Raw genomic sequence first — 226,390 nt, forward strand, 5'->3', positions numbered from 1 at the left:
TGCGCTTTTAAGGTTTTAGGCAAGAACCTGGAAATACTGGATGATCCAGAGGACCTGGATTGCCAGCGCTGCCGTCACGAAACTGAGGTGGAAGCGGCGGCTTTTGACGAAGATTGCCACAATGGAGAGGGTGATCATCACCGCCTGCCGCAGGGGATATTCGGGCCCGAGGTTTTTGAAATGCTCAACGCCCTTGGCCAGCGTGTCGATGATGTCCACCGCATAAAGAGCTGCCAGAAGCGCGAAAAACCACGTCTGTCGCGAATGGAAATAGTCGGCAAAGCCGGAATATTCCTTCATGTCGTCGGGAAAAAGCAGCGCGCAGATGAAGAAGAACAGCGCGGCATACATTATCACGAAGATGTAGTGCTCGAAGGTCCAGTGCGAGATGTAGATCAGGCTGAACTGAAACCACCAGAAGTGCACGACGGCCAGAAACAGGAACAGAACCCAGCCGATATGCACCGAATAGATGCGGATCTTGCCCGGATGCTGAACGAAATGGGCCAGGCCGTTGAGGAGCCGCGCGAGGCTCAATCCCATCACAACACCCAGCACAACGCGAATATGGATGAGCTGATCGGTGTTGGGGATCGACTGCTCCATTGCGCGCGCCTGCTCCTTCCATCAGCCGAATCGTCAGGCCGGATTGCTTTAACTCATAAGCATTGCACTATCGGTGAAACGATTTGGCAAGCCGCGCGCCGGATTCCGGCCGGGGCAGGGCGCATCGAGAGCACATCAAGGGAGCATCAACAGCGTATGGAAGGGGGGGGGCGCGCTGCAGGCGGCGGTCAGCCGGAAACGGGCGCCCTTTAGAGGTCGATGCTCCTCGCGTTACCCTGCGGCCTCGGCCTTCTCTATCGAGATGACCTGCTTCGGATCAGCAAAGTCAGCACCATTGTTGTGCACGATCTCGATGATCTTCAGATACACGTCCTGCTGGACGTCCAGCCATTCCGCCCAGTTGGTGGTCTTGGTGAAGCAGTAGACCATGATGTTCAGCGAATACTCGCCAAACTCGTTGAAGTAGATGAGCAGGTCCTGTTTCAGGTCGATGCTCGGATTCCCCCGCAACATCGCCCGTATGTCCGTGATGATGGCATTGATCTTCGCCGCATCCTCGTAGCGCACATTGATGGACGTGCTGATCCGCCGGTTACGCATCTGGCCGGGATTCTCGACGCTGATCGATGAGAAGAGCGAATTGGGCACGTAAAGCGGGCGGTTGTCGAACGTCGTTATGCGGGTCATGCGCCAGCCGATCTCCTCGACGGAGCCCTCGATCTGGCGGTCGGGCGAGCGGATCCAGTCGCCCAGGTTGAACGGGCGGTCGAAATAAAGCATCACGCCCGAGAAGACATTGCTCAGAACATCCTTGCCGGCAATGCCGATGGCGATGCCGCCAAATCCGCCAAAGGCGAGCAGGCCGGACAGGCTCAGCCCCAGATGCTCGCCAAAGAGCAGAACGAGTGACAGGACAATCGCCATTTTGAGAACGCGTGCAACACTGGTCGCCGACGTTCGGTCGCTGCCTTTCTGTACCTGGGCATAGGTCAGTCGGTTGATGAGGTGAAACATCTCCTCAATCACGGCCAGGCCGATTGCCACATAGGTCAAATCGTCAATAAAATCAGGCTGTATCAGTGTCACCTTGTAGTGCACCAGTAACTGATCGATGACCGTGTTGACGGTCAGCAACAGGCCTGTGACCGACAGCAGATAGATCGCATGGACGACGATGCTGTGCGACCATTTTCCATTCCTGCGCATGCCATAGAGGCAGCCGAGCACAACGGCCGAAAAGGCCACGATCAGACCCAGATCGATCCAGTAGAATGTCATGCGATCACCTCGCTGTTGTCCGCAATGTGCAGGCAATGGGCGCCGCATGCAGATAAGATCGTCATATTGCCCGTGAACACGGCCCGGCGCGCAGAACGCGCCGGCTCAGGTGAGTCAGGCGCTTTCCAGAAATCACGCATCTGCCCTGCCGTCCATCGGGATTCTTGAAGCGGGGCCGCAGTTGCCGGCCCCGTTTCCTGTCTCGCCCGCATATGATCGCTTTCTTGGCGAGGCTGCAGGCCGGGTGGCCCGTCAGGGGCAGAACACCGCATTGGTAAAGGCCTGCCAGCCATCACTGTTGGTGACCTCGGCGCGCACATAGAGGTCGTCGGTCTTGCAGCTATATTCGGGTGAATAGCTGTCATCCATGGCGAGAACCTCGCCATCGCGGCCGATGAAGCGTGTGCGGTAGCTGGTCGGGTTGAAGTCGCCTTCCTTCAGGTAAAAGCCATGCCAGCCAATGTCGCTGGAGGCCGGGTCCAGCGTGATGGAGAGCCTGCCTTCGCCCATCTGAAGGTCCGTGAAGGTCACGCCTGTGGAGGCATAGAAATGCCCCTTGTCGAGTGCGGCCCGAATGGCGTCGTCACTCAATTCATTCGCGAACACATACATCCAGACCCGGTCGGCAAGGGCCTGCTTGCGGGGATTGTGATGGTTCGGGGCGCTTTGCTGCGGGAAGTGGTGGCTGTCATCCGTTCCCCAGCCGAAAATCTGGCGGCCGGTGGACAGAACCTCGTCCCAGATCTCGAAGGTCGAGGCGTGCCCGTTTCCGCCAAAGTCGTTCATGCCCGGTTCGCCATTGCGGATTTCGACATGGCGGCTGGCCAGCGGGTCGGTTTCAAGAATGTCCTTGGCGGTGATGCTGTAAAACATGTTGGGGTGCGAGATGACAGGAATGCCGCCCGCGGCGCGTCCGGTTTCGGCCTGCGCCTTCAGCACCGCCGCCGTGCTCCACGATGTGTCGCATGGAACCTCCAGCTGGTCGTCGCTCGGCAGGCCAACGACAATCGTGTCGATCACCCCATAGGGCGGCTCGCCCACGGGTTCGCAGTTGAGTTCGTTGCCGGCCATTACAAGCGTGCGTCCCGGGCGGTCCCAGTAAGGTTTCACGCCTTCGAAAACGGGAGTGGTGTAGTTCAGGTCGGTGAAGGAAACGATGTTGTAGTCCCGGCTGAAATAGTAATTGAGCGGGACATCCGGCGGCGTGGTGGGGATGAGGTCGGGCAGGCCCCAATTTGCGTGAATATGAAACTGCGCCTTGAACCATGAGCCATCCTCGGGGAAGGCTTCAAGAAACTTGTTTGGATCTGTTTTTTCTTGCGCGAGGGATAGCGCGCTCCCGCCAGTCAATAATGCGGCGGAGAGAATCGTAAATCCGAATAGTTTTTTCACGTTGAATTGCCCCGGTATATTCAATTTCTAGTTTTTATATGGCGTTTCATTTTCAGATTGAGCGAAACGCCAAATGAATTGCTAGCATCCGATCCAAAAGATCATCAACGGGGTTGATATAATTGTCCCGGTATAAATGCTTGATGACAGAAGAATTGGTCACCCGGTTGCGCACTGGATTGGAGCCGGGCGAGGGGCGGGCGATCTTGTTTCTGTTGGTGGGGGCGGAGGCGGAGGCTCAGCCGTGCGGCGAAAGCCGGCTCGCCGGGTGCCGTTTGGCTGCCCGGTCATCGACATAGCCGCCATCAATGTATCTGCGGCTGATCGCGCGTGACAGCAGCTCCACCGTCGCGGTCGAAACGACGATAACGGAGATGGCCAGCGCGAGAGCATTCATGATGTCGGTCAGGGTATCCATGGTCTTCGACCTTGCAGGGCAACAATGATGATAAGTGGTTGTCCGGCAAAGTGATGCATCACGAATTCTTCCGCCCATTAAGAAACCGGCAGGGCGCAGGGCCCTGCCGGTTTCAATTGTCTGGCCCTGTGCGCTCGCCGCTATTTCGCGACGGCACGCACAATGGCTATGAGAATACACGCGCCGATGAAACCGGCGATCAGGTTGCCGAGCCAGCCGGCAAACGAAATTCCCACCACGCCCAGAAGCGCGTTTGCGACAGCCGCGCCGACGATGCCCAGAACGATGTTCATGAGAAGGCCGGTGTTGGTGTCCATGAACTGTTTTGCCAGCCACCCGGCAATGCCGCCGATGATGATGGCGGCGATCCAGCCAATGCCCTGCATCAGAATCACTCCTTGAAAAGAAAGGCGGCAAATGATCGACCGGTTTCGCCCTCCGTTTCAAGCGGGCCGGCGAAAGAATGTTTCAAAATAGAGGTGTGAAGCCGGTATTGATCTGCTTCACAGGTCGCGCAGCAGGGCTCCGTAGCCTTCGATCCGGTCTTCGATGCCGGCCAGTCTGAGGCAGTTCCACATCATTGCCTGGTTGCTCACGACCACCGGCTTGCCGATCTTCTGTTCCAGCGCGTCGACGATCTCCAGCGAACGCAAAGCGCTGCAGCTGATCAGCACGGCATCGGCGTCGGCCGTGTCGACCGACGCGCCGAATTCGAGAAGAAATTCCGGCGTCACCCGCACCATCTCGCTGTCATAGTCCAGATTGAGCCCCGCATAGGCGGTGATGTCGAAGCCCGCGTCATGCAGATAGCGGACGACGTTCTCCGTCAGTTCTTCCGCATAGGGCGTGGCAATGGCCAGTTTCCGGACATTCAGCGCCTCAAGCGCCCTGTGGACGCTGCCCATCAGCGAGGTTGCGCGCGCATTGGGGGCGCCCCGGTTCAATTCTTCACGCACCCGCGCTTCGCCGACGGCGACCGTTCCCGATGTGCAGGCGAGGCACACCACATCCAGCGCATCGTCGGGGAGGATGCGCCCGGCCGTCTCCGCGAGGCTGTCGGCGAGCTGCGCGAGTGAGCCGGTGGAGATTTCATGCGGCATGCGGGCGCGCGAGAAATAGGTGCTGACACCGGGCGGGGCCATGCGCACCATGTCTTCCTCGACCAGCTGGTCATTGGGCACGAGCACGAAACCGAGCTTGGCGCGGGCATTGCGCCCGTCATCGAAGCGGACTGGCCCCGGCGCCTCCCGTTTGCGGTCTTTTGGCAGCGGGGTCTTTGGCCGCGGGGTCTGCAGCATTGCGGTCATCTTGGCTGTGCTCGTCTGTGCGTGTGTGCGATGCGCCAATCATCGTCTCTCGCCCGGCGCGATGCAATCGAGCGCTTGCCATTTCCCGAAATTCTTCACGCGGGTCTACTGGCTCTTCCGTCCCGCAACGAAGTCGCCGCGCCAGGCCGCGCGCCGCATTTTGGCGAGCGTGGTGATGTCGAGGCCGTCGGTCTTTATGGATGCGATGGCGATTTCCATCATGGCGAGATGAACCTGCTGGCTGCTCCAGCCGCGCTCCTGTGCCGAAACCAGCACCTGCCTTAACGCCGGCTCAATGGCGTCACGACATGTCTGCGCCTCGCTCACGAAATCTGCAGGCACACAGTTTTCATATGCAAACGACATGCTTTCCCCCCGGGAAGCGTGAAAACGGACTTGTTTTTGTTTGGCATGCTGAATTTTGGCGGTTCCCTACCACAACCACAGCGTTCCGACGAGTCGTCCAATCGGGGTAGTGCCCAACTCACGCGTGCAAGCGTTATGAAAGTGTTAATTCAGGCGGGTAGGGGCGAAGCAATGCCTGACGCGCGCGTGCGCTCATTGCGTTTGCGCGCTATCATGTCGCGTCTGCACTGGCCTCCCGGAGGAAGCGTGGCTACGCACGGGCCGGTCGGCAGCAGTCTATTTCTGAAAGTGAGGATACGGAAATGACATTCATACGAGACTTATTTGGCATCATAGGCGACTTAACCTGGGGGTGGGCGCTTATTCCGATCCTCATCGTTCTTGGCATTTTCATCACCGCGCTGACCGGTTTTGTTCAGTTCCAGTTCTTCAAGCGCATGTTCCGTGTGCTTTCCTCCAAAAACCAGAGCGGGGATCCAAATGCGATCTCCGCGCGCGCAGCGCTCCTCGTTTCCGTTGGCGGTCGCGTCGGCGGCGGCAATATTGCCGGCGTTGCGGTGGCGATCACGCTTGGCGGGCCGGGCGCGGTGTTCTGGATGTGGGCCGTGGCGCTGGTCGGCATGGCCACCAGCCTGGTCGAATGCTCGCTCGCCCAGCTTTACAAGCGGCGCGAGCCCGACGGCACGTTTCGCGGCGGACCGGCCCGCTCGATCATCCATGGTCTCGGTCATGAGCACAAATGGCTCGCCGTTCTTTATGCGGTCTGTCTAATCGCGGCCTTCGCCATCGGCTTCAACGCGTTTCAGGGCAACACGGTCGCCGGCGCAGCGCAGGAGAGCCTTGGCATCGACCGGATGTGGTCCGGCATTCTGCTCACCGTCATTGCGGGTTTCATCGTCTTCGGCGGCATCCGCCGCATCGCGCTTGCTGCCGATGTTGTGGTGCCGGTCATGGCGCTGGCCTATCTGCTGATGGCCATCTTCATCATCGTCATCAACATCACCGAGTTACCGGGTGTCCTCTACTCCATCGTCATGAACGCCTTTGGCTTCGAGCAGGCGGTTGGCGGCGGCATGGGCGCGGCGCTGGCGCAGGGGTTACGACGCGGCCTGTTCTCCAATGAAGCGGGGCTCGGTTCTGCCCCCAATGTGGCGGCGACAGCCGATGTGCGTCACCCCATCAGCCAGGGCATCACCCAGTCCTTCTCCGTGTTCATCGACACGATCGTGATCTGCAGCTGCACGGCCTTCGTGATCCTTCTGGGCGATGTCTATACGCCGGGTGCGGAAGGCATTGATGGCGTGGTGCTGACCCAGCAGTCTCTGGTCTCGCATCTGGGTGAATGGACCCAGTATTTCCTGACCTTCATTCTGCTGCTCTTCGCGTTCAGCTCGATCATCTACAATTACTATCTGGGTGAAAACGCCCTGACCATCATTACCGAAAGCAATGTCGCGGTGAACATATTGCGCCTGACCGTCATGGGCATGGTGTTTCTCGGGGCGGTGGCGCCCGGCGCGACGGCCGTGTTCTTCTTCTCGGATCCGCTGATGGGCGTTCTGGCGCTGGTCAATCTGATCGCCATCATGATGCTCTTACCCATCTGCCTGCGCATACTGAAGGACTTCCGCGAGCAGCTGAAGGCAGGGGTGGACCGCCCGGTTCTCAACCCCGACAATTTCCCGGATCTCGATATCGACCGCACGGCATGGACCGGCAAGGTGCGCACATTCCGCGAGGCGGCGTAGCGCGCGGTCGTTTCAGGCGCCGGCATATGGAAAAGGGCAGGGGAAACCTGCCCTTTCTCAGTTCTGGAAGAGCCCCGGAATTCTGGAGGAGCCTCTGACCGGGGGAGGGCTCGCTAAAAGCCCAGAAGAACAGCCGCGGCAATGGACATGGCCACCGCCAGCGCAGTCAGCGCCACGAACACACGTGCCTTGTCGAGAAACATCGCATAGCCGGCGCACCACGCTGAAGTGGCCGCGCCGAGTGCGAAGAAAAACGCATCCCGCTCGCCAAATGACAGCGATGCAGCCATCAGGCCGCCAATCACGATTGCGCCGAAAATCACGATGGTGGCAGCGGCATAAGCGTCGTAGCGGTCGTTCATTCTTCATCCCTTCACTGGTGCGTTTGCTGCGTCGCAGGCGCCCCCCGCGTGTCTATCCCTAACAGTTCATCTGGCCGAAAGGAACGCCCGCCAGTCCGCCGCGTTCCGGCTTTCTGGGCATGGTTCAGGATAATTCGATGCTGAATTAATTTTCACTCACTGTTGCGATTCGTAATATCGCACGTTATGTCTTTAGCCATGTATGGTATTTTCACATCATGCGCGAGGAAGACTTAAGTCTCTCAGCGCTCCGCCTGAGTGCAGGGATATGTGAAATATTGAGCAGGTGTTCTACCTGTATTTCATTTTCCATAAAATAATCAATCAAGAGGAACCATGAAACCCAAGCTAAGGGTCGAGAATGTTTACAAGATATTTGGAGATCATCCAGAACAGGCGCTCGAAGGTCTGAAAGAGGGCAAGTCGAAAATCGAGATTTTCGAAGCAACGGGACAAACCGTTGGTGTCCAGGATGTCAGTTTCGATGTTGGTGAGGGCGAAATTTTTGTGGTTATGGGCCTGTCCGGCTCGGGCAAGTCTACGCTTGTCCGCACGCTCAACGGTCTGATTGCCCCCACATACGGCAAGATCCTCATTGACGATGACGACGTCGCCAGCTGCTCGGCAGAGCGGTTGCGCAAGGTGCGCCGCGAAAAGATCACCATGGTCTTCCAGCATTTCGCGCTTTTCCCGCACAAGACCGTTGCCGACAATGTCGCCTACGGCCTCAAGATCAAGGGCGAGGGCGCTGCCGAACGGCGCAAGAAGGCGCTGGCGGCGCTGGAGCAGGTCGGGCTTGCCGCCTATGCGGACAGCTTCCCCAGCGAACTGTCGGGCGGCATGCAGCAGCGCGTCGGCCTGGCGCGCGGTCTCGCCACCGATCCGCAGATCCTGCTCATGGACGAGCCTTTCGGCGCGCTTGATCCGCTCATTCGCCGCGAGATGCAGGAAGAGCTCCTGCACCTGCAGAAGAAGCTCAAGAAGACCATCATCTTCATCACCCACGATCTCAACGAGGCGCTGCTCCTCGGTGACAAGATCGCCATCATGAAGGATGGCGAGTTCGTCCAGGTGGGCACCGCGCAGGAAATCGTCGACAACCCGGCTGACGAGTACGTCGCCGCCTTTGTCGCCGATATTGATCGCGGCCGCGTGTTCGACGCCGCCCATGTGGCAGAACGCCCGATCACGGTCGAGCTTGGTGAAAAGGGCGCGGCGGAAAAGGCGCTTGAGCTCATGGAAGAGCACAATCGCAATGCGCTCTACGTGGTCGACAAGGACCGCATCGCCGGCCTCGTCACCTATCAGGAGCTGGCGGTTGCCGCACGCGAGGAGGGCCGGACCGATCTTTCCGAAGTGATGGTCACCGAGGTTCCGACCGTCGAGCGCGAAACCCCGCTCAACGAACTTTATGGCGCAGCGAGCGCCGGCTACCCGATCGCCGTTGCCGACAAGCGCGGCCGGCTTGCCGGCGTCATCGAGGCGCAGGCGGTGTTCTCGCAGCTTTCGGGCGACGAGAACGACGACACGGCGGTTCCGGCGGAAGACGCCGAAGCCCGGCAGTCCGCCAGCGAAGGAGACCGCCCATGATTAGCCCCGCTGACCTCGTTCAGATCCCGCTCGACGACTGGGTGAACAGCTTCGTGCGCGATTTCCTCGTGCCGAATTTCCGCCCCTTCTTCAGAAGTCTGCAGGTGCCGGTCACCGTTGTTCTGGGCTGGCTTGACGCCTTCTTCCACTGGCTGCCCATGCTGGTCTTCACGGCCATCCTGACCGTGATCGCCGACCGCACGGCCGGTCGTGGCGTGGCAATCTTCACGCTCATTGCGCTGGTCTTCATCGACATGATCGGCCTGTGGGCGGAAACGATGACCACGCTGTCCATGATCATCACCTCGGTGTTCTTCTGCGCCGTGATCGGCATTCCCATCGGCATCTGGGCGGCGCGCAGCGACCGTGTCCTGCTTGTCGTGCGTCCGATCCTCGACATCATGCAGACGATCCCGTCCTTCGTGTATCTGGTGCCGATCGTGATGCTGTTCGGTGTGGGCATGGTGCCGGGCATCATCGCCACCATCATCTTTGCGCTGCCGCCCATCATCCGTCTCACCAATCTCGGCATCCGCAATGTGCGCGCCGACCTGATCGAGGCGGCCGAGGCGTTCGGCTCCACCCGTTCGCAGATGCTGTGGGAGGTCCAGTTCCCGCTGGCGCTTCGCACCATCATGGCGGGCCTCAACCAGACCCTGATGCTGGCGCTCTCCATGGTCGTCATCGCCGCGCTCATCGGCGCGGGCGGTCTCGGTCTCACGGTCTACACCGGCCTTGGACGCCTCAATGTGGGCGCGGCAACGGCCGGCGGCATCGGCATCGTGCTTCTCGCGATCATTCTCGATCGCATCACTCAGTCGCTCGGCGAAAAGAAAGCCGTGCAGACGCCTTCGCTCTGGCAGACGCTGCGCTCGATGTTCGGGCTCGGCAAGCCGGTCAAGGAAGAGCAAGCGGGCAAAGCCGCCTGAGGCGAGACCCGCTCTGCGGAACGCAATTGCGCGTTCCGCTCTTGCGGCAGCTGCTCCATTCGCTGCCACCACTGAAAATCACATAAAGGAGACTGCTTGTTATGACTGGTCTTAAGAAAAGCATCCCCGCAATTGCAGCCCTGGCGCTGCTCGGCTCCGTCGCCATGCCGGCGATGGCCGCAGAAGCCCCGGGCGAGGGCAAGACGATCAAGATGGCCCAGGCCACCTGGGACACCGGCTGGTTCCACTCCGAAATCTACAAGCAGCTGTTCGAGGAACTCGGCTACACCGTTGACGGCCCGACCACGCTCGACAACCCGCCCTTCTACCAGGCCGTCGGCTATGGCGACGTCGATCTCTGGGTGAATGGCTGGTTCCCGATCCACGATACCTATCGCCCGGCCTTTGAAGAGTCCGCCGAGATCATCGGCGCCGTTGCCGCTGGCGGCGCGCTTCAGGGCTATCTGGTGGACAAGGCGTCCGCCGAGAAGTTCGACATCAAGACGCTTGACGATTTCAAGCGCGACGAGGTCAAGGAAGCGTTCGACCGTGATGGCGATGGCAAGGCCGATCTGGTCGCCTGCCCGCCTGGCTGGGGCTGTGAGGTTGCCATTGAAGGTCACCTGACCGAGTACGGCCTCAAGGATCACATCAACGAGATCAAGGCGAGCTATTCGGCTTCCATGGCCGATGCGGTTGCTGCTCACGACAGCGGCGAGCCGATCCTGTTCTACACCTGGACGCCGAACTGGACCGTCAACGAGCTGAAGCTCGGTGAAGACGTTGTCTGGATTCAGGTTCCCGAGGAAGCCAACGAAGAGAACGCCGCTGCCGGCATCGCGTCCTGTGTCGCCGATCCCTGCGTGATGGGCTTTGAGGCGAACGACATCGTGCCGGTCGCAAACTCCAAGTTCCTTGAGGAAAACCCGGCTGTTGCCGCAGTTCTCAAGACGGCTTCGATCCCGCTTGAAGACATCTTCGCCCAGAACTCTGCGATGAATGACGGTGCGGACAGCCCCGAAGACATCAAGAAGCAGGCTTCGGACTGGATCGAGAAGAACCGCGAAATGGTTGATGGCTGGCTCGAAGAAGCCCGCAAGGCTGTCGACTAAGAAATTGGCTCAGTCAGGCGCTCTTGCCTGACACGGCACAATTCGAGACCACGCGCTGGAAACGGCGCGTGGTTTTTTTGTGGGTCCGGATGAAGGCGCGGCGATCTAGTAAAGCCGCGGCGGGGCCGTGTAGATCGGAACATCCAGATCCGGCTGCACCGGCTGGATACGGTATTTGAGGTCCTGCTGCTGGCGCAGCCAATCTCGGTGCTGGTCGTCCATCAGGTCGCGGGTCCGTTCGGCCTCGCTTTCGGCGCGCCCCTGTCGGGCGCGTTCCGCTTCGGTCAGCGTCTTCGCGTCTTCTGCCGCATGAACCGGCATTGCAGCCGCCATGGCCACCGCTGCAAATGCGAAGGCCGTGCCGGCAATGCGTAACCCGTCTTTCAGAACTGTGCTCATGGCCCTTATGTAGTGTGCCAGGCTGCGTTTCGACAGGGAGGCTCAGTTGAGCGAGAGAATGGCCCCGTTCAGAAGGGCCGCGAAGAACACCCATGCCGCATAGGGCAGGAACATCAGCGCCGATGCACGGTCCGAGCGCCAGCTTGCTGCAATGAAGGCGGTGATCGTTGCCGCCAGAAGCAGGATGATCAGCAGGGCGAGCCCCACCTGATGCAGCACGAAGAAGGCCGGCGACCAGGCGAAGTTCAAGACGAGCTGAAGCCACCAGAGCCGCATCGCCATGCCATGCCGTGCGCGCTGCCATGTCCGTGCGCCCGCCACCGCGATCAGCACATAGAGAATGGTCCAGACCGGCGCGAACACCCAGTTTGGCGGGTTGAAGGCCGGCTTTGCCAGCGCCGCATACCAGGGGCCGGGCGCGGTGATGTATCCGATGGCGAGACCCGCGCCGACAACGAGAAGCAGAAAGACCGGCAGGACGCGAATGATGGGCATGGTTTGATCCGTATTGATGTTCTTGAGGGGAGGTGGCTGCGTGCTTCCGTGCAGATCACATGTCCGTTTCGCTGCGGATTTCAAGGCGAGGTGATGCAAAAGAAGAGTGTTTTGCCCCGTCCCCAGTGGGAACCCCAAGGGGAACCCCAGGGGGAACAATGCCAATTCACCGGCATTATTGTTCTGGCAGACGTGTGACCGCTACTCAGGCAGGGGCGGGGCCCGGGCGGAATTTCTCTGGCGGAAAGCGCCCTGTCGCGGTTGCCGTGCGGCGCGCGCCTCTGTATTGCCGGATGAGGGCCGTGCCCGTTCACAAAGCCGCAATTCCCAGCCAGGGAGGACCATTTGAGCGAGCCTGAAGGACTGGACGAGAAAACCGGGGCGGAAGCCGCCGACGGTCTGGGCATTTATGACGAGGATGGCGTCGTCTCCGCGCCGTTCCTGGCCCATATCGGCGCAGCCATAGCCGACCGGGACACGATCACCCTCAGACAAGAGGTGAGTTCGCTCCACCAGTCCGAAATCGGCGATCTGCTCGAAGCCCTCCTGCCGGATCAGCGCCTCGCGCTGGTCGTGCTGATGGGCGACGATTTCGACTATACGGCGCTGACCGAGGTCGATGAGGCGATCCGTCTCGAAATTCTCGAAAACCTGCCCAATGCGCAGGTCGCGCGCGCCGTCGAACAGCTCGATTCGGATGACGCCGTCTACATTCTGGAAGATCTGGAACAGTCCGATCAGGACGAGATTCTCGCCCAGCTTCCGTTCACCGAGCGGGTGCGGCTGCGCCGGTCGCTTGGCTACCCGGACGAAACCGCCGGCCGGCGCATGCAGACGGAATTCGTCGCCGTGCCGCCGTTTTGGACCGTCGGCCAGACCATCGACTACATGCGCGAGGAGCAGAACCTTCCGGAGAGCTTTTCGCAGATATTCGTCATCGATCCGACCTTCCGCCTCGTGGGCGCGGTCGATCTCGACCGCATCCTGCGCACCGGGCGGGGCACCAAGATCGAAGACATCATGCGGGAGACGCGCCACGCCATTCCGGCCACGATGGATCAGGAAGAGGCGGCGCAGATCTTTGAAAAATACGATCTTCTGTCCGCCGCCGTCGTGGACGACAATGAGCGCCTCGTGGGTGTCCTGACCATTGATGACGTGGTCGACGTCATCCAGCAGGAGGCCGAGGAGGATCTTCTGCGCCTTGGCGGCGTGGGTGATGAAGAACTCTCCGACCGCGTGTGGACGGCCGCGCGCTCGCGCGTGCCATGGCTGATGGTGAACCTCATCACCGCTTTCCTTGCAGCGTCGGTGATCGGCCTGTTCGACGACACGATCGAAAAAGTGGTGGCGCTCGCCATCCTGATGCCCATCGTCGCCGGTATGGGCGGCAATGCCGGCTCGCAGACCATGACGGTCACCGTGCGCGCGCTCGCCACCCGCGACATCGATATCTACAATGCCGGTCGCATCATCCGTCGTGAGATGGGCGTCGGCGTGTTCAACGGCATCGTTTTCGCGATTTTGATCGGCGCTGTCGCCGCCGCGTGGTTCCAGGATTACAATCTGGGCGGCATCATCGCCGCCGCCATGATCATCAACATGTTCGTGGCGGCGCTTGGCGGCATTCTCATCCCGCTTCTGCTCGACCGGGTAGGGGCCGATCCGGCCGTCGCCTCGGCCGTCTTCGTGACGGCCGTGACGGATGTGGTGGGTTTCTTCGCCTTCCTCGGTCTGGCGACCTGGTGGTTTGGGGTCTAGTAGAGCAATTCCAGGAAAAGCGGGAACCGCATTTCCGCCCGGAATTGCTCAGGCCGGAACGGCTGCCATGGCCGAGCGGCGCGCGCGATAGAGAATGAAGAACGCGATGGCCACATTGCCCAGGTTCCATGCGATCCCGTTGAGGAACGCCGCCTGGTAGGAGCCGGTCAGATCGTAGATCCAGCCCGACATCCAGCCGCCCAGCGCCATGCCGATAATGGTCGCCATGATCACCACGCCCATGCGCTGGCCCGCTTCGCGCGCCGGCAGATATTCGCGCACGATGATCGCGTAGCTCGGAATGATGCCGCCCTGCGACAGGCCGAAGATGAACGACACCATGTAGAGCGAAGCGAGCCCGTTGAACGGAATGTAGAGAAGCAGCGAAAGGCCCTGTAGCACGGAGCCGAGCAGCAGTGTCGGCACGCCGCCGATTTTGTCTGCGAGCACGCCGGAGATCAGGCGGCTTGCAATGCCCGCGCCCAGCATCAGCGACAGCATTTCCGCGCCGCGCGCAATGTCGTAGCCCAGATCGATGCAGTAGGCGACGATGTGCACCTGTGGCATCGACATGGCGACACAGCAGCCGAGACCGGCCAGAACGAGCAGGCTCTGAAGCGCGCGCGGCGACAGGTCGATGGGGCGTCGTCCGCCCGGTCGCCGCGCCTGTGCGCCCGGCATTTCATCCGCCTCCTGCACGACAGGCTTTGCGCGCATCAGGAGCGCCAGCGGCACGATGCTGACAATGCAGAAAATGCCAATGCCCAGAAAGGTCACGCGCCAGCTCGTGTGTTCCAGCGCAAGCTTGATGACGGTCGGCCACAGGACACCGGACAGGTAATTGCCGCAGGCCACCGCCGCCACCGCGATGCCGCGGCGCTTTTCGAACCAGTGCGAAATGTCCGCCAGAAGCGGCCCGAAACAGGCCGCGCCGCCCAGTCCGATCAGAACCTGAAGGATGACAAATTGCCAGAGCGCGGTCGTGAAACCGGAGAGGATGAAGCCTGCGCCCAGCGCCGCACCGGCAATCGCCACCGGCATCGCCACGCCGGTCCGGTCGGCAAAGCGCCCAAGAAGCACATTGCCCAGCGCAAATCCGACCATCGCGCTTGTATAGGGCAGGGATGCCGCCGCGCGGTCGACGCCAAACTCTGCTTGAATGGGCGGCAGAACCACGACAAAGGCCCAGAGCCCCACAGTGCCGAAGGTGCCGATCAGGATCGCGATCGTCATCCGGAACCAGGCATAGGGTCCGTCAATCGCGTTGTCGCCGGCGCTGTAGAGGCTGCGCAAATGCACGTCTTGTCATCCTTGCTCGTGAGAGGCGTCCATATGCGCCTGCCGAAACAGGTTCGATCCTGAACAGCTATTCTCATAGCGCGTGGCGATGCGCCACCGTAGGGCCAGTCGCCCTGTCATGCCTGTCCATGCCCGCGCGCCCCGCCATGGCATACGGGCCGTATACCCCGCCAGCACAAAGCCTGGAGCGGGACAGCACAAGTGTCTCTCCTGTCTAAAGGATAATGGTGCACAGCGGAAAATTGACTTTTACGTAAGGGCCGTGGCAGTTTACGTGCCCGCTGCGCGCTTTAAGGGAATCGACTGAAGTGGATGGCGGGTCTTGATGGTTTGCTGGTCCGGCGTGATCGGCTTTCTGTCGAACACGATAAATCGCGGCATATTCCTGGGGGCGCCGGTTGATGAACGACCGGGCAGGGGGCCGGAAGCAAAGGGCGAAAAGCCATGCGCGACTATTATTCCATCACCGAGCTGACGCGTGAGTTCGGCATATCCACCAGAACGCTTCGCTTCTATGAGGATGAAGGGCTGATCAAGCCCGTGCGTCGTGGGCGCACCCGTCTTTACCGCCCGTCCGACCGGCATCTGGTGCGCCAGATCCTGCGCGGGCGCAGCATCGGTTTTTCCATCGCCGAAATCCGCGAGATCATCGATGTCTACAAGGCGCCGCCCGGCGAGATTGGCCAGCTCAAGCTCATGCTGGCGCGCATTTCGGAAAAGCAGCAGGATCTGCGCCAGAAGCGCCGTGATCTTGAAGACACGCTCGATGAGTTAAGCCGCGCGGAAGAGTCCTGCGTGGAGCGCCTTGCCGAGCTCGGCGTCAACACCTGACGCCCAAGCCGCCTCAGAACCAGCGGCGCACCCGCTTCTGATAATCCCGGTATTTCTTGCCGAACCGCAGGCCGAGATGCTTTTCCTCGGGCTCGATGGCCAGTTTCTGCGTCAGGAAGCAGGCGACGATGAGGCTCGCGAAAAACCACGCATTTCCCGCCACAAGCCCGATGCCCGCCGTCAGCATGGAATTGCCGAGATAGATCGGGTTGCGGCTGAATGAGAAGGGGCCGCTCGTCACCAGCGTGTCTGCGCCGCGCGTCGGCAGGATCGCCGTGCCCGCCCTGTGCAGCGTGCGCATGGCCTGCAGGTCGATGAACACGAAGCCTGCGATCAGCAGCCAGCCGATGGCGAACAGAAGATCGGAAAGCGGCGGCCCGATCCACGGCAGGGGATAGAAAATGCCAAGCACCGCCGCGATCACGATGGCCGAGAGATAAATCACCGGTGGCCAGGGAAAGCACGCCGGTCGCTGTTCATGGTCGTTCATTCGAAGTGTCCCGCTCCGTAAAATCGCTCCCCGTTTCAGCGGTCATAGTGCATTCGGCAGCGATTTCACTCAAGCGGCTTTGCGTTTCCATTCCCGGCGTTGATGTCATCAGCGCATCCAGCCGGCCTTCCACCTTCAGCGTATCGGTAAAGCAAGCGCAATATGCGGTGCAGAAAGCCTCGTCGCGGCTCTCAAGGCACTGGCTCGCACAGGCCTTGGTGAAGCGGATCTCGGCGGGCTCCACTGCCGACGGCCAGATCTGCGCCAGCACCCACACGCAGCCGATCAGCACCGGCTGATGCAGCAGATAGAAGGCGAGGCTGTGCCGGCCCGCAAAGGTGAATGGCGCATGCCAGCGCGCCGGCTTCATCAGCGAGAGCCAGTTGAGGAAGCCGCTGTCGCGGGCGATGCGCGCCGCCGCGATCCCGGCGAGCGTGGCCGCAAACCACGGAAACAGCGGCACATAATCGTTGGAAGGGGGGCGGAACGTCGAAAGGCCAACCCACCAAAGCGCCGGCGTGTCGAAAAAAGCCGAGCGCAGGAAATGGGGTGCCGCCGCTACAAGTGCTGCCAGAGCAAGAAGGCTCCATGCCGGAAAGCGCAGAAACGCCAGGCCGAGCAGGCTCGCAAGCGCGATGTGATGGAGAATGCCGAAGAAGATGAAGCCCGAGGGAAAGGCGAACCATGTGGCAAGCGAAATGGCAGCCGCCGCACTGATAATCATCAACAGCCGCTTTGCGAAACTCCTCCAGCGAATCCCCTTCTCATGGGCGAGAAAAAGACCTACGCCGACCAGAAAGATGAACGATGTGGCGATGCTGCGGGCAAAGAGCTTCCAGCCGCCGGTTACGGTCGTTCCCGGCTCCATATAGCCGAAGAATTCGAGGTCCCACCCGAAATGGTAGACAGCCATGGCGAAGAGGGCGATACCGCGCGCAATGTCGATGGCTTCGATGCGCGTCTTCCCTGCCGCCCGATGCCGCATATATGCTCCGCCCCTGAAAAATGACTGTTATGTGTTGTGCTTATATTAGTCGGCGCTAAAAGTGGCCGAAAGACGGAGAGGGTTTCTATGCACATGGTTGAAGCAAACGGCGCGTCCATTCCTGCTCTGGGAATGGGAACCTGGACCTTGAAGGGGCAGACCTGCGCTGATCTCGTCACCCACGCGCTGAAGTCCGGATACCGGCACATCGACACCGCAGCGGCTTATGAGAACGAGGAAGCCGTGGGCGCCGGCCTGCGCGCATCGGGGCTCGCGCGCGAAGAAATTTTCGTCACCACCAAGGTCTGGTGGACCAATATCGGCGCTGGCGACCTCGAACGGTCTGCAGAAGAGAGCTGTGCGCGGCTCGGTCTCGGCCATGTCGACCTCTTGCTCATTCACTGGCCGAACCCCGATGTCGCTCTGTCCGAAAGCATTGCGGCGCTCAACCGTGTGCGTGAGAGCGGGCTTGCCCGCCATATCGGCGTTTCCAATTTCCCGACCGCGCTTCTTGCCGAGGCCGTGCGCCTGTCGGATGCGCCGCTGGTGGCCAATCAGGTGGAGTATCACCCCTATCTCGATCAGGAGAAGGTGTATCAGGCATGCCGCGACGCTGGCATGGCCATGGTCTCCTATTGTCCGCTGTCGCGTGGTGGCGATCTTTTCGCACAGCCTGCAATTGCCGATGCAGCCGCGCGTCATGGCAAGACCCCGGCGCAGATCGTGCTTCGCTGGCATGTCCAGCAGGAAGGCGTCGTTGCCATTCCCCGCACCACCAATCCGGATCGCCTGATCGAGAATGCAGGCATTTTCGACTTCGCGTTGAGCGGTGAAGAAATGGTTGCCGTTTCCGCACTGCGTAAACGCGGCTATCGCATATGCGATTATGACTTCTCACCGGTCTGGGATATGGCCTGAATACGGCCTTGCGCAACGGGTTAACCCTGCGTTAGCTGGTCTTGAATAGTTTACTTGCGGTTGTCGTCGGTCACGCGTCCGCGCGGCGAGAGACAACATGCCTTTGGGGGAAGGTGGACGGCGTATGTTGCAGGTGTCAGACGTCCCGGGAAAGGGGCCCACCGATATTGCCAGCACGATCGCAAGTTCCATGCGTCGCATGGGGGTTAGCGGTCTGCCGCGCAACTACGAGATTTTCTATGAGGTGTTCACCGGCTCCAACCGCGATCTCGTGCGCGAGTTCGAGGCGCTGAACGGCCGTCCCACGCAGGAAGCGCTGGACAAGCTTTCCCTGAAATATTTCACCCAGAACAAGCGACAGGCAGTTGTCGAGAGCGCACAGGAGCAGATCGCAGCCCGTGCGCAGGACATTCTCTCGCTTCTGGGGCGCGAGCGCAGTTCGCTGGAAAAATTCGGCGTCATTCTCGATCAGACCTCCAATGGCCTGAGCGGGCGCGATCTCTCGCACGACATTCTGCGCAAGATCGTCGGCATCATGGCGGCCGCCACCGAGACCACGATCCAGCAGGGGCGGCAGATCAGCCAGGCGATGGAGGAGAAGTCCAACGAGCTGGAAGAGATGCGCACCAAGCTCGCCCAGTACAAGAAGCTCGCCGACACCGATCCGCTGACCAGGATCTGGAACCGGCGTGCCTTCGACAAGCGCATGGCGGATGTCTATGACGACCAGCGCTCGGTCATGTTCCACGCGCTGATCCTTGCAGACATTGATGGCTTCAAGGCGTTCAACGATCACTATGGTCATCCGGTGGGCGACCGGATTCTTCAGGGCGTTGCACAGATCCTCAAGACACAGTCGACCACAGACTGCTTCGTTGCGCGCACCGGCGGCGAGGAATTCGCCATTATTGTCGAGGGGTTATCGGAAGAAGCGACCATGAAGGTTGCAGAAGCCATACGTCTCGCCGTGGAAAAGGCGGAGTTCGTCATCGGGGCCGGCGTTCGCAATTACGGCCCCATCCACATCTCGCTCGGCGTGTGCATGGCGGCAGACGCCGGCGATGCCGAAGAGCTCTACGCAAAGGCCGATCAGGCGCTTTACGCGTCGAAAGTCGACGGTCGAAACCGGGCAACGCTCTTCTCGCGGATCCCCAAGGGGAAGTTCACGAAGAACTGGCTTCTTTACAGGCAGGACTGAGGGTTAAGTCCAGGCATTGCGCCGCACGCATTTTGTTAAATTTTGCCTACACTTTGACGGGTAAGACGTCGAATTCCAACCGATCTGTGCTAAACGGAGAGGCAAGGGGCGATTTGCGCGCGATTCATGTCGCTGCTTTCCATTCAAGTGAGGATACTGACCATGTTGAAGAAATCCATCGCTGTTGCGCTCGTGGCGGGCTTTGCCGCCGGCTGCGTGACCAGCACAGACCCGTATACCGGTCAGCAGAAGATCTCCAACACGGCCGGCGGCGCAGGGCTCGGCGCGCTGGCGGGTGCGGGCATTGGACTTCTGGCTGGTGGCGATGACCGCCGCAATGCGCTGATCGGCGCCGGCATCGGTGCGCTCGCCGGCGGCGCCATTGGCTCCTATATGGACCAGCAGGAAGCGCAGCTTCGCGGCCAGCTTCAGGGCACGGGCGTGAGCGTCACCCGTCAGGGCGACTACATCATCCTCAACATGCCGTCGAACATCACCTTCGCAACCGATTCGTCGACCATCCAGCCGGCGTTCTACTCCACGCTGAATTCGGTGGCGCTGGTGCTCAACAAGTACAACCGCACCCTCGTCGACGTGTTCGGCTTCACCGATTCCACCGGCAGCCCGAGCTACAACATGGACCTGTCGCAGCGTCGCGCCAGCTCAGTTGCCAGCTACCTGATCTCGCAGGGCGCGGCCAGCCAGCGCTTCGCGGTCATCGGTCGTGGCGAGAGCCAGCCGATTGCGTCCAACGCAACGCCGGAAGGCCGCGCACAGAACCGTCGCGTGGAAATCCGTCTGTCGCCGCTCACCGGCGCCTGATCGAGCACACAGCGGTCATACGCAAAAAGAAAAGCCGCCGGCGCATCGCCGGCGGCTTTTTTCGTGTCCGTTATAAGGTCGCGCGGTCAGCCGGCGGCGATGGCGGCAGCGATCCGCGCGGCAAGGCGGGCATTGTTCTTCACCAGCGCAATGTTGGTGGTGAGGCTTGCGCCATCGGTCAGCTCCAGAATGCGGGCCAGCAGGAACGGCGTCACATCCTTGCCCGAAATGCCCTTTTCGGTCGCCTCCTTCTGGGCGGTGGCGATGTATCCGGCCATCACGTCGGCAGCGATTTCCTCATCCGCCGGAACCGGGTTGGCAATCAGCATTCCGCCGTCGATGCCAAGCGCCCTGCGCGTTGCCTGGAAACGGGCAATCGCCTCGGCCGTGTCGAGCCGCAGCGGCGCGGTGTAGGGCGACTGGCGCGACCAGAAAGCCGGCATCGTGTCGGTGCCATAGGCCACGACCGGCACGCCGCGCGTCTCCAGAACCTCGAGCGTCTTTTCCGTGTCGAGAATGGCCTTGGGGCCAGCCGAAACGACGATCACCGGCGTCTGGGCCAACTCGTCCAGATCGGCGGAAATGTCGAAGCTCGTCTCCGCGCCCTTGTGAACGCCGCCAATGCCGCCGGTGGCGAAAACCGGGATGCCGGCCATCTGCGCGGCAATCATGGTCGCGGCCACCGTGGTGCCGCCGCTCTTGCCTTCGGCAATGGCGAAGGCGAGGTCGGCGCGCGACAGCTTCATCGGATCCTTGGCCTGCGCCAGCGCCTCGCGCTCATGGTCGGAAAGGCCGACCTTCAGCCGCCCGTCGATCACGGCGATGGTGGCGGGAACAGCACCTTCTTCACGGATCAGAGCCTCCACGTCGCTCGCCATCTCATTGTTGCGCGGCCACGGCATGCCATGGGTGATGATGGTGCTTTCCAGAGCCACCACCGGCTTGCCGGCGGCAAGGGCTTCGGCGACGGGCGCGTGGATGTCGATAATGTTCTTGGACTGCACGGGGGAGGCTCCTTTATGAAACTGGTTGCGGCGCGGGCACCCGCTCAAGCGCCGCATGGAAGGCGGTATCGTCGAATTCCGGCGCTGCCGAGGCGCTGGCGATCACAAGTCCGGACGCCGCGACGCCCTCGCGCACGGCCTGCGGCAAGGGCGTTCCGCGCATCAGCGCCGTCAGCGTCGCGCCGGTCAGCGCATCGCCGGCACCGGTCACGTCCACGATCTCATCGATCCGCGGCGGCGTTATCTGCCACAGCCCTTCGGGGGTGAAAATCATGACCGATCCGCCACCCCCGGTGATCACGCCGGCGCTTAGGCCAAGCGCGCGCAGCGCCTCGATGGCGCGGGGAAGGGCGGCCTCGTCATCAAGGCCTGCAAGGCTGCGCGCCTCGCGCACATTCATGAAGAGAACGGCGATCTGCGGAAAACTGGCGGTCAGCCGCCCCGCCTTTGCGGGCGAGACCGCGATGGCGTAGAGCGGCGCGCCGGCCCGGATCTCCGCAAGTCTGGCCACCGCATCTTCAGGCATGTTGGCGTCGCACAGGATCGCATCGGCCTGTTCGGCGGCATGCCGCGCCTTCGAGCGGCGCATCTGTTTGGGAAAGGCCGTATCGTAAAGCGCCATGTCCGCGAACCCGGTGATCAGCTCGCCATCATGGTCGAGGATCGCCGTATAGCTGGGCGTCGCGCGGTCGAGAAACGTGGCGGAGAGGTCCTCAAAGCCCGCATCCTCGATGGCGCGCGCCACGGCGCTGCCGGCTGCATCGCCGCCACGAAGAGACATGAGCGACACCGCAGCGCCGCGTCGGCTCGCGATGCGCGCCGCATTGAAGATGCCGCCGCCCACTTCTTCGCTCATCCGTCCGGGGTTGGATGTGGCGGGAATGTGCGGCGCATTAAGGCGTCCGCGCCGGTCCGGATGCGCGCCGCCAATGGCCAGCAGGCGAGGGGTTTTATCCGCGTTCATGGCGCTCTCCCGCGAATCGAAATGCGCCCCCGCAATCCCCTTCGCCGCCACGGCCTTCCTGAGCGGCAGAGAGGCTGTCCGGCATGTTGTTGCGCGTACAAAAATAGAACAAATCTGGTTTGTCTATGTTTTTCAATATTTTGGTGCCTATTGCAAAAGTAGAACAAAAGAGGTACAGATAATCATCGCGGATTTGGCGGAACCGCCTCCATTGACCTCGAAGGGGTGTTGTATCATGGCTCAGAATTCATTGCGGCTTGTAGAGGATAATTCGGTGGACAAAACCAAGGCTCTGGACGCGGCGCTATCGCAGATTGAACGGTCCTTCGGCAAGGGCTCGATCATGCGGCTCGGCGCCAACGATCAGGTGGTCGAGATCGAGACCATCTCCACCGGGTCTCTGGGCCTCGATATTGCTCTGGGCGTGGGCGGTCTGCCGCGCGGCCGTATTATCGAGATTTATGGCCCGGAAAGCTCCGGTAAGACGACACTCGCGCTGCACACGGTGGCCGAGGCGCAGAAGAAGGGCGGCATTTGCGGCTTCATCGACGCCGAGCATGCGCTCGATCCGGTCTATGCCCGCAAACTGGGCGTCGATCTGGAAAACCTTCTCATTTCGCAGCCCGACACGGGCGAGCAGGCGCTTGAGATCTGTGACACGCTGGTGCGCTCCGGCGCGCTCGACGTGATCGTGGTCGACTCGGTCGCCGCGCTGACGCCGCGGGCCGAAATCGAAGGCGAGATGGGCGATTCCCTGCCAGGCATGCAGGCCCGCCTGATGAGCCAGGCGCTGCGCAAGCTCACCGCTTCCATTTCGCGCTCCAAGACCATGGTCATCTTCATCAACCAGATCCGCATGAAGATCGGTGTGATGTTCGGCTCGCCCGAGACGACGACGGGCGGTAACGCGCTGAAATTCTACTCCTCGGTCCGTCTCGACATTCGCCGCATCGGCTCCGTCAAGGACCGTGACGAAGTGGTCGGCAACCAGACCCGCATCAAGGTGGTGAAGAACAAGATGGCTCCGCCCTTCAAGCAGGTCGAGTTCGACATCATGTATGGCGAGGGCGTGTCCAAGACCGGCGAGCTGGTCGACCTTGGCGTGAAGGCCGGGATCGTCGAGAAGTCGGGCGCATGGTTCTCCTACAATTCCCAGCGTCTGGGGCAGGGGCGTGAAAACGCCAAGCAGTTCCTGCGCGACAATCCCGAGGCGGCGCAGGAGATCGAGCTGGCGCTGCGCCAGAATGCCGGTCTCATCGCCGAAAAATTCCTTGAGGATGGCGGCCCCGGCGACCAGGATGGCGCTGACGATTGATAATTTGAGTGACGCCGACTGTCGGATGTGACCGTTGGCTGACTGTGAAAGACAAGACACCGCCGCTCGCCGGCGGTGTTTTTTTGTGTAAAGCCCGCATGATGTGCGCTGGCTTACGGGATTTCTGGACACGTCCCGGTGCTGGCGTTAAAAGGCGGACTTCTATTCCCCGCACCCTTGGACGGGCTTCTCGCAAAGGCTGAAACATGAGTGGCGTCAACGACATCCGGTCGACCTTTCTCGACTATTTCAAGAAAAACGGTCATGAGATCGTGGCCTCCGGCCCGCTCGTGCCGCGCAACGATCCGACCCTCATGTTCACCAATGCGGGCATGGTGCCGTTCAAGAACGTGTTCACCGGTCTGGAAACGCGGCCCTATGATCGCGCGGTAACGGCGCAGAAATGCGTGCGCGCCGGCGGCAAGCACAACGATCTCGACAATGTCGGCTACACGGCCCGCCATCATACCTTCTTCGAGATGATGGGCAATTTCTCCTTCGGCGACTATTTCAAGGACCGCGCCATCGAATTGGCCTGGAACCTGGTCACCAGGGAATTCGGCCTCGATGCAAAGCGCCTTCTGGTCACCGTCTACCACACGGATGACGAGGCAGCCGAGTTCTGGAAGAAGATCGCCGGCCTGCCGGATGAGCGCATCATCCGCATCGCCACCAACGACAATTTCTGGGCCATGGGCGATACCGGCCCGTGCGGTCCGTGCTCGGAAATTTTTTACGATCACGGCGAGGACATCCCCGGCGGTCCGCCCGGAAGCCCGGATGAGGATGGCGACCGCTTCATCGAGATCTGGAATCTCGTCTTCATGCAGTTCGAGCAGCTGACGCCGGAAGAGCGGGTCAACCTGCCGCGTCCGTCCATCGATACGGGCATGGGGCTTGAGCGCGTCGCAGCCGTTCTGCAGGGCGTGCATGACAATTACGACATCGACCTGTTCCGCGCGCTGATCCACGCTTCGGAAGAGGCCACCGGCGTCAAGGCGCAGGGCGCGCAGCATGCCAGCCACAAGGTCATCGCCGACCATTTGCGCGCCGCGAGCTTCCTCATTGCCGATGGCGTTCTGCCGTCCAATGAAGGCCGCGGCTATGTGCTGCGCCGCATCATGCGCCGCGCCATGCGTCACGCCCAGCTTCTCGGTTCGAAGGAGCCGCTCATGTGGCGTCTCGTGCCGGCGCTGGTGCGCGAGATGGGCCGCGCCTATCCCGAGCTGGTGCGCGGCGAGCCGCTCATCACCGAAACGCTCAAGCTCGAGGAAACCCGTTTCCGCAAGACGCTCGCGCGCGGTCTCACGCTTCTCTCCGACGCCACCAGCGACATGGACGAGGGCGACCGGCTCGATGGCGAGACCGCCTTCAAACTCTATGACACCTATGGCTTCCCGCTCGATCTGACGCAGGATGCGCTGCGCCAGCGCGGCATCCATGTCGATCTCACCGGCTTCAATGACGCGATGGAGCGTCAGAAGGCCGAGGCGCGGGCCAACTGGGCCGGTTCCGGCGAGGCCGCAACCGAGGCCGTCTGGTTCGCCGTCAAGGACAAGACCGGTGGCAGCGACTTCCTCGGCTATGAAACCGAAGAGGCCGAGGGCGTGGTTTCGGCTCTCGTGCGCGATGGGGCGATGGTCGAGCACGCCAGCGATGGCGACGAGGTGATCGTCGTCACCAACCAGACGCCGTTCTACGGTGAGTCCGGTGGCCAGGTGGGCGACACCGGCGTGATTGCCGGAGAGGGCTTCTCCATCGCCATTGGCGACACCCAGAAGAAGGGCGACGGTCTGCTGGTTCACATGGGCCGCGTCGAGGGTGGTCAGGTCAAGGTCGGCGATGTCGTCGCGCTGAAGGTCGATCACGTGCGCCGTCGCCGCGTACGCGCCAACCATTCGGCAACACATCTCCTGCACGAGGCGCTGCGCGAGGTTCTGGGCTCGCATGTGGCGCAGAAGGGCTCGCTGGTCGCGCCCGAGCGTCTGCGCTTCGACTTCTCGCACCCCAAGCCCATCACCGAGGCCGAGCTTGCCCGCGTGGAAGACATCGCAAACCGCATCGTTCTCCAGAACGCGCCGGTCGAAACGCACCTCATGGCCGTCGATGACGCCATCGAGGCTGGCGCAATGGCGCTGTTCGGCGAAAAATATGGCGACGAGGTTCGCGTCGTCTCCATGGGCACCGCGCAGGATGGCGAGAAGGAAGGCAAGACCTATTCGCTTGAACTGTGTGGCGGCACCCATGTGACGGCGACCGGAGATATCGGCCTGATCCGCATCGTCTCCGAAGGCGCGGTCGCCGCCGGTGTTCGTCGTCTCGAGGCGCTCACGGGCGAAGCTGCCCGCCATTATCTTGGCGAGCAGGAGCAGCAGCTGAAGCGCGCCGCCGGCGCGCTGAAGGTCGCGCCCGCCGATGTGCCCGCCCGTCTGGAAGCCGTGCTTGAAGAGCGCCGCAAGCTGGAGCGCGAGTTGAGCGAAGCCCGCCGCAAACTCGCCCTTGGCGGCGGTGGTTCCGCCTCGGATGGCGGCGCGGAGACGGTTGCCGGCGTTGGCTTCATGGGCCGCGTGGTCGATGGCATTTCGCCCAAGGATCTGAAGCCGCTCGCCGATGATGGCAAGGCGTCGCTGGGGTCGGGCGTCACCGTGTTCGTCGGCACGTCGGATGAAGGCAAGGCCAGCGTCGTGGTGGGCGTCACCAAGGATCTGGTCGACCGCTTCAGCGCTGTCGATCTCGTGCGCGTCGCGTCTGCCGCCATTGGCGGCAAGGGCGGCGGCGGTCGTCCCGACATGGCGCAGGCCGGTGGTCCCGATGGCTCGAAGGCCGCCGAAGCCATTGCCGCAGTCAAGGCGGCGATGGAAGGCTGATTGGCCGCCAGCTCTGAAAACACGTGAACATCAAGCGCCGCGCGTCCCGACGGATGCGCGGCGTTTTTGTATCCGGCTCAGGCGTTGCGTGTGCCGCTGGCGCTGCGCGCGCGGTGCCTTTTCACCGCCCGCCACATCAGCACGCCCAGGAGCAGCGTCACGGCGGCCGCGCCGATCAGCCAGCCCAGATTGGCCAGAAGTTCGGCAATTCCGGCGATGGAGCGGCTGAAGGCATAGCCGATCGACAGATAACCGATGATCCACACGCTTTCGCCCGCAACATCCCAGAACAGGAACTTGCCCCAGTGATAGCGCGCCAGCCCGCTGGTCAGGTTGATCCATGGCCCGAGAGGGCTCACCAGCCAGCGGCTGAAGAAAACGCCGAACCCGCCCCATCTGGCCGAAAAACGCTCCGCCCGGGCGAAGCTTCCGGTCTCGGACGTTCCGCCTTTGAACACGCGGTCCAGCAGGCTGCGTCCGCCAAAGCGCGCAACCGCATAGCTCAACTGGTCGCCGAGCACTGCGCCCGCAAGTGCCCAGGCGAAAACCTGGGTCGGCGTCAGGTCGCCATCGGCAATCAGCGCGCCCGCTGTCATCAGAAGGATCGAGGTGGGAAGCGGAACGCCAAACTGGCCAGCCGCGAGGATCACGCAGATGCCGGGCAGGCCGTAAAGCGCGAAAAGAGCAAGGATCTCCTCTGTCACTGCGCCGTTTCCCCGCCCTCGGCACGCAGTGTCTCCACAGCCTGCTCCACCTCGCGGACAAGGGCAGTGGCCGGAACCTCACGCTCCCTCGCGATCTGCGCGATGCTGCGCCGGTCATGGTTCTCCACCGAAAGGTCGAGCAGGCCGCGCAACTCCTGCGGCGGCACCTCCCATGAGCGGGCGACATAGCCAATCGTCATCCACTCCTCGACGGGCACCGAACGATGGCTCGACCAGTAGGCGTAGAAGGCGACGGTGCGCACGGCCAGAAACAGCGTGACGAGCAGGGCAACGCAGAAGGCGATGAAGAGCAGCCTGTTGTGCTGCCACAGGGATTTTATCGCGCCGCGCATGCATCGCCCCAGAGTGATTGCCGTTCACCTTATCTCGCAGGGATGGGGCGCATATGTCGAGTGCAAAGAGGCACAATGTCCGGCTTTCGACATCTTGCATTTCCTGCGCTTCGCCGGTGGCGCATTCATTGCTCAAATTTAAATGTTCACGTAATGTTCTTTTTGATTCCGGCTAAAATAAAGGAATATGCCATGATCAAAGGGAGCTGCTGTTGCGGAGCCGTTAAGTTCGAGTTGCTGGCGAAGCCATCCATGATGGGCACCTGCCACTGCTCGCGATGTCGAAAAGTCGGCGCCAGCACCATCGCTTTCATAAAGCGCGAAGACCTGAAATGGCTTGAGGGCCGGGAGAATGTCGCGCTCTACGAGCCGGGACCGCCTTATCAGTATGGGCGCTGTTTCTGCAGTGTTTGCGGAACGTCCCTTGGCGAGATCCTGTCGGAAAGTGAAACCTTCCCCATCGCCGCGAACGCGCTGGACACGGAGATCGACCTCAAGGTCAAGTTCCACGAGTTCACCTCCGAAAAGCCGGGCTGGTATGAGATCTGCGACGAGGCTCCGCAGTTCGAGGGGCATCCTCCCTCATAACCTGTTGAGCCATTTCGGGATCGTCGGCCTGCCGGGCCGCCTGCGCCCCGCCATCGATGCGCAAAAAGAAACGGCCGGAACGCGAGGTTCCGGCCGTTTTGATCTTCAATGCGCGCTGAATGCGCGAAGAGCTGCCTAGCTCATTGCCTTCTGAAGGTTCTCGTCGATCTTGTCGAGGAAGCCGGTGGTCGAGAGCCAGGGCTGGTCCGGACCGATCAGCAGCGCCAGATCCTTGGTCATGAAGCCCGATTCGACGGTGTCGATGCAGACCTGCTCAAGCGTCTGTGCGAACTGCGCCAGCTCCGCATTGTCGTCCAGCTTGGCGCGGTGGGCGAGGCCACGCGTCCAGGCGAAGATCGAAGCGATGGAGTTGGTCGAGGTTTCCTCGCCCTTCTGGTGCTGGCGGTAGTGGCGGGTCACCGTGCCGTGTGCGGCTTCGGCTTCAACCGTGTTGCCATCCGGCGTCATCAGAACCGAGGTCATCAGGCCGAGCGAGCCGAAGCCCTGCGCAACCGTGTCGGACTGCACGTCGCCATCGTAGTTCTTACAGGCCCAGACATAACCGCCCGACCACTTGAGAGCGGAAGCGACCATGTCGTCGATCAGGCGATGCTCGTACCAGATCTTGGCTTCCTTGAACTTCGCCTCGAACTCGGCCTCGTAGATCTCCTGGAACAGATCCTTGAAGCGGCCGTCATAGGCCTTGAGGATCGTGTTCTTCGTGGAGAGGTAGCAGGGAACCTTGCGCATCAGCGCGTAGTTCATCGAGGCGCGTGCGAAATCGCGGATCGAATCGTCGAGATTGTACATGGCCATGGCAACGCCGGAGGAGGGGGCGTCGAACACTTCGTGCTCGATCTCCTGGCCGTCGTCACCAACGAACTTGATCGTCAGCTTGCCCTTGCCGGGAAACTTGAAGTCGGTGGCGCGGTACTGGTCGCCGAATGCGTGACGGCCAACGATGATCGGCTGCGTCCAGCCCGGAACCAGGCGCGGAACGTTCTTCATGATGATCGGCTCGCGGAAGATCACGCCGCCGAGAATGTTGCGGATCGTGCCGTTCGGCGAACGGTACATGCGCTTCAGGCCAAATTCCTCGACGCGCGCCTCATCCGGGGTGATCGTCGCGCACTTCACGCCGACGCCGTATTCCTTGATCGCATTGGCTGCATCGACGGTGATCTGGTCGTCCGTGGCGTCACGGGATTCGATGCCCAGATCGTAATATTTCAGGTCGATGTCGAGATAGGGATGGATCAGCTTTTCCTTGATGAACTGCCAGATGATCCGGGTCATCTCATCGCCGTCGAGCTCGACGACTGGATTGTCCACCTTGATCTTACCCATGAAAAAGCTCCCAACTATAGAGTGTGAAACGACGCGGCGAAGACCGGCCGCGCAAAGGTCGGCTGCCCTATAGCACTCCTTGCAGAAAGCGCAAAGCGGGGAGGAATGTTTTACCCCTGGCGCCGCGTAACCACACGCGTGTCGCCGGCATGATGCGCCACTCTTCCCGCCGCGCGCGTGTCAGAAACGGTCCCTTGCAGCATCCGCGACAAAGTCCATCAGCGCGCGTATGCGCGCTGCGCGCCTTAAGGTCGGATGGGTGAGGAGCCACAGATCCACATCCAGCGCGGGAACGGCTTCCACACATTCCAGATCGGGATCGTCTGCGGCTGCATAGTCCGGCAGAACGGCGAGCCCGACGCCGTGCTTTGTAGCCGCCAGCATGCCCGGCGTCGCATTCACGCGCATGCGGCAGTTCTGCGCATGGCTTTCGGCCTTCATCCAGCTTTCCAGCGCCGCATAGCCCATATGGCGCTCCGGCCAGATCCAGCCGAGCGTCGATTTCCGCCATGGCCCGCCCAGCAGGCCGCGCCGCACATAAATCGACTGGCGGATCACGCCCAGCCTTCGCCCGACAAGGTGGCCGGGCGGTGCTGTCGCCGGTCTGATCGCGATGTCGGCCTCGCGCTCCGTCAGATCGAGCACGCTGTTTGAAAGAACGACATTCAGCTCGATCTCGGGAAACGCGCTGCAGAAACGGGCCAGAAGCGGCGCAAGGCAGAAGCCATGGAGCGCGTCCGTGCTGGTCACGCTCACCGTGCCGGAAGGCCGCAGGTCGCGTCCGATCACCTGCCGCTCCAGCGCATGCACCTCGGTCTCGACCCGGCCGGCCGCCGCAATCGCCTCTTCGCCCGCGGGTGTGGGCGCATAGCCATGGCGTGAGCGCTCGAACAGGGTCACCCCGATGCGACGCTCCATCTCGCCAAGCCTGCGAAACACGGTCGGGTGGCTGACGCCAAGCGCCTTGGCGGCCCCCGTCAGCGTGCCCGCGCGGCCCACCGCCAGCACCAGCCGCAGATTGTCCCATTCCAGCGCGTTGTTCATTTTTGCAAGCTCGGTTTCCGGTTTTGCTCAATCGAAGTTCGTCAGAAAACAGCCTAGATCCTGTCGAAACAGAGCACAATGCAGGAGAAAGCCGATGCACGCGCTGATCGTTTTCGCGCATCCCGAGCCCGCATCCTTCAACGGAACGCTCAAAGACGCCGCCATCCGTCGGCTTCAGGCGCTCGGCCACACGGTCGAGGTGTCAGACCTCTATGGAGAGGGGTTCGACCCGGTTGAAGGCGCGCGGCATTATGAGAACCGGCTCGACCCGGACCAGTTTGCCACGCTTGCAGAGCAGCGCCATGCAGGCCGGCAGGGCACGCTTGCCGCCGATGTCAGCCGTGAGATCGCGCGCATTGAGCGGGCCGATCTGGTCATCTTCCAGTTCCCGCTCTGGTGGCACGCCCAGCCGGCCATCCTGAAGGGCTGGTTCGACCGGGTCTTCGTCAACGGTCTGCTCTACAGCGGAACGAAGCGCTATGACCGGGGCGTTTTTCGCGGCAGGCAGGCGGTGGTTTCGCTCACCACCGGCGCGCCCGAAGCCTCTTTTGCCCCCGGCGGGCGCAGCGGCGATATCGAGCTGCTTTTGTGGCCGATCCACTATTCGCTCAACTATATGGGCTTCTCCGTCCTGCCGCCCTTTCTCAGCTTTGGCGTCGCGGGCCATGGCTACCGCTATGACAGCGATGAGGAGAAGTCGCGGCGGCTCGATGCCCGTCGCCGTGCATGGGAAGCGCGGCTTGCAACGATTGCCGATGAAACACCGCTGCCCTTTTCCGGCTGGAACGACTGGGATGAGGCCGGTCTCCCGCTCTGCGCCGATGGGGCGGACGAAGCACTGCGCTTTCGCTCGCGCCAGGGCGCACGTTAGCGCACAGCCATCAGACTTTGGTCCAGAATGGCGCATTCTGGCGTGAAATCGGGCGTGGTTTGAGGCAAAATTCGCTAAAACCGGCCATTCCGGCGCAAAGAGGGGGATCTGTCGTGAAAGCCGTAACCGACGCCACGCCCCTTATCGCGGCCAATGCTGTGGCGTTCGACACCGAGACCACCGGCCTTGATGTCAAGGAAGCGCGCATTCTGCAGCTTGGCGGCATGGCGCTGGTGGAAGGGCGGTTGCGCGCTGACGATGCGTTCGAAACGCTGGTCGATCCGGGCGTTCCGATCCCGCCGCGCTCCACCGCCATTCACGGTATCACCGGTCAGATGCTGCGCACCGCGCCGGATTTTGCCGATGCCTGGCAGCGTTTCGAAGAGTATCGCGGCGGCCGGCTACTGGTCGGCTATGCGCTGGGCTTCGATCTGGCGGTTCTGGAGCGCGAGGCGCACCGCGCCGGCCTTTTATGGCAGGCCCCGCGAACGCTTTGCGTGCGCATGCTGGCCGGCATCGTCAATCCCGAACTGCCGGACGCCTCGCTCGACGCCATTGCCGCCTGGCTTGAGGTGGAAACGTCCGGCCGCCATTCGGCGCTTGCCGATGCGCGCATTGCCGGCGAGGTCTTCACAGCACTCGCCCCGCATCTTGCCGGGCGCGGCATCCGCACCGTGGCGGAGGCGGAGCGCGCGTCGAGCCTGCGTTCACAGGCGCTGCGCCAGCAGGCCGAGGCGGGCTGGAGCGAGCCCTTCCTGCGCCGCAATGGCGCGTCCCGCCACGCACTTGAGGCCATCGACCCTTACGCGTTCAGCCATCGCGTGGCCGAGGCGGCCAGCGCCGGGCCGGTGATCGCGCGCGACGACATTTCGGTGCAGGAAGCCGCCTGCATCATGGCCGAGCGCCGCATCAGCTCGCTGCTTCTCTCATCCGATGGCGCACCGGGCGGCCCGGCGGAGCGATACGCCATCGTGACGGAACGCGATGTGCTGCGCGCGGTGGCTTCGTCCGGCGGCAAGGCGCTTGCCGGCCCGGTCTCGGGCATTGCCGCTGGCCCGCTGATCGCCATCGAGGGCAGTGCTTTCTTCTACCGGGCGCTCGGGCTGATGAACCGCAGAAAGATCCGCCATCTGGGCGTCAGCGATGCCGATGGCCGGCTGGCGGGCGTCATCTCCGCGCGCGATTTTCTAAAATTTCGCGCCGGTGCTGCGGTCGATCTTCAGGCGCGCATCGAAAACGCCGACACCCCGGCTGATCTTGCGGGCGCGTGGTCGCGTGTTGCCGTGGTTGCGTCGGCGCTGCTTGACGAGGAGATCGACACACGCAGCATCACGGAAATCATCTCCGGCGTCCTGTGCGCGATGACCGCGCGGGCCTGCGAGATGGCGCTTCACGACATGGAGGCGGCGGGCGAGGGCAAGCCGCCCTGTGCCTTCGCGGTCATGGTTCTGGGCTCTGGCGGGCGCGGCGAAAGCCTGCTTGCCCCCGATCAGGACAATGCGCTGATCTTCGCCGAAGGCGAACCGGATGGCCCGCAGGACCGCTGGTTTGCGGAACTGGGAGCCCGTTTCGCCGACCATCTTCACGCCGCCGCAATCCCCCTTTGCAAGGGCGGGGTCATGGCGCGCAATGCGCTGTGGCGCGGCTCGGCGGAAACCTGGCGGCAGCGCGTGGATGAATGGGTGACGAAGGCGCGCCCGCAGGATCTTCTGAACGTCGATATCTTTTACGACCTGCGCGCCGTCCATGGCGACGAACGCCTCGTGAGAGCGCTCAGCGCCCATGCATGGAAACGCGGATCGGAGCAGATCGAGTTCGCCAAGCTTCTGGGCGAGAGCGTGCGCGACATGAACAACCCTTTCACCCTGTTCGGTGGGTTCAGGCTGGAGGAGGGGCGGGTCGATCTCAAAATGCATGGTCTCTTTCCCATTGCGGCGATGGCGCGCGCGCTGGCGATCCGGCACCACTTGCCGCGCGCCTCCACCCGTGCGCGGCTTGAGGCGCTGGCCGAACATCCGGGCATGCCGCGCAACGATCTTCTGGCGCTGCGTGATGCGCACCGCTTTTTCCTAACACTCGTTCTGGAGCAGCAGGTGGACGACATCGCGCTCGGCATTCCTCTTTCCAACAATGTCGCGCCCGAGCGTCTCACCGCGCGTCAGCAGAAAACGCTGAAAGATGCGCTGAAGAGCGTGGCCATCATTCCGCAGCTCGTGCGCAACGCCATGTTCGTGAATGGATGAACTGCGCGCTTTACCGCAGCGCGTGAAGCGGGTAACAGCACCGCATTATGGCAGGAACAGACAAACAGCAGGACATGCTCGCGGAAGGCCCGGCGATCATTCTGGTGGAGCCGCAACTGGGCGAGAACATCGGCATGGTGGCGCGCGCCATGGCCAATTTTGGTCTGGCGGAGCTGCGGCTCGTCGCCCCGCGCGATGGCTGGCCGAATGAAAAGGCGCGCGCTTCTGCAAGCCGCGCAGACCACGTCATCGATGCGGCGACCGTCTACGAGACGCCGAGCGAAGCGGTGGCCGATCTCAATTTCGTCCTGGCGACGACGGCCCGCCCGCGTGACAATTTCAAGCCCGTGCGCGGGCCGGTCGAAGCGGCAAGCGATCTGCGCAGCCGTTTTGCCGGCGGCCAGAAGACCGGCATCATGTTCGGGCGCGAGCGCTGGGGCCTCACCAATGAGGAAGTGGCGCTCGCCGACGAGATCGTCACGTTTCCGGTCAATCCGGCCTTCGCCTCGCTCAACATCGCGCAGGCCGTGCTTCTCATGTCCTATGAGTGGATCAAGACCGGCGATCAGGCCGTCACGCCGCCGGAGCAGGCGCTTGCGCCCGCACAGAAGCTGCATATTGAGAGCCTGATGGGCTATCTCGACAATGTGCTCGACGAGCGCGGTTATTTCCGCACGGAAGACAAGAAGCCAAAGATGATGGAGAACCTGCGCGCCCTGTTCACGCGGCCGGGTTTCACCGTCGAGGAGCTTGCCGTGCTGCGCGGCGTGTTGACGTCGCTTGAGAAATTTTCGCCCAGGAATCCGCGCGGTTCTGGCGCGCCTGAGCGTTGACCGCAAAGTGGTGGCGATAGAGTGGCGGCGATAGAGATGGATCGGAGATGAAGATGGAAACGCGGCCGATCCTTTTCTTCGATTCGGGCATTGGCGGCCTGTCGGTCGTCAAGGAAGCGCGCATTCTTCTGCCGGGGCGGCCTTACGTCTATGTGGCGGACGATGCCGCCTTTCCCTATGGCGCGTGGGAAGAAGAGGCGCTTTTGGAGCGCATGGTCGGCCTCTTTGCCGATCTCCTCGACACCTACAGGCCGGTCATGTCGGTCATCGCCTGCAATACGGCATCCACGCTCGCCATCCATCGTCTGCGCGAGGCGTTTCCAAACGAGGTCTTTGTCGGCACGGTTCCGGCCATCAAACCGGCTGCGGAGCGCACCCGCTCAGGCCTCGTTTCCGTTCTTGCCACGCCGGGCACGGTGAAGCGGCAATACACCCGCGACCTCATCCGCGATTATGCTGCGAAGTGCCATGTGCGGCTCGTGGGCAGCGAAAATCTCGCAGCCCTTGCCGAGCAATATATGCGCGAAGGCTTCGTCGATGAGGCTGCCGTCGAGGCCGAAATCGCGCCCTGTTTCGTCGATCAGGATGGCGGGCGCACCGATATCGTGGTTCTGGCCTGCACGCATTATCCCTTCCTGGTCAACCGCATGCGCAAGACCGCGCCATGGCCGGTCGACTGGATCGACACGTCAGAGGCGATTGCCCGCCGCGCGCTGGCGCTGTCGGCAAATCTGACCGCGCCATCATCCGCGGCCCATGGCGGCGGCGATGGAAATGGCAATGGCGCAGACATCGCCCATTTCACCTCCGGCGCACCCGCAGAAGGCTATCGCCGGCTGCTGTCCGGATTCGGCTTCAGGATGCGCTGAGCATCCGCGCTTTCTTCAGGGTCCGGAATTTGCGGAACCGGCCCGGCCCCGTCTTTCGCCAAGATATCGCGTTTCGGTTGACATTCGGGGCGCGCTGGCATAATCACCCGCTCAAGCGCGATGGCTTCCGGCTGCCGCGCTTTTTAACGTGTCCCGTGGACAAGCCGCATTAGCGTGCGTGGCATGTCCTGTCAGGTCTCGAAAACGGAGGCCAGAGGAGGGCGCGTTTCCTTCGTCCGGAGCTTCGGCTTCGGTGTTTTTGATATGAAAGGGAATGCGATGAGCAAGCGCCATTCTGCAAAGTACAAGCTTGATCGCCGTCTTGGCGAAAACATTTGGGGCCGTCCGAAGTCCCCGGTCAACCGTCGTGAATATGGCCCCGGCCAGCACGGTCAGCGCCGCAAGGGCAAGCTCTCGGACTTCGGTCTGCAGCTGCGCGCCAAGCAGAAGCTGAAAGGTCACTACGGCGACATTTCGGAAAAGCAGTTCCGCAAGACCTACGACGAGGCGAACCGTCGCAAGGGCGACACCAACGAGAACCTGATCGGTCTCCTGGAGTCCCGTCTCGACGCCGTGGTCTACCGCGCCAAATTCGTTCCGACGATCTTCGCTGCGCGCCAGTTCGTGAACCATGGTCACATCCTGGTCAACGGCCGCCGCGTCAACATCCCGTCCTACCGCTGTAAGGCTGGCGACGTGATCGAGGTCAAGGAAAAGTCGAAGCAGCTCGCCATCGTCATGGAAGCAACGCAGCTCGCAGAGCGCGATGTTCCGGACTATGTCGAAGTCGACCACAACAAGATGGTTGCCACCTATCTGCGCGTTCCGGCCATCTCCGATGTGCCGTATGCCGTGCATATGGAGCCGAACCTGGTTGTCGAGTATTACTCGCGCTGATACCTTTCGGCAGGTAATTTTTGGGGGGCGTCCTGCCAGTGGCCGGGCGCCTTCTTTTTTGTCTTTTTTCGGGAAGAGGCGAGGTGCTTGCATGACGGGACTGGCGAAGGCGTCCGGGTTGCGGATGGGCTTGTTGCTGGCCTTTTTCGTGGGCTTATGGACGGTCTATGCGAGCCTGACGCAGCTCAATCTCGACGGTTTCGGCGACATGCTGGAAAACTACTCCTGGGGCATCGCCTGGGAGCAGGGCTACTACAAGCATCCGCCGCTTTTCGCCTGGATCACGGCCGCCTGGTTCTCCGTCTTCCCGAATGTGGACTGGGCCTACTATCTCCTGTCGGCCGTCAACAGCGCCGCGCTCATGTTTGCAAGCTGGCGCATCGCCGTGCGGTTTCTCGATCCGTGGCGCGCGTTTTTGAGCACCGCGCTCTTCTTCTTCCTGCCGCCGGTCACCTTTTTAGCCATCAAGTACAACGCCAATTCGGCGATGCTGCCTTTCTGGGCGGCGACGGTCTGGTTCTATCTGCGCTTTCTTGAAAAGCAGCGGCTTTCCGACGCCATCATTCTGGGCGCGCTGGCTGCGGCTTCGGTGCTGATCAAATATTTCTCCGGCGCGCTTCTGGGCGCGATTGTCCTTCATGTCCTGATCGACCGGGAAGCGCGCGGGCTGCTGCTGCGCCCCGGCGTCTGGGTTGCCAGCCTCGTCTTTGTCGCGCTGGTGACACCGCATCTGATCTGGCTTGTTGGCAACGATTTCCTGCCGCTCACCTATGTGTCGGAGCAGGGCGATGGTTCCGCGCTGATCGGCATCACCTCCGCCCCCCGTTTCCTTGGCGCGCTTCTGGCTTACATGCTGCCGGTGGTGCTGGTGCTTCTGATCGCCATACTGCGCAACGGGCGCGGGCCGTGGTTTGATGCAACGCCCTTCCTGGCGCTGCGCAAGACGCTGGCCGGCAGGGCGCTTCTGTGGACCGGTTTCGGCTCGCTGGCGCTGACATTGCTTCTGGGCATTGCATTCACGGTACAGTTCAGCTCCGTCTGGGCGCTGCCGCTCTATTTCGCCGCGCCCATCTTCTTGATTCTGCTCATCAAGCCGGGGCGGCTTGAGGCGCAGAAACTGGCTATTCCCGCTGCCGTGGTGATCTACGGCGCGTCCCTTCTTGCGCTGTCGCCCTTCATCTATGCGGAAGAGGCGAAGAACACCTCGCACTACAACAATGTGCCGGTTCGCGCGATTGCAACGGAGATCGAGGCGGCCTGGAACGACCGGTTCGATACGCCGCTCACCCATGTGGCGGGCGACAAGATCCTGGCGAACGGCACCACGTTCTACACCGCCTCGCGGCCCTTCTCCATGCAGGGCAATTCCTATGCGCTGACACCCTGGGTTTCGCCGCAGGCGGTGGCCGAGAAGGGGATGGCGATTGCCTGTTTTGACGGTCAGTCGGGATGTCTTGCAAAGGCTGAAGAACTGGCGGGCGCAGGGGCGGAGACGCAGGTTCTGACCGTGCCCGGTTTCGGCGGTGAGCGCAGCTGGACGGTGCAGCTGTTCTTCATGCCGCCGGCGGCTCAGGGCTCCTGATTTCTTTTTCGGAAAAACGGTCTGTTTTTGGGAAATTCGGGACGAAATTTCTTCGTTTTACCCGAAATTCCCTCAAACGATGCGGTCTTCTATGGACCAGCGCGCGGCGAAGAAATTCAGGATCGCACCGATCACGATGCCGATCAGCTTGGCCGCGAAAAGACCGGTGAGCGGGGGCAGGAGATAGACGGTGAGCGTCGACGAGCCAAGCGAGATGATGCTGCCGCTGACGGCGAATTTCGCAAACGCCCTGTGCAGGCTGAAACGCTCCGCCCGCTCGAATGTCCAGCGTGAGTTGACGACAAAGGAAAAGATCACCGCCACCGCCCAGCCGAGAAAATTGGCGAGCAGCGGCGCAAAAGACAGGGCGATCAGCGCCGTGAAGGTGGCGAAGTCGATCACCGTGTTCAAAACGCCGACCACCGCGAAGCGGCCCAGCTTTGCGGAAAGCGTGCGGTTCTCGCCTTCGCTCATGAACGGGCCTGCCTCAATGACACCGCTGCGCCTGCAAGGCGGGCGGGAAAGGCGTCTGCGGCGAGCGCATCGCGCTCTTCTGCGCGGGCATCGGTGAAGACGTCGCGGCTGCGCAGCACATCATCCACCGTGCCGGGATGGCACATGATGACGCTGCCATGGGGCGCCCTGTCGATGAAGAGATCGAGCGCGCGGGAGAATGCGCCCTTGCGCCGCCAGTCATAGAAGCCGCAGAGCGGGCCTTCGACGGCAAAGCCGTGCCGGCGCATTTCGGCATCGAAACCGCGTGCGAGCAGGCGGGCAACCACGATCTTGGCCTTGATGAGCGCCGGGGCGGCGCGCAGCGTCGGTGCGCCGCGAAGCCAGGGGCGTTCGGCTGCGGGAGCATCGGCAAAGCGCGCGGCCAGCCAGCGCCGGACCGGCGGCAGGAAATGAACGTGCTGGTGCCCGTCGATGAAATCGGGATTGCGGCCGAACGCCTCGCGGAAACGGTCAAGCTGCGCATCGGCCTCGGCGGCGATGGCGGCATCATCGTCATGACTGGCCAGAAGCCGTTTCAGCTCCGGCATTTTCCGAGCGCTGGAAAGGGCCGGAAAATCGGTGAGGGTGAGGTGCATGCCGGTCGCAAAGCTGCCGCTGGTGGCTGTCAGCGCGGCGGCGTGATCGCGCCAGTCATCGAACAGCGTCATGCAGCCCGTGCCGCTCAGGCGGCCATTGGCGAGAAGCATGCGGATGCTTTCGCTGACGGCAGGGGAGAAACCGTAATCGTCGGCGATCAACCAGACCGAGCGGGCGGCGGGCTCAGTCATCGTGAGACGCTCTGCCGGTCTTGCGCGTCTGGGCCAGCGGGACGGCGCTTGGACCGGACATGGATTTGATGATGTAGTTCGGCCGGTTCTTGGCCTCGCTCAGCGCCGACCAGACATATTCGCCGACAAGGCCGGTCAGGGCGAGGTTGAGGCCGCCAAGCACGAGCACGGCGACGATGAGGCTCGGATAGCCGGGAACGGCGACGCCGGTGAACAGAACCTCCAGAAGGATCTTGATGCCGTAGATGAAGCCGAGTGCTGCAACGCCGCCGCCAAACAGCGACACCATGCGCAGCGGAACGACGGAGAAGGAGGTGAAGCCTTCAAGCGAAAAGGCGATCAGCTTGCGGCGCGACCACTTGCTTTCGCCGCCCTGACGGTCTGCCGGCTTGTAGAGAATGCGTTCCTGCCGGAAACCGGTCCACGCATAGAGGCCCTTGTTGAAGCGGCGCTGGTCGCGCAGCTGGCGGAGCGCCATGGCGAAGCGCCGGGTCATGATGCGGAAGTCGCCGGCATTGGCCGGGATTTCGTAGCGCTGCCCCATATTGATGAGCCAGTAGAAGCCGTTGGCCAGATAACGCCCGAGCGTGCGGCTTTCGGCGCGGTCGGCGCGAATGGCATAGACCATGTCGAGATCGGGATCGGCGATGATGCGGCCGATCATGTCGAGCGCGACATCGGCGGTGTGCTGGAGATCTGCATCCATGAGCAGGACGTAATCGCCCTCGCTCTGGTCGAGACCGGCGAGGATCGCCGTTTCCTTGCCGAAATTGCGCGCGAGCGTGATGAGCGACCAGTCGCCGGTCATGTGCTCGCCATAGAGCGCGCCACCGCCATCGGTGCTGCCGTCATCGATGAAGATGAAATTGGCGTCGAGGCCGAAGCGTTCTTTTGCCTGCGCAGCCAAATCGCCAGCCAGGGCGCAGAAGCCGGCTACACTTTCCCGCTCGTTGAGGAACGGGACCAGAATGTCGAGCCGTTTGGCCACGCGCGCAATCTCCATAAAAAGGTGACACGATCAAAAGGTGATTTGCCAACAGAAAGTCGAAAATGCCTATTCGTTAAGTCGCCTTGCCGCAAGGCTTCTGATAGGAAGGCGCGAAATCACACGATCCGACAAAGGCCCGCCCATGCATAGCACCTTGGCGCAACCGAAAGAACCGGCGGAAACCGTTGAAATGGCAACGCCGACCGGCGAGGACACACCACCTTTCATGAAGGGTATGCCGTCTTCGGTGGAGTTCAACAAGCTGCGCAAACGCCTGCTGCGCAACACGCGTCAGGCGATCGAGGATTTCGCCATGGTGAAGCCCGGCGAGCGCTGGCTTGTGGCGCTTTCGGGCGGCAAGGATTCCTACGGGCTTCTGGCGGTGCTGATGGATCTTCAGTGGCGCGGCCTTTTGCCGGTGGAGATTCTCGCCTGCAATCTGGATCAGGGGCAGCCGAACTTTCCAAAACATATTTTGCCGGATTATCTGGACAGTCTCGGGGTCGCGCACCGGATCGAGTATCAGGACACCTATTCGGTGGTGACCGAGAAACTGCCCGAATCGAGCACCTATTGTTCGCTCTGCTCCCGGCTGCGGCGCGGGCACCTCTACCGGATCGCGCGCGAAGAGGGCTGCTCCTCGCTGGTTCTCGGTCATCACCGGGAAGACATTCTCGAAACCTTCTTCATGAACCTGTTCCACGGCGGCAGGCTGGCGGCGATGCCGCCCAAGCTTTTGAACGATGAAGGTGACGTGATGGTGCTGCGCCCGCTCAGCTATTGTGCGGAAAACGACATGGCGAAGTTTGCCGACGCCATGAATTTTCCGATCATTCCGTGCGATCTGTGCGGCAGTCAGGACGGGCTGCAGCGCAATGCAATGAAGTCGATGCTGACCGACATCGAAGCCCGCATGCCCGGCCGCAAGGACACGATGATCCGGGCGCTGACCAATGCGCGCCCGTCTCATCTTCTGGATCGCAAACTGTTCGACTTTGCGGGGCTTACACGGGCTGATTGACCGCGTGGAACATGCGTCCGCGCTCGGCGACCAGCACCAGAACGATGCCGACTGCCCCGGTGATGAAATAGCCGGTGGCGAGCGGGGCGGTTGAACCGTCGAACATCTGGCCGATGAAGGCGCCGATCAGGCCGCCGCCCAGCGTGGTGAGAAAGCCCTGCGTGGCGGCTGCCGTGCCCGCCACGTGGCCCAGCGGCTCCATGGCAATGGAGTTGAAGTTCGCGCCGACCCAGCCGAACTGGAACATGGCGACCGAGAACAGCAGGAAGAACAGCCAGAACGGCATGAAGCCGATACTGGCCAGAACGAGCCAGAGCAGGCTGACCGTGGTGAAGCCGACCAGTGCGCCGTGGGAGAGGCGGCGCATGCCGATGCGGCCCACGAGGCGCGAATTGGTGAAGGACGAGACGGCCATCAGACCGGCGCCGACGGCAAACAGGATCGGGAACCAGTCCGCCAGATCGAAAGCGTCGGTGTAGATCTGCTGCGCGGAGCTGATGAAGCCGAACAGCGCGCCGAAGACGCTGGTGGTGGCCAGCGTGTAGCAGAGCGAGATGCGGTTCGTCAGAACGATGCCGAACCCCTTCGTGATCGATGAGACGGTGAGGGGGCGGCGATTCTCCGGCGCAAGCGTTTCGGGTAGGCGGAAAGCCGCCCAGGTGCCGAAGATGATGGCGAGAACGGCCATCGCCACGAAGATCTCCGACCAGTCGCCGAAGATCATGATGATCTGGCCGATGCTGGGAGCGATCACGGGGATGACCATGAAGACCATCATGACCATGGAGAGGACTTCTGCCATCTGGCGACCGCCAAACACATCGCGGATGACGGAGACGGCGACAACGCGCGTCGCGGCAGCGGCAACGCCCTGAAGGAAGCGCAGGACCAGAATGAAGGCGAAGCTGGGCGAGATGGCCGCAATCAGCGACGTCGCCACGTAAAGCGTGAGACCGAAGAAGAGCGGCGCGCGGCGACCGAAACGGTCCGAAACGGGGCCGAAGAAGAGCTGTCCCGCACCGAGGCCTGCGAGATAGGCGGTCACGATATACTGGCGCGAATTCTCGTCATCGACGCCCAGCTCCGCGCCAATCTGCTGAAGGGCGGGCAGCATGATGTCGATGGCGAGCGCGTTGATGGACATGAGCGCTGCCGTCAGCGCGACGAATTCGACACGACCGAGGGATCTTTGCGGTTTAAGGGCGGTTTCTGAAACGGGTTTCTGCATATATCTCTCCAGCGGTCGTCAATGCGTGCAATCAAATGGCCGGTCGCGCCCCCTCGCAGTAAAAAGGCAGGTGGGCCGGTCAACAGGGGCAGGCGTCCGCGCCGTCAGAGGCGCGCGTCTGCAAAAGGTTTCAGCGCGTCCGCCCGAACAGTACCGCCCAGGAGAAACCCCCGAAACATCCATGAGGGTTCTCGCATGGCGAGGCGCGCTTATCTCCTGCGTCAAAACACCAGTTGCCCTGCGGGCGAAAAAGCATGTTCAGACGCGAAAAAATGCGCTGGCGAAAACCAGCGCATTTCCAAAGAGGAGAGCGCCAGCGTGAAAGCAGGCGCGGTCCTGAAAAGCTTTTTAGGCGGCGCCTTTGGCTGCCACGCCTTTTTCGTTCAGGAAAGCCTGAAGCTCGCTGGCCTGGAACATCTCACGAATGATGTCGCAACCGCCAACGAATTCACCCTTCACATAAAGCTGCGGGATGGTCGGCCAGTTGGAATAATCCTTGATGCCCTGACGAAGCTCGTCGGAGGTGAGGACGTTGATGCCTTTGTACTCGACGCCGAGATAGTCGAGGATCTGGACGACCTGACCGGAGAAACCGCACTGCGGAAAGCCGGGCGTGCCCTTCATGAACAGCACAACGTCGCTGCTCTTGACCTCATTATCGATGAATTCGTTGATACCGCTCATCGCAAGTCCTTTCATGTCCGGGTTCAAGGCCCGGCATTTTCATCATCAAACGTTATGTATTGCACCATTTTCCATGGCGCAACGCCACGCGTCAAACTTTCCGGATGAAATCAGTCCGGAGCGCTGGTCTGCAGGGCGAGCGCATGGAGCGCACCGCCCATATTGCCCTTGAGCGCGTTGTAGACCATCTGGTGCTGCTGCACGCGCGACTTGCCACGGAAGCTCTCCGCCACAACCTCTGCGGCGTAATGATCGCCGTCGCCGGCAAGGTCGCGGATGGTGACCTGGGCGTCCGGGATGCCTTCCTTGATGAGGCGCTCGATATCAGAAGCATTCATAGCCATGGGTAGGCGAGTCTCCAAAACAGTCTGTCTTAACGAGATATGGCTGTTCCGGCAGGCAAGGTCAATCGCAGTGAGCCCGCGAAGGCAGCGGCCGAATGTCCGCCCCGGTTCTAAAAACGAGCCGGGGCGGGACAGTGCGATATCAGTCCATGAAGCCCGGGAACCAGGCCTCGTGCGCCGTCTTCAGTACTTCGACGGAGACAGCGCCGGCGTCGCCGAGCTCAAGCGTGTCGCCACGGGTCTCGCCAATCTCGAAGGCCGACACACCGGCCTTTTCGGCTGCGGCGAGCACGGCTTCGACATCGCTGGTGGTGACGATGTAGCGGCCCTGATCCTCGCCGAAGAAGGCGGGGACGGCGTCTTCAGGCGCATCGATGGTCGCGCCAATGCCCGAAGCGATGGCCATTTCAGCGAGTGCGACGGCGAGCCCGCCATCGGAACAGTCGTGAACGGCGGAGACCTGACCGGCGCGGATCAGCCCGCGCACCATGTCGCCGGTGCGCTTTTCATGCGCGAGATCGACCGGCGGGGGCGGACCCTCGGCGCGGCCATGAATGTCGCGCAGATAGACGGACTGGCCGAGATGCGTGCCCCAGCCTTCCGGTGCGCCGATGAGCACGATGGATTCGCCCTCGGCGGCAAAGGCGGCGCGGGCTGCCTTCTGCCAGTCGGGGATGAGGCCAACGCCGGCCATGGTCGGTGTCGGCGGGATCGCTTCGCCCAGCGTCTCGTTGTAGAGCGAGACATTGCCGGAAACGATGGGGAAGCCGAGCGCGGTGCAGGCCTCGCCGATGCCCTTGATGGCATGGACGAGCTGACCCATGATTTCGGGCTTCTCCGGATTGCCGAAGTTCAGATTGTCGGTGGCCGCCAGCGGCTCGGCGCCGGTTGCGGTGATGTTGCGCCAGCATTCGGCAACCGCCTGCTTGCCGCCCTCATAGGGATCGGCCTCGCAATAGCGCGGCGTGACATCGGAGGAGAAGGCAAGCGCCTTTTTGTCCTGTCCGTCGACGCGCACCACGCCGGCGTCGCCGCCGGGGAGATGGAGCGAATTGCCCTGAATCAGCGTGTCATACTGCTCCCAAACCCAGCGGCGGGAAGAAAGATCGGGCGAATCGAGCAGTTTTACGAGGCTGTCGGCGATGTCGGCCTCGGGAGCGGGGCCTTCGAGCGGGGCCTGAAGCTTCGGCTCCACCCAGGGGCGGTCATATTCCGGCGCTTCGTCGCCAAGTTCCTTGATGGGAAGATTTGCGACTTCCTCGCCCTGATGGAAGATGCGGAAGCGCAGATCGTCCGTGGTCTTGCCGACGATGGCGAAGTCGAGACCCCATTTGCGGAAGATGGCCTCGGCCTCGTCGCGCTTTTCGGGGCGGAGCACCATGAGCATGCGCTCCTGGCTTTCCGACAGCATCATTTCATAGGCGCTCATGCGCTCTTCGCGCACGGGCACGCAGTCAAGATCGAGCTCGATGCCCAGATCGCCCTTTGCGCCCATCTCGACCGCCGAGCAGGTGAGGCCGGCAGCGCCCATGTCCTGAATGGCGATCACGGCACCGGTGGCCATCAGCTCAAGGCAGGCTTCGAGCAGGCATTTTTCGGTGAACGGATCGCCGACCTGAACGGTGGGGCGCTTCTCGTCGATGCCTTCGTCGAACTCGGCAGACGCCATGGTCGCGCCGCCGACGCCATCGCGACCGGTCTTTGCGCCAAGATAGACGACGGGCAGGCCGACGCCTTCGGCCTTGGAATAGAAGATCGCGTTGGTCTCGGCGATGCCGGCTGCAAAGGCATTTACCAGAATGTTACCGTTATAGCGGGCGTCGAAGTTGACTTCGCCGCCGACGGTGGGAACGCCGAAGGAATTGCCGTAGCCGCCAATGCCGGAAACGACGCCGGCAACCAGATGCTTCGTCTTGGGATGATCGGGCGCGCCAAAGCGCAGCGCGTTCATGGCGGCGACGGGGCGTGCGCCCATGGTGAAGACGTCACGCAGGATGCCGCCGACGCCGGTGGCCGCGCCCTGATAGGGCTCGATGAAGGAGGGGTGGTTGTGGCTCTCCATCTTGAAGACCACGCACTGGCCATCGCCAATGTCGACCACGCCGGCATTCTCGCCGGGGCCCTGGATGACCTGCGGTCCCTTTGTGGGGAGCGTGCGAAGCCATTTCTTGGAGCTCTTGTAGGAACAGTGCTCGTTCCACATGGCCGAGAAAATGCCCAGCTCCGTGAAGCTCGGCTCGCGGCCGATCAGCTCCAGGATGCGCTGATACTCATCGGGCTTCAGGCCGTGAGCCGCAATGAGGTCTTCGGTGATCGGGATGTGATTGGGGATGGTCATCGGGTCGGCGTTCCCTGCAAAAGGGTGGCAACGGGTGTCTCGAGGCTGCGTTACAGTATTGCGGCCCGATAATCCACTTCCCAATGCCGGTTTTCATCAGCCGTAATTGTCAAATCCGCTGATCGGGTTGTCCAGAAGGCCTGCAAGCGTGGCAAATCCCCGCCGGATCAGGTCGCGGTTTTGGGGAACGGTGAAGGCGATGCGCACCCGGTGGAGGGGCGCGCCGGAGCGCCCGACGCGGAACTCGTCCTCGTCGTCGATCAGTACGCCTTCCTCGAAGGCCGCCTGTTTGAACGTGCTGGAAAGCCAGGGTTCGGGCAGTTTGAGCCAGAGAAACGGCGCGCGGGGATGGCTGGTGAAATCGGCCCCGGCGAACGCTTCGGCTGCAATGGCGTGACGTGCGGCGATCTCTTCAAGCACCTGATTGCGCAGGGTTTGCGCCTCGCCGGACAGGACGAGCTGCGCCGCCAGTTCGCCCAGCAGAAACGGCATGCCGCCGGTGATCATCTTGTGGGCGGTGAGAATGCGGGAGGCATAGGCGGGCGGGCTCGCCACCCAGCCGCCGCGAACGCCGGCGGCCACGGATTTGGAAAGGCCGCCCACATGAAAGGTGCGCTCCGGCGCAAGCGAGGCGAAGAGAGGCGGGGTTTCCTCAAGCAGCGCGCCATAGATGTTGTCCTCGATCAGCCAGACATTGTGAAGCCGGGCGATATCCACAATTGCGCGCCGGCGCGCCTCGGGCATGGTGGCGAGTGTGGGATTGTGGAGCGAGGCCACCAGAAACACCATGCGGGGATGCTGCTGGGCGCAGACGCGCTCGAAATCCTCCGGGATCATGCCGTCTTCATCGATGGCGATGGGGAGCGGGCGGCGGCCGATGACCGTGGCGCTGCGCGCGACATGGGAATAGGTGAGTTCTTCAAAGGCGATGCGGTCGCCCGGCGTGGTCATCGCGGCGATGGTGGCGAGAATGCCGGCATGGCCGCCAAGCGTGGGGACAATGCCTTCGGGCGGCGGGCTCCAGCCCTCGCGCGCCAGCCACTGACGGCCTGCGTCAAACCAGTGAGCGGGCAGGCTGCGCGTGTAGCTGGCGATGCTGTGCGGGTGCTCGCAAACGATGCGCGTGGTGATGCGCTCAAGCGCCGCGGCCTGGCCGATATCGGGGGCAGCGGAGGAATCCATGCGCGTCTTGCCGGACGCAACCACCATGTCGCGCGTGCCGCCGAAGGCCTGTGCGGCAGAGGGGCCGGTGCGCGGCGTGCCAACGCGTTCGAGCACATAGGTGCCGCGACCGACTTCGCCGGAAACGAGCCCGCGCTGACGCAGGAGTGCATAGGCTCGGCTGACCGTGCCGATGGTCACGCCGATGTCGTAGGCGAGATTGCGCTGGGGCGGCAGCTTGGTTCCGGACGCAAGACGTCCGCTCTCAATGTCCCGCTCGATCTGGTCTGCGAGGCGCACATAAAGCGGGCCGGTGCCGCGCGCGAGGTTTGGAAGCCAATTTGTCATGGTGACAATTGTGTATATTGCACCTGTTTTTGAGTCAATGCATAGGTTCAATCGCTCAAATCAAGACGGATTGAGGGTATTGCAATGGGTGCAAGTAAGACAATGCGTGGTGCATGCAGTCCCGCTGCGCCGCGTCTGAAGCAGGAGCGCGCGGGGTTCGGCCTCGCTTATGTGACGGGAAAACTTGCGGCATGGCTGAGCAAGCGCCGCAGCAGGCTGGATCTTCTGGAGCTGACCGACGAGCAATTGTGCGACATTGGCGTGTCGCGCAGTGAGGCGCAGCGCGAAGGGCTGCGCCCCTTCTGGGATTAGAGCGGTTCCGGTGAAAACAGGTTCACCTGAAACGCTCTGTCTTTATGATTTGACGCAATTGTGGACGCAAAACCGGTCTCCACTTTTGCTGGAATTGCTCTAGCTGCCGCCGCCCGTGTCGCGGGTGGCGCTGCCTTCGGTTGTGAGGCGGTCTGCGAGGATCGCGAGGCGGCCAAGAAAGGCGAAGAGCAGGAGAATGGCGGCGGATGTGACGAGAACGCTTGGCCAGCCGTTCAGCGCGACATCGAGAAACGGGTAGGGCACCTCGCCGGTGATCTGTGCGCGGGCGAGCACGTAGACCATGTAGGCGAACGGATAGGCGAGCCAGAGCGGAATATGCCGCCAACCGAGACTTCCATCCGTACCGGCCGAAAGCCACCAGGCGAGGTAGATCGCGGGCGCGACGTAGTGGAGCACGATGTCACAGAAAAGGAACAGGCCTTCCGGCTCCCAGAGCGCTGAAAGCAGAAGCCAGTAGATGGTGCCGACCACGGTGATCGCAATGGCGATGCCGGCGCGCACCCAGGCCTGCGTGAAAAAGCCCTGTCGACCAAACAGGGCCACCCCATGAACCAGCACGGCCAGTATATTGGTGAGAATGGTGAAGAAGGAAAAATAGAAGACAATCGAGCCTGCAAGGCCGCGCCCGGCTTCCATGGCGTCGGGGATGGTCAGGCCGAACTGAAGAATGAGCGCGAACAGACCTATGGTCAGGCCTGCGACGTTCAATAATCTGGCCATGCAATCCCCCCAGGATCGCCGTGCGTCCGTCTGGACGCACAAAGGACGATCTAAACCAGTGATGGAGCATCGGAATAGCCGGAATTCACATTTCGGCCCGATGCTCTTGAGTTCCCAGGGAGATGCAATAAAGCCGGGAATCTAAATTCCAGGTTTAAATTTAAAGCGATTGAAACCGCAAAATCAGCACGAAGAGCCGCCGCTGGACCAGCGCATGATGTCGGTGTTTATGCGTGCGCCGGTGCGTGTGGAGGCCAGAGGGCCATAGGTGCTGATCGTCGCTGGCGACCCTGACGCTTCGATGACAAGCAGCGGGAGACCCTGCTGCTTGTTGCTGCGCACGATCAGAAGGCGTGGCCGCCCGACGCGCGTGTCGAGTTCGGGAACCATGCGCAGATCGCGGAAGCGGCGGTCACCGGAGCGTATCCAGCATTTGAGGCCTGCGCTGTTGATGGTCTGAAGCGCCTTTACCGCGCTCGATTCCTCGACTTCGAGGGTGAGCGGCCCGCCCGCCGGCTCTGTCTGGCAGGCGGCGAGGGAAAATGTCAGCGCTGCAAGGGCTGCGCCGGCGGCAAGCCGGGAGCATAATTGAAAATGCGAACCGGCGTGACCGGCGCGGCCCATCAGGCGGCCTTTCCAAGGACGCCGGCGAAGAGCGCGCGGCCGTCATCGCCGCCATGGGCGGCTTCGATCAGGTTTTCGGGGTGAGGCATCATGCCAAGCACATTGCCGCTGTCGCTGACAATGCCGGCAATGTCATTCACCGAGCCGTTGGGATTGGTGCCCTCGGCGTAACGGAAAGCAACCTGGCCTTCGCCCTCGATCCGCTTCAGCGTCTCGGCGTCCGCGAAATAGTTTCCGTCGTGGTGGGCAACCGGGCAGCGGATGATCTGGCCCTGCTGATAACCACGCGTGAAGGGTGTGTTGGCGTTGGTGACTTCAAGCTTCACCTCGCGGCACACGAATTTCAGCGAGGCGTTGCGCATCAGCGCGCCGGGCAGGAGGCCCATTTCGAGCAGAACCTGGAAACCGTTGCAGACGCCCATGACGAGAACGCCCTTGCGGGCCTTCTCGGCCACCGCCTGCATGACCGGCATGCGGGCGGCGATTGCGCCACAGCGCAGATAGTCGCCATAGGAGAAGCCGCCGGGAATGACCACCAGGTCGACATCGGGAAGCTCGGTCTCCGTCTGCCAGACGGTGATCGGCGCTTTTCCGGAAATCTTGGTAAGCGCGGCGATCATGTCGCGGTCGCGATTGAGGCCGGGAAGCTGGATGATGGCTGATTTCATGGGTTCTGATCGTTCGGGCTGGGATCGTACGGTTTCTGAGGGCCTTCGGCCAATTCGCGGAGCTCGAGGCGGCGTTCTATGCGTTCAAGGCGGTCGTCATGGCGTCCGAGCATACCGTAGATATTGTGGGTGTCCTGCTGGATCGCAATCATATGCCCCCGGATGGAGATCAGCTCCTGACGGATCTCCGATTGACCGGCTTCAAGTTTGTCCAGGCGACCCTGCATGCTTTTGAGAACCTCATAAAGCAGCTCGTTGGTGACGTCGCCCATGACAGCCTTTCTCCACAACCTCAGGTAACGGAGACAGTGTAGTCCTCAATCACGGTATTCGCCAGAAGCTTTTCGCACATGGCGTTGAGGTCGCTCTCGGCCTTGGCCCTGTCGGAGCCCTCGAGCTCCAGGTCGAAGACCTTGCCTTGACGCACCGAACCGACGCCGGAGAAACCGAGCGCGCCGAGCGCGCCTTCAATGGCTTTTCCCTGCGGGTCCAGAACGCCGTTCTTCAACGTCACGGTGACGCGCGCCTTGATCACGGTAGTGCTCCCTGATTTCCCGACGCGCCCTAGTGGCGCGTCTTGTTGTCTTTGGAGGATACGAGGACGGGACCGCCGCCGCGCGGCGGTTCGTTCTCGTTCATGATGCCGAGACGGCGTGCGACTTCCTGATAGGCCTCGACCAGCCCGCCCATGTCGCGGCGGAAACGGTCCTTGTCCATCTTGTCCTGCGTGGTGGTGTCCCACAGGCGGCAGGAATCAGGCGAAATCTCATCCGCCACGATGACGCGCATCATGTCGTTTTCCCAAAGGCGGCCGCACTCCATCTTGAAGTCGACGAGCTGGATGCCGACGCCAAGGAAGAGGCCGGTCAGGAAGTCGTTGACGCGGATGGCGAGCGCCATCATGTCGTCGATCTCCTGCGGGCTTGCCCAGCCGAACGCGGTGATGTGCTCTTCGGAGACCATCGGGTCGTCCAGCGCATCCGCCTTGTAGTAGAATTCGATGATCGAGCGGGGCAGCACGGTGCCTTCCTCGATGCCCAGACGCTTGGCGAGCGAGCCGGCGGCAACATTGCGCACCACGATCTCGAGCGGAATGATCTCCACTTCCTTGATCAGCTGCTCACGCATGTTGAGGCGGCGAATGAAGTGGGTCGGGATGCCGATCCGGTTCAGATGCTCGAAAATGTATTCCGAGATCCGGTTGTTGAGCACGCCCTTGCCATCGACAATCTCATGCTTCTTCTTGTTGAAGGCGGTGGCGTCGTCCTTGAAGAACTGAATCAAGGTGCCGGGCTCCGGGCCTTCATAAAGAATCTTGGCCTTGCCCTCATAAATGCGGCGACGACGGTTCATGGCTTTTCCTGGTCCGTTGCCTTGACAGGGAAACTTCGCGCGGAAGTTCCGCAACGCGGCAGTTTCAAAGATGCATCGTTTCACGGGGTCTCTAGCGCAAACCCGTCCATACCACAATTGCCATTTCTCAAAGCCAACCGGTTTATGGCCGCAGCCAAAGGGCAAATGCGCCCATAGAGCGTATTGACCCGGAGCGGGGGTTCTGGTTTTTGCTTGCCAACCCAGTTGTATCCGCATCGTTCGCGATGCCCGAGCCGGAGGACATTCAGTATGGCCAGCATGAAAGACCGCGAAGACGCTTTTGAGAACAAGTTCGTCCACGACGAAACCCAGAAGTTCAAGGCGATGGCGCGCCGCAACAAGCTCCTGGGCCTGTGGGCCGCAGAAAAGCTTGGCAAAAGCGGCGACGAGGCCGAGGCCTATGCGCGCGAAGTGATGAACTCGGACTTCGAGGAAGCCGGTGACGAGGACGTGTTCCGCAAGGTGCGCAAGGACTTCGACGCCGCCAATGTCGAGCAGTCCGATCACCAGATTCGCCGCACCATGGAAGAGCTGCTCTCCACGGCGCTCGAGCAGATCAAGAACGGCGAGTAAGCGTCTTGGCGTCCTTGTCGCTGGCAGCACGCCTCAGGGCGGGGGAGAGCGTTTTCTCCGCCTGGTCGCTGATTCCCGATTCGCAGACCGTCGAACTGGTTGCCGGACTGGATTTCGGCGCCGTCACGCTCGACATGCAGCATGGCGGCCATCACGAGGACAGCGTGCTGCGCGGCGTGGGCGCCGTTCGGCTGAAGGGAAAGCACCCGGTGGTGCGCATTCCCGTCGGCCGTTTTGACATGGCGAGCCGCGCGCTGGACATGGGAGCGGAAACCGTGATCGCGCCCATGGTCAACTCGGTAGAGGATGCGCGCGCCTTTGCCGCCGCCATGAAATATCCGCCCGTCGGGCTGCGTTCATGGGGACCGAGCTTCGCCATGCCGCGCGCCGGGGCCTCCGATGCGCAGAGCTGGCTGGCGAACGAGAACGCCAACACGGTCGCCTTCGCGATGATTGAGACGCGGCAGGCGCTGGCGGCACTTGATGACATTCTCGCCGTGGACGGGATCGACGGTGTTCTGGTCGGTCCTTCGGACTTCTCCATTGCGTGGTCGAATGGCGCGACAATGGACCCGGCGCTTGAAGACATGATGCCGGCAATCGCCTCCATCGCGCAAAAGGCGCGCGCGGCGGGCAAACATGCGGCCATCTATGTGGTCGATCCGCTGCTTGTCGGCCGTTTCCATGCAATGGGATACCGGTTTTTCGCGCTCGGATCCGAGGGCGCTTACATGACCGATGGCGCACCGGCCATGCTTGCGGCTGCGCGCGGTTCGATCAAGGGCTGATCCGGCTACAGCCGGTCTGGCAAATGATTGAGGGCGGTTCTTCGTTTTTCAGGAACGATGAGCCGCCCTTTGCTTTTCAGGCGCACCGGCAGAAGACGCGGTCTGCGGACAGGCTGTTCAGAGCTGCTGCAGGAATTTGGCGAAGGTCATGGAGCCTTCCGGCCAGGGGCCGAAGCCCGATTCGGCATTGATGTGCCCGGCGTCACCCGCATCCATAAACAGCGAACCCCACGCGGCGGCGATGTCTTCAGCCACTTCGTAAGAGCAGAAGTGATCGTTGCGGCTGGCGATGGTGATCGACGGAAAGGGCAGCGGATCGCGCGGGTAAGGCCCGAAGGTCATCAGGTGTTTGGGCCTGATCTTGCTGTTTGCGACATCGGGCGGGGCGACGAAGAATGCGCCCGCAACCGGCTTCCTGAACTCGGGAATGGCCTGAACGGCGGTGGCGACGCCCAGCGAATGTGCGACCAGCACGACGGGCTTTTCCGCTTCGTTGACGGCCGTCACCACATTGGCGATCCAGTCCTCGCGAACCGGCTTCGACCAGGCTTCCTGTTCGACGCGACGCGCCGTCGACAGCCGCGACTGCCAGCGCGTCTGCCAGTGATCGGGCCCGGAATTGGTGTAACCGGGAATGATGAGAATATCGGCGTCTGAAGCTTTCATGGCCGGGCATGTAGCCATCGTGTCGGAGGCATGCAAGCGCTGGGATGATCCGCGGCGCGAATTGCGTGTGTTTTCGAACGATTTTTGAAGAATGTATTTTATTTGGTGAACAGCGTGTTCGCCGGGCGGGTGCTTGTGCGGAGGGGGATGGCGCGCCAGTTTCAGGGGGACATGAGGCGGCCCGCCAAAGGGGCTGGCTGCCGCTTCGCAGGAGATAAAGCGATGAGTGGGTTTCCCTTTGCCGCAACCACGCCGGTCAGCATTGGCCGTGTCGGCCTGAAAGCGCGCGACGCGCAGAAGCTGGCGGCGTTCTATTCGGATATTCTGGGCCTTCAGGAGATGGACGGCGACAATGGCGCGATTGCGCTGGGTGTCGGTGGTCGCACGCTTCTGGAGATTGCCGAGGACCGGTCTGCCGAGCCGGACGATCCGCGCGAGGCCGGTCTCTTTCACACGGCGTTCCTGTTGCCGGAGCGGGCCGATCTGGCGCGCTGGTCGCTCTTTGCCCGCGACCGCAACATGCGGCTTGAGGGCGCGTCGGACCATCTGGTCAGCGAGGCGGTCTATTTGTCCGATCCGGAAGGGAACGGCATCGAGATCTATGCGGACCGTGCGCCCGAAAGCTGGACCACAACGGCGGACGGGATCGCCATGGCGACCGAGCGTCTCGATTTCGGCAGCCTGCTTTCCACGGTTCCCGATGGCGATGCGGGCTGGCAGGGCGCGCCGGAGAACATGGTGATCGGCCATGTGCATCTGCGCGTCGGCGATCCGGTGACGGCGGAAGCCTGGTGGCATGAGGCGCAGGGCTTCGACACGATGACGCGCTATGGATCGCAGGCGGTGTTTCTGGCGACGGGCGGTTACCACCACCATATCGGCGCAAACAGCTGGCGCAGCGCCGGGGCGGGCAAACGCAACCCGAACCGCACGGGGCTCTCCTGGCTTGAACTGAAGAGCAGGAATGCGACGGCGGAGACCGAGTTCGCCGATCCGTGGGGCACGGTCGTGCGGGTCGCACCGTCGAACTGACGCGTCAGGTTCCGCGAACCCACAATGCGGCGGGATTTTCATACGCCGCGTCAGCCCCTCATCCCCCTGCCGGGACCTTCTCCCCGCTCGCGGGGAGAAGGAAGCCGTTATCCGCCTGGAGCGTTCCCGGTTTTGTGGAATTGCTCCAGCCAACAAAGAAAAACGCCGGCGCATCGGGTGATGCGCCGGCGTTTTGACGTTTCAGGGCGTCAAGATCAGCTTTCGCCGAAAACGCGCTCGAAGATCGTGTCCACATGCTTGGTGTGGTAGCCGAGGTCGAACTTGTCGCGGATGACCTCTTCGGAGAGGGCGGCGCGCACCTCGTCGTCACCGAGCAGTTCGGTGAGGAAGTCGGCGCCCTGTTCCCACACCTTCATGGCGTTGCGCTGCACGAGGCGGTAGGCGTCCTCGCGGGACACGCCAGCCTGGGTGAGGGCAAGCAGAACGCGCTGCGAGTGAACGAGGCCGCGGAAGCGGTCCATGTTCTTCTGCATGGCGTCGGGGTAGACGACCAGCTTTTCCATCATGCCGGTGAGGCGGGCGAGCGCGAAGTCGAGCGTGACGGTCGCGTCGGGGCCGATCATGCGCTCGACGGAGGAGTGCGAAATGTCGCGCTCGTGCCAGAGCGCCACGTTTTCCATGGCCGGCGTCGCATAGGCGCGGACCATGCGGGCAAGACCGGTCAGGTTTTCCGACAGGACCGGGTTGCGCTTGTGCGGCATGGCCGACGAGCCCTTCTGGCCCGGCGAGAAATACTCTTCGGCTTCCAGAACCTCGGTGCGCTGCAGGTGACGCACCTCGACCGAGAGCCGCTCGATGGAGGAGGCGATCACGGCGAGCGTGGCGAAATACATGGCGTGGCGGTCGCGCGGGATGACCTGGGTGGAGACGGGCTCCGGCTTCAGGCCCATCTTCTCGGCCACATGCTCCTCGACGCTCGGGTCGATGTTGGCGAAGGTGCCGACAGCGCCGGAAATGGCGCAGGTGGCGATTTCTTCGCGCGCATTGACGAGGCGCTGGCGGCAGCGCTCGAACTCGGCATAGGCCTGGGCGAGCTTGACGCCGAACGTGGTCGGCTCGGCATGGATGCCATGGCTGCGGCCGATGGTGACGGTGTCCTTGTGCTCGAAGGCGCGCTTCTTGAGGGCGGCGAGCAGCTTGTCGAGATCGTCAAGCAGGATGTCGGTGGCGCGCACGAGCTGGACGCTGAGGCAGGTGTCGAGCACGTCGGAAGAGGTCATGCCCTGATGCACGAAGCGGGCTTCGGGGCCGACAATCTCTGCCAGATGCGTCAGGAAGGCGATGACATCGTGCTTCGTTTCGCGCTCGATCTCGTCGATGCGGTCGATGTCGAACGTGGCTTCGCCGGCCTTGTCCCAGATGGTCTTCGCGGCGTCCTTGGGCACGATGCCGAGCTCGGCCATCGCGTCTGCGGCATGCGCCTCGATTTCGAACCAGATGCGGAACTTGGTCTCAGGCGACCAGATTGCGGCCATTTCAGGCCGCGAATAGCGCGGGATCATGCGTGCCTTGCCTTCCATAGGTGTGGGGTTGGCGCTTCACTAGCAGAGGTGCGCGTTTTGCTCAACGCGGCTTGACGGCATAGGCGAGCGAGAGCGCGAAAAGTGCGGCCAATCCCCAGGGAAAATAGACCCGCAGGCCGAGAACGGCGAACTGGTATAGTGCGCCGGCTATCGTGAAGGCGAACTCAAACGCCCATCGAAGCGACAGGATCGGGCCGTGCCACTGGGCGTAATAGGCGCGGTATTCGAGCGCGTAGAGGGCGGCGGTGATGCACAGGGTGCACAGCGCGAAGGCGAGGAAGGCTGCGGCAAAGCGCTGTTCGGGCCGGCCATGGCGCGCGATGAGCGCCTGAAGCGTGTGGCCGAGCGGAAAGGCGAGCACGCCGCCCAGCGCGAAGATCACGGTGAGGGCGGTGACGCGCGGCGCGGTCTGCCATTCGCTTTGCCAAAAGAAGGCGACCGCGTTGAGCCCCATCAGAGCGCCCCAGAGTAGCGCGCCCAGAAGAGCCGTGGCGGGGGCGGGCAGTGCGCGCCTGATGGCGGCAAGAGCCGGTCTCATGAGATCCCGATGCTTTCACCGCCCCCGGACATGACAGGTCAGTGCTGGCCGGTGACGGCGATGAAACGGTGGTCCGGTCCTTCAAAGCCGATACCGCGCACGGCGATCATGACAGCGAAGACCGGCGAACCGCCCTGAGGGTAGAAAGTCTGGACGCCGGCGATGCGGTAGCCGAGCGGGCAGCCGCGGCTTTTCGGAATGGAATTGTCCTCATGCACGAGCGTGGTTTCCGTGCCCGGTTCGGTGGCGATGCGGGTGAGGCGGAAGCCTGCCGCTTCACCGAAGCCGTAGCATTCCGCGCCATCGGGCATGGGCAGTTCGGCGAGGCGGAAATCAAGGGTGCCGTCGATCGACGGGAAGACCGGGCGCGGATTGACCTCGATGCGATAGGGATCGGCCGAAATTTCCGTGACCGCGTTCCAGCCGGCGGTGAAACCGGGATTTTCGGCGAGCACTGCGTCGCTGATGACGGACTGGGACTGGCTTTTGGCCTGTGCGCGGGCGTCGGTGAGGCTTGCGCCATCCTGATCGATGCGCACACGGACCGGTGTGCCGGGCAGGAAACTGTCATTGGCGGTGTTGATGTAATAGCGGTTTGCGTAGGGAAAGCCGGAACCGTCCTGAATGCCATATTCCTCAAAGGCGAAGGTGGAGCCATCGGCGGAAAAGCCGAGAATGTTGACGGAGGCGGTGTCGCCCGCCTGCGCCATGGTGCAGGTGGTGGCGAGGGCGATGGCGCAAAACCCTGAATGAAGAGATTTCATGCTGAAAATCCTTTTAAACTGAAACTAGTCGCGCTTGCTGGTGGCTGTGAGCTCTTCCCAAACCGGGAATATATCACGATTGGTCTTTTTTGCGGCAAAGACGCCGCGTGCGATGGCGCGGGCCATGGTTGCGGTGGCTGCGGCGTTCAGGTCGATCACGCCTTCCATGTCGAGGACCGTGTCGTTGCGGCCCGTAGCAAGGCCGAACACGAGATCGCCGTCGACCGGCGTGTGGGTCGGCCAGATGGCGCGGGCAAAACCGTCATGGGCGGCGATGGCGAGGCGCTTGGCAGCTGCCTTGTCGAGCTTTGCGTCGGTGGCGATGACGGCGATGGTGGTGTTGCCGCGCGCGGTGGCGCGCAGCTTGGTCAACACTTTCGACGCGTCGTCGGGCATCGGGTGAGGCAGGCCGAGACCGCCGAACTCGTCACCGATCTCGAAGGGCGCTGCCCAGAAATGCGGCGTGCCGCCGACGGTGACGGAGCCCACGGCATTGACGGCGACGAGCGCGCCGACGGTGATGCCGTTTTCAAGCACGGTCGAGGCCGAACCGAGCCCGCCCTTGAGCGCGGCGGTGGTTGCGCCTGCGCCTGCGCCGACGCTGCCGATCTCGAAATCCTGCGAGGCGGCCATGGCGGCCTCGAAGCCGAAATCGCGATAGGGGGAGAAGCGGCCCCAGTTCTTGTCGCCGGCATTGGGCAGGTCGAACAGGATAGCCCCCGGCACAATCGGCACACGGAAACCGAGGATCTCGAACCCGCGATCCATCTCGCGCAAAGCCGCCTGCACGCCGGCTGCGGCGTCGATGCCGAAGGCCGAGCCGCCCGACAGCGAGATGGCGTCGACGCCATCGACCAGATTGTGCGGCTCCAGAGCGTCCGTTTCGCAGGTGCCCGGCGCGCCGCCCAGCACCTGAACGCCGGCGGCGGCAGGCTCATCGCACAGAATGGCGGTGACGCCGGATTTGACGGTCTCGTCCGTGTGGTTTCCCACAGTGATGCCCGCCACATCGGTGAGCAGATTACGCGGGCCGGTGCGCCACATCATTCAACCTCCTGGAATGTCTGGTCTTCGAAGCGGAAGAGGCGATAGAAACCCTGGTTCAGATCGCCTTTGGCGTCGAAGGAAAGAGAGCCGAGCGCGGTGCCGAACGTGCCGGAAGAAAGGGCGTCGAAGACCGATCCTGCTTCCGCGTCCGCCTGACGGGCGGCGGCAATGGCAAGTTCCGTTGCGGCATAGCCCGGAATGACATAGCCGTCCGGCACGATGCCGGCGACTTCAAGCGTCTGCCTGACGTCATCCGAGACGATGTCCGCCCAGTGCGGCAGGCCGACCATGAGCGTGCCTGTGGCAAGGGGGACGCTGCTGTTTTCCGCGCGCAGCGCCTCGCCACCGGCAATGGTGAGCTCGTAATCCATGCCGCGCGCATCGCGCGCCAGAATGGCGATGTCGCTGCGGTCGCCGCCGACGAAGACATGGGTGGCTCCGGCGCGGCGCAGGCGTCCGGCGAGGCCGATCTGGTTGTCGAGCTGGGGGCGGAACGTGTCGATGAAGACGGGGTTCAGTTCCTGAAGCTCGGCGGCGGCGCGCATGTTTTCGGCCAGTTCACGCCCGTAGATCGTGCCGTCATCGACGATGGCGAAGAAATTCTCGCGCCAGCGCGGAACGAGAATGTCGGCCACGGCGTCGCGCTCTGCGTCGGCGCGGGGCGCGGTGCGGAAAACAGGCCAACCGGTGCGCTCGCGCTGATCGGTGAGCGTGGCGGTGCGCGCGCCGGGCGTGACGACGGGAATGCCGGCCTCGGCAAAGAGCGGCAGCGCGGCCTCGATGGCGTCGGTGCACAGGAAGCCGACCACGATGGCGACATTCTGCGCGATCAGCGCGCGGGCTGCCGCCTCGCCACCTTCGGTGGTGCAGCGTGTGTCAGCCTCGATGGCGGTGGCGTCGCCGGCTTCAGCGGCAAGGCGGGCACCGTCGCGCAACTGATGGCCAAGAATGGAGAAATTGCCGCTGAGTGGCGCGGCGATGCCGATGGAGGTTTCCTGCGCATGCGCGGAAGGCGCGGTCAACGCGGCAAAACTGGAGACGAGAAGGCAAGCGAGGCAACGCATATCTGGAGATCAATCACCCATTTCACGGTCACGCACTAGCATGAGAATCAGGCCGCCCGCATCCGAAGTTAACCGCAAAGCTGCGGAACTGGTAAATAACTGTGCCATAAAGTGCTTTCGTCGATGGAGACTTTCTGGCGCAGTCCTTTTTCCTTTTTTGGACTGTCGGGCGATGGTGCGCCTTGGTAAGGCTCTGCAGCAATCCTATATCGCACATGTGAGTTGAAAAGAGTTGACTGTGCTGAAGACCAACGAGATCGAACCGCGTCATTATCGCGATGCCATGGCCCGCTTTGCAGGGGCCGTTCATGTGGTCACGACCGACGGGCCGGCTGGCCTGCGCGGCGTGACGGCGATTGCGGCGTGTTCCGTCTCGGACGATCCGCCGACGGTGTTGGTGTGCCTCAACCGCGAAAATCCGCACAATGAGGCCTTCGTGAAGAATGGCATCTTCGCGCTCAACACGCTGACGGCGGACCATCAGGCGCTTTCCAACGCCTTTTCCGGCCTGACGGGGCTTTCGCCCGAAGAGCGTTTTGCGCTGACCGAGTGGGAGACCATCGCCACGGGCGCGCCGACGCTGCCGGATGCGCTGGCGGTGTTTGACTGCCATGTGGTTCAGACCGTGGAAATCGGCACGCACCGGGTCTATTTCGGCCGCGTGGCCGGCCTGAGCATCGGCGACAAAAGCAATCCGCTCCTCTACCATGAGCGGGGCTACCAGGTATTGTAGCCTCTCGACCCGGGAGTATTTCGGGAAACCCGGGGAGCCCTTTGGGAAGCAATGGGGGAATGATGTCCGAAACGACAGCCCGCGGCCTGCCGCAATCTATCGACGAGACGCTTACGCTTCTGACGGAAGGCGGCTATGTGGCCGACCGGGCACTGGCGACCGTGCTGTTTCTGAGCCTGACCATGCAGCGCCCGCTGTTTCTGGAAGGCGAGGCAGGTGTCGGCAAGACGGAGATCGCCAAGGTTCTGGCGGCGGGGCTCGGGCGCAGGCTCATCCGGCTGCAATGCTATGAAGGGCTCGACGTTTCGTCTGCCGTCTATGAGTGGAACTATGCCGCGCAGATGATCGAGATCCGCATGGCCGAGGCTGCGGGCATTCATGACCGCTCCGAGATGGAGAGCGGCGTCTTTTCCGAAAAATATCTGATCCGCCGCCCGGTGCTGGAAGCGCTGGAAAGCGGCATTGACGGGCCGCCGATCTTCCTGATCGATGAACTCGACCGGGCGGATGAGGCGTTCGAAGCCTATCTTCTGGAAGTGCTCTCCGACTATCAGGTGAGCGTGCCGGAGCTGGGAACGATCAAGGCGGATGAACCGCCCATCGTCGTGATCACCACCAACCGGACCCGCGAAATCCACGATGCGCTGAAGCGGCGCTGCCTTTATCACTGGGTCGATTACCCGGATGCGCAGCGCGAGCTGGAAATTCTCGCCCGCAAGGTGCCGAACGCCAACGCCACGCTGGCGAAACAGGTGGTGACATTCGTGCAGAAACTGCGCGAGCTCGATCTCTTCAAGGCGCCGGGCGTGGCCGAAACCATCGACTGGGCAACGGCGCTGACGGCGCTGGGCAAGGACAGCCTTGATGCGGATGCGGTGTCGGACACGATGGGCGTGTTGCTGAAATACCAGGACGACATTGCGCGGCTGGAAGACGGCGAGGGCGCGCGCGTTCTCGAAGAGGTCAAGGCCAGCTGACATGCCGGCTGCTCCAGACGCGGACAAACGAGCACCGGAACGCGAAGAGGGCGCGCGGCTGGCCGACAGGATCGTCGGCTTTGCCCGCATGCTCCGGCGCGCGGGGCTGCGCGTGGGACCGGCCGCCGTTATGGACGCCATTCAGGCGGTGGTGACGGTCGGCGTCGAGCGGCGCGACGACTTTTACTGGACGCTGCACGCCACCCTGATTTCCAGACATGAGGATCATGCGCTGTTCGATGCGGCGTTCCGGCTCTACTGGGCGCGGCGCGACGAGCGCGATGAAGGGCGGACCGAAGATGAGGGCGACGAGGCGGAAGTGCTGCGCGAGAAGAAACGCGCCGGCGACCGCCGCGCCGAGGATGCGCTGGACGAGGAGCGCCGCGCGATCGTCAAGAAGCGGCCGGAGTTTGAACTGGACGCACGGCTTTCCTTCACGGCGATGGAGGTTCTGCGCCAGAAGGATTTCGCGCAGATGTCTGCTGAGGAAGTGGCCGAGGCCCGCCGCGCCATGCGCGATCTCGTTCTGCCGTTCGACCGGGTGGCGACGCGCCGGTTCAGGCCGGACCCGCATGGGGCGCGGATCGATCCGCATGCAATGCTGCGGGCGAGCCTACGCACCGGCGGTGACCTGATCCTGCCGAAATTCCGCTCGCCGCGACAGATCGCGCCGCCGCTGGTGGCGCTGGTCGATATATCCGGTTCGATGAGCCAGTATTCGCGGGTTTTCCTGCATTTTCTGCATGCACTGACGGAAAAGCGGCGGCGGGTTTTCAGCTTCACCTTTGGCACACGGCTGACCAACATCACGCGCCCGCTCAGCCGGCGTGACCCCGACGAGGCGCTGGAAGAAGCGTCTGAAGCGGTGCGCGACTGGTCCGGCGGCACGCGGATCGGCACGGCGCTCGGCGATTTCAACCGGCTGTGGTCGCGCCGGGTTCTGGGACAGGGCGCAATCGTGCTCCTGATCACCGACGGGCTGGAGCGCGATCATATCGAGGTTCTGTCGCGGGAGATGGAGCGGCTTTCGAAATCTTGCCGGCGGCTGATCTGGCTCAACCCATTGCTTGGCTTTGACGGGTTCGAGCCGCGCGCACGCGGCATGCGGGCGATGCTGCCGCATGTGGACGAGCTGCGGCCGGTGCATAATCTCGATGCGCTTGGCGATCTGTGCGCCGCGCTGACGGATGCGCCCGCACAGGGCGGGGACTTGGCACGGCACTTTCAGCGTGCCCATATGAAGGGCGGGAGAAACGCCAATGTCTGAGCTGAAACAATCCGATGAGACACGCGATCCGCTGATGATCGCCGAGGACTGGATGCAGGCAGGCCGCGATGTGGCGATTGCCACGGTCGTGGAGACCTGGGGGTCTGCGCCGCGCCCGGTGGGAAGCCATCTGGTGATCGATGCGGATGGCAATTTCGAGGGCTCGGTGTCGGGTGGCTGCGTGGAGGGCGCGGTGGTGGCGGAGGCCGCCGATGTGCTGACCGAGGGCAGGCCGCGCATGCTGGAATTCGGCGTCGCCGACGAGACGGCCTGGGAAGTGGGTCTCTCCTGCGGCGGGCGCATCAGGGTTTATGTGGAGAGGCTCGGCTAGTGGATCCGCTGTCACTGAAGAAACTGAACGCGCTGCGGCGCGAACGCAGGGCCGCGATCCTGCTCACCGATCTGGAAGACGGGCGCGACCGGGTGATCCGCGAGGGCGACACGGTGGCCGGTGCGCTTGGCGAGGCGGTGGCGCGCGCCTTTCGCTCCGGCAAGTCCGGTGTGGTGGAGATCGACGGGCGCACTTTCTTTTTGAACGTGCACCTGCCCGAACCGCGCCTCGTGGTGATCGGGGCGGTGCATATCAGCCAGGCGCTGGCGCCGATGGCGAAGATTGCGGGTTTCGATCTGACGATCATCGATCCGCGCACGGCGTTTGCCACACCGGAGCGCTTTCCGGGTGTCGCGCTGCATGCCGAATGGCCTGACGAGGCGCTGGCGCGCCAGCCGCTCGACGCCTACACGGCGCTTGCCGCGCTGACGCATGATCCGAAGATCGATGACCCGGCGCTGCGGGCGGCGTTTGAAGCGGAATGCTTCTATATCGGCGCGCTGGGCAGCCGGAAGACCCACGCAAAGCGCATCGACCGGCTGACGGAGGCCGGCGTTTCCCCGGCAGCGCTTGAGCGGATCGATGCGCCCGTCGGGCTCGACATTGGGGCGGCAACGCCGGCGGAGATCGCGGTTGCCGTGCTGGGCGCGGTGATTGCGGCGTTGCGCTCGCGCGGGCCGGGGGACAGGAGCGTATCGGCGTGAAGTTCGGACCGCTATCCATTGACGAGGCCGAAGGGGCGGTGCTGGCGCATGCCACGATGGCCGGCAAGACGCGGCTGCGCAAGGCGCACCGACTTGGCGCTGCCGACATCGCGCTTTTGAGGGCGGAAGGCGTCAGGACGGTGATCGCGGCGCGGCTGGAGCCTGGCGATCTGGACGAGGATCAGGCGGCAGAGCGCCTTGCAGCAACGCTTGCGGTGGAGGGAGTTTCTGCGCGCGCGCCCACGACCGGGCGGGTCAATCTGCATGCGCAGAAGGCGGGGCTCTTTATTGTGGACCGGCAGGCGGTCGATGCGGTGAACGCCGTCGATCCGGCGATCACCATGGCCACGCTGCCCGATTACAGCGCGGTGAGCGAAGGGCAGATGGTGGCGACGGTGAAGATCATCCCGTTTGCCGTTTCCGCCGCGCAGGTGGACCGGGCGGCTTCTGCCGCGCACGGGCCGGTGTTTTCGTTGCGGCCCTTCAGGGCCATGCGCGTCGGAGTGGTGCAGACGGCGCTGCCGAGCCTGAAGGACAGCGTGCTCGACAAGACGGCGCGCATCACGGTGGAGCGGTTGCAGCGCTCCGGCAGTCATGTGACGCGCGAACTGCGGCCTGCCCATGAGCCGGATGCGGTGGCGCGCGCCATTACGGCGCTCAAGGATGAGAGCGATATGCTGCTCGTCTTCGGCGCTTCGGCCGTGTGCGACGCCGACGATGTGATCCCCGCCGCCATCCGCAAGGCGGGTGGAGCGGTGGAGCGGGTCGGCATGCCGGTCGATCCGGGCAATCTTCTGGTGCTGGGGTCCATCGAAGGGCGACCGGTGATCGGCGCGCCGGGATGCGCGCGCAGCCCCAAGACGAATGGTTTCGACTGGGTGCTCGACCGGCTGATGGCGGGGCTCGACCTTTCCTCGGCGGACATTGCCGGGATGGGCGTTGGCGGGCTTTTGGCCGAAATCCCGACGCGGCCGCAGCCGCGTGAAGGCAGGATTGCGGAGCGTGCGCCCTCTGTCTGGGGCGTTCTTCTGGCGGCGGGACAGTCGCGGCGCATGGGTGAACACAACAAGCTTATGGCGTCGTTCGACGGCGTGCCGCTGGTGCGGCGCACGGGAGCGGCGCTGGCACAAAGCCGTGTCGACGGGGCTGTCGCCGTGCTCGGGCATGAGGCGGAGCGCGTACAGGGCGCGCTCGACGGGCTTGGCATGGCGGTGGCGGTCAATGATGCTTATGCGGAAGGACTGTCGAGCTCGCTGAAAGCGGGCATTGCGGCGCTGCCGGAGGAGGCGGCGGGCGCGCTGGTGATGCTGGCGGACATGCCGGAAATCAGCACTGCGGATCTCGACCGGCTGGTGGAGGCCTTTGTGAAGGCCGGCGGCAATGCGGTGGTCAGGGCGACGCATAACGGCAAGCGGGGCAATCCGGTGATCCTGCCGCGCGCGCTGTTTGCCGAAGTGGCGCGGCTTGAGGGCGACACTGGCGCGCGGCATGTGGTGGAGCAGGAGCTGGTCGGCATTGTCGATGTGGAGACGGGCGCTGCCGCACATCTGGATGTGGACACGCCGGAGGCGCTGGAAAAGGCAGGCGGCGTGTTGAATCGATGAGTGCGATGTCTCTTGCAAGAAGCTGTATTCGCTTCGCTTTTACCGGATTTATGGTGGCTTTCTCCGGTATGAGCGCGCAGGCGCTGGAGCTTGCCTCGCAGAAGGACCGGCTGTTTGCCTATCCGGCGGTTCTGTCATCGAGCGATGGCGGCGCTTACCGGGTGGTCGACTATCGGGAGATGCGGGACATCAATGGGCGCGACGCGGTGCCGGAGCGCCGCGTGGACGGGCGCTACATCTCCACCGGTGTGCGGCGCGCGCAGCAGGATCTGGCGCTGCAGACCAAGGCGGGCACGGTGCGCCATGTCGCGGTGGGCAAGACCGAGGGTGCAAGCGCCATCGTGGTTTATCTGCATGGTCAGGGCGGCAACCGTCGGCAGGGGGTGGACGACTTCACTTTCGGGGGCAATTTCAACCGCATCAAGAACCTTATGGCAAAGAGCGGCGGCCTCTACCTGTCGCCCGATTTCTCGGATTTCGAGGCGCGGGGCGCACAGGAAATCGCGGCGCTGATCGCGTATTATGCGGAACGTTCACCCGGCGCGCGGGTGTTCGTGGCCTGTGGTTCGATGGGCGGCGCGCTGTGCTGGCGGCTGGCGCAGGACCGGGTAACAGCCGACCGGCTGGGCGGACTGTTACTGCTCGGTTCGATGTGGAACGATGCGTTCCTGCAAAGCCCGGCCTTTGCTGAACGGGTGCCGGTTTTCTTCGGGCATGGCAGCGAAGACCGGGTTTTCCCGGTTGGAAATCAGGAAGCGTTTTTCAGGAAAATCCGTTCTTCGGCAAAAGGTTATCCGGTGCGCTTCGTGCGCTTTGAGAGCGGGACGCACGGCACGCCGATCCGTATGAGCGACTGGCGCGAGACCCTGAACTGGATGCTCGCGCAGCCGTGATGCGTGAGGCCCTGGCCTACGGGCCGGTGTGATAGTCGAGGATCGTTACCGGGTTCTGCTCGCCGTCATAGGACGCATCCACATCGTAGCGCACCAGAGTGAACGCGCCCTCGCGGAAGATCCATGTACCGGCAGAGAAGGCGTCTCCGACGCCGCGCCACTTGTTGTAGCTGGTAAGTGTCTGCGTTCCCGGATCATAGTCCGAGTTCACCAGCGTGCTCTCGGCGGTGTAGCCGACGATGCGGATATCCTCGACCTTGCCGTCGCTGTCGCCATTCTCGTACTGAACGCTGGTTTCCGGCATGGCGAACTGGACCGGCGACACGCCGCCCTGCGGGCTGGCCAGAATATAGGCGTGGATCTCGTTATAGGCGCCGGTGCCGCAATAGAAGCGGAAGAGCCGCGCTTCATGCTTGGGCGTGTCCAGGGTCTCGTAGGAATAGTTGAAGGGGATGGTGTAGCTGTCCACCAGATCAAAATTTTCCGGCGGTGGCGGGCAGGTTTCGGCGTAGACCGCAGCAAACATCGCCTTGGCCTCGGCCAGAACCCTGTCGGTCTCGTCGGGCGGACCATCGCCGCAGCTTGCCGGCAGGGCATCTGACAAATCGCCGCTTGCGGGCTTGAGCGATGCCTTCTCGATGTGGAGCGGGTTATAGGGCGTGCCCTGGATTGTCGGGTTGGACAGGCGAAGCGTGTAGCAACCGGCGAAAACCTGCTCTTTGCCATCATTGTCGGTGGCGCGGATGGCGACGGGAAGCGAATAGATGATGCTGCCGGCTGCGCCTTCGGAGCTGACCGCGCCGGTGGCGAGCTCGACATTGGCGGTGTTGGCGTAGCCTTCCTGATAGGCATCGAGGCTCTTTGCCGGGGGCGTCGAGAAATAGTCGTAGGCGCGCGCATATTCCTTGCGGTTGACCGCGTTGTAGAGTGAGCGCAGGAGCGTTTCGGGGCTCGAACGGTCGTCCAGATAGGCGTCCTGCTGCTGGGCAAAGGCCGGAGCCTGAAGCGCGGCAAGGATTGCGGCGGTCGTTAGAACGGGTCTCATCATGGCCTCCTCGGCTTTGAAACTGGCGGGAGAGTAACGCGGCGTGCGTCGATTCGGACAGATGTTACTGTTCCAAGATTGCCCGGATTGTGTCCGGGGCGATGGGGAGGCAGCTGCGTCGCGCAGCTCTCGCGCAGGGTGCGTTGCGCCGCTCGTTCAAATAGTGTGTTTTCGCTGGGGGATTTCTTAACCGCAGCCGGCTAAGGCTGAAGCTGGCAGGCTTTGCGCAAACGGGAGGCGTTTGTGCGCTTCGGGCCTGAAGGGGGCCGGAAAGAGAGACATGGCGATCGGAGGAAACCGCAATTTTGCGGCCTTACTGGACGAACTGATCAGCGAGGAGGCAGAGCGCACCGGCGGTGCGGCCACGAGCCTCAACTCGCTCGATTATCTGTCGGTCGCCGAAGAGCTGCATTCGGGCCGGATCAACTTCACCGACAAGCGGGCGCAGGACGCCTATGACGCAGAGGAAGCATTTGCGTCGGATGAGACGCCCGACGCGGTTGATGAGGTCGAGGCCGCCGCGGAAGACGAGCCACCGGCAGCGCTGCCGCTTTCCACCGATCCCGACGAGATTGCCCGGGAGCTCGGCTTGTATGCGGACATTGATGCGGGCCTGCTTGGCCGGATCCGCCGCGACTTCGCCTTCAACAATCACCCCGACCGTGTGCCGTCCCATCTGCGCGCCAATGCGATGGAGCGCATGCAGGTGGCGAACATGCTGATCGATGAGGCCAAACGCGGCAAATTCAGGTTGCCGCGTTCGGTCGAAGCCAGGGGATGAGCCGGTCACGCCGGAGCCAGCGCACGTAGAGCAGCACCGAGACGATGGCGAGGCCGCTGACGAGGCCGATCCAGATGCCGGGTCCGCCCATGCCGACCGTGAAGGCGAGGACGACACTCGACGTCATGCCGAGCCCCCAATAGCCCAGAAGCGAATAGACCATCGGCACCTTGGTGTCGTGCAGGCCGCGCAGCATGCCCGCCGCAACCGCCTGTGCGCCGTCAAAGATCTGGAACAGGCCGGCAAAGGCCAGGAAGGTGATGGCCAGGCCGATCACCTCCGCGTTTTCCGGCAGGTCGAGATCGAGGAACGCGCCGATGAGCAGTTCGGGTATCGTGACCATCAAAAGCGCCATCAGCGCCATGAAACCGATGCACATGACAAAGGCGGTCCAGCCGGCGCGGGTGATGCCGTCGAGGTTCTGTGCGCCAAAGGCGCGACCGACGCGGACCGTCGCGGTCTGGCTGAGGCCAAGCGGCACCATGAAGCTGATCGACGCGATCTGGATGGCGATGGCGTGTGCGGCAAGTGCGGGCGCGCTGATAAGGCCCATCAAAAGGGCTGCGGCGTTGAAGATCGTGACTTCGAAGGTCATGGAGCCGGCAATTGGCAGGCCAAGCCGGATCAGCTCGAAGAAGCGCGGCCAGTCGGCGCGCCAGAAACGGCCGAAAAGCTGATAGCGGCGAAAATTGCGCTCGACCGAAACGACGAGGGCAAGGCCGAGGAACATGAGCGTGCTCGAAATCGTGGTGGCGATGCCGGAGCCTGGAACGCCAAGGGCCGGAAAGCCGAGATTGCCGAACATCAGCGCCCAGTTGGCCAGCACGTTGAAAGCCACCATGACGAACATGATGCCAAGCGCCCAGCCGGGGCGCTCCAGCGCCGAGATGAAGGAACGCAGGATGATGTAGCCGAAGAAGGGCAGGGCCGCCCATTGCAGCGTGCGCACATAGCTGCCGGCGATGCGGGCGAGTTCCGGGTCCTGCCCCATCCACAGGAGGATGCTCTCGGACTGCCAGAGAAGCAGCCAGATGGGAAGGGACACGGCAATGGCGAGCCACAGGCCCTGACGCACGGTGCGGCGCACATCGCGCACCGCATGCAGCTTGCGGCCAAGCGCGGTCGCCATCATGGGTGAGGTGGCAAGAAGCAGGCCAAGGCCGAAGATGAGCGGTGCGAAATAGAGGTTGTAGCCGAGCGTGCCGGCAGCCAGCGCATCCGGTCCCAGACGGCCCATCATCATGACGTCGGTGGTGGTCATGGCGTTCTGCGCCAGATTGGTGAGCACCATCGGCCAGGCGAGCGAGAGTGTCGCCCGCGCTTCCGCGATCCACGGATTGACCGGCGCGCGTGCGCCGGAAGCAAAAACCGTCATGTCGTCTACCCCTTGCGGCGGGCGGAATGTTCAACGCCTGCCGGAATCAATCGCGGAAGGAGGATGCCTTCGGCGAAGCATCGCTTTTAACGCGCCCAGCCTGACAGGCAAGGCGGTTTCGTTTGGTCCAGCAAGCTTTGCGTGTAACGGGGGCGTGTAACGGGAGCGTGTAACGGGGAGACGACGGAGGCGGCAGCGGACGCTCTCAATAGGGGAAGGATCGCTCCAGACCGTCTGCCAGTCGTGAAACGATTTCCGGATCGGCTGCGGTTGCGGTTTGTTCCAGGGAAACGAGGTCCACGGGTTGCGTGATGGGAGAGGCCGTGCGGTTCACGCTCTGGAAGTAATCTTCGAATTTCCAGTTTCCCATCGACGCGCCGACCTGGAGCCAGACATTGGGCACGCCGAAGGAATCGGCGGCGATGAGGCCGTGCAGGCTGGAGGAGAGCACGAAGTCGCAGCGGGCTATGTCACGGGCGATTTCGAGTGTGTTTTCGCTTGTGAGGTCGATCAGGTGGACGCCGGGAGCCCTGGCCAGTTCCCGAATGAGCGGGCTTTCCTGATGGTGAATGTGGGGGATGAGGCCCCAGCGGTGCTTTCTGGCGGGGCGGTCAAGAATTCTGGGTAACAAAAGGGCCGGGTCGCCCAAAGGCGTTTCTGCGGGGAGGTTCATCATCCTGCGGGTGAGCGGGCCGCGCACGCCGCTGACGCTTGCATGATGGTAGCGACCGGAAATGTCTCCGAAGCAGCCGGTGCCCCAGATGTGTGTTCTGCGCAGTGGCTTGCGGAGTGCGCGTTGCCAGCGCCGCTTGGTTGCCTGCCCCAGAAGACTGCCGATTGCGATCATGTCGCAGGACTTGATGCCGGCGTGCTGCACGGGGCGTTTTGCATAGTGTTCAACGATGAGCGGCGAAAGATCATCGCCGAAATTGCCTTTTGGCGCCCGCCACCAATAGAGGCCAATGGGTTTGCTCACGGCATCCTCCAGATGTTGCCTGAGGCGTGCGGTGTGGTTTGAGCTGATCAGTATACACCAATCAATGCCCGCTGATGGCGGCGGACATATCGTCCAAAAGGCGTAGGGTCTGGCGGCGCTCAGCTCTCGCCGGAGCGCGCGCGGCGGGAGCGGCGCGTGCCTGTGGCGGAACCGCTTTCGGATGCGGACTTGTTGCGCAGCGGTCCGACACGGGCGACGACATCTTCGATGGTCGGGCGGTGTTCGGGATTTTTGTGGCCGTCGAGCGCCGTGCGCATGGCCGCCAGATGCTCGAAGGAGGTGCCGCAGCAGCCGCCGATGATCTTCGCGCCGCCATCGACGGCAAGCCGCACATACTCGCTCATCAATTCAGGCGTGCCGGAATAATGGACTTCCGTGCCGCGAAATTCGGGAATGCCGCAATTGCCCTTCACCACGATTGTGGCCTCTGGCCGGGCTTCGGTCATGTCGAGAAGGGTGGCGAGGATGTCGGGTGCACCGACGCCGCAATTGGCCCCGACGGCGACAGGCGGCTGGCCGAGTTCGTCGACAACGCCGTGAATGTCCTTCGGCGCAAGGCCCATCATGGTGCGACCGGCAGTGTCGAAGGAGCCGGTATAGGTGTAGGGCAGGCCAACGCGGATCGCGGCTTCGGCAGCCGCGTGGATCTCTTCAGGCGCAGACATTGTCTCGATCCAGGCGACTTCCGCGCCGCCCGCCTTGAGGCCTTCCATCTGCTCGGCAAAGGCTTCGACCGCTTCATCATAGGTGAGCGCGCCGAGCGGTTCGAGAAGCTCGCCCGTGGGGCCGACGGAACCGGCGACGATGACGCGGCGGCCAGCCTTTTCGGCGACGCGGCAGGCGATTTCGGCGGCTTTCCTGTTTAGCTCGAAGACGCGGTCCTGCGCATTGTGCAGTTTCAGCCGGTGGCGGGTGCCGCCGAAGGAATTGGTGAGGATAATGTCGGCGCCTGCATCGATGAAGCCCTGATGCAGCGCCTCGATCTTTTCCGGCGCATCCTCATTCCACAATTCCGGCGCATCGCCGGACTCAAGCCCCATGGCGAAGAGGTTGGTTCCGGTCGCGCCATCGGCGAGGAGAACGCCTTTTTCGGCGATGAGGGCATCGATGGGATTGGGGATCGAAGAAGCTTGCATGGGGTGCCCTCCATTCGGGCGGCGCTGTTTCAGGCGTTGAGGGTATAGAGAGGCGTTTATGCCCGTCAATCCTCCCGGAAGGTCCAGACGGGACGCTGGGAGGCGATCAGCCGAGCCGCAGGCTCTTTACAAAACCGGCGGCCTCATGGGCGTTGATCTCGGCATCGCGGATGAGACCGTCGAAATGGCGCGTCAGGCGCTGCACGGAGCTGGTGGCGCTGAGGACCAGATAGACGCCGCCCATATAGAGCGCGGCGCGGTAGGGGCCGAAGATCGTGTAGGGCGCGGAGAAGCGTTTGCGCCCGTCGAACAGGAAGAGGCGGAAGGTCGGGTAGAGATCGTCCAGCAGACGGGCCATGTGCACAACCTGCTCGGCGCGCACCTTTTCGGGCAGGGTGCGCCAGACGCCTTCTCCCTTGGCGAAGAGCTCGAGTGTCTGGCGCGGCATGCAGACTTCCATGTCCGTTTCCGGCCTGCGGTTGTAATCGACGCGGTACTGGGCCTCGCTGATCTGTGTGGCGCGGCGCTGCGGCATGGCTTCGGCTTCGTAGAGGATGACGGCTTCGGTGCGCAGCAGATCCGGAATGCCCGATGGCACGTAGCGGATCTTGGTGCCGACGGCCTCGGCATGCCATTTGGCGAGCAGCGTGTCGTTGAAACCGCCCTGCGCCTCGGCGATCTCCAGGCTTTCGCGCAGGTCGCCGGTGATGCCTTCATCCTGACTGAGGCCAAGGAGCCAGTCGAGCGAGACCTTGTGTTCGGCGGCGATGTTGATGAGCGTTTCGGCACGCGGCAGGCGTGTGGACGCGCCGGAGAGAAGCTGGGAGAGGGCCGAGCGGTCTATGCCGACGGCGCTGGCGAAGGCCGACTGGTTGAGGCCCGAGCGCTTGAGCAGGGTTTTCAGGCGCTCGCGGAACGTGCCGGAAAGATCGCGTTTGTCGATGACAATCCTGTCCATGATGCGCTCAATCGTCGACTGATGAGTTTTGTAAACAATTGATGCTCTTGGTGCGCAATGTCAACGCATTGTGCGTATTCTCGCATTGCGTGTGCCGGGGCCCCCTGACAGTTTCGTGTCAGGATGCACGACGCGCCGCGTTTCCGGGTCGAGAGGGGGAGGCGATTGGGGCCGTGCGGCGCAGAACCGGGATAGAGATGAATATGACAACCAGACGCCGGGGCGCAGGCCGTGCGGCGGTGGAATGGCCGACGCTTGCGCTGATTTTCTTATGCTACGGAGCCTGGGCTGCAGCGGGGCTTCTCCTGTGGCCGGACTGGCCTTTGACGGCACTGGCGCTTCTGGCGTTGACGGTCGCGCTGCAGAGCTCGCTGATGCACGAATGCCTCCACGGCCACCCGACGCGGCGGGCGCTGGTGAACGAGGCGCTGGTGTTCTTGCCGCTGGGGCTTGTCTATCCCTATCGCCGTTTCAGGGCGCTGCATCTGCGCCATCACGCAGACGAGCGCCTGACCGATCCGTTCGAGGACCCGGAGAGCTATTACCGGGCGCGGTGGCGCTATGAGGAAATGCCGGGCTGGGCGCGGCGTCTTCTTGGGATCAACAACACGATGGCGGGGCGCTTCGTGCTGGGACCGGCGATCATGACGGCAGGCTTTCTCGCTGCGGAGATGAAGCTGATCCGGGAAAATGCACCCGGTGTGCGCAGGGCGTGGCTTCTGCATGCGGCGGGGCTGGCGGTTTTGTTGCCGGTGGTCGCTTTCGGGTTCGGGATGCCGCTCTGGCTTTACGTGCTGGGGCCGGCCTGGCTGGGGCAATCGCTGATCTCGGTTCGCACCTTTGCAGAGCATCAATGGTCCGAGCGGCCGGACGGACGCACGATCATCGTGGAGCGCTCGCCGCTGGCGCTGCTGTTTCTGAACAACAATCTGCATCTGGTCCATCACAAGATGCCGGGTGCGCCGTGGTATCGGCTGCCGGCGCTTTATCGTGCGCGACGGGCGGAGTGGCTCGCCATGAATGACGGGTACAGCTATCCGGGCTATCTTGCGCTGGCGAAGGACTTTGCCTTTCGCACGAAGGAGCCGGTGCCGCATCCCGTACTTCGGCGGGCGCGGGAAGCCGCCAGCGCGTTTCGTCCGCGCGCCCATGGCCGCTCCATGAGCGGGACGGGAAGTGTGCCGGTTCCGGCAAGGCCCGTGAAGGAGTAGGGCGCTTGCCATCATCGTTCCAGCCATCGGATAAGGTTTTATGAGCGAGCCTTTGGCAGCCCTTCCCATGTATGACTGGCCGGAGTGCCGGGACGAAACCGATGCGCTGTGGCGGGTCATTCGCGACGGGCTGCGCGCCCGTGGCGTGGCCGCGCCGGATGCTTTGACGCGCGGCGGGGATGTGCAGGCGATCTGGCGGGACCCGGACCTGCTTCTGGCGCAGACCTGCTGGGGGCCTCTGGAGGCGGGGCTGGCGAATGACGTGCAGGTGCTGGCGCAGCCGGATTATTCCGCCTTTGAGGGCGGTGCGGGGCCGCTTTATTCGAGCGCCATCGTGATGCGCCGTGATGTGGTGGGGCGCGCCATGAGGGTGCGCGCACCGGAGGACGGCATGGCGCGCCTGCCGCTTGATCGCATGCGCGGGATGCGGTTTGCGTTCAATGACCTGGTCTCCCGATCGGGCTATCTCGGCTTGATTCAGGATCTGAGAGAGGCCGGAGAAGGCATTGATTTGTTTTCACAATGTCTTGAAACAGGCGGGCATCGCCAGTCGCTTCGGGCCGTCCGCGACGGGCGTGCGGATTTGTGTGCCGTAGACTGTCGAAGCTGGGCACTGGCGCAGCGTTTCGAGCCGGGCATGGATCTCCTGCTTGTGGCGGGGTGGACGGCGCGGCGGCCGGGGCTTCCCTATATCACGAGCCTTGCGACGGATGCGCAGACACGGGCTGCGCTACGCGCCGTGCTGGCGGAGGCATCTTGCAAGGCGAATGATGGCGGGGATAGACTTGCGCCATGAGCCGTCGTCAAACACTGACAAGCGCCAAACTGCCGACCGCCAGACCGTCGCCGCGCACGCGGCACACGGAGCTTCTGCGGCTTTGCGCGCGCATAGGGTACTCACCGCCGCTCTTCGCCTGAACCGGTTTTCGGCCTTGCCGAATGAATTCAAGCGAAGAGAGCAAGTCTATGACATACAAGAATTTTTCCCTGGATCAGCTTCAGGCGATGGATGCTGCGCACCATCTGCATCCGTTCACCGACCACGCGGATCTCAGGGCTGCGGGCTCGCGCATCGTGACGCGCGCGGACGGGCCTTTCGTCTATGACACGGAGGGCAATGAAATCCTCGACGGCATGGCGGGGCTGTGGTGCGTGAATGTGGGCTACGGGCGGGACGAACTGGCCGAGGCCGCTTGTGAACAGATGAAGGAGTTGCCCTACTACAATTCCTTCTTCCGCTGCACGACGCCGACGCCGGTGCTTCTGGCGCAGAAACTGGCGGAGATCGCGCCCGCCAACATCAACCAGGTGTTCTACGGATCGTCGGGCTCGGAGGCCAATGACACGGCGCTGCGGCTGGTGCGTCATTACTGGGCGCTGGAAGGCAGGCCGGAGAAGAACCGCATCATCTCGCGCAACTGGGCCTATCACGGCTCAACCGTGGCGGCGACGTCGCTGGGCGGCATGTCGGCGATGCATGGCCAGCTTTATGGCGAAGTACCGAACATCGCCCATGTGATGCCGCCCTACGCGTTTGAGCTGCGGGAAGAGGGCGAGAGCGATCATGATTTCGGCCTGCGCGCGGCGAAGGCCGTGGAGGACGCCATTCTGGAAGCCGGGCCGGACAATGTCGCCGCCTTCATCGGTGAGCCGGTGATGGGGGCTGGCGGCGTGAAAATTCCGCCGGAAAGCTATTGGCCGGAGATCGACCGCATCTGCAAGAAACATGATGTGCTGTTGATGCTGGATGAGGTGATCACGGGCTATGGCCGCACGGGCGAATGGTTTGCAGCCGAGCGGCTTGGGCTTGAGCCCGACACGATCACGACAGCCAAGGCGCTGACATCCGGTTACCAGCCGCTTTCGGCCCTTTTGGTCGGCGACCGGATTGCCGAGACGCTGGTGAAGAAGGGCGGCGAGTTCTATCACGGCTACACCTATTCGGGGCATCCGGTGGCGTGTGCGGTGGCGCTGAAGAACCTCGAGATCATCGAGCGCGAAGGGCTTGTCGAGCGGGTGCGCACGGACACCGGGCCTTATTTTGCCAAAACGCTTCAGGCGCGGCTGGGTGATCACGGCATTGTCGGCGAGGTGCGGGCCTTTGGTCTGATGGCGGCCATCGAGATCGTGGCGGACCGGGAAACGCGGGCGCGTTTTCCAGTTGATGGCGCGGCGGCTTCCTGCGTGCGCGATCATGCGATTTCCGGCGGGCTGATGATGCGGGCCGTGGGCGACACGATGATCCTGTCGCCGCCGCTGATCTGGACGCGCGAGACCATCGACATGGCCTGCGAGCGGATCGGCGCAGCGCTTGATCGCGCGGAAGCGGATCTGCGGAAGGGGTAGAGAGGTTTGCAGCCGGGTGTGTGCACCCGGCGTTCTCACCAGTGCAAAGAAAAACCGCGTTTCTTCGGGCGGGAAGAGACGCGGTTTTTTGCTACTCGAATACACTGTCTTCGCAAATACGCTACGCTGCGAAAACTTCCCGTACCGGTACGCGAGACCTGTTCCGGCGTCGGGGAGGCTTCAAATCCGCCTCGACGTCATTTCTAGCCCCTCATGGTTACCGGGAGGTTAGCGGGAAGTATAAAAACGCATCTTTTTTGCCGGCAGACTATTTTTTTCCGCTTTCCTTGCCGCGCAGGAAATTCACGATCCCGGAGAAGTCCGTGCCTTCGTGGCCCATGGCGTTGAAAAGCGCGTAGAGCTGGGTGGCTTCTGCACCGAGCGGCGTGACGGCGCCGGCGCCCTGTGCGGCTTCCTGTGCAAGGCGCAGATCCTTGAGCATGAGGCCGGCGGCGAAGCCGGGCCTGTAGTCGCGGTTTGCGGGCGAGGCGGGCACGGGGCCGGGCACCGGGCAATAGCTCGTCAGCGACCAGCACTGGCCGGACGAGGTGGACGCCACGTCGAACAGCGCCTGATGGGAGAGCCCGAGCTTCTCGGCCAGCACGAAGGCCTCGCTGACGCCGATCATGGAAATGCCGAGGATCATGTTGTTGCAGATCTTGGCGGCCTGGCCCGCACCACCTTCGCCGCAGTGCACGACGCGACCGGCCATCGGCTCCAGAATTGGGCTGGCCTTTGCGAAGGCGTCGGCAGAGCCGCCGGCCATGAAGGTGAGGGTGCCCGCTTCCGCGCCGCCCACACCGCCGGAGACCGGCGCGTCGATGGAGAGAAGATTGTTCTCGGCGGCAATGGCGTGGGCCTTTCTGGCCGACTCCACGTCGATGGTGGAGGAATCGATGAAGAGCGTGCCCCGGGCGGCTTTCGGGGCGATGTCGGCATAGACCGAGAGCACATGCTTTCCCGCCGGCAGCATGGTGATGATCACGGCAGCATCCTTCACCGCCGCTTCGGCGCTGGCCATGACGGTGACGCCATTGCTGGCGGCGGTTTCGAGGTTCTCCGTGATCAGGTCGAAGCCCTGAACGCTGTGCCCGGCCTTGACCAGATTGGCGGCCATGGGATTGCCCATATTGCCGAGACCGATGAATGCGATGGTTGCCATATTGGGGTTCCTCCGGAAATGCGGGCTGGGCGTCGTGTTCTCGTTTTGGGGTCAGGAGCGTCCGACCAACTGCCTTGCGATGATCAGGCGCATGATCTCGTTGGTGCCTTCGAGGATCTGGTGGACGCGCAGGTCGCGCACCAGTTTTTCAACGCCATATTCGTGCAGATAGCCATAGCCGCCATGAAGCTGCAGCGCGTCATTGGCCACATCGAAACAGGTATCGGTGACGAAACGCTTGGCCATGGCCGACCATTTGGAGGCGTCCGGTGTCCTGGCGTCCAGCCGGGCGGCGGCGGTGTAGAGCATCATGCGCGAGGCCTGGAGGCTGGTCTCCATATCGGCGAGTTTGAACTGGAGCGCCTGAAAGCGGTTGATGGCCTGTCCGAACGCCTCGCGCTCTGCCGTGTAGGCGAGCGCCTTGTCGAGGGCCGATTGCGCGCCACCCAGCGAGCAGGCGGCGATGTTGAGGCGACCGCCATCAAGCCCGGCCATGGCGATGCTGAAGCCTGCTCCCTCATTGGAGAGAAGGTTTTCGGCGGGCACTTTGCAATCCTCGAAGATGACCTGACGGGTCGGCTGCATGTGCCAGCCCATCTTGAACTCGGCCGGGCCAAAAGAGAGACCGGGCGCATCCCTGGGCACGATCAGCGTTGAAACGCCCTTGGGGCCGTCCTCGCCGGTGCGGGCCATGACGACATAGATGTCGTTTTCACCGGCACCCGAAATGAACTGCTTGGTGCCGTTCAGCACATAGTGGTCGCCGGATTTGACGGCCTTGGTCTTGAGCGCTGCGGCATCGGAGCCGGAGCCGGGCTCGGTGAGACAGTAGCTTGCCAGCCACTCCATGGAGGTGAGTTTCGGCAGGAAGCGCTGGCGCTGCTCCTCGCTGCCGAACGTGTCGATCATCCAGCCGGCCATGTTGTGAATGGAAATGAAGGAGGAAAAACCGGGGCAGGCGGCGGCCAGAGCCTCGAAGATGAGCACGGCGTCGAGCCGACCGAGCGCTGAGCCGCCCACATCGTCGCGCACATAGATGCCGCCGAAGCCAAGCGGCCCGGTCTCGCGCACCACATCGGCGGGGAAATGCCTGTCACGGTCCCAGTCGAGCGCGTTGGGGGCAACACGGTCGGCGGCGAAGCTCTCCGTCATTTCCTGAATGGCGCGCTGATCGGCATTCAGCTCGAACTGCTCTGCGCCAGACGAAGCATTGGCGTCCATGACGTCCTCCCGAAATGGAAAATCTTCCCAGTCGGATCAGTTTAGTGCATTGAGTGGGCCGCGCAATGCGAGGTGTGGCACAGGCGCTGTGCATCAAACACGGACAGTATGGGCGCGCGGACAGGATGAAGACGGGGATGACCATGGCGCGCGCCATCATGCTGCAGGGCACGGGATCGGATGTGGGCAAGTCGGTGCTGGTGGCCGGGCTCTGCCGGATGGCGAAGCGGCGGGGCCTCAATGTGCGCCCGTTCAAGCCGCAGAACATGTCGAACAATGCAGCGATTGCCGCGATGCCGGGCGGTGGCGACGAGATGGGCGAGATCGGTCGGGCGCAATGGCTGCAGGCGCTGGCCTGCGGGGTCGCGCCGAGCGTGGACATGAACCCCGTTCTGATCAAGCCGGAGAGCGACATGGGCGCGCAGCTCGTGGTGCAGGGCCGCTCGCGCGGCTCGGCGCGGGCGCGCGACTATCAGCGCAGCAAGGGCGCGCTGATCGGGCCGGTGCTCGAATCGTTCGAGCGGCTGCGCAAAGAAGCCGATCTGGTGATCGTCGAAGGCGCAGGCTCGCCCGCCGAGATCAATCTGCGCGCCCGTGACATCGCCAATATGGGGTTTGCCACGCAGGCGGACGTGCCGGTGGTGCTGGTCGGCGATATCGACCGGGGCGGGGTGATCGCCGCACTCGCGGGCACGCATCTGATCCTGAGCGAGGAAGACCGGCGCATGATCGTCGGCTACATCGTGAACAAGTTTCGCGGTGACCTCTCGCTGTTCGATGACGGCATTGCCGCGATTGGCCGGTTCACGGGCTGGCCCTCCTTCGGGGTGGTGCCGTGGCTTGCCGACGCAAGCCGCCTGCCGCCGGAGGATTCCGTCACGCTGGCGCGACGGACGAGCCATTTGCCGGCGAAGCTCAAGGTTGCCGTGCCGATGCTCTCACGCATCGCCAATTTCGACGATCTCGATCCGCTGTCGGCGGAGCCGGAGGTGGAGGTGGTGTTCGTGCCGCCGGGGGAGCGTCTGCCGCGCGATGTGGGGTTGATCGTTCTGCCGGGGTCGAAATCGACCATCGGCGATCTGGCGTTTCTGCGCCGGCAGGGCTGGGATGAGGATTTGAAGGCGCATCACGCGCGCGGCGGGCGCATTGTCGGCCTGTGCGGAGGCTATCAGATGCTTGGCCGCAGCGTCGATGATCCGGAAGGCTTTGAGGGCGAGGCCGGGCGCTTCGAGGGGCTGGGGCTGCTCGATGTGGAGACGGTGATGCAGCCGCAAAAGGCGCTGCGCGAGGTGGAGGCGCTCTCTCCGCGCCACGGCGTGGCCCTGTCCGGCTATGAGATCCATATCGGCCGGACCGAAGGGGCGGATTGCGCCCGCCCGGTGGCCATGATCGGCGACCGCCCGGACGGTGCGACATCCAGCGATGGCCTTGTCACGGGCACCTATCTGCACGGTCTGTTCGGCTCCGACGCGTTTCGGGCGCGATTCCTCAGGGAATTTGGCATCGAGACGGGGGGAACGAATTATCGCGCGCAGGTCGAGCAGGCGCTGGATAACATCGCCATGCAACTTGAAGAGCATCTGGACTGCGACGCGCTGCTTGCTGCCGCCCGCTAGGGGCCTGACCCTGAACGCACCCCGATTACGCTATCATACAATGCTCTTCAGGCCGGTGGCTCCTGATGTCTTTCCCTATACGCCTTTCAAAAGCGAGCCGCCGACCATCAGAAGATAGGCCAGCGTCATGATCCAGAAGGCGGGGATCGGCACGAAGGTCAGGAGATTGAACGCTGCGACGACCCCGATGATCGCGATGACCAGGCTGAGCAGAAAGACGACTTTTGTGGGTGCGTTGAGTGTCATGGGAATCCCCGATGGTGATGATAGCGGGGATCAGATTAGGACCGGATCGGGCCTATAGGCCAATAGACCGCAGCAGCGGGTTCTCGGGATCCATCAGGAGACGAACCGCAAGCGCCAGACAGGTGATCACCAGAAGCGGCTTGATGACGCGCGAACCCTTCTTCATGGCGAAGGCTGCACCGATGCGCGCGCCGGCGATCTGCGCCAGTCCCATCATCAGCCCGACCTTCCACGCGATGGCGCCGACCATGGCGAAGGCTGCGAAGCCACCGACATTGGAGGCGAAGTTCAGAAACTTTGTGTGCGCTGTGGCCTTGAGCAGGCCCTGACCGGCGAGGCCGACAAAGGCGAGCATGAAGAACGAGCCCGTGCCGGGACCGAACGCACCGTCATAGAAGCCGAGAAAGGGGGCGACGGTTAAGCCGAAAACGAAGGGCGTGATGCGCTGCGCGCGGTCGATGTCGTTCAAATTGGGTTTAAACGCGAAATAAAGCGCGACCGCGATCAGGAGCACCGGAAGCATGCCGCGCAGGAGATCGGCCGGCAGGATCGTTGCCACCAGCGCGCCGGCTATCGAGGCCAGAAACGAGAAGATCGCGGGCCATATCTGGTCGGAAATGCGCACATGCCCCGCCTTGGCATAGGCGTATGCCGCGGCTCCGCTGCCGAACATGCCCTGCAGCTTGTTGGTGCCGAGTGCAAGCACCGGTGGAAAGCCGGCCAGAAGCAGGGTGGGTATGGTGACGAGACCGCCGCCACCGGCGATTGCATCCATAAAGCCGGCAAAAAAGGCTGCCAGGGTCAGAAGGAGGAGAATCTCGAGACTTGCTTCAAACATATTCACGGAGTAGCCAGCGATAAGGATGGCTTCTTGCATCACAACCGGATGCGCTCCGCAAGGCGGTTTCGGCAGTTGTACAGGAAGCTTTGCGCTGTGGCGCAATCAATGAAGGAACGGCCTTGACGACGATGCGTGTCGACCCTCACCGGAAGTGTTGCGCTTGAGCACTCTCGTGGCGGTTGCGTTATGGCGCGATGCCCGGCCCGGTGATCCAGTTGGGCAGTGGCACCGTATTGTGGTCAGGAACGGAGAGACCGGGAGCAAGCCATGTTTACTTCGCCAAATTCCGGGCCAGATGCCGGGCCAGATTTCGGCTCAGGGGCGGAGGGCCATGAGATGTCAGCCGCTTTGAACGCCATGGCCGGCGACGTGCTGCTGCTCTTACGGCTGGCACTGACCGACGAGCCGCTGGGGGAGCGGGAAAAGACGGTCCTTGGCCGCGTCGCCGCTGGCGCGCTTGCTTTATCCGAAGACGAGATTGCAGAGCTTGTCGCCGCGCTTTCGGCGCTGGCGACGGAGGCCGAAGTGATGCAGGCGCGCGCGAACCTGCGCCAGACCAGCCACGAGCGGCGGCTGATCCTTGCCGAGACACTGTTTGATCTGGCCGCGCGCGACGCGGAGCTTGGTCCCCGCGCTGACCGGCTGACGGCGCGGGTGTGCGATGTGCTGGGGCTCGGCGCAGATGAAGTGGCGCATCTGTCTGGCTAGAGCGCGGCTCCGAGGCTCAACGGCATCCCTCCAGCCAGACGTCCCCATTGTCCAGCGGGCTGCACGATCCTGAAACAAGACGTGCGATGCGCTCTACGCGTTCGGCAAGGGCCGGATCGTCCGTGCCAAGCCGGTATTTTCCAGGCGCAATCAGAACGGCCACGAGGCTCAGGAACTCGGTTTCCTGAAGGTCTGAGGGCGCTTTGCCGAAATTTTTTTCGCTTGCACGGTGAAAGCCGGTGACCCAGCCATCGGGACCTTTGCCCATCTCCAGCGTGTCGAGCCAGAGCGCGAGGATCTGCTCTTTGGTGAGTTCGCTTTCCAGCCCAAGGGCATAGCCGGTCTGGCGGATTTTTCCGATGCCGGGTTTGAACGCCTCAAAAGCCAGGCGTTTGGCGGCCGACTGGGTGATGGTCGTGACGCCTGCGCCGGGGGTGATCATGTCGACACCGGAATGGCCTTGGAAGTTTGGATCCTGCACCTGCAGCAACTGCTGCAACCGGGCGTCTCCAAGCGACTGCCCGCCGCGGTTCTCGGCGATGAGCGCATCTGCCCGCAGTTTCAGGGCATCGGCATCCTTGATTGCATCGAGATAGCCCCATCCCCCATAGGCGAGCGCGGCGGCGAAAATGGCAAGGATGAGGGTAGAGGCAGTTTTCAGAATCTTCTTCATTCAAACCGGATGCGGTTTCGGATCGGTCAAAATGTGGCCGGCAGAGAGAATCCTCTGATGTTTGATGATGTGACGCCAGACCGGGGCGGGGTGCTTGCGCAATGCCGTCGGTCTGGCGGGAAGATCGGGATCAGGCCTTCTCCCGGGCAAGCCGCGCCGCGATGGCGCGTTCCAGATCGGGCGCGGCGGCGACGAGCGCCTTTGCCGCTTCCGATTCCGGGTTTTCCAGAACGGCGGCGGTGGGGCCGCTTTCCACGATGCGCCCGTCATGCATGACCATGACTTCGTCGGTGATGGCGCGCGCCACCGTCAGATCATGGGTGATGAAAAGATAGGTGAGATCGAGCCGCTGGTTCAGATCGGCGAACAGGTCGAGGATCTGCGCGCGGATCGACACGTCAAGAGCGGAGACAGGCTCGTCGGCCACGATCAGCTTCGGACGGGTGATGATGGCGCGGGCGATGGATACGCGCTGGCGCTGGCCACCGGAAAACTCATGCGGGTATTTCTGCATGTCGCTGGCCTTGAGGCCGACGGATTCGAGCGCTTCGGCAACACGGTCGCGGCGTTCGGTGACGGACGGTTTCGTGTCGAGCAGATGCAGGGGCTCGGCCACCAGCCGCTCCACCTGATGGCGCGGATTGAACGAGCCATAGGGGTCCTGAAAGACCACCTGCATGTTGCGCCGGGCGTGGCGCAGTTCATGTTCGCTCTTGCCGCCAAGCGCTTCGCCGTCGAGGCGGATTTCGCCGGATGTGGGACGATCGAGCGCAAGGATCATGCGGGCAAGCGTCGACTTTCCGCACCCTGAACGTCCCACCAGCGCAACCGCATGGCCGGGAACCAGCGAAAAACTGACATTGTCGACGGCGCGGAAGGGTTCCGGCTTGGAGAAAAGCCCCTTGCGGCGACCGGGATAGTCGCGCGTGACGCTGGAGACGCTGAGGAGGGGCGTCTGCTCCTCCTTCCCGGCCTCTTCCTGCGGGCGCGCGCGGGCCGGCACATGGGTGGAGGCCTCGGCGAGCTGGCGGGTGTAGGGGTGTTTCTGCTCGCGCAGAACGGTGGCCGTGGGGCCGCTTTCCATCACCACGCCATGGCGCATGACGGTCACACGGTCGGCCATGTCGGCGACGACGGCCAGATCGTGCGAGATGAGCATGAGGCCCATGCGGTTTTCTTCCACCAGGTCGCGCAGCAGATCGAGGATTTGCGCCTGAAGCACGACATCGAGCGCGGTGGTGGGTTCGTCGGCGATCAGGAGCTTGGGCTTGAGCGCGCAGGCGATGGCGATGACGACGCGCTGGCGCTGGCCGCCGGAAAGCTCGTGAGGAAAGCGCGAGAGCGGAAACTTGCTCTCGGGCAGGCCGACACGGTCGAGAATGGCGCGGGCGCGCGCTTCGGCGTCCGGGCGATTGGCTCCGGTGTGCCAGCGAATGCCCTCGGCCACCTGTTCGCCGATGGTCTTGACCGGGTTGAGCGCGGTCATGGGCTCCTGAAAGACCATGCCGAGATCATCGCCGCGAAGGCGGCACATGGCCTCTTCGGGGGCGGCGAGAATGTCGATCCCGTCAAAGGTGACGCGGCCTTGAGCGCGGGTGAGCTCCGGCAGGAGCTGCATCACGGTGAGGGCGCTCATGGACTTGCCGGAACCGGATTCGCCGACGACGCCGAGCACTTCGCCGGGAGCGATCTGAAGGTCGACATCCTTCAGAACCGGGTGGCCGGCGATGGAAAGGGACAGGTTTTCTATTTCAAGCAGGCTCATCGCTCGCGCCTCAGCCTTGGGTCGAGAAGGTCGCGCAGGCCGTCGCCGAGCAGGTTGAGACCGAGCACGGTGATGACGATGGCGAGGCCGGGGAAGATGGCCAGATGGGGGGCGATCATCATGCGGGTCTGCGCCTCGAACAGCATGCGCCCCCAGGAGGGCATGGGCGGTTGCGTGCCAAGCCCCAGATAGGACAGGCCCGCCTCGGCCAGAATGCCGAGCGCAAACTGGATGGTGCCCTGCACGAGGAGCAGCGCGACGATGTTGGGCAGGATGTGCTCGATGGTGATGAGCACCCTGTTCTTGCCGGCGGCGCGGGCTGCCAGAATGAACTCGCGCGGCCAGATGGAGAGCGCGCCGGCGCGCGCCACGCGGGCAAAGACCGGAACGTTGAAAATGCCGATGGCGATGATGGCGTTGATCGCGCCGGGGCCGAAAATGGCGGTGATCATGATGGCCGAGAGAAGGGCCGGGAAGGCGAAGACCAGATCGTTGAAGCGCATCAGGACTTCATCGACCACGCCGCCACGCGCGGCTGCCCAGCAGCCGAGCGGCACGCCGACGCCCATGCCGATGCCAACGGCGACAATGGCCACGGCGATGGAGTTGCGCGCGCCGATCATGATCATGGAAAGGATGTCGCGGCCAAGGTGGTCGGTGCCCAGCGGATGCGCCCATGACAGGCCCTGCATGCGGTCGGAGACCACCAGATGGGTAATGTCGTAGGGCGTCCAGACAAAGGACAGGAGCGCCATTCCGGTGATGATCAGCGTTATGAAAAGGCCGATCATGAAGGAACGGTTGGCGAGCGCCATTTGCAGGAAATGGTTCTGCGGCGGTGCGGGGGGCATGCTTGCGTCCTGGCTCATCGGCGTGTCCTCAGGCGCGGATCGACGATGGCGTAGCCGATATCGACGAGAATGTTGACGATGATCACCGTGGCGACGAGCAGCATCACCACGCCTTCAACGACGATGAGATCGCGCTGGGTGATGGCCTGGAAAACGAGACGGCCAAGACCCGGCAGGTAGAACACGTTCTCGATGATGATGGTGCCGGCGAGCAAAAAGGCGAATTGCAGGCCGAGAATGGTGAGCACCGGGATCAGCGCATTGCGCAGCGCGTGGTGCCACAGAACGATGCGGCGCGGCATGCCCTTGGCGCGGGCGGTGCGGATGTAATCCTCGCCCAGCACTTCGAGCATGGCCGAACGGGTGACGCGGGCAAGGATGGCCGCCTGCGGCAGCGCCAGCGCGATGGCCGGCAGGATGAGCGCCTTGAGACCGGCCCAGATGCCTGCATCCCAGCCGGGAAAGCCGCCGGCGGGCACAAGGCGGAGCCAGACGGCGAACAGGTAGATCAGGAGCAGCGCGAACCAGAAATTGGGAATGGCGACACCCACCTGCGCCGCCCCCATGGTGATGGTGTCGGCGGGTTTGCCGCGGCGCGCAGCGGCGAAAATGCCGACGGGCAGCGCGATGACGGTGGACAGGAACAACGAGATGAGAGCGAGCGGCAGGGAGACCATGACGCGCTCGCCGATGAGCTCCAGAACCGGTGAGGAATAGGTGTAGGACGTGCCGAAATCACCGACTGCGAGACCCGACACCCAGTCGAGATAGCGCAGGAAAACCGGCTGGTTGAGGCCCATCTGCTCGCGCAGGGCGGCGAGCGTGTCGGGCTCGGCGTTCATGCCGAGCATCAAGAGGGCCGGGTCGCCGGGAATGATTTCCAGGACGGAGAACACCACGGCGGACGCCACGAGCAGCGTGGCGAGGCCAATGGCAATGCGCTTGAGAAGATAGACGAGCATGAGTCCGGGGTCAGAACCTATCCATATGATCGCAGCCCGCCCGCCGCCCGCTCACGCGGACGGCAGGGCGGTTCATGAAGGTTCAGTCAGCCCACTTCACGTCGGTCAGGTCGTTTGCCTGAATGGGAGAGTTCTCCCACATGCCTTCGAGTTTGGCGTCCCAGACACCGATCTTGGGAAGCTGGAACAGAAAGCCGTTCACCGCATCTTCGGCGATGATCTTCTGCGCGGTCTTGTACAGCTCGACACGCCGTTCCGGATCGGCGGTGGCTTCGAGCGTGTTCATGACCTCCTTGAAGGCCGGATTGCTGTAATCGAAGTAATAGTCGTCACGGGCGTAGATGTTGATGTCGTTCGGCTCCGTGTGGGAGATGATGGTCAGGTCGTAGTCCTTGTTCTTGAAGACCTGTTCCAGCCACTGGGCCCACTCGACAGGGATGATTTCCAGGTCGATGCCGACCTGGCGAAGCTGCGAAGCGACGATCTGGCCGCCATCGCGCGCATAGGCCGGCGGCGGCAGTTTCAGCGTTGCCTTGAAGCCATCCGGGTAGCCTGCTTCGGCAAGGAGTTCCTTCGCCTTTGCCGGATCGTAGGCGTAGGTTTCGGTCAGATCGACATAGGCCTCGTTGGCCGGCGAGAAATGCGAGCCGATGGGCGTGCCATAGCCGGAGCCATTGCCGGCGATGATGTCTTCGCGGTTGAGGGCGTGGGCGATGGCCTGACGCACGCGAATGTCGTTGAAGGGCTCTTTGCCGTTGTTGGTCGACAGGATGGTCTCGCCCTCGGTGGCGCCGATGGCGACGACGAAACGCGGATCGCTCTCGATCTGGATGAGCGCATCGCCGGCGGGCATCTGCGGGAATGCCTGCACATCGCCCGATAAGAGGGCGGGAATGGCGGCTGCGGCATCCGGAACGACGCGGAACTCGGCTTTCTCCAGCGCGACGGGCTCGCCCCAGTAATCCGGGTTTTTGACGAGGGTGATGGAAGAGCCCTTGGCCCAGTTGCCGAACTTGAACGGGCCGGTGCCGACCGGCTTCTCCTTGTTCCCGTCAGCCGTTTCGGGCGCGACCATGACGGCGTCGCCCCAGCCCAGATTGTAGAGGAATGAGCCCTGCGGGGATTTCAGCGTGACCTTGACGGTGGCCGGGTCCACCACCTCGACCGTGTCGATGGCGGCGAAAAGCTGCTTCTGCGCATTGGTCGAATCGTCGGCGCGTGCGCGGTCGAGCGTGAACTTGACGTCCTCGGCGTCGAACGCGGTGCCGTCATGGAAGGTGACGCCCGAACGCAGGTTGAACGTGTAGACCTTGCCGTCATCGGAAACGGTCCAGCTTTCGGCCAGTGCGGGAAGCACTTCGCCATTGCGGCCGATGCGGGTCAGACCCTGAAAGAGATTGGCGTAGAGGATTTCGTCAATGGCGGCAGCAGCGCTGGCGGTCGGGTCGAGATGCGGCGGTTCAAGAACCACGCCGATGACGAGGTCGGTGCGTGCTGCAAATGCAGCGGTGCCCGCTGCCAATAACAGCGCGGCTCCGCCAATGATGGACTTGATGGTTTTCATGTGTCTCTCCCGCAGGGCCGTGTCATTTTTATGGATTGAAGCGCGATTCAGGGCACGTGTAAATCGCGTGTTTTGGAAGGGGTTATTTCGGCGGTGTGACACCGCGCAAAAGCACGTCAAGGCTCATGGCCATGACGGTGGCCGACTGCACCATGTCCTCAATGCCGACCCACTCGTCCGGCTGGTGCGCCAGGTCGAGAATGCCGGGGCCATAGGCAACGCAGTCATGCAGATGGCCGATGCGCGAAATGTGCTTCTGGTCATAGGTGCCGGGCGAAATGACATATTCCGGCTCCTTGCCGAACACTTCGCGGATGCCGGCGGCGATGGCGCTGGGCACGGGCGCGTCTTCCTCGGTCATCAGCGGCAGCACTTCCATCAGGTCGCGCATGGAATAGTCGAATTTCGGCCGTTCCTGCTTCAGCCGCTCGAGGATCGAGACGACCTCGCCCTTCACCTCGGAAATGTCCTCCTCGATGAGGAAGCGGCGGTCGAGCACCATGCGGCACGAATCGGCGACATTGGGTGAGGGCAGGCCGGGAAAGAAATCCTCCGTCTGGCCGCCATGGACCGAATTGATGTTGAGGGTCGAACGGCGCGCGCCCTCCGGCACGACGGGCATGCGGGTCTGCTTGGCGTCGAGGGCGGGGAAAAGCTCCTCCTCGAAGGCGTGAAGCAGGGCGCCCATGTGGCGGATGGCCGAATCGCCGAGGAACGGCATCGCCCCATGTGCGATTGCGCCGTGGGTTTCGATCTCCGCCCACCAGACGCCGCGATGGCCCAGGCAGATGCGGTCCTTGTTGAGCGGCTCGGGAATGATCACGTGATCGACGCGGGGCTTGGAGAAGAAGCCTTCGCGGGCCAGATAGGCGACGCCGCCAAAACCGCCGGACTCCTCGTCAGCCGTGCCGGAAATCTCGATGGCGCCGGGGAAATCCGGATAGATTTCCAGAAAGGCTTCTGCGGCGATGATGGACGCGGCAAGGCCGCCCTTCATGTCGCATGCGCCGCGACCGAACACCTTGCCGTCGCGAACCACGCCCGCATAGGGATCAAGCGTCCAGCCTTCGCCGGCTTCCACCACGTCGATATGGGAATTGAAATGCACGGTTGCGCCGGGGCTGCGGCCCTCGCGGCGGGCGACCACATTGGTGCGCGGATAACGGTCGGAATCACCCGGCGCGCCGACGCCCCGGATGAACTGGGTGGCAAATCCCTTCGCCTTGAGACGGCGTGCGATGTACTCGCAGCAGGGCGTGTAGGCGTCTCCCGGCGGGTTGACCGTCGGGAAGCGGATCAGATCGATGGTGAGGGCGACGAGTTCTTCTGTCCTGCGTCGTACGGCTAAGGCAAGCTGTTCATTCATGCGAGCAATAGAGCGATACGAAAGCGGCTTGGCAAGATGCTTCGCACGCGATTGTGAAGCCCCGGAACTTGCACGTTACGCGGGCGTGTAGTTCAATTTTAATCGGGAAGTTTGGGGTTTCGTTATGTTTTGAAGCTAAGCTTCTCAAGACTACGGGTAGAAACTTCACACATGCAGCGGGGGGGGCGCTCATGAAACGATTTTTCTTTGCTGTAGCCATTGCAGGCATGATTCTTTCTGGCGGCGTGGACCAAAGCTTCGCTGCAAGCCTGGTGGCTAAGGTCAGTGTATCCAAGCAGACCATGACGGTGATGCATCGCGGACGTGTCCTGCATCGCTGGCGTGTTTCCACGGCGCGGCGCGGTTATGTGACCCCGCGCGGGCAGTGGAGACCGAAGCGGATGCACAAGATGTGGCATTCGCGCAAATACAACATGTCGCCCATGCCCTATTCGATCTTCTATTATGGCGGTTATGCCATTCACGGCACGAATGCCGTCTCCAGGCTGGGAAGTCCGGCCTCGCATGGCTGCGTGCGGTTGCACACAACAAATGCGAAGCGGCTCTACGCGCTGGTGAAGAAGATCGGACCGGGAAACACGCGAATCGTCGTGACCGACTGACGGGGATGACGGGGAAGCGCAGGCGCGCTTCCGCTACATCTGCCAGCGTTTGTGGAACCACATCCACTGGCCGGGGTCTTCGCGCACCCAGCGTTCGACCACGTCGTTGAGCATCTGGGCGCTGGCCTCGATGTCGATGACGCCGTCGGCGTTGCGGGGCAGGGCGACCTTGTCTTCCACGATCAGGCGGTAGCGGCCGCCGGGCAGACGCTTGCAGCGCGCCGGGTAGACATCGCACTCATACTGCCGCGCGAGCTTTGCGAGCAGCGGATTGGTGCGGCATTCACGGCCAAAGAAGCGGGTCTTCACCCCCTTGCGGAATTTCTGATCGACCAGAACGCCGATGTTGCCGCCATCATCGAGAACGCGGGCAAGCTGGAGGGCCGCACCGGCCTGAGAGGGCACGAGCCCGCCCATGGCGCTGCGCCGGGTCTCGAGAATGTAGTCGGCGACAAACGGGTTGTTTGGCGGACGAAAGAGCGAGGTGGTGGTCAGATCGAAGCGGGCGGCGGCAATGGGCAGGAACTCGAAATTGCCCATATGGCCGGTGAAGAAGATGTGCGGGACACCCTTTTCCTCGCGCAGCCGCTTGAAGATCTCCACGCCTTCCACTTCGACGCGGCCTGGCGTCTCGGCTTCCGGGTCGAAATCGAACAGCTTGTCGAGAAACACGTATTCGACGGCGAGACGCGCCATGTTGCCCCACATGTCGCGGGCAATGGTTTCGATCTCGGCGTCGCTCTTTTCGGGATAGGCCTGACGCAGATTGTCGACGGCAAGGCGATGTCGACCGACCTTCGGGCCGAATGTGCGCGCGACCCGGTCTGCCAGATTGAGCGCCTTTTCAGGCGGCAGGCGGCGCAGCAGCGCCAGAACGCCGATCACCAGTTTGGCGGTCAGCCAGTATTCCAGCGTCTTCAGACGCCTGCCGAGAAGGAAAAGAAAGCGCTTCATGTTGGGTGGATCAGTCGACGCGCAGGATGATCTTGCCGAACACGTCGCGGCCTTCCATGCGGGCAAGCGCCTTGTCGATGTCGTCGAAGCTCACTTCGGTGTCGATGACCGGCGAAGCCAGCCCGCGCGCCATCTTCTGCATGGCGTCGGCCATGTTTTCCATGCGGCAGCCGAAGGAACCGAAGATCTTGAGCTGCTGCTGGAAGAGCTGCATCAGGTTCATGTTGGTGGAGACGCCGGAGGTGGAGCCGCAGGTGACGAGACGGCCGCCGCGCTTCATGCACAGAAGCGAGCCTGCCCAGGTGTCTGCGCCCACATGCTCGAACACCACGTCGACGCCGCGCTTCTTCGTGATCTTGCGCACCACGCCCTCGAAACGGTCTTCGCGGTAGTTGATGACGTGATCCGCGCCGAGTGCGCGGGCTTTCTCCATCTTGTCGTCGGAGCCGACCGTGGTGATGACGGTGCAGCCCATGCTTTTGGCAAGCTGGATGGCGGCGGTGCCGATGCCGGAGCCGCCGGCCTGGACGAGGATCGTCTCGCCGGGCTCAAGCTTCGCATTGTCGAACAGCATGTGCTCGACCGTGCCGAAGGTGACGGGTGCGACGGCTGCGCCGATCTCGTCGACGCCGGGCGGCGCGGGGACGAGGAGGCGGGCCGGCAGGTTGATCTTTTCCTGCGCAAAACCATCGAGATGGAAGCCATGAACGCCGGAGACGTGCTCACACAGATTGTCACGGCCTTCGCGGCAGGGGCGGCAGAGGCCGCAGGTGCGCGCGCCGTAGATGGAGACGAGCTGGCCGGGGAGCAGGTTGCTCACGCCGGGGCCGACCGTCTCGACCACGCCGGAGGCTTCCGCACCGACCACGAGCGGCATCTTGCGCTTGGCGAACGCCATGCCGCGCCAGCCCCAGACATCGATGTGGTTGAGCGCGACGGCGCGGATCTTCAGCGTCACTTCTCCCTGTCCGGGAGCGGGGGGCGGCGCAAGATCGACGGTTTCAAGCTTGCGGTCGGCGACGAGTTGAAGTGCGCGCATCATGTCTTCCGATGTTCTGGCTGGTGGTCTGTTTCCGGCATTTGCGTTCGATCCATTTCGGGGATGAGCGCCAAGGCTGGAAAAAGGAAGGCCACCGGCAAGTTTGCGTTTCCGGCGGAACGATCAAATTCGGCGTTCGTGGAGCGCGACACACCGCGCAGACACCGAACGCCAAACGCATTCCACCGGTCTGAACCGGTCGATTAGACCGGTTCCCTGGCCATGACAAGGCAGGTGTTCTGTCCGCCGAAGCCGAACGAGTTGGAAAGCACGGTCGAAACCTGCGCCTCGCGCTTCACGTTCGGCACGACGTCGAGCTCGATGGCCGGGTCGGGCGTGTCGTAATTGATGGTCGGCGGAATGACGCCTTCGCGCATGGTCATGAGCGAGAAGACGGCTTCCACGGCGCCGGCGGCCGACAGGGTGTGGCCGATCATCGACTTGTTGGACGAGATGGGCAGCGTCTTCATGCGCTCGCCGAAAACGGTCGACAGAGACATGTGCTCCATCTTGTCGTTTTCCTGCGTCGAGGTGCCGTGCGCATTGATGTATTCGATGTCTTCCGTCGACATGCCGGCGTCAGCGAGCGCGGCGCGAACGGCGCCAATGGCCGGCGAACCGTCCGGCTTGGACCGGGTGCGGTGGAAATCGTCGGCCTTTTCGCCGCAGCCGCTCATGATGCCGAGGATCTCGGCGCCACGGGCAAGGGCGCTTTCGAGCGATTCCAGAACCAGTGCGCCTGCGCCCTCGGCCAGAACAAAGCCGCTGCGGTCCTTGGAGAAGGGGCGCGATGCCTTTTCGGGATCGTCGTTCTGGGTGGTGAGCGCGGAAAGGAGCGAGAAGCGGATAAGCGCTTCGGCTGTCGCCGAACCGTCTGCGCCAATGGCGAGCGCGCGGTCGCATTCGCCGCGACGGATCGCCTCCGTGCCGAGCTGAATGGCGGTCGCGCCCGAGGCGCAGGCCGTCGACAGGGTGATGGGCAGGCCGCGCGTGCCGTAACGTTCTGCAAGGCGGTCGGCGATGGTGCCGAACTGGCTTTCCTCGAAGAGTTCGGTGGCGTGCGCCTCGCGGGCGGCTTCGATCAGCGAGGTGTTGCCATTGTGCTCGCGGGCCTTGGCGTAGAGCGCCAGGCGGTGATGCCAGTCAAGCTCCACCGGGGGCGCTGCAAGGAACAGGGGGCCGCCGAAATCGGACGCGGGAAGGCCCGACTGCTCGATGGCTTCCGCCGCAACCAGATCGGCAAGCTCATGCGTATGGACGCTTGCGCCACGGGTGCTGGAGGACAGGAAGTCGACCATGCCGGAAATGGTGGTGGCGAGATGGTCGATGGGAAAGCGCGTGATGGGATGGATTCCGGAACGGCCATTGATCAGCGCATCCCAGTTTTCCGCACGCCCCTGGCCGAGAGAGGTGACAACGCCCATGCCGGTAACGGCGATAACGGGTCTTCCAAAGCTGTCGGTCGTTTTCACGTGATCGCTTTCTCTAAATCTTCCGGCTCATAAACTTACGGGCCCGGGCCTTCCCGACTGTCGGGTCAGGCTTTGGTGATGAGCCCCATGCCCTCATAGCAGTGATAGCCGACGGCCGTTGCCAGAACGGCGTCGAGGCTGCCATCGAATGCGGCTTCGCGCTGACCGTCAAATGCAGGGTAGGCCTGTCCGTGGTGAACGGCGAGCGCTGCAAGCGCCACGGCGAAGGGGAACTGCGCCTCCTTCATGTGGCCGGTGAGCGAGGAGAAACCGCGCAGCGCCATGTTCTCGCGGCTGCCAAAGGCTTCCAGCTCGGCAGCGGTTGCCTCATGCGCGCCCGATGCGCCCGAGAGCGCCATGAGCGGTGCGTCGGGCAGCTCGAGCCGGTCGATCATTTCGGAAACGCCTGCGGCAAGCGGCTCCGCCTTGCGGCGGCTGCGCCGGGAAACGACGGGGCCGATGGCGGCATAGGCCTTGCGGCCGCGCTTTTCGGCATGCTCGCGCGATTCCAGAACCAGGAAGGCCGCGCCGGAGCCGGTGACCACGCCGCCGCCTTCGCCATTGGCGCGCTGCCAGACCGGCGCCCAGTCACCACGGTGCAGAAAGCCGCCGAGCTCGTAGGCGAGCAGCATGTCGGAATGCTCGGTCTGGAAGGACGCGCCCACCAGAACGTGCGAGGACTGGCCGGAGCGGATGCGCGCCGCAGCCGTCTCGATGGCCGAAACGCCAGCGCCTTCCTCGCCCATGAAGGTGCGGGACGAGCCGGTCACCTTGTGGACGATGGAAATATTGCCGGCGGCCAGATTGGAAAGCTGCGCCAGGAACAGGGTCGGGCGCAGCTCGGTCGTGAGCTTTTCGTTGAGAAGCAGATCATGATCGCTGCGCTCGAGCGATGCGGCGAGAATGCCCTCATCCACGGTCTCGTCGCGCTCGCCGCCACCGGCGGCCACCACCATATCCATGGAGGCGCAGAGCGCCTCGTCACCCTTCATGTCGGCGTCATCGAGCGCCAGACCGGCTGCATAGGTGCCCAGGCGCTGCCAGGTCTCCATCTGCCGCTGATCGCCGCGGCGCGGGATCTGCTGGCCCCAGTCGATCTCGGGAAGGGGGTGGATGGTGTAGGGCGCGAAGCGCTCCTTATCGAGCACGGGAGCCGGCGTGCCGGCTGTCAGTGCCTGCCAGTGGGCGTCCGCGCCCTCGCCAAGCGAGGAAACGATGCCCATACCGGTGATAACTACGTCGCGCGGGCTCATGCCTGCCTCTTCAACGATGCGGTGTCGGAAATGCGATCAGCCGGCCTTGGCGGCCACGAGGTCGTCGATCTTGGCGCACAGGTTCTTCATGACGAAATACTCTTCCGTCGAAACCTTGCCGTCATTGACTTCCTGGGTCCACTTCTCGAGCGGAACCTTGATGCCGAATTCCTTGTCGATTGCGAACACGATGTCGAGGAAGTCCAGGCTGTCGATGCCAAGGTCGTCGATCGTGTGGCTCTCGGGGGTGATTTTCTCGCGGTCGATCTCGCTGGTCTCAGCGATGATGTCAGCAACCTTGTCGAATGTCGTCACTTGGGGCCCTCAGGTCTGGGGAGATTCTTTTACAATTGGATGATCGGGGGTCTCTAATCGGTTTTTCGCGGCAGGAAAAGGGCTAAGGCTCCGGGCGATGCCGGTATCAGTTGAATTTGATCCTTGCCGAAGCGTGCAGATTGTCGCCTCCGCGTGACAAAATAATGGCCTCGCCCTCACGCGCCTGACCACCGATCAGCGCCTGTATGATCTCAAGATGGGTGATCATGATCAGGTTTCCGGATCCGGTATATTCGTTGATTCGCTTCAGAATTTCAGCTTTCTGCTGTTCAAGCGCGGCATCGTCGGCCGGCAGGTCCAGCGCCTCGAAGATTTCGACAGGGCCGGTGCCGAAGGCCTGCGTGGCGGTGTCGCGGGCGCGGCAGTAGCGGCTGGTCAGCACCTTTTCGACCGGCGCGGCGCGGGCCTGGATCAGTGCGCCGATGCGGCGCGCCTGCAGGCGACCGCGCTCCGAGAGGTTGCGCTGCGTGCCACAGTTCTCGATATCGAAATTGGCCGGATCGCCATTGCCCGGTGCGATGGCATGCCGCATCAATACCACCTGACCGCCATTGCGCAACAGCGCCCAGCCGGCTTCCGTCGCCTGTGCTGGCAATACGCCGAGAAGAAGGGCGATGACGGCGAGCAATCGAAACATGTGGCAATCCTCAAAATATACTTCTTCTGAAGCATATAGGCATGTGGGGGCAGCTTGAAAGGTGCCTTGCCGTCGCTGCCCCGCCATGAGCCCCGGCGCATGGGGGCTGGGAGGCTGAGAGACTGGGAGGCTGAGAGACTGGGCGGCCGGGCGGCACGGAAGCGGGGAGGCACGCCTGCTGGGCCAGTTTCGCGCGCTGCTTGTCCAGTGGCTTTCCTTCCACCGGGGTTTGCGTCTAAACAGGCTGCATGTCGCCACTTGTCGAAACTGTTGCCTTCGTCTTCGGTCTCGTCGCTTTCGGCTATATCTCCGGGTGGACCGGTTTGCTGAAGACGGAGACCGGCGAAGCGTTGAGTGAGTTTGCCGTTACCATTGCGGTTCCGCTCTTGTTGTTTCGCACCATGGCGGGGGCGGAATTTGGCTCCAGCATCCCCTGGGCGCTCTGGATCACCTATTTCAGCGCCGTCGGCGTTGCCTGGGTCGCAGGGCACTTCACCATCATGCGGTTTTTCGGTCGCGATGCGCGTGTCGGCGTGGTGGCGGGCCTGTCCACCAGTTTCTCCAACCTTGTTCTGCTCGGCATTCCCTTCATGCTCGGTGTTTACGGGCAAGAGGGGTTCGAGGTGCTGTCGCTTATCGTGTCGATCCACCTGCCGGTGATGCTGGGGGCATCGATCCTTCTGTTCTCGCTGGTCGGGCGCAAGGGAACGGGCGCAATCGGTATTGCTCGCGAGTTCCTGACGAAGCTTTTCTCAAGTCCGCTGATCCTGGGCATCGTCGCGGGGCTTCTGTGGCGCTTCTCAGGGCTTGAAATGCCCGCCCTTGGCACGCGTTTCGTGGATGCGCTGGCCAATGTGGCGGGGCCGGTGGCGCTGTTTGCCATGGGGCTTGGCCTGAACCGGTTTGGCATTACGGGCGATGTGCGTCCGGCCATCGTGATCGCGGCGCTGAAACTTTTCCTCATGCCCGCCGTTGCCCTCGGTGTGGCGCTGGCGGTCGGACTGCCGGCCTTCAGTGCGCAGGTTGCGGTGGTGGCGGCAGCGCTCCCCTCCGGGGTGAACCCTTATCTGATCGCCTCGCGGTTCGGCACCGGACAGGCTCTGGCGTCGAACGCGATGACCATCGGCACGCTCTTTGCCGTATTTACGACGGCATTCTGGTTGTCAGTGGTCCACTGGACCTATCAATAGGGCCAGACAGCCCCTAGTCGCTGACGTCTGGACCATTAGGTTGCCGCGCGAAACAAAAGGAGAAGCAAATGCTTCAGAAAACAAATCATTTCCTGCGTCAGGCGAACTTCATCGACGGAGCCTGGGTCAACGCGGATTCGGGGCAGACCGTCGATGTCTTCAATCCGGCCAATGGCGAAAAGATCGGCACCGTGCCGCGTTCGGGCGCTGCAGAAACGCGCCGCGCCATCGAGGCTGCCGAAACGGCCTTCCATTCGTGGAAGAAGACCTCGGCGGCGCACCGCGCAACGCTGCTGCGCAGGCTGCATGACGCGATCATGGACAATCAGGACGCGCTGGCCGAACTGCTGACCATGGAGCAGGGCAAATCGTTTGCCGAGGCAAAGGGCGAGGTCGGCAGCTCGGCGGCCTATATTCTCTGGTATGCGGAAGAAGGCCGCCGGGTTTACGGCGATGTGGTGCCGTCGCCATGGGCAGACCGCCGCATTCTCGTGACCAAGGAGCCGGTGGGCGTCATTGGCGCGATCACGCCGTGGAACTTCCCGTCCTCCATGCTGGCGCGCAAGCTCGGTCCTGCGCTGGCGACGGGCTGCACCGCCGTGGCGAAGCCTGCTTCGCAGACCCCTTATTCGGGCCTTGCCTGGGGTGTTCTGTGCGAAGAAGCCGGTTTCCCGAAGGGCGTGGTGAACATTGTCACCGGTTCGGCTTCCGAGATTGGCGACGAGCTGTGCGAAAACCCGCTGGTGCGCAAGATCACCTTCACCGGCTCCACCGAGATCGGCAAGCTTCTGATCCAGAAGACGGCCGGCACGGTGAAGAAGGTTTCGATGGAACTCGGCGGCAATGCGCCGTTCATTGTGTTTGACGATGCGGATCTGGACCGCGCGGTCGAGGGCGCGATTGCCGCCAAATATCGCAATTCGGGCCAGACCTGCGTGTGCACCAACCGCTTCTTCGTGCAGGCCGGCATCTACGACAGGTTCGTGGAGAAGCTTTCGGCTGCTGCCGACAGGCTGAAGGTCGGCTCCGGCCTTGAGGAAGGCACGCAGCAGGGACCGCTGATCGACGAGAAGGCGGTCGAGAAGGTCGAGGAACTGATCGCCGACGCCACCGGCAAGGGCGGCAAGGTGACAGCCGGCGGCGCACGCCACGCGCTGGGCGGCTCGTTCTTCCAGCCGACCGTCATTTCCAACGCCAGCTCCGACATGCGTTTCATGCAGGAAGAGATCTTTGGCCCGGTGGCCCCGGTCTTCCGTTTCGAGACGGAGGAAGAGGCCATCAAGCTTGCCAATGACACGGTGTTCGGTCTGGCCTGCTACTTCTATACGGGCGATCTGGGCCGCGCCTTCCGCGTGATGGAAGGGCTAAAATACGGTCTGGTGGGCGTCAATGAAGGCATCATCACCACGGTGGAAGCGCCGTTTGGCGGCCTGAAAGAGTCCGGTATGGGCAAGGAAGGCGGCCATCAGGGCATCGAGGACTATCTCGACACCAAATATGTGTGCATCGGCGGCCTCGGCCTCTGAGCCACAATCGGCTGAAATTGAAAACCGGCGTCATCGACGCCGGTTTTTCTTTGCCCGTTTTTCTAGTGGGCGCATGGATGCGACAACCCGGTGGTGGAACTGCGGTCAGGGCGCGGGTTATGTAGTGGCCTGGCAATGCTGGTGAATCGGAGGGACGACATGGCGGCGCAACGCGCGAACGGAAAACAGCGCCTCATTCTTGCAGGTGTTGGACTGCTGGTGGCTTCTGTCGCCATCTATGCGGCATTCCGGCTGTTTGCCCCGCCGCCGCCCGAAATGGACACTGCCTACAACACCGTGAGCCGTGATGGTCTCTATCAGGTGATGTTCGAGCCGGAGATGCAGCCGGTTCCACTCAATGAGACCCATGACTGGGTGGTGGTGATCACCACGCCGGCGGGGGCTGCGGTCGAGGATGCGCAGATTTCCATCGATGGCGGCATGCCGGATCACGGTCATGGTCTGCCGACCGAGCCCGAGGCCAGCGAGAATCCGGGCGAGGGGCGCTACCGCGTGGAAGGCATGCGCTTCAACATGGGCGGGCATTGGGAAATCCGCATCGGCATAGACGCCGAACCCGGCCTCGACGAGGCGGTGTTCAATCTGGATCTGTGACGATGGGGATGGCGCGAGGCCTTTTCGTGTCGTTTGTCCTTGGCGGGCTTTTCGCGCTTGCCGGTTGCGATTCCTCCGAACTGAGCGAGGATGAGAAGGCAAAGATCGCGTCGCTTTCCATTGACGCGCTGGGGCCGTTGCCGCCATCACCCGGCAACCGGTTTGCCGATCATCCGCGTGCAGCGGCTTTCGGGCAGCTTCTGTTCTTCGAGGAGGGCCTGAGCGGCGAGGGGAATGTCTCCTGCGCCACTTGCCACATGCCCGATCTGCAGTTTCAGGATGGTTTGCCGCGCGGTGTCGCGGTGGGCGAAAGCGACCGGCGCACCATGCCGCTGGCGGGCACGGGGTGGAATGTCTGGCAGTTCTGGGACGGGCGGCGCGACAGTCTCTGGTCACAGGCGCTGGCGCCGCTGGAAGACCAGCGCGAGCATGCCGGCAACCGGACCGCCTTCGCACACTACGTCGCGGCGACATATCCGGACGGCTATGCAGAGGTTTTTGGCGCGCTGCCGGAACTCGATGGGCTGCCGGCCAATGCCAGCCCGCTTGGCAATGAGGCCGAGCGCGCGGCCTGGGCAGCGATGGGCGAGGACGAGCGTGATGCGGTGAACCGGGTGTTCGCCAATCTGGGCAAGGCAATCGGTGCGTTCGAACGCACGCTGCAACCGCCCGAAACCCGCTTTGACCGGTTTGCGCGCGCCGTGGCGGCGGGCGAAGTGGCAAAGGGCGACGCCGCCTTCAGCGATCTGGAGCAGGAGGGGCTGAGGCTGTTCATCGGCAAGGCGAACTGCCTCGAATGCCACAACGGCCCGCGTTTCACCGACGATCATTTCCACAATACCGGCGTTCCGCCCGTCGCAGGGCTGCCGGACGATCTGGGCCGCGCCAAAGGCATCGCCGATGTTCTGGCCGATCCCTTCAATTGTCTTGGACCCTACAGCGACGCCGCCCCCGAGGACTGCGAGGCGCTGCGCTTCATGCAGCGCGATGCGGCGGTGATGGAACGGGCCTACAAGACGCCGTCGCTGCGCGGGGCGGCCAGCAGACCGCCCTATATGCATGCGGGCCAGATCGACACGCTCGACGGGGTGATCGATCATTACAGCACTGCGCCGGAGGCTGTTTCCGGGGAAAGCGAGATTCGCGGCGTGGTGTTCACCGACCGTGGACGGCGGGCGCTCATCGCGTTCCTGAAGACGCTCGACGTTGAACCCGGCAGCGAGCCGATCAGCGGTCCCCCTAGCGATCCTTGACCGTCTCCATCGTCACGAAGGTGGATGTGCGCGCCACATGGGGCAGGGCGGAAATGCGCTCGCCCAGAATCTTGCGGTAGCTGGAAATGTCGCGCGTGCGCACCTTGAGCAGATAGTCGAAACCGGCTGCCGTCATGTGGCACTGCTCGATTTCGGGAACCGCGAGAACGGCCTTGTTGAAGGCGGCAAGCGCCGATGAGCGGGTGTCTTCCAGCTCCACCTGAACGAAGGCGATGTGACCCTCGCCGATACGCGCCCGGTCGATGATGGCCGAGTAGCCACGGATGTAACCATCCTTCTCAAGCCGGCGTAAGCGCGCCTGAACCGGGGTCTTGGAGAGCCCGACCCGGCGGGCCAGTTCCGCGATGGACAGGCGGCCATCCTTGGTCAGCGCGTCCAGTATGTTGCGGTCGATGCGGTCCACACGTTCTGTTGACATGGGAATTCCGTCCCTATGGGTGTTCTTGCTGCGATCAACATAGTCCATTTGGCTTGTCGACGGCAACTAATCAGCCCGATTGGCTGTTTTTGTTATGCTATGATCGCCCGAATGGCGGCGATGGGAGCGCCGCGAAGACCTTTCCAGCCATCTGAGGATGTTATGCAGAACAAAGCGCCCGCAAACTTGCGAGAGGACATCAGAGCCCATTATCTGGCCGATGAGGCCGAGGCTCTGCGCAGGCTGATCGAGCTTTCCGGACTGTCGCGGGAGGACCGCCAGCAGATTTCGAAGCGCGCGGCCGATCTCGTGCGCAATGTGCGCGCATCGAGCGACATGGACCTGATGGAGGCTTTCCTCTCCGAATACGGTCTTTCCACCGAGGAAGGCGTTGCGCTGATGTGTCTGGCCGAGGCGCTGTTGCGCGTGCCGGATACGGAGACGATGGACGATCTGATCCGCGACAAGATCGCGCCGCATGACTGGTCGGCGCATTCGGGCGAATCCGCCTCGATCTTCGTGAACGCGTCCACCTGGGCGCTGATGCTGACGGGCCGGGTGCTGGACGATGAAGGGCAGGGCGTGGAAGCCACGCTGCGCGGGCTGGTGCGCCGCATGGGCGAACCGGTGATCCGCCGCGCCGTGTCGCGCGCCATGCGTGAGATGGGCGAGCAGTTCGTTCTGGGCCGCACCATCGACGAGGCGCTGAAGCGCGGCAAGTCGATGGAAGAGAAGGGCTACACCTACTCGTTCGACATGCTGGGCGAGGCGGCCCGCACCGAGGCCGACGCGCTGCGCTACCTCAAGGCCTATGGCGACGCCATCGCATCGCTGAAGCGTTTTTCCAACCGTGACGACATTCGCGCCAATCCGGGCATTTCGGTCAAGCTTTCCGCGCTGCACCCGCGCTATGAGGCGACGCAGAAGGAACATATGCTGCCGGTCATGGTGGAGCGGCTGAAGAGCCTTGCGCTCGCCGCCCGTGACGCCCGCATGGGGCTGAACATCGATGCCGAAGAGGCGGACCGCCTCGACCTCTCGCTGGACGTGATCGAAGCCGTTCTGTCCGATCCGGATCTGGCCGGCTGGGACGGATTCGGCGTGGTTGTCCAGGCATTCGGGCAGCGCGCGCCCTTTGTCATCGACTGGCTGAACGACCTTGCAACACGGCTTGACCGCCGCATCATGGTGCGGCTGGTGAAGGGCGCTTACTGGGACACGGAAATCAAGCGCGCGCAGGTGCTCGGGCTTGACGGTTTCCCGGTTTTCACCCGCAAGTCGAACACGGATGTGAGCTATATCGCCTGTGCGCGCAAGCTGCTGGGCATGACGGACCGCATCTATCCGCAGTTCGCCACCCACAATGCGCACACGGCGGCGGCGATCCTCGCCATGGCCACGGACAAGAGCGCGTTTGAGTTTCAGCGCCTGCACGGCATGGGCGAAGCGCTGCACGAGGCCGTGCGCAAGAGCGAGGGCACGCGGTGCCGCATTTATGCGCCGGTCGGTGCGCATCAGGATCTGCTGGCCTATCTGGTCCGCCGCCTTCTGGAAAATGGTGCGAACTCCTCCTTCGTTCATCAGATCGTCGATACCGATGTGAGCGCGGAAGAGATCGCAGCCGATCCGTTCGCCGCAGTCGAGGCGGAAGCCGAGGCGGCGAATACGGCAATTCGCCGTCCTTCGGAGATCTTTGGCGCAGGACGCCGGAATGCGAAGGGCTGGGACGTGACCGATCCGGTCACCATGGCCGAACTCGACGCGGGCCGTGCGCCCTTTGCCGCGCCGCACCGGTGGGACGCCGCGTCCATCACCCGCGCCATTACCCGAGCCAGGGGGGGCAAGGGCGAAACGCGCGATGTCATCAATCCGGCGAAGCTCGGCGAGATCGTCGGCTCGGTGCAGGATGCGACCAGCGAACAGGCTGCGACGGCGGTGGAGATCAGCCTGAAGGCGCAGCCCGCCTGGGCCAAAACGCCGGTGGCCGAGCGCGGCGCGATCCTGCGCCGGGTTGCCGATCTTTATGAAGAGCATGCCGCCGAGTTCTTCGCGCTTGCCAACCGGGAGGCCGGAAAATCGCTTGCCGATGGCGTTGCCGAGGTGCGCGAAGCGGTCGACTTCCTGCGCTATTATGCGCGTGAAGCGGCACATGTGGAGAAGGACACGGATGCGCGTGGCGTCATCGTGTGTATTTCGCCCTGGAACTTCCCGCTTGCTATTTTCACGGGCCAGGTCGCAGCCGCGCTGGTGACGGGCAATGCCGTTGTCGCCAAACCCGCAGAGCAGACATCGCTGATCGCGGCGCGCGCCGTGGCGATGATGCACGAAGCCGGTGTGCCGGCGGATGCGCTGCAGCTTCTGATCGGCGATGGCCCGACCGTGGGCGGGCCGTTGACGGCTGATCCGCGCATTGCAGGTGTGTGCTTCACCGGCTCGACGGAAGTGGCGCGTCTGATCGAGCGCCAGCTTTCTGCCAATGCCGGACCGGAGGCGATGCTGATCGCCGAAACGGGCGGTCTCAACGCCATGATCGTCGATTCCACCGCGCTGCCGGAGCAGGCGGTGCGCGACATCGTGGCCTCCGCATTCCAGAGTGCGGGACAGCGCTGCTCGGCGCTGCGCATGCTCTATGTCCAGAAGGATGTGGAGGACCGGGTTCTGGAAATGCTCAAGGGCGCGATGCAGGCGCTCAGCATCGGCGATCCGTGGGACGTGTCGACGGATGTTGGGCCGGTGATCGATGACGAAGCGCTTCAGACCATTGGCGGCTATGCGCAGCAGATGACGAGCAAGGGCCGGCTGATCGCGGCGCTGGATGTGCCGACTGGCGGGCGTTACGTGGCGCCGGCGGCATTCAAGGTGTCGGGCATCGGCGAAATGGAGCGCGAGATCTTCGGGCCGATCCTGCATGTGGCCACCTTCGACGCAGAAGACATCGACAAGGTGATTTCCGAAGTCAACGCAAAGGGTTATGGCCTGACCTTCGGGCTTCACACACGCATCGATGCGCGTGCGCAGCATGTTGTGGACCGGGTTCATGCGGGCAATATCTATGTGAACCGCAACCAGATCGGTGCGGTTGTCGGCTCCCAGCCATTTGGTGGTGAAGGACTTTCGGGCACCGGTCCCAAGGCTGGCGGCCCGCACTATCTGCGCCGTTTCCGCCGTGGTTCGGAAGGCGCGGGCGCCGCACCAGAGGGGGCCGTTCTCTCTTCCGGCACGCTGGACAGGTTGATGCCGGCAGTGGACGGCAAGTGGGCTGCGCGTGCGGACCGTCTGCCGGCGCTGCGCAAGATCCTGCGCGGGCAGGCGCAGGCGGCCATGGCGGCTGCCGCCGCGCTCGATCAGGGGCCGGTGGATCTGCCCGGACCGACCGGTGAGGCCAACTCGCTGATGCTGACGCCGCGCGGACGCGCGCTCTGCCTCGGCGCTGATGAAGACACGCTGATGGCGCAGGTCGTGCAGGCGCTGGCCACGGGCAATGCGGTTCTGGCCGTTCATCCCGAGGCGCGTCGCATCCTGAAGCCGCTGCTTGGTCAGGGGCTTCCGGTTGAAGCCGCAGACGGTGTGGCAGCGCCCGAAGCGCTGGGCGCGCTGAGGCTCGACCTGGTGGCGGCCAGCGGTGATGCTGCATGGCTGAAGAGCCTGCGCGGCGCGCTTGCCGGCCGGGACGGGGCCATCGTGCCGCTGGTGATCGAGCCGATCTATCCAGCAGCCTATGCCCATGAACGCGCCATCTGCGTCGACACGACGGCGGCGGGCGGCAATGCGAGCCTTCTGGCTTCGGTCTAACGGAAACACAGTTCAGGCGATTGTGCCTGATGCAGAATGAAAAACGGGCGGAGAGAAACCTCCGCCCGTTTTTATGCTCTCAAAGGTTGTATTCGATCGGTATGCTGAATGTCATGCTTGAACGGCCTGCGCTATCCGGAATTCTCGGGAAGGGGGCGGCGCGGCGCACGGTGTCGACAGCCGCCTGATCAAGTATCTCCGAGCCGGAGCTGCGAACGATGCGTATGGCGCTGACCGATCCATTGCGCGCAATGGTGAAGCGGACATGAGCTTCGCCCTTCAGCCGCAGACGCCGGGCTGCTCGTGAACGGCGCTTCGCCCTTTCAAGTTTAACTTGCACCTTGCCTTTATAATTGGAAAACCATGCATTGCCGCTCTGGGAAGCCCGGGCGGTCTTGCGGCCCACGGTCGCCTTCCGGGCGTTCTCGCGGCCGGATGCGGTGCCGCGGCGTGCATCCTGCTGGTCTTTTCCTCTTGAGCCGGCCTGACGCTTCTTCGGCGGTGCGGCTTTCGCCACCTTCTGCCTGCGTTCTACCTTGGGTTTGGGAGGCGGTGTGTAGGCGGGCCGGGGGGTGGGAACCGGTATTTCGGCGAGGGCTGCCACGACCTGCGCGTTTTCGACCGGTTCGACAATTTCTTCAGCGGTCTCGGCCTCTGGGGCCTGCTCGACGGGCTCCTCTGCCTCCACCGGCTGCACCGGAGATTCTTCGCTGACGCTTTCCACGGTGGCGGCGCTCGCCGCCTCAACCGCAGTCTCGGTCACGATTTCAGCCACGCTTTCCGGCTGAACCGTTTCGGTTGCCGTTTCCGTTAAGGGCTCGGCCTCATCAATGGCTTCACCGGCCGACAGCATGTCGGCAAAGGCATTGCCGGCAAGGGCGATCTCTGTCACGCCGCCACCGGCAATCTCGATATCGGGGGTGCGCTCCATCACGTAGATGGCCGCGCCGGCATGCACTGCCAACGAGACCGCGAGTGCTGCAGCCCATTTCCATGCCCGCATCTTCGCCCGCATCTTCATTGCGGCACACGTTCGGTGATGATGCTGATCCGGCTTGCGCCGGCGGCTTTCAGCGCGCCGACAATGTCGACCAGCTTGGCAGCCGGCAGTTCGCGGTCGGCGGCGACCTTGATTTCAAGCTCGCGGGCGGCTGTTTCGCCGAGCGTGTCGACACGCTCAAGCATGAAGCTCTGCGCATCCGTGGTGGTTCCACGCAGGCGCATTTCGCCCTCACTGGTGACGAAAAGGGCGTCCGGTGGCTGAGACTGATCCGCCTCGATGGTGGAAATCAGGCTGACATCATTGTCGAGCGGCGGGGTGAGGGTGCCGGCGACAAGAAAGAAGATCAGCATCAGGAAGACGATGTTGATCAGGGCAATCGTGCTTTCCCGCTGACGTGTCTGTGTGGGACGGGCAAGGCGCAGCATGGGGATTACCTCGCGACGGAAAGATTAAGTTGCGTGTTGCGGCGGATGCGCTCGACGGCGCTGACGAGGTCCTGCGACGTTAATTCGCCCCGAACGAGCAGAACGGCGGTCTCTGCGCCGGCTACCTGCAGGCGCGCAAGCTCGAGGATGGCGGCATCCTCGGCCAGTGTCTGGCCATTGATGCGCCAGCCGGCCGGATCGTCCACGCGGATCAGCACGTCCGGCGGCTTGCCGCCGGCAGACGCCGAAGCCGGTCCGCCTGAAATCTCGACCTTGGCGAAGCGCGTGAAGGTGGAGGTCAGCATGAAGAACAGAAGCAGCAGGAAGATCACATCGATCAGCGATGTGAGCGAAAGCGGCTTTCGCTTCCTGACCCTGATTGCGTCAATGCGCATGGCCTTCACCCGTCACGAGCCTCGGCGTGCTGGCGCTGACCGGCGTGGCTCCGGCTTCCGCTGCCTCGATTGAAGCGTGCGAAAGCACGGTGGCGGTCATGGTTTCGATGGCAACGCGCTCGTTTTCGATGCGGGTTTCAAACCAGGTGAGCACCAGCGAGACCGGCATGGCGACGGCAAGGCCGCAGGCCGTTGTCAGAAGGGCCACCCAGATGCCGCCTGCAAGCAGGGACGGATCGACCGAATTGCCCGCTTCCTGAAGCTTCTGGAACGCCTCGATCATGCCGAGAACGGTGCCGAACAGGCCAAGAAGCGGGGCAACCTGGGCAATGGCGTCCAGCGCGCGGAAGCCGCGTTGCAGATCATGCAGGCGGCCAAGCGCCAGACGGCTCACCTCATCCTCAATGGCGCTTTTGTCGGCTTTGGCCGCAGAGAGGCGCATGGTGGTGGAGAGCGTTTCCTCCAGCGGTGAACGGGCATTGGCGAGCATGGCCCGCGCCTCGCCCTGATTGTGGTGGAACCAGGCGTGAAGCGCCCGGTTGGACCGTCCATGCCGCCCCACGCGCTCGCGCTGGAACTGAAGGAATTTCAGAAGGATCATCGCCAGGGCGAAGACCGAGAGCACGAGCAGGATGGCAACGACAGGGCCGCCCAGCTTGAGAAAGGAGCCGATGGAGTTGATGACGCCGTCGAACATGTTTGGCATTCCCGTGGTGTCGCAGTTTCTGGTTATTTGCCGAAGGTGACGGAGCTGCGGCTCGTCGCGTTCAGTCTGGCGATGCAGTCGCCCGCCTGAACGCCGTCACCCTCACAGGCGTCGGCATCGTTGATCAGGACGCGACCGATGGCGTCGCAATCGGTATCGGCCAGATCGAAGCGGCTGACTTTTGTCTTCTCGTCCGGAAGGTCCTTGAATTCGAGCTTCATAAGCCGTTCGACAAGGCCCTGCCTGTTGAAAAGCGCAATCTCGTAGACGGTCCTTGTGACGTCGCTGCCAAGGCTGTTCTTCACCACGAAGGTTATCCGGCACCCTTTGTCGCTCTTATCAAGCGCATTGAGTTCGAGGTCGATCATGCCTTGAGGAGCGTTTTCGGCCAGGGCCGGACTGCCGCCTGCCGCCGCCAGCAAAAGGCTGGCGGCGAGGAAACGGGCGGAGACGGATAATCGTGATGGCATTCTATCCTCCAAAACGCACGGTCGCGCCGAGCTTTACGGTCAGGCCGGGCTGCGCGAAGACGCCATCGGATGTGTCGACGATGGGCAGCACGTATCTCTTATCGAAAAGATTATCGACGCGGAAATCAAACCGAAGATTCTCGGTAGGCTGATAGTTCGCGTAGAGATTGACCAGCGTGTAGTCCTTGGCAAAGGAGGAGCCGCTGGGCGCCTTGTTGAACTGGACTTCACCACCCAGCGTCAGGCGACGCTCCAGAAAGCGCATGCCGCCATCCACCGTGACGCTGGCTGACGGAATGGTGGTGAGATCCTTGCGCACACCGCTGCGGTCGGTCTGGTGGCCGTCGATGATGGAGGCGCTGAGGCCCGCGAAATAACGCCCTGCATCATAGCGGCTCTCAAGCTCGAAGCCCTGAATTCTGGCCGAATACATGTTCTGGTACTGGGCGCACATGGTGTGGCCGAGGCTGACGCATTCGCTGCCCGGCGACGCCGGGAAGGTGGGGATGGTGATGTAATCCTTGATGTCGTTGTGGAAATAGGCCGCCTTGAGACGCAGCGTGTCATCGGCCTGAATGAGCCCGTCAGCCTTGTAGTTGACGCCGGCTTCCCAGGTTTTGCCGGTTTCCGGCTTCAGGTCCGGATTGGGCAGGAAGGCGAAGCTGAAGCCGGGGAAGGAATGTCCGCCGGTGATATAGGCTTCGGATGTGTTGGGCGCGCGGTAGCCCTCGGCATAGGAGCCGTAGACCTGAAGGCCGGAGAGTGCGCCTTCGCTGAAGGGCGAGACGCCGACGCTGAGGCGCGGCGAGAAACGGTCGCCAGAACTCTTGCCTGCCCCTTCCAGTTCGTAGGAATCGTAGCGCAGCCCGGCGACGATCTCGAGCCAGTCATAGGTGATCTTGTCCTGAACATAGGCGCCCCAGACAGAGCGTGTGCCGGTGGGGTTGTAGGTGTCGGCGGCCCCGCTGCCGGTCTTCGAGGTGAAGTCGTCATAAACCCAGTCGCCGCCGACCGTCAGCTCGTGGGCGAACAGACCGGTCTCGAAATAGGAGGTGTTCCAGATGTCGAGGCTGCTCGTGCGCAGGTCGTAGCCGGTTGTGCCGGGGCGTGTGCCGGTATCGGTCTGGCGCAGGTCGAGATTGTTGATCGCGCCCTTGATGTTGAGGTTCACCCACTTTTCCTCGGCGTCGGAGATCTTGAACTCTCCGGTGAACATGTCGCTGTCGAGGCGGTAGTCGCGGGTTGCCCTGGAGGACCACTCGTCGCGCGAACCGGTCCAGCCAAGCGTCAGCTCGCTGTTCTCCGTTGGCTTGATGGTGCCCTTGAGGTGGCCGGACAGCACGTCGAAACCGGAATTGCCGACGCGCACGCCGCCGCCATCCTTGTAGTCGCCATAGTCGCGCCAGACGATGTTGCCGAGAATGGAGGCGGCGTCATTGAAGCGGTATGCGCCGACGGCGCTGGTCGTCCAGCCGGAGCCGTTTGATTCGTAGCGGCCGGTCAGCGACAGGGCGTAATTCTCGTCGTCGCGCAGGAAGTCTTCGGCCCTTTTTGTCTCGAAATAGACCACGCCGCCGATGGCGCCGGAGCCGAATGTGTTGGCGCTGGGGCCACGGATCACGTCGACCTGCTGCACCAGTTCCGGGTCCAGCCAGAACATGCGGGCGACCTCGTGGCCGGCCTTGTGGAAGTTCTGGCGCGCGCCATCGACGATGACCGCGACACGGCCGGCATCCTGCAGGCCGCGCATGTTGATGTTGCTGACGGCGGGGCGGCCGTTCGAATAGACCTTGATGCCCGGAACGCCGAAGAAGATGTCGTTGGCATTGCTGGCCATGCGGCGCTCAAGCTCTTCACCGCTGATCTGGCTGACCGAGGCGAGCGTGTCGAGCGCGCTGTCGCCGGTGCGGCTGACCACGGTGATGCGGTCGAGAAGCGTGACGCTGCCAGCAGCGTCCGCCATCATCATGGAAGGGGCTTCCTGCGCCATCGCGCCCATGCTCAGCGCCAGCGTCACGATGGAGGTTCCGCACAACAGGCCGAGCCGTCCGTTTAAACTGTTATCCTGCATTCCCGCCTTCTCCAGAAAACAAACTCAACGGGCCGACTGGCACTGGCTTGTCGACGGTTAACCGGCTAGGAAATTTATCTTGATAATTTCACTCCGGTATTGCGGTGGCTATAAAATATGATAATAAAAGTCAAGAAAGCGGAGGGGCGAATTTTTCACCGTGATGCGAGCCGTCGCAAGCACATTCAAAAAGGAGGTTTTTCCAATGAAGACCTATTTGTCGATCGACCCGCAGGGGCAGGCGGATATGCAGCATCTGGCCGCCAGACATGGAACCGTTACACCTGACCGTACGATCTCGAGCGTCGATCTGTTCGGCGGTCGCCGTGAAATCGGCATCGAGCACCACGGTGCCTATTACCGGCTGAAGATCACCCGACAGGGAAAGCTAATTCTCAACAAGTAGGTTTACAGAATGACTGTTCAGGCTGTTCGCGCGCCTGAGGTGATCAGGCGCGCCCGCAACGAAAACCCGAAAATGCGTGAGCGCGACCTGGCGCTCAAACTCGGTGTCTCCGAAGCGGAACTGGTTGCGGCTCACATCGGTGAGGGTGCAACGCGCATCGAACCGAATGTTGCTGCTCTTCTCCCCTTGCTCGAGGCGCTGGGCGAGGTGATGGTTCTCACCCGCAATGAAAGCGCGGTGCATGAAAAGGTCGGCGTTTATGAGAAATGCTCGAGCGGCGCGCAGCATGCGATTGTGCTGGGCCGCGACATCGATCTGCGCATTTTCCCGGGGCGCTGGGCATTCGGATTTGCGGTGGAAAAACGCGACGGCGACACGGTTCGGCGCAGCCTGCAGTTCTTTGACGCGGCGGGCGACGCCGTCCACAAGGTTCATTTGCGGCCGAAATCCAACCTCTATGCCTATCAGAACCTCGTAGAGGAGCTGCTTCATCCAGATCAGGATCAGCAGATCGAGGTGCAGGCCGAAAAAATCGTCGATGACGTGGTCAGCGAGGAGCTACCGGCTGCCGATCTGCTGCGCGAGCGCTGGAGCGCGATGACGGATGTTCATCAGCTCTTCAACATCCTGCGCAAGCTGAAACTGACGCGGCATCAGGCCGTTCACCTGATCGGCGAGGATTACGCCTGGCGGCTGGAAGAGGACGCGCTGACGACGATGCTCCACGAGGCGGTGAGCGGCGAAGTGCCGATCATGTGCTTTGTGGGCAGCAGCGGCTGTATCCAGATTCACACCGGCCCGATCCAGACCGTGAAGCCGATGGGACCGTGGATCAACATTCTCGATCCCGGCTTCAACCTTCATCTGCGGACCGACCATGTGAAAGAACTCTGGGCCGTGCGAAAGCCGACCAGGGACGGACACGTGACCTCCATGGAAGCCTATGGGGCTGATGGCCAGCTGATTGCGCAGTTCTTTGGCGAGCGGCTGGAAGGGCGCGCGGAGCGCGATGACTGGCGCGCCATGGTCGAAGGTCTGCCACGGCTTGAATGCCGGCAGGTGGCCTAGGGAGATCAACTGACCCATGCCTATCACCGAATTAATGAGCGGCCGCGCCCTTTTGGGCGGCGCGGTCCTGATCGCGGGCCTCATGGGCGGCGCGGTCTCCATGGCCATGGCTGATGAAGCGCTGCCGAAGCCTTTTGCCGACACTTCGAAGGTTGTAAGCATTGGTGGCGCGGTCACCGAGATCGTCTACCGTCTCGGGGAAGAAGACAGGCTCGTCGCCCGCGACCAGACGAGCATCTATCCGCCTGAAGCCAAGGAACTGCCGGATGTCGGCTATATGCGCGCCCTGTCTCCCGAGGGCGTTCTTTCCGTGGGTCCGAGCGCCATTCTGGCATCCGAAGGCAGCGGCCCGGCGGAGACCATGGGGGTTCTTGAAAAGGCGGGCATCCCACTGGTTACCGTGCCGGAGGGTTTCGACCGTGAGGCGATCCTGCGCAAGGTGCGGGTGACCGGTGCAGCGCTGGGCGTGAACGACAAGGCCGAGGCGCTGGCGCGTGAACTGGAGGCGGATCTCGAAGAAGCCGAGACGCTGGCGCATCAGAGCGGTGAAGAGAAGCGTGTTCTCTTCATTCTGAGCGTTCAGGCGGGACGGATCATGGCTGCCGGTCGGGACAATGCCGCCGATGGCATTATCCGCATGGCCGGGGGCACGAACGCCATGGACGGTTTTATTGGCTACAAGCTCGTCTCCGAAGAAGCCGTGATCGCCGCCAAACCGGATGTGGTTCTGATGATGTCACGCGGCGACAGCAGCGAACATGCGCCGGATGACATCATGGACAATCCGGCAATCGCTTCCACGCCGGCCGGAGAAAACCGGGCGCTGATCCGCATGGATGGCTCTTATCTGCTTGGCTTCGGTCCGCGCACGGCGGATGCGATCCGGGAACTCTCTAAGAAGCTGCATGGCGCGGGCCCGGTGGTCGACTGACATGGCTGTGCGTGAAGAAATGGCGCCAGCTTCCTCATGGCGCTGGCGCGATGCGGTGGATGGCGATCGCTCCATGCGAGCGAAAGCGGTTATCCTCGCTCTCGTCGTTCTCTATCTCCTCCTGTTCCTGTTCAGCCTTGGTTCCGGGGCGTCCGACACCTCGTTCTGGGATGCGGCGGTTGCCTGGCTTGGCGGCGGCAGTGAAGCACTGTCGCTGCGTGACCGCGTGGTGATCAACGACATTCGCCTGCCGCGCATCGTGCTTGGCACGCTGGTGGGCGCGTCGCTGGCGGTTTCGGGCGCGGTCATGCAGGGGCTGTTCCGCAACCCGCTTGCCGATCCCGGCATTGTCGGCGTTTCATCCGGCGCGGGGCTGGGCGCAATCACGATCATCGTTCTGGGCGGCACCGTGCTTGCTCCGGTGATCGGAGTGCTTGGCATCTACGCGCTGCCGCTGGCGGCATTCTTCGGCGGCCTTGCCTCGACGCTGCTTCTTTACCGCGTGGCGACGCGGCGCGGGCAGACCTCGGTTGCCACCATGCTTCTGGCCGGCATTGCGCTGGGCGCACTGGCGGGGGCGCTGTCGGGCATACTCGTCTATGTCGCCGACGATCAGGAATTGCGGGACCTGACCTTCTGGGGGCTTGGTTCGCTGGCCGGCGCGACATGGGCAAAAATCTGGGCTGCCGGCCCGTTCATCCTGGCGGGGCTTCTGGTCACGCCGTTTCTGGCGCGGGGTCTTGACGCAATGGTGCTGGGCGAGGCGACGGCCAATCATCTGGGCGTGCGCGTGCAGCGGGTGAAGAACACCGCCATCGTCACCGTGGCAGCCGCCACGGGCGCATCGGTAGCCGTTTCGGGCGGCATCGGCTTTGTCGGCATCGTTGTGCCGCATCTCCTGCGGCTCACCATCGGCCCGGAACACCGTTACCTGCTGCCGGCTTCGGCGCTTCTGGGGGCAAGCCTTCTGCTCGTGGCGGACGCGATCAGCCGTGTGGTCGTCGCGCCGGCGGAACTGCCGATCGGCATCGTGACCGCCGCCATCGGCGCGCCGTTCTTCCTGTGGATCCTGCTTCGGCAGAGAGGATTGTTGGATCTGTGATGTCGATTGAAGTCAGCAATCTTGGTGTGCGGGTGGGGCGCAAGCAGATCCTCTCGGATGTGGCGCTTTGTGCAAAACCCGGTGAGGTGACGGCCATTGTCGGCCCCAACGGCTCTGGCAAGACGACCTTTCTCAAGGCGATCTCGGGCGATCTGCCGTTTACGGGGACGGTGCGGATCAATGGCGCACCGCTTCACCGCATGAAGCCATGGGAGGCGGCAGGGCACAGGGCCGTGCTGCCGCAGGCAAGCGCGCTGTCCTTTCCCTACAAGGTGCGCGAGGTCGTGAAGCTGGGCCTGTTGGGCGGACGCTCGGGCGCAACCCGCGCCGAACAGGAGCGGTTGCCCGAAATCGCGCTTGAGCGGGTCGATCTCGGCGGCTTTTCAGGGCGGTTCTATCAGGAGCTTTCAGGCGGCGAGCAACAGCGTGTGCAGCTCGCCCGGGTGCTCTGTCAGGTCTGGCGTCCGGTGCTGGACGGGCAGCCGCGTTATCTGCTGCTCGATGAGCCGGTGTCGAGCCTCGACATCAAGCATCAGCTCATCATCATGGATATTGCCGCCCAGTTTGCAGCGGCCGGGGGCGGCGTGCTCGCCGTGCTCCACGATCTGAACCTGACGGCGCGTTTTGCCGACCGGGTGGCCATGATGCATCGCGGAAAACTGGTGGCGACGGGAACGCCGGCGGAGGTTTTCAACGACACGCTGATTTCCAACGTGTTTGAATGCCGGATACAGGTGGGCGTGCCGCCCGCGGGCGCATTGCCCTATATCCTGCCGCAATCCGCGCAGCTTTGAGAGAAATGCCGGAAAACGCAGGACCGAAATAAAGAAAAGGACCGTCAAACTGGCGGTCCTTTTTCTCAAATTTCGCTTTTTCTAGCGCGCCGCTGCGCGCTCGGGTAACTCGTCCAGGCCAAGCCGGAAGCGCATGTCGGGCTTGGAATCGGCCAGATCGCGTATCGTGTAGCTGCCCAGAACCTCGAAGAAGGCATTCAGCGCCTTGCGCAGGGCCTCGTTCAGGCCGCAGCTGTCGACCAGCGGGCATTCCGCATCGTCGTTCTCAAAGCACTCCGCCATGGCGAAATTGTCTTCGGTCACGCGCACCACTTCAAACAGGGTGATGTCTTCTGCCGGCTTTGCAAGGCGCACGCCGCCATTGCGGCCGCGCACGGTTTCCACGAAACCGTTCTCCACGAGGGGCTGAAGGATCTTGAACAGGAACAGGTCGGAGAGCGAATACGCCTTCGCGATCTCCGAGATGCGGCTCAGACGACCTTCATTGGCCGCGCAGTACATCAGGATGCGAATGGCGTAGTTGGTTTGTCGCGTTAAGCGCATAACAATCCTTTCAGATAACGTTCCCGTAATATGGCTTATTGTTTAGAATAATTCCAGAGTGAGTCTGGTAAAATCTGACAAAACAAATCAACTTTATGTGCCTTGCGAACGGGTGTCCGCGCAAGGGCGCTGAACGTGCGTTTATGCGAATTATGTTGCGTTGCACAATATTGAGGCGCTAGGGGAATGGGTGCCCAGCCTGAAATGGTGAAAGCAATCAGTCCCGGCTGCTTTGTGTGACCGGGCGCAGGGGCGTTTCGGCCGCATGCAGCCCACTGGCTGGCGGCGAGCCGATCCGCTGAATGAAGGACTACTCTGCCGCGTTCTTGTGTCCGGTCGGATGCGCCCGCGCTGCTGCAGAATTTGACAGGGAAGGCTCAGCTCATGAACGCACATGTTCTTGAAGCGCAGATCGGCGGCGGCACGACCGTTTCCGATTGGGTGGTTGTCGACCAGTCGATGATCGACCGTTTCGCCGATTGCACCAATGACCATCAGTGGATCCATGTGGATCGCGAGCGCACGGAGCGCGAAAGCCCGTTCGGCAGGCCCGTGGCGCACGGTTTCCTCACGCTGTCGCTCTTATCAAGCCTGTCTTATGACTGTGGCGCGTGGCCGGTGCATCTGGGCACGATCATCAATTACGGCCTCGACAAGCTGCGCTTTCTGGCGCCGGTGAAGGCTGGCAGCCGCGTGCGCCTGCGCAGCACGCTGAAAGGTGTCGAGGAAAAGGCTCCGGGCCGGCTTCTCGTGCGTCATCACGGCGAGGTGGAGATCGAGGGCGAGGACACGCCCGCGCTCGCAGCCGAAACCATCATCATGCTTATTCTCGAGGAAAAGGCCGGCTGAGCTGGCCTTCCGGTTGAATCATTCCGCGTCGGGCTGGTTCATCGGCGCGGCCTTCCGGAACGCTTCCAGTTCCATGCAGGCCTCGTTGATGCGCTGGATGACGGGATAGGGCGTCATGTCGACGTCGAAGCGCTTGTTGTTCGCCACCTGCGCAACGAGGCAGATATCGGCCATGCCGGGCGCATCGCCATGGCAGAAGACGCCGGTCTGCGGGCTCTCGGCGAGCATCTTTTCAAGCGGTTCGAACGTGGCGTTCACCCAGTGGCGGAACCATGCGCCAACTTCTGCGTCGTCAGCGCCGTAACGCTCTTTGAGCGCGTTCAGAATACGCAGATTGTTCACCGGATGGATTTCGCAGGCGATCATCTGGGAGAGCATGCGAACCCGAGCGCGCCCAAGTGCATCGGCAGGCAGGAGCGGGGGCTCGGACACTGTCTCGTCCAGAAACTCCATGATCGCCATGGACTGCGCGATCATTGTGCCGTCGCTCCACACGAGTGCGGGCACGAGGCCCTGCGGATTGACCGACAGATAGGCCTCGCCGCGATGTTCGCCGTGGCGCAGATGATGCGCGGCGTAGCGATAGTCGATGCCCTTCATGGCGAGCGCGATGCGCACGCGGTAGGAGGTCGAGGAGCGGAAGTAGTTGTGCAGAACGACTTCGCCCATATCAGGCCTCGCCGATGGTGATGGCGATCTCGCCGACGCCGTCAACGCCGCCTTCCACGTGGTCGCCCGGCTGAAGCGCGCCGACGCCGGCAGGCGTTCCGGTGTAGATCAGATCGCCGGCCTTCAGCTCCATGGCCTGGCTGCACAGCGCGATCACGTCGGCCACCGGCCAGATCAGCTCGTCGAGATCGCCTTCCTGGCGGATTTCACCATTGACGGCGAGCCAGACACGGCCCTGCGACGGGTGGCCGGTCTTTGCAACGGGCACGATGGGGCCGCAGGGCGATGAGCGGTCGAACGCCTTGGCCCAGTCCCACGGGCGGCCCTTCTTCTTGGCTTCGGCCTGCAGGTCGCGACGCGTGAGGTCGAGCCCCACGGCATAGCCATAGACGTGGTCGAGCGCATGGGCCGGATCGATGTTGCTGCCGCCCTTGCCGATGGCGACGACCATCTCGATTTCGTGATGCAGATCCTGCGTGAGCGCGGGATAGGGAATCACCGTGTCGGCATCGACCACGGCGTCAGCGGGTTTGGTGAAGAAGAATGGCGGCTCGCGCTCTGGCTCATGGCCCATTTCGCGGGCGTGGGCGGCATAGTTGCGCCCCACGCAGAAGATGCGCCGCACGGGAAAGCGCGCTTCTTCGCCGGCTACGGCGACGGAGGGCTGGCTGGCGGGCGGAAAAACGAAATCGGCCATGAAATTCTCCCAGATGACTGCGGAGAAAGAGATGGCTTAATTGGCGCTCCGGGGCAAGCCCGGCGAGAGCGCGAACCGGCGCTCCGGGGCAGGGACCCGAAGCGCCGAAAGTTCGGGGTCAGTCCTTGAAGACGGTCTTCACGGCCTTCGCGGTCGCATCGACGATGCGGTCTGCTTCTTCGCGCGTCAGGCAGAGCGGGGGCGCAAAGCCCAGAATGTCGCCCTGCGGCATGGCGCGGCCAATGACGCCCTGTTCGAGAAGGGCTGCGGCCATCTGCGGGCCGATTTTCTCGGAGGCGTCGAAGAACTGGCGGTTCTCACGCTCCTTCACAAACTCGACTGCACACAGCATGCCTTCGCCGCGCACTTCGCCGACATGGGCATGTGCGCCGATGGCGTCACGCATGGCATTGACGAAGTAAGCGCCCGTCTCGCCGGCATTCTTGACGAGGCCGAGCTTGTCGACCAGTTCGAGATTGGCGATGCCGGCTGCCGCGCCGATGGGGTGGGCCGAATAGGTCCAGCCATGGCCGATGGGGCCGTATTCGTCCGTGCCGCGCTCAAGCACTTCCCACATCTTCTTGCCGACGATGGAGCCGGAAAGCGGCGCATAGGCCGAGGTGAGGCCCTTGGCAATGGTGATGAGGTCGGGTTCCATGTCGTAATGGATGGAGCCGAACATGGAGCCGAGGCGTCCAAAGCCGGTCACCACCTCGTCGGCGACGAGCAGGATGTCGTGCTTGCGCAGCACTTTCTGGATCGCGGCCCAGTATCCGGCCGGCGGCGGCACGATGCCGCCCGTGCCGAGCACGGGCTCGCCGATGAAGGCGGCGATGGTGTCCGCGCCCTCGCGCTCGATCAGCGCTTCAAGCTCGGCCACGCAATGGGCGGTGAACTGCTCCTCGCTCATGGCGAGGTCCGGGCGGCGGTAGTAATAGGGCGCTTCGGTGTGAACCACCTGGGCCAGCGGCAGGTCGAACTTCTTGTGGAACAGCTCAAGGCCGGTCAGTGAGCCGGTCATCAGGCCAGAACCGTGATAGCCGCGCCAGCGCGAGATGATCTTCTTCTTCTCGGGGCGGCCGAGAATGTTGTTGTAGTACCAGATCAGCTTGACGTTGGTTTCGTTGGCGTCGGAGCCGCCGAGGCCGAAATAGACCTTGGACATGTTCTCCGGCGCGCGGTCGACAATCATCTTGGCAAGCGTGATCGAGGCTTCCGTGCCGTGGCCCACATAGGCGTGGTAATAGGCAAGCTCCCTGGCCTGCTCGGCAATGGCGTCGGCGATCTCGGTGCGGCCATAGCCGACATTGACGCAATAGAGGCCGGCAAAGGCGTCGAGCAGCCTGTTGCCGTCACGGTCCTCGATATAGACGCCGTTGCCGCCGGTCACGATGCGGTTGGGGCTTTCGCCGCGCGCATGCTGGGCCAGATGGGTCGAGGGATGGAAGAAGGCCTCGCGGTCCCACTGGTCGAGTTGGTCGTTCTTCAACAGCATGTCACTCTCCTGTTATTCTCAAAATGTGTCAGTCAGCGCTGCTCAACCGATGTTGCGGCAGACGTATTTGATGTTGGTGAAGGCTTCCAGCCCGTGGCGGGAGCCCTCGCGCTCGAGGCCGGCCTGCTTGACCCCGCCAAAGGGGATGGGCGCGCCGGTGATCTTGGTGCGGTTGACCGCGACCATGCCGAATTCGAGGCCGCGCGATAGGCGGGCGATGCGGTTCGGGTCCTGCGTGTGCAGATAGGCGGCAAGGCCGGTTTCGGTGTCGTTCGCCTTTTTGAGCACGTCCGCTTCGTCATCGAAGGGGGTGAAGGCGGCAATCGGCCCAAACGTTTCCTCGCGGAAGATCAGCGCGGTTTCGGGCACATCGGCCAGAACCGTTGGCTCGAAGAAGGTGGGGCCGTGCCGCGACACGTTTCCGCCCGTTACCAGGCGCGCGCCTTTTGCGAGCGCATCGGCAACCTGTTCGGTCTGCTTGGCGACCGCACGCTCATGGATGAGCGGGCCGATATCGGGATCGCTGAGGCCATTGCCGACGGTCAGTTCCTCGACCTTGCGGGCGAATGCGGCGACGAAGGCGTCATAGATGGAGCGCTCGATATAGAAGCGGTTGGCGGCAAGGCAGTCCTGCCCGGAGGTGGCGAACTTGGCCGAAATGGCGCTCTCGACCGCGTGATCGAGGTCGCAATCGGCAAAGGCGATGAAGGGCGCATGGCCGCCAAGCTCCATGACCAGACGCTTCACGGTCGGCGCGGACTGCGCGTAGAGCAGGCGGCCGATCTCGGTGGAGCCGGTAAAGGAAACGGCGCGCACACGGGTTGAGGCGGTCATCGCGCCGACCACTTCGGCGGCCTTGCCGGTGAGCACGTTGAAGACGCCTGCCGGCACGCCGGCGCGCTCGGCCAGCTCGGCAAGGGCGAGTGCGGAGAATGGCGTCTCGGAAGAAGGATGCGCGACCACGGTGCAGCCGGCGGCAAGGGCGGCTGCCGCCTTGCGGGTGAGCATGGCGGAGGGGAAGTTCCACGGCGTGATGAGGGCCGCGACACCCAATGGCTCGCGCGAAACCTGCATGTCTGCGCCCGGCAGATGCGAGGCAACGCTTTCGACCGAAACGCGCTTTGCTTCCTCAGCGTAGAAGGAGACGAAGGAGGCGGCGTAATCGATCTCGCCACGCGCTTCAGAGAGGGGTTTGCCCTGCTCCAGAACCATGAGGTGAGCGAGGTCCTCCTTGGCGGCGACGATCAAATCGTACCAGCCCATCAGGATCTGCGCGCGCTCCTGCGGAAGGAGGGCCGCCCAGCCGGGAAACGCCGCATGAGCCGCTTCGATGGTTTCATCGACCTGTTCGGCGGTGAGTGCCGGGACGCAGCCGAGCCGCGCGCCATCGGCCGGGTTGAAGACATCCACGACCGGGTCGCCGGGGGCGGCGATCCAGTGGCCGTTCGCATAGGCGTATTCGCGGAAAAGACGCGGATCGGCGAGATCGGAAAGGGCGGTTTTCTGAAGGGCTGCAATAGCGGACATCGGCTCACTCCCAAGCGGATTTCCAGTGTTTGGATTGACTGGAATTATGCCGTTCGGGCCGCCAAATTTTCTGATGAACTTGCCATGGCGCGCCAACGTTTCTTCTGAACTTCGCGCCGCTCGCCCATTATTCCTTCTGTGTCGCCTCGTCGGCATTCACCAGAACGCCAAGCGGGAACGCGCCCGGCTGCTTCACCGGTTTGGTGACGATGTAGGTGAAATAGCGCGCCAGACCGACATTCATGTCCAGAAGCCGGTCGACCAGACGCTGATAGGTGTCGATATCGCGGGCGATGATCTGCAAAATGTAGTCGAAACCGCCGCCGACAGCCCAGCAACCGGTGATTTCATCGATCTCCTGAACGCTGCGCTCGAATCGCTGGAAGTCTTCGGCGCGGTGGCCGGCAAGCTCCGCCGCCATGAAGACGGCGATGTGCGGGGCGAGTTTCGCCAGCGCCACTTCGGCGCGGTAACCGGTGATGATCCCCGCCTTTTCAAGGCGTTTCAGCCGCTCCCAGCAGGGGGCGGGCGTCAGGTTCACCCGTTCGGCCAGCGCCGCCTTGGAGATGCGGCCTTCCCTTTGAAGGATACCGAGGATTTTGAGATCGCGGTCGTCGAGCTTGAGCATGGTCAGCTCTGGATCGTCGTACCGGCTCCCGCTGTCAAGGCCCGTTCACGCGCCAGGGTGGCGATGGCCGTGTCCTGCGCGCCGGTTCCGGTGAGGTCGCAAATGGTGATCTGGTCGTCGCTGGTGCGACCGGTTCTGGCTCCGGTCACGATCTTGCCGAGCTCTGCGGGCGTGCCGCCATTCCAGACGCCGGCACGGATCGCTGCCGCCAGTTCGCCCAGTTTTTCGCACTGGCTCACACGGTCGGCGACATAGAGATCGGCGCGGGAAAGCGCTGCCGGCTGCAACTCGTTCTTGCCTTCCTGATCGGACCCCATGGCCGTGACGTGAAGGCCCGGATGAAGCCAGTCGGCCATCAGAACCGGATCGCGCGCGGGCGTGGTGGTGACGACAAGCTGGCTCTCGGCAACGAGACGGGACGGGTCTGCTTCAGCTTTCACGTCGATGCCGAGGGTTTTGGCCAGATCGGCTGCGCAGGCTTCTGCCTTTGCCGCATCGCGCCCCCAGACGAGAAGATGGGAGAAGGGGCGTACCTGATGGGCGGCGATCATTTGCAGGCGGGCCTGAACGCCGGTTCCCATGACGCCGGCGGTCTCGACACTCGACGGGGCCAGATGGCGGGCGGCGACCGCGCCGGCGGCAGCGGTGCGCACATCGGTGAGAAAGCCATTGTCGAGCAGAAGCGCTTCCACCAGCCCGGTTTTTGCCGAAAACAGGATCATCAGGCCATTGAGGCTCGGCAGGCCGATTTTCGGATTGTCGAAGAAGCCAGGGCTGACCTTGATGGCGAACCCGTCGAAGCCGGGAATATAGGCGGTCTTCACATCCACCTCGCCATGAACCTGCGGAATGTCCATGGACAGGATGGGCGGCATGATGACGTCGCCGGAGGCGAGCGCGCGGAAGGCGTTTTCCACCACGTCGATCGTTTCGAGGTCGAGCCGGACGGCCTTGCGCAGATCGGCTTCGGTCAGAACGAGAATGTCATGCGGCATGGATGTGTCCCTTGAGCGTTGTGTCGCCGAGCTGCACCGCCCGGCCAGACACGATGTCGGTGAAAACCTGCATGTCGACATTGCGCCCGGTGATGAGCGTGGCCGTGGGGCCGGGGTGCCTGCCCAGCCTGCCGGAAAGCAGAGCGGCCGCGCCCACCGCACTTGCGCCTTCGCAGACCAGCCGGTCTTCATGGTAGTGCATCTGCATGGCGCGGTAGATTTCTTCCTCGCTGACGAGGATCACCTCATCGAGGAAATCGCGGCAGAGCGCGAAGGAATGGCGGTTTTCGAGCCCGATGCCGCCGCCGAGCGAATCGGCAAGGCTCGCCATTTCGGTGACTGCCACCGGTTTTCCGGCCGCAAGCGAGGCGTGCATGGCCGCGCCGTGCTCCATGGTGATGCCGACGACCCGGATCGATGGCTTGATCGTCTTGAGCGCAAAGGCGATGCCGCCGGCAAGACCGCCGCCGGACAGCGGGATCAGGACGGTCTCAAGGTCCGGGCGCTGTTCCAGAAGCTCAAGCCCGATCGTGCCCTGGCCGGCGATCACATGAAGATCGTCAAAGGGCGATATCTCATGGAATCCCTCTTCCTCGGCGAGGTGGCGGCTTTCCACCTGCGCCTCGTCCTGGCTCTTGCCGATGATCCGCGCTTCCGCGCCCAGAGCGCGGATGCCGGCAAGCTTGGCCTCGGGGACGAGGCTCGACATGCAGATAACGGCCCGGAAGCCGCGCGCACGGGCGGCATAGGCGACGGCCCGGCCGTGATTGCCGGTCGAGCAGCAGGTGACGCCTTTCGTGCTCTCCGGCAGGCTCAGGACGGCGTTCGCCGCGCCGCGCAGTTTGAAGGCTCCGGTCGCCTGACCGATTTCGAGCTTCAGGAGAACATCGTCACCGGCGATGGCGCTGAGACAGGGCGAGGGCGGCAAAGGCGTGTCGAGCGTGGCGATGCCGGCAATGCGTTTACGGGCGGCCAGAATGTCTGCAAGGGTGAGCGACGTCATTTGGGCGCGACCGGAATGCGTGAGGTCGTGTGACACATGAAAAGGCCCCCCGTGATGCGCGCCCCGTGATGCGCGAATACATGATGATCAGAGGATTTGTACACATCATCATCCGGGTGGAGAATAGAACAACGACATTTGATGTCGTTTCTGTGCGATTCAGGCGTTCAAAAATGTGATGATGGATTAGTTGTACACAAGGTGGGAGAGCCTGATCGGTGTACGGTTTGTCCGGGTGCGTCAGCGTCCGGCTTTTCTCAGGTGGAGGAACCATGCCAGCAGCCGAAATGCCCTTCAGCGCGCAGGAATATGCCGCGCGTCTGGAAAAGACCCGCAACGCCATGGAGGCGAAGGGTATCGACGTTCTCTTCGTGGAAGATCCGTCCAACATGGCCTGGCTCACAGGCTATGATGGCTGGTCGTTCTACGTCCATCAGGGCGTGATCGTCTTCAAGGATGCCGATCCGATCTGGTGGGGCCGCGCCATGGACGGAAATGGCGCGGTGCGCACCGTCTACATGGATGATGAGAGGGTGCTGCGCTATCCGGATCACTATGTGCAGGCCAACACGTTGCATCCCATGCAGCATCTGGCGGAAATCCTGCGCATTCACGGCTATGGCAATCAGCGCATCGGCGTGGAGCTGGAGAATTATTATTTCTCCGCCAAGGCCTATCTGGTTTTGAAGGAAGAACTGCCGAACGCCACATTCGTCGATGCGACGGCGCTGGTGAACTGGCAGCGCGCGGTGAAATCCGAAGAGGAAATCGTCTTCATGCGCCGGGCGGCGCGGATTTCGGAAAAGATGATCGACGGCATTGTCGAGCGCATCGAGCCGGGTCTCAAGAAGAACGACCTGGTGGCCGAGATCTATGCGGACGCCATTCGCGGCGTGGATGACGACTGGGGCGAATATCCGGCCATCGTGCCGCTTCTGCCGACGGGCTCCGATGCGGCCGCACCACACCTGACCTGGGACGGGCGACGGTTCGAGCAGGGGCATGCGACCTTCTTCGAGATCGCCGGCTGCTATCGCCGCTACCACGCGCCGCTCTGCCGCACCGTGTTTCTCGGGACGCCGCCGCAGCACATGCTGGATGCGGAAAAGGCGCTGGTGGAAGGCATCGAGGCCGGGCTTGAGATCGCACGACCGGGCAACCGCGCAGGCCAGATCGCCGATGCGCTCTATGGCGCGCTGGAGCGGGCCGGCATCACGCGTGACGGGCGCTGCGGTTATCCGATCGGCATTTCTTATCCGCCGGACTGGGGCGAGCGCACAATTTCGCTGCGCCGCGAGGACGAGACGGTGCTGGAAGCCGGCATGACCTTCCATTTCATGCCGGGCCTGTGGATGGCCGACTGGGGGCTCGAAATCACCGAGAGCATCCTGATCACGGAAGACGGTCCGGCCGAGGCGCTGTGCCGCCGTCCGCGCGAACTGATCGTGAAGTCGTGATCCATGCGCACTGAAAGGCTTGATAACACGACCCGCATTCTGGCCGATCTGGTGGGGTTTCCCACCATTTCGGCAGAGAGCAATCTGGAACTGATCGCCTATGCCAGCGAAATGCTGAGCGCATTGGGCGCGCGGCTTTCGGTGACGCTGGATGAAAGCGGGCACAAGGCGAACCTGTTCGCCACGCTCGGGCCGGAGGGCGATGGCGGCATCGTCCTCTCCGGCCATTCCGATGTCGTGCCGGTGGACGGACAGGACTGGACCGGCGATCCGTTTGCGCTGCGCATGGGCGACGGCAATCTCTATGGGCGCGGCACATGCGACATGAAGGGGTTTATCGCCTGCTGTCTCGCCATGGCCCCGCACTTTGCCGGTCTCGACCTGAAACGGCCGCTGCATTTTGCCTTCACCTATGACGAGGAGGTGGGGTGCTTCGGTGCGCGGGCGCTGGTGGAGGAGCTGGAACGGGCCGAAATCCGCCCGTCCGTCGCCATTATCGGCGAGCCGACCATGATGCGCATCATCGAGGGGCACAAGGGCTGTTTTGAATACACGACCGAGTTCCGTGGCCTTGCGGGCCATGCCTCGGGGCCGGAGCGCGGGGTCAATGCGGTCGAATATGCGGTGCGCTATATCACGCGCCTGATGGCGATTGCCGAGGAACTCAAGACGCGGGCGCCGCTCGGCAACCGGTTTGACCCGCCCTGGACGACGCTTCAGGTGGGGACGATCTCGGGCGGTGCTGCGCGCAACGTGATTGCCGATCACTGTTCTGTGGAATGGGAGATGCGGCCTGTGCGCAACGAGGATGCGGACTTTGTAAAAGACCGCATTCGCGCCTATGCAGAGCTGGAACTGAAACCGGCGATGCGCGCCGTGTTTGAGGACGCCGACATCGTGACCCATGTGATCGGCGAAGTGGACGGGCTGGAGCCGGTGACCGAATCCGAAGCGCGGCAGATCGTTTCGGAGCTGACCGGTCTTACCGAAGCGGAAGTGGTGGCGTTCGGCACAGAGGCCGGGCTCTTCCAGAAGGCGGGCATCTCGTCCGTCATCTGCGGGCCGGGTTCCATCGAGCAGGCCCACAAGGCGGACGAGTTCGTTTCCATCGAACAACTCGACCAGTGTCTTGGGATGCTCGAGCGGCTGGGAAAAAGGATGAGCTGAGGACGATGGAGCAAAAACGATGACAGGCGAGGGACGGGCGCGGTTCGAGCGGATCTATGCGCTGCTGCGCTCCCGGATCTGTCTTCTGGATTACCCGCCGGGCATGCGGCTGCGTGAAGAAGACCTCGCGGAGGAATTCGAAACCAGCCGCACGCCGATCCGGCGCGTTCTGGCGCGGCTTGAAGACGAAGGCTATGTGCGCTCGGTGCACGGTGTTGGCACGATGGTGACCGATATCGACAGCGCCTCGCTCGAGCAGGTCTACCGGCTGCGCGTGGAGCTTTCCGAACTGATCGGCCGGCTTTCGCCCATCGTGCCGGACGCGGAGACCATCGAGGCTTTCGATGTCATGCGGCGGCGCTGCGAGGCGCTGGCGAAAGCGCCGGACCAGCGCACCTTCGCGCAGCTCAACATGGATTTTCTGGATCTCCTGATGACGCTCACAGAGAACGAGCCGCTGCGGGAGTTTTCCGAACGGCTCTACTACCAGACCACGCGCTTCTGGCTGAAGACGGTGGCCGGTCTTGAGCGCCATGAAGAAGCGCTTGCCAGCGAAACGGACTATTTCCTGCGCGAAATCTCAGACATCGCCACGGCGGTTTCGTGCGGGGCGCTGGAAACGGTCGGGCAGGTGCGCCGGGCGCATGTGGCGATGAGCTATGCAAGGCTCAAGGCGCGTGCGCGCGGCGATGTGCTGCCCGACGAGGTTTAGGCGCAGTGAGTGGCTCTCTCAAGCTTCGGCCTCTTGCGCAAGGGCGCTGAGGTCTGGCAGGTCCGAGGCTCCGCCAACACGCATCACTGCTTCAGCGCCACATCGATTGCCTGCTTCAAGGCACTGTTTTAGCGGCAGTTTCGCAAGCCAGGCATCGATGAAGCCAGCGTTGAATGCGTCGCCCGCACCGGTGGAATCGATTACATCCACGGGCTTTGTCGGTGCTGAAATGGTTTCCTCCGCCGTGATCGCGATGGAGCCGTCCGGCCCACGCTTCACGATTGTGAGCGGGGCGGGCGGGGTTGCAGCCTTCAGAATGCCAAGCCGCTCTGCCTCCGTTTCGTTGGGAAGGAAGATGTCCACGGCGGAAATCAGCCCGGCCAGATCGTCGCGCGCGAGCACCGCATCGTCCCAGGAGCAGTCCAGCGAAATGGACAGGCCCGCCGAACGCGCCTTCTCGATGAGGTCGGGCGCTTCGACCAGCGTGGCAAGCTCGCCGATATGGAGATGCGCAAACGCGCCGCTTGCAACCGCCGCATCGAAAGCCCCGGGTACGGCGGGGCCGGCGCGGCGCGTCAGGAAGGCGCGTTCCAGGCCCGACGCCATGGCGACCGTGATCTGCGGATCGAGATTGGCCGGGGTTTCCTCCGATGCCGACAGATCGACGCCGCTTGCCTCAAGGTCGGCCATCAGGGCGCTGGCGAAAGGGCCCGATGGCAGCGCAGAGGCGAGCGAAACCGGGCGGCCGAGCGCCGCCAAATAGGCTGCGGTGATGAACGCGCCGCCACCGGGCTTGATCGACAGGCCGCCGGCGAACACCTCTTCGCCGAGTGTCGGCATCTTCGGCAGTTCGGTGAAGATAAGGTCGCAGTAAAGTCGGCCCACACTCAAAACGTGGCCCGAGCGTTTGGCTCGCGTCACGGCAGGGCCTCCCCGGATTTCGCGTCGAAGAGATGCATCTCGCCGGCGCTGGCCGTCAGGTTGACCGTCTCGCCGGGCTTCGGCGGCTCACGGCCGGACGCCTTGGCGATCACTTCGTAGCCATTCACGCCGACATAGACCAGCGTGTCCGCGCCAAGCGGCTCGACGATGTTGACCTTGCCGGAGAAGAGGCCCTTGTCGCCGGTCACGACCAGATCGTCCGGGCGCACGCCGACCACCACGTCAGCGCCTTCGGTGGCCTTGCGGTGGGGCAGTTCGATGCCGAGCCCGTCGCCGAGCTTCACGCCATTGCCGTTCCAGGTGCCCGGCAGCATGTTCATGGAGGGCGCGCCGATGAACTGGGCGACAAAGGTATTTGCGGGCTTGTGGTAGACCTCCAGCGGCGTGCCGACCTGCTGGATATAGCCGTCCTTCATGATGACGATACGGTCAGCCATGGTCATGGCTTCAACCTGGTCGTGGGTCACGAAAATAATCGTGTTTCCAACGCGTTGATGCAGCTTCTTGATCTCAAGCCGCATCTGCGTGCGCAATTGCGCATCAAGGTTGGAGAGCGGTTCGTCGAACAGGAAGACGGCAGGGTCGCGCACCATGGCGCGGCCAATGGCGACGCGCTGCCGCTGACCGCCGGAAAGCTGGTTGGGACGGCGCTCGAGAAGGTCGGTCATGCCGAGAATGGCGGCAACCTCGTCAATGCGCCTGTCCTTGTCCTCTTTCGAGAGTTTGGAGGTGCGCAGGCCGAAACCGATATTCTTGCGCACGGACATGTGCGGATAGATGGCGTAGTTCTGGAACACCATCGCGATATCGCGGTCCTTGGGCTCCAGATTGTTGACCAGGCGGTCGCCAATGTGGATCTCGCCGCCGGTAACCTCTTCGAGGCCGGCGATCATGCGCAGCGTCGTGGATTTGCCGCAGCCCGAAGGGCCGACGAAGACGACGAATTCGCCATCCGCCACATCGAGGTCGATGCCGTGCAGCACCTCGACCTTGCCATAGGTTTTGACGAGTTTGCGAAGGTTGAGTGTGGCCAAGGGTCTACTCCTGCAAGAGTGCGCCAAAGGCGGCGTCGAGCGCGGCCCCGGCATTGGCAGCGCGGGCAAGGGCCGCGGCCTGTTGTTCTGAAAGGCTGGCAAGCGTGGCGCGGTAGGTTTCAAGCGCCTCGTTCATGGCTCTGGGCGCGGGGCCGCCGAAACGTTCGCGCACCGTCACGAAATGACGCGCGCTGACGGCTTCGCCATAGGCTGCGCGGTCGAGCGTGCTGTCGCGGCCGGTCAGGCCCGTAAAGGCTTCGGAGAACGCCTCGAACCCTTCGGCGAGGGGCCTGCCGGCGGCAATGACGGCGCGGGCCGTGGCGGCTGCGATCTCATGCGCCTGCCGGAAGGACAGGTTCTCGCGGCGCACCAGCGTATCGGCCAGTTCCGTCACGGTGATGCAGGCGGCGTCGATGTTTCTGGCCACGCGCTCGCCATCGATGGAAACGGCGCTGATCAGGGCTGCCAGAAGGTCGAGCACGCGCGCGCCGCTCTGGAAAGCCGCATAGCCGGCCACCTGAACCTCGCCCTCACTGTCATTCATGTCGGTGAACGGCGTGTTGTGCATCGTGTTGACGACCGCATCGGCCCGACCGCAGGTCATGGAAGCGAGGTGGCGCAGGTGCTCGATGGGCACCGGATTGCGCTTCTGCGGCATGATCGAGGAGATCTGTACGAGGCTGCCGGGCACATGGAGCTGTCCCACCTCGAAGGCCGACCAGAACTGCATGTCCTGGATCAGGCGGCCAAGATGCAGGAAGGTGAGCTTCATCGCGCTGTAGAGGCCGGTGACATAGTCGACCGAGGCGATGCAGCCATAGGAATTGCGCAGCGGCTCGGAGAAGCCCAGCAGATCAGCCATGCGGGCGCGGTCGATGGGGAAGCCGCTGGTGGTGATTGCGGCAGCGCCCATCGGGCAATGGTCGATATTGGCGCGCGCGGCCTGAAGGCGCTCGATGTCGCGCAGAAGCACTTCGACGGCAGCCGACAGATAGTGACCGAAGGTCGAGGGCTGTGCCGGCTGGCCGTGTGTGTAGGCAACGATCAGCGTGTCGCGCTCGGCTTCAGCCTTGGCGATCAGGGCGGAGGCGAGGGCCTGCGCCTTTTCGATCAGCGTGTCTGCATGGGCCTTCAATGTGAGCTTGAAGACCGTATGGTCCATGTCGTTGCGCGAGCGGGCCGTGTGCAGCATGCCGGCGAGATCCGGTCCAAGCCGCTTCTTCAGCTCGGCCTCGACGAGGAAGAAATAGTCTTCCACCTCGCCGGTATAGGTGAGGGCATCGACATCGACAGTCTCGTCGATGTCGATCAGCGCGCCGGCGATGCGGGCGGCGTCCTCACGCGTCAGGATGCCCGTTTCGGTGAGCATCACCAGATGCGCCCGGTTGATGGCGCGGAACGCACCCACATAATTGGCCTTCACGCCTTCAAAGAGCGGCGCAAGCACCGTGTCCTTGTAGACGGGATGGGGAAATTTCTCGTTGAGACTCATCGTTCACTTATCCCTTGAGGCCGGCCATGACGACGCCACGGATGATGAAGCGCTGGAAGATCAGGAAGACGACCAGCGTCGGCAGCGTGGAGATGGCGGCGCCCGTCATGATCAGTTCCCAGGCCACGTCCACCTCGTCGCCGAAGCTCGAGAGGCCGACCGGCAGCGTGTACATCTCGGCAGAGTTGGTGACGATCAGCGGCCAGATGAAGGCGGTCCAGTTGCCGAGGAAGACGAAGATCGCAAGGGCGGCAAGGGCGGGGCGCACGAGCGGCATGGCCACCTGCCACCAGATCTGGAATTCGTTCAGCCCGTCGATGCGCGCAGCCTCCAGGAAGTCGTCGGGAACGGTCTCGAAGAACTGCTTCATAAGGAAGGTGCCGAAGGCGGTCATGACGCCCGGGAACATGATGCCCCAATAGGTGTCGAGCCAGCCAAAGCTCTTGCTCATGAGATACCACGGGATGACCAGCATCTCGGTCGGGATCATCAGCGTCGACAGGATGGCGATGAAGACGAGATAGCGGCCGGGGAACTTGAACTTGCAGAGCGCGTAGCCAACCAGCGCGTCGAAGAAGACGGCCGACACGGTGGTGAGGATGGCAATGACCAGCGAGTTGATGAACCAGCCGTAGAAGCGTCCGTCTTCGAGAACATAGGTGTAGTTCTCGATTGTCGGCTCTTCGGGGATCAGGTTCAGATTGTAGACCTCGAAGGGAAATTTCAGCGAGGTCGAGATCATGAACACGATCGGCATGACCATGAGGATGCCGCCGCCGAACAAGAGCACCCAGCGGATGAACTGGCCCATATTGCGCCGTGAATTGCGCGAGGAGCCGGAGAAGAGCGCGTCCGTGGACGCTTTGACTGCAATGTCCTGACTGGCCATGTCAGCTATCCTTCAGGAGACGAAGCTGGATCAGGCTGACGACCAGCAGAATGGTGAAGAGAACAACGGTCTGCGCGGCTGCGTAGCCCATGTTGAAGCCGTTGAAAGCGGTGTCATAGATCAGGAGGACCAGCGGTTTGGTGGAGTTCAGCGGACCGCCCGGATTGTTGGTGGTCATGTTGAACACCTGATCGAAGATCCGCAGGAAGCCAATCGACGAAAAGACGACCAGGAACACGATGGTGGGCTTGAGGAGCGGAATGGTGATTTCCGTCAGCACCGTCCAGGTGGAGACGCCATCGATGCGGGCTGCCTCGTAATAGCTCTGCGGAATGGCGCGCAGGCCGGCCATGAAGATGATGACCTGAAAGCCGAGACCCGCCCATACGGCCGGTGCGAGCACCGAAGGCAGGGCGTTGGTGGTGGAGCTCAGGAATTCGATCTGTGCAAAGCCGAGGCTGGCCAGGAAATTGTTGAACACGCCGATGGGAACCGGCTGGTAGAACCAGCGCCAGACCCAGGCCATCGCCACCGCGCTCGTCATGAAGGGCAGGAAGTACAGTGCGCGGATCGTGCCGTGCATGAACCGCACCTTGTCGAGGTGATAGGCAATGATGAAAGACAGGACGAGGCTGATCGGCGTGCCGAGGATCAGATACATGAAGGTGTTCTTGAACACTTTCCAGAAGACCGGATCGCTGAACAGCTTTGTGTAATTTTCCAGTCCGACGTATTTGCGGTCGCCAAGCAGGTTCCATTCCTGAAAGGAAAGAACGAAGGCGTTGGCCGTCGGATAGAAACGGATGACGACGTAGAAGAGAACGGGGAGGGCGAGGAAAGCCCAGGCCCAGACGATCTGCTTCTGCGGTATGGATAGGTTTTTATAAAAGCGCATGGCCCCGTCCCGGTCGGCGCCAGAGTGTCTTCGCCCGTGCCGAAGCCCGCGAAACCACCCTGTCTGTCTGTCGATGCGTCGATGCGAAGCCGGATGTGTTCACCCGGTGGCAGAAAACGCTGCAAGGGCGTCCGAACATGGTCCGGACGCCCGACAGGCCTTATTTGTTGTAATACTCGTCGAGGATTTTCTGCTCTTCCCCGGCGGCCTGGGAGACGCTCTCTTCAAGCGCCTGACCCTGCAGCTCGATGCGCTGCATCATGTCCACCATCGTCTGGCGCTGGGCGCTCTCATTGGCGAAGACCGTGGTCTTTGCGTATTCGAGACCCTTGATGAAGGGGCCGTAGACGGGGTGGTTGACATTCTCGTCGGTCATTGCGGCAGACGGCTTGGCCGGAAGCTCGCCAACGGTCTCAAGCCAGATCTGCATGGCTTCGTCGGAGGTGAGGTATTCCATGAACTTGACCGCCGCATCGAACTTCTCGCCTTCCGCCTTGGAGGTGATGGCGTTCACCCAGTAGGAGGAATAGTTCGACTTGGTGCCGTCAGGACCGGCCGGCAGCTCCGCCACGCCCCATTTGAGGCCGCGCACGTTTTCCAGCGCGCCGATGCGGAAGGAGCCGTCGATGTGCATGCCGGCTCGGCCCGCCTTGAAGGCTGCCTGCGGCTCGTCCATGAACGCGGCCTTGGTGACGCCGTGTTTGGCCTGCAGGTCGTTGTAGAAGCCGAAAGCCTTGAGACCGGCTTCGTTTTCGTAGTTCACCTTCTTGTAATCATCGAGATAGGGCTCGCCGCCGAACTGGCGGATGAGCACTTCACGGATCCAGTGATGGTCCTGCGCGGTCATGCCGGTGGTGATGCCGACGGCGGTAAGGTTTCCGGCACCGTCCTTCTTGGTCAGCTTTTTTGCCGCCTCGACGAACTCGTCGAGATTGGCCGGCGGGTTCTCGATGCCGGCCTCATCGAACATGCGCTCATTGTAGAAAAGCGCCAGCGAACGCACGGCCGTGGGCAGCGCCCAGTAGCTGTCGCCCATCCGCATCGCCTTGACCATGGGGAAGAACTCTTCCTCGATCTTCTCCGGCGGGAAGGTGTCGGCCGGCAGCGGCTGGATCAGCTCTGCCTCGACATAGTCGTTTAGCCAGCCATAGAACAGCTGCACAACGTCCGGGCCCTGGCCGGCCGGAATGGCGGCGGCAACCTTGGTGCGATAGCTGTCATAGGGGAAATGCGTCATCTTGACGGTGATGTCGGGATTGGCCGCCTCGAAATTCTCGATCAGCTGGTCCATCGCCTTGACGCGGGCGTCGAAGAAGTACTGCCAGTATTCGATCTCGACAGCCGAAGCGCTGGTGGCCGCAGCCGTAAGCGCTGCCGTCGCAGCACCCAGGATGTAAGTCCGTAACCTGTGCAATTTCATTTTACTCGCTCCCTTTGACCGCCAGCCGCCTCTTTCCGGCTGGTTTCGGCATTCACCCTCAGATCGGCCATCCGGTAATGACAGCCGGCTCATTCGTTAACGATTAACTCAATCAAGTTGAATGTTCAAGTAAGTTGAATTAATAAGCCTGTATGAAGATTGTCCACCCACGCCGCATCGTCGGATCGAACGCTGAACGCACCCGTCTGCACAATCGACAGGTGGTGCTTGGGCATGTGCGTGAGCGCCAGCCCATCGGGCGCGCCGAGATCGCGCGCATTTCGGGACTTTCCACGCAGGCGGTGAGCAACATCATCGCGGAGCTGGAGGAGGACGGTTTCATCGTCGAGGCCGGTCGCCAGTCGGCGGGCCGGGGGCTTCCGGTCCTGCAATACCGGCTGAACGGTGATGGCGCGGCGGCGCTCGGCATCGAGGTGCGGCCGGATGCCATGTTTGGCGCGCTGGTGAATCTTGCCGGCGAGACGCTTTTCACGACGCGCGAAGCCCTGCCAAAGAACGATCCGAAGACGGTTGCAGATGTGGCCCGGCGCATCAGGACGGTGGCGCTCCATGGCCGGAATGCGGAAAAGCAGGACATTCTGGGCGCTGGTGTCGTCATGCCGGGCCCGTTCGGAAAGGTCGGCATTTCCGGTGCGGGGCAGACGGCCCTGCATGGCTGGGAGGAGACGGACCCCGTCGCGCTGTTTGAGGATGCGCTCGACATGGCGGTCGTGGTCGAGAACGACGCCACCGCCGCAGCCGTTGCCGAGCGCGTGCGCGGCGTTGCATCGGGGCTCAGGACTTTCTGCTTCATCTATTTCGGCGCGGGTCTCGGCCTTGGCGTCGTCAATGATGGCGAGGTGCAGCGCGGCGCATTCGGCAATGCGGGCGAGATCGGTCATGTGATCGTGACGCCGGGTGGACGCCAGTGCGCCTGCGGCAACAAGGGCTGTCTGGAAACCTATGCGAGCCGCATTTCCGTGCGCTCCAAACTGGCCTGTGCCGGCGTCGAGATTGACAGCGCGACCGACATCGAGAAGCTTTATGAGGCAGGCAATCCGCATCTGATGGAGTGGATCGGCGAGGCGGCCGGCCCGCTCTCGCAGGCCATCGGCATGATCGAGAACCTGTTCGATCCGGAAACCGTCATTCTCGGCGGGGCGATGCCCGACGAAGTGCTCGATCACCTGATCGGCGCGCTGCATCTGCCCGGCGGCTCGGTTGCGGCCCGAGAGGGACGCGTTTCTCCGCGCGTGCAGCGCGGCGCATGCGGCCGCCTGACGGCAGCCCTTGGCGGGGCAGCCCTCGTCATCCACGACACCATTACCCCGCGCATTGCCGCGAAGACTTGATAATTTCCGGGAGGTTTGGAATGCCCTTGTCCGATCAGGAGCGTATTGACGCGCAGATGCGCAACCCGCGTATCGTCCAGCTGTGGCGCGCGCTGGCGCCGCTGAAATCCTGCGTCTCCTTCATGAATACGGGCGCGCATCCCGATGACGAGACATCCGAGATGCTGGCAGCGCTCGGTCTGCGGGACGGCGTGGCGCTGTCCTTTGCCTGCGCCAATCGCGGGGAGGGCGGGCAGAATGCCATCGGCTCGGAAGTCACGCATGATCTGGGTGTGGTGCGCACTGCCGAGATGGAGCGCGCCGCCGATGTGCTGAACCTCAATCTCTACTGGCTTTCCGAAACGCCGGACGACGCCGTCTTCGATTTCGGTTTCTCCAAGAGCGGCAAGGAAACGCTGGGCAAATGGGGACGTGAACGCACGCTCAAGCGTTTCGTCGAGATCATACGCACCGAACGCCCGGACATCATCTGCCCGACTTTCCTCGACATTCCGGGCCAGCACGGCCATCACCGGGCGATGACGGAACTGGCGCATGCGGTGATGGACGCGGCGGCTGATCCGGCGTTTCCCGATGTGGATCTGCCGGTATGGCAGGTGAAGAAGCTCTATCTGCCGGCATGGTCCGGTGCGGGCGACGCCTATGATGACGATCTGCCGCCACCGAGCGCCACGCTGACGGTGAAGGGCGGCGGCGAAGACCCGGTGACGGGCTGGAGCTGGGCGCAGATCGGCGAGCAGTCGCGCGTGTTCCATCGCACACAGGGCATGGGCCGCTGGGTCGCGCATGGCGCGCCGAACGACTGGCCGCTCCATCTGGTGCGCTCAGAGGTTTCCGGCCCGGATGACAGCGTGACGGACGGCCTGCCGGTCACGCTGATCGATCTGGCGGCGTTTGCCGGTGCGCCGGAAATCGCCGCGCAACTGGAAACCGCGCATGAGGCCTGCATGGCGGCCATTGCCGCCTTCCCGAACAGGGAGAGCGTGGCGCGAAAGGCAGCCTCGGCGCTCAGGGCCGTTCGCGAGGCGCGCGATGCCTGCCCGGCGCACGCCCATGACGAGGTGCAGCACCGTCTTGCCGCCAAGGAGGTTCAGCTTTCCCACGTGATGCGGATCGCAAGCGGCGTGCAGGTGCGCGCTGCACTTGAGCGCGACATTCTGCGCCCCGGCGAGAGCGTGGCGCTGACCATCGAGAGCGCCGGACCCGTGGCGGAAGTGACGCCCGTCGTGCCGGAGGGCTGGCGCGCTGCCAATGGCCTCGTCCATGTGCCGGACGATGCGCAACCCACCGACTGCTATCCCGCGCATTATCTGCCGGGCAGGGCGCGCCTGCCTGCGGTGCGTGTGGGCGTGACCATTGACGGGGTTTCGGCGGAAACGCTCCTGCCGCTCGAGCGCGCGCCGGTGGTTCTGCCCGCGCGCTCGGCCACGCTTGCGCCTGACCGGGCGCTGATCAATGTTGCAGCCAGTGCGCGCGCGATCGATCTGCGCGTTTCGGAACTCCATCCGGCACAGGCGGAAACCGCGCTGGAACTGCCGGAAGGCTGGACTGCATCGTCGGTGACGGGCGGTTTCCGGGTTACAGCGCCTCAGGCCATCGCGCCGGGGCTTTATGAGCTGCCGCTGGAGATCGACGGTCAGACGGCCGAAACGGTTCACCGGTTTGACTATCCGCATATCGGAGCGCGGGCGCGCGCCTTTCCGGCCAAGCTCTCCGTGCGGGTGCTTGATGTGGCGCTGCCGGATGTGCGTGTCGGCTATGTGGGCGGCGGCAATGACCGCGTCGGATTGTGGCTGCGCGCACTTGGGCTCGATGTCACCGACATGAGTGATGAGGCGCTGACGGCTGAGGGGCTGAAGGACATCGACACGCTGGTGGTGGGCATTTTCGCCATGCGCGCCCGTCCGGCGCTTAAAGAAGCGATGCCCGCGGTGAAAGCCTGGGTGGAGGATGGCGGCAATCTGGTCACGCTCTATCACCGCCCGTGGGATGCGTGGGATCCGGAGACGGTGCCGCCGCGCCGGCTGGAGATCGGCAAACCGTCGCTGCGCTGGCGGGTGACGGATGAGAATGCCGAGGTGACCCATCTCGCGCCCGGACATCCGCTGCTCAACACGCCGAACCGCATCACGGATGAGGACTGGAAGGACTGGCACAAGGAGCGCGGGCTCTATTTTGCCAAGAGCTGGGACGAGGCCTATGAACCGCTTCTGTCCATGGCCGATCCGGAAGAGGAAGCGCATAAGGGCGCGCTTCTCTCGGCGCGGATCGGCAAGGGGCGGCACACCCATGCGGCGCTGATCCTGCATCACCAGATGGAGAAACTGGTGCCCGGCGCGTTCCGCCTGATGGCGAACCTTCTGGCGCGGCCGTGAGTGCGCCTGCCACGGCAAAGGACAATCTGCGCGCCGGGGCCTGGCTTCTGGCGGATATGGGCCTCAACATCTGGGCCATATCCATCGTCAAGGCGCTGGGCGCGGGCTATCCGCCGTGGCAACTCGTTTTTCTCAGGGCACTGGTCGGGTTCTGCCTGATCCTGCCGTGGCTGGCGCGTCAGCGGCAGGTTCTGTGGTCGGTCGACCGCGTTCCGCTGCATCTGTTCCGGGTGTTCCTGTCGGCAGTGGCGCTGACCGGCGGCTTCTACGCCGTCGCGCATCTGCCGCTGGCGCTTTACATGACCATGAATTTCACGCGGCCCGTCGTGCTGGTGGCGCTTTCCGCGCTGATCCTGCGCGAGGCGGTGTCCGGTTCGCGCTGGCTTGCGGCGGGGCTGGGGCTCGTCGGCGCGTTCATCGCCGCAAGCCCCGGCAATGTGGAATGGACGCCGGCCCTGCTCGCGGCGCTGGCCGCCGTTCTGGCAGGCACGGGGGCGATCATCGTCACGCGTCAGCTCAAGGGCACGCCGCCGGTGGTGATGATGCTGTTCTATACGGGCGGTCTGGCGCTGATCACCGCCTGGCCGGCCATTTCGGGCTGGCAGGACGTGGCGGCCGGTCACTGGCCGTTTCTGCTGGCCGTTGGCGTCTTCTCGCAGGCCGCACAGTTCTGTTTTCTGCGGGCGCACTGGCTTGGCGATGCGGGGTTTCTGGGACCACTCGGCTATTCGAGCCTGATCCTGTCGGGCGTGGTGGGCTATGTCTTCTTCGGTGAGGTGCCCAGCCTCAACACGGTGATCGGCGCGGCCATCATCGTTTCGGCCACTGCCTTTCTCACATTGAGGACGGCGCGGCTGAGAAGCCACGCCGCCTCTGGCAGTTGAAGCCTGGAAGTGCCGATCAATCGGGATCGGCGCCTTCGGCAATCGCCTCGTCGGCGATCTTGGGCCGGAAGTAGCGACCGACGATCAGCGGCATGACGAAGCCGATGATGGCGAAGGACCAGAGCCCGATGGCGAGCCACGAGTTGAACAGCATCGTCCAGTCGCCGTCATGAATGGTCATCGCGCGGCGCAGGTTCTTTTCCATCTGGTCGCCCAGAAGAACGCCGAGGATGATCGGCACCAGCGGCACGTCGAGCTTGCGCAGAACCCAGCCCAGAACGCCGAAGGCGATCATCACCAGAAGGTCGAAGGTGGAACCGGAAATGCCGTAGATGCCGACGAAGGAGATCATCGCCACGGCGGGCATCAGATACCGGGTCGGGATCAGCAACACGCGCACGAACAGCGACACCAGCGGCAGGTTCATGGCCAGAAGCATGATGTTGCCGATGAAGAGCGCGGCGATCAGGCCCCAGACCACATCCGGGTTCTGCTGGAAGAGCAGGGGGCCGGGGGTGATGTTGAGCGCGAGCAGCATGGCGAGCAGGACGGCGGTGGTGCCGGAACCGGGAACGCCGAGCGCCAGCATGGGCACCAGCGCGCCGCCGGCAGCCGAGTTGTTGCCGGCCTCGGGCGCTGCCACGCCGCGCGGATCGCCCTTGCCGAACGTGCCGTTGCGGTCGGAGATGCGCTTCTCGAACGTGTAGGAGATGAAGGAGCCGAGCGAAGCGCCGGCGCCCGGCAGAACGCCGGCAATGAAGCCGAAGATTGTCGAACGGCCCATGGCGGGAATGGTCTCGCGCACCATCTTCCACGGCGGCACGATGCGGCCCACCTTGACCACCTTGTCATCTGCGCCGCCGCCGGCACGGTGTTCGAGGAAGATGAACACTTCCGAGAGTGCGAACAGGCCGACAATGGCGACGAGGAAGTCGATGCCGTCATAAAGATGCACTTCGCCGAAGGAGAAGCGCGGAACGCCGGTCTGGCCATCGACGCCGATGGTGGCGATGCCAAGGCCCAGAACCGCGGCCAGCGCCGCCTTGGCCTGATTGCGGCTGGCAATGCCGCCAAGCGTGGCGAAGGCGAGCACGAACAGCGCGAAATACTCGGCCGGGCCGAACAGGAGCGCGACCTTGACCAGCTGCGGCGCGAGGAAGACGAGGCCCCAGGTGGCGAAGAATGCGCCGACGAAGGATGCAAGACCGGAGATGGCGAGCGCTTCGCCAGCCTTGCCGGCCTTGGCCATCGGGTGGCCGTCAAGCGTTGTCATCAGGGCCGGTTCATCGCCTGGAATGTTGAGCAGGATCGATGAGATGCGGCCGCCATACATCGCGCCATAATAGACGCTGGTCAGCAGGATGAGCGCCGGTGTGGCCGGCAGGCCGAGGGTGAAGGCGAGCGGAATGAGGATCGCAACACCGTTTGAAGGGCCGAGCCCCGGCAGCGCGCCGATGATGGTGCCGAGAAAGCAGCCGATCAGCGCCAGCATGAGGTTCTGCCAGGTCAGTGCGACGGCAAAGCCGTCTGCCAAAGAGGCTAGTGTGTCCATGATAGGGCCTCCCGTCTCAGAAGCCCCAGGGGCCGCGTGCAAGCGACAGCCCCAGGACGAGATGGAAAATGACATAGATGCCGACGGCGATCACAACGCCGGCGATGATGGCGGAAACGGGGTGCGACCCCAGACGCCAGGAAAGGTAGCTCGCTGCGATGGCCGTGCAGAGCACGAAGCCATATTCCTTCAGGAACAGCGCATAGGCGATCATCACGGCGGTGGCGACGCCGATTTCAAACAGCCGCGCGAAGCCTGGCCATTCCGGCTCGGTGTCCGGCTTGAGAATAATGACCACGCTGGAAATCGCGAGCACGGTGCCGATCATGTAGGGAAAGGCCTTGGGGCCAAACGGATCGGATATGAAGCTCAGTTCGATCTGCGTCGCCTGCCAGAGATAGAAGGCGGCGAGGAGGAAACCGAAAACGCCGAAGATGCGGTCGCTCATGACAGACGTGTTCCCCTGATTGTTCTTGATACAATTCGGGCCTGTGGGGTGTCCCGACAGGCCCGATTAGGTTCGCTCGTGCGTTACTTCACGATGCCGATCTGCTTGGACAGATCGGTGATGGAATCGATGGATTCCTTCACGAAGGCCTGGAATTCCGCGCCCTGCAGGTCGAGCGGTGCGAGACCATTGTTGGCCATGACCTCTTTCCACTCGTCGGAGGCATAGACCTTGCTGACGGCGTCGACCCAGTAGTCATAGGCTTCGTCCGACATGTTGCCGGGGGCATAGAAACCGCGCCAGTTCGCACCGATCACGTCGATGCCCTGTTCCTTCGCCGTGGGGAATGAGGAGAAATCGCCTTCAAGACGCTCGGGCGCCATGACGGCAATGACCTTGATGTCGCCGGAATCGACGAAGCCCTTGGCTTCCGAGGCATCGCCCGTGAACGCCTGCACGGAGCCGGCGAGGAGCTGGGTAACCGCTTCACCGCCACCGTCAAAGGCGACATATTTGACCTGACGGACATCCTCGATGCCGGACTTGGAGGCGGCGATCAGAACCTTCAGATGATCCCAGCCGCCCACGGCAGAACCGCCGGCCACGGAGACGGAGGACGGGTCCGCCTTGATCTTGTCCATCAGCTCGGGGAGCGTGTTGATGGGCGAATCCTTGGCGACGGCGATCACGCCGTAATCAGCGCCGACTGCGCCAACCCAGCGCACCTGATCCATCGTGTTGCCGGGGAACGCGCCCTGGGCGAGACGGGTGGCGGTTGCCGAGGAGGCGGCGACAATCAGATTGTTCTCGTCATTGCGCTTGCCGACGACTTCGGCAAAGGCCACACCACCGCCGCCGCCGGCGACATTGGCGACCTGCATGGTGCCGGGAACAAGCTTCAGGTCCTGAAGCGTCTTGCCAACCTGGCGGCAGGTGAAGTCCCAGCCGCCGCCCGGATTTGCAGGCGCGATGCACTCGGTGTTGTTGGGATCGAACGCGAACGCCGACAGGCTGGACGCAAGTGTGACCACGGCCGCAAGGCCAAGCAGCTTCTTCATGGAATTCCTCCTGTTAAGCAGTTCCGCCACATGGTGGACGGAACTCTCCTCAAACCTGTTTTTTAACCGCTGTCCTCCCGGAAACCGGAGCGGTGCGCCAATGAGATTGTTCTCATGACGATGGAGAGCCTATAGGGTGTCCCTGTCACAAAGCTGTCAAAGTCGGGAAAAATGCATTTCTTGATCGTCGAAGACACACGCGATGTCGCAGAAGCCATTGAAAGAAGGCTGGAAAAGGCCGGTCATGTGAGTGATCGTGCGGAGACGCTGGAAGACGCAAGGCACTTCGTGGCGATGGCGCATCACGACCTTGTCATTCTCGACATCAACCTGCCCGACGGGTCGGGCATCGCGTTTCTGAAAGCGCTGCGGGCTGCGGGAAACCGGGTTCCGGTGCTGGTTCTGACGGCGCGGCTTGCGGTCAACGACAAGATCGATGCGCTCGATCTCGGCGCGGACGACTACATGATCAAGCCGTTTGATCTCGGCGAGCTGGAAGCGCGCATCCGCGCCATCATCCGCCGGCGCAGCGGCGAGGCTGACCGGACGCTTTCGGTCGGAAAGCTGACCTTCGACATGGCGGCGCGGCGGGTTCTGATCGACGGGCAGCCCTGTGATCTGACCCGGCGCGAGCAGACGCTTCTGGAGATTTTCCTCACAAACCGGGATCGTGTTCTCGACAAGGAGGATTTGCTCCTGCGCCTGTTCGGCCATGATGATGAGCGCAATCCCAATGCGGTGGAGCTTTATGTCGGGCGGCTGCGGCGCAAGATCGAGGGTTCCGGACTGGAAATCCGCACCTTACGGGGGCTCGGCTATCAGGCGGTGACGATGGAGACGGGCGGCTGATGGCGCATCAGGGGCGCGAGGCTGCGCCTGACCGCAGCCTTTCGATTGCCTATCGACTGGCCATTTCTCTGACTCTGGTGCTCGGGCTCGCCGTGGCAGCGACGATTTATGCGGCCTATGGCTATGGCCGGCAGGCGGCCAACGAAGCCTTCGACCGGCTGCTTCAGGGCGCGGCGCTTCAGATTGCGGAGCGCATTTTCGTGATCGAAGGCGAGGTGCGCGTCGATATCCCCGTTTCGGCGTTCGAGCTTCTCTCGCTTGCCAAGGACGAACGCGTTTTCTACCGGGTCGCGCAGCCGGATGGCGCGACGCTGACGGGCTATGAAGACTTCCCGCTGCCCGAAACTGACGAGATCCCCGAGGGCGGTCTTGCCTATGAAGTGGATTTCGGCGGCGAGCGGGTGCGTGCGCTTGCAACCCTGCGCAGGCTGGCCGAACGGGCGGTGAGCGGCGATATCTACATCGTCGTGGCGCACACCACGGGAAGCCGCGAGCAGCTTGCCCGCAGCATGGCCACACAGGCCGTCGCCGTGATCGCCGGTGCGGGTGTCGCCATTCTGGTTCTGGCGCTTCTGGCCATGCGCTATGCGATGCGCCCGCTGGAGCGCATTCAAACGGCGATCCTTGAGCGTGACCCGCTCGACCTCTCGCCCTTTTCCATGCATGCGCCGGACGAGGTGTCGGCGCTGGTCGCCTCCATCAACCGCTTCATGGGGCGGCTCGACCGGCGGGTGCGCGCCATGCAGGACTATGTGGCCGATTCCGCGCATCAGATACGCACCTCGATCACGGCTCTGCGGGCGCATAGCGAGCTGGCGCTGGACGAGGATGATCCAAAGCGCCTGAAGGTTCTGCACCGACGCATCCGCAGCCGCGCCATAGGGCTGAACCGGCTGACCGACCAGTTGCTCAGCCATGCGCTGGTGACACACCGCGCCGACACCGCACCGCTTGAGCCGCTCGACCTGCGGCGCATCGCTGTCGACGCTGAACGCGAGTTCACGCAGCTTGCGGGTGGCGGCAGATCGCGCATCCGTCTCGACTTGCCGGAAGAACCGGTGATGGTGCGCGGCGATGCGTTCAGTCTGGGGGAAGCCGTGAAGAACCTTTTGAACAACGCGCACGCCCATGGAAAGCCGCCCATCGCGCTTGGCGTATCGAGCCATGGCGAACGGGCGCGGGTGACCGTCACGGATCGTGGCGGGGGGCTCTCCGTGCGTGATCCCGTCGAGATCGGCCAGCGCTATGCGATCAACCCCAACAAGCCGGAAAGTGCGGGGCTCGGGCTCGCGATCGTGCGTGAGGTGGCGGAGTTTCATCACGGGCATATCGCGCTTGATGGCGGGGAGGGCGCGTTCTCCATCAGCCTCGATCTGCCGCTTGCAACACCGGGAGACCAGCCGGCATGATACGCTTCATCCTGTGCGTTTCGGCGCTGTTCGCGCTCCTTCATGCGCTGCCGGCCCACGCCAATGACACGGTGTTCGATGCGCCGGACGGCAAGGCTGAAACGCTGATTATCGGCAGCGTGACCGATCTCGAACACATCGAACCGCTCATTCAGGAGTTTCAGAGAACCAATCCGACAACAGAGGTTGTCTATCGCCAGATGACCAGCCTCGATCTTTATGGCGCTGCGGCGGAAGCCTGCGAGGAGCGGCGCTTCTTTGCCGATGCGGTGATTTCGTCCGCCATTCCCGAACAGGTGCGCCTTGTGAACGATGGCTGTTCGGAGCCCTTCCGCTTTGCGCTGCCGCCTGATCTGCCGGACTGGGCCTCGTGGCGCAACGAGCTTGTGGGTCTCACCTTCGAGCCCGCGGTGATCGTCTACGACCGGGAAGGGCTGGAACCGGATGAGGTGCCGCGCAACCGTTTCGAGCTGGTCGACCTTCTGCGCCAGACGGAGCGTTTTCGCGGTCGCATCGGCACCTATGACATCGAAAGCTCCGGCGTCGGCTACATTTTCGCCTTCGAAGACGCCGCGCAGGCTTCCACCTGGGGGCGGCTTCTGGAAAGTCTTGGTCAGAACCGGGCGCAGCTTTTCTGTTGCAGTTCCGATGTGATCGATGGCGTGCGGACCGGCCGGCTGGTGCTCGGCTACAATGTTCTGGGGTCCTATGCGCTCGCCCGGCAGCAGGAAGATCCGCGCATCGGCATCATCTTTCCGTCCGATTACACGCTGGCGCTGTCGCGCGCGGCACTGGTCTCGCGCCATGCCCGCAACAAGCGCGCCGCCAATGCGCTGATCGCCCTGGCGCTCAGCGACAAGGGGCAGGAGCTTTTTTCCGGCCCGTCGCGTCTGTTCTCCTCGATGAGCGGGCCTGAAATGCTGGGCAGGATCGATACGGGCGACGGACCGTCTGCCGAGGCGGCGGCCTTCCGGCCCATCGGGCTTTCACCGGCCCTTCTGGTCGGGCTCGACCAGGCAAAGCGCAAGGCGTTTCTCGACCAGTGGCGCAAATCCTTTCGCGCGGGCGGTGGAGAGTAGAAGGCGCGCTATTTGCTTTCCCGTCATCCTTGGCTAATCATGCCGCAAAAAACGGGGAGAGGTGCGGGAGGAAATGGCGAGCGGTCAGGCAGCAAAGGCGCAGCGCAACATGGCAGCGGATCCGGAATTCGGGCCGTGGCTTGCGCAGGCTTCGATTCTCGTCATCGATGATGAACCGGGCATGCGCAACTTTCTCGTGCGCACACTTGGTCCGCGCTGCAAGCGGCTCGATGAAGCCGCCGACACGGAAGAAGCCTCCCGAAAGCTCGACGCCAACCACTATGATGTGGTGATCCTCGACAACATCATGCCCGGCAAGAATGGCGTCGACTGGCTGGCGGAGCAACGGGCCATCGGCTTTTTCTCCAACGCCATCCTGATGACGGCCTATGCGGACCTCGAAACCGCAATCCAGGCGCTGCGCGCGGGCGCGGTCGATTTCATCCTGAAGCCGTTTCGCTCCAACCAGCTTCTGAACGCGGTGGCCCGCTGTCTCGACCAGATGCGGCTCCAGCGTGAAAATTACGTGCTGCGCTATGAGCTGAAATCCACATCGGACCATGTGTTGCTGCGCGACAAGCTGATCGGCGGATCAAAGGCGATCAGTGATGTGCGCAACGCGATTGCGCGTGTTGCGCCGCTGCCCACATCGGTGTTGCTGACCGGCCAGTCGGGCACGGGCAAGGAAGTGGCGGCGCGCTCGCTGCACTCGCTGTCGGACCGCGCGGACAAGCCCTTCGTGCCGGTCAATTGTGCGGCGATCCCGCCAGACATGATCGAGACCGAGCTGTTCGGTCATCTGAAGGGCGCGTTCACCGGAGCGGAAGGCGGTCGCGAAGGCCTTTTCATGCATGCCCAGGACGGCACGCTGTTTCTCGACGAGATCGGCGAATTGCCGCTTGCGACACAAAGCAAACTCCTGCGGGTACTCGAAGACCGGCGCATCCGCCCGGTCGGCTCGGAACGTGAAATCCCGGTCGATCTGCGTTTCGTCTTCGCTACCAATGCAGAGCTTGAGAAACAGGTGGAGGCCGGCCAGTTTCGCGCCGATCTCTTCTTCCGCATCAATGTGATGCAGATCCACCTGCCGCCGCTCAAGGATCGCGATGACGATGTGCAGGAACTGGCGGATTTGTTCATGAGCAAACTCTCGCTGCAGCTCGGCACGCCGGATGTGCCCATCGGCGCGGATGTGCGGGCCGCGCTTGCGGCCTATGCTTGGCCCGGAAACGTGCGCGAATTGCGCAATCTGATCGAACGCACGCTCATTCTGGGGCGTTTCCCGGACGACTTTGGCGGCAATGGCGCAATTGTTCCCGAAACGAGTGTCGGCGGCGAAAGCCTGGCCGACATCGAGCGCCGGCATATTCTGGCCGTTCTGAAGCGCACCGGCGGTGACCGGGAAGCGGCAGCGCAGCAATTGGGCATTTCGCGCAAGACAATCGACCGCAAATGCGCGGCCTGGAATGTCTGAGCGATTAGCGACACGCCAGCCAAGGGGAAAGGGCGGTTCGGTCCGCTTTCGTCTTCTGGCGATCGCGCTCCTGCCGACACTGGTGATCCTGCCGCTGCTGCTTGGCATGGCGGTTTATCGCTGGAACGCCAAGTTCGACGCGGCGCTCATCTCCAAGGTGAATGGCGACCTGACCATTGCGCACCAGTATTTCGCGCGCCTGCTTGAGAACACCGGTGAACGCGTGACGGCGCTTGGCGCATCCGCGCGCTTTCGCGATACGCTTGACGCGGGCGGTGAGGGACTTTCAGCCCTTCTGGAAGAGCATCGCCGCAGGCTCGACCTCGATTTTCTCTATCTCCTGCCTGAAGACGGCGGGGTGCTTGCCTCCGCACCACAACTCGCGGGCGCGCCCCGGCGCGACTGGCTGATCACCGAAAAGGCCTATGCCGGTGAGGCCATGACGGGCGTCGACATTTTTTCCCGCGAGGAGCTTGCCGACATATCGCCCGCCCTTGCCGACCGCGCCCGGCTGGAACTGGTGCCGACCGCCAATGCCGTTCCCACGGAGCGCGCAGCGGAGACGCGCGGCATGGTCGTGCATTCGGCAACGCCGGTGCGGCTTGCCGATGGAAGCGCGGCAGCACTTGTCGGCGGCAATCTGCTCAATCGGAACCTCGTCTTTATTGATACGATCAATGATCTGGTTTACCGCGAGGCGAGCCTGCCGGAGGGCAGTCAGGGAACGGCGACGCTGTTTCTGGACGATGTGCGCATCAGCACCAATGTGCGCCTTTTCGAGGGGCGCAGGGCGCTGGGCACCCGCGTTTCGAGCATTGTGCGCTCGGCCGTTCTGGGACAGGGGCGCGTGTGGCTCGACAGCGCCTTTGTCGTGAATGACTGGTACATCTCCGCTTATGAGCCGATCACGGACACCTATGGCAAGCGTGTCGGCATGCTCTATGTCGGCTTTCTGGAAACGCCGTTCACCCAGGCGAAATACGCAACGCTTTTGACGATCGCCATCGCCTTTCTGGCGATAACGGCGCTCAGCGTGCCGCTTTTCCTGCGCTGGGCGCGCTCCATCTTCAAGCCGCTGGAGCGGATGGCCGGCACGATTTCGGAAGTGGAAAGCGGCGATCTTGGCGCGCGGACGGGGATTCACGGCGTCGATGACGAGATTGGCCGCGTGGCGCAGCATCTCGATCTGCTTCTGGAACAGTTACAGGAGCGCGACCGGCAATTGCGCGCCTGGAACGAGGAGCTGAACGCGCGCGTTGAAGAGCGCACGCGGGAATTGCGCCTTGCCAACCGGCAGCTTGAAGCGACGACACGCCAGCTTATCGTCTCCGAAAAGCTCGCCGCCATCGGCGAGATCACCGCTGGCGTGGCGCATGAGATCAACAACCCGATTGCCGTTATGCAGGGCAATCTGGAGGTGGTGCGGCAGGTGATGGGCGAGCGGGCGGAAGAGGCGCGCACCGAGTTTCGCCTGCTGGACGAACAGATCCACCGCATCAGCCAGATCGTCACCAAGCTGCTTCAGTTTGCAAAGCCCGAGGAATATGCGGGGTTTCTGGAACGGCACGCGCCGGCGGACGTGATTTCCGACACATTGCCGCTGGTGCAGCATCTTCTCAACAAGAGCGAGATCGTCGTTGAACGCGATGATCGGGCAAGCAGGCTGGTTCTGATGAACCGAACGGAACTGCAGCAGGTTCTGGTCAATCTGATCGTGAACGCCATCCACGCCATGTCGGATGGCGGCACGCTCTCACTGCGCAGCCATGACAGCGATCTGGACGGTAAGCCGGGCGTCTTGATCGAGGTGGCCGATACGGGCGTTGGCATGTCGGCGAAAATGCTAAGCAAGGTGTTCGATCCCTTCTTCACGACCAAGCGCCAGGAAGGGACGGGGCTTGGCCTGTCGATCAGCCAGACGCTGATTTCGCGACAGGGCGGCAAGATCTCGGCTGAAAGCGAAGAGGGCGTGGGCACGCGCTTCACGATCTGGTTGCCCGAGGCCAGCTGAGGCCTTTGGACAAAATGTCCGGACATTTTGTCCGGGTCCCATGGACAATTTGTCCATAGAGAAACTCTTTCAATCGATAAGCAATTGAAATCGTTCAGCCGTGCCGACTGGCACGCTCATTGCTTGCCCAATGGGTAATGCAAGAGGAGGACGTTTTCAATCACCTGATCCCGCAGCGGGGACCGTGTCTGGTGCGCAGGGCGCCGGACCAGCGCAGGCGGGATTTTCGCACAAGTAACCAGCAGGACGGCTGCCGGGTTTCCGGCAGGAGGAGGAGACTTAATGTCCGCAGCAAGTGAAACACTAACCGGCGCACCCGCCGGTGGCTTTCTCGACAGGGAAAGAATCATCGCCCGGCCGGGCTTCAACCGCTGGCTCGTTCCGCCGGCAGCACTCGCCATCCATCTGTGCATCGGCATGGCCTACGGCTTCAGCGTGTTCTGGCTGCCGCTGACGCAGGCCATCGGCATTTCTGAGAGCGTCGTCTGTGAAGACATGACGCTGGTGGGCGCGCTGTTCACCACGAGCTGCGACTGGCGCGTTTCCGATCTCGGCTGGATCTACACGCTGTTCTTCGTGCTGCTCGGCTCCGCTGCCGCCATCTGGGGCGGCTGGCTGGAGCGCGCCGGCCCGCGCAAGGCCGGCGTGGTTGCAGCCTTCTGCTGGTGCGGCGGCATCGCCGTTGCAGCGCTCGGCGTCATGATGCACCAGCTCTGGCTGATGTGGCTGGGTGCCGGCGTGATCGGCGGCATTGGCCTCGGCCTCGGCTATATTTCGCCGGTTTCGACGCTGATCAAATGGTTCCCGGACCGTCGCGGCATGGCCACGGGCATGGCGATTATGGGCTTTGGCGGCGGCGCGATGATTGGCGCACCGCTGGCCGACATGCTGATGAACACGTTCAAGACGGCCGATTCCGTTGGCGTGTGGCAGACCTTCCTGGTCATGGCCGTGATCTATTTCGTGTTCATGATGGGTGGCGCTTTCGGCTACCGCATTCCGCCGGCCGGCTGGCGTCCCGAGGGCTGGACCCCGCCTGCCAAGAGCGCGAAATCCATGATCACCTCGCGCCATGTGCATCTGCGCGACGCCCACAAGACGAAGCAGTTCTGGCTGATCTGGGCGGTTCTGACGCTCAACGTTTCCGCCGGCATCGGCGTGATCGGCATGGCGTCGCCGATGCTTCAGGAGATCTTCGGCGGACGTCTGATCGGCCTTCCCGAACTCTCGTTCAATGAACTCGATGCATCGCAGAAGACCGCGATTGCAGCGATTGCGGCAGGTTTTGCCGGCCTTCTGTCGCTGTTCAACATTGGCGGACGCTTCTTCTGGGCCTCGCTTTCCGACAAGATCGGCCGCAAGAACACCTATTATGCCTTCTTCCTGATCGGCATCGTGCTCTATGCGCTCGTTCCTTCGGCTGCGCATATGGGCAGCCAGGTTCTGTTCGTGCTGATGTTCGGCATCATCCTGTCCATGTATGGCGGCGGCTTCGCCACCGTGCCGGCCTATCTGGCCGATATTTTCGGCACGCAGTTCGTGGGCGCGATCCATGGCCGCCTGCTGACGGCATGGGCAACGGCCGGCATCATCGGCCCCGTGGTGGTGAACTACATTCGTGAAGCGCAGCTCAATGCGGGCATTCCGCGCGAGCAGGTCTACGACTTCACCATGTACATTCTGGCCGGAATGCTTCTGCTCGGTCTGATCTGCAACATGCTGGTCAAGCCGCTTTCGGACAAATGGTACATGTCGGATGAGGAAGTGGCCAAGCTTCAGGCGAAGTCTGCCGCTGCCGATTCCGGCCCGACCGGTTCCTTCGGCATCGGCAAGGGCGGCTTCGACGGCAAGGCGCTCATGGCCTGGGCCATCGTTGGTATCCCGATCCTCTGGGGTGTCTGGATAACGCTGCAGAAGACCGCGGCCCTGTTCTAGGCAGGGTTGTTGCAGCGGTGCCCTCCGGCTCTCGAGCCCCGCCGGAGGGCAGTTTTTCCAAGGGCCGCGCGATGCGCTGCGTCAGGCTTTGCATCGCGCGGCCCTTCTTTTTTCCGGAGCGGGAAAGCGGCTGTCGATCACGTCTACTTTCAGGGGCGACGGGCTTGTCAGCGGCATGGGGCTTGTCGAATAAGGAGCACGCCGTGCGTGACCTGCGCGGCGAGGGATTTAGGGCAAATGCGCCTGTGGCTCGCGATGAAGCCAGGCCCGACGCATTTGCCAGACCCGGCGGCCCATTGCGGCGCGCGGGCATGGTTTTGAAAGGGAGACAATGAAACCTGTTGCACTGGCTATTCATGGCGGTTGCGGCGTCATGGCGAAGAGCGATCTGCGTGAAGAGGAATGGGAGGCTGCCCGTGCAGACCTTGCCGCATCGCTTCGCGCCGGCTGGGCCGTGTTGAGCAAGGGCGGTTCGGCTCTCGATGCGGTGGAAGCCGCCGTTGTCGTGATGGAGGATTCGCCCCATTTCAACGCAGGCTACGGCGCAGCGCTCAACGAGAACGCGGAGCATGAGCTCGACGCCTCGATCATGAACGGCGCAGACCTTGATGCGGGTGCGGTTTCGGCGGCAAGCCGCATTCGCAATCCGGTCAAGGCGGCGCGGGCGGTGATGGAGAAAAGCGGCGCGGTGCTGCTCACCGGCGCTGCCGCAGATCGTTTTGCCGAGCATTGCGGTCTTGAAATGGTCGCGCCCGACTATTTCACCACAAAGCGCAGGCAGGATGCGCTTGCCGCCATGAAAGAACACGCAAAGGCAGGAACGGCTGCGGCTGCATCGGAAGCCGAGAAGCACGGCACGGTGGGTGCCGTGGCGCTCGATGCAGACGGACATCTCGCAGCCGCAACTTCGACCGGCGGATACAACAACAAGCCGGAGGGACGCGTTGGCGATTCCCCGATCATCGGTGCGGGCACTTACGCGCGCGATGGCGTCTGCGCGGTTTCCGGCACCGGGCAGGGCGAGTTCTTCATCCGTCACGTGGTTGGCCACGAGATCGCAAGCCGCATCGCCTATCGCGGTGAAACGCTGGAGATGGCGGCGAACGGCGTCATTCGCGAAGACCTGAAATCCTACGGGATCGGTGCCGGGGCCGTGGCGGTGGACGGGGCGGGCAATGTCTGCGCGCCCTACAACACCGCCGGCATGTTCCGTGGCTGGATTGCCAGTGACGGCGCGCTCTATGTGGCGTCCCATGACGAGGTGTTCTGCGTCGAGACGCTTGAGGCCTCCGTCTGAGGACTGGTGCAGGCGCGCTGCTCTTGCCGCGCCCGCCGGGCGTCTCTATGTCAGGCGGGCGTGGGCTGCGGCCCTGAAACGAGCGGAGACAGAGCGCTGGACGAGCACATCATCATCGTGGGTGCGGGGCATGGCGGCGTGCAGGCGGCGGCAAGCCTGCGCGAGGAAGGCTATGCCGGGAAGCTGACGCTGATTTCCGCAGACCCTGAATTGCCCTATCACAAGCCGCCGCTTTCCAAGGCCTTTCTGAAGGCGCTGGATGCCGAACCGCAGATCCTCAAGGCGCAGGCCTTTTATGATGCGCAGGGCATCGATCTGCGCCTCGGCGAAACGGTTACGGCCATTGACCCCGAAGCCCATACGCTGACGCTTTCAGACGGAGACGTGCTCCAGTGGAGCCGGCTTCTGCTGGCGACAGGCGCCCATGCGCGGCCTCTTTCGGTGCCGGGTGCGGACCTTGATGGCGTGTTCTACCTGCGCGACTGCGCCGATGCGCGGCAGCTGCGCGAGGCGGCGGAAGCGGCGCGCGACGTCGTCGTCGTGGGGGGCGGCTTCATCGGCCTTGAGGCTGCCGCGACCATGGCAATGGCGGGAAAGCGGGTCCGGGTGGTTGAAGCCGCAGAGCGCCTTCTGGGCCGTGCGGTGAGTGCGCGGATTGCCGCGCATATGCTGGCCTATCACGAGAGCCTTGGCTGCAAAGTCATCACCGGCACGGGCGTCGAGCGCCTGATCGGCGAGAATGGCCGGGTGCGGGCGCTCGTGACATCAGACGGGCAGGAGCTTGCAGCCGATCTTGTTCTGGTGGGCATCGGTGCGCTGCCGAACACCACGCTTGCCGAACAGGCAGGTCTTGTCTGCGACAATGGCATTCGCGTGGATGCGGCGTGCCGCACCAGCGTGCCAGATATCTACGCCATCGGCGATTGCGTTTCGTTCCCGCATGTTGCGGCGGAGCGTTTCCTGCGGCTGGAATCGGTACAGAACGCGACCGATCAGGCGCGCTGCGCGGCGAAGGCCATGCTGGGGCAGGAGACCGCTTTCGATGCGGTTGCCTGGTTCTGGTCGGATCAGGGCGAACGCAAGCTGCAGATGGTTGGCCTGCCTTTCGGCGTGGATCGCGAGATCGTGGCGGGCGAGGCCGAGAGCGGCGCGTTCAGCGTCTATCTGTTTTCAGGAGACCGGCTTGTTGCGGTCGAGACCGTGAACCGGCCCGGAGAACACATGCTGGGCCGGCGCATGCTGGCGGCAGGTTTCTCGCCGAGCGAGGCGCAGATACTGGAAGGACCGGCGGCGCTGAAGGCGGCGTTCATGGGGAAAGCCTGAGGCGAGAGGGGAGCTCCGCCTCTCCCATTTGAGGGAGTTCAGTACAAGCGTGAGCGACTACCAATCAATCTGATCGATTGATGGAGATTCGTTTCATGTCCGGCGCAGCAGCCATCCCGCGCAGTTCTTCGCTCGCGATCAGCAGCCCTCTCAGGGGGATGCTGAGATCCTCTTTTATTCTGACGCTTCTTGCGGGCGTGGCGTTCGTGAATGCCGGGGCGGACGCCCGTGCCCAGATGCTGAGCAAGGAGGAGCAGGCGCGGCTTGCTGCCGCCGATGAAGGCAAGACGCCCGCAACCGCCATCGCCCTGCCTTTCGAGGATGCGTTCGAAGGAGACGGGCTCGCCGCGCACTGGCAGGTGCTGAATGAGGACCGCGACCGTTACGTTGCCGAGCGGGGCATGCTGCTTGCCATCACCAGCGGCGGCAGGGACGGTTTCGACAATGTGGATGCGCGCAACATCTACCAGTTGCAGGGCGCCATGCCGGACGGCGATTTCGACATCTCGCTTGGCGGCCGCCTCGACGCCAAGACCGGCTTTGATGAAGTGTGGCTGGGACTGCGCGAGAGCGATGAGAATTTCGTCGCCGCGCATCTCTATGTTCATACCAAGGGCTGTGGACCGGCGCTCTATATCAGCACGGTCGCCAACCAGCCGCTCAACCCGGAAGAACCCGCCGTGCCTTCTGCGATGTCCGTCAACCTCTTTGACGGGCCGGCAGCCCGGAATATCTGCAACAAGACCGGGCGCGCCTACGGGGATCGGGTCCTGGCCGATCTTTATGAAAAAGGATTCGTTCTCACGCTTTCCAGGCGCGGATTGCGCTACCAGGCGAAGGTCACGCTCGACCTGCCTGCCGGAGAAGGCGACGCGGCTGGCGGCGTGCAGGAATTTTCCGGCGGCCGGGTCGCGCGCATGGCCGGTTTCGGCAGCCCCGCCTTCATGGTCGGGCAGGGCAAGAAGGCCAAGGGCGGGGAAACACTCGCCGAGTTCGACCGGTTCAGAATCAAACGTCCGGGGCAGCAATGAGCAGGGTGAGCAGAATGATGGGCAAGACGTGTTTCGCGCAAGGGTTGCAGCGCGCCATGCTGGGCACGGCGCTGGCCGTTTGCGTTCCCATGGGGGCGCTCCAGGCGGAAGCGGCCGAGATTGATGACGCCGTGGAGGTGGTGCGCATGTTCTTTGCCGAACACAGCCGCCGCTTCAACAACAATGAAGAGCCGCTTCTCAATGATGGCAAGGCCTCGCGACGCTTTCTCGTGGACGGGCTTGCCCATGACGATCTGCAGGGCGCGCTGATGTTCGACCCGGTCTATGGCGGACAGGATGCACAGATCGCCAATCTCAACATCGCGCCGGATGCGGATGCGCCCATTCTGCGCGGTGCGGCGCAGATCCACGTGACATTCACGAATATGGGCGCGCCGCGCAACTTCATCTACACGCTGATCGAGGCTCCGGACGGGACGTGGCAGATCAACGACATCTATTCCGAGGATGACAACTGGTCGCTGTCGGAGTTGGCGCAAGGACAGGGCTTTGAAATCCGCTCCGATCCGGCCACGGAGGCAACGCTTTCGGGCGGGGGGGCTTCCGGCGCCGGATCGGGCGGAGACCGCAGGCCGGAGGGTGCGGGCGCTGACGACCGGTCTTCCATCGTACCGGGCATGGAAGAGGGAGACCTGCCGGGCAATGGTCTCGCCGAAGGCGGCAGCGATCTTCTTTTCGTTCTGGATGGTTCCGGCTCCATGTGGGGTCAGATCGACGGTGTGGCCAAGATCACCACTGCGCGGCAGGTTCTGTCGGGCCTGATGGGCGATTTGGCAGCCAACACGAATGTGGGGCTGATGGCCTATGGCCACCGCCGCGAGGGCGACTGCGGCGATACGGAGATCATCTATCCGGTCGCCAATTATGAAAGCGGGCAGTTGAAGCCGGCGATTGAAGGCATCACGCCGCGCGGCAAGACGCCGATTGCCGACGCGCTCATGCGCGCTGCCGACGCAATGCCGCAATCGGGCCGTCCGGCCAATGTACTCCTGATCTCGGATGGTCTGGAAACCTGCGGTGGGGACCCGTGCACAGCGGCGGCAGCCCTTGCCGAGCGCGGCATCAACACGCGGGTGCATGTGGTCGGATTTGATCTGAGCGATGAAGAAAACGCAGCCCTGCAATGCATCGCGGATAACGGGAACGGCAATTACTACTCTGCCAGCAATGCGGACGAATTTGCGCGCGCCGTTGGCGAGGTTGTCGCCGAGGCAGAGCGAAAAATGCCCGAGACGAAGCCCGCGCCGCAGCCTGAACCGGTGGTTCAGGCCGTGTTCGAGGAGAATTTCGACGGGCCGGAACTGGATGCGGCCTGGCAGGTGGTAAACCCGGCTGAAAACCTGACGGCCTTCACCGGCGATGGCATGCTTTTCACCTCGGTGCTGGGCCGCTATGCCAATCACGACGATGCGAAGGCTCAGAACCGCTATGTGCTCGATCATGCCCTGCCCGAGGGTGATTTCGACCTTGCGCTCGATTTCAGGATACATGAGCAGACCGGTTATGAGAATGTCTGGCTCAGTGTTCAGGACGACACGGACAGCCAGATTGGTGCGATGGCATGGGTCTGGCGGAAGGGCTGCGGGGCCTATCTGAACCTGTCTCTGATCCGCGTGAGCGATGGCAAGGAGGAAGCCAGGTTCGATACGAACCTCTTTGACGGGCCGATTGTCGCCAGGCTCTGTCAGGACGGCGACCGCGCTTATGGCGACCGGGTTCTGGAAGCGCTCGGCACGCAGGGCGCGGAACTGCGGCTCAAGCGGCGCGGACGGCAGGTGACGGCGGCCATTGCGATGGAACTGCCCGAAGCCGACGGACGACCGGCCGACACGTTCCGCTTCGAGACAGAACCGATGACCGTTCTGCGTCTTTCCGGTCAGCCGGCCGTTCTGGCCGGGCACTGGCACAAGGCGCGTCCGGGCGAAAGTCATATCGCCTTTGATCGCTTCACGATTGAGGCCGGATCGGAATGATCGCGCTCCACACGGTCTGGCGGCATCTGGGAGGTGCAATGCTGCTCACGGCCATGACGACCGTGACCCATGGGCAGGAACCGGATGCGCAGGTGCTTCGATGCGCAGCCGGGTTCGGTTGTCCCGCCGGCGGCGTGTCGCAGGAGGACGCGCTTGGCCTTGTGGATGTACGCTCGGCGCAGGAAGCCCGCGACCGCTATGCTCAGGATCATCCCGATCTTTATGTCGAGGATGCCTTCGAGGCGGCGAAGGAGACGGCTGTCGAGCCCGTGGAAACGGCGGATGCCGATCTTCTGCGCTGCGCATCCGGCTTTGGCTGTGAGGGTATGGCCGTTTCGCCAGACGATGCGCTGGTCCTTTCGGGCGAGAAAAGCAGAAGCGCTGCGCGTGACCGCTACGCCAGCAAATTTCCGGAAGCCTATCTGGAAGACGCCTTTCCCTCGGAAGGCCAGCGCGACAATCCGGTTAAACTCGATGCCGACAGTGCGGATGAGACCTCCGGAGAGATCGAGCTTTTCGATGGCAGCGAAGAACCGTCCAGGGCAATTGATCTGTTTGAGGGGGAAGGCGGCCCGGACCGGAAGAAAAGCAGCGCAGAGGGTTCTGATTTCGCGCAGCTTGAAGGCTATGCCGAAAAGCCCTGCGCAGGCGAGGTCTACCAAAACCCGGATTTCATGCATATGGCCGGGTACAAGGTTGCCCTCTGTCTCAGGATGGCAGGCAATGCGCTCAGTGATTGCGGTCTGCCTGCCGCCCGCGCTTTCTGCCTCACAAGGCAGCATGGCAATGCAGCCTGTTTTGGCGTGACGACGGCAGCACAGGCGCTCAATGTGGGCGCTTATTGCCAAGGCGGTGGCTGTGCGGCGTTCAGCTTCATCGTATGCCGATAGGGCGATTATTGCGCAGTACTGCGTCGCAAAACCACCCAAATGGGAGAGGCCACGCGCCGCATGATCGTGTCTCCTGCCTGCATTGAAGAACGCAGGGTGAAGGAGAACCAGATGCGAAGATTTGTGATTGGGCTGGCTGCCATGCTGGGCCTTGCCATCGTCGGCCATGCGCCTGCCGCGATGGCCAAGACGATCTGTTCCATTCAGGCGGTTGAAGCAAGCAGCAAGGGACACCGCACCGGCAAGGGAGCCGTGGCGCGGGCCTGGGTCAACTGGCAGGGCAAGATGCGCAATGTGCACGGACGACGCTTCTCGGTGGCGCTTGCGCGCTCAACGCGCGGCTTTCCCAAGCGGCAGCGTAACGGCCGTTTCAATCATGCCGCCACGGTGCGCGCACAGGGTTGTTACGTCAAACGCGTCTCCTGCGTGACCGGCTCGGGCATCACGCCGGTCTGTGAATGCCAGCCGGACAGGCGGGCCGCGCTTCGGCAGGGCTGCGATGTCTACGCGCCGGGACGACGTTAAAATCCGGGCGGCCCCTCATTTCAGCCAGCCCACCGGCCCGGACATGATCCGGGCCGTCAGCTCGGCCTGGCTGTGAACGGTCATCTTCTGAAACGCCTTCTTAAGGTGCCCGCGCGCGGTGCTGACAAGAATGCCCAGTTCTCCGGCGATCTCATCCAGCGACATCCCTTCGGCGATCAGGAGCGCGATTTCCGCTTCCTTGCCGGTCAGCCCATAGGCCAGCTCGGTGAGCACGCGGCGCGTGTTGTCGTCATCGTCGCGTTCCGTAGCCCGCAGGATGAGGATGCTTGCCGGGCCCTGGCGCTGAAGTCCGGTCTGCCGGAGCGCCTGGGGGTGAAAATGGAAGCCGACCGGCGCATTGTCGTGCAGCACGATCCGGTCATTGTTGACCTTCCCGGTGTCCTCGGCGGCTGCGCCTGAAACGAACAGTCGGCGGGTGGCAGCCGCGCGGAAGGCATCGCCATCGGTACCGGGTGAAGTTTTGGGAAAAATCCGTAAGAGCGTTTCCCTGTAGGTCGTATTGGCGTGCAGCAGCGCGCCATCGGCATCGAGGATAGCAATGCCGATCTGCAGCTTGTCGATGACCGCCTGAAGCAGGACGCCCAGCGTGGCGTTCATCATCACCTGCCGGTTGAGGCTGAAGGCCCGCTCCCAGTGGGGCATCAGGCGTTCGATGCGCTCGGCCAGTTCGGCCTCCGTCATCTCGCCATCCTGCTCGGCCTCGTAGATGATCCGGTAAATCACCTCGGTCCAGCGCGTCTCGTCATCAATGGCGTTGTAGCAGAGCTCGACCAGTTCGTCGGGGCGCATGTCTGCGGGCGCGGCTCCGCCGCCGAGGCGGGCGATCACATCGCTCGCCAGCTGTGCGACGTCCACTTCGCTGTAGCGTGCGTCAGCGGTCGCTGCGCCATCCTGACCGACCCAGTCGAGAATGCGTTTTGAAATGCCGAAGCGCCTTTCTTCCAGAAACAGGCCGGAGCGTACGCCTTCGACACGTTCGGCGGCGACGTCCTCAACGCCGACTTCAGCCAGAAAGCGTTCGATGGGCGGCAGGAACCCGCCATCGCGCAGCATGGCGTCCTCACCGCCAAACATCACCAGAACCCGGGTGCCGGGCTTGAGGCGCGCATTGTTTGGCCATTTCCAGGCGGACAGCATGCCCGAGAAGATGTTCGACCAGTAGGCGGGGCTGGGAATGGGCCAGCCTTCCGGATCGGACACGATCTCGCGGATCAGGTCCCGGTCGGTGCTGATGACGTCCGCCGGATGCTCCCTGTCGCGCAGATGCGCGCCGAGGAAGGCATAGAGATGATGCAGGATCTGTTCGTCCGGCTGGTCGGCGGCGCGAAGACGCATGCGGACCTTTGAAAAGGCTTTGCCGAACAGGGCAAGCGTTCTCTGGTTGGGAACCGGCGAGATGAGCACGATGTGGCGGGCAAGGTCGTGCCAGGTCTTCATCACTTCAAGCGTCATCAGCGCCGTGATGTTCGGCACCACGACGAGGCGGTCTTCCCACCCGACGCCATCAAAGCTGCGTTCCAGAAGATGGCGCATGTCGTCCACGGCCAGCGACCAGCCATCGCCGGTATTCAGATGGCCGAGCGGCACCTGGGCGTCCGTGCTTTTGCCATGGCCGCGAATATCTCCGGAATGGGCATCCCAGCCGGCGGCGCGAAACCCTTCCGCCAGATCCGACAGCATGCCGGAATGGGTGGGCTGGCTGTGGCCGATGAACACGGCCCTGCGCGGGACGGAAGTGCGCGGCTGCGATGCCGAGCGCCATTTCCGGTAGAACAGCGGCGGGCCGTTCACACGCGCTAAGTATTTGGCTTCCATGGGTTCCTCCTGCATGCCCTTCTGGCAGACGCCGGCTGAACCGACACTGAACGGGGCGTGCAGATTCCCCGAAACGGGAGAAACCTAGAGCATTTTGCAGTCAGGTGGAAACACCAGACATCCGCATGAATGCGCAGAGCGGGCCGGCATCAGCGATGCCAGCCGGAACAGGATACAGATGGCTACGCGCCTATTCGACGTAGCGCTTGATGGCGAATTTCGCTTCTTCGAAGTCTGCCGCGATGCCGGCCAGAAGTGTGTCGATCCGGTCGGGGTTGGCGTTCCTGCCCACCAGCCTGTCCTGCGCCATGAAGAACAGAACATCGTCATCCACCACGAAACCGACATTGTGGTAGCGCTGAAGCAGGTCGAGCATGGTCGCCTGTGTCGCGGGGGTGAGAATGCGCAGAATGTCGTGCTCCACCGCGTTTTCATCACCGCTCTTTGCTGTTCCGGTGATGTTGAAGGCGGCGTTGAACTGCACGGATTCGGTCTTGATGTCGCGGTCGAGCGGCCCCCTGTTGACCAGGTTTTCCGGGCGGATGACGGCGCGAACGCCTGTCTTGCGGCCAATTCTGTAGGCCCCGAGCAATGAGAAGAAGACGCCGAAGCCGCCTTTGCCGCCATGCGCGTCTTCACGCAGCGACTTGTCTGCCGCAAGCCCGGCCTCCATCTGCATGGCGCCGATGGCCATCCAGAAAGGCAGGTCGTCTTTGGTGCTTTTGCCCCAGAATTCGCCGTCGAACTCAGCGCCCATGAACGCGCCGACCTGAAGCTTCGTCAGCTCCGGGACAAGGGTCTCGACGGCTCTGGCGCGTTCCGATTTCACACGTTGTGCGCGCCGTTCCGCACTATCCAAGGACCAGGCCGTTTGATAGGCCATCACCCGCTCCATCAGCTTGCCGGTGTAGATCCAGCCCTTCTGCCGTGCGAGCCTGACGCGCCGCAGGGTCTTTCGGCCATCTTCGTTCTCAAGCTCTGCGGCGAAGATGAATGCGCCGAAAAGAACCGTGGTGACGGCGACCGGAATGAAGGGGAACCCGTCAGCGAGAAAACCCTGCACGAAGGTCCACAACATGGCGGCAAGTGCGGCGATGGGAAGGAAACGCCGAACCGGAGCGGGCAGGGTAATGCCGGTCTTGATCTGCGAGATGTCGTCGGTTTCGACCGAGATGGTCCCCTGAACGGGATCCCAGTGGCCGCTGACGGCGTTCACGCCTGCGCTCCCGGCAGATCGATGGCCGGCACGGCCTCGACATGTTTGCGTTCGGCATCCGAGAGCGCGAAGAAGTCTGCCCGCTCGAAACGGAGCATGGCGGCGACCCAGCTTGAGGGGATCGCATCGAGCATGGTGTTGTAGCGCTCGACATTGCCATTGTAGAGCCGGCGCGCGGCGCTGATCTGGTCTTCGGTCTCTTCAAGCTGCTTCTGCAGCTCGAGTATGTTCCCCGTCGAGGTGATTTCCGGGTGATCTTCCGTATAGCCAAAGAAGCTGCGCAGGCTCGCCGTCAGTTCGGCCTCGGCCTCCTGAACCTCTTCCATCCTGCCATTGAGTGCGGCGACCGCCTTTTCACGCACGTCCAGAATGCTGTCGAACAGGCGGTTTTCCTGTGCGATGGCGCTGCGCGCCGCCGAGACGAGCGCGGGAACGAGATCGTGTCGTCGCTTGAGCTGCACCTGAACGCCGGAAAAGCCGTTCAGTACGGAATTGCGGGCCGAGGCGAGGCGGTTCTGGAAGAAGACGAACCCGCCAAACAGGACGAGGACGATGATCAGTATGGTTGTCATGCCGGCTTTCACTTTCTGCAGAATGCTGCCGGCAATCGAGCAAATGGGGAAACCAAGCGCCTCTCCCATTTGAGGGAGTGAGCACTTTCAGATGACCCTTGTGGCATCGAAACGGGGCCACACTGTCCGTTCAGACGGTGTCTCCGGTCTGGCGGCACGCCTAGTCTCCCGTCACGCGAATCGGCGTTTCAGTGGGCGGGAAGCGGGACAGAAGACCGACGATGGACATCTATCTGCAATTGCCGCTGATCGGCGCGGTTCTGGCGCTTCCGGCGCTCTATGCGCTCTGGCGCGCGCCTTCTGGAACGCGCGACGATTTCATCTTCAATTCCGGCCGCACGGGGTTCTGGGGCACGCTTGCAGGCATTGTCTGCGGCAATATCGGCATCGGCACCTTCGTGGCGATCATGCTTTTTTCGGCGGCGAGCCCCGTGATCGGTGTTTCGCTGGCATTCGCCTACACGCTTGGTCTCGTGATCTGCGCAATCATCGCACCGAACGTGCATGCGCTTTCTGAACGGCATGGGGTGAGGGGGCTGATCGATCTGATCGTGGTCACCCACCGCATCCAGCAGCCCCTTCTGGTCTGGCTGCCCATTGCGTTCGTGTTTCTGCTGCGCGCGACCGTGCAATTGCTGGCGCTGGCGGCGATCCTGATGACGATCCTGCCCGTATCACAGCTCGCGGCGGTGGGGCTCGCGGCCCTGTGCGCCGGCGCATACACGGCCATCGGCGGCTATCGCGTGGCGACGGAAACGGATGTCGTGCAGTCGCTCATCATTGTTGCCGGCATTGCGCTTTTGACATTCGCCAATCTGGGTGCGGTTCCGCAGACCGGGCCATTCTTCGATCTGGGGCCTTATCGGCTGCCGCTCCTCATCGGTGTCTGGCTCTTCATCCCGGTCAGTGCGGTGCTGGCGGTGGACAATTGGCAGCGCATGGCGACGGCGCGCGATCCGCAGGTGGCGCGCAGGGCATTTCTCGCGGGCGCTCCGCTTTGCCTCCTGTGCTATCTCGGCATCGTCTGGCTTGGGCTCGGCGGCGCAGTGGAGGGCGCGATAACGAGCGGCCTGCACGCCCTTGTGCCGGCGGGCCATGGCTGGATCGTCGACCTGATGCTGATCGCCGTGGTCATGTCGACCATGGACACATTTGTCATGCCGCTGATGACCGGGCTTGAGCGCACGACGCTGCCACTCAGGCAGTTACAGCTGATGGTGGTCGCCGTTTTCGCCGGCATGGCCCTGATCGGGGCGCTGTTCGGTGACCTCCTGTCTTCCATCATCGCCGCCTTTTCATCGCTCGCCGTGTTCCTGCCGACCGTGCTTGCAGCGGTCCTGGGCCACCGGGTAAGCGCGCCTGCCGCCATCCTGTCGCTCAACGCAGGCGTGATCGTGACGCTCCTTCTGCTTACCGTGGATCAGAATTCCGCGGCGCTGGTGGGCTGCGCATTCGCGGCCATGGTCTACGCTTTCACCGCCTACCTGACAGGCAGTCGCCGGGCCATCGCCGGTTAGGGGGCGATTGAAAAACGGGGCAAAATCCGGTTTCCATCCTTCGGTCCGGTGCTCCAGCGCATGTTACCTTTGAAAAATGCCGCGCGATGGGGCACATATCTGCGCAGAGAGGCGCGTGACCGCGCTGCATCATGAAACACTGCAGACAGAACCCGTAAATGGCTGAGTACAATCAAAAATTCGCCGTAGCGCCCATGATCGACTGGACGGACCGGCATTGCCGATACTTCCATCGCCGGCTGACGGAGCGCGCGCTGCTCTATACGGAGATGGTTGTGGCGGATGCTGCGATCCATGGCTACCGGTCGCGCCTCCTGGGCTTTGACGAGAGCGAACATCCCGTGGCGCTGCAGCTTGGCGGCTCCGATCCGCAGAAGCTGGCGCAGGCCGCGGAAATCGGAGCCGAGTTCGGCTATGACGAAATCAACCTCAATGTCGGTTGCCCCTCCGACCGGGTTCAGTCCGGCACGTTCGGCGCATGTCTGATGAAGACACCGGAGATCGTTGGCGCATGTGTTGCCGCGATGAAGGAGCGTGTGTCGGTTCCCGTCACGGTGAAATGCCGGATCGGCGTGGATGAGCAGGACACGCAGACAGCGCTCGATGCGCTGGCGGAGGCTTCCTGGTCGGCTGGTGCGGATGCGCTGTGGGTGCATGCGCGCAAGGCCTGGCTTCAGGGGCTCAGCCCCAAGGAAAACCGCGAAATCCCGCCGCTCGATTATGACCGTGTCTATCGCCTGAAGGCGGCGCACCCAGACCGCTTCATCGGCATCAATGGCGGAATTGCAACGCTGGAGGACGCCGCCGCGCATCTTGCGCATGTGGATGGCGTCATGATGGGGCGCGCGGCCTATCAGAACCCGGTCGTGCTGGCCGGCGTCGATGCGCTCCTTGCCGGAAGCACGCCGCAGAAGGTTGATTTCGAAGGGCTGATCGACACCATGGCGGCCTATGCCGGGCGGCACATTGAAGCAGGCGGCCGCCTGTCGCATGTGACGCGGCACATGATCGGCCTGTTCCACGGTTATGACGGCGCGCGCCGCTACCGGCAGATCCTGTCGAGTGAGGCGACGCGGGCGGGCGCGGGGCCGGAGGTGCTGCGCGCGGCGTTTGCGGCCGTTGATCTCAGCACGCAGCGCGACGCGGCCTGAAGCACGTTCAATCATCACGCATAATCTGCAACAAGCCATGGGGTGTTTCAGCCGAGCGGATCGGTCGAACCGGGGCGGGAGAGGGAACTGACATGAACCTACCGATTGGCGAGATCGCCATGTTTGCCGCTGCCCTTGCGGCTGCGGGCGTCGTGGCGGGCGTTCTGGCCGGGCTGTTTGGCATTGGCGGCGGGGCGATCCTCGTGCCGGTATTCTATCAGGTCTTCGGGCTGGTCGGTGTGGACGAGGCCGTGCGCATGCATCTTTCCGTCGGCACCTCGCTGGCCATCATCGTGCCCACCTCGCTGCGCTCGTTCCGCGCGCATTATCTGCGCGGGGCGGTGGATATGGACCTCCTGAAGAGTTTCGTCATCGCGGTGCCGGTGGGCGTGGTGCTCGCCTCGCTCGTCGCCGCCTATGTGTCGAGCGGCGGCCTGCGCGCCATCTTTGCGGTGATCGCGCTTCTTGTTGGGGTGCGGCTGCTTTTGAACCGCGAGAGCTGGCGGCTCGGCACGGAGCTTCCGGGCAATCCCGTGCGCTCTCTGGTCGGTGTTCTGATCGGCTTCCTGTCGACGCTGATGGGCATTGGCGGCGGCGTTCTGAACAACACCTTCATGACGCTGTTCAACCGTCCCATGCACCAGGCTGTGGCGACGTCATCCGGCGTCGGCGTTCTGATCTCGATACCGGGCCTGTTTGGCTATGTGTGGGCCGGGTGGGGCGAACCGCTTCTGCCGGTCGCCTCGACCGGCTATGTGAACTGGATTGCGGTGTTCCTGATCATCCCGATCACGCTTCTGGTTGCGCCGCTCGGTGTGCGGATCGCCCATGCGCTCGACAAGCGAAAGCTCGAAACGGCCTTCGGCATCTTCATGATCATCGTCGCGGCCCGCTTCGGCTGGAGCCTGATCTGATTCCGCTCAGAAAAATGCTCTAGAGCGTTTCCGCTTTTGGCTGAATCGCGAAAACGCTCTAATATATTGTTTTTTTGCACAATTCCGGGCGGAAAGCCGGTTTCCACTTTTTCTGGAATTGCTCTAGATAAGCGTCCGCTGGAAGCGGTTGCGGCGCATTGCGTAGAAGGGAACGGGTGCGCCGGGGGCAAGGTCGGGATCGACCTTGAGACGCGCCTCGAGATCATCAAGGATCGTACAGGTGATCAGCGGAACCTCGGTTTCCTTGGCTTCTGGAATGGGAAGCCAGACCAGCTCTTCCAGTTCGTGGGTCGGCCCGCCATCGGGCAGTTCGACGGCCACGTCATCGCGCCAGGCGGCGAGAAAGCGTGTGTCGAAGCGGCGCACGCGGCGCGGCGGCGTCACGGCGCGGGCAATGTAGCGAAGGCCCGAAAGCGACGGGCAGACGCCGTGCTCGACAAAACCCTGCCAGTCCTTTGCAGCAGTCGAAAACGCACCCTTTTCACCGATCAGAAGCCCTGCTTCCTCATAGGTTTCGCGGATTGCGGACATGGCGACGGCGCGGGCGCGTGCGGCCGTGGCGCGCGATCCGGTGCCGATGAGACGACGCTCTTCATCCGGGTGGAGACCGGAGGCGACGGGAATGCGGCTGTCGGCGGGGTCCGTGCGTCCACCGGGAAAGACGAAGCGGCCGGGCATGAAAGCGTGTTTGTGGTGGCGGCGACCCATCAGAACGCGCACCTGATCGCCGCTGCGATCGAGCAGGATGAGCGTTGCCGCGTCGCGCGGGCGCATCGGCTTTCCGCCAAGCGAAAAGTCCTTTGCCTCGGCGCGGTCCACCGCCGCCTTGTCGAGACCGTCCATACGGTTTGGCCGATCACTCATCGCTGTCTCCTGAAAGCTCGCATCGCTGTGCCGCATCGATGCGGCGTCAGCGCATCTCGTCTGAGGCGGAAGCATCAAGCTCCGGGTGGGTTTCGATGATATCTTCCTCGCCACCGAAACCGTGCATGTAATAGGCCCATTGCAGCCCCACGACTGCGCCCTTCATCGGTTCGATGAGCAACAGCGACATGATGATCGTGAGCGGCACCCAGATGGCCAGATGAACCCAGCCGGCCCAGTCGGTCACGGCTTCCAGTCCCATGAACGCGCCGACCACGATATGGCCGACGACGAAGATCACCAGATAGGCAGGCAGATCGTCGGCGCGGTGATGGTGGAAGGCCTCGCCGCACTCGGAGCATTCGTCGGCGGTCTTGAGATAGGTGCGGAACAGCTTGCCACGGCCGCAATTGGGGCAGCGCCCCAGAAAACCGCGCTTCATCGCCTCGCCAAGCGGGCGTGTCGGCTTCTGCCCGGCTGCTGCGCCGCCGTAAACCTTCTGTTCCATTACCGTCTCCTGCTCTGGCTGGCGCGGCGGCTTTTGCCCTGGCTGCTTCCACGGCGGCCCTTGGCCTTGTGAAAGGATTTCATGGAGCCGGGAAGCTTGTCAGGCTTGCTCAGCATCTCGAAGCGCATCGCGCCGGCCATCGGCGCAATCTCAACGAGGCGGACCGAAACGGAATCGCCAAGCTGGAAGCCACGGCCGCTGCGCTCGCCCACCATGGCGTGGCGCGCTTCGTCATAGATATAGTATTCGTCGCCCAAAGTGGAAACGGGCACGAAACCGTCCGCGCCGTAATCCGGCAGTTGCACGAAGAGGCCGGCCTTGGCGACACCGGAGATGCGGGCGTCGAATTCCTCGCCGATACGGCTGGAGAGGTGTTCGGCGACCAGCCGGTCGACCGTGTCGCGTTCGGCGGCCATGGCGCGGCGCTCGGTGGCGGAAATCAGGGCGGCGGTCTCTTCAAGCCGCGCCTCTTCCTCGGGCTTGAGACCATCATCGCCCAGACCGAGTGCGGAGATCAGCGCGCGGTGAACGATCAGGTCCGCGTAGCGACGGATCGGTGAGGTGAAGTGTGCGTAGCGGCGCAGGTTCAGACCGAAATGGCCAAGATTTTCCGGCGCGTAGACGGCCTGACTCTGGGAGCGCAGGACCACCTCGTTGACGAGCTGTTCGTGCTCGGTGTCGCGCACGCGGGAGAGAATGGCGTTGAACTGCGCGGGTTTCAGCTGTGCGCCGCGCGCCAGCGAAATCTCAAAACTCTGCAGGAATTCGCGCAGCGCTTCCTGCTTGGCGAGCGAGGGCGCATCATGCACGCGGTAGACGAGCGCCTGACGCTTGGCTTCCAGCGTTTCAGCGGCGGCCACATTGGCCTGCACCATGAACTCTTCGATGAGCTTGTGCGCATCGAGGCGCGGCGGCACGACAACGCGGTCGACCGTGCCATCTTCTTTCAGAAGGATCTTGCGCTCCGGCAGATCGAGTTCGAGCGGCTGGCGCTCCTCGCGGCCGCGCCTGAGCGCGCCATAGGCGTCCCACAGCGGCTGGAGGATCGTTTCCAGAAGCGGACCCGTCCTGTCGTCGGGATTGCCGTCTATGGCGCTCTGAGCCTGCTGATAGGAGAGTTTTGCCGCAGACCGCATGATGACGCGGTGGAACGAATGGCCGATCTTGCGGCCCGTCGCGGTAAAGCGCATGCGCACGGCCATGGCAGGGCGGGCTTCGCCTTCACGGAGCGAACACAGATCGTTTGAGATGCGCTCGGGCAACATCGGCACCACCCGGTCGGGGAAATAGACCGAATTGCCGCGCTTGAGCGCTTCGCGGTCGAGCGCAGATCCCTGACGCACATAATGCGCGACATCAGCAATGGCCACGGTGGCGATGAAGCCGCCACGGTTCTTCTCGTCGGGGTCGGGTTCGGCCATGACCGCATCGTCATGATCCTTGGCGTCAGCCGGGTCGATGGTGATCAAAAGGCGGTCGCGCCAGTCTTCACGGCCCGAAAGCGTAATCGGTTCTGCGGCCTCGGCCTCCGCGATCACCTGATCGGGGAAGACATGGGGGATTTCATGGGCGTGAATGGCGATCATGGAGACCGCCTTTTCGCTCGACAGCGACCCGATGACCGAGGTGACCTTGCCGCGCGAGGGGCCGTAGCGCCCGCCGGAGACCGGTTCGACCTCGACCAGATCGCCGTCCTGCGCATCGTTGAGATAATCCGCGTCGATCACCAGTTCGCGCTGCGTGCGCTCCACCGGTTCGATGCGGAAGCCGCCATCCTGCGATTTGCGCACGACGCCGAGAACATTCTGCCGACGCTTCTCGAAGACCTTCATGACACGGCCCGTATAGGCCGGGCCATCCTTGCTTTCGGTCGGGAAGACGCGGGCCAGAACACGGTCGCCAATGCCGGCGGCCTTGCCGCCCTTTTGGGTGCGGATTTCGACCAGGGGCAGGGGGCCTTCGCCCTCGTCCTGATCGTCTTTCTCTGCGGGGCGCGCGAGCAATGCGCCCGATGCGTCACGCGAGAAGATGTCGAGCACCACCACATGCGGCAGCGCGCCGGGACGCAGCAGGCGCTTGCGGGTTTTCTTCAAAAGCCCCTCATCCTGCAGGTCGCGCAGGATATCCTTCAGCCAGATGCGGTCGCCGCCCTTGAGGCCGAACGCCTTGGCAATGTCGCGCTTCGCCGTGCGGTCTGGGTTGTCGGTGATGAAGCGCAGCACCTCGTCGCGGCTGGGCAGTCGCGTATCGGAAGGCCCTTTTGCGCCAGATGCCCCTTTCGCGCCGGATGATTTTGCCGAACGGGGCTTGGATCTGGACTTGCCGGAGATGCTGCGCGCCAAGGCGTTATTCCTCTTTCTTGGCTGCGGTCTTCTTTTTGGCCGCGGTGGTTTTCTTTGCCGTCGTTGTCTTCTTCGCAGCAGGCTTTTTCTTGGCGGCCGGCTTCTTTTTTCCGCCCTTGGCCGCTTTTGCCGCGATCAGCTCCACGGCTTCCTCTAGCGTCACTTCCATCGGGTCCTTGCCCTTGGGAAGCGTGGCGTTGATCTTGCCATGGTTGACATAGGGGCCGTAACGGCCGTCGCGCACGGTGATCTTGCCGCCCTCGTCGGGATGATCGCCAAGCTCCTTGAGCGCCGATGGCGTGGAACGGCCGCGACCACCCTTGGCCTTCTTCTCGGCGATGACGGTCACCGCGCGGTTGAGGCCGACGGTGAACACATCCTCGACGCTTTCCAGATTGGCGTAAGCGCCATCATGAAGCAGGAAGGGGCCATAGCGACCGATGCCGGCGGAGATCATCTTGCCGGTTTCGGGATGCTCGCCCACCTCGCGCGGCAGGGCGAGAAGCGAGAGCGCCTTTTCAAGCTCCATGTCGGCCGGAGACCAGCCTTTGGGCAGACCGGCGCGCTTGGCTTCCTTGCCTTCGCCACGCTGCACATAGGGGCCGAAGCGGCCCGAGCGCAGGGTGATGTCCTCGTCGGTCTGCGGATCCTTGCCGAGCACCTTGTCGCCATCGACGCCGTTTTCGCCATTCTCGCCGTTTCCAGCTTCGCCAAACTGACGGGTGAAGCCGCATTCGGGATAGTTGGAGCAACCGACGAATGCGCCGTGCCGGCCAAGCTTTAGCGAAAGCTGGCCGGTGCCGCAGCGCGGGCAGGCGCGCGGATCGGTGCCGTCTTCCTTTGCCGGAAAGGCGAGCGGAGCAAGTTCCTCGTTCAGCGCATCGAGAACATTGGTGACGCGCAGTTCCTTGATCTCGTCCACATGGCCGGAGAAGTCCTGCCAGAAATCGCGCAGAACGTCTTTCCACGAGAGCTGGCCATCGGAGATCTTGTCGAGCTTCTCTTCAAGGCTGGCCGTGAAGTCGTATTCCACGTAGCGCTCGAAGAAGCTTTCCAGAAACGCCGTGACGAGACGGCCCTTGGCCTGCGGCATGAGCCGGCGCTTCTCGATGATCACGTAATCGCGATCCTCGAGCGTCTTCAGCGTCGCGGCATAGGTGGACGGGCGGCCGATGCCGAGTTCTTCCATCTTCTTGATGAGCGAGGCTTCGGAATAGCGCGGTGGCGGCTCGGTCGTGTGCTTGGTGACGTCGATGGTCTCGCGCGTCTGCTCCTCGCCTTCGCGGATCTCGGGCAGGCGGCGGCTTTCCTCGTCGTCGGCGTTCTCGTCCTTGTCGATTGCATAGGCGGCAAGGAAGCCTTCAAAGCGGATCACCGAGCCAACGGCGCGCAGGCCGGCGTTGCGGCCAGCGTTCTCGGCAAGGATCTCGACCGTGGTGCGCTCGATCTCTGCCGGCTGCATCTGGCTGGCGATGGCGCGCTTCCAGATCATCTCGTAGAGACGGGCCTGATCCGGATCGAGATAGCGGCGCATCTGGTCGGGCGTGCGGGAGAAATCCGTCGGGCGGATCGCTTCGTGCGCTTCCTGGGCGTTCTTGGCCTTGACCGAATAGAAGCGCGGCTTCTCGGGCAGGTAGCGCTCGCCGAAATTGTCGCCGATCGCCTTGCGGGCCTGATCGAGCGCCTCGGGCGCCATCTGCACGCCGTCGGTACGCATATAGGTGATGAGACCGGCGGTCTCGCCGCCAATATCGATGCCCTCATAAAGGCGCTGCGCGACCTGCATGGTGCGCGAAGCCCCGAAGCCGAGGCGCGACGAGGCGGCCTGCTGCATGGTCGAGGTGGTGAAGGGCGGTGCGGGATTGCGCCGCGTCGGCTTGGCCTCGACGGACAGCGTGCGGAAGGTCGCGCCCTCCAGCATGGCCTTGATGTCGTCGGCCTGCTCCTGGCTCTTGATGTCGAGCTTCTGGAGCTTCTTGCCTTCAAGCGTCGTCAGGCGTGCCTCGAAGCTCTCCTGGCGGGGCGTGGCGAGCTTTGCCGCGATCTGCCAGTAGTCTTCGCGGATAAAGCGCTCGATCTCGGCTTCGCGGTCGCAGACGAGCCTGAGCGCCACGGACTGAACGCGGCCGGCCGAGCGTGCGCCCGGCAGCTTGCGCCACAGAACCGGCGACAGGGTGAAGCCCACCAGATAATCGAGTGCGCGGCGGGCGAGATAGGCATCCACCAGCGGCGTGTCGAGGTCGCGCGGATTGGCGAGCGCATCGAGAACCGATTTCTTGGTGATGGCGTTGAAGACGACGCGGCGAACCGGCTTGTCCTTCAGCGCCTTCTTCTGTTTCAGAACCTCAAGCACATGCCAGGAAATCGCTTCACCTTCGCGATCCGGGTCAGTGGCGAGGATAAGGGTGTCAGCCTCCTTCACGGCCTTGGTGATGTCACTCAGGCGTTTGGCGGAAGGGCTGTCGACACTCCACGACATGGCGAAGTCTTCGTCCGGGCGAACGGACCCGTCCTTGGCCGGCAGATCGCGCACATGGCCGAAGGAGGCGAGAACCTTATAGTTCGAGCCCAGATATTTGTTGATGGTTTTCGCCTTGGCAGGCGACTCGACGATAACGAGATCCATAAGCTTTCAGATTTCCCCGCAGGCTTCCGGCTTTGTCGCCGCGCCCCGCATTTTGAACGAATCCAGCCCCGTCACATGGCCGTGCTTTACCCCGCGGTCAAGGGCCAATGGGAATTTCGTCCGCTGGCGAAGGGCTGTGGACGGCGGTTTGTTTATCGTAAATTTATCGTTTATTTGTTTATAGCGGCATGTATACTCCATCTGGGTCCTTAACGGAGAAGTACCGGGGAAACAGGCAACACTGGGGCTGCACAACAGGAGCATCGGGGCTGTGAAGAGGGGTGCCGCGCGCTGGAAGGGAGTGTCGGCGAATGGGCGAACAGTATGGAAGGAGACGTACCGAGACGCTTGATTACGTTCAGGCGATGCTCGGGCAATTGCGAACGATGGCGCTTTCCGAACGGTGCGACATGCTCGCCTACCTGATCGAGATGGCCTATCTTGAGGCCAGCGACATCATTCGTGGCGAGCGACCACATCGGGTCGGGCAAGGTCGCGGGGTCGGGGAATGTCGTCTTGAGCTAGATGTCGGTGGGAACAAGCGAGACCGCGCTTCCTGAGTGCCGTTCGAGTCGGCCCGCCAGATCAAGCTCAAGCAATATTGTCATGACCTGTGCCGGGTGTAGCCCGGTATGGCGAATGAGATCATCGATAAGCACGGGCGTCGGTCCCATCGCGTTGACGATGTGGTCGCGCTCGCTTTCGCTTGGGGGCGGAGCGGAGGTCAGGGGCTCCGGCTCTTCAAAGCTTTCCGTTCTCACGGGCGGCGTGTCCAGAAGCGGCAGGATCTGCGACACCACGTCATCCATCTCGGTCACGAGGATCGCGCCATCCTTCAAAAGCGCGTTCGCGCCGCCCGCCCTTGGATCGAAGGGGGAACCGGGCACCGCGAAAACCAGCCGTCCCATCTCTCCTGCCAGTCTGGCGCTGATCAGAGAACCGGACCGCTTGGCGGCTTCCACCACCACGAGACCGAAGGCAATGCCGGCAACGAGGCGGTTGCGGCGCGGGAAATCGCGCGCGCGGGGCGTCCAGCCGAACGGCATTTCGCTGATCACCACGCCGCGCTCGGTGATCTCTCCATAGAGCCTGTCGTTCTCGGGCGGATAGGGCTTGTCGAGCCCGCCGGCCAGCGCGGCGACGGTGCCTGTCTCCAGACTGCCCTTGTGGGCGGCAGCGTCGATGCCGCGCGCGAGGCCTGAAGCAATCGTGAAGCCGGCGCTGCCAAGGTCCGAGGCCAGGCGCTGGGCCATCTTGATGCCGGTGACGGAGGCGTTGCGGGCACCGACCATGGCGATGGTGGGGCGCTGCGCGATTGCGAGATCGCCCTTCATGACCAGAAGCGGCGGAGGCTGGTCCATGCGGCGCATCAGGGGCGGGTATTCCTGCTCGCCCACAGCGACGAAGCGCGCGCCGAAACGGCGGGCCTGTTCCATTTCGCGTTCGGCGTCCTCGCGCGTCGCGATCACGATGCGCCGATTGGCGCCACCGCGCTGCGCAAGTTCGGGAATCATCTCAAGGGCGTTCGTTGCAGAGCCGAAATGATTGACGAGCTGGCGAAAGGTCGCCGGCCCGACATTCTCGCTGCGCAGGAGCTGCAGCCAGTCGAGGCGCTGTCGGTCACTGAGCCGCACACCGCCCCGGGGCGCGTTCACCCCTTGCCCCCGATGCGCGTTTCCGTGCCGGATAGAAGGCGCGCAATGTTTGCGCGGTGCTTGATGAAGACGATCAGGCTCATCAGAACGAACAGTTCCGCCGCCTGCACATATCCAAGCAGATAAAGCCCGATGGGCACCGCGACGGCGGCGACAAGCGCCGACAGTGAAGAGTAGCGGGTGAGGAAGGCGACGGAGAGCCACACCACGGCGAAGATCAGCGCGCCGGGCCATGCGATGGCGACGAGCACGCCGAGATAGGTTGCCACGCCCTTGCCGCCGCGAAAGCCGAGCCAGACGGGAAAGAGGTGGCCGAGAAACGCGCCAAGCCCGGCTGCGACCGCCTGATCAGGCCCGTAGAGCCCGGCCAGGAGAACGGCCACCGTGCCCTTGAGCGCATCGCCCAGAAGGGTGAGGGCGGCGAGCTTCTTGCTGCCGGTGCGCAGCACATTGGTTGCGCCGATATTGCCCGAGCCGATCTTGCGCACATCGCCCTTGCCCGCAAGCCGCGTGATGATGAGGCCGAACGGGATGGAGCCCAGCAGATATCCGAAGACAAGCGCGGCAATGAGATAGGGCAAGGCTACTTGCCAACTGATGGGATCTGGCATCCGACTCTCTCCCCCGGTGTTTCGGAGTGCTCAGGCGCTGAACACTGTGCGGCCTGCAACCATTGTTTGCAAGACCCGGCCCTGCATGCGGGCGCCTTCAAAGCAGGTGTTCTTGGACAGCGAGCGAATGTCTGCCTCGCGCACGATCCACGGCGCGTCAATGTCGACAAGCACCAGATCGGCAGGCGCGCCGGTCTTCAGCGTGCCGCCGGGCAGGCCGAAAAGCCGCGCCGGCGCGGTCGACAGGCACTCGATCAGGCGCAGCAGCGGCAGGTCGCCATTGTGATAGAGACGAAGTGCAGCAGCCAGAACGGTTTCGAGGCCGATGGCCCCGGCTTCGGCTTCGGCAAAGGGCAGGCGCTTCGTGTCGACATCCTGCGGGTCGTGCGAGGAGACAATCACGTCGATCGCGCCCGATTTCAGCGCTTCCACCATGGCAAGCCGGTCGTCTTCGGTGCGCAGTGGCGGCGAAAGCCGGAAGAAGGTGCGGTAATCGCCGATGTCGTTTTCGTTGAGCGTCAGGTGATTGATGGAAATGCCGGCGCTCACCTGCGCGCCTTCGTCCTTGGCGCGGGCGATGGCAGCCGCTGACATGGCGGTCGAAATCTTCGCCGCATGATAGCGCCCGCCCGTCAGGCCTGCGAGCATCAGGTCACGGGTAAGCGGAATGGTCTCCGCCTCGCGGGGTATGCCCGGAAGGCCGAGCCAGCTTGCAAAAAGCCCCTCATTCATCACGCCGGAGGAGGCAAGATGCGGATCCTGCGTCTCATGGGCGATGGTGATGCCCAGATCGCGCGCATAGGTGAGGGCGCGCCGCATCACCAGCGCATTGGCAATTGTTGCACGACCTTCGGTGAGCATCACCGCGCCTGCCTCGCTGAGCAGGCCGAACTCGGAAAGCTCCTTGCCGGCAAAGCCTCTGGTGACGGCGGCGGAGGGAAACACGTTGACCACGGCCGTCTCGCGCGCCGTGCGCTTGACGAATTCCACCAGCGCCACATCGTCGATGACGGGCTTGGTGTCGGGCATCATGATCAGCGATGTCACGCCGCCGGCCGCCGCCGCGCGGCTGGCTGAAGCGATGGTCTCGCGATGCTCCGCGCCCGGTTCGCCGATGAAGACGCGCGAATCCACGAGGCCCGGCATGACGGCATGGCCCTGGCAGTCGACAATCGTTGCATTGTCGGGCGCACCCTGGTTCAGCGCGTCAGCGCCGGCGGCGGCAATCGCGCCGTCGATGACGATCACCGCGCCGCGCTCATCAATGCCGCGCGACGGGTCGATCACGCGGGCGTTCTGGAAAACCGTCGCGCTCATGCTGCGCCTCCTTCCGCGTTGCGTCGCGGATCGAGCAGCGCATCCATCACGGCCATGCGCACGGCAACGCCCATTTCAACCTGCTCCTGAATGAGGCTCTGCGGCCCGTCGGCGATTTCCGAAGCGATTTCAACGCCGCGGTTCATGGGGCCGGGATGCATGACAAGGACGTCATCTTTCGCGGCTTTCAGCTTTTCTGCATCAAGCCCGAAATGGCGGAAATATTCGCGAACGGACGGAACCAGAGAGCCGGCCATGCGCTCGCGCTGCAGGCGCAGCATCATCACGATGTCCGCGCCCTTGAGGCCTTCGTCCATGCGGGTGAACGGCTCGACGCCCATCTGGTCGATGCCGGAAGGCAGAAGCGTGGAGGGGGCGACCACCCGAACCCGCGCACCCAGCGCGTTAAGCAAAACGATGTTCGAGCGCGCCACGCGCGAATGCAGAACGTCGCCGCAGATCGCCACCGTCAGCCCGCCGATCCGGCCCTTGGCGCGGCGGATGGTCAGCGCGTCGAGCAGGGCCTGGGTCGGATGTTCGTGCGCGCCATCGCCGGCATTCACGACCGAGCAGGAGACCTTTTGGGCAAGAAGCGCTGCCGCGCCCGCCGCCGCATGGCGGATTATCAGAATGTCCGGGCGCATCGCGTTCAGCGTGATGGCCGTGTCCAGCAGCGTCTCGCCCTTCTTGGTCGAGGAACTGGCGACGGACATGTTCATCACGTCAGCGCCAAGCCGCTTGCCAGCCAGCTCGAACGAGGACTGCGTGCGCGTCGAGGCTTCGTAGAACAGGTTTATCTGGGTGCGGCCGCGCAGCGTGGCGGTTTTCTTTTCCTGCTGTCGTGAAATGGCAACAGCGGCGTCGGCCCGGTCGAGAAGCATCTCGATATCCAGCGGCGACAGGCCCTTGATGCCAAGCAGGTGGCGGTGCGGATAGAGCGGGAAAGAAGTGTTTGTCATCTCAAGAGTTTGCTATAGGCCCCGCCCGGCAAGCCTGCAAGCGCGCATCACGCGCGGACTTGATTAATCCGGCAAAAGTAACAGGTTTCTGTTTTCATGGATCGCCCCCGTTTTCATGGATTGGCCCCGTTTTCATGGATTGGCAAGGTGTGGTTGCCATCATGCATCGTTAAAAGTGCGTTGATTCCCGACGCGCCGCCGCAGTTCTGATAGAGTGAAACCGTGACGCACGAAGTAATGAACCAGTCGCCTCCGATCGCCGGCACGAACGCCTGGCGCAGCGACCCCCTGCTGATGCAGGCGGCGGAGAATTTTTCCGAACCCGTGCGCAAGGATCTCGACACGCTTGGCCGTTTCGTGCGCAATCAGGAAGCGCTTGATCTGGCGCGGCTTGCAAATTCCGAAATTCCCCAGCTTCGCACCCATGACCGTTACGGAAACAGGCTTGATCTGGTGGAGTATCACCCGGCCTATCACGCGCTGATGCGGCGTTCTGCGGCGAACGGCCTGCATTCTTCCATCTGGGAAAAAACGGCATCCGAATCCGGCATGCGCCACCAGATTCGCGCGGCCCGCTTTTTCATGACGGCGCAGCTCGAGAGCGGGCATCTGTGCCCGCTGACCATGACCAATGCGTCACTGGCCGCGCTGATGGCCGACACATCGCTCTTCCGGCGCTGGGCGCCGCGCGTGGCGGTGCGCAAATACGATCACACCAGCAAGCCGCTTGCGCAAAAGGCCGGCATCACCATCGGCATGGGAATGACGGAAAAGCAGGGCGGAACGGATGTTCGGGCGAACACGTCGCGCGCCGAGCCGCTGGAAGGCAAGATCTACCGTCTGTCGGGCCACAAATGGTTCCTGTCCGCCCCCATGTCGGATGCGTTTCTCATGCTCGCACAGACGGACCGGGGGCTGTCATGCTTCCTCGTTCCGCGTCTTCTGGAAGACAATGCCGGCAACGGGCTGCGTCTTCAGCGCCTGAAGGACAAGCTTGGCAATCGCTCCAATGCGTCCGCCGAAGTGGAGTTCGACGGCACGATGGGCGAGCTCGTGGGCGAGCCGGGAGCCGGTGTGCGCACCATCATGGACATGGTCACGCTGACGCGGCTCGATTGCGCGCTCGGATCAGCGGGCATCATGCGGGCGAGCCTGGCAGAGGCGGTTCATCACGCGCGTCATCGTTCCGCCTTCGGAAAGACGCTGATCGAGCAGCCGCTCATGCTGCGCGTTCTGGCAGACATGGCGCTGGATGTGGCAGCGGCGACGGCGCTTTCCATGCGCCTTGCGCGCGCTTTCGACGAGGCTGCGGATCATCGCGGCGAGGCGGCCTTTGCCCGCGTGATGACGCCGGTCGTGAAATACTGGGTCTGCAAGCTTGCGCCAGCCGTCACCTATGAGGCGATGGAGTGTCTTGGCGGCAATGGCTATGTGGAGGAAGCGCCGCTTGCGCGCCATTACCGCGAAGCCCCGGTCAACGCGATCTGGGAAGGTTCTGGCAATGTGATGGGCCTCGATGTGCTGCGCGTGCTGGATCGCAATGCCGGGCTTTTTGACGATGTGCTGGGCATGATCGGCAATGATCTCGGCGAAAAGGGCGGCGCCACGCTTGAGGTGCTGGCGGCTGCGGCCCGCGTGTGCCAGACCGATGAAGGCTCTGCGCGCATCCTGACCGAGCAGCTGGCGCTTGCGGCAGCGGCTGCCGAACTGCGGCGCATGGGCGGCGGCCGGGTTGCAGACGCCTTCATCGAGACGCGTCTCGCCGGCCAGTGGCGCAGCACCTACGGCATGCTGGACGCGCGCCATGACGCGGCGTCCATTCTTGATGTGCTCTATCCGGAAACGAACTGAGAAACGAGCGTCAGAACCAGCGGGATCGTGAAGAAGGCGAGGGCGGTCTGTACCGTCGTGATGCTGGCGTAAAGCGGCGCGTCGCCGCCAAGCTGACGCGCCAGCAGAAACCCGTTCATGGCGGTGGGGACTGCGGCGCACAGGGCCAGATAGCTGAGTGCCGGCCCGGACACACCGAAGCCGAGCGCCACGGCAATCATCAAGACCGGGAAGAACAGAAGCTTCAGGAAGGATGAGATCCAGAGCGACGCGCCTGCGGCGCGAAAATCGTCCGTCTGCAGGCTGGCCCCGATGGTCAGCAGCCCCATGCCAAGCGCTGCCCGTCCGACCAGATCGAGCGTCTGGTTGAGCGGCGGGTAGAGATCAAAGGGCATGAAGCGCAGCAGGACTGCCGTCGCTGCCGCCAGGATCATCGGGTTGCGCGCGACATCCAGCATCACTTTGGAGAGCGAAGCGGTGCTGTCCGCAAAACGCGTCACCACAAAGACAGAGGCGATGTTGATCGGGATGATGATCGTCGCCATCACCAGCGCTACAACGGCTGCCCCCTCCGGCGGAAAGAGTTTTTGGGCCACCGCAAGCGCCATGAAACCGTTCCAGCGCACCGCCGTCTGAAAAACCGAGGAATATTGTGCGTGGCGCACGAGGCCGGTTGCGCGCAGCGCAGGCCAGAGCGCCAGAACGAGCGCAATGAAAGAGAGAACGGAGACGATCAGCGCGCCGAGCATCGCGTCCAGCCGAAGCTCGGAAAAGTCTGCGTTCGCGATGGTTATGAAAAGAAGCGACGGGTAGAGGAACCAGTAGCAGAGCTGTTCGAGTCCGGGCCATGTTTCATCATTGATCAGCGGCGTGCGGCGCAGCACATTGCCGGCGATGATCAGCAGGAAGATTGGCAGGATACTTTCAAAGATCGCGAACATGGAGAATCCGGCAGGCGAGAGGAAGCCTCATTAGCTAGTGGCCGGGGCTGCGCCTGTAAAGCGACGGCGCGATTGCGATGCTGTGAAAATTAACCTTAACAATTGGTAAGCGTTGCGGCGGTTTTTCCCGCAGTTCACTGTGGTTCGCATTCGAGAATGAGAGCCATGAATCGCACATTCGCAACCCTCCTGACGGTCTTCTGGACCATCACTTTCGCAGCCTCTGCCTGGGCGGCAGCGCTTGCTGACGGCGTTTTGATGCCCGTCGGTGCGTCGGCTGCCGCGGGGGCGTTGCAGCTTTCACATCTCCTTGGCCAGCTGGGCGTGGTGCTTGGAAACGCGCTCGTTGCGGTGCTGTTCCTGTGGACCTTCGTGGTGTCCGTGCTGGAAAAGGGGGAGACGCGGGAGACCGCGACCGTGGCGCAGCTTGCCTGCGCCGGCGCGCTTCTCATGCTGATCGTGGATGCGGTTCAGGCCGGCTTCGTCGCGGATGCGACGGCTCTGACGCCGACGGGAGCGGTGACGGTGAAATTCCTCGCCATCCTGGCAACCCATCTGGTGCTGCGTCGCCAAGAGCTTGCGGACAATGGCGCGGAGCAACAGCTTCAGCCGGCTCCGGTGAACCGATTCTCGGCGATGCGCCTTGTCGATGCCGCGCACGAAACCATGACCGCGCGCCTTGCTTCCCGGCTTGTCGCCCGCCGGGGCTTCCGATTCTCCCCACCCGCCAATGACGACAGGAGCCACTGATGCGTCTGCTGCTTATCTTATGGGCATTACCCATGGGCCTGTTCTGGGGATGGTACGGCCTGTCGTACAACGATCTGAACTTCGGCTTCACATTCCTGAGCCGGGACATGAATGATCTGCTGTTCAGGATTTACGGCAATATTCTCGGCATCGATCCGCAGGTGATTCCCGGCATGGTCGCGCGGGCCTGCGTGGTCGACTCGTTCATCCTTGCGGGCATCGTCGCGTTTCGTCGCCGGCGCGCAATCAAGGCGTGGTATCAGGACAAGCGCGCCGCCTACCGGGCCGGTGAAGCGGCCCCGGAAGCGCGCAGCCTGTCCAGCGCGCCCTGAAGGATGAAGGCGGCGGCGGCCGAATCGATCCGCTCCGCCCGTTTTTTGCGCGATACATCCATCTCCAGAAGCGCCCGCTCTGCGGCAACCGTCGACATGCGTTCGTCCCAGAAGGCGACGGGAAGGTCCGTCAGCCGCTCAAGATTGCGGATGAAGGCGCGCGTCGACTGCGCGCGCGGGCCTTCGGTGCCATCCATGTTGACCGGCAGGCCGATGACAATGCCGCCGACATTGTCGCGCTTGAACGCGGCAAGCAGCGCTTCGGCGTCCTGCGTGAATTTCTTGCGCATCACCACCTGACGCGGCGTCGCCAGCGACAGTCCGCGGTCGGAGACCGAAAGACCGATGGTCTTGGTGCCGAGGTCGAGCCCGGCCAGCGTCTGGCCCGCAGTGAGAAAAGCGGGGAGTTCCTGCAGGTCGACCACTGACAAAACTGTACACTCCGATTACGACTGTGGGATGGTTCTAGAGCAATTCCAGGGAAAGTGGAAACCGGTTTCCCGTCCGGAACTGCCTGAAAACAATGACTTGGCGACATTGTCGATTCCGCGGAACGACAAAGTGGTCTAATGACGCTGCAGCGGTTACACGAAAAGAAGTCGCTGCGCGACAGGTGTCGTTGAACGCGCCACATTCAGCAAGGAGTATTTCCCATGGACCTGACCTGGTACGGCCATTCCGCATTTCGCGTGGATGCAGGCGATGCGCGCATCCTGATCGATCCGTTCCTCAGCGGAAACCCTTCCTGGAACGATGGATGGGAAGGCCCGGCCGAGGGCGTGACGCATGTGATGCTCACCCACGGCCATGACGATCATATCGGCGATGCAGTCGAAATCCTGAAGAAGACCGGCGCGATGCTGGTCGCCAATTTTGAAATCTGCATGTTCCTTGTCGGCAAGGGGGTAGACCAGAACCGCATCAACCCCGGCAATCACGGCGGCACCGTCGATTGCGGCGGCTTCACCACCACATTCGTGAACGCGCTGCATTCCTCGTCGTCTGCAGGCGAGGGCGGGGCAAACACCTATCTGGGCAACCCCGCCGGTCTCGTCCTTCACTTCCCCGAGGACAAGACGCTCTATCATATGGGCGATACCGACATTTTCGGTGACATGGCGCTGATCCACGAACTCCATCAGCCTGAAATCGGTCTTGTGCCGGTCGGTGACCGGTTCACGATGGGCGGTGCCGTCGCGGCACTCGCCTGCCGCCGCTACTTCAAGTTCGATACCGTGCTGCCCTGCCATTTCGGGACATTCCCGATCATCGATCAGACGGCGCAGAAATTCATCGACGGCATGGAAGGCTCCGGCGTGACTGTGCCGGCGCTGAAGGTGGGCGAGACGATTTCGCTCTAAGGATCGGAGATGCATCGCGCATTGATGCACCGCGTATTCTGGAAATCGTTTCCGATTTTCAGGCCTTTCCTATAGCAATTCCGGTGCGCCGGAGCGCGTTGGCGGTTGCACGCCGCCCGCGCGCCGATTATAGCCGTGGCGCAGCCAATAAGCGCCTGGAGAGAACCATGTCCGTGGACATCGATACCGTGAAGCGTGTTGCGCGCCTTTCCCGCATTGCCGTTGACGATGCGGACGCAGAGCGCATGACAGGCGAACTGAACGCCATTCTCGGTTTCGTCGAGCAACTGAACGAAGTGAATGTCGAGGGCGTCGAGCCCATGACGTCTGTCATCCCGATGGCGATGAAGAAGCGTCAGGACGGCGTGACCGACGGCAACAAGGCCGACGACATCGTCGCCAATGCACCGGTTTCGGAGGACAATTTCTTCGTTGTCCCGAAAGTGGTCGAATAGAAGCCAGCATAAGCTTCCAAACCCATTTGCCCTGACCGGCCCCCGGATTTTCACGGATTTTCCATGACAGAGCTCACCAAACTCACCATTGCCGAGGCGCGCGAAAAGCTGGCTGCCAAGGCGTTCACCGCCACGGAGCTGACCGAGGCCTATCTTTCGGCCATCGACACGGCCAATGAAAAGCTCAACGCCTATGTCGCCGTCACCCACGACAAGGCGCGCGCCATGGCGAAGGCAAGCGATGAGCGGATCGCGAAGGGCGAGGCGGGCGCGCTGGAAGGCATTCCGCTCGGCATCAAGGACCTGTTCGCGACCGAAGACGTTCATACCCAGGCCTCCAGCCACATTCTCGACGGGTTCAAGCCGAAATACGAATCCACCGTGACGGCCAATCTGTGGGCCGATGGCGCGGTGATGCTCGGCAAGCTCAACATGGATGAGTTCGCCATGGGCTCGTCCAACGAGACCTCCTATTACGGTCCGGTCATCAACCCGTGGCGCGCCGAAGGCTCCAATGCCGATCTCGTGCCGGGCGGCTCTTCCGGCGGTTCGGCGGCAGCCGTTTCCGCCCTTCTGTGCGCCGGCGCAACTGCAACGGACACCGGCGGCTCCATCCGCCAGCCCGCAGCCTTCACCGGCACGGTCGGCATCAAGCCGACCTATGGCCGCTGTTCGCGCTGGGGCACGGTGGCCTTCGCCTCCTCACTCGATCAGGCAGGCCCGATTGCGCGCGATGTGCGCGACGCCGCGATCCTTCTGAAGTCCATGGCTTCGGTTGACGACAAGGACACGACGTCTGTCGATCTTCCGGTGCCGGATTACGAGGCCGCCATCGGCCAGTCGATCAAGGGCATGAAGATCGGCATTCCGCGCGAATACCGTCTCGACGGCATGCCGGAGGAAATCGAGGCACTGTGGAAGCAGGGCATTGACTGGATGCGCGATGCGGGCGCGGAGATCGTCGACATCTCGCTGCCGCACACGAAATATGCGCTGCCGGCCTATTACATCGTTGCGCCTGCCGAGGCGTCTTCCAACCTCGCGCGTTATGACGGCGTGCGTTATGGCCTGCGCGTGCCCGGCAAGGACATTGCCGACATGTATGAGCAGACCCGCGCCGCCGGTTTCGGCCGCGAGGTCAAGCGCCGCATCATGATCGGCACCTATGTGCTGTCGGCTGGCTATTACGACGCCTATTACCTCAAGGCGCAGAAGGTTCGCACGCTCATCAAGCGCGACTTCGAGCAGGTCTTCGATCAGGGCGTCGACGCGATCCTGACGCCGGCAACGCCGTCGGCCGCTTTCGGCATCGCCGATCAGGAAATGGCGTCCGATCCGGTCAAGATGTATCTGAACGACATCTTCACCGTGACGGTGAACATGGCGGGCCTGCCCGGCATCGCCGTGCCCGCCGGTCTTGACGCGAAGGGCCTGCCGCTCGGCCTCCAGCTCATCGGCAAGCCGTTTGAAGAAGAAACGCTGTTCCGCACAGCACATGTGATCGAACAGGCCGCAGGCCGTTTCGCACCGAACAAGTGGTGGTAATGCCCATGGCGCGGCTCGCTTCCTGAGAGAAAGGCCGCGTCATGTTCCATTTCGTCTCCGCGATTGGCTGGCTGTTCCTGCAGCCGCTCGGCCTTGCCGCGATCCTGATTGCGGTTTCGGTGGTCACCGCCTTTTTTGGCTGGCGCCGCCTGTCCATGACGGCAGGCGGCCTTTCTTTTATCGTTCTCTTTCTGTCGGCCTGGACGACGCTCGGCGCGCTTCTTCTCGGACCGCTCGAAGACCGCTTCCAGAAGCCCGACCCCGTGCCTGAGACGGTTCACGGCATCGTCGTTCTGGGCGGCGGGCTGGAAGGCTCCATCAACAGTGCGCGCGGCGGCCACGAACTGAATGCCAGCGGCGACCGTTTCGTTGAGACCGCCATTCTGGCGCGCCGCTTCCCGCAGGCGAAAATCCTGATTTCTGGCGGACAGGGAGCCGTTTTCCTGGCCGGTGAGGGCGACGCGGATACGGCGCCGCGTCTGCTGACGGCGCTTGGCGTCGATCCGGAACGCCTGATTCTGGAGAACCGCTCACGCGATACCTATGAGAATGCGCGCTTCTCCAGCGAGATGGTGCAACCGGCCGAAGGCGAGACATGGCTGCTCGTCACATCCGCGTTTCACATGCCGCGCGCGGTGGGCGTGTTCCGCAAGGCGGGGTTCCCGGTGACGCCGTGGCCGGTCGACTACAAGACCGCCGGCAATGAGAAGCCCGGCCTTGCCGAGGACAATGCGCTCGATTCCCTGCGCAATCTCACAGTGGGCATAAGGGAATGGCTGGGGCTCGCCGCCTACTGGTTCGCAGGCAGAACAGACGTGTTTTTGCCGGCTTCCGATACACGCACAGACTGAGTTTCGGACCGGCTTTCCCTGTCTGATGGTGCGGTGCAGCAATATTGTCCTTTTTTGGTCGCATGTATTGAAAATTCCTTTATGTGCGCAAGTGCCTGATTAGACACGGAAAGCCCCGTTTTCTGCGGGTTTGTAACAGTTCAAATGCCGTCATTTTGCCGTTTTTGGACTTGCGGAAGCATGTGCTTAGGAGTATCTCCCGCCGTCACGGATCGGCGGTCGGGATCATCCCGGTCGGAGATCGGATAACAAACGGGATATGCATGGACGATAGCGTTGAGAGATCCTGCTGGGGCGTAACCGCCAAGGCAGTGATCGGGCTTGCGGGAATCATCTTTCTGGCATGGCTCTTGATTGGCGCCGAGACGGCAGCGGTCGTAGCAACGGCAGGCTGAACAACCAGCAAAACCGCACAACATCGGTTCACAGAAGTTGAAGGGCGCAGCGCAATCGCTGCGCCCTTTGCTTGTTCAGGGAAATCGCCTACATCTTTCCTGTCGCGTTCACGCAAGCCCGTGCCGCGCGATAGCCCGCCACGGCAACTGATCGCTGGAATGCTTCCAGCGGTGAAATCCCGGAGCCTTCGCCCATGTTTCTTTCCGTTTTCGACCTGTTCAAGATCGGCATCGGACCGTCGAGTTCGCACACAATGGGGCCGATGACGGCGGCAGAGCGCTTTCTGGCGGAGATTGCAGGCGATGACTGGCCGCGGCCGGCAGGCAGCGAAGTGAACCGTCTGTCGGTCAGCCTGCATGGTTCGCTTGCATTCACGGGCATTGGGCACGGCACCGACCGCGCCGTGATCCTCGGTCTTGCGGGCTTCAACCCGCTGACGGTCGATCCGGATCGCATGGACGGGCAACTGGCCACCATCGCCGAGGAAAAGATGGTGCGGCCACAGGGCCATCCGGCCTATCGTTTCGATCCGCAAAGCGATCTTGTGCTCGACAAGAAGCAGCCGCTTCCCGGTCACGCCAATGGCATGGCCTTCAACGCCTATGATGCAGACGACCGCCTTCTTCTGCGGCGCATCTATTATTCGGTCGGTGGCGGCTTCGTCGTTTCCGAAGAGGAGCTTCAGACCCTCAAGGCCGAGAAGGCCGGGCCCGAGGGCAGCACTGTGCCATATCCGTTTGCCAACGGGCGCGAGATGCTGGCGATGGCGGCTGAGAGCGGGCTTTCCATTGCCGAGATGAAGCGCGCCAATGAGGAAGTGAAGATGGATCGCGCCGCGCTCGACGCGGGGCTCGACGAGATCTGGCAGGCGATGGATTCGTGCATCGAGCGCGGGCTTTCCCAGGACGGCATCATGCCCGGCGGGCTCAATGTGCGCCGCCGTGCGCGCCAGCTTCACGACCGGCTTGACGAGGACTGGCGTCAGAACCGGCCCAACCCGCTTGCCGCAAACGACTGGCTGGCGGTTTTCGCCATGGCGGTGAACGAGGAGAACGCCAGCGGTGGCCGTGTGGTCACCGCGCCGACCAATGGCGCGGCGGGCGTCGTACCGGCGGTCATGCGCTACTGGCAGAAATTCCACGTGGATGCGGACAAGAACGGCATCCGCGACTTCCTGCTGACGGCGGCGGCGATTGGCGGCATCGTCAAGCACAATGCCTCGATCTCCGGCGCAGAGGTGGGCTGCCAGGGCGAGGTGGGGTCTGCTTCGGCCATGGCGGCGGCCGGACTGGCAGCGGTTCTGGGCGGCACGCCGGAACAGGTGGAAAATGCGGCCGAGATCGCGCTGGAGCATCATCTGGGGATGACCTGCGATCCCGTGGCCGGGCTCGTTCAGGTGCCGTGCATCGAGCGCAATGCGCTGGGCTCGGTAAAGGCCGTGACCGCAGCATCGCTTGCGGTGAAGGGCGACGGAAAGCACTTCGTCTCGCTTGATGCCGCAGTCGAAACCATGCGCCAGACCGGCGTCGACATGAATGAACGCTACAAGGAGACCAGCCTTGGTGGTCTGGCGGTCAATGTGGTGGAGTGCTGAGCGACATTTCGCGCTGTGGAGAGCCGGCTATCGTGCTTGACCTTGGTGGAGCTGCGCCCGACATTTAGATCATGGCACTTAATCTCATAAAACTGTGCGTCGGCTGCGAAAGCGTCGAGCAATTGCAGGACTGGATCAGGCTGCGCACGCAGGAACAGCGGGCGCTGGGCGAACCGGCGGAGCAGTTTCACACGACCCGCATGGTGCCCAAGCGCGTTGAAGAGCTGACCGATGGCGGTTCGCTCTACTGGGTCATCAAGGGCACCGTGCAGTGCCGCCAGAAGCTCATCGATATCCGCCCGTTTCGCGATGCGGAAGGCGTGTCGCGCTGTCATCTGGTGCTGGAGCCGAAGCTTGTGCGCACGCAGTTTCAGCCGCGCCGCGCGTTTCAGGGCTGGCGCTATCTCGATCCCAAGGATGCGCCGGCCGATCTTGGCGCTGCGGGAGACGATGCAGAGATGCCGCCGGAACTGCGCCGCGAACTCACCGAACTCGGCTTGCTGTAAGCGCTGTTCTGGCGCAGGCTGCGGGATAGTCTTGCAACTGCTCTCAACGAGCCCATCTTTTTCATCATGAACGACAAGAAAACGCCTGCGCCGCGCCGCGTCGAATCGGACATCGCCAAAACCCGATCGTCATCGGGAGCGATTGATGCCTTCGTGCGCCATGCGCGTGCAGTCGCACCCGTGCGCGGCGGAGAAGCCGGCAGTGGCCGGCTCATTCTGGCGCTTGATGCGACGATGAGCCGGCAGCCCACCTGGGATCTGGCCTGCAAGCTGCAGGCCGAGATGTTCGATGCGGTGGGCAAGGCCGGTTCGCTCAACGTCCAGCTCGTCTATTTTCGCGGGTTTGGCGAAAGCCGCGCCTCGCGCTTCGTGCGCGACACGGATGCGCTCAAGACGCTGATGACGAAGATCGACTGCCGTGGCGGCCACACGCAGATCGGCAAGGTTCTGTCGCATGCGCTGAAGGAGACCGGACGCGAGAAGGTCAACGCGCTCGTCTATATCGGGGATGCGATGGAAGAGAGCGTGGATGACCTTGCCGAGAAGGCGGGCAGGCTGGGGCTGGGCGGCGTGCCGGTGTTCGTCTTCCAGGAAGGGCATGACCCGACAGCCGAACGCGCCTTCCGCGAGATCGCGCGGCTTTCCAAGGGCGCGTGGTTCCGGTTCGATGCGCGTGCGGCCGCAGAACTTGGCAAGCTCCTCTCAGCCGTCGCGGTCTATGCGACGGGCGGGCTCAAGGCATTAAGCGACCGCAACCGGCCCGAAGACCGCAGGATGCTGGAGCATCTGCGCGGCGGACGAGAGCGATGACCTATCCGTTTTTCTTCTTCGCGCTTGTCCTGCTCGTACTTCTGGCGGGCATGGCGTTTGTGAAGTCCAGCCCGCGCAGCATCGCAAACACGCTGCGGATCGCCGGGCCGGCGCTCATGGCGGTGGTCGGCGTGGTGATGCTTTTCATCGGAAGGGCGGGCCTGGGAGGAATGCTCCTGTCGGGCGCTGCCGCCTGGTATGGCTCTGGACGCCTCAAGATGGGGCAGAGCAAAACGCCTGGGCAAAGGTCCACCGTTCGTTCGGCAGCGCTCGAAATGGAGCTTGATCACGACAGCGGAGGATTATCCGGTGTGGTGCTTGCCGGCCGGCATGAAGGACGCCGGCTCGGCGAGATGACGCAGGATGAACTGCTTGATCTATACGCTGAACTTGCCAGCGACGAAGAGAGCCTGAGGCTCCTAGAAACCTACCTTGACGGAGAATTCCCCGCCTGGCGCGACAGCGCGGACACGCACGGAGACGCGGGGCAGGGACGTGCGGCGGGCACGGGCGCCATGACCAAGGAGGAGGCCTATGAGATCCTTGGTCTTGAACGCGGTGCGTCCGTTGCGCAGATCCGACAGGCTCACCGCCGCCTGATGCAGCGCCTGCATCCCGACATGGGAGGAACCTCTTCTCTTGCCGCCCGTATCAACGAGGCGCGCGACGTTCTGCTCTCCACTCACAACTGAACTCCCGGTGGGCAAGACACTTTCCTTGCTGTTCTTCAAACTGATTCTCACTGCTGCACCGCGTAGCAGGAGATGCTCTTTTTCTTCAGAGACGCACAGGCGCCCCAGGCGTCGGATTTGCTGTTGAAGCCGACGAAGCGGGCGCGGTGATAGACGACGCCGCCCTTTTCGAAGGTCTCGGTGATCGGAACGGCGCGGGCGAGAACACTGCCGGCCTTCTGTTCCGTCTGGGCGAGAACCATGAGGGCCTCATCCTCGGTGGGAAGCGACGCAACCTGAATGACCCAGCCACCCATGGAGGCGGTCTCGGTTGCCGCGGCATTGGTGGAGGCCGTCGGCATCGGGTCGACGGCTGCGACGGCAACACGCGGACGCGGAACGGCTGCGTTCACCGCGGCAGCTGCCTTGACGGGCGGCTCGGGCGCATAGGCGGTCAGGGTCTGCGGCTGCGCCTCGGGGCGATCGGTCGGAAGCGGAACATCGCTGCCGGGGATCATCGCGGCAAGTGCGGTGCGGGCGCCGCCGGGCGCCTTGGCGATCAGCATGCGGTCGCGACCGGTCGAACCCTTGTTCAGGTAGCGCTTGATGAGGTCGGCCATGTGCGCGTCACGGCTGCGGGAGGTGCGCCCGCCCATGACGACGGCAACGATGCTGCGGCCATTTGCCTGCACGGAGCTGGCGAGATTGAAGCCGGAAGCGCGCGTGTAGCCGGTCTTGATGCCGTCCACGCCCTTGACGCGACCGAGAAGCCGGTTGTGGTTGCCGTAACGGCGCTTCTTGTAGGTGAAGGAGCTGGTCTGGAAATAGCTGTAATACTGCGGGTAGTGCTCACGCAGCGCGATGCTGAGCTTCGCCATGTCGCGCGCAGTGGTCTTCTGCTTGCTGTTGGGCAGGCCATGCGCGTTCTTGAACGTGGTGCGGGACATGCCGAGCTTGCGGGCCTTGGCGGTCATCATGGAAGCGAATTTCGATTCCGATCCACCGAGGAACTCTGCCACTGCGGTTGCCACATCGTTTGCCGAACGGGTGACCAGCGCGCGGATCGCCTGGTCAACGGTCAGGCTGTCGCCGGGCTTGAGCGCGATGTTGGTCGGCGGCTCGGCTGCCGCGTTGCGCGAGACGGGAATGCGGGAATTCTTGGAAATGCGGCCACTCTCCATGGCTTCGAAAAGCATGTAAGCGGTCATCATCTTGGTGAGCGAGGCCGGATAACGCAGCGAATCGGCATTGGACTCATAGAGGACCTTGCCGGTTTTCGCGTCCATCACGATGCCCGCATATTTGGAGTTGGCCGAAGCCTGCCCAATCACACCGAATACCATGAGACATGAAAGAAAAAGTGCGGTGAGAATCTTGCCCGGGAGCCGCACAAGATTCGCTCTACCCAACAACGCCTGACGCACAACAACACCTATTTGCACCTGGTTTCAGGCCGCGGGGCATCCCAACCCACAGGCCCATTTCCCGAAACTTTAGTGCGAGCGGCGTTACCAATCCGTTTATGGTGACCCAAACGTTGACGGAATTTCTTAACATTGAAGCGAAATTGAGCCATTCCGCAGGGGAATTGGGGGTAGAGAATCGTCTATCCGTTTGATGGCGTAGTTTTGAACGTAAAAGCCCTCACGCCGTATTGTCAGGAACTGAGAAGGTCTTAAAATTGTCGGAAGGGTACCTACATGTCCTACGTAAGGGCTCGGCAAAGGGAATGGAATTTTTGAGCACCGGCAGCGAAGCCATGCAGCGTTACGATTGGCGATTGCAGGATGGTGAGGGAGATGGCGACGAGTCCGATCGCGGAACGGCTGTCATCACCCGCACGAAGACCAAGACAAAGAAGCCGAGTCTTTATCGTGTTCTGTTGTTGAATGACGATTATACGCCGATGGAGTTCGTCATTCATGTGCTTGAGCGGTTCTTCAGGAAGGACCGCGAGGCCGCGACGCGAATTATGCTGCACGTACACAATCACGGTGTTGGTGAATGTGGCGTGTTCACGTTCGAAGTGGCCGAGACCAAGGTAACGCAGGTGATGGACTTCGCCAGACAGCACCAGCATCCACTTCAATGCGTGATGGAAAAGAAATGAGGTTCTGAATGCCGGCTTTTTCCCAAGGCTTGGAGCGGGCTCTGCATCAGGCGCTCACATTTGCCAATGAGCGCCACCACGAATATGCGACGCTTGAGCACCTTCTCCTGGCGCTGATCGACGATACGGATGCCGCCGCTGTCATGCGCGCGTGCAATGTCGATCTCGATGCGCTCAAGGGGACCGTGGTCAAGTATATCGACAGCGAACTCGACAATCTCGTCACGGGCTACGACGAGGATTCCAAGCCCACCGCCGGATTCCAGCGGGTCATCCAGCGGGCGGTCATCCATGTGCAGTCTTCCGGTCGTGAAGAGGTGTCGGGCGCAAACGTGCTCGTGGCCATTTTCGCCGAGCGCGAGAGCCACGCCGCCTATTTCCTGCAGGAACAGCAGATGACGCGCTATGACGCCGTCAACTATATCAGCCATGGCATTGCCAAGCGGCCGGGCGGCTCGGAAGCGCGCACCCCGCGCGGGGCCGAGGACGATGATGCCGGTGCACCGGGCGCCGAGGCGGAAGAGGGCGCCAAAAAGAAACAGGCGCAGGACGCGCTGACGGCTTACTGCGTCAATCTGAATGACAAGGCGCGGGCCGGCCGCATCGATCCGCTGATCGGTCGCACGGCCGAGGTCAACCGCACCATCCAGGTCCTGTGCCGCCGCTCCAAGAACAATCCGCTCTATGTGGGCGATCCCGGCGTCGGCAAGACGGCGATTGCCGAAGGTCTCGCCAAGCGCATCGTCGAGGGCGATGTGCCGGATGTTCTGTCGGACGCCACCATTTTCGCGCTCGACATGGGCACGCTTCTGGCCGGCACGCGCTATCGTGGCGATTTCGAGGAACGCCTCAAGCAGGTGGTGAAGGAGCTTGAGGATTTCCCGGGCGCGGTTCTGTTCATCGACGAGATCCATACGGTTATCGGCGCGGGCGCAACGTCGGGCGGCGCGATGGATGCATCGAACCTCCTGAAGCCGGCCTTATCGTCCGGCTCGATCCGCTGCATCGGCTCGACCACCTACAAGGAGTTTCGACAGTTCTTCGAGAAGGACCGTGCGCTGGTGCGCCGCTTCCAGAAGATCGACGTCGCCGAACCCTCCGTTGAGGATGCCGTCGAGATCATGAAGGGGCTGAAGCCCTACTTCGAGGACTTCCACAAGGTTCGCTACACGAACGAGGCCGTAAAGGCCGCCGTGGAACTGTCGGCGCGTTACATCAACGACCGCAAGCTGCCGGACAAGGCCATCGACGTTCTGGACGAGACCGGGGCCTCGCAGAAACTTCTGCCGGAATCGAAGCGTCGCAAGACGATCAGCGTCAAGGAAATCGAAGCGACCATCGCCACCATGGCTCGCATTCCGCCGAAGACCGTTTCGGCCGATGACGAGAAGGTGCTGGCGACGCTCGAGGACGAGCTGAAGCGCGTTGTTTACGGTCAGGATGCCGCGATCACGGCGCTGTCGTCGGCGATCAAGCTGGCGCGGGCCGGTCTGCGCGAGCCTGAAAAGCCGATTGGCTCCTACCTGTTCTCCGGCCCCACGGGCGTCGGCAAGACGGAAGTTGCCAAGCAGCTCGCCGCGTCGCTGGGTGTCGAACTCCTGCGTTTCGACATGTCGGAATATATGGAGCGCCACACCGTGTCGCGCCTGATCGGCGCGCCGCCCGGCTATGTGGGCTTCGACCAGGGTGGCCTTCTGACCGATGGTGTCGATCAGCATCCGCATTGCGTGCTGTTACTCGACGAGATCGAGAAGGCGCATCCGGATCTGTTCAACATCCTGTTGCAGGTCATGGATCACGGCAAGCTGACGGACCACAACGGCAAGAGCATCGACTTCCGCAATGTCATCCTCATCATGACGACCAATGCGGGTGCGGCCGATCTCGCCAAGCCGGCCATTGGTTTTGGATCGACGAAGCGCGACAGCGACGACATGGAAGCGATCAACCGGCTGTTCACGCCGGAGTTCCGCAACCGTCTCGACGCGGTCATCCCGTTCGGCTCGCTGCCGGTTCCGGTCATTCACCAGGTGGTGCAGAAATTCGTCATGCAGCTCGAGGCGCAGCTCGCCGAGCGTCGCGTCACCTTCGACCTGTCGGATGACGCCATCGCCTGGCTGGCGGACAAGGGCTATGACGAGCGCATGGGCGCACGGCCGCTTGGCCGCGTGATCCAAGAGCACATCAAGAAGCCGCTGGCTGATGAAGTGCTGTTCGGCAAGCTCAAGAAGGGCGGCACGGTGCGTGTCAGCGTCGAGAAGGACGAGGCGGGCAAGAGCCACCTCAAACTCGACGCGCTTCCCGATGATGCACCGATCAAGCCGCGCGACGAGGTGCCCGAGAAGAAGGCGAAGCCGGCGGCCAAACGGACCCGCAAACCCAAGACGGCAGCGGCCAAGCCCAAGGCGCAGAAGCCCAAGGATCCGCCAAAGCGCAGCCTTGTGCCGCAATTGCCGCGCAAGGACTGACAGGCAGACCCGGTACTGACAGGCAAGTCCGGTCTCGGAACTGGTCCAATTTCGAAGGCGTGGGTGCCCCAAGCACTCACGCCTTCGTTGTATCGCAGGCCTGCATGCGCTGTGCTAGATCATTTGACCGATGAGCGAGAACACGGAAGTCGAATCGGACAGTCAGGAAAAGCACGTCACCTGGTATCTGCGGGGCGTGCGCCGCTGTTTCTCCATTCCGGGTCTGGTGCTGGTCAGCGCCTTTATCGGTTTCGCCGGTCTGGCGCGCGAGGCCGGGCTTTCGCTTCCCCAAACCGTTTTCATGACAGGGGCTGTCTGGGCGCTGCCGGCGCAGGTGGTGCTGATTGGCGCCGTACTGGCAGGCAACAGCCTGTTTGCGGCGGCTTTCGCCGTGGCGCTGTCGTCGGTCCGGCTTGCGCCCATGGTGGTGGCCATCACGCCTGAAATGCGCACGGAGAAGACCCGGCCCTGGGTGCTCTATTGCCTTTCGCATTTCGTTGCCGTGACCTCATGGGTGCTGGCGATGGAGAGCTTCAAGAACGTTCCGCGCGCCATGCGCACGGCCTATTACACCGGCATCGGCTCGACGCTTGTTCTGGTGAATATGGGCGTGGTGGCGACCGTCTTTCTTCTGGCCGAACGTCTGCCGCCGCAACTGACGGCCGCGCTCTTCTTCCTGACGCCGCTCTACTTCCTGACATCGCTCTGGGGTTCTGCGCGGGAGCGGGCAGGGCATGTCGCGATGGTGCTCGGCCTCGCCGTCGGTCCGGTCTTTCACATTCTCCTGCCCGGTTTTGACCTTTTGGCAGCCGGGGTTATCGGTGGCTCGGTGGCCTATTTCTGGCACCGCGCGCGCGTCAGACGGGAGACTGTCGGATGAGTTTCGACGCCTTTGATGCCTGGTGGTGGCCTTATCTCTTCATCCTGCTTGCAGGCTGGCTCGCCACCGATTCCTGGCGCTATCTCGGTGTCTATCTTGGCGGCAAGCTTTCGGAAGGTTCGGACATTCTGGTGTTCGTGCGCTGTGTGGCCACGGCGCTGGTCGCCGCTGTCATCGCCAATCTGATTGTCTTTCCCAGCGGCGCTCTGGCCGATGCACCGCTCACCCTGCGGGTCGGCGCATCCATAGCCGGCTTCGTCGCCTATCTTCTCTCCCGCAAGCAGATCCTCGTCGGCATCGTGGTTGCAGAGATCATCCTGCTCACAGGTCTCTACCTTCTTGGGTAGAGACCGTGTTCAGTAAAGCACTCTCACCCTTTGGGGGGAGAGTTGGCTTTAAAGCGCTGCGCGGATCTTTTCCGCCTGCTCTGCGAGAACAGCCTGATCCGCCATCTCGCCCGTGTGGGGACGCAGGGCGACGCCATCAAAACGCGGGATGATGTGGACGTGAAGGTGAAACACCACCTGACCGCCGGCTTCCTCGTTGAACTGCTGGACCGTCACGCCATCCGCCCCAAAGGCGGCCTTCGCGGCGCGGGCCAGTTTCTGCACCGTGCGCATGACGGCGGCGAGCGAATCGTGCTCGACATCGAGAATGTTGCGTGACGGCTTCTTCGGGATCACCAGGCAGTGGCCGTCGCCGCGCGGCATGATGTCCATGAAGGCAAAGGTTTCGTCGTCTTCGTAGAGCTTGTGCGAAGGCAGTTCGCCGCGCAAAATCTTGGCGAAAACATTGTCGTTGTCATAGGCGGCGCTGCTCATGGAAACCTCTCGTCTGGGCAATTGCGGCCGCATTTTTCTGCGCTAATGTCGCGCCCGTCAACTCCCGGGAGCGGGCGATTCGCCGCGCTTTTCGAAAAGGTGCCGTCCGTGACCTATCTCTTCCTGCTCGTGGCCATTCTGTTCGAAGTCGTGGCCACCACCGCACTCAAGCAGACCGAGGGGTTCACGCGTCTTGTGCCGTCGTTGATCACGCTGATCGGCTATGCGGTGGCCTTCTTTTTCCTGTCGCTGACGCTGCGCACCATGTCGGTGGGCATTGTCTATGCGCTGTGGTCAGGGGCGGGCATCGTCTTCATCACCGCCATTGGCTGGCTGTGGTTTCAGCAGTCGCTCGATACGCCGGCGCTCATCGGCGTCGCGTTGATCATCGCCGGCGTGCTGGTCATCAACCTGTTTTCAAAATCCGTGATGCACTGAAGCGTCAACCCTTGCGGAAGGGCGTGTGGGTTTCGAGCACGCGGTTGATCTCGGCCACGTCGCGCCGCTCCAGTTCGAGATACTGCGCCACTGCGCGCCGGAGACCCGGATGCGGAATGTAGTGCGCCGAGCGCGTCGTGACCGGTTCATAACCGCGCGCCAGCTTGTGCTGCCCTTGCGCGCCGGCCTCCACCGTCGACAGGCCGCGCGCGATGGCGAATTCGATGGCCTGATGGTAGCAGACCTCGAAATGCAGGAACGGGTGATGCTCGATACAGCCCCAGTTGCGGCCGAACAGCGTGTCGGAACCGATAAAGTTGATCGCGCCGGCGATGTAGCGGCCTTCGCGGCGCGCCATCACCAGAAGAATGTCGTCGGCCATGCGTTCGCCGATCAGCGAAAAGAAGCGCCGGTTGAGATAGGGGCGCCCCCATTTGCGGCTGCCGGTGTCCAGATAGAAGGCGAAGAAATCGTCCCAGACGGCTTCGGTGAGCCCGGCTCCCGTCAGCCATTCGATCTCGATGCCGTTTTCAAGCGCCGTGCGGCGTTCCTTCTTCAGCGCCTTTCGCTTGCGTGAGGCAAGCGTGCCCAGAAAATCGCCATAGTTTTCATAGCCGCGGTTGAAGAAGTGGAACTGCTGGTCGGTGCGCAGAAGAAAGCCCGCATCATCCAGTGCCGCAATGTCCTCGTCACGGGCAAAGGTGACATGGACAGAAGAAACGCCAAGCCTGTCGGTCAGCGTCTTCAATCCTTCCGCCAGCGCATGGCGCACCGCGTCGGGCGCTATGCCATCGCGCACCAGAAGGCGCGGACCCGTTGCCGGGGTGAACGGCACCGAAACCTGCAGTTTGGGGTAATAGTGTCCGCCGGCGCGCTCGAAGGCATCGGCCCAGCCATGGTCGAACACATATTCGCCCTGGCTGTGGGATTTCAGGTAACAGGGGACTGCGCCGAGCAGTACGCCATCTTCCGAGCGCAGGAAAAGATGCTGGCCAAGCCAGCCGCTTTCGCGCACCGCACAGCCGCTTTCTTCAAGACTTGAAAGGAAAGCGTGGGAAACAAAGGGATTGTAGGGCGCGCCCGCTGCCTGCGGGCCAGCGCCGGCAAGCGCTTCCCAGTCGGATGCCGGCATGTCGGCGAAGGACGGTGAAACCGTCAGCGTTACATCGCCTGACATGGCGGCACTCGTTTGGGCTGATGACATGCCAGATAAGTAAGCGCGTGAGGCAGGGCGCTTCAAGGGGCAATGCCCCTTGAGGGCATGTGGATGGAGCAGCGGCATTGCCCAAAAGGCGGAAACTCCCTTCGGGTCCGGTGCGTCAGGGCGTGAAACCCTCAAACGTCATCTGGTCGGCGTGCCGGAAGGTGCGGTCAACGGCTTCCTGATCCTGCACCGTCCAGGTAATGACGGGCAGCGAAAGGCGCTCGCGCACAAAGCTGACGAACGGGTTCGGCAGTTCCTTCACTGCATAGGACACGAAGGACAGATCGTGCGCCAGCATGGAGAAATGCGCCTCCATGGCTTCGGGCGAAAGCCCTTCGGCCGTCAGTCCGCGCGGAATGTCCGGCGCGAATTCGGCCAATTGCCGGACAAGACGGTGCGAGAACGACATCAGCACCACTTTTCCGGAATAGCGCTGAAGCGTCTCCACGACTTTCCCGACAAGCGCGTCGTCATGCCCCTCCGAGCCCTTGAGCTCGATCACCAGCGGCACCTGGCCGGCGACCAGATCGAGCATTTCGCGAAGCGTCGGAGCGCAGTCCGACGTGCCGCCGATGGGCATTGCGCCCATTTCGGCGGCCGTTTTCTCTGCAATGGTGCCTTCCTGACCGGTGAGACGGCGCAGCGCGTGATCGTGAAAGACCATCGGAACGCCATCGGAGGAAAGATGGAGATCGCACTCGATGGAGAAGCCGCCATCGATGGCCGCCTGAAACGCGGGGAGGGTGTTCTCCCAGCGCACATTGTTCATGTCGTGCAGACCGCGATGGGCAATCGGCCGCTCGGTCAGCCAGGAAAGCGCACTCATTATTCAGCGACCTCGATGACAGCGTCGATCTCGACGGGCGCATTCATCGGCAGGGAGGCCATGCCGACGGCTGCGCGGGCGTGACGGCCACGGTCGCCCAGAGCGGCGACGAGGAAATCCGACGCGCCATTGGCGACGAGATGCTGGTCGGTGAAGTCGGGCGTGGAAGCCACAAAGACGGAAATGCGCACAACGCGCTTGATGCGCTCCAGATCGCCGAGCGCGGCGCGCGCCTGGGCGAGAATGTTGACGGTGCACCATTTGGCGGCAAGCTTGCCGGCCTCAACGCCGAGCTCGCGGCCCAGAAGGCCCATCGCCATCAGCTTGCCGTCCTTTACGGGCAGCTGGCCGGAGGTCATCAGCAGAGAGCCGGTCTGGACGTAAGGCACATAGTTCGCCACGGGGGCTGCCGCCTCGGGCAGTTCCACACCCAGCTCCAACAGTCTTTTCTCGATCTCGCTTGCCATGATTGTCTCCCGGCATTTTTTGAATTCAAACAGAGCGGGCTCCGCACTGTCGGCAGATCTAAACGTCACTCGTGACAGTTACGCAATCGAATCCGCCGTTGATGGGGAAAGCGCCGCAAGGCGAGAGGTTGCATATTTGCCTCGCTTCCGCCACGACTCTTGTCCAAACGATAACGCTCCAGGCGGTCAATCCATTCTCCGACCGCGACAATGCCGAATACCGGGAGGTCGTACATGCGCGCATCGCGCTTATTTGCCTTGGCACTCACCGCCGTTTCGAGCGCCGCGATCAGTGCAGCGGCGGCCGAGCCCAACCTGCTCCCCCATCGGGCGGTCTATGATCTCTCGCTGGAACAGGCGAGCGACCGCTCGGGCATCAACGGCATATCGGGGCGTATGGTCTATGAGTTCGCCGGCTCGGCCTGCGAAGGCTACACGACGACGTTCCGCTTCGTCATGCGGCTCGAGACGGATGAGGCATCGCGGCTTTCCGATCAGCAGACCACCACCTATGAGGATGGCAAGGGCGAGGTCTTCCAGTTCGTCAACAAGATGTATCTGGACAACATGCTCGACCGCGAGGTGAAGGGTGTCGCCCGGCTGGAGGGGGATGAGACCCTGGTCGAGCTGTCGAAGCCCGAAAGGCGCAGCGAAACGCTCGAGGCGACGCAGTTCCCGGTTCAGCACATGATTGAAGTGCTGGAGAAGGCGGCTGCCGGCGGCGGCTTTTATCAGACGACACTCTATGACAGTTCCGAAGATGCCGACCGGGTCATGATGACGTCGGTCACCATCGGCCAGCCGAAGCCGATGGCGGAGGGCGATGCCGAGAAGGACGCGGCAGCGCCGCTCGACAACCAGTCCTATTGGCCCGTGAGCATCGCCTATTTCGACCCCGACAATGAGCGGGGCGAGACGCTGCCCGACTACGATATCGGTTTCCTGCTGCATGAAAGCGGCGTCACGCGCAGCCTCGACATGAACTATGGCGAGTTTTCGATTCGCGGTCAGCTTGTCGACCTCACCCTGTTCGATACGGTCGAAGAAGAGGCAGACTGCGCTGAATAGGCGCTTTTGCCGGCCTAACGCTTGCATTGTGCGCGATTAGTTCGTATATGCGCGCGCATTCCACACACGGATCTTGGTTCCGGTCGGGAGAAATCCGGTCGGCGCCCCCGGTGGCGGTTTCCGCCTGACGGTCCGTGGAGGTTCAACCGGAAAGGAAAAAGAATGGCACTGCCCGATATCAGCATGCGCCAGCTTCTCGAAGCTGGTGTTCACTTTGGTCACCAGACCCACCGCTGGAACCCGAAGATGTCCAACTACATCTTTGGCGCCCGCAACAACGTTCACATCATCGACCTCAGCCAGACCGTGCCGCTGATGCACCAGGCGCTGAAGGCCGTGTCCGACACGGTGGCCAAGGGCGGCCGTATCCTGTTCGTCGGCACCAAGCGCCAGGCTTCCGAGATCGTTGCCGACTCGGCCAAGCGCTCGGCTCAGTACTATGTGAACGCACGCTGGCTCGGCGGCATGCTGACCAACTGGAAAACGATCTCTCATTCCATCCAGCGTCTGCGCAAGCTCGACGAGCTGCTCGCTTCGGAAGCACAGGGCTTCACCAAGAAGGAGCGCCTGAACCTTGAGCGCGAGCGCGAGAAACTCGACCGCGCGCTGGGCGGCATTCGCGACATGGGCTCCACGCCGGACCTGATGTTCGTGATCGACACCAACAAGGAAGCGATTGCCGTTCAGGAAGCCAAGCGCCTTGGCATTCCGGTTGTCGCAATCGTCGACTCCAACTGTGATCCGGACGTTGTCGATTACCCGATCCCGGGCAATGACGATGCCGCACGCGCACTCGCACTTTACTGCGACCTGATCGCTAAGGCCGCAATCGACGGTATCGAGCGTCAGCAGGGTGCACTCGGCTTCGACATTGGCGAAGCGGTCGATGCGCCGGAAGAGGCTGCATTGAACGATGCCGCCGAGGGCGAAAACAAGGACGCCTAACAAGCGCCGTTCCGAAAATGTGGGGCTTATGGCCCCGCGACGGCCGCGCGGCAGACGACCAGCTACGCGGCCGTTTTTGTTAGAATATTGATGAAGAGGCGACGATGAGCATTACAGCTGCACAGGTCAAGGAACTGCGCGAGAAAAGCGGCGCAGGCATGATGGACTGCAAGACGGCCCTGAAGGAAAACGACGGTGACATGGAAGCAGCCATGGACTGGCTGCGCAAGAAGGGCATCGCCAAGGCTGACAAGAAGGCCGGCCGTACGGCTGCTGAAGGTCTGGTCGGCGTTGCAGGCGACGCAAACAGCGCCGTTGTCGTCGAAGTGAACTCCGAGACCGACTTCGTTGCGCGCAACGATGCGTTCCAGTCGCTCGTCAGCAACATCGCAACCGTTGCTCTGGGCACCGACGGCTCCATCGAGGCCGTTGCTGCTGCGACCTACCCGGAAACCGGCAAGTCGGTTGAAGACACCGTCAAGGACGCGATCGGCACGATCGGCGAGAACCTGTCGCTGCGTCGTTCCGCGAAGCTTTCCGTCGAGAACGGTGCGGTTGCCAGCTACATCCACAACGCCGTGACCGACGGTCTTGGCAAGCTTGGCGTTCTGGTCGCCATCGAGACCACCGGCAATGCGGAAGCTGCCCGTGCATTCGGCCGTCAGGTCGCCATGCATGTTGCCGCGACCAACCCGCTGGCTCTGACCGAGGCCGATGTGGACCCGGTTGCTGCAGCGCGCGAGAAGGACATCTTCTCCGACCAGGCACGCCAGTCCGGCAAGCCCGAGAACATCATCGAGAAGATGGTCGAAGGCCGCATGCGCAAGTTCTACGAGGAGGTTGTCCTCCTGAAGCAGGCTTTCGTCATGAACCCGGATCTCTCGGTCGAGAAGGCGCTTGCCGAAGCCGAGAAGGAAATCGGCGCACCGGCGAAAATCGTCAGCTTCGTTCGCTTCGCTCTTGGCGAAGGCATCGAGCGCGAAGAGAGCGATTTCGCAGCCGAGGTTGCGGCAGCCGCCAAGTCGTAAGACTGGTTGTATAACTGCTTGATGATAAAGGGCGCCGCGTGACAACGCGGCGCCCTTCGTGTAACGCAGGGGCAAATTTGGAGACTATGAAGATGAGCGAAGCACGCTACCGGCGCGTTGTCCTTAAGGCATCCGGCGAAGCTTTGATGGGCGAGCAGGGATTCGGTATCGATGTTTCGGTGGTCGACCGGATTGCCCGCGATATCGTCGAGGCGCGCAAGATCGGCGTCGAGGTTGGCGTTGTCATCGGCGGCGGCAACATCTTCCGCGGCGTGGCCGTTGCCTCGAAGGGCGGTGACCGAGTGACGGGCGACCATATGGGCATGCTCGCCACGGTCATCAATTCGCTCGCCCTGCGCACCTCGCTGGTCAAGATGGGCGTTGATGCGGTGGTCATGTCGGCCATTGCGATGCCGGAGCTGTGCGAAAGCTTCTCCCAGCGTCAGGCGATGAGTTACATGGACGCAGGCAAGGTGGTCATCTTCGCCGGTGGCACGGGCAACCCGTTCTTCACGACCGACTCGGCCGCCGCTCTGAGGGCTGCGGAAATCGGCGCAGACGCGCTGTTCAAGGGCACGCAGGTGGATGGCGTCTATTCCGCCGACCCCCGCAAGGACCCGGACGCCACGCGCTTTGACACTCTCAGCCATGCACAAGTTATACGTGACGGGCTGGCGATTATGGATACCGCTGCGATTGCTCTTGCGCGCGAGAACCACATTCCGATAATCGTTTTCTCGATTCATGAAGAGGGCGGATTTAACGCCATCTTGAAAGGCGGCGGACATTGCACCATCGTGTCCGATGACGCCGATACCGAACAGCGTGCCGGTGCGTAAGGAGATTTAAGAATGGCCGACGGCGTTGATTTCAAAGATCTGAAGCGACGTATGGAAGGGGCAGTCAGTGCGTTTCAGCACGATCTTGCTTCGCTTCGTACGGGCCGTGCTTCTGCCAACCTTCTGGACCCGATCCAGGTGGAGGCTTATGGCACGCCCATGCCGATCAACCAGGTGGCCACGGTGTCCGTGCCCGAACCCCGCATGATCTCCGTGTCGGTGTGGGACCAGAGCATGGTCAATGCCGTGGACCGCGCGATCCGCGAATCGAACCTCGGGTTCAACCCGATCATGGACGGTTCGACCCTGCGCATTCCGCTGCCCGAGCTCAATGAAGAGCGGCGCAAGGAACTCGTGAAGATCGCCCATCAGTACGCCGAGGGCGCCAAGGTTGCCGCGCGCCACGTGCGCCGCGACGGCATGGAGCATCTCAAAAAGGCCGAAAAGGATGGCGACATAAGCCAGGACGAACTGCACACGCAGTCCGAACAGGTGCAGAAGATGACGGATGAGACCATCACCGTCATGGACAAGCTCCTGACCGAGAAAGAAGCCGAGATCATGCACGTCTAGGTCGCCCTGCGTCCATCCGGACGCATAGGGGACGATCCAGACCATCGATGGAGCATCGGAACAATCGAAAACCGGATTCCCGTTTCGGTCCGATGCTCTACCAGCCCCAGGGCTGCTCGAACGCGAGGGGAGGCAGATACGTGAAGCCGGCGCATGTGGCGATCATCATGGACGGCAACGGTCGCTGGGCGGAAGCGCGCGGCTTGCCACGCCGTGCCGGCCACCGCGCCGGTGTGGAGGCGCTGCGCAAAGCGGTGCGCTCTGCCGGTGAGCTGGGCATCAACTGGCTGACCGTTTACGCCTTCTCCTCCGAAAACTGGTCCAGACCGCGCTCCGAGGTGAATGACCTCATGGGCCTCCTGCGCCTGTTCATCAGGCGCGATCTTGCGGAACTGCACCAGAACGGGGTTCGCGTTCGCATTATCGGCGACCGCGAAAACCTCGAGAAGGACATCAAGTCCCTTCTGCTTGAAGCGGAAAACCTGACGGCGGAAAACACCAGCATGAATCTGGTGATCGCCTTCAACTATGGTGCGCGTGACGAGATCGTGCGCGCTGCCAAATCGCTTTTTGCCGATGTGCAGGCGGGAAAGATCACCGCCGACGACATCGATATCGATGGTTTCGGAAACCGTCTCGATACCGCCGGTATTCCCGATCCCGACCTGATTATCCGCACAAGCGGCGAGCAGCGCCTGTCGAATTTCCTTCTGTGGCAGGCAGCCTATGCGGAATTTGTCTTCCTGCCGTGCCACTGGCCGGATTTCGGCCGATGCGAGCTGGAGACGGCTCTGGCCACGTTCAACGCGCGCGAGCGCCGCTTCGGCGGTGTTGGAGCACGCGAAGCGGCTCTATGAGCAAGCCCGGCGATGAAAGCGGGCCGACACGGCGCCCGCGCAGCAATCTTCAGGTGCGGGCCGTTTCGGCGCTCGTTCTTGGAAGCGTCGTCCTTCTGATCACCTATCTGGGTGGCCTGCCGTTCCGTCTCATGGCGGCGGTCATGGCCGGCGCGATCCTTTATGAATGGCTCGCGATGCGCCCCGGTTCTAAGACCGGCGTTCATGCGACCATCGCCATCGCACTTCTGGCGGTGGTGATGGCAATGATGATACTCGGCCTTTCAGCGGGCGCGGTTTTTCTGGCGCTGGCCGGTATTCTTGTCGTGCTTGCGCTTCATGGATGGGCGTCGGGCGAGGGGCTCGGAACCACGGCCGGCGTCGCTTACGCCGCAGCACCCGCAATCGCCCTGGTGCATTTGCGGGCGGACGACCAGTCCGGTTTCCTGGCAATCCTGTTTCTGTTCGCCGTGGTCTGGACCTCGGACATCATGGCCTATTTTACCGGCCGCAGTCTGGGCGGGCCGAAGCTTGCGCCTTCGATTTCTCCCGGCAAGACGTGGAGCGGCGCGATTGGCGGCGCGGCCTTTGCGGTTGTCGCAGGCGCGGCTTTCGCCATGCATGAAAGCACCGTCCATGGCGTGGTTCTGCTGGCGCTCATCGCGCTTGTTCTCTCTGTCATCTCGCAGCTTGGCGATCTGTTCGAATCAGCCCTGAAGCGCCGCAGCGGCGTGAAGGATTCGAGCAATCTCATTCCCGGCCATGGCGGGGTCATGGATCGCGTCGACGGGCTGATGGCGGCAGCGCTCGCCCTATATCTCGTGGCGGCGCTGCTCGGCAGTCCGGAGATGCCGGCGCACGCCTTTTTCCGGTTCTAGGGGCTGAGGGCGTTTGCCTTCGCCATGCCGGAGTGGCATTGAAGTGTCGAATTCCGGGATTCGCCGTACAGCGTCGACGGAATCCCGCAGGCTGTTAAGCAGCAGCTTATTGGAACAGTGCAGCTGACGTTCTGAAAGTCATGCAGACATTTCGGATCGAGGCGCTGATGCAAACCGTAATCGAGTGGAACAACCGTGACCGATTTTTTCAGCACCATATTCAGCACGGACGGATTGCTGATCGGCACCATCGTGCCGTTTCTCTTCGTCCTGACCGTTGTCGTGTTCGTGCACGAGATGGGGCACTATCTGGTGGGGCGCTGGTGCGGCATTGGCGTGAAGGCGTTCTCGATCGGTTTCGGGCCGGAACTCTTCGGCTTCAACGACAGGCATGGCACGCGCTGGAAGCTGTCGGCCATTCCGCTCGGCGGCTATGTGAAGTTCACCGGCGACATGTCGGTGACCAGCACGCCCGATCCCGAATCGACGGAGCGCCTGTCGCCCGAAGAGCTGCGCGTCGCCTTCCATACCCAGCCGGTCTGGAAGCGCGCGGCCACGGTTTTTGCCGGCCCGCTGTTCAACTTCCTTCTCACCATTGCGGTTTTCGCGGTGATGTTCGCCGGTTTCGGGCGCTATGTGATGGAGCCGATGGTGGCCGAGGTTCGGCCCGACACGCCGGCCGCCATTGCCGGTTTCGAACCGGGCGACCGCTTCGTTTCCGTCGATGGATCGCAGGTGCGCAGCTTTGGCGATGTGCAGCGTCTCGTGTCCGGGCGGTCGGGCGACGAACTCTCCTTCGTGGTGCGTCGTGGTGATGAAGAGCTGGAGCTCAGGGCGACGCCCGAAATGGTCGAGCAGAAGGATGCGCTCGGCAACACGGTGAAGATCGGGATCATCGGCGTCGTCAATGATGAGGAAATGGGCCAGCCGCGACTGGTTGAGTATGGCCCGCTGGATGCGCTGGGCGAGGCGGTCAAGGAAACCGGCTATGTGATCTATCGCACCGGCCAGTTTCTAAAACGCTTTGTCGCAGGGCGTGAGGACAGGTGTCAGCTTGGTGGCCCGGTGAAGATCGCCGATATGGCCGGCAAGGCGGCCCAGCTCGGCTTCGAATGGCTCGTACAACTTGTTGCATTATTGTCAGTCGGTATCGGTGTTCTTAATCTTTTGCCCATTCCCCCCCTTGATGGCGGGCATCTGGTGTTCTACGCCATAGAAGCTGTAATGCGTCGTCCTGTGTCCGAGAGGGTCATGGATGCGGTTTACCGCGTCGGCTTGTTCGCCGTTCTCGCATTCATGGGATTCGTTTTCTGGAACGACCTGTTCGGATGCTGAGGGAGGATCGGGAAGGCGGAATGTGTAAAAATTGAGACGATATTTACCATGGCTTTGAATTTCGCGTGACGCGAATGCCACTAAGCGGTGGTTCGTAAACGCAAATTAACCAGAAGGCTTGCGTGTAGGGAAAATCTGGCTATTACGATAGCTGCTTTTTTAGATTGTTCCTATTTCTCGCTGCGGGGACAAAGAGAATAGAGGTTTTCAGGCCCAATGAAGGCATCTTCTAGCTTTAAGAACGCCGTTTCGGCAGTAGCCCTTTCGGCGGGGTTGGCGATGACGGGGACGGTTGCCGTCCAGCTCGCCGCCATGGAAGCGGCCGAGGCCGCGACGGTCAGCCGTATCGAGGTGCGTGGAAACCGCCGCGTCGAAGACGAGACCATTCGCAACTATATCGACATTCGTCCGGGGCGCTCTTTCTCGAACGATGATGTGAACGAGGCCGTCAAGCGCCTGTTCGCAACCGGCCTGTTTGCCGACGTGTCGATCAGCCAGTCCGGCGGCGCGCTGATCGTGACCGTTGACGAGTATTCGATCGTCAATCAGGTCATTTTCCAGGGCAATAAGAAGATCAAGGACGCGAATCTGGCGCGCGCTGTTCAGCTGCAGCCTCGCAAGTCCTTCTCCAACCAGTCGCTCCAGGCTGATGAGGAGACGATTCGGGAAGCCTATCGCCGCATCGGTCGCGACGACGCAACCGTTACCGGCCGCACGCAGGCGCTTGACGACGGTCGCGTCAACGTCATCTTCGAAGTTCAGGAAGGTGGCCGCACGAAGATCGCCGCGATCAACTTCGTTGGCAACGAAGCTTTCGGCAATGGCCGTCTGCGCGACGTGATCTCGACCAAGCAGTCGAACTTCCTCTCCTTCCTGATGCGCGACGACATTTATGACGACAATCGTCTGCGCGCGGATGAAGAGACGCTGCGCCGTTTCTACTACAACCGTGGTTATGCGGATTTCCGCGTGATCTCGGCGACCGCCGACTTAGACGAAGTCGAGAACGCCTACACGGTGACCTTCACCGTGGACGAGGGCGAGCGCTATCGCTTCGGCAATATCGGCGTCGAGAGCACGGTCACCGGTATCGACACGGACGCTCTCAATGCAGAGATCAAGACCCGTCAGGGCAATGTCTACAGCGCCAAGAACGTTGAAGACTCCATCATTGCGCTGACCGAGAATGTGGCTGGCAAAGGCTATGCCTTCGCCCAGGTGACGCCGCGCGGCAACCGCAATTTCGAGACCCGCGAGATCGACGTCGTGTACTCGATCGACGAAGGTCCGCGCGCTTACATCCAGCGCATCGAGATCCGCGGCAACCAGCGCACGCGTGACTACGTGATCCGTCGCGAGTTCGATCTGAGCGAGGGCGACGCCTTCAATCAGGTGCTCGTGCAGCGCGCAAAGCGCCGCCTCGAAGGCCTCAACTTCTTCCAGACCGTCAACATCTCGACGGTTCCGGGTTCGCAGCCCGATCAGGTCATTCTGGTCGTTGATGTGGTTGAGAAGTCGACCGGTGAGTTCTCCATCGGCGCCGGTTACTCGACGGCTAGCGGCGACAGCAGCAGCGGCGGCTTCTCCGTTGAAGGCTCCGTCACCGAGCGCAACTTCCTCGGCCGTGGCCAGTTCGTCCGCATCGCGGCCGGCGGTGGCAAGGACTCGCGCGACTACTCGTTCTCCTTCACCGAGCCGTATTTCCTCGGTCGCCGGATTTCGGCTGGTTTCGACGTCTACCGCCGCACCCGCAAGTTCGACGACAAGTATGATCGCGACACCACCGGTGCGACGATCCGGTTCGGTCTGCCGATCACGGAAGCCCTGTCTTCGCAGCTCGCCTATAACTTCTCCCAGGAGGAGTACACGGGCGTCGGTTTCTGCGCAGATGATCCGATCGATCCTGCAAAGTGTAACCTCGCGCCTGCTCTGATCGAAGCCATCGACGACGGCAAGTGGATCAAGTCCTCGGTTAGCGGCTCGCTGGTCTACAACACGATCGACGACATGAAGAACCCGCATTCGGGCCTTTATGCGAACCTCACGCTTGAGGTTGCCGGTCTCGGTGGCGATGCGAAGTTCGTCAAGGCGACGGCGCGCGGCACCTACTACCAGACGCTGTCCGAAGAACTCGATCTCGTCGGCCTGTTCACGGTTGGCGCCGGTCACATCCAGGCGCTGGATGGCGATCTGCGCGTGTTCGATCACTTCTCGAGCAGCGATCGCATCATCCGTGGCTTCGACTACAACGGCATCGGCCCGTATCAGAACGCGTCGGGCAGCGGCATCGACCACATCGGCGGCAAGACCTACTTCAACGCTTCGGCAGAAGCGCAGTTCCCGTTCCCGGTCCTGCCGGAGAGCTTCGGTCTTCGCGGCGCGGTCTTTGCTGATGCGGCAACGCTCTATGGCAGCGATATCGCAGGCGCCATCGGAACGGATCTGCAGTGGCGCGCTTCGGTCGGTGCAGGCCTGATCTGGGCTTCGCCCTTCGGCCCGCTGCGTGTCGATTACGCATACCCGATCTTGAAAGAAGACACAGACGACGTGCAGAACTTCAACTTCGGTATTTCGACCCGCTTCTAACCGGTTGACGTTTTCTGGCACACCCTGTTTAGCCCGGGCCCCGGTGGCCCGGGCGAAAGGTTTCCATGAAGGATCCTGAATTCTTTGCTCCCGCGCGCCGCATAACGGCAGGCGAGATCGCCTCGCTGACGGGAGCGAATCTCACGCATGCAGAGCATGCCGGGATTGTTATTGAAAGCGTTGCCGCAGCCTCTGAAGGCGGTGCCGGAACGCTTGTTTTCGTTGAAGGAAAGCGCAACGCCGATCTGGCAAAGGGCACAACGGCTTCCGCCGTTCTGTGCAGGGATGAGATCGCCGGCCATGTTCCCGAAGGTGTTGCCGTCCTCGTGGTCGACAAGCCGCAGGCCGCTTTCGCGCAGATAACACGCCTTCTTTTCCCTCAGGCCATGCGCCCGGGCTCGATGACCGGCGAAACCGGCGTCTCCGCCCGTGCAAGCGTGGCCTCCGATGCAATTCTTGAAGACGATGTCACCATCGAGCCGGGAGCCGTTATCGGCTCCGGCGTGCATATCGGCAGCGGTACGATCATCGCCCCCAATGCGGTGATTGGAGCGGGTACGCGGATCGGACGCGAAAGCTATATCGGCCCCGGCGCCACCATTCAGTGCGCGATGGTCGGCGACCGCGTGATCATTCACGCCGGTGTGCGCATCGGTCAGGATGGGTTCGGCTATCTTCCAGGCCCCACCGGGCTCGAAAAACTGCCCCAGATCGGACGCGTCGTCATTCAGGACGATGTGGAGATCGGCGCAAACACCACAGTCGACCGTGGCGCGCTGGTCGACACGATCATCGGGCAGGGCTCCAAGATCGATAATCTCGTGCAGATCGCGCACAATGTCCGCCTTGGCCGGGGATGCATCGTTGCAGGCCATTGCGGGCTGTCCGGTTCTGTCACACTTGGCGATTTCGTGATGCTCGGCGGACGTGTCGGCATCGCGGATCACATTACCATCGGCTCAGGCGCGCAGCTTGCGGCTTCCAGCGGCGTCATGAATGACGTGCCGCCGGGAGAACGCTGGGCTGGCTCGCCGGCGCAGCCGATGCGGGAAGCTTTCCGCGAACTGGCCGCGCTGCGCGGTCTTGTTGGTGGAAGGAAGAAGAAACAGAGGGATGGGGATGACTGACTCCGCTTCGACCACGCTTGAAAGCCTCGACATCATGGACCTGATGCGGTTGCTGCCGCATCGCTATCCGTTCCTGCTGGTCGACAAGATCATCGAGATTGACGGCGACCGCTCTGCCATCGGCATCAAGAATGTGACGGCCAATGAGCCGCACTTCACCGGTCACTTCCCAACGCAGCCGGTCATGCCGGGCGTGCTGATCGTTGAGGCCATGGCGCAGACCGCCGGTGCAATCTGCATCAACAATGCGGGTGATGAGAGCCCGTCTCTCGTCTATTTCATGACCATCGACAATGCGAAGTTCCGCAAGCCCGTCGTGCCGGGGGATCGCATGGAGATCCACGTCACCAAGGTCAAGCAGCGCGGCAGCATCTGGAAGTTCGACTGCGTCGCCAAGGTTGATGAGGCGAAGGTTGCCGAGGCCACGATTTCGGCACTGATGTCTGTCGAACAGGCTGGCTGACGGAAGAATATAGAATAGATGACCCGAGAGACCGTCATTCATCCCTCATCCATCATCGAACCCGGCGCAGAGCTGGGCGAGGGGGTGCGGATTGGCCCGTTCTGCCATGTTTCCGCTCAGGCGAAGCTGCACGACGATGTGGAGCTGATCGGCCATGTCACCATCATGGGCGACACCACGCTTGGCGCAGGCTGCCAGGTCTATCCGCAGGCGGTTCTCGGCGCTCCGCCGCAGAATTTCGGCCACAAGGGCGGTCACAGCACGCTTGAAGTGGGCGAACAGTGCGTCGTGCGCGAGGGCGTGACCTTTCACGCCGGCACGGACACCAGCCGTGGCAAGACCACGGTCGGTTCCCATGGCCTCTTCATGGCCTATTCCCATGTCGCGCACGACTGCGCGGTGGGCAATCATGTGACCATGGCGAATTATGCCGGTCTTGGCGGACATGCCGAGATTGGCGATCACGTCATCATCTCCGGCTATGCTGCGGTTCATCAGTTCGTGCGCATCGGTCATCACGCCTTTCTGGGCGGCTTTGCTGCCGTTGTCGGCGATGTGATCCCCTACGGCATGGCTGTGGGCGACCGTGCGCGCCTGCGCGGCCTCAATCTGGTCGGGCTCAAGCGCTCGGGCATGCCGCGTGAAGACATTTCGGCGCTGCGCAAGGCCTACAGGATGCTCTTTGCCGAAGGCGCTTCGCTTGAAGAGAATGCGGCCGCCGTTCTGCGCGCCTATCCCGATTCGGAACTGATCGGCGACGTGGTGGCCTTTGTCGGTGCAAAGGACAAGCGGCACTTCACGCTACCGGCGCGCGGCAAGGGCGCGGCCGAGGAAAATGAGACAGCCTGACCCCAAGTCGGTCCTGCCAGCAGGCGCCCGCGTTGCCGTGGTCGCCGGCAGCGGCGGTCTGCCACGCGATGTGGTGCGCACGCTGGTGAGGAATGGTCACAGGCCGCTCGTCGTCGCCATGGAAGGCGAGGCAGACTGGGTGGCCGGTGAAGATCAGAGCGCATTTGATCTCTGGCCGACGCCCGTTGAGCGTCTGGCGCTCTTTCTTCCAAAACTCAAGCGCGCAGGCGTGACGCATCTGGTTCTGGCCGGCGGCGTCAGCCGGCGACCGCCCATCCGCAAGGTGCGGCTCGGCTGGGACGTGTTCCGGGCGCTGCCGAAGCTGATCGCCGCTTACGCCAAGGGCGACGATGGCCTGCTGCGGGCGGTGATCGCCTATATCGAATCGAAAGGCATCCGGGTTCTGGGCGCGCATGAGATCGCGCCGGAGCTTTTGTCGCCTGAAGGTGTCATGACCCGCACAAAGCCCGGCGCCAGAGACCGCAAGGATCTCGCCGCCGCTTATGAAGCTGCGCGCATGATCGGTGGTCTCGACATCGGACAGGCCGCCATCGCCGTCGGCGGGCGCGCTGTGGCTCTGGAAGGCATAGAGGGCACGGCCGGCCTGTTGGACCGGATGCGCGACATGCGCAACCATGGCCGCCTTGCAGGCAAGTCCGGGGGCGCTTTGGTCAAATGTGTGAAACCGGATCAGGATGAACGCGCAGACCTGCCGACCATCGGGCCGAACACCATCGAGGCGGCGCATGCAGCCGGCCTTGCCGGTGTGGGGTTGGAGGCGGGCCGCTCGCTGATCATAGATTATGCTGACACGATTGGCCGGGCCGACGCGCTTGGCCTGTTCATCGTTGGCCTTGAGCCGGAGGGGCGGGCATGAACGCGAAAGGCGGGGCATTGAAACTGGCGATCATCGCCGGCGAGGAATCCGGTGATCTGCTTGGCGCGGATCTGGTCAAGGCGCTGCGGGTCGAAAGCGGCGCAGAGGTCGAACTCACCGGCGTCGGCGGGCGCAATTTGATGGCGCTTGGGTTGGAGCCGATCTTCAATGCCGAGGAAATAGCGCTTATGGGCGTCAGCGCCATCCTGCGCGACCTGCCGCGTCTCCTGCGCCGTATCGGCCAGACAGCGCAGGCCATCGTCAAGGCAAAGCCCGATTGCCTCGTCACCATCGACAGCCCCGAGTTCAGCCTGCGCGTGGCGAAGAAGGTCCGCGCGCTCGATCCCTCCATCCCCATCATCCATTATGTCTGCCCCAGCGTTTGGGCCTGGCGACCGGGCAGGGCCATCGCGATGCGCCCGCATGTGGACGAAATCCTCTGCCTGCTGCCATTTGAACCGGCGGAGCTGGAACGGTTGAAAGGTCCGCCCGGAACCTTTGTCGGACATCGTCTGGCCACCGACCCCGATATTCTTGCAGCCGCCAGCGCACATCTTTCCGGACCCGCCAAGCCTGCCGATGCGCAGCGCGCGCTGCTGCTCCTGCCCGGATCGCGCCGGGGCGAGGTGTCGCGTCTTCTGGAGCCGTTTGGAGAGACTGTGCGGCACCTCCATGAAGCCGGGCACGACTTCCGCCTGCTCATGCCCACCGTGCCGCATGTCGCGCCCATGGTGGAAGCCGCCGTGAAAGACTGGCCCGTTCAGCCGGAGATCATTCTGGAGCCTGCGCGCAAGTGGGAGGCCTTCGCCGAAGCCGATGCAGCCCTTGCCTGTTCGGGCACGGTGTCGCTGGAACTGGCGCTTTCACGGGTTCCGACAGTCCTTTGTTACAAAACGGATTTTGTTGCGCGGGCGCTGATCCCGCTCATCACCGTTTGGTCGGCGGCGCTGCCCAATCTCATTGCCGGCTGGCCTGTCGTTCCGGAGCACTTCAACCAGTATGTCCGCCCGTCCTATCTGGCGCGTCAGCTCACCGGGCTGTGGGCGGACAAGCCGCCGCGCGCAGCACAGATGGACGGTTTCCAGCAGGTCGCAGATGCGCTCGAAACGCCGCGCCCCTCCGGCCGGATCGCGGCCGAAGTCGTTATGCGGCACATCGCAGGCGCGGCCTGAAAACGGTGTATTCAGACGCCGAGCGCTTGCCGTTTGATCAGGCGCGGTCGTGTTCCGAGACAGGTCATTACCGAACGGCTTCTTGACGTTTGCCATCGTTCCCGCTAGATGGCGGTTGGCTGCAGACGCCCGCCGCCCGCTGACACATGTCCCGGTGAAGTTCTGCCTCAGACTGATTTCTTCGTCCTCCACGCTCGTCGCGCGGATGGAAATGCGGGCCCCATCCAGTTCCAGCGCGGCCTTTGCGACAGGAGAATGGGGATTTGTCTGAAACGTCCTCCAATACATTTACGGAAGGCCCACTGGGGCCGATCTACGCAAAAACGGCGCTGCCGATCATCTTTGTGATGGGGATGAACGGTCTTCTTGCGGTGTGCGATGCGCTCTTTCTGGGGCATTTTGTCGGCCCGGATGCGCTTGCCGCCGTTACGCTGATGTTTCCCGTCTACATGCTCATCGTCGCAATGGCGACGCTGGTCGCAAGCGGCATGTCCAGCCTGCTTGCCCGCCACCTCGGTGCATCCTCGATGGATGATGCGCAGGCGGTGTTCGCAGGCGCGCATGGTCTCGCCCTTCTTCTGGGCGGTGTCCTCATCGTCCTGTTCATGCTCTTCGGTGCTCCGGTTGCGCTGCTTGCCGCGGGCGGCTCGGTTCCTCTGGCCGAGATGGGGCTCGTCTATCTGCGGATCACGGTGTTCTGTTCGCCGCTTCTGTTCATCCTCTCGGTCAATTCCGACGCTCTGCGCAATGAGGGGCTCATCAACCTCATGGCGGGCATGAGCCTTCTGGTGTCCGTCGCGAATATCGGTTTCAACTATGTGTTCATCGCCATTCTGGAGATGGGCGTCGCCGGTTCCGCCTATGGCACGGCGATGGCGCAGGCGCTGGCTTTCATCATCATTCTGGCGTTTCGGCTGCGCGGACGCACGCAACTGCGTCCCAGCGTTCTGCTGCGCCACCGGCTCGATACGGCCTGGACGCGCATCCTGGCGCTCGGCGCCCCCAGAGCCTCAACTTCATGGGGCTGGCGCTCGGGTCTGCGGCGATCATCATCGCCCTGCAATGGGTGAACGCGCCCGGTTACGGTGATACGGTGTCCGCCTATGGCATCATCACGCGGGTGATGACCTTCTGCTTCCTGCCGCTTCTGGGGTTGAGCCACGCGATGCAGACGATCACCGGCAACAATTACGGCGCGCGCGACTGGGCGCGTTCCGACCGGAGCCTGCGCATCGCCGTTGTCACGGCCTTCGTCTACGCGCTGGTGGTCCAGTCCTTGCTGACCGTCTTTGCCGCGGACATCGGACGAGGCTTCGTTGATGATCCGGCTGTGGTCTCGGAGGTTGAGCGCGTTCTTCCGATCATGGTGGCGCTGCTCTTTGCCGGCGGGCCGCTGATGATGATTGCGATGCATTTTCAGGCCATCGGCGACGCCAGTCGCGCCGCACTGCTTGGTCTGTCAAAGCCCTATCTGTTCGGCATCCCGCTTACCTTTATCCTTGCCGACATGGTGGGTGAGCGCGGCATCTGGATGGCCGGGCCCTTTGCGGAACTGCTGCTGTTTGGTCTGACACTGATCGTTCTCTTCCGCACGGCGCGCACGCGTTCCCTGAAATGGGGCCTGTTTCAGGCCGGTGCAGCGGAGCAGGCATGATGAACCAGATCCCGACAATGGCGGAAGCCAAGGCGCTCGCAAAGAAACTGCGGGCGCATCTGGAGATCCAGGGACGTGCAACGTCTCATGCGCAGGCTCTGGAAACGGTCGCGCATCAGCATGGCTATCGCGACTGGAACACGTTCTGCGCGGTCATTTCCGCCCGTGAGGAAGACCCGTGGGAGCCTGGCATGCGCGTACAGGGGACCTATCTGGCCCAACCCTTCAAGGGCAGCATCATCGCCAAGATGAAGCAGGGGCCGGGCTGGTTCAGGCTGGTGCTCGATCTGGATGAGCCCGTCGATGTGGTGATGTTTGAAGGCTTCTCCAACTACCGTAGGCGCATTCGCGGCATTGTCGGCCCGGATGGTCATTCCAGAGAACGCACATCCAACGGCGTTCCGCATCTGCGCGTCGAAGCCGAAAAATAGGCAGAAGCTTCTCCGTCCCTGAGAGAGGAGCAACAGCTCAAAGAAAAAGCCCCGCCAGTTTGGCGGGGCTTTTTTTTACGTCGAATGATCAGCGCTTGGCGATCGGAACGTAGTCGCGGTGCGTTGCGCCCGTGTAGAGCTGACGCGGACGGCCGATCTTCTGCTTCGGATCCTCGATCATTTCCTTCCACTGGGCGATCCAGCCGACGGTGCGCGCGAGCGCGAAGAGCACCGTGAACATGGTGGTGGGGAAGCCCAGCGCCTTCAGCGTGATGCCGGAGTAGAAGTCGATGTTCGGGTAGAGCTTCTTCTCGATGAAGTACTCGTCCGTCAGGGCGATGCGCTCCAGCTCCATGGCGATGTCGAGCTGCGGATCGTCCTTGATGCCCAGTTCGCTTAACACCTCATGGCAGGTCTTCTGCATGATCTTGGCGCGCGGATCGTAGTTCTTGTAGACCCGGTGACCGAAGCCCATGAGACGGAACGGATCGCTCTTGTCCTTGGCGCGGTCGATATATTCGGGGATACGGTCAACGGAGCCGATTTCGTCGAGCATGTTGAGCGCGGCTTCGTTCGCGCCGCCATGGGCAGGGCCCCACAGGCAGGCGATGCCGGCAGCGATACAGGCAAACGGGTTTGCGCCCGAAGAGCCGGCCAGACGCACCGTCGAGGTGGAGGCGTTCTGCTCGTGATCGGCGTGGAGGATGAAGATCCGCTCCATGGCGCGGGCCAGAACCGGGTTCACCTTGTAGTCCTCGCACGGCACCGAGAAGCACATGTGCAGGAAGTTGGCCGCGTAACCGAGATCGTTCTTCGGGTAAACGAAAGGCTGGCCGACATGGTACTTGTAGGCCATGGCCGCGATGGTCGGCATTTTGGCGATCATGCGCAGGCTGGCGACCATGCGCTGATGCGGATCGGAGATGTCGGTGGAGTCGTGATAGAAGGCAGACATCGCGCCGACAACGCCGCACATAACGGCCATCGGGTGCGCATCACGGCGGAAGCCGGTGAAGAAGCGGTTCATCTGCTCATGCACCATGGTGTGGTGCGTCACGCGGTAATCGAAGTCTGCCTTTTCCGTCTTCGTCGGAAGCTCGCCGTAGAGCAGGAGGTAGCAGGTTTCCAGAAAGTCGCCGTGCTCGGCGAGCTGTTCGATGGGGTAGCCGCGGTGCAGCAGAATGCCTTCATCGCCATCGATATAGGTGATCTTCGATTCGCAGCTTGCGGTCGACGTGAAGCCGGGATCGTAGGTGAACAGTCCCGTGTCTTTGTAAAGCGAGGCGATGTTGACCACATCCGGGCCCACGCTGCCCTTCAATACCTCGAATTCGTGCCCTTCTTCCTGGCCGCCAATTTCCAGCTTCGCAGTTGGTTTGGTCATCGCAATCACCTCTCACTTCAAGGAACTTGGCGCCAGAAATCTGTCGCCCAAAATAATGGCTGGCGGTCGAGCGCGCGAAATAGCTAACGCATTTCCCCCGTGGTGCCAAGCGCGTGCAGCATGCAAATATTGCAGTGCAGCACGCACTCGGTGATCAAACCCGTTCCGCAAGCCAGGTCCTTTGCGGGACGAAGCTAGGCAGCCTGATCGCTGATACGCGCCAAACTCTCCTCGCGCCCAAGAACGGAGAGAACATCGAAGATGCCTGGCGATGTGGTGCGCCCGGTGAGCGCTGCCCTGAGGGGTTGGGCGACTTTGCCAAGCTTGCGTTCGGTCTGCTCCGCGAATTCGCGGACAGCTGCTTCGATGTTCGCAAGGGTCCAATCGCCGACATTTTGCAATACGGGAAGAATTTCCGCAAGAAGCTGGCGCGCATTCTCATCGAGAAGCTGCTTTGCCTTCTCGTCGAAGGAGAGTGGCCTCTGGTCGAAGATAAACGCTGCACTTTCAACGAGTTCAACGAGTGTCTTCGCACGCTCCTTAAGGCCGGGAAGAGCGGCAAGAAGCTGCGCCTTGCGCTGCTCGTCCAGCGCGGAAAGAAGCGCTTCGCCACCTTCCAGATGCGGCAATGTGTCTATAAGCCGGGAAAGCAGCTCTTCATCGGCCATCTGGCGCATGTGAACGCCGTTCAGCGCCTCCAGTTTCTGGAAGTCGAAGCGTGCAGCGCCCTTGTTCACATCGGTGATGTCGAACCAGCGAATCATGTCCTCGTCCGACATGATTTCGTCATCGCCATGGCTCCAGCCAAGACGGGCCAGATAATTGCGCAGTGCCGAAGGCAGGTAGCCCATGGCGCGGTACGCCTCGACGCCGAGCGCGCCATGACGCTTGGAAAGTTTTGCGCCATCGGCGCCATGAATGAGCGGCATATGCGCCATCACCGGCACGTCCCAGCCCATGGCCTTGTAGATCACCGTCTGGCGCGCAGCGTTGGTCAGATGGTCATCGCCACGGATGATGTGGGTCACGCCCATGTCGTGATCGTCGACCACCACGGCATGCATATAGGTCGGCGAACCGTCGGAGCGCAGGATGATGAAATCGTCCAGATCCTTGTTCGGGAAGCGCACCGTGCCCTGCACCTGGTCTTCGACGACCGTCTCGCCTTCCTGCGGCGTCTTGATGCGAATGACGGGCTTCACGCCTTCAGGCGCTTGGGAAGCATCGCGGTCGCGCCAGGTGCCGTCATAGCGCGGCGGGCGTCCCTCTGCGCGCGCCTTTTCGCGCATCGCCTCCAGCTCTTCGGGAGAGCTGTAGCAGTAATAGGCTTCGCCCTTGGCCACCAGTTCCTCGGCCACCGCGCGGTGCCGGTCTGCGCGGGCAAACTGGGAAATCGGCTCGCCGTCGCAGTCGAGGCCCAGCCAGGCAAGGCCGTCGAGGATCGCGGCGGTTGCGGCTTCGGTGGAGCGCTGACGGTCGGTGTCCTCGATGCGCAGAAGCATCTTGCCGCCCGTATGCTGCGCATAGAGCCAGTTGAAGAGCGCCGTGCGTGCCCCGCCGATGTGCAGGTAGCCGGTGGGTGAGGGCGCAAAGCGCGTGACGACGGGTTTTGTCATGGGGTCTTTCCCGGGAATTGTCGCGGTCTCCCGGCCCGCAAGGGGTAGGTGATACCGCAGGTGGCATTCGACTGGCAGTCATGTAGCATACAACGCTCGGGGCGCAAGCATTGCACGGGGGACCACGCCATGGGGGGCGAGGTGGCATCGGCGCGCGCCGATGAACGCATGCAGTTCACCGACACAGAGCCGGCTCCCGTCGCAGTGGACGGTTGCGCCCCTGCGCCTGCCACCGAGGCGCGCGCGCTTCGCTCTTATGAGGCGCGTAAGATCCCGAACCATGGCGCCAGGCCCGTTGCGGCAGGAATCCGCTTCGCCATCGCGCAGGAAGTGGCGCGGGGCACGATTTTTCTATGGCTTCCGGTTCTTCTGGGCAGCGGGGCGCTCATCTATTTCGCCCTGCCGGTCGAACCGCCGGCCTATGCACTGGCAAGCGGGCTGGCGCTCTGTGCTCTGGCAGCGCATCTGGCTGACGCAAAGCCCCGGCTGCGCCTTGCCCTTTTGGCCGGTCTTGTCGTGCTTCTGGGGCTTGTGGCCGCAAAGGTGGAGACCTGGCGCGCCAGCACGCCCATGGTCGGCTCCGACATCACCACACGCATCACCGGGCGTGTGCTCAAGGTCGAGCATCGCGCCGATGGCCGGTTCCGCCTGACCATCGATATTCTGTCCACGGCACGCCCGCAGCTGCGCTATGCGCCGGAGCGCGCACGACTTTCCGCCCGCACGATCCCGCCAGACCTGAAACCCGGCGAGGGTCTGAGCGGGCTTGTCCGGCTCATGTCGCCTTCAGGCCCGGTGCGCCCTCATGCCTATGATTTCTCGTTCGAGAGCTATTTTGACGGCCTTGGCGCAGTCGGTTTCTTCATGCGGGAGCCGGCGCGCATCGCCCTTGATCACCCTGTGGGGCTGCTGCAGCGGCTTGCCGCCCGCCTGCAGGCGGTGCGCGAAGCGCTTGCCGCCCGGCTGCGCGAGAAGATCGGCGGCGCGGAGGGCAATGTCGCCGCGGCGCTCATCACCGGCCTGCGCAGCGGCATTCCGGAAGAGGTCAACGAGGATCTGCGCCGGGCCGGGCTCGCGCATGTGCTGGCGATCTCGGGCCTGCACATGGCGCTCGCAGCCTTCACCATCATCGGCGCGGCGCGGCTGGGCTTTGCGCTCTTTCCCGGTTTCTCCTCAAGGCATCCGGTCCGCAAATATGCGGCCGGCGCAGCACTTATGGTCTGCTTCCTCTACCTTTTCATTTCCGGAGCGGGCGTGGCCGCGCAGCGCAGCTTTCTCATGCTGGCCGTCATGCTTCTGGCGCTTCTGTTCGACCGCGCCGCGCTCACCATGCGCAATCTCGCCATCGCTGCGCTGGTGGTAATTGCGGTTTCGCCGCATGAGGTGGTCGGTCCGGGGTTTCAGATGTCCTTTGCTGCGACGGCGGCGCTCATTGCCGGCTATGCGGCCTGGAACCGGCGTCGTGAACGGGCATTCGGACGCAACTCTGCCGAGACCGAACCTTCTGGCGCGCGTCGTCTTTTCCGCCTTGTTCTGGTCTATGCGGGCGGCCTGGCGCTCACTTCGCTGATCGCAGGTGTGGCGACCACGCTCTATGGTGTCTGGCATTTCCAGCGCGCATCGCCACTGGCGCTTGGGGCCAATCTCGCGGCCATGCCCGTCGTCTCTTTTGTCGTCATGCCATCGGCAGTCGCCGCCATGGCCACGATGCCCTTCAATCTCGATGGCTGGGCGCTTGCCCTCATGGGGCGGGGCATCTCGACAGTCATGGCTATCGCGCACTGGTTTTCTGAGCGCACGCCATTCGATGCGACGGGCGCGATCCCGCTGTCAGCCACACTGAGCCTGAGCTGCGCGCTGGCCATTCTCACGCTCACAACCACCCGTTTGTGGCTGGCGGCTGTTCCGTTCCTGCTGGCGGGCGGCGTGCTTCTGGCAAACCGCGATCTGCCCGACATGTTCGTTTCTGAAGATGCGCGACTGGTCGCGGTCCAGATCGGGGACGACACGCTCGCCGTCAATCGCGTGCGCCCCAACGGGTTTTCTATGGAGAACTGGTTGCGCGCAGCGGGCGCGGGAACGGTGCGCAAGCCCGCCGGTTCGAAAGGCGCGTCGCTGTCCGACCTTCTCGCAGATCAGAGCATCGGCCGTTTCCTGTGCAATCAATCTCTCTGCGTTCTGCGGCATCCAGAGGGTATGCGGATCGCGCATGTGAAGAAGTCAGAGGATGCCGCGACCGTGCGGCGCAGCATCATCGCTCTTTGCGCATCGGTCGATCTGGTCGTGGTGAATGATCCAGCGCTTGATCGGCAGTGCAGTGAAGATGGCGCGCGCATCATCACGGCGCGCGATCTTGCGCGTCGCGGCAGCGCCGAAGTCCGCTTTTCGGAAGGCGCCGGGATGCCGCACATCGCCTTCGCGATCCGCGAGCCATACCGGCCCTGGCATGAACACCGGCAATACTCACGGGCGTCGAAAGGGCTTGGCCCTTACAGGCGCAAAGACAGAGAATGACCGACGCACCATTGTCTTCTTGATTAATGAAAACAGATGGATACGCCGCTATATTGACTCTCTACATGCGCTTTCACGTGCGGCCTGAAGCGAGATCAGCCGACAAGGCCCATGAAGGCTTTTGCAGCGTGCGGTGCGCGGATCTTTCCTTCATGAATGAAGTAGACGAACACATCACGCGGCTTCTTCTCCGCCGTGAAGCCGGGGTCAACAATCGGCAAATCGTCTGGCTGTCCGCCTTCGGCCCATTGCTCTGCGCGTCTGGCCCAGTTCTCCAGTTCGGCGGGCGGATAGGCCGTGGGCACATCGTCCTCGCCACGCTGGAGGCGCGCATAGACGAAGTTACCCGTCACATCGGCAATCTCGGGATAGGTGTTGTGGTGGGCGTAGCAGATGGCCGCGCCATATTTGCGAACCAGCTGCGGGAATTCAGACGTGCAGAAGGAATCGTGCCGCACTTCAAGAACGTGCCGCAGCGCGATGCCGTCACGCTCGGCCGGCAACAGTTTCAGGAACCCTTCGAAATCTTCCGGGTCGAACTTCTTCGTTGGCGCGAACTGCCAGACGAGCGGGCCGAGTTTGTCACCCATTTCCGTGATGCCGGAACCCAGAAATTTCTCAAGAGAAGCAGAGGCTTCCGAAAGAACCTTGCGGTTCGTCACGAAGCGGTTCCCTTTGAGTGAAAAGACAAAACCATCCGGGGCCTCATCCGCCCATTTGGCATAGGTGGCCGGCTTCTGGCTGCCGTAATAGGTACCGTTCACCTCGATGGTCGGCACCTGTCGCGCCGCATATTCGAGCTGCCGCTTCTTTGGAAGGTCGTCGGGATAGAATGTGCCTTCCCAGGGCTGAAACGTCCAGCCGCCCATGCCGGCGCGAATGGTGCCTGCGCTCATCGTCTTACTCCGCTGCCTGGGCCTTGCCGGCTGGCCGGCGCTCCAGAAGTTCTTTCAGGAATTTGCCGGTGTAGCTGCGCGGCTCGGCCATCACATCGTCGATGGAGCCGCAGGCCACGAGCTCGCCGCCGCCATCACCGCCTTCGGGGCCCAGGTCCAGCACCCAGTCGGCGGTCTTGATGACTTCGAGATTGTGCTCGATCACCACCACCGTGTTGCCCTGGTCCACCAGCTCATGCAGCACTTCGAGCAGCTTGGCCACATCGTGGAAATGCAGACCCGTGGTCGGCTCGTCCAGAATGTAGAGCGTGCGCCCGGTTGCCCGCTTGGAGAGTTCCTTGGCGAGCTTGATGCGCTGCGCCTCACCGCCGGAGAGTGTGGTCGCCTGCTGGCCGATATGGATATAGCCGAGCCCCACGCGCGAGAGCGTGACGAGCTTGTCGCGCACGGCCGGAACGGCGGAGAAGAACTCCACGCCTTCATCCACCGTCATCTCGAGTACGTCGGCAATCGACTTGCCCTTGAAGGTGACGTCGAGCGTCTCGCGGTTGTAGCGCTTGCCGTGGCAGACGTCGCAGGTCACATAGACATCCGGCAGGAAGTGCATCTCGATCTTGATGACGCCATCGCCCTGACAGGCCTCGCAGCGCCCGCCCTTCACATTGAAGGAGAAGCGACCCGGCTGATAGCCGCGCGCCTTGGCCTCGGGCAGGCCTGCGAACCAGTCGCGGATCGGTGTGAACGCGCCCGTATAGGTGGCCGGGTTGGAGCGCGGCGTGCGGCCGATGGGCGACTGGTCGATATCGATGACCTTGTCGAGATGCTCAAGCCCTTCGAGCCGGTCGTGATCGGCCGGTTGTTCGCGCGACCCCATGATGCGGCGCGACGCGGCCTTGAACAGCGTCTCGATCAGAAGCGTGGACTTTCCGCCGCCAGAAACGCCGGTGACGCAGGCAAACGTGCCAAGCGGCACATCCGCCGTCACGTTTTTCAGATTGTTGCCGCGCGCGCCCACGACGCGAATGCGCCGCTTCTTGGAGATTTCACGGCGCTGCTCCGGCATCGGGATTGCCATCTCGCCGGTGAGATATTTGCCGGTGACCGAGGCCGGATTGGCCATGATTTCCTGCGGCGTGCCTTCGGCGATGATCTGTCCGCCATGAACACCGGCTGCCGGGCCGATATCGACCACATAGTCGGCGGTCAGAATGGCGTCCTCGTCGTGTTCCACCACGATCACCGTGTTGCCGAGATCGCGCAGATGTCTGAGCGTCGCCAGCAGGCGGTCATTGTCGCGCTGGTGCAGGCCAATGGAGGGTTCGTCCAGAACATAGAGCACGCCCGTCAGACCGGAGCCGATCTGCGAGGCCAGACGAATGCGCTGGCTTTCGCCGCCCGACAGCGTGCCCGAATTGCGCGACAGGGTCAGATATTCCAGCCCGACATCGTTGAGGAAGCGCAGCCGCTCGCGGATCTCCTTGAGGATGCGCACCGCGATTTCGTTCTGCTTGTCGTTCAGATGCTCCGGCAGTTCCTCGAACCATGCGCCGGCCTTGCTGATCGACATGCCCGTGACCTGGCCGATATGCAGACCGTCGATCTTGACGGCGAGCGCTTCGGGCTTCAGCCGGTGACCATCACAGGCGGGGCAGGGATGGGCCGACATGTAGCGCTCGATCTCCTCGCGCATCCAGGCCGATTCCGTCTCTTTCCAGCGCCGCTGAAGATTGACCACGACACCCTCGAAAGGCTTGGTGGTGCGGTAGCTGCGCAGGCCGTCATCGTAGTCGAAGACGATTTTCCTATCGCCGGTGCCGTTCAGGATCGCGTCCTTGCCATCGTCCGGCAGATCGCGCCAGCGGTCGCCCACCTTGAAGCCAAATTCGCGGCCAAGCGCTTCCAGCGTCTGCAGATAGTAGGGCGAAGTGGATTTGGCCCAGGGCGCGATGGCGCCTTCGCGCAGGATCGCATTGTCGTCCGGCACCACGAGATTGGGGTCGATGGCGCGCTGGCTACCCAGACCGTCACAGGTGGGGCAGGCGCCGGCCGGATTGTTGAACGAGAAGAGACGCGGCTCGATCTCCGGAATGGTGAAGCCGGAGACCGGACAGGCGAATTTCTCGGAGAAAACGATGCGCTCATGCGTCTCGTTCTTCGATTTGTTTGCGCCGCCGCCCTTGGCGGTCGCGCCTTCTGAAAGAGGCTTGTCGGCAAACTCAGCGACAGCCAGCCCCTCGGCGAGCTTCAGGCAGGTTTCAAGCGAATCCGCCAGGCGTGTCGCCAGATCGGCGCGCACCACGACGCGGTCCACCACCACATCGATGTCGTGCTTGTACTTCTTGTCGAGCGCGGGCACATCGGCGATCTCGTAGAAGACGCCGTCCACCTTCACGCGCTGAAAGCCCTTTTTCTGAAGCTCCGCCATCTCTTTGCGGTACTCGCCTTTGCGCCCACGCACGATGGGGGCGAGAATGTAAAGGCGTGTGCCTTCCTCCAGCGCCATCACCCGGTCCACCATCTGGCTCACGGTCTGGCTCTCGATGGGAAGGCCGGTCGCCGGCGAATAGGGCACGCCCACACGCGCGAAGAGAAGGCGCATATAGTCGTAGATCTCCGTCACCGTGCCGACGGTGGAGCGGGGATTCTTCGACGTGGTCTTCTGCTCGATGGAAATGGCTGGCGAAAGCCCGTCGATCTGGTCGACATCCGGCTTCTGCATCATTTCCAGGAACTGGCGCGCATAGGCCGAAAGGCTTTCGACATAGCGCCGCTGACCTTCGGCATAGATCGTGTCGAAGGCGAGCGAAGACTTGCCCGAGCCCGACAGGCCGGTCATGACGATCAGCTTTTCGCGCGGAAGGTCGAGATCGACATTCTTGAGATTGTGCTCGCGCGCGCCGCGAATGGTGATGGACTTGTGTTCTGGCATGCCCCGTCGCTGCCTGTCTCATTTATCTGGTGTGGCCGGCAGCATGCCGGACCATGCTTCATGTAGGAAACGCGCCGCAAATGTCGATGGGCCGCGCGGCCCGCTGACAGACGAGGGCGTTTCGACGTTGCGGGGGTTGTCCCTCGTTTTAAAAAAAAGAGCAAGGGAAAAGAACAAATATCGAACACGCTCCTGACACGATCATCCTGCGCCGGGCTGGCTCTCGTGAGCATCCGTTACAGAAGATCACATTTTCGCCTGCGCCGCCGCATCGCCTTGACCGCCATTAACCAAAGGCGCAGTATCATTTTCGTCAGTGCTCGTGGCTGTTGGCCGCCCTTGAAACCGCGCCGGTGGGCGCTTCGGGCGCGCATGGTTGCTTGAGCACGCTGACACCGAGCAAAGCCTCGTAACGCGAAGAAGGAGGGAGGCATGACTCCACCTGACCGATTTATCGGGCTTCGCCTCTCGCGCGAAGCCACAGCTGGCTGATCGGTCCTGAGCGCATTACCGTCTCGTACGATCTTGCGTTCCCGACGCGGTCCATGGCGATTGAGGGCACTGCACCGCAGAACCTTTTTCGTCGGCAGGCACGACAACGCTGGCGGCTGGCTGCCCCACGAAAATCTAATCTCTTTGAAGACAGGGACGGTGAAACCCGTCCTGCCTGATGATTACCGGTAAACCACTCCCGGTACGGAGGGTCAGAAGACCCGAAGCCCCGCGCGCTTGAAGAATAGCGGCGGGGCTTTTCCTGTTTCTGTTGCGCCTTTCTGCGCTCCCCGGAAGGGGCTCATTGACAGGCATTCCGTCAGGTGCGAACATAAGAGGAACAAATGAGCTGTGGACGAGACCGGAGCAGGGGCAGCGGGAGAGCGCGCGCCAGCCCTGCTTGCGATAAAGTGCGCGGCAGATTTCGGATAAGCGTGGAGAAGCGTTATGGCGGGCAGCGTCAACAAGGTCATTCTGGTGGGAAATCTGGGTGCAGACCCGGAAATCCGCCGGCTCAACTCCGGTGATCCGGTGGTCAACATCCGCATCGCGACCTCGGAAACCTGGCGTGATCGCCAGTCCGGCGAGCGGCGCGAGCGCACCGAGTGGCACAATGTCGTGATCTTCAACGACAATCTTGCCAAGGTGGCGGAACAGTATCTGAAGAAGGGCGCCAAGGTTTACGTCGAGGGCCAGCTCCAGACGCGCAAATGGACCGACCAGAACGGTCAGGACCGCTACACGACGGAAATCGTTCTGCAGAAGTTCCGTGGCGAACTGCAGATGCTCGACACGCGCGGGCAGGGCGGTGACAACCAGGTCGGTTATGGCGGCGGCGGTGGTCGCAGCTCCGATTTCGGCCAGTCCGGTCCCGCCGATACCGGTGGCAGCAGCGGTGGCGGCGGTGGCGGTTACTCGCAGAACCTCGACGACGAAATTCCGTTCTGAGGCGGAACAATCGCATGAAAAAGCCCGGCAGAGCCGCTTCGACCGCACCGTGTCTGAGCAGGCCTGCCGGGCTTTTCTTTTTTGCGGTGGCGACGGCCCTTGCGCCATCGCCGGTGAGTGCCGGTGAAGCGGATGTTGTCGCGGTCGAAATCATTGCTGACGGTGATGGAGCCCATCGCTTCGACGTGACGGTCGAGCATGGGGACGAGGGCTGGGATCACTATGCAGACCGCTGGGATGTGCTGGATGACGCTGGCAGGGTCATCGCCTCCCGAACGCTTCTCCACCCACATGTGAATGAACAGCCTTTTACGCGCAGCCTTTCAGGTGTCGCGCTGCCAGGGGGGCTCGGTCATGTGACTGTGCGTGCGCACGACACCGTGCACGGGCTTGGCGGTCGCATCATGCGCGTCGCAATCCCCGGGCGCGAAGGCGATGGCGGTTAATGCCTGCTCTCTTAAGCGCAGCGGGCTGACATCGTGCAGAATGGCAAGCCGGGTTGGATCGGTGTGCTGGCGACGATCCACCGGAGTTCTCAGCACCTCTGGCTGTAACCGTCGGGTGCGAAGCACTCACCCGAGCATCAGAACACGGCAGCGATCGCCTTCTTCAGCTGCCGGCGAGCCGGGCTCGCGCACGATCAGTGCATTGGATGCGGCCAGCGTGGTCAGCATGGAGGAATCCTGCAGCGTGAACGGCGTGGCGATCAGCCCTTCGGAGCCAGGCGCCACCGAGGCGCGAACATAGTCGCGACGTTCATCGTTTGCCCGCAGCGCCTTTGCCAGAACAGCCGAGCGCAGATCCGGCGCATAGCTGCGCTGGCCAAGCCGGGCAATAAGCGGACGCAGAAACAGATGCGCGCAGACGAGGCTGGAAACCGGGTTGCCAGGCAGGCCAAGCACACGCATGTCACCCAGCCGCCCGAACATCAGCGGTTTGCCGGGGCGCATGGCGATTTTCCAGAAATCAAGCGACATGCCCGCATCGAGCAGCGCTTGCCGCACCAGATCGCGCGCACCGACCGAAGCGCCGCCAAGCGTCACCAGAACATGCGCACCGGCGGCAGCGGCACTGCGCACCGCGTCGGAGATCGCCGCGCTGTCGTCGGGGATGATGCCGAGATCGAGAATGCGCGCGCCTTCCCTGCGCGCCAGAGCGCCGATGGCAAAGCCGTTGGATGCAACGATCTGGTCCGGGCCACAGGGCTTGCCCGGCCGCACCAGCTCGTCGCCCGTGGCGATCACCGCCACCAGCGGGCGCTGCGTCACATCAAGCGTTGCATGGCCTGCCGCAGCCGCCAGGCCTATTCCCGCAGGTCCGAGCCGTCGTCCCTGTTCGAGAACGCTGTCGCCCTTTTGAAAATCGAGCCCTGCGCGGCGGATATGGCGTCCGGCAGCGACGGTATCGGTCGCCTCGATCCGGCCATCGTCCAGAATATCCGCATTTTCCTGAATGAGTATCGTGTCCGCACCCTCGGGCACCGGCGCGCCGGTGAAGATCCGCACGGCCTCGCCGTCGGCCACTGCGCCGTGATACCGGCTGCCCGCGGCAGATTCTCCAATAAGCTTCAGCGGCATTGCGCGCGGCGTCGCCACATTGGCGGCGCGAACGGCATAGCCGTCCATGGCCGAAGCGTCGAAGGGCGGCTGTGTGCGGGTGGCGGCGAGCGGTGCTGCCAGAACCCGATCGTCGGCTTCTTCAATGGACACCGTTTCGCCGGGTAGTGCTTTCACGCCCTCGAGAATGCGCTCCAGCGCTTCATCCACCGGCAAAAGGCTCATGGTCAGTTCTCCGCTACGCGCCAGTCGCCGGATTTTCCACCCGTCTTCTCAAGAAGGCGGATGCCGTCGAGCACCATGCCCTTGTCCAGCGCCTTGGCCATGTCATAGATCGTCAGGCAGGCGACCGAGGCAGCGGTAAGCGCCTCCATCTCCACGCCCGTCTGTCCCGTCACGCGCACACGCGCCGTCACCCTGAGCCCCGGCAGTTCGTGGTCGGGCTCGATGTCCACCACCACTTTCGAGAGCGCCAGCGGGTGGCAAAGGGGAATGAGATCATGCGTCTTCTTGGCGGCCATGATGCCTGCGATACGCGCGGTTGCCAGAACGTCGCCCTTCTTGGCATTGCCCGCCAGAATGGCTTCCAGCGTTTCCGCCTTCATCACCACAGCGCCTTCCGCCAGCGCTTCCCGGCTGGTTTCCTGCTTGCCGCTCACATCGACCATATGCGCTTCGCCGGAAGCGCCGATATGGGTCAGGCCTGCCGCTTTCTCGCTCATCGGCTCAGCCCGCAAGTTTGGCGGCGTCGAGCCCCAGAAGCGTGCGCGTGGCAGCGGTCACATCATCCTGCCGCATCAGGCTTTCGCCCACCAGGAAGGTGTTCATGCCCGCACGCGCCAGCCGCCGGCAGTCGTCATTGGTGAAGATGCCGCTCTCGCCGATCACCAGGCGGTCTTCGGGCACACGCGGGGCCAGCCGCTCACTTGTTTCAAGACTTGTCTCGAAGGTGCGCAGGTCGCGATTGTTGATGCCGATCAGCGTCGAGGAAAGCTCCAGCGCGCGTTCCAGCTCGCGCTCGTCATGCACCTCGATCAGTGAATCCATGCCCAGTTCCAGCGCCGTCTCTTCAAGCGCGCGGGCTTCGTCATCCGTCAGGCTCGCCATGATGATCAGGATCGCATCGGCACCCCAGCTGCGGGCCTCGTATACCTGATAGGGCTCGAACAGGAAATCCTTGCGCAGCGCCGGCAGACCGCAGGCGGCGCGCGCCTGTTCCAGATAGGCGGGCGCACCCTGAAAGGACGGGCCGTCGGTCAGAACCGAAAGGCAGGCCGCTCCGCCATCCTCATAGGCGGAAGCCAGTCGCGGCGGGTCGAAATCCGCACGAATCAGGCCGCGCGAGGGGCTCGCCTTCTTGATCTCGGCGATCAGGCCGAAGCGCCCGCGCTCTTGCCTGGACAACAGCGCATCACCGAAGCCGCGCGGCGCTTCCACGTCGCGGGCGCGCGCCACCAGTTCAGGCAGCGGGCAGGCCGTCTTCGCGGCGGCGATTTCCTCGCGCTTGTAGGCCTCGATCTTGCGCAGAATGTCAGTCGTCATCGCTGTTCGTGCCCCTGTTGGAAACTTCGATGAGGCGTTCCAGCGTTGCCAGAGCCTGTCCGCGGTCGAGCGATTCCGCCGCCAGTTTGATGCCGTCTTTCAGGGTCTTGGCGCGTCCGGCCACGACCAGCGCAGCGCCGGAATTCAGAACCGAGATGTCGCGATAGGCGTTCTTTTCGCCTTCGAGAACGGCCCTGAGCGCGCGCGCATTGTAGTCTGCCTCGCCGCCCTTCAGGTCGGCCATGGTCACGCGCTTGAGGCCAACATCCTCCGGCGTGATCTCGAAATGGCGGATCTGGCCGTCTTCGAGCGCGGCGACCTGCGTGGTTCCGGCGGTGGTCAGTTCGTCAAGACCCGCGCCATGCACCACCCAGGCGGTTTCCGTTCCAAGCTGCTTCAGCACCTCGGCAATCGGTCCCACCCATTCCGGCGCAAAAACGCCGATGAGCTGGCGGCGCACGCCAGCCGGGTTCGACAGGGGGCCGAGCAGGTTGAAGATCGTCCGCGTGCCAAGCTCAACCCGCGACGGGCCCACATGGCGCATGGCGGAGTGATGTGCCGGCGCGAACATGAAGCCGAGGCCGGCTTCGCGGATGCAGTCCGCGATCTCGTTCGGCCCAAGCTCGATATTGATGCCGAGGGCCGCCAGCGTGTCGGCAGCGCCCGAGCGAGAGGAAAGCGCCCGGTTGCCGTGTTTGGCGACGGGAACGCCCGCGCCCGCCACGATAAAGGCCGAGCAGGTGGACACATTGTAGGAGCCGGAGGCGTCGCCACCCGTGCCGACGATGTCCACGGCATCTTCCGGCGCGGTGACTGTCAGCATCTTGTCGCGCATGGTGGCGACTGCACCCGAGATTTCCTCAACGGTCTCGCCACGCACGCGCAGCGCCATCAGAAAGCCGCCGATCTGGCTCGGTGTCGCATTGCCCGACATCATGATGTCGAACGCCTCGCGCGCATCGTCAAAACTCAGCGGCTCGCCCGAGGCTGCCTTGGCGATATAGGTTTTGAATGCCTTCATCGTCGGCCTCAGAAGCTAAGGGCTTCCTGCATTGCAGCCCGGTTCACGGTCACCGGATGCTTGCCCTGCAGGCGTGCAACCATCTGGTCGAGAAGATCGTCGGCAAGCCCGGTGCGCATGGCGTCGCGCTGGTTTTCGGGAATGCTCTCCGCCGTCGCGCTCGCCGGCTCGAAGACCTCGGTGACGCGGAACAGAACCTGTCCGTCGCCGGCCGGGTTGGCAAACACGCCGCTGCCATCGCGCGGAACGGAGAACACCGCCGCAACACCGGCCTGGCCAAGATCGGCGTCGTTCGCCGTGCGCTTGACGCCACGCTTCACCTGCTTCTGCTGGTCGATTTCCAGAGCGATGTCATCCAGCGAAACGCCGTCCTTCACCTTCTGGGCCAGCTCGGCAGCGCGCGCAGCCAGAAGGCGATCCGTCTCGGCTGCGATCCAGTCCTGCGTGACCTCTTCGCGCACTTCGTCAAGCGAGCGGTCGCGCTCGGGCGTGATGCCTTCCACCTCGTAGAAGATGAAGCCATTGCCGCCCATGGAGAGGGGCGCATTCTCGATGCCGGAATCGCTCTCGAACACTTCGCGAATCAGCTCTGCCGAAACGGGTAGATCACCGACGATCGCGCCATCAGGGCGACGCGCAGTGGCGTCGATGGCTTCAATCGTGCGCATGGTCAGGTTCATGCGCTCGGCTGCTTCCGCCATGGTCGCGCCGCCGGCGCGCGCGTCTTCGTAGGCATCGTGCACATCGAGCAGAACGCGCGACGCTTCCTCAAGCGCCAGGTCCTGACGGATCTCGTCTTCCACCTCGCTGAGGGGCAGAACCACCTCGGCCTGAACTTCCGAAACATTCACGATC

Annotated in this window: 217 protein-coding genes (1 of these 217 only partly in view); 106 read left to right on the top strand and 111 right to left on the bottom strand. The window is 62.8% G+C overall.

All coding sequences use genetic code 11. From position 1 onward, the window contains the following. Nucleotides 1–15 precede the first annotated feature (15 nt). The 7 genes from DEJ54_RS13205 to DEJ54_RS13235 all read right to left on the bottom strand — a co-directional run bounded on the left by DEJ54_RS13205 (nt 16) and on the right by DEJ54_RS13235 (nt 5,328). On the bottom strand, nt 16–606 hold the full coding sequence (locus tag DEJ54_RS13205) for a hypothetical protein (RefSeq protein ID WP_113154977.1): 591 nt from the start codon (nt 604–606) through the stop codon (nt 16–18). Nucleotides 607–837: 231 nt separating this feature from the next. Beyond that, on the bottom strand, nt 838–1,845 hold the full coding sequence (locus tag DEJ54_RS13210; RefSeq protein ID WP_113154978.1) for a mechanosensitive ion channel family protein: 1,008 nt from the start codon (nt 1,843–1,845) through the stop codon (nt 838–840). A gap of 252 nt (nt 1,846–2,097) precedes the next feature. Then, the gene (locus DEJ54_RS13215) at nt 2,098–3,237 is read right to left on the bottom strand and encodes a hypothetical protein (RefSeq protein WP_162742298.1); all 1,140 of its coding nucleotides are present in this window, start codon (nt 3,235–3,237) and stop codon (nt 2,098–2,100) included. Nucleotides 3,238–3,475: 238 nt separating this feature from the next. Next, nucleotides 3,476–3,655: a hypothetical protein gene (locus tag DEJ54_RS13220; protein WP_113154980.1), complete on the bottom strand. Its 180-nt coding sequence runs from the start codon at nt 3,653–3,655 to the stop codon at nt 3,476–3,478. Between the two features lie 140 nt (nt 3,656–3,795). Next, entirely contained in the window at nt 3,796–4,041 is a 246-nt protein-coding gene (locus DEJ54_RS13225) for a GlsB/YeaQ/YmgE family stress response membrane protein (protein ID WP_113156265.1), read from the bottom strand. Between the two features lie 117 nt (nt 4,042–4,158). Then, nucleotides 4,159–4,953 (bottom strand): arylmalonate decarboxylase, encoded by a 795-nt coding sequence (locus DEJ54_RS13230; protein WP_162742299.1) that lies wholly within the window; start codon nt 4,951–4,953, stop codon nt 4,159–4,161. A 114-nt stretch (nt 4,954–5,067) separates the two neighbouring features. Then, nucleotides 5,068–5,328 (bottom strand): hypothetical protein, encoded by a 261-nt coding sequence (locus DEJ54_RS13235; RefSeq protein WP_113154981.1) that lies wholly within the window; start codon nt 5,326–5,328, stop codon nt 5,068–5,070. 302 nt (nt 5,329–5,630) lie between these two features. Between DEJ54_RS13235 and DEJ54_RS13240 the strand changes: the two genes are divergently transcribed. After that, the gene (locus DEJ54_RS13240) at nt 5,631–7,076 is read left to right on the top strand and encodes a sodium:alanine symporter family protein (protein ID WP_113154982.1); all 1,446 of its coding nucleotides are present in this window, start codon (nt 5,631–5,633) and stop codon (nt 7,074–7,076) included. 113 nt (nt 7,077–7,189) lie between these two features. Here DEJ54_RS13240 and DEJ54_RS13245 read toward each other — a convergent pair whose 3' ends face one another. After that, nucleotides 7,190–7,438, bottom strand: a complete 249-nt coding sequence (locus tag DEJ54_RS13245) for a hypothetical protein (protein WP_113154983.1) — start codon at nt 7,436–7,438, stop codon at nt 7,190–7,192. A 336-nt stretch (nt 7,439–7,774) separates the two neighbouring features. Between DEJ54_RS13245 and DEJ54_RS13250 the strand changes: the two genes are divergently transcribed. The 3 genes from DEJ54_RS13250 to proX all read left to right on the top strand — a co-directional run bounded on the left by DEJ54_RS13250 (nt 7,775) and on the right by proX (nt 11,069). Continuing rightward, nucleotides 7,775–9,028, top strand: coding sequence for a glycine betaine/L-proline ABC transporter ATP-binding protein (locus DEJ54_RS13250; RefSeq protein WP_113154984.1), 1,254 nt, complete (start codon nt 7,775–7,777; stop codon nt 9,026–9,028). After that, nucleotides 9,025–9,957, top strand: coding sequence for a proline/glycine betaine ABC transporter permease (locus DEJ54_RS13255; RefSeq protein ID WP_113154985.1), 933 nt, complete (start codon nt 9,025–9,027; stop codon nt 9,955–9,957). The genes DEJ54_RS13250 and DEJ54_RS13255 overlap by 4 nt, the downstream gene beginning before the upstream one ends. Nucleotides 9,958–10,058: 101 nt before the next feature. Next, nucleotides 10,059–11,069: a glycine betaine/L-proline ABC transporter substrate-binding protein ProX gene (proX, locus tag DEJ54_RS13260; RefSeq protein ID WP_113154986.1), complete on the top strand. Its 1,011-nt coding sequence runs from the start codon at nt 10,059–10,061 to the stop codon at nt 11,067–11,069. A gap of 105 nt (nt 11,070–11,174) precedes the next feature. On the opposite strand, the gene DEJ54_RS13265 is transcribed toward proX, so the two are convergent. Together DEJ54_RS13265 and DEJ54_RS13270 are read right to left on the bottom strand one after the other, a co-directional pair. Beyond that, nucleotides 11,175–11,468, bottom strand: a complete 294-nt coding sequence (locus DEJ54_RS13265; protein WP_113154987.1) for a hypothetical protein — start codon at nt 11,466–11,468, stop codon at nt 11,175–11,177. Nucleotides 11,469–11,510: 42 nt separating this feature from the next. Continuing rightward, nucleotides 11,511–11,963: a TspO/MBR family protein gene (locus DEJ54_RS13270; RefSeq protein WP_113154988.1), complete on the bottom strand. Its 453-nt coding sequence runs from the start codon at nt 11,961–11,963 to the stop codon at nt 11,511–11,513. Between the two features lie 345 nt (nt 11,964–12,308). On the opposite strand from DEJ54_RS13270, the gene mgtE reads away from it, so the two are divergent. Further along, complete coding sequence (gene mgtE, locus DEJ54_RS13275; protein ID WP_113154989.1) at nt 12,309–13,724, top strand: magnesium transporter; 1,416 nt, start codon at nt 12,309–12,311, stop codon at nt 13,722–13,724. Between the two features lie 48 nt (nt 13,725–13,772). On the opposite strand, the gene DEJ54_RS13280 is transcribed toward mgtE, so the two are convergent. Next, entirely contained in the window at nt 13,773–14,957 is a 1,185-nt protein-coding gene (locus DEJ54_RS13280; protein WP_113156267.1) for an MFS transporter, read from the bottom strand. A 510-nt stretch (nt 14,958–15,467) separates the two neighbouring features. On the opposite strand from DEJ54_RS13280, the gene DEJ54_RS13285 reads away from it, so the two are divergent. Further along, entirely contained in the window at nt 15,468–15,854 is a 387-nt protein-coding gene (locus DEJ54_RS13285; RefSeq protein WP_113154990.1) for a MerR family DNA-binding transcriptional regulator, read from the top strand. Nucleotides 15,855–15,867: 13 nt separating this feature from the next. On the opposite strand, the gene DEJ54_RS13290 is transcribed toward DEJ54_RS13285, so the two are convergent. Then, the gene (locus tag DEJ54_RS13290; RefSeq protein WP_113154991.1) at nt 15,868–16,344 is read right to left on the bottom strand and encodes an isoprenylcysteine carboxylmethyltransferase family protein; all 477 of its coding nucleotides are present in this window, start codon (nt 16,342–16,344) and stop codon (nt 15,868–15,870) included. Further along, a complete protein-coding gene (locus tag DEJ54_RS13295; protein WP_113154992.1) occupies nt 16,331–17,329 on the bottom strand; it encodes a heparan-alpha-glucosaminide N-acetyltransferase in 999 nt (332 codons plus the stop codon). The genes DEJ54_RS13290 and DEJ54_RS13295 overlap by 14 nt, the downstream gene beginning before the upstream one ends. Before the next feature lie 87 nt (nt 17,330–17,416). Here DEJ54_RS13295 and DEJ54_RS13300 point away from each other — a divergent pair, with 87 nt between their 5' ends. The 3 genes from DEJ54_RS13300 (at nt 17,417) to DEJ54_RS13310 (ending at nt 20,267) form a co-directional block, all read left to right on the top strand. Further along, the gene (locus DEJ54_RS13300) at nt 17,417–18,247 is read left to right on the top strand and encodes an aldo/keto reductase (RefSeq protein ID WP_113154993.1); all 831 of its coding nucleotides are present in this window, start codon (nt 17,417–17,419) and stop codon (nt 18,245–18,247) included. Nucleotides 18,248–18,437: 190 nt separating this feature from the next. Next, nucleotides 18,438–19,445 carry a GGDEF domain-containing protein gene (locus DEJ54_RS13305; RefSeq protein WP_315900285.1) on the top strand — a complete coding sequence of 336 codons (1,008 nt, stop codon included), beginning with the start codon at nt 18,438–18,440 and terminating at the stop codon, nt 19,443–19,445. A gap of 162 nt (nt 19,446–19,607) precedes the next feature. Continuing rightward, complete coding sequence (locus tag DEJ54_RS13310; protein WP_113154995.1) at nt 19,608–20,267, top strand: OmpA family protein; 660 nt, start codon at nt 19,608–19,610, stop codon at nt 20,265–20,267. Nucleotides 20,268–20,353: 86 nt separating this feature from the next. On the opposite strand, the gene DEJ54_RS13315 is transcribed toward DEJ54_RS13310, so the two are convergent. Then, nucleotides 20,354–21,271, bottom strand: coding sequence for a pseudouridine-5'-phosphate glycosidase (locus tag DEJ54_RS13315; protein ID WP_113154996.1), 918 nt, complete (start codon nt 21,269–21,271; stop codon nt 20,354–20,356). A gap of 13 nt (nt 21,272–21,284) precedes the next feature. After that, the gene (locus DEJ54_RS13320) at nt 21,285–22,235 is read right to left on the bottom strand and encodes a carbohydrate kinase family protein (protein ID WP_113156268.1); all 951 of its coding nucleotides are present in this window, start codon (nt 22,233–22,235) and stop codon (nt 21,285–21,287) included. A 235-nt stretch (nt 22,236–22,470) separates the two neighbouring features. Between DEJ54_RS13320 and recA the strand changes: the two genes are divergently transcribed. Together recA and alaS are read left to right on the top strand one after the other, a co-directional pair. Continuing rightward, the gene (recA, locus tag DEJ54_RS13325) at nt 22,471–23,550 is read left to right on the top strand and encodes a recombinase RecA (RefSeq protein WP_113154997.1); all 1,080 of its coding nucleotides are present in this window, start codon (nt 22,471–22,473) and stop codon (nt 23,548–23,550) included. A 206-nt stretch (nt 23,551–23,756) separates the two neighbouring features. Beyond that, a complete protein-coding gene (alaS, locus tag DEJ54_RS13330; RefSeq protein WP_113154998.1) occupies nt 23,757–26,417 on the top strand; it encodes an alanine--tRNA ligase in 2,661 nt (886 codons plus the stop codon). 77 nt (nt 26,418–26,494) lie between these two features. Here alaS and DEJ54_RS13335 read toward each other — a convergent pair whose 3' ends face one another. Then, entirely contained in the window at nt 26,495–27,121 is a 627-nt protein-coding gene (locus tag DEJ54_RS13335; protein ID WP_113154999.1) for a DedA family protein, read from the bottom strand. Further along, nucleotides 27,118–27,474 carry a hypothetical protein gene (locus DEJ54_RS13340; RefSeq protein ID WP_113155000.1) on the bottom strand — a complete coding sequence of 119 codons (357 nt, stop codon included), beginning with the start codon at nt 27,472–27,474 and terminating at the stop codon, nt 27,118–27,120. The genes DEJ54_RS13335 and DEJ54_RS13340 overlap by 4 nt, the downstream gene beginning before the upstream one ends. A 192-nt stretch (nt 27,475–27,666) precedes the next feature. Between DEJ54_RS13340 and DEJ54_RS13345 the strand changes: the two genes are divergently transcribed. Beyond that, nucleotides 27,667–28,062: a GFA family protein gene (locus DEJ54_RS13345; protein ID WP_113156269.1), complete on the top strand. Its 396-nt coding sequence runs from the start codon at nt 27,667–27,669 to the stop codon at nt 28,060–28,062. 135 nt (nt 28,063–28,197) lie between these two features. On the opposite strand, the gene DEJ54_RS13350 is transcribed toward DEJ54_RS13345, so the two are convergent. Together DEJ54_RS13350 and DEJ54_RS13355 are read right to left on the bottom strand one after the other, a co-directional pair. Beyond that, entirely contained in the window at nt 28,198–29,409 is a 1,212-nt protein-coding gene (locus tag DEJ54_RS13350) for an NADP-dependent isocitrate dehydrogenase (protein WP_113155001.1), read from the bottom strand. A 180-nt stretch (nt 29,410–29,589) separates the two neighbouring features. After that, a complete protein-coding gene (locus tag DEJ54_RS13355; protein ID WP_113155002.1) occupies nt 29,590–30,453 on the bottom strand; it encodes a LysR family transcriptional regulator in 864 nt (287 codons plus the stop codon). Between the two features lie 94 nt (nt 30,454–30,547). Between DEJ54_RS13355 and DEJ54_RS13360 the strand changes: the two genes are divergently transcribed. The 6 genes from DEJ54_RS13360 to DEJ54_RS13385 all read left to right on the top strand — a co-directional run bounded on the left by DEJ54_RS13360 (nt 30,548) and on the right by DEJ54_RS13385 (nt 37,748). Continuing rightward, complete coding sequence (locus DEJ54_RS13360; RefSeq protein ID WP_113155003.1) at nt 30,548–31,324, top strand: NAD(P)H-dependent oxidoreductase; 777 nt, start codon at nt 30,548–30,550, stop codon at nt 31,322–31,324. Nucleotides 31,325–31,437: 113 nt separating this feature from the next. Beyond that, nucleotides 31,438–33,567, top strand: a complete 2,130-nt coding sequence (locus tag DEJ54_RS13365) for a DUF294 nucleotidyltransferase-like domain-containing protein (protein ID WP_113155004.1) — start codon at nt 31,438–31,440, stop codon at nt 33,565–33,567. Between the two features lie 47 nt (nt 33,568–33,614). After that, nucleotides 33,615–34,400 (top strand): RNA methyltransferase, encoded by a 786-nt coding sequence (locus DEJ54_RS13370; protein WP_113155005.1) that lies wholly within the window; start codon nt 33,615–33,617, stop codon nt 34,398–34,400. A gap of 53 nt (nt 34,401–34,453) precedes the next feature. Further along, the gene (gene murI, locus DEJ54_RS13375; protein ID WP_113155006.1) at nt 34,454–35,269 is read left to right on the top strand and encodes a glutamate racemase; all 816 of its coding nucleotides are present in this window, start codon (nt 34,454–34,456) and stop codon (nt 35,267–35,269) included. A gap of 279 nt (nt 35,270–35,548) precedes the next feature. Continuing rightward, the gene (rpsD, locus tag DEJ54_RS13380; RefSeq protein WP_113155007.1) at nt 35,549–36,166 is read left to right on the top strand and encodes a 30S ribosomal protein S4; all 618 of its coding nucleotides are present in this window, start codon (nt 35,549–35,551) and stop codon (nt 36,164–36,166) included. Nucleotides 36,167–36,257: 91 nt separating this feature from the next. Next, a complete protein-coding gene (locus tag DEJ54_RS13385; RefSeq protein ID WP_245447560.1) occupies nt 36,258–37,748 on the top strand; it encodes a glycosyltransferase family 39 protein in 1,491 nt (496 codons plus the stop codon). A 72-nt stretch (nt 37,749–37,820) separates the two neighbouring features. Here DEJ54_RS13385 and DEJ54_RS13390 read toward each other — a convergent pair whose 3' ends face one another. Genes DEJ54_RS13390 through DEJ54_RS13400 form a run of 3 tightly spaced genes read right to left on the bottom strand, consistent with a single transcriptional unit; the run spans nt 37,821 to nt 40,019 of the window. After that, entirely contained in the window at nt 37,821–38,222 is a 402-nt protein-coding gene (locus DEJ54_RS13390) for a GtrA family protein (protein WP_113155008.1), read from the bottom strand. Continuing rightward, entirely contained in the window at nt 38,219–39,031 is an 813-nt protein-coding gene (locus DEJ54_RS13395; protein ID WP_113155009.1) for a ChbG/HpnK family deacetylase, read from the bottom strand. The genes DEJ54_RS13390 and DEJ54_RS13395 overlap by 4 nt, the downstream gene beginning before the upstream one ends. After that, nucleotides 39,024–40,019, bottom strand: a complete 996-nt coding sequence (locus tag DEJ54_RS13400) for a glycosyltransferase family 2 protein (protein ID WP_113156271.1) — start codon at nt 40,017–40,019, stop codon at nt 39,024–39,026. The genes DEJ54_RS13395 and DEJ54_RS13400 overlap by 8 nt, the downstream gene beginning before the upstream one ends. A gap of 190 nt (nt 40,020–40,209) precedes the next feature. On the opposite strand from DEJ54_RS13400, the gene ttcA reads away from it, so the two are divergent. After that, a complete protein-coding gene (ttcA, locus tag DEJ54_RS13405) occupies nt 40,210–41,040 on the top strand; it encodes a tRNA 2-thiocytidine(32) synthetase TtcA (RefSeq protein WP_113155010.1) in 831 nt (276 codons plus the stop codon). On the opposite strand, the gene DEJ54_RS13410 is transcribed toward ttcA, so the two are convergent. The 5 genes from DEJ54_RS13410 to DEJ54_RS13430 all read right to left on the bottom strand — a co-directional run bounded on the left by DEJ54_RS13410 (nt 41,024) and on the right by DEJ54_RS13430 (nt 47,143). Continuing rightward, nucleotides 41,024–42,268, bottom strand: coding sequence for a multidrug effflux MFS transporter (locus DEJ54_RS13410; protein WP_113155011.1), 1,245 nt, complete (start codon nt 42,266–42,268; stop codon nt 41,024–41,026). The genes ttcA and DEJ54_RS13410 overlap by 17 nt on opposite strands. Before the next feature lie 348 nt (nt 42,269–42,616). Further along, a complete protein-coding gene (grxD, locus tag DEJ54_RS13415; protein WP_113156272.1) occupies nt 42,617–42,952 on the bottom strand; it encodes a Grx4 family monothiol glutaredoxin in 336 nt (111 codons plus the stop codon). Between the two features lie 110 nt (nt 42,953–43,062). Then, complete coding sequence (locus tag DEJ54_RS13420; protein WP_113155012.1) at nt 43,063–43,296, bottom strand: BolA family protein; 234 nt, start codon at nt 43,294–43,296, stop codon at nt 43,063–43,065. Between the two features lie 142 nt (nt 43,297–43,438). Next, the gene (gene purL, locus DEJ54_RS13425) at nt 43,439–45,634 is read right to left on the bottom strand and encodes a phosphoribosylformylglycinamidine synthase subunit PurL (RefSeq protein WP_113155013.1); all 2,196 of its coding nucleotides are present in this window, start codon (nt 45,632–45,634) and stop codon (nt 43,439–43,441) included. Between the two features lie 96 nt (nt 45,635–45,730). After that, entirely contained in the window at nt 45,731–47,143 is a 1,413-nt protein-coding gene (locus DEJ54_RS13430; RefSeq protein ID WP_113155014.1) for a PLP-dependent aminotransferase family protein, read from the bottom strand. A gap of 84 nt (nt 47,144–47,227) precedes the next feature. Between DEJ54_RS13430 and DEJ54_RS13435 the strand changes: the two genes are divergently transcribed. Then, the gene (locus DEJ54_RS13435) at nt 47,228–47,455 is read left to right on the top strand and encodes a DUF1127 domain-containing protein (RefSeq protein WP_113155015.1); all 228 of its coding nucleotides are present in this window, start codon (nt 47,228–47,230) and stop codon (nt 47,453–47,455) included. A 99-nt stretch (nt 47,456–47,554) separates the two neighbouring features. Here the strand turns inward: DEJ54_RS13435 and DEJ54_RS13440 are convergent, their stop codons facing one another. The 6 genes from DEJ54_RS13440 to purC all read right to left on the bottom strand — a co-directional run bounded on the left by DEJ54_RS13440 (nt 47,555) and on the right by purC (nt 50,841). Continuing rightward, nucleotides 47,555–48,196, bottom strand: coding sequence for a Pr6Pr family membrane protein (locus DEJ54_RS13440; protein WP_113155016.1), 642 nt, complete (start codon nt 48,194–48,196; stop codon nt 47,555–47,557). Nucleotides 48,197–48,379: 183 nt separating this feature from the next. Then, entirely contained in the window at nt 48,380–48,820 is a 441-nt protein-coding gene (locus tag DEJ54_RS13445; protein WP_113155017.1) for a hypothetical protein, read from the bottom strand. After that, a complete protein-coding gene (gene purQ / locus DEJ54_RS13450) occupies nt 48,820–49,488 on the bottom strand; it encodes a phosphoribosylformylglycinamidine synthase subunit PurQ (RefSeq protein ID WP_113155018.1) in 669 nt (222 codons plus the stop codon). The genes DEJ54_RS13445 and purQ overlap by 1 nt, the downstream gene beginning before the upstream one ends. Continuing rightward, a complete protein-coding gene (locus DEJ54_RS13455) occupies nt 49,485–49,760 on the bottom strand; it encodes a hypothetical protein (protein WP_113155019.1) in 276 nt (91 codons plus the stop codon). Before DEJ54_RS13455 ends, purQ begins: the two co-directional genes overlap by 4 nt. Nucleotides 49,761–49,780: 20 nt before the next feature. Then, the gene (gene purS / locus DEJ54_RS13460) at nt 49,781–50,023 is read right to left on the bottom strand and encodes a phosphoribosylformylglycinamidine synthase subunit PurS (RefSeq protein ID WP_113155020.1); all 243 of its coding nucleotides are present in this window, start codon (nt 50,021–50,023) and stop codon (nt 49,781–49,783) included. Between the two features lie 29 nt (nt 50,024–50,052). Further along, nucleotides 50,053–50,841: a phosphoribosylaminoimidazolesuccinocarboxamide synthase gene (purC, locus tag DEJ54_RS13465; RefSeq protein ID WP_113155021.1), complete on the bottom strand. Its 789-nt coding sequence runs from the start codon at nt 50,839–50,841 to the stop codon at nt 50,053–50,055. Nucleotides 50,842–51,111: 270 nt separating this feature from the next. On the opposite strand from purC, the gene DEJ54_RS13470 reads away from it, so the two are divergent. Together DEJ54_RS13470 and DEJ54_RS13475 are read left to right on the top strand one after the other, a co-directional pair. Further along, nucleotides 51,112–51,435: a DUF1476 domain-containing protein gene (locus DEJ54_RS13470; RefSeq protein WP_113155022.1), complete on the top strand. Its 324-nt coding sequence runs from the start codon at nt 51,112–51,114 to the stop codon at nt 51,433–51,435. Between the two features lie 14 nt (nt 51,436–51,449). Continuing rightward, entirely contained in the window at nt 51,450–52,223 is a 774-nt protein-coding gene (locus DEJ54_RS13475; protein WP_113155023.1) for an HpcH/HpaI aldolase/citrate lyase family protein, read from the top strand. 117 nt (nt 52,224–52,340) lie between these two features. On the opposite strand, the gene DEJ54_RS13480 is transcribed toward DEJ54_RS13475, so the two are convergent. After that, nucleotides 52,341–52,889, bottom strand: a complete 549-nt coding sequence (locus DEJ54_RS13480) for an alpha/beta hydrolase (protein WP_113155024.1) — start codon at nt 52,887–52,889, stop codon at nt 52,341–52,343. A 222-nt stretch (nt 52,890–53,111) separates the two neighbouring features. On the opposite strand from DEJ54_RS13480, the gene DEJ54_RS13485 reads away from it, so the two are divergent. Then, complete coding sequence (locus tag DEJ54_RS13485; RefSeq protein WP_113155025.1) at nt 53,112–53,921, top strand: VOC family protein; 810 nt, start codon at nt 53,112–53,114, stop codon at nt 53,919–53,921. 215 nt (nt 53,922–54,136) lie between these two features. On the opposite strand, the gene purB is transcribed toward DEJ54_RS13485, so the two are convergent. From purB to DEJ54_RS13510, 5 genes are all read right to left on the bottom strand, one after another. Further along, on the bottom strand, nt 54,137–55,444 hold the full coding sequence (gene purB / locus DEJ54_RS13490; RefSeq protein WP_113156273.1) for an adenylosuccinate lyase: 1,308 nt from the start codon (nt 55,442–55,444) through the stop codon (nt 54,137–54,139). Between the two features lie 61 nt (nt 55,445–55,505). Beyond that, the gene (locus DEJ54_RS13495) at nt 55,506–56,003 is read right to left on the bottom strand and encodes a hypothetical protein (RefSeq protein ID WP_113155026.1); all 498 of its coding nucleotides are present in this window, start codon (nt 56,001–56,003) and stop codon (nt 55,506–55,508) included. Nucleotides 56,004–56,041: 38 nt separating this feature from the next. Then, nucleotides 56,042–56,767, bottom strand: coding sequence for a DUF2259 domain-containing protein (locus DEJ54_RS13500; protein WP_113155027.1), 726 nt, complete (start codon nt 56,765–56,767; stop codon nt 56,042–56,044). A gap of 24 nt (nt 56,768–56,791) precedes the next feature. Next, nucleotides 56,792–57,811, bottom strand: a complete 1,020-nt coding sequence (locus DEJ54_RS13505; RefSeq protein WP_113155028.1) for a P1 family peptidase — start codon at nt 57,809–57,811, stop codon at nt 56,792–56,794. Then, nucleotides 57,811–58,878 (bottom strand): branched-chain amino acid ABC transporter substrate-binding protein, encoded by a 1,068-nt coding sequence (locus DEJ54_RS13510; protein WP_113155029.1) that lies wholly within the window; start codon nt 58,876–58,878, stop codon nt 57,811–57,813. The genes DEJ54_RS13505 and DEJ54_RS13510 overlap by 1 nt, the downstream gene beginning before the upstream one ends. A gap of 238 nt (nt 58,879–59,116) precedes the next feature. Here DEJ54_RS13510 and DEJ54_RS13515 point away from each other — a divergent pair, with 238 nt between their 5' ends. The 7 genes from DEJ54_RS13515 (at nt 59,117) to DEJ54_RS13545 (ending at nt 65,387) form a co-directional block, all read left to right on the top strand. Continuing rightward, complete coding sequence (locus tag DEJ54_RS13515) at nt 59,117–59,611, top strand: flavin reductase (RefSeq protein WP_113156274.1); 495 nt, start codon at nt 59,117–59,119, stop codon at nt 59,609–59,611. Nucleotides 59,612–59,673: 62 nt separating this feature from the next. Beyond that, on the top strand, nt 59,674–60,588 hold the full coding sequence (locus tag DEJ54_RS13520; RefSeq protein WP_113156275.1) for a MoxR family ATPase: 915 nt from the start codon (nt 59,674–59,676) through the stop codon (nt 60,586–60,588). Between the two features lies 1 nt (nt 60,589). Continuing rightward, a complete protein-coding gene (locus DEJ54_RS13525) occupies nt 60,590–61,855 on the top strand; it encodes a VWA domain-containing protein (RefSeq protein ID WP_113155030.1) in 1,266 nt (421 codons plus the stop codon). Next, a complete protein-coding gene (locus DEJ54_RS13530; RefSeq protein WP_113155031.1) occupies nt 61,848–62,186 on the top strand; it encodes an XdhC family protein in 339 nt (112 codons plus the stop codon). The genes DEJ54_RS13525 and DEJ54_RS13530 overlap by 8 nt, the downstream gene beginning before the upstream one ends. Next, complete coding sequence (locus tag DEJ54_RS13535; RefSeq protein WP_113155032.1) at nt 62,186–62,890, top strand: XdhC family protein; 705 nt, start codon at nt 62,186–62,188, stop codon at nt 62,888–62,890. The genes DEJ54_RS13530 and DEJ54_RS13535 overlap by 1 nt, the downstream gene beginning before the upstream one ends. Next, a complete protein-coding gene (locus DEJ54_RS13540; protein WP_113155033.1) occupies nt 62,887–64,494 on the top strand; it encodes an NTP transferase domain-containing protein in 1,608 nt (535 codons plus the stop codon). The genes DEJ54_RS13535 and DEJ54_RS13540 overlap by 4 nt, the downstream gene beginning before the upstream one ends. Nucleotides 64,495–64,562: 68 nt before the next feature. Then, nucleotides 64,563–65,387, top strand: coding sequence for an alpha/beta hydrolase (locus DEJ54_RS13545; RefSeq protein WP_371685890.1), 825 nt, complete (start codon nt 64,563–64,565; stop codon nt 65,385–65,387). A gap of 16 nt (nt 65,388–65,403) precedes the next feature. Here DEJ54_RS13545 and DEJ54_RS13550 read toward each other — a convergent pair whose 3' ends face one another. Beyond that, nucleotides 65,404–66,432, bottom strand: coding sequence for a DUF1176 domain-containing protein (locus tag DEJ54_RS13550; protein WP_113156276.1), 1,029 nt, complete (start codon nt 66,430–66,432; stop codon nt 65,404–65,406). Nucleotides 66,433–66,712: 280 nt separating this feature from the next. Here DEJ54_RS13550 and DEJ54_RS13555 point away from each other — a divergent pair, with 280 nt between their 5' ends. After that, nucleotides 66,713–67,213, top strand: a complete 501-nt coding sequence (locus DEJ54_RS13555; protein WP_113155035.1) for a hypothetical protein — start codon at nt 66,713–66,715, stop codon at nt 67,211–67,213. Here DEJ54_RS13555 and DEJ54_RS13560 read toward each other — a convergent pair. From DEJ54_RS13560 to DEJ54_RS13575, 4 genes are all read right to left on the bottom strand, one after another. After that, nucleotides 67,179–68,588 (bottom strand): MATE family efflux transporter, encoded by a 1,410-nt coding sequence (locus DEJ54_RS13560; RefSeq protein WP_113155036.1) that lies wholly within the window; start codon nt 68,586–68,588, stop codon nt 67,179–67,181. The genes DEJ54_RS13555 and DEJ54_RS13560 overlap by 35 nt on opposite strands. Nucleotides 68,589–68,793: 205 nt before the next feature. Continuing rightward, nucleotides 68,794–69,564 carry a polysaccharide pyruvyl transferase family protein gene (locus DEJ54_RS13565; RefSeq protein WP_113155037.1) on the bottom strand — a complete coding sequence of 257 codons (771 nt, stop codon included), beginning with the start codon at nt 69,562–69,564 and terminating at the stop codon, nt 68,794–68,796. A 119-nt stretch (nt 69,565–69,683) separates the two neighbouring features. Further along, nucleotides 69,684–70,721: a betaine--homocysteine S-methyltransferase gene (bmt, locus tag DEJ54_RS13570; RefSeq protein WP_113155038.1), complete on the bottom strand. Its 1,038-nt coding sequence runs from the start codon at nt 70,719–70,721 to the stop codon at nt 69,684–69,686. Nucleotides 70,722–70,827: 106 nt separating this feature from the next. After that, the gene (locus DEJ54_RS13575) at nt 70,828–71,679 is read right to left on the bottom strand and encodes a helix-turn-helix domain-containing protein (protein ID WP_162742301.1); all 852 of its coding nucleotides are present in this window, start codon (nt 71,677–71,679) and stop codon (nt 70,828–70,830) included. A gap of 203 nt (nt 71,680–71,882) precedes the next feature. On the opposite strand from DEJ54_RS13575, the gene DEJ54_RS13580 reads away from it, so the two are divergent. The 3 genes from DEJ54_RS13580 to DEJ54_RS13590 all read left to right on the top strand — a co-directional run bounded on the left by DEJ54_RS13580 (nt 71,883) and on the right by DEJ54_RS13590 (nt 75,236). Then, nucleotides 71,883–72,890 (top strand): fatty acid desaturase, encoded by a 1,008-nt coding sequence (locus DEJ54_RS13580; RefSeq protein ID WP_162742302.1) that lies wholly within the window; start codon nt 71,883–71,885, stop codon nt 72,888–72,890. A gap of 40 nt (nt 72,891–72,930) precedes the next feature. Continuing rightward, a complete protein-coding gene (locus tag DEJ54_RS13585; RefSeq protein WP_113155040.1) occupies nt 72,931–73,686 on the top strand; it encodes a phosphate/phosphite/phosphonate ABC transporter substrate-binding protein in 756 nt (251 codons plus the stop codon). A gap of 170 nt (nt 73,687–73,856) precedes the next feature. Beyond that, the gene (locus tag DEJ54_RS13590) at nt 73,857–75,236 is read left to right on the top strand and encodes an aspartate aminotransferase family protein (protein WP_113156278.1); all 1,380 of its coding nucleotides are present in this window, start codon (nt 73,857–73,859) and stop codon (nt 75,234–75,236) included. A 268-nt stretch (nt 75,237–75,504) separates the two neighbouring features. On the opposite strand, the gene mmsB is transcribed toward DEJ54_RS13590, so the two are convergent. Then, nucleotides 75,505–76,398, bottom strand: a complete 894-nt coding sequence (gene mmsB / locus DEJ54_RS13595) for a 3-hydroxyisobutyrate dehydrogenase (protein ID WP_113155041.1) — start codon at nt 76,396–76,398, stop codon at nt 75,505–75,507. Nucleotides 76,399–76,449: 51 nt separating this feature from the next. Next, nucleotides 76,450–77,619, bottom strand: coding sequence for an isobutyryl-CoA dehydrogenase (locus DEJ54_RS13600; RefSeq protein WP_113155042.1), 1,170 nt, complete (start codon nt 77,617–77,619; stop codon nt 76,450–76,452). Nucleotides 77,620–77,762: 143 nt separating this feature from the next. On the opposite strand from DEJ54_RS13600, the gene DEJ54_RS13605 reads away from it, so the two are divergent. Beyond that, nucleotides 77,763–79,235, top strand: a complete 1,473-nt coding sequence (locus DEJ54_RS13605; RefSeq protein WP_113156279.1) for a cobyric acid synthase — start codon at nt 77,763–77,765, stop codon at nt 79,233–79,235. Between the two features lie 75 nt (nt 79,236–79,310). On the opposite strand, the gene DEJ54_RS23390 is transcribed toward DEJ54_RS13605, so the two are convergent. Together DEJ54_RS23390 and DEJ54_RS13610 are read right to left on the bottom strand one after the other, a co-directional pair. Further along, nucleotides 79,311–79,481, bottom strand: a complete 171-nt coding sequence (locus DEJ54_RS23390; protein WP_204360808.1) for a hypothetical protein — start codon at nt 79,479–79,481, stop codon at nt 79,311–79,313. Nucleotides 79,482–79,533: 52 nt separating this feature from the next. Next, nucleotides 79,534–80,319, bottom strand: a complete 786-nt coding sequence (locus DEJ54_RS13610; protein ID WP_113156280.1) for a TSUP family transporter — start codon at nt 80,317–80,319, stop codon at nt 79,534–79,536. 339 nt (nt 80,320–80,658) lie between these two features. Between DEJ54_RS13610 and DEJ54_RS13615 the strand changes: the two genes are divergently transcribed. Further along, nucleotides 80,659–81,030, top strand: a complete 372-nt coding sequence (locus DEJ54_RS13615) for a TerB family tellurite resistance protein (protein ID WP_162742303.1) — start codon at nt 80,659–80,661, stop codon at nt 81,028–81,030. 16 nt (nt 81,031–81,046) lie between these two features. Here DEJ54_RS13615 and DEJ54_RS13620 read toward each other — a convergent pair whose 3' ends face one another. The 6 genes from DEJ54_RS13620 to DEJ54_RS13645 all read right to left on the bottom strand — a co-directional run bounded on the left by DEJ54_RS13620 (nt 81,047) and on the right by DEJ54_RS13645 (nt 88,211). After that, nucleotides 81,047–81,703 (bottom strand): transglycosylase domain-containing protein, encoded by a 657-nt coding sequence (locus tag DEJ54_RS13620; RefSeq protein ID WP_113155044.1) that lies wholly within the window; start codon nt 81,701–81,703, stop codon nt 81,047–81,049. A 130-nt stretch (nt 81,704–81,833) separates the two neighbouring features. After that, nucleotides 81,834–83,468 carry an ABC transporter ATP-binding protein gene (locus DEJ54_RS13625; RefSeq protein WP_113155045.1) on the bottom strand — a complete coding sequence of 545 codons (1,635 nt, stop codon included), beginning with the start codon at nt 83,466–83,468 and terminating at the stop codon, nt 81,834–81,836. Beyond that, complete coding sequence (locus DEJ54_RS13630) at nt 83,465–84,337, bottom strand: ABC transporter permease (RefSeq protein ID WP_113155046.1); 873 nt, start codon at nt 84,335–84,337, stop codon at nt 83,465–83,467. Before DEJ54_RS13630 ends, DEJ54_RS13625 begins: the two co-directional genes overlap by 4 nt. Further along, nucleotides 84,334–85,281: an ABC transporter permease gene (locus DEJ54_RS13635; protein WP_113155047.1), complete on the bottom strand. Its 948-nt coding sequence runs from the start codon at nt 85,279–85,281 to the stop codon at nt 84,334–84,336. Before DEJ54_RS13635 ends, DEJ54_RS13630 begins: the two co-directional genes overlap by 4 nt. Nucleotides 85,282–85,363: 82 nt before the next feature. After that, the gene (locus tag DEJ54_RS13640; protein WP_113155048.1) at nt 85,364–86,845 is read right to left on the bottom strand and encodes an ABC transporter substrate-binding protein; all 1,482 of its coding nucleotides are present in this window, start codon (nt 86,843–86,845) and stop codon (nt 85,364–85,366) included. Between the two features lie 82 nt (nt 86,846–86,927). Next, the gene (locus DEJ54_RS13645) at nt 86,928–88,211 is read right to left on the bottom strand and encodes an acetylornithine deacetylase/succinyl-diaminopimelate desuccinylase family protein (protein WP_113155049.1); all 1,284 of its coding nucleotides are present in this window, start codon (nt 88,209–88,211) and stop codon (nt 86,928–86,930) included. Between the two features lie 191 nt (nt 88,212–88,402). Between DEJ54_RS13645 and DEJ54_RS13650 the strand changes: the two genes are divergently transcribed. Continuing rightward, a complete protein-coding gene (locus DEJ54_RS13650; RefSeq protein WP_113155050.1) occupies nt 88,403–88,834 on the top strand; it encodes a L,D-transpeptidase in 432 nt (143 codons plus the stop codon). A gap of 33 nt (nt 88,835–88,867) precedes the next feature. Here the strand turns inward: DEJ54_RS13650 and DEJ54_RS13655 are convergent, their stop codons facing one another. The 6 genes from DEJ54_RS13655 to DEJ54_RS13680 form a co-directional block, all read right to left on the bottom strand. Further along, on the bottom strand, nt 88,868–89,788 hold the full coding sequence (locus DEJ54_RS13655; protein ID WP_113155051.1) for a lipid A biosynthesis lauroyl acyltransferase: 921 nt from the start codon (nt 89,786–89,788) through the stop codon (nt 88,868–88,870). 10 nt (nt 89,789–89,798) lie between these two features. After that, nucleotides 89,799–90,827, bottom strand: a complete 1,029-nt coding sequence (locus tag DEJ54_RS13660; protein WP_113156281.1) for a zinc-binding dehydrogenase — start codon at nt 90,825–90,827, stop codon at nt 89,799–89,801. Between the two features lie 203 nt (nt 90,828–91,030). Beyond that, on the bottom strand, nt 91,031–92,251 hold the full coding sequence (locus DEJ54_RS13665; protein WP_210344161.1) for a beta-ketoacyl-ACP synthase: 1,221 nt from the start codon (nt 92,249–92,251) through the stop codon (nt 91,031–91,033). Nucleotides 92,252–92,364: 113 nt separating this feature from the next. Further along, entirely contained in the window at nt 92,365–93,552 is a 1,188-nt protein-coding gene (locus tag DEJ54_RS13670; protein WP_113155053.1) for a beta-ketoacyl-ACP synthase, read from the bottom strand. Nucleotides 93,553–93,588: 36 nt separating this feature from the next. Further along, nucleotides 93,589–93,867 (bottom strand): acyl carrier protein, encoded by a 279-nt coding sequence (locus tag DEJ54_RS13675; protein ID WP_007009717.1) that lies wholly within the window; start codon nt 93,865–93,867, stop codon nt 93,589–93,591. Nucleotides 93,868–93,973: 106 nt separating this feature from the next. After that, on the bottom strand, nt 93,974–94,525 hold the full coding sequence (locus tag DEJ54_RS13680; RefSeq protein ID WP_113155054.1) for a histidine phosphatase family protein: 552 nt from the start codon (nt 94,523–94,525) through the stop codon (nt 93,974–93,976). 248 nt (nt 94,526–94,773) lie between these two features. Between DEJ54_RS13680 and DEJ54_RS13685 the strand changes: the two genes are divergently transcribed. From DEJ54_RS13685 to DEJ54_RS13700, 4 genes are all read left to right on the top strand, one after another. Beyond that, complete coding sequence (locus tag DEJ54_RS13685) at nt 94,774–95,715, top strand: AEC family transporter (RefSeq protein ID WP_113155055.1); 942 nt, start codon at nt 94,774–94,776, stop codon at nt 95,713–95,715. Nucleotides 95,716–95,783: 68 nt separating this feature from the next. Next, a complete protein-coding gene (locus DEJ54_RS13690) occupies nt 95,784–97,241 on the top strand; it encodes an NAD-dependent succinate-semialdehyde dehydrogenase (RefSeq protein WP_113155056.1) in 1,458 nt (485 codons plus the stop codon). A 159-nt stretch (nt 97,242–97,400) separates the two neighbouring features. Then, nucleotides 97,401–97,856, top strand: a complete 456-nt coding sequence (locus tag DEJ54_RS13695) for a FixH family protein (protein WP_245447562.1) — start codon at nt 97,401–97,403, stop codon at nt 97,854–97,856. Nucleotides 97,857–97,858: 2 nt separating this feature from the next. Next, on the top strand, nt 97,859–99,109 hold the full coding sequence (locus DEJ54_RS13700) for a cytochrome-c peroxidase (protein WP_371685891.1): 1,251 nt from the start codon (nt 97,859–97,861) through the stop codon (nt 99,107–99,109). Here the strand turns inward: DEJ54_RS13700 and DEJ54_RS13705 are convergent. Beyond that, nucleotides 99,096–99,548, bottom strand: coding sequence for an Lrp/AsnC family transcriptional regulator (locus DEJ54_RS13705; protein ID WP_113155057.1), 453 nt, complete (start codon nt 99,546–99,548; stop codon nt 99,096–99,098). The genes DEJ54_RS13700 and DEJ54_RS13705 overlap by 14 nt on opposite strands. Nucleotides 99,549–99,710: 162 nt before the next feature. Here DEJ54_RS13705 and putA point away from each other — a divergent pair, with 162 nt between their 5' ends. Further along, nucleotides 99,711–103,340 carry a bifunctional proline dehydrogenase/L-glutamate gamma-semialdehyde dehydrogenase PutA gene (gene putA / locus DEJ54_RS13710; protein WP_113155058.1) on the top strand — a complete coding sequence of 1,210 codons (3,630 nt, stop codon included), beginning with the start codon at nt 99,711–99,713 and terminating at the stop codon, nt 103,338–103,340. 79 nt (nt 103,341–103,419) lie between these two features. Here putA and DEJ54_RS13715 read toward each other — a convergent pair whose 3' ends face one another. The 6 genes from DEJ54_RS13715 to DEJ54_RS13740 are packed head-to-tail and all read right to left on the bottom strand — an operon-like array spanning nt 103,420 to nt 108,410. Continuing rightward, entirely contained in the window at nt 103,420–104,343 is a 924-nt protein-coding gene (locus tag DEJ54_RS13715) for an energy transducer TonB (protein ID WP_113156284.1), read from the bottom strand. A gap of 14 nt (nt 104,344–104,357) precedes the next feature. Then, complete coding sequence (locus DEJ54_RS13720) at nt 104,358–104,768, bottom strand: biopolymer transporter ExbD (protein ID WP_113155059.1); 411 nt, start codon at nt 104,766–104,768, stop codon at nt 104,358–104,360. 5 nt (nt 104,769–104,773) lie between these two features. Then, nucleotides 104,774–105,163: a biopolymer transporter ExbD gene (locus tag DEJ54_RS13725; RefSeq protein WP_113155060.1), complete on the bottom strand. Its 390-nt coding sequence runs from the start codon at nt 105,161–105,163 to the stop codon at nt 104,774–104,776. Next, complete coding sequence (locus DEJ54_RS13730) at nt 105,153–105,860, bottom strand: MotA/TolQ/ExbB proton channel family protein (RefSeq protein WP_113156285.1); 708 nt, start codon at nt 105,858–105,860, stop codon at nt 105,153–105,155. The genes DEJ54_RS13725 and DEJ54_RS13730 overlap by 11 nt, the downstream gene beginning before the upstream one ends. 32 nt (nt 105,861–105,892) lie before the next feature. Beyond that, nucleotides 105,893–106,339: a hypothetical protein gene (locus DEJ54_RS13735; RefSeq protein WP_113155061.1), complete on the bottom strand. Its 447-nt coding sequence runs from the start codon at nt 106,337–106,339 to the stop codon at nt 105,893–105,895. A 1-nt stretch (nt 106,340) separates the two neighbouring features. Further along, the gene (locus DEJ54_RS13740) at nt 106,341–108,410 is read right to left on the bottom strand and encodes a TonB-dependent receptor domain-containing protein (RefSeq protein ID WP_113155062.1); all 2,070 of its coding nucleotides are present in this window, start codon (nt 108,408–108,410) and stop codon (nt 106,341–106,343) included. Nucleotides 108,411–108,657: 247 nt separating this feature from the next. Here DEJ54_RS13740 and hemP point away from each other — a divergent pair, with 247 nt between their 5' ends. Genes hemP through DEJ54_RS13765 form a run of 5 tightly spaced genes read left to right on the top strand, consistent with a single transcriptional unit; the run spans nt 108,658 to nt 112,711 of the window. Further along, nucleotides 108,658–108,816, top strand: a complete 159-nt coding sequence (gene hemP / locus DEJ54_RS13745; RefSeq protein WP_222473968.1) for a hemin uptake protein HemP — start codon at nt 108,658–108,660, stop codon at nt 108,814–108,816. 9 nt (nt 108,817–108,825) lie between these two features. Then, nucleotides 108,826–109,884 carry a hemin-degrading factor gene (locus tag DEJ54_RS13750; protein ID WP_113155063.1) on the top strand — a complete coding sequence of 353 codons (1,059 nt, stop codon included), beginning with the start codon at nt 108,826–108,828 and terminating at the stop codon, nt 109,882–109,884. A 16-nt stretch (nt 109,885–109,900) separates the two neighbouring features. Beyond that, complete coding sequence (locus tag DEJ54_RS13755; protein ID WP_245447563.1) at nt 109,901–110,815, top strand: hemin ABC transporter substrate-binding protein; 915 nt, start codon at nt 109,901–109,903, stop codon at nt 110,813–110,815. Nucleotide 110,816: 1 nt separating this feature from the next. Further along, nucleotides 110,817–111,917, top strand: a complete 1,101-nt coding sequence (locus tag DEJ54_RS13760) for an iron ABC transporter permease (protein WP_113155065.1) — start codon at nt 110,817–110,819, stop codon at nt 111,915–111,917. Further along, entirely contained in the window at nt 111,917–112,711 is a 795-nt protein-coding gene (locus DEJ54_RS13765; RefSeq protein WP_113155066.1) for a heme ABC transporter ATP-binding protein, read from the top strand. The genes DEJ54_RS13760 and DEJ54_RS13765 overlap by 1 nt, the downstream gene beginning before the upstream one ends. Before the next feature lie 81 nt (nt 112,712–112,792). Here the strand turns inward: DEJ54_RS13765 and rirA are convergent, their stop codons facing one another. Further along, nucleotides 112,793–113,254 carry an iron-responsive transcriptional regulator RirA gene (rirA, locus tag DEJ54_RS13770; RefSeq protein WP_113155067.1) on the bottom strand — a complete coding sequence of 154 codons (462 nt, stop codon included), beginning with the start codon at nt 113,252–113,254 and terminating at the stop codon, nt 112,793–112,795. 384 nt (nt 113,255–113,638) lie between these two features. On the opposite strand from rirA, the gene DEJ54_RS13775 reads away from it, so the two are divergent. Next, nucleotides 113,639–114,103, top strand: coding sequence for a MaoC family dehydratase (locus DEJ54_RS13775; protein ID WP_113155068.1), 465 nt, complete (start codon nt 113,639–113,641; stop codon nt 114,101–114,103). An 18-nt stretch (nt 114,104–114,121) separates the two neighbouring features. Here the strand turns inward: DEJ54_RS13775 and maiA are convergent, their stop codons facing one another. The 7 genes from maiA to eutB form a co-directional block, all read right to left on the bottom strand. Further along, nucleotides 114,122–114,772 carry a maleylacetoacetate isomerase gene (maiA, locus tag DEJ54_RS13780; RefSeq protein ID WP_113155069.1) on the bottom strand — a complete coding sequence of 217 codons (651 nt, stop codon included), beginning with the start codon at nt 114,770–114,772 and terminating at the stop codon, nt 114,122–114,124. A gap of 1 nt (nt 114,773) precedes the next feature. Further along, the gene (locus tag DEJ54_RS13785) at nt 114,774–115,469 is read right to left on the bottom strand and encodes a fumarylacetoacetate hydrolase family protein (protein WP_113155070.1); all 696 of its coding nucleotides are present in this window, start codon (nt 115,467–115,469) and stop codon (nt 114,774–114,776) included. Between the two features lie 118 nt (nt 115,470–115,587). After that, nucleotides 115,588–116,961 (bottom strand): aspartate aminotransferase family protein, encoded by a 1,374-nt coding sequence (locus tag DEJ54_RS13790; protein WP_113156287.1) that lies wholly within the window; start codon nt 116,959–116,961, stop codon nt 115,588–115,590. Between the two features lie 45 nt (nt 116,962–117,006). Further along, a complete protein-coding gene (locus DEJ54_RS13795; protein ID WP_113155071.1) occupies nt 117,007–118,491 on the bottom strand; it encodes an NAD-dependent succinate-semialdehyde dehydrogenase in 1,485 nt (494 codons plus the stop codon). Nucleotides 118,492–118,618: 127 nt separating this feature from the next. Next, nucleotides 118,619–119,119 (bottom strand): Lrp/AsnC family transcriptional regulator, encoded by a 501-nt coding sequence (locus tag DEJ54_RS13800; RefSeq protein WP_113155072.1) that lies wholly within the window; start codon nt 119,117–119,119, stop codon nt 118,619–118,621. A gap of 2 nt (nt 119,120–119,121) precedes the next feature. After that, nucleotides 119,122–120,114, bottom strand: a complete 993-nt coding sequence (locus DEJ54_RS13805) for a cyclodeaminase (RefSeq protein ID WP_113155073.1) — start codon at nt 120,112–120,114, stop codon at nt 119,122–119,124. Next, complete coding sequence (eutB, locus tag DEJ54_RS13810; RefSeq protein ID WP_113155074.1) at nt 120,104–121,117, bottom strand: hydroxyectoine utilization dehydratase EutB; 1,014 nt, start codon at nt 121,115–121,117, stop codon at nt 120,104–120,106. The genes DEJ54_RS13805 and eutB overlap by 11 nt, the downstream gene beginning before the upstream one ends. Nucleotides 121,118–121,389: 272 nt before the next feature. On the opposite strand from eutB, the gene doeA reads away from it, so the two are divergent. From doeA to DEJ54_RS13825, 3 genes are read left to right on the top strand one after another with little or no spacing between them, the layout of a single operon-like run. Further along, entirely contained in the window at nt 121,390–122,574 is a 1,185-nt protein-coding gene (gene doeA, locus DEJ54_RS13815) for an ectoine hydrolase DoeA (protein ID WP_113155075.1), read from the top strand. 3 nt (nt 122,575–122,577) lie between these two features. After that, nucleotides 122,578–123,741, top strand: a complete 1,164-nt coding sequence (gene argE / locus DEJ54_RS13820; protein ID WP_113155076.1) for an acetylornithine deacetylase — start codon at nt 122,578–122,580, stop codon at nt 123,739–123,741. A gap of 19 nt (nt 123,742–123,760) precedes the next feature. Then, complete coding sequence (locus DEJ54_RS13825; RefSeq protein WP_113155077.1) at nt 123,761–124,453, top strand: GntR family transcriptional regulator; 693 nt, start codon at nt 123,761–123,763, stop codon at nt 124,451–124,453. A gap of 18 nt (nt 124,454–124,471) precedes the next feature. Here the strand turns inward: DEJ54_RS13825 and DEJ54_RS13830 are convergent, their stop codons facing one another. From DEJ54_RS13830 to DEJ54_RS13855, 6 genes are all read right to left on the bottom strand, one after another. Continuing rightward, nucleotides 124,472–125,374 (bottom strand): carbohydrate kinase family protein, encoded by a 903-nt coding sequence (locus DEJ54_RS13830; RefSeq protein ID WP_113155078.1) that lies wholly within the window; start codon nt 125,372–125,374, stop codon nt 124,472–124,474. Further along, nucleotides 125,371–126,429: an ABC transporter ATP-binding protein gene (locus DEJ54_RS13835; RefSeq protein ID WP_113155079.1), complete on the bottom strand. Its 1,059-nt coding sequence runs from the start codon at nt 126,427–126,429 to the stop codon at nt 125,371–125,373. The genes DEJ54_RS13830 and DEJ54_RS13835 overlap by 4 nt, the downstream gene beginning before the upstream one ends. A gap of 4 nt (nt 126,430–126,433) precedes the next feature. Beyond that, the gene (gene argH / locus DEJ54_RS13840; protein ID WP_113155080.1) at nt 126,434–127,921 is read right to left on the bottom strand and encodes an argininosuccinate lyase; all 1,488 of its coding nucleotides are present in this window, start codon (nt 127,919–127,921) and stop codon (nt 126,434–126,436) included. A gap of 7 nt (nt 127,922–127,928) precedes the next feature. Further along, complete coding sequence (locus DEJ54_RS13845; protein ID WP_371685977.1) at nt 127,929–128,732, bottom strand: carbohydrate ABC transporter permease; 804 nt, start codon at nt 128,730–128,732, stop codon at nt 127,929–127,931. A gap of 79 nt (nt 128,733–128,811) precedes the next feature. Next, nucleotides 128,812–129,705 (bottom strand): carbohydrate ABC transporter permease, encoded by an 894-nt coding sequence (locus DEJ54_RS13850; RefSeq protein ID WP_113155082.1) that lies wholly within the window; start codon nt 129,703–129,705, stop codon nt 128,812–128,814. Between the two features lie 160 nt (nt 129,706–129,865). Continuing rightward, entirely contained in the window at nt 129,866–131,125 is a 1,260-nt protein-coding gene (locus DEJ54_RS13855) for an extracellular solute-binding protein (RefSeq protein ID WP_204360810.1), read from the bottom strand. Nucleotides 131,126–131,277: 152 nt separating this feature from the next. On the opposite strand from DEJ54_RS13855, the gene DEJ54_RS13860 reads away from it, so the two are divergent. From DEJ54_RS13860 to DEJ54_RS13870, 3 genes are read left to right on the top strand one after another with little or no spacing between them, the layout of a single operon-like run. After that, complete coding sequence (locus DEJ54_RS13860; protein ID WP_113155083.1) at nt 131,278–132,477, top strand: ROK family transcriptional regulator; 1,200 nt, start codon at nt 131,278–131,280, stop codon at nt 132,475–132,477. Between the two features lie 20 nt (nt 132,478–132,497). Then, a complete protein-coding gene (locus DEJ54_RS13865; protein ID WP_113155084.1) occupies nt 132,498–134,852 on the top strand; it encodes a PIG-L family deacetylase in 2,355 nt (784 codons plus the stop codon). Beyond that, on the top strand, nt 134,849–135,736 hold the full coding sequence (locus tag DEJ54_RS13870; RefSeq protein WP_113155085.1) for a DMT family transporter: 888 nt from the start codon (nt 134,849–134,851) through the stop codon (nt 135,734–135,736). Before DEJ54_RS13865 ends, DEJ54_RS13870 begins: the two co-directional genes overlap by 4 nt. A gap of 16 nt (nt 135,737–135,752) precedes the next feature. On the opposite strand, the gene DEJ54_RS13875 is transcribed toward DEJ54_RS13870, so the two are convergent. From DEJ54_RS13875 to DEJ54_RS13885, 3 genes are all read right to left on the bottom strand, one after another. After that, the gene (locus DEJ54_RS13875) at nt 135,753–137,288 is read right to left on the bottom strand and encodes a tripartite tricarboxylate transporter permease (RefSeq protein ID WP_113155086.1); all 1,536 of its coding nucleotides are present in this window, start codon (nt 137,286–137,288) and stop codon (nt 135,753–135,755) included. 16 nt (nt 137,289–137,304) lie between these two features. Next, nucleotides 137,305–137,736 carry a tripartite tricarboxylate transporter TctB family protein gene (locus DEJ54_RS13880; protein ID WP_113155087.1) on the bottom strand — a complete coding sequence of 144 codons (432 nt, stop codon included), beginning with the start codon at nt 137,734–137,736 and terminating at the stop codon, nt 137,305–137,307. An 83-nt stretch (nt 137,737–137,819) separates the two neighbouring features. Next, nucleotides 137,820–138,794, bottom strand: coding sequence for a tripartite tricarboxylate transporter substrate binding protein (locus tag DEJ54_RS13885; RefSeq protein ID WP_113155088.1), 975 nt, complete (start codon nt 138,792–138,794; stop codon nt 137,820–137,822). A 171-nt stretch (nt 138,795–138,965) separates the two neighbouring features. Here DEJ54_RS13885 and DEJ54_RS13890 point away from each other — a divergent pair, with 171 nt between their 5' ends. The 12 genes from DEJ54_RS13890 to DEJ54_RS13945 all read left to right on the top strand — a co-directional run bounded on the left by DEJ54_RS13890 (nt 138,966) and on the right by DEJ54_RS13945 (nt 154,611). Further along, nucleotides 138,966–139,643: a response regulator transcription factor gene (locus tag DEJ54_RS13890; RefSeq protein WP_113155089.1), complete on the top strand. Its 678-nt coding sequence runs from the start codon at nt 138,966–138,968 to the stop codon at nt 139,641–139,643. Then, nucleotides 139,643–141,052, top strand: a complete 1,410-nt coding sequence (locus DEJ54_RS13895; RefSeq protein ID WP_113155090.1) for a sensor histidine kinase — start codon at nt 139,643–139,645, stop codon at nt 141,050–141,052. The genes DEJ54_RS13890 and DEJ54_RS13895 overlap by 1 nt, the downstream gene beginning before the upstream one ends. Then, nucleotides 141,049–142,131 carry an ABC transporter substrate-binding protein gene (locus tag DEJ54_RS13900; RefSeq protein WP_113155091.1) on the top strand — a complete coding sequence of 361 codons (1,083 nt, stop codon included), beginning with the start codon at nt 141,049–141,051 and terminating at the stop codon, nt 142,129–142,131. Before DEJ54_RS13895 ends, DEJ54_RS13900 begins: the two co-directional genes overlap by 4 nt. Nucleotides 142,132–142,204: 73 nt before the next feature. Beyond that, entirely contained in the window at nt 142,205–143,605 is a 1,401-nt protein-coding gene (locus DEJ54_RS13905) for a sigma-54 dependent transcriptional regulator (RefSeq protein WP_113155092.1), read from the top strand. Further along, complete coding sequence (locus tag DEJ54_RS13910) at nt 143,598–145,616, top strand: HAMP domain-containing sensor histidine kinase (protein ID WP_113155093.1); 2,019 nt, start codon at nt 143,598–143,600, stop codon at nt 145,614–145,616. The genes DEJ54_RS13905 and DEJ54_RS13910 overlap by 8 nt, the downstream gene beginning before the upstream one ends. Before the next feature lie 282 nt (nt 145,617–145,898). Further along, a complete protein-coding gene (locus DEJ54_RS13915; protein ID WP_113155094.1) occupies nt 145,899–147,551 on the top strand; it encodes an OFA family MFS transporter in 1,653 nt (550 codons plus the stop codon). A 331-nt stretch (nt 147,552–147,882) separates the two neighbouring features. Further along, nucleotides 147,883–148,848, top strand: a complete 966-nt coding sequence (locus tag DEJ54_RS13920) for an isoaspartyl peptidase/L-asparaginase family protein (RefSeq protein WP_113155095.1) — start codon at nt 147,883–147,885, stop codon at nt 148,846–148,848. A gap of 96 nt (nt 148,849–148,944) precedes the next feature. After that, nucleotides 148,945–150,171 carry an NAD(P)/FAD-dependent oxidoreductase gene (locus tag DEJ54_RS13925; protein WP_113156289.1) on the top strand — a complete coding sequence of 409 codons (1,227 nt, stop codon included), beginning with the start codon at nt 148,945–148,947 and terminating at the stop codon, nt 150,169–150,171. A 95-nt stretch (nt 150,172–150,266) separates the two neighbouring features. Continuing rightward, nucleotides 150,267–151,202, top strand: coding sequence for a hypothetical protein (locus tag DEJ54_RS13930; RefSeq protein ID WP_162742304.1), 936 nt, complete (start codon nt 150,267–150,269; stop codon nt 151,200–151,202). 14 nt (nt 151,203–151,216) lie between these two features. Then, nucleotides 151,217–153,196 carry a VWA domain-containing protein gene (locus DEJ54_RS13935; protein ID WP_162742305.1) on the top strand — a complete coding sequence of 660 codons (1,980 nt, stop codon included), beginning with the start codon at nt 151,217–151,219 and terminating at the stop codon, nt 153,194–153,196. Next, the gene (locus DEJ54_RS13940) at nt 153,193–154,086 is read left to right on the top strand and encodes a hypothetical protein (protein WP_113155098.1); all 894 of its coding nucleotides are present in this window, start codon (nt 153,193–153,195) and stop codon (nt 154,084–154,086) included. Before DEJ54_RS13935 ends, DEJ54_RS13940 begins: the two co-directional genes overlap by 4 nt. 111 nt (nt 154,087–154,197) lie before the next feature. Then, complete coding sequence (locus tag DEJ54_RS13945) at nt 154,198–154,611, top strand: hypothetical protein (RefSeq protein ID WP_162742306.1); 414 nt, start codon at nt 154,198–154,200, stop codon at nt 154,609–154,611. A gap of 15 nt (nt 154,612–154,626) precedes the next feature. On the opposite strand, the gene DEJ54_RS13950 is transcribed toward DEJ54_RS13945, so the two are convergent. From DEJ54_RS13950 to DEJ54_RS13960, 3 genes are all read right to left on the bottom strand, one after another. Beyond that, complete coding sequence (locus tag DEJ54_RS13950) at nt 154,627–156,447, bottom strand: serine aminopeptidase domain-containing protein (RefSeq protein WP_162742307.1); 1,821 nt, start codon at nt 156,445–156,447, stop codon at nt 154,627–154,629. A 190-nt stretch (nt 156,448–156,637) separates the two neighbouring features. After that, nucleotides 156,638–157,663: a hypothetical protein gene (locus DEJ54_RS13955; RefSeq protein WP_113155101.1), complete on the bottom strand. Its 1,026-nt coding sequence runs from the start codon at nt 157,661–157,663 to the stop codon at nt 156,638–156,640. Then, nucleotides 157,660–158,235 carry a LemA family protein gene (locus DEJ54_RS13960; RefSeq protein ID WP_162742308.1) on the bottom strand — a complete coding sequence of 192 codons (576 nt, stop codon included), beginning with the start codon at nt 158,233–158,235 and terminating at the stop codon, nt 157,660–157,662. Before DEJ54_RS13960 ends, DEJ54_RS13955 begins: the two co-directional genes overlap by 4 nt. A gap of 221 nt (nt 158,236–158,456) precedes the next feature. Between DEJ54_RS13960 and DEJ54_RS13965 the strand changes: the two genes are divergently transcribed. The 3 genes from DEJ54_RS13965 to DEJ54_RS13975 all read left to right on the top strand — a co-directional run bounded on the left by DEJ54_RS13965 (nt 158,457) and on the right by DEJ54_RS13975 (nt 161,817). Further along, nucleotides 158,457–159,752, top strand: coding sequence for a hypothetical protein (locus DEJ54_RS13965; protein WP_113155103.1), 1,296 nt, complete (start codon nt 158,457–158,459; stop codon nt 159,750–159,752). Between the two features lie 158 nt (nt 159,753–159,910). Next, on the top strand, nt 159,911–160,903 hold the full coding sequence (gene dusA, locus DEJ54_RS13970; protein WP_113155104.1) for a tRNA dihydrouridine(20/20a) synthase DusA: 993 nt from the start codon (nt 159,911–159,913) through the stop codon (nt 160,901–160,903). 92 nt (nt 160,904–160,995) lie between these two features. Beyond that, a complete protein-coding gene (locus tag DEJ54_RS13975; protein ID WP_113155105.1) occupies nt 160,996–161,817 on the top strand; it encodes a sulfite exporter TauE/SafE family protein in 822 nt (273 codons plus the stop codon). 123 nt (nt 161,818–161,940) lie between these two features. On the opposite strand, the gene DEJ54_RS13980 is transcribed toward DEJ54_RS13975, so the two are convergent. From DEJ54_RS13980 to topA, 4 genes are all read right to left on the bottom strand, one after another. Continuing rightward, a complete protein-coding gene (locus DEJ54_RS13980; protein WP_113155106.1) occupies nt 161,941–162,681 on the bottom strand; it encodes an NUDIX domain-containing protein in 741 nt (246 codons plus the stop codon). Nucleotides 162,682–162,748: 67 nt separating this feature from the next. Continuing rightward, a complete protein-coding gene (locus DEJ54_RS13985; RefSeq protein WP_113155107.1) occupies nt 162,749–163,210 on the bottom strand; it encodes a DUF983 domain-containing protein in 462 nt (153 codons plus the stop codon). Next, nucleotides 163,210–165,552 (bottom strand): ribonuclease R, encoded by a 2,343-nt coding sequence (rnr, locus tag DEJ54_RS13990; RefSeq protein ID WP_113155108.1) that lies wholly within the window; start codon nt 165,550–165,552, stop codon nt 163,210–163,212. The genes DEJ54_RS13985 and rnr overlap by 1 nt, the downstream gene beginning before the upstream one ends. Before the next feature lie 4 nt (nt 165,553–165,556). Further along, nucleotides 165,557–168,178, bottom strand: a complete 2,622-nt coding sequence (topA, locus tag DEJ54_RS13995) for a type I DNA topoisomerase (protein WP_113155109.1) — start codon at nt 168,176–168,178, stop codon at nt 165,557–165,559. A 311-nt stretch (nt 168,179–168,489) separates the two neighbouring features. On the opposite strand from topA, the gene DEJ54_RS14000 reads away from it, so the two are divergent. After that, nucleotides 168,490–168,738, top strand: a complete 249-nt coding sequence (locus DEJ54_RS14000; RefSeq protein ID WP_113155110.1) for a hypothetical protein — start codon at nt 168,490–168,492, stop codon at nt 168,736–168,738. Here the strand turns inward: DEJ54_RS14000 and dprA are convergent. Genes dprA through DEJ54_RS14020 form a run of 4 tightly spaced genes read right to left on the bottom strand, consistent with a single transcriptional unit; the run spans nt 168,700 to nt 172,720 of the window. Continuing rightward, nucleotides 168,700–169,833, bottom strand: coding sequence for a DNA-processing protein DprA (gene dprA, locus DEJ54_RS14005; protein ID WP_113155111.1), 1,134 nt, complete (start codon nt 169,831–169,833; stop codon nt 168,700–168,702). The genes DEJ54_RS14000 and dprA overlap by 39 nt on opposite strands. Next, nucleotides 169,830–170,444, bottom strand: a complete 615-nt coding sequence (plsY, locus tag DEJ54_RS14010) for a glycerol-3-phosphate 1-O-acyltransferase PlsY (RefSeq protein WP_113155112.1) — start codon at nt 170,442–170,444, stop codon at nt 169,830–169,832. Before plsY ends, dprA begins: the two co-directional genes overlap by 4 nt. A 30-nt stretch (nt 170,445–170,474) precedes the next feature. After that, nucleotides 170,475–171,761, bottom strand: a complete 1,287-nt coding sequence (locus DEJ54_RS14015; protein WP_113155113.1) for a dihydroorotase — start codon at nt 171,759–171,761, stop codon at nt 170,475–170,477. Beyond that, entirely contained in the window at nt 171,758–172,720 is a 963-nt protein-coding gene (locus tag DEJ54_RS14020; protein WP_113155114.1) for an aspartate carbamoyltransferase catalytic subunit, read from the bottom strand. Before DEJ54_RS14020 ends, DEJ54_RS14015 begins: the two co-directional genes overlap by 4 nt. 237 nt (nt 172,721–172,957) lie before the next feature. Between DEJ54_RS14020 and DEJ54_RS14025 the strand changes: the two genes are divergently transcribed. Next, nucleotides 172,958–174,571: an acyl-CoA dehydrogenase family protein gene (locus tag DEJ54_RS14025; RefSeq protein ID WP_204360903.1), complete on the top strand. Its 1,614-nt coding sequence runs from the start codon at nt 172,958–172,960 to the stop codon at nt 174,569–174,571. Here the strand turns inward: DEJ54_RS14025 and DEJ54_RS14030 are convergent. Continuing rightward, entirely contained in the window at nt 174,553–175,491 is a 939-nt protein-coding gene (locus DEJ54_RS14030) for an AEC family transporter (protein ID WP_113155116.1), read from the bottom strand. The genes DEJ54_RS14025 and DEJ54_RS14030 overlap by 19 nt on opposite strands. A 165-nt stretch (nt 175,492–175,656) precedes the next feature. Between DEJ54_RS14030 and DEJ54_RS14035 the strand changes: the two genes are divergently transcribed. Both DEJ54_RS14035 and DEJ54_RS14040 read left to right on the top strand, forming a co-directional pair. Beyond that, nucleotides 175,657–176,241, top strand: a complete 585-nt coding sequence (locus DEJ54_RS14035; RefSeq protein WP_113155117.1) for a hypothetical protein — start codon at nt 175,657–175,659, stop codon at nt 176,239–176,241. Further along, a complete protein-coding gene (locus tag DEJ54_RS14040; protein WP_113155118.1) occupies nt 176,241–176,573 on the top strand; it encodes a DUF6105 family protein in 333 nt (110 codons plus the stop codon). The genes DEJ54_RS14035 and DEJ54_RS14040 overlap by 1 nt, the downstream gene beginning before the upstream one ends. Here the strand turns inward: DEJ54_RS14040 and ruvX are convergent. Then, on the bottom strand, nt 176,519–177,004 hold the full coding sequence (gene ruvX / locus DEJ54_RS14045; protein ID WP_113155119.1) for a Holliday junction resolvase RuvX: 486 nt from the start codon (nt 177,002–177,004) through the stop codon (nt 176,519–176,521). The genes DEJ54_RS14040 and ruvX overlap by 55 nt on opposite strands. Nucleotides 177,005–177,226: 222 nt before the next feature. Between ruvX and DEJ54_RS14050 the strand changes: the two genes are divergently transcribed. The 8 genes from DEJ54_RS14050 (at nt 177,227) to DEJ54_RS14085 (ending at nt 184,783) form a co-directional block, all read left to right on the top strand. After that, nucleotides 177,227–177,934, top strand: coding sequence for a metal-dependent hydrolase (locus DEJ54_RS14050; RefSeq protein ID WP_113155120.1), 708 nt, complete (start codon nt 177,227–177,229; stop codon nt 177,932–177,934). Between the two features lie 167 nt (nt 177,935–178,101). Further along, on the top strand, nt 178,102–178,389 hold the full coding sequence (gene gatC / locus DEJ54_RS14055; protein WP_113155121.1) for an Asp-tRNA(Asn)/Glu-tRNA(Gln) amidotransferase subunit GatC: 288 nt from the start codon (nt 178,102–178,104) through the stop codon (nt 178,387–178,389). Nucleotides 178,390–178,452: 63 nt separating this feature from the next. After that, nucleotides 178,453–179,934 carry an Asp-tRNA(Asn)/Glu-tRNA(Gln) amidotransferase subunit GatA gene (gene gatA / locus DEJ54_RS14060; protein WP_113155122.1) on the top strand — a complete coding sequence of 494 codons (1,482 nt, stop codon included), beginning with the start codon at nt 178,453–178,455 and terminating at the stop codon, nt 179,932–179,934. 41 nt (nt 179,935–179,975) lie between these two features. Next, the gene (locus tag DEJ54_RS14065; protein WP_113155123.1) at nt 179,976–180,785 is read left to right on the top strand and encodes a YdcF family protein; all 810 of its coding nucleotides are present in this window, start codon (nt 179,976–179,978) and stop codon (nt 180,783–180,785) included. Nucleotides 180,786–181,374: 589 nt separating this feature from the next. Continuing rightward, entirely contained in the window at nt 181,375–182,775 is a 1,401-nt protein-coding gene (locus DEJ54_RS14070; protein WP_113155124.1) for an L-serine ammonia-lyase, read from the top strand. 71 nt (nt 182,776–182,846) lie between these two features. Beyond that, nucleotides 182,847–183,281: a DUF1489 family protein gene (locus DEJ54_RS14075; RefSeq protein ID WP_113155125.1), complete on the top strand. Its 435-nt coding sequence runs from the start codon at nt 182,847–182,849 to the stop codon at nt 183,279–183,281. Between the two features lie 66 nt (nt 183,282–183,347). Then, complete coding sequence (locus DEJ54_RS14080; protein WP_113155126.1) at nt 183,348–184,091, top strand: VWA domain-containing protein; 744 nt, start codon at nt 183,348–183,350, stop codon at nt 184,089–184,091. Then, nucleotides 184,088–184,783, top strand: a complete 696-nt coding sequence (locus DEJ54_RS14085) for a DnaJ domain-containing protein (protein WP_113155127.1) — start codon at nt 184,088–184,090, stop codon at nt 184,781–184,783. Before DEJ54_RS14080 ends, DEJ54_RS14085 begins: the two co-directional genes overlap by 4 nt. 47 nt (nt 184,784–184,830) lie before the next feature. Here DEJ54_RS14085 and DEJ54_RS14090 read toward each other — a convergent pair whose 3' ends face one another. Further along, nucleotides 184,831–186,153 carry a D-alanyl-D-alanine carboxypeptidase family protein gene (locus DEJ54_RS14090; RefSeq protein ID WP_113155128.1) on the bottom strand — a complete coding sequence of 441 codons (1,323 nt, stop codon included), beginning with the start codon at nt 186,151–186,153 and terminating at the stop codon, nt 184,831–184,833. A gap of 368 nt (nt 186,154–186,521) precedes the next feature. On the opposite strand from DEJ54_RS14090, the gene clpS reads away from it, so the two are divergent. The 4 genes from clpS to DEJ54_RS14110 all read left to right on the top strand — a co-directional run bounded on the left by clpS (nt 186,522) and on the right by DEJ54_RS14110 (nt 190,567). Further along, nucleotides 186,522–186,872, top strand: coding sequence for an ATP-dependent Clp protease adapter ClpS (gene clpS, locus DEJ54_RS14095; RefSeq protein WP_113156290.1), 351 nt, complete (start codon nt 186,522–186,524; stop codon nt 186,870–186,872). A gap of 8 nt (nt 186,873–186,880) precedes the next feature. Beyond that, a complete protein-coding gene (gene clpA, locus DEJ54_RS14100; protein WP_113155129.1) occupies nt 186,881–189,340 on the top strand; it encodes an ATP-dependent Clp protease ATP-binding subunit ClpA in 2,460 nt (819 codons plus the stop codon). 130 nt (nt 189,341–189,470) lie between these two features. Then, the gene (locus DEJ54_RS14105; RefSeq protein WP_113155130.1) at nt 189,471–190,220 is read left to right on the top strand and encodes an AzlC family ABC transporter permease; all 750 of its coding nucleotides are present in this window, start codon (nt 189,471–189,473) and stop codon (nt 190,218–190,220) included. Further along, nucleotides 190,217–190,567 carry an AzlD domain-containing protein gene (locus tag DEJ54_RS14110; protein ID WP_113155131.1) on the top strand — a complete coding sequence of 117 codons (351 nt, stop codon included), beginning with the start codon at nt 190,217–190,219 and terminating at the stop codon, nt 190,565–190,567. The genes DEJ54_RS14105 and DEJ54_RS14110 overlap by 4 nt, the downstream gene beginning before the upstream one ends. A 48-nt stretch (nt 190,568–190,615) precedes the next feature. Here the strand turns inward: DEJ54_RS14110 and DEJ54_RS14115 are convergent, their stop codons facing one another. Beyond that, nucleotides 190,616–191,041, bottom strand: coding sequence for an HIT family protein (locus DEJ54_RS14115; protein WP_113155132.1), 426 nt, complete (start codon nt 191,039–191,041; stop codon nt 190,616–190,618). A 108-nt stretch (nt 191,042–191,149) separates the two neighbouring features. Here DEJ54_RS14115 and DEJ54_RS14120 point away from each other — a divergent pair, with 108 nt between their 5' ends. Continuing rightward, entirely contained in the window at nt 191,150–191,479 is a 330-nt protein-coding gene (locus tag DEJ54_RS14120; protein ID WP_113156291.1) for a multidrug efflux SMR transporter, read from the top strand. 4 nt (nt 191,480–191,483) lie between these two features. Here the strand turns inward: DEJ54_RS14120 and DEJ54_RS14125 are convergent, their stop codons facing one another. From DEJ54_RS14125 to DEJ54_RS14135, 3 genes are all read right to left on the bottom strand, one after another. After that, nucleotides 191,484–192,611 (bottom strand): GNAT family N-acetyltransferase, encoded by a 1,128-nt coding sequence (locus DEJ54_RS14125; protein ID WP_371685978.1) that lies wholly within the window; start codon nt 192,609–192,611, stop codon nt 191,484–191,486. A 187-nt stretch (nt 192,612–192,798) separates the two neighbouring features. Continuing rightward, a complete protein-coding gene (locus DEJ54_RS14130) occupies nt 192,799–193,509 on the bottom strand; it encodes a glycerophosphodiester phosphodiesterase (RefSeq protein ID WP_113155134.1) in 711 nt (236 codons plus the stop codon). Then, nucleotides 193,509–193,976, bottom strand: coding sequence for a RidA family protein (locus tag DEJ54_RS14135; RefSeq protein ID WP_113155135.1), 468 nt, complete (start codon nt 193,974–193,976; stop codon nt 193,509–193,511). Before DEJ54_RS14135 ends, DEJ54_RS14130 begins: the two co-directional genes overlap by 1 nt. A gap of 234 nt (nt 193,977–194,210) precedes the next feature. On the opposite strand from DEJ54_RS14135, the gene DEJ54_RS14140 reads away from it, so the two are divergent. From DEJ54_RS14140 to DEJ54_RS14215, 17 genes are all read left to right on the top strand, one after another. Continuing rightward, complete coding sequence (locus DEJ54_RS14140; RefSeq protein WP_113155136.1) at nt 194,211–195,044, top strand: cell envelope integrity EipB family protein; 834 nt, start codon at nt 194,211–194,213, stop codon at nt 195,042–195,044. Nucleotides 195,045–195,206: 162 nt separating this feature from the next. Then, nucleotides 195,207–195,989 (top strand): 30S ribosomal protein S2, encoded by a 783-nt coding sequence (rpsB, locus tag DEJ54_RS14145; protein ID WP_113155137.1) that lies wholly within the window; start codon nt 195,207–195,209, stop codon nt 195,987–195,989. A gap of 104 nt (nt 195,990–196,093) precedes the next feature. Next, entirely contained in the window at nt 196,094–197,017 is a 924-nt protein-coding gene (tsf, locus tag DEJ54_RS14150; RefSeq protein ID WP_113155138.1) for a translation elongation factor Ts, read from the top strand. A 92-nt stretch (nt 197,018–197,109) separates the two neighbouring features. Beyond that, nucleotides 197,110–197,856, top strand: a complete 747-nt coding sequence (gene pyrH / locus DEJ54_RS14155) for a UMP kinase (RefSeq protein WP_113156292.1) — start codon at nt 197,110–197,112, stop codon at nt 197,854–197,856. A 12-nt stretch (nt 197,857–197,868) separates the two neighbouring features. Next, nucleotides 197,869–198,429: a ribosome recycling factor gene (frr, locus tag DEJ54_RS14160; protein WP_113155139.1), complete on the top strand. Its 561-nt coding sequence runs from the start codon at nt 197,869–197,871 to the stop codon at nt 198,427–198,429. A 92-nt stretch (nt 198,430–198,521) separates the two neighbouring features. Then, a complete protein-coding gene (locus tag DEJ54_RS14165) occupies nt 198,522–199,286 on the top strand; it encodes an isoprenyl transferase (RefSeq protein WP_113155140.1) in 765 nt (254 codons plus the stop codon). Next, the gene (locus DEJ54_RS14170; protein WP_113155141.1) at nt 199,283–200,143 is read left to right on the top strand and encodes a phosphatidate cytidylyltransferase; all 861 of its coding nucleotides are present in this window, start codon (nt 199,283–199,285) and stop codon (nt 200,141–200,143) included. The genes DEJ54_RS14165 and DEJ54_RS14170 overlap by 4 nt, the downstream gene beginning before the upstream one ends. Before the next feature lie 195 nt (nt 200,144–200,338). After that, entirely contained in the window at nt 200,339–201,478 is a 1,140-nt protein-coding gene (gene rseP, locus DEJ54_RS14175; RefSeq protein ID WP_113155142.1) for an RIP metalloprotease RseP, read from the top strand. A gap of 216 nt (nt 201,479–201,694) precedes the next feature. Further along, nucleotides 201,695–204,064, top strand: a complete 2,370-nt coding sequence (gene bamA / locus DEJ54_RS14180) for an outer membrane protein assembly factor BamA (RefSeq protein ID WP_113155143.1) — start codon at nt 201,695–201,697, stop codon at nt 204,062–204,064. A gap of 65 nt (nt 204,065–204,129) precedes the next feature. Further along, entirely contained in the window at nt 204,130–205,191 is a 1,062-nt protein-coding gene (gene lpxD / locus DEJ54_RS14185; RefSeq protein ID WP_113155144.1) for a UDP-3-O-(3-hydroxymyristoyl)glucosamine N-acyltransferase, read from the top strand. Next, nucleotides 205,184–205,654, top strand: coding sequence for a 3-hydroxyacyl-ACP dehydratase FabZ (fabZ, locus tag DEJ54_RS14190; RefSeq protein ID WP_113155145.1), 471 nt, complete (start codon nt 205,184–205,186; stop codon nt 205,652–205,654). The genes lpxD and fabZ overlap by 8 nt, the downstream gene beginning before the upstream one ends. Before the next feature lie 18 nt (nt 205,655–205,672). After that, complete coding sequence (lpxA, locus tag DEJ54_RS14195) at nt 205,673–206,503, top strand: acyl-ACP--UDP-N-acetylglucosamine O-acyltransferase (RefSeq protein WP_113155146.1); 831 nt, start codon at nt 205,673–205,675, stop codon at nt 206,501–206,503. After that, nucleotides 206,490–207,380, top strand: a complete 891-nt coding sequence (locus DEJ54_RS14200; RefSeq protein WP_113155147.1) for an LpxI family protein — start codon at nt 206,490–206,492, stop codon at nt 207,378–207,380. Before lpxA ends, DEJ54_RS14200 begins: the two co-directional genes overlap by 14 nt. Beyond that, nucleotides 207,377–208,552 (top strand): lipid-A-disaccharide synthase, encoded by a 1,176-nt coding sequence (lpxB, locus tag DEJ54_RS14205; RefSeq protein ID WP_113155148.1) that lies wholly within the window; start codon nt 207,377–207,379, stop codon nt 208,550–208,552. The genes DEJ54_RS14200 and lpxB overlap by 4 nt, the downstream gene beginning before the upstream one ends. Nucleotides 208,553–208,815: 263 nt before the next feature. After that, nucleotides 208,816–209,622 carry an MATE family efflux transporter gene (locus tag DEJ54_RS23515; RefSeq protein WP_245447564.1) on the top strand — a complete coding sequence of 269 codons (807 nt, stop codon included), beginning with the start codon at nt 208,816–208,818 and terminating at the stop codon, nt 209,620–209,622. Further along, entirely contained in the window at nt 209,571–210,206 is a 636-nt protein-coding gene (locus tag DEJ54_RS23520; protein WP_245447566.1) for an MATE family efflux transporter, read from the top strand. The genes DEJ54_RS23515 and DEJ54_RS23520 overlap by 52 nt, the downstream gene beginning before the upstream one ends. Continuing rightward, nucleotides 210,203–210,637, top strand: coding sequence for a glyoxalase superfamily protein (locus DEJ54_RS14215; protein WP_113155149.1), 435 nt, complete (start codon nt 210,203–210,205; stop codon nt 210,635–210,637). The genes DEJ54_RS23520 and DEJ54_RS14215 overlap by 4 nt, the downstream gene beginning before the upstream one ends. A gap of 88 nt (nt 210,638–210,725) precedes the next feature. Here the strand turns inward: DEJ54_RS14215 and gltA are convergent, their stop codons facing one another. After that, nucleotides 210,726–212,021: a citrate synthase gene (gene gltA, locus DEJ54_RS14220; RefSeq protein ID WP_113155150.1), complete on the bottom strand. Its 1,296-nt coding sequence runs from the start codon at nt 212,019–212,021 to the stop codon at nt 210,726–210,728. Between the two features lie 194 nt (nt 212,022–212,215). Further along, nucleotides 212,216–213,637 (bottom strand): glutamate--tRNA ligase, encoded by a 1,422-nt coding sequence (gltX, locus tag DEJ54_RS14225; RefSeq protein WP_113155151.1) that lies wholly within the window; start codon nt 213,635–213,637, stop codon nt 212,216–212,218. 129 nt (nt 213,638–213,766) lie between these two features. Between gltX and DEJ54_RS14230 the strand changes: the two genes are divergently transcribed. Beyond that, nucleotides 213,767–216,151, top strand: coding sequence for a ComEC/Rec2 family competence protein (locus tag DEJ54_RS14230; protein ID WP_113155152.1), 2,385 nt, complete (start codon nt 213,767–213,769; stop codon nt 216,149–216,151). Between the two features lie 95 nt (nt 216,152–216,246). Here the strand turns inward: DEJ54_RS14230 and DEJ54_RS14235 are convergent, their stop codons facing one another. Continuing rightward, nucleotides 216,247–217,047, bottom strand: coding sequence for a DUF72 domain-containing protein (locus tag DEJ54_RS14235; RefSeq protein ID WP_113155153.1), 801 nt, complete (start codon nt 217,045–217,047; stop codon nt 216,247–216,249). A 4-nt stretch (nt 217,048–217,051) separates the two neighbouring features. After that, the gene (uvrA, locus tag DEJ54_RS14240; RefSeq protein WP_113155154.1) at nt 217,052–219,976 is read right to left on the bottom strand and encodes an excinuclease ABC subunit UvrA; all 2,925 of its coding nucleotides are present in this window, start codon (nt 219,974–219,976) and stop codon (nt 217,052–217,054) included. 939 nt (nt 219,977–220,915) lie between these two features. Between uvrA and DEJ54_RS14245 the strand changes: the two genes are divergently transcribed. Then, nucleotides 220,916–221,416, top strand: coding sequence for a single-stranded DNA-binding protein (locus DEJ54_RS14245; RefSeq protein ID WP_113155155.1), 501 nt, complete (start codon nt 220,916–220,918; stop codon nt 221,414–221,416). A 14-nt stretch (nt 221,417–221,430) separates the two neighbouring features. Beyond that, nucleotides 221,431–221,862, top strand: a complete 432-nt coding sequence (locus tag DEJ54_RS14250) for a hypothetical protein (protein ID WP_245447567.1) — start codon at nt 221,431–221,433, stop codon at nt 221,860–221,862. Nucleotides 221,863–221,988: 126 nt separating this feature from the next. Here the strand turns inward: DEJ54_RS14250 and glp are convergent, their stop codons facing one another. The 5 genes in view from glp to DEJ54_RS14275 are tightly spaced (at most 8 nt apart) and all read right to left on the bottom strand, a layout consistent with a single transcriptional unit that may run on beyond the window. Further along, entirely contained in the window at nt 221,989–223,197 is a 1,209-nt protein-coding gene (gene glp, locus DEJ54_RS14255; protein ID WP_113155156.1) for a gephyrin-like molybdotransferase Glp, read from the bottom strand. Nucleotides 223,198–223,199: 2 nt separating this feature from the next. Further along, the gene (moaC, locus tag DEJ54_RS14260; RefSeq protein WP_113155157.1) at nt 223,200–223,694 is read right to left on the bottom strand and encodes a cyclic pyranopterin monophosphate synthase MoaC; all 495 of its coding nucleotides are present in this window, start codon (nt 223,692–223,694) and stop codon (nt 223,200–223,202) included. Nucleotides 223,695–223,698: 4 nt separating this feature from the next. Further along, nucleotides 223,699–224,514, bottom strand: coding sequence for an indole-3-glycerol phosphate synthase TrpC (gene trpC, locus DEJ54_RS14265; protein WP_113155158.1), 816 nt, complete (start codon nt 224,512–224,514; stop codon nt 223,699–223,701). Beyond that, nucleotides 224,504–225,535 carry an anthranilate phosphoribosyltransferase gene (gene trpD / locus DEJ54_RS14270; RefSeq protein WP_113155159.1) on the bottom strand — a complete coding sequence of 344 codons (1,032 nt, stop codon included), beginning with the start codon at nt 225,533–225,535 and terminating at the stop codon, nt 224,504–224,506. The genes trpC and trpD overlap by 11 nt, the downstream gene beginning before the upstream one ends. Before the next feature lie 8 nt (nt 225,536–225,543). After that, nucleotides 225,544–226,390: the end of a SurA N-terminal domain-containing protein gene (locus DEJ54_RS14275; RefSeq protein WP_113155160.1), read on the bottom strand. Its footprint extends 1,040 nt past the window's final position; 847 of the gene's 1,887 nt are visible here — the last part of the coding sequence; its start codon lies beyond the right edge, outside the window — the gene reads right to left on this strand; its stop codon occupies nt 225,544–225,546.

Origin of the sequence: Nitratireductor sp. OM-1 (genome assembly GCF_003296175.1) — a bacterium.
GTDB lineage: Bacteria > Pseudomonadota > Alphaproteobacteria > Rhizobiales > Rhizobiaceae > Nitratireductor > Nitratireductor aquimarinus.

Coding starts and splice junctions, on each gene's coding strand:
- DEJ54_RS13205 (WP_113154977.1), bottom strand. CDS start 606: ATGGAGCAGTCGATCCCCAACACCGATCAGCTCATCCATATTCGCGTT.
- DEJ54_RS13210 (WP_113154978.1), bottom strand. CDS start 1,845: ATGACATTCTACTGGATCGATCTGGGTCTGATCGTGGCCTTTTCGGCC.
- DEJ54_RS13220 (WP_113154980.1), bottom strand. CDS start 3,655: ATGGATACCCTGACCGACATCATGAATGCTCTCGCGCTGGCCATCTCC.
- DEJ54_RS13225 (WP_113156265.1), bottom strand. CDS start 4,041: ATGCAGGGCATTGGCTGGATCGCCGCCATCATCATCGGCGGCATTGCC.
- DEJ54_RS13230 (WP_162742299.1), bottom strand. CDS start 4,953: ATGCTGCAGACCCCGCGGCCAAAGACCCCGCTGCCAAAAGACCGCAAA.
- DEJ54_RS13235 (WP_113154981.1), bottom strand. CDS start 5,328: ATGTCGTTTGCATATGAAAACTGTGTGCCTGCAGATTTCGTGAGCGAG.
- DEJ54_RS13240 (WP_113154982.1), top strand. CDS start 5,631: ATGACATTCATACGAGACTTATTTGGCATCATAGGCGACTTAACCTGG.
- DEJ54_RS13245 (WP_113154983.1), bottom strand. CDS start 7,438: ATGAACGACCGCTACGACGCTTATGCCGCTGCCACCATCGTGATTTTC.
- DEJ54_RS13250 (WP_113154984.1), top strand. CDS start 7,775: ATGAAACCCAAGCTAAGGGTCGAGAATGTTTACAAGATATTTGGAGAT.
- DEJ54_RS13255 (WP_113154985.1), top strand. CDS start 9,025: ATGATTAGCCCCGCTGACCTCGTTCAGATCCCGCTCGACGACTGGGTG.
- proX (WP_113154986.1), top strand. CDS start 10,059: ATGACTGGTCTTAAGAAAAGCATCCCCGCAATTGCAGCCCTGGCGCTG.
- DEJ54_RS13265 (WP_113154987.1), bottom strand. CDS start 11,468: ATGAGCACAGTTCTGAAAGACGGGTTACGCATTGCCGGCACGGCCTTC.
- DEJ54_RS13270 (WP_113154988.1), bottom strand. CDS start 11,963: ATGCCCATCATTCGCGTCCTGCCGGTCTTTCTGCTTCTCGTTGTCGGC.
- DEJ54_RS13280 (WP_113156267.1), bottom strand. CDS start 14,957: ATGACGATCGCGATCCTGATCGGCACCTTCGGCACTGTGGGGCTCTGG.
- DEJ54_RS13285 (WP_113154990.1), top strand. CDS start 15,468: ATGCGCGACTATTATTCCATCACCGAGCTGACGCGTGAGTTCGGCATA.
- DEJ54_RS13290 (WP_113154991.1), bottom strand. CDS start 16,344: ATGAACGACCATGAACAGCGACCGGCGTGCTTTCCCTGGCCACCGGTG.
- DEJ54_RS13295 (WP_113154992.1), bottom strand. CDS start 17,329: ATGCGGCATCGGGCGGCAGGGAAGACGCGCATCGAAGCCATCGACATT.
- DEJ54_RS13300 (WP_113154993.1), top strand. CDS start 17,417: ATGCACATGGTTGAAGCAAACGGCGCGTCCATTCCTGCTCTGGGAATG.
- DEJ54_RS13305 (WP_315900285.1), top strand. CDS start 18,438: ATGCGTCGCATGGGGGTTAGCGGTCTGCCGCGCAACTACGAGATTTTC.
- DEJ54_RS13310 (WP_113154995.1), top strand. CDS start 19,608: ATGTTGAAGAAATCCATCGCTGTTGCGCTCGTGGCGGGCTTTGCCGCC.
- DEJ54_RS13320 (WP_113156268.1), bottom strand. CDS start 22,235: ATGAACGCGGATAAAACCCCTCGCCTGCTGGCCATTGGCGGCGCGCAT.
- recA (WP_113154997.1), top strand. CDS start 22,471: ATGGCTCAGAATTCATTGCGGCTTGTAGAGGATAATTCGGTGGACAAA.
- alaS (WP_113154998.1), top strand. CDS start 23,757: ATGAGTGGCGTCAACGACATCCGGTCGACCTTTCTCGACTATTTCAAG.
- DEJ54_RS13340 (WP_113155000.1), bottom strand. CDS start 27,474: ATGCGCGGCGCGATAAAATCCCTGTGGCAGCACAACAGGCTGCTCTTC.
- DEJ54_RS13345 (WP_113156269.1), top strand. CDS start 27,667: ATGATCAAAGGGAGCTGCTGTTGCGGAGCCGTTAAGTTCGAGTTGCTG.
- DEJ54_RS13350 (WP_113155001.1), bottom strand. CDS start 29,409: ATGGGTAAGATCAAGGTGGACAATCCAGTCGTCGAGCTCGACGGCGAT.
- DEJ54_RS13355 (WP_113155002.1), bottom strand. CDS start 30,453: ATGAACAACGCGCTGGAATGGGACAATCTGCGGCTGGTGCTGGCGGTG.
- DEJ54_RS13360 (WP_113155003.1), top strand. CDS start 30,548: ATGCACGCGCTGATCGTTTTCGCGCATCCCGAGCCCGCATCCTTCAAC.
- DEJ54_RS13370 (WP_113155005.1), top strand. CDS start 33,615: ATGGCAGGAACAGACAAACAGCAGGACATGCTCGCGGAAGGCCCGGCG.
- murI (WP_113155006.1), top strand. CDS start 34,454: ATGGAAACGCGGCCGATCCTTTTCTTCGATTCGGGCATTGGCGGCCTG.
- rpsD (WP_113155007.1), top strand. CDS start 35,549: ATGAGCAAGCGCCATTCTGCAAAGTACAAGCTTGATCGCCGTCTTGGC.
- DEJ54_RS13385 (WP_245447560.1), top strand. CDS start 36,258: ATGACGGGACTGGCGAAGGCGTCCGGGTTGCGGATGGGCTTGTTGCTG.
- DEJ54_RS13390 (WP_113155008.1), bottom strand. CDS start 38,222: ATGAGCGAAGGCGAGAACCGCACGCTTTCCGCAAAGCTGGGCCGCTTC.
- DEJ54_RS13395 (WP_113155009.1), bottom strand. CDS start 39,031: ATGACTGAGCCCGCCGCCCGCTCGGTCTGGTTGATCGCCGACGATTAC.
- ttcA (WP_113155010.1), top strand. CDS start 40,210: ATGGCAACGCCGACCGGCGAGGACACACCACCTTTCATGAAGGGTATG.
- DEJ54_RS13410 (WP_113155011.1), bottom strand. CDS start 42,268: ATGCAGAAACCCGTTTCAGAAACCGCCCTTAAACCGCAAAGATCCCTC.
- grxD (WP_113156272.1), bottom strand. CDS start 42,952: ATGAGCGGTATCAACGAATTCATCGATAATGAGGTCAAGAGCAGCGAC.
- DEJ54_RS13420 (WP_113155012.1), bottom strand. CDS start 43,296: ATGGCTATGAATGCTTCTGATATCGAGCGCCTCATCAAGGAAGGCATC.
- purL (WP_113155013.1), bottom strand. CDS start 45,634: ATGACCATCCCCAATCACATCCCGATCACCGAAGACCTCATTGCGGCT.
- DEJ54_RS13430 (WP_113155014.1), bottom strand. CDS start 47,143: ATGACAAATTGGCTTCCAAACCTCGCGCGCGGCACCGGCCCGCTTTAT.
- DEJ54_RS13435 (WP_113155015.1), top strand. CDS start 47,228: ATGGGTGCAAGTAAGACAATGCGTGGTGCATGCAGTCCCGCTGCGCCG.
- DEJ54_RS13440 (WP_113155016.1), bottom strand. CDS start 48,196: ATGGCCAGATTATTGAACGTCGCAGGCCTGACCATAGGTCTGTTCGCG.
- DEJ54_RS13445 (WP_113155017.1), bottom strand. CDS start 48,820: ATGGGCCGCGCCGGTCACGCCGGTTCGCATTTTCAATTATGCTCCCGG.
- purQ (WP_113155018.1), bottom strand. CDS start 49,488: ATGAAATCAGCCATCATCCAGCTTCCCGGCCTCAATCGCGACCGCGAC.
- DEJ54_RS13455 (WP_113155019.1), bottom strand. CDS start 49,760: ATGGGCGACGTCACCAACGAGCTGCTTTATGAGGTTCTCAAAAGCATG.
- purC (WP_113155021.1), bottom strand. CDS start 50,841: ATGAACCGTCGTCGCCGCATTTATGAGGGCAAGGCCAAGATTCTTTAT.
- DEJ54_RS13470 (WP_113155022.1), top strand. CDS start 51,112: ATGGCCAGCATGAAAGACCGCGAAGACGCTTTTGAGAACAAGTTCGTC.
- DEJ54_RS13480 (WP_113155024.1), bottom strand. CDS start 52,889: ATGAAAGCTTCAGACGCCGATATTCTCATCATTCCCGGTTACACCAAT.
- DEJ54_RS13485 (WP_113155025.1), top strand. CDS start 53,112: ATGAGTGGGTTTCCCTTTGCCGCAACCACGCCGGTCAGCATTGGCCGT.
- purB (WP_113156273.1), bottom strand. CDS start 55,444: ATGATCCCGCGCTATTCGCGGCCTGAAATGGCCGCAATCTGGTCGCCT.
- DEJ54_RS13495 (WP_113155026.1), bottom strand. CDS start 56,003: ATGAGACCGGCTCTTGCCGCCATCAGGCGCGCACTGCCCGCCCCCGCC.
- DEJ54_RS13500 (WP_113155027.1), bottom strand. CDS start 56,767: ATGAAATCTCTTCATTCAGGGTTTTGCGCCATCGCCCTCGCCACCACC.
- DEJ54_RS13505 (WP_113155028.1), bottom strand. CDS start 57,811: ATGTGGCGCACCGGCCCGCGTAATCTGCTCACCGATGTGGCGGGCATC.
- DEJ54_RS13510 (WP_113155029.1), bottom strand. CDS start 58,878: ATGCGTTGCCTCGCTTGCCTTCTCGTCTCCAGTTTTGCCGCGTTGACC.
- DEJ54_RS13520 (WP_113156275.1), top strand. CDS start 59,674: ATGTCCGAAACGACAGCCCGCGGCCTGCCGCAATCTATCGACGAGACG.
- DEJ54_RS13525 (WP_113155030.1), top strand. CDS start 60,590: ATGCCGGCTGCTCCAGACGCGGACAAACGAGCACCGGAACGCGAAGAG.
- DEJ54_RS13530 (WP_113155031.1), top strand. CDS start 61,848: ATGTCTGAGCTGAAACAATCCGATGAGACACGCGATCCGCTGATGATC.
- DEJ54_RS13545 (WP_371685890.1), top strand. CDS start 64,563: ATGAGCGCGCAGGCGCTGGAGCTTGCCTCGCAGAAGGACCGGCTGTTT.
- DEJ54_RS13550 (WP_113156276.1), bottom strand. CDS start 66,432: ATGAGACCCGTTCTAACGACCGCCGCAATCCTTGCCGCGCTTCAGGCT.
- DEJ54_RS13555 (WP_113155035.1), top strand. CDS start 66,713: ATGGCGATCGGAGGAAACCGCAATTTTGCGGCCTTACTGGACGAACTG.
- DEJ54_RS13560 (WP_113155036.1), bottom strand. CDS start 68,588: ATGACGGTTTTTGCTTCCGGCGCACGCGCGCCGGTCAATCCGTGGATC.
- bmt (WP_113155038.1), bottom strand. CDS start 70,721: ATGCAAGCTTCTTCGATCCCCAATCCCATCGATGCCCTCATCGCCGAA.
- DEJ54_RS13575 (WP_162742301.1), bottom strand. CDS start 71,679: ATGGACAGGATTGTCATCGACAAACGCGATCTTTCCGGCACGTTCCGC.
- DEJ54_RS13580 (WP_162742302.1), top strand. CDS start 71,883: ATGACAACCAGACGCCGGGGCGCAGGCCGTGCGGCGGTGGAATGGCCG.
- DEJ54_RS13585 (WP_113155040.1), top strand. CDS start 72,931: ATGAGCGAGCCTTTGGCAGCCCTTCCCATGTATGACTGGCCGGAGTGC.
- DEJ54_RS13590 (WP_113156278.1), top strand. CDS start 73,857: ATGACATACAAGAATTTTTCCCTGGATCAGCTTCAGGCGATGGATGCT.
- mmsB (WP_113155041.1), bottom strand. CDS start 76,398: ATGGCAACCATCGCATTCATCGGTCTCGGCAATATGGGCAATCCCATG.
- DEJ54_RS13600 (WP_113155042.1), bottom strand. CDS start 77,619: ATGGACGCCAATGCTTCGTCTGGCGCAGAGCAGTTCGAGCTGAATGCC.
- DEJ54_RS13605 (WP_113156279.1), top strand. CDS start 77,763: ATGGCGCGCGCCATCATGCTGCAGGGCACGGGATCGGATGTGGGCAAG.
- DEJ54_RS23390 (WP_204360808.1), bottom strand. CDS start 79,481: ATGACACTCAACGCACCCACAAAAGTCGTCTTTCTGCTCAGCCTGGTC.
- DEJ54_RS13610 (WP_113156280.1), bottom strand. CDS start 80,319: ATGTTTGAAGCAAGTCTCGAGATTCTCCTCCTTCTGACCCTGGCAGCC.
- DEJ54_RS13615 (WP_162742303.1), top strand. CDS start 80,659: ATGTCAGCCGCTTTGAACGCCATGGCCGGCGACGTGCTGCTGCTCTTA.
- DEJ54_RS13620 (WP_113155044.1), bottom strand. CDS start 81,703: ATGAAGAAGATTCTGAAAACTGCCTCTACCCTCATCCTTGCCATTTTC.
- DEJ54_RS13625 (WP_113155045.1), bottom strand. CDS start 83,468: ATGAGCCTGCTTGAAATAGAAAACCTGTCCCTTTCCATCGCCGGCCAC.
- DEJ54_RS13630 (WP_113155046.1), bottom strand. CDS start 84,337: ATGAGCCAGGACGCAAGCATGCCCCCCGCACCGCCGCAGAACCATTTC.
- DEJ54_RS13635 (WP_113155047.1), bottom strand. CDS start 85,281: ATGCTCGTCTATCTTCTCAAGCGCATTGCCATTGGCCTCGCCACGCTG.
- DEJ54_RS13640 (WP_113155048.1), bottom strand. CDS start 86,845: ATGAAAACCATCAAGTCCATCATTGGCGGAGCCGCGCTGTTATTGGCA.
- DEJ54_RS13645 (WP_113155049.1), bottom strand. CDS start 88,211: ATGAATGAACAGCTTGCCTTAGCCGTACGACGCAGGACAGAAGAACTC.
- DEJ54_RS13650 (WP_113155050.1), top strand. CDS start 88,403: ATGAAACGATTTTTCTTTGCTGTAGCCATTGCAGGCATGATTCTTTCT.
- DEJ54_RS13655 (WP_113155051.1), bottom strand. CDS start 89,788: ATGAAGCGCTTTCTTTTCCTTCTCGGCAGGCGTCTGAAGACGCTGGAA.
- DEJ54_RS13660 (WP_113156281.1), bottom strand. CDS start 90,827: ATGCGCGCACTTCAACTCGTCGCCGACCGCAAGCTTGAAACCGTCGAT.
- DEJ54_RS13665 (WP_210344161.1), bottom strand. CDS start 92,251: ATGGGCGTTGTCACCTCTCTCGGCCAGGGGCGTGCGGAAAACTGGGAT.
- DEJ54_RS13670 (WP_113155053.1), bottom strand. CDS start 93,552: ATGAGCCCGCGCGACGTAGTTATCACCGGTATGGGCATCGTTTCCTCG.
- DEJ54_RS13680 (WP_113155054.1), bottom strand. CDS start 94,525: ATGTTTCGATTGCTCGCCGTCATCGCCCTTCTTCTCGGCGTATTGCCA.
- DEJ54_RS13685 (WP_113155055.1), top strand. CDS start 94,774: ATGTCGCCACTTGTCGAAACTGTTGCCTTCGTCTTCGGTCTCGTCGCT.
- DEJ54_RS13690 (WP_113155056.1), top strand. CDS start 95,784: ATGCTTCAGAAAACAAATCATTTCCTGCGTCAGGCGAACTTCATCGAC.
- DEJ54_RS13695 (WP_245447562.1), top strand. CDS start 97,401: ATGGCGGCGCAACGCGCGAACGGAAAACAGCGCCTCATTCTTGCAGGT.
- DEJ54_RS13700 (WP_371685891.1), top strand. CDS start 97,859: ATGGGGATGGCGCGAGGCCTTTTCGTGTCGTTTGTCCTTGGCGGGCTT.
- DEJ54_RS13705 (WP_113155057.1), bottom strand. CDS start 99,548: ATGTCAACAGAACGTGTGGACCGCATCGACCGCAACATACTGGACGCG.
- putA (WP_113155058.1), top strand. CDS start 99,711: ATGCAGAACAAAGCGCCCGCAAACTTGCGAGAGGACATCAGAGCCCAT.
- DEJ54_RS13715 (WP_113156284.1), bottom strand. CDS start 104,343: ATGCGGGCATGGAAATGGGCTGCAGCACTCGCGGTCTCGTTGGCAGTG.
- DEJ54_RS13720 (WP_113155059.1), bottom strand. CDS start 104,768: ATGCTGCGCCTTGCCCGTCCCACACAGACACGTCAGCGGGAAAGCACG.
- DEJ54_RS13725 (WP_113155060.1), bottom strand. CDS start 105,163: ATGCGCATTGACGCAATCAGGGTCAGGAAGCGAAAGCCGCTTTCGCTC.
- DEJ54_RS13730 (WP_113156285.1), bottom strand. CDS start 105,860: ATGTTCGACGGCGTCATCAACTCCATCGGCTCCTTTCTCAAGCTGGGC.
- DEJ54_RS13735 (WP_113155061.1), bottom strand. CDS start 106,339: ATGCCATCACGATTATCCGTCTCCGCCCGTTTCCTCGCCGCCAGCCTT.
- DEJ54_RS13740 (WP_113155062.1), bottom strand. CDS start 108,410: ATGCAGGATAACAGTTTAAACGGACGGCTCGGCCTGTTGTGCGGAACC.
- hemP (WP_222473968.1), top strand. CDS start 108,658: ATGCAGCATCTGGCCGCCAGACATGGAACCGTTACACCTGACCGTACG.
- DEJ54_RS13750 (WP_113155063.1), top strand. CDS start 108,826: ATGACTGTTCAGGCTGTTCGCGCGCCTGAGGTGATCAGGCGCGCCCGC.
- DEJ54_RS13755 (WP_245447563.1), top strand. CDS start 109,901: ATGCCTATCACCGAATTAATGAGCGGCCGCGCCCTTTTGGGCGGCGCG.
- DEJ54_RS13760 (WP_113155065.1), top strand. CDS start 110,817: ATGGCTGTGCGTGAAGAAATGGCGCCAGCTTCCTCATGGCGCTGGCGC.
- DEJ54_RS13765 (WP_113155066.1), top strand. CDS start 111,917: ATGTCGATTGAAGTCAGCAATCTTGGTGTGCGGGTGGGGCGCAAGCAG.
- rirA (WP_113155067.1), bottom strand. CDS start 113,254: ATGCGCTTAACGCGACAAACCAACTACGCCATTCGCATCCTGATGTAC.
- DEJ54_RS13775 (WP_113155068.1), top strand. CDS start 113,639: ATGAACGCACATGTTCTTGAAGCGCAGATCGGCGGCGGCACGACCGTT.
- maiA (WP_113155069.1), bottom strand. CDS start 114,772: ATGGGCGAAGTCGTTCTGCACAACTACTTCCGCTCCTCGACCTCCTAC.
- DEJ54_RS13785 (WP_113155070.1), bottom strand. CDS start 115,469: ATGGCCGATTTCGTTTTTCCGCCCGCCAGCCAGCCCTCCGTCGCCGTA.
- DEJ54_RS13795 (WP_113155071.1), bottom strand. CDS start 118,491: ATGTCCGCTATTGCAGCCCTTCAGAAAACCGCCCTTTCCGATCTCGCC.
- DEJ54_RS13800 (WP_113155072.1), bottom strand. CDS start 119,119: ATGCTCAAGCTCGACGACCGCGATCTCAAAATCCTCGGTATCCTTCAA.
- DEJ54_RS13805 (WP_113155073.1), bottom strand. CDS start 120,114: ATGCCGCATGACATTCTCGTTCTGACCGAAGCCGATCTGCGCAAGGCC.
- eutB (WP_113155074.1), bottom strand. CDS start 121,117: ATGACGTCGCTCACCCTTGCAGACATTCTGGCCGCCCGTAAACGCATT.
- doeA (WP_113155075.1), top strand. CDS start 121,390: ATGCCAGCAGCCGAAATGCCCTTCAGCGCGCAGGAATATGCCGCGCGT.
- argE (WP_113155076.1), top strand. CDS start 122,578: ATGCGCACTGAAAGGCTTGATAACACGACCCGCATTCTGGCCGATCTG.
- DEJ54_RS13825 (WP_113155077.1), top strand. CDS start 123,761: ATGACAGGCGAGGGACGGGCGCGGTTCGAGCGGATCTATGCGCTGCTG.
- argH (WP_113155080.1), bottom strand. CDS start 127,921: ATGAGTCTCAACGAGAAATTTCCCCATCCCGTCTACAAGGACACGGTG.
- DEJ54_RS13845 (WP_371685977.1), bottom strand. CDS start 128,732: ATGGGCCAGTTCATCCGCTGGGTGCTCTTGTTCGGCGGCGGCATCCTC.
- DEJ54_RS13850 (WP_113155082.1), bottom strand. CDS start 129,705: ATGCGCTTTTATAAAAACCTATCCATACCGCAGAAGCAGATCGTCTGG.
- DEJ54_RS13855 (WP_204360810.1), bottom strand. CDS start 131,125: ATGAAATTGCACAGGTTACGGACTTACATCCTGGGTGCTGCGACGGCA.
- DEJ54_RS13860 (WP_113155083.1), top strand. CDS start 131,278: ATGAAGATTGTCCACCCACGCCGCATCGTCGGATCGAACGCTGAACGC.
- DEJ54_RS13865 (WP_113155084.1), top strand. CDS start 132,498: ATGCCCTTGTCCGATCAGGAGCGTATTGACGCGCAGATGCGCAACCCG.
- DEJ54_RS13875 (WP_113155086.1), bottom strand. CDS start 137,288: ATGGACACACTAGCCTCTTTGGCAGACGGCTTTGCCGTCGCACTGACC.
- DEJ54_RS13880 (WP_113155087.1), bottom strand. CDS start 137,736: ATGAGCGACCGCATCTTCGGCGTTTTCGGTTTCCTCCTCGCCGCCTTC.
- DEJ54_RS13885 (WP_113155088.1), bottom strand. CDS start 138,794: ATGAAGAAGCTGCTTGGCCTTGCGGCCGTGGTCACACTTGCGTCCAGC.
- DEJ54_RS13890 (WP_113155089.1), top strand. CDS start 138,966: ATGCATTTCTTGATCGTCGAAGACACACGCGATGTCGCAGAAGCCATT.
- DEJ54_RS13895 (WP_113155090.1), top strand. CDS start 139,643: ATGGCGCATCAGGGGCGCGAGGCTGCGCCTGACCGCAGCCTTTCGATT.
- DEJ54_RS13900 (WP_113155091.1), top strand. CDS start 141,049: ATGATACGCTTCATCCTGTGCGTTTCGGCGCTGTTCGCGCTCCTTCAT.
- DEJ54_RS13905 (WP_113155092.1), top strand. CDS start 142,205: ATGGCGAGCGGTCAGGCAGCAAAGGCGCAGCGCAACATGGCAGCGGAT.
- DEJ54_RS13910 (WP_113155093.1), top strand. CDS start 143,598: ATGTCTGAGCGATTAGCGACACGCCAGCCAAGGGGAAAGGGCGGTTCG.
- DEJ54_RS13915 (WP_113155094.1), top strand. CDS start 145,899: ATGTCCGCAGCAAGTGAAACACTAACCGGCGCACCCGCCGGTGGCTTT.
- DEJ54_RS13920 (WP_113155095.1), top strand. CDS start 147,883: ATGAAACCTGTTGCACTGGCTATTCATGGCGGTTGCGGCGTCATGGCG.
- DEJ54_RS13930 (WP_162742304.1), top strand. CDS start 150,267: ATGTCCGGCGCAGCAGCCATCCCGCGCAGTTCTTCGCTCGCGATCAGC.
- DEJ54_RS13935 (WP_162742305.1), top strand. CDS start 151,217: ATGATGGGCAAGACGTGTTTCGCGCAAGGGTTGCAGCGCGCCATGCTG.
- DEJ54_RS13940 (WP_113155098.1), top strand. CDS start 153,193: ATGATCGCGCTCCACACGGTCTGGCGGCATCTGGGAGGTGCAATGCTG.
- DEJ54_RS13945 (WP_162742306.1), top strand. CDS start 154,198: ATGCGAAGATTTGTGATTGGGCTGGCTGCCATGCTGGGCCTTGCCATC.
- DEJ54_RS13950 (WP_162742307.1), bottom strand. CDS start 156,447: ATGGAAGCCAAATACTTAGCGCGTGTGAACGGCCCGCCGCTGTTCTAC.
- DEJ54_RS13960 (WP_162742308.1), bottom strand. CDS start 158,235: ATGACAACCATACTGATCATCGTCCTCGTCCTGTTTGGCGGGTTCGTC.
- DEJ54_RS13965 (WP_113155103.1), top strand. CDS start 158,457: ATGGACATCTATCTGCAATTGCCGCTGATCGGCGCGGTTCTGGCGCTT.
- dusA (WP_113155104.1), top strand. CDS start 159,911: ATGGCTGAGTACAATCAAAAATTCGCCGTAGCGCCCATGATCGACTGG.
- DEJ54_RS13975 (WP_113155105.1), top strand. CDS start 160,996: ATGAACCTACCGATTGGCGAGATCGCCATGTTTGCCGCTGCCCTTGCG.
- DEJ54_RS13980 (WP_113155106.1), bottom strand. CDS start 162,681: ATGGACGGTCTCGACAAGGCGGCGGTGGACCGCGCCGAGGCAAAGGAC.
- DEJ54_RS13985 (WP_113155107.1), bottom strand. CDS start 163,210: ATGGAACAGAAGGTTTACGGCGGCGCAGCAGCCGGGCAGAAGCCGACA.
- topA (WP_113155109.1), bottom strand. CDS start 168,178: ATGGATCTCGTTATCGTCGAGTCGCCTGCCAAGGCGAAAACCATCAAC.
- DEJ54_RS14000 (WP_113155110.1), top strand. CDS start 168,490: ATGGGCGAACAGTATGGAAGGAGACGTACCGAGACGCTTGATTACGTT.
- plsY (WP_113155112.1), bottom strand. CDS start 170,444: ATGCCAGATCCCATCAGTTGGCAAGTAGCCTTGCCCTATCTCATTGCC.
- DEJ54_RS14015 (WP_113155113.1), bottom strand. CDS start 171,761: ATGAGCGCGACGGTTTTCCAGAACGCCCGCGTGATCGACCCGTCGCGC.
- DEJ54_RS14020 (WP_113155114.1), bottom strand. CDS start 172,720: ATGACAAACACTTCTTTCCCGCTCTATCCGCACCGCCACCTGCTTGGC.
- DEJ54_RS14025 (WP_204360903.1), top strand. CDS start 172,958: ATGAACCAGTCGCCTCCGATCGCCGGCACGAACGCCTGGCGCAGCGAC.
- DEJ54_RS14030 (WP_113155116.1), bottom strand. CDS start 175,491: ATGTTCGCGATCTTTGAAAGTATCCTGCCAATCTTCCTGCTGATCATC.
- DEJ54_RS14035 (WP_113155117.1), top strand. CDS start 175,657: ATGAATCGCACATTCGCAACCCTCCTGACGGTCTTCTGGACCATCACT.
- DEJ54_RS14040 (WP_113155118.1), top strand. CDS start 176,241: ATGCGTCTGCTGCTTATCTTATGGGCATTACCCATGGGCCTGTTCTGG.
- DEJ54_RS14050 (WP_113155120.1), top strand. CDS start 177,227: ATGGACCTGACCTGGTACGGCCATTCCGCATTTCGCGTGGATGCAGGC.
- gatC (WP_113155121.1), top strand. CDS start 178,102: ATGTCCGTGGACATCGATACCGTGAAGCGTGTTGCGCGCCTTTCCCGC.
- gatA (WP_113155122.1), top strand. CDS start 178,453: ATGACAGAGCTCACCAAACTCACCATTGCCGAGGCGCGCGAAAAGCTG.
- DEJ54_RS14065 (WP_113155123.1), top strand. CDS start 179,976: ATGTTCCATTTCGTCTCCGCGATTGGCTGGCTGTTCCTGCAGCCGCTC.
- DEJ54_RS14070 (WP_113155124.1), top strand. CDS start 181,375: ATGTTTCTTTCCGTTTTCGACCTGTTCAAGATCGGCATCGGACCGTCG.
- DEJ54_RS14075 (WP_113155125.1), top strand. CDS start 182,847: ATGGCACTTAATCTCATAAAACTGTGCGTCGGCTGCGAAAGCGTCGAG.
- DEJ54_RS14080 (WP_113155126.1), top strand. CDS start 183,348: ATGAACGACAAGAAAACGCCTGCGCCGCGCCGCGTCGAATCGGACATC.
- DEJ54_RS14085 (WP_113155127.1), top strand. CDS start 184,088: ATGACCTATCCGTTTTTCTTCTTCGCGCTTGTCCTGCTCGTACTTCTG.
- clpS (WP_113156290.1), top strand. CDS start 186,522: ATGCAGCGTTACGATTGGCGATTGCAGGATGGTGAGGGAGATGGCGAC.
- clpA (WP_113155129.1), top strand. CDS start 186,881: ATGCCGGCTTTTTCCCAAGGCTTGGAGCGGGCTCTGCATCAGGCGCTC.
- DEJ54_RS14105 (WP_113155130.1), top strand. CDS start 189,471: ATGAGCGAGAACACGGAAGTCGAATCGGACAGTCAGGAAAAGCACGTC.
- DEJ54_RS14110 (WP_113155131.1), top strand. CDS start 190,217: ATGAGTTTCGACGCCTTTGATGCCTGGTGGTGGCCTTATCTCTTCATC.
- DEJ54_RS14115 (WP_113155132.1), bottom strand. CDS start 191,041: ATGAGCAGCGCCGCCTATGACAACGACAATGTTTTCGCCAAGATTTTG.
- DEJ54_RS14125 (WP_371685978.1), bottom strand. CDS start 192,611: ATGCCGGCATCCGACTGGGAAGCGCTTGCCGGCGCTGGCCCGCAGGCA.
- DEJ54_RS14130 (WP_113155134.1), bottom strand. CDS start 193,509: ATGAGTGCGCTTTCCTGGCTGACCGAGCGGCCGATTGCCCATCGCGGT.
- DEJ54_RS14135 (WP_113155135.1), bottom strand. CDS start 193,976: ATGGCAAGCGAGATCGAGAAAAGACTGTTGGAGCTGGGTGTGGAACTG.
- DEJ54_RS14140 (WP_113155136.1), top strand. CDS start 194,211: ATGCGCGCATCGCGCTTATTTGCCTTGGCACTCACCGCCGTTTCGAGC.
- rpsB (WP_113155137.1), top strand. CDS start 195,207: ATGGCACTGCCCGATATCAGCATGCGCCAGCTTCTCGAAGCTGGTGTT.
- tsf (WP_113155138.1), top strand. CDS start 196,094: ATGAGCATTACAGCTGCACAGGTCAAGGAACTGCGCGAGAAAAGCGGC.
- pyrH (WP_113156292.1), top strand. CDS start 197,110: ATGAGCGAAGCACGCTACCGGCGCGTTGTCCTTAAGGCATCCGGCGAA.
- frr (WP_113155139.1), top strand. CDS start 197,869: ATGGCCGACGGCGTTGATTTCAAAGATCTGAAGCGACGTATGGAAGGG.
- DEJ54_RS14165 (WP_113155140.1), top strand. CDS start 198,522: ATGCTCTACCAGCCCCAGGGCTGCTCGAACGCGAGGGGAGGCAGATAC.
- DEJ54_RS14170 (WP_113155141.1), top strand. CDS start 199,283: ATGAGCAAGCCCGGCGATGAAAGCGGGCCGACACGGCGCCCGCGCAGC.
- bamA (WP_113155143.1), top strand. CDS start 201,695: ATGAAGGCATCTTCTAGCTTTAAGAACGCCGTTTCGGCAGTAGCCCTT.
- lpxD (WP_113155144.1), top strand. CDS start 204,130: ATGAAGGATCCTGAATTCTTTGCTCCCGCGCGCCGCATAACGGCAGGC.
- fabZ (WP_113155145.1), top strand. CDS start 205,184: ATGACTGACTCCGCTTCGACCACGCTTGAAAGCCTCGACATCATGGAC.
- lpxA (WP_113155146.1), top strand. CDS start 205,673: ATGACCCGAGAGACCGTCATTCATCCCTCATCCATCATCGAACCCGGC.
- DEJ54_RS14200 (WP_113155147.1), top strand. CDS start 206,490: ATGAGACAGCCTGACCCCAAGTCGGTCCTGCCAGCAGGCGCCCGCGTT.
- lpxB (WP_113155148.1), top strand. CDS start 207,377: ATGAACGCGAAAGGCGGGGCATTGAAACTGGCGATCATCGCCGGCGAG.
- DEJ54_RS23520 (WP_245447566.1), top strand. CDS start 209,571: ATGGGGCTGGCGCTCGGGTCTGCGGCGATCATCATCGCCCTGCAATGG.
- DEJ54_RS14215 (WP_113155149.1), top strand. CDS start 210,203: ATGATGAACCAGATCCCGACAATGGCGGAAGCCAAGGCGCTCGCAAAG.
- gltA (WP_113155150.1), bottom strand. CDS start 212,021: ATGACCAAACCAACTGCGAAGCTGGAAATTGGCGGCCAGGAAGAAGGG.
- gltX (WP_113155151.1), bottom strand. CDS start 213,637: ATGACAAAACCCGTCGTCACGCGCTTTGCGCCCTCACCCACCGGCTAC.
- DEJ54_RS14230 (WP_113155152.1), top strand. CDS start 213,767: ATGGGGGGCGAGGTGGCATCGGCGCGCGCCGATGAACGCATGCAGTTC.
- DEJ54_RS14235 (WP_113155153.1), bottom strand. CDS start 217,047: ATGAGCGCAGGCACCATTCGCGCCGGCATGGGCGGCTGGACGTTTCAG.
- uvrA (WP_113155154.1), bottom strand. CDS start 219,976: ATGCCAGAACACAAGTCCATCACCATTCGCGGCGCGCGCGAGCACAAT.
- DEJ54_RS14245 (WP_113155155.1), top strand. CDS start 220,916: ATGGCGGGCAGCGTCAACAAGGTCATTCTGGTGGGAAATCTGGGTGCA.
- DEJ54_RS14250 (WP_245447567.1), top strand. CDS start 221,431: ATGAAAAAGCCCGGCAGAGCCGCTTCGACCGCACCGTGTCTGAGCAGG.
- glp (WP_113155156.1), bottom strand. CDS start 223,197: ATGAGCCTTTTGCCGGTGGATGAAGCGCTGGAGCGCATTCTCGAGGGC.
- moaC (WP_113155157.1), bottom strand. CDS start 223,694: ATGAGCGAGAAAGCGGCAGGCCTGACCCATATCGGCGCTTCCGGCGAA.
- trpC (WP_113155158.1), bottom strand. CDS start 224,514: ATGACGACTGACATTCTGCGCAAGATCGAGGCCTACAAGCGCGAGGAA.
- trpD (WP_113155159.1), bottom strand. CDS start 225,535: ATGAAGGCATTCAAAACCTATATCGCCAAGGCAGCCTCGGGCGAGCCG.